This is a genomic window from Brumicola blandensis (assembly GCF_031846165.1).
GTDB classification, from domain to species: domain Bacteria; phylum Pseudomonadota; class Gammaproteobacteria; order Enterobacterales; family Alteromonadaceae; genus Glaciecola; species Glaciecola blandensis.
On record NZ_JAVRIE010000004.1, the window covers coordinates 1 to 230686 of the forward strand.

Consider the following 230686-nt stretch of genomic DNA (forward strand, 5'->3'; position numbering starts at 1 on the left):
ATACGTACTAAGCAAAGACGAAGGTGGTCGCCACACTCCTTTCTTTAAAGGTTATCGTCCACAGTTCTACTTCCGTACAACTGACGTAACAGGTGCTGTAGAGCTACCTGCTGGCGTAGAAATGGTAATGCCTGGTGACAACTTGAAGTTCCACGTAGAATTAATTGCACCAATCGCGATGGACGAAGGTTTACGCTTCGCAATCCGTGAAGGTGGCCGTACTGTAGGTGCTGGCGTAGTAGCTAAAATCCTAGACTAATATCTTTTCGAAGATAATAAGAAGGCGCTCAGTGAGCGCCTTTTTTTGATCAGAAAATAGAGAAGGCATAACGAGCGACTACAATAACAATCGCAAATACTATAGATAACAACTTAGTTCTTTCCCTGCGTTTGTTTCATGAATGCCATTTTCATCTCTGTCTTTGCTTAAACTCAGTTTCCCCTGCAGGCTAATTGTGAGCAATCGGGCGTATTTCGCCTCTGAGTTTTCAGGACACACTTTTATACTTGCAGGGCTAGCGGTTACACCGCTTTCATAAAAACGAATGAGCTTATTCCTGCTTGATACTCGAATGCCATTTTCTGACACTGACTTACTGGTCAGTAAGACTTCATCTGGGTCTCGATATTGATTGTGATTATCGTCAAAGAATATGATTTTAGGCGCATCCCAATTAGAACTGCATGTGCTGTAGTCTTCTGCGGGGCATAGCACTACTGTACCTTCCTGCTCAATAGCTTTGAAGCGAGCAAAACGCATCAAGGCATTTAACTCATTCACTTCTGCAGTCATTCTCGCCTTAGTCAGAATAGAGACGAATGACGGCACGCCCACTGTGCTTAAAATGGCGAGTATGCCAATAACAATCATCATTTCCACTAGGGTGGTTCCGTGTTCACTGTGCTTTTGTGTTTTTAGATTCATGTATTTCCATCCTTGGTTTTTACATCACACAAACAACATTGTATTCTTGTCGCCAGCTTTTCATACTGAACCAAAGATGGTTTCTAATAGCGGTGACTATTCGTTCTAGTCGCAATCGCTTTTCACTACTTAGGCGCTCATGTTACCCATCACCGACATCTTTTCTGAACTAGATATCACATTAAGCAGTGGCGACCATATTATTGTAGCCCCGCCGGGCGCTGGAAAATCAACTGAATTACCATTGCATCTGTTAAAACACCCTTCTTTGAACGATCAAAAGATCTTAATGCTACAACCTCAACGGATCGCAGCTAGAAGTATTGCCCAATATCTAGCGGGACGATTGAATGAAAAAGTAGGTGACACGGTGGGTTATCGCATACGAGGAGAAAACCAAACTTCCAGTAGTACCCGTCTAGAGATTGTCACCGAAGGTGTGTTGACTCGCATGCTCCAATATCAGCCAGAACTTACGGGAATTGGTCTGATTATTTTCGATGAATTTCATGAACGAAATATGCATGCAGACTTCTCGTTAGCATTATGCTTAGAGGTTCAACAAGCCTTGAGAGAAGATCTTCGCCTTATCATCATGTCGGCGACTCTTGAGGTGAGCGCTTTACAAAGTTTATTGCCTGAAGCGCAATTATTAGAGGCTAAAGGTCGCTCGTTTCCCATCGATATTCAATATACAGGGAAAGTGTCAAACAAGGAGCTGAGCCAAACAGTAGTCAATACTCTATTAGATGTCCTTCCAAAACACGAAAAAGATATTCTTGTGTTTCTGCCGGGCGCTTATGAAATTAATAAAGTCGCTGGATTGTTATCAAAATGCCTTTCTCAAGATAACGAAAACCATGCGTATTCAATATCTAAAATAGACATACACTGCTTGTATTCTGAGCTTAACAAACAAATGCAGGATGCTGCATTAAGACCTTCTCAATCAGGGCGGCGCAAAGTCATACTAGCAACTAATATTGCGGAAACGAGTTTAACCATCGATGGTATTGAGGCTGTCATTGATAGCGGTATAGAAAAAAAAGCAATTTACGATTTACGCCGAGGCTTCACTCACCTTGCCTCGCAAGCGATTTCACAAGCATCAGCAAGTCAAAGGGCAGGAAGAGCCGGGAGATTGATGGCGGGTACGTGTTATCGAATGTGGGACAAAGAAACGCACCATCGACTGGCTCGCCAGTCGACACCAGATATATTACAAACGGAAATTTCTTCGTTCTTACTGGAAGCTCTAGTGTGGGGGAGTGACTTTTCCGATTTAGCATTATTGGACACACCGTCTTCTGCGCAAATTGCACAGGCACGCGATACACTTCGCGGTTTAGGCATTATTGATGAGCGAGAAAAGCTCACTTCCCTAGGTAAAGTTGCGCATAATCTCGGGGCGAACCCAAATATCGCAGTAATGTTGCTGAAAAGTAAGAAGCTAAGTGAAGCACACGTGAGTTTAGCTTGTGCAATAGCTGCTTTATTGGAAAGCAAAGATCCTATGCCAGACTCACCATCTGTTGAATTGCAATTACGTTTAGCTTTTCTATTAGAAAACCGTTCTCACCCAATATGGATGTTGATTAAACAATGGCAACGAAAAGCACATTCAACTTTACATTCACCCTCAGAAAACTGGCCCTTAGAAGATTGTGGTTTGCTGCTGGCATTTGCATTTCCTCAATGGATTGCAAAGCAACGATCTAGAGGCTTGTATTCAATGGCAAATGGGAGTGGTGGTGCACTGAAACTGCAAGATCCGCTTTCTGAAGAACGCTGGTTAGTGGTTGGAAATATGCATACAACCGAACATCAATCGGGAGATGCTATCGTACGCTTGGCGCAAGCCCTAAGTTTATCGCAGATTGACGCCTACTTCAGTCATATGGTGAGTGAGCAAGAGTTGGTGCAATGGAATGAAGAGAAACAAAAAATACTAGCTGAAAAAGTCGTGTTTCTAGGCAAAATCAGAATGCATAAACAGCCGCTGCCTCAAGCTAGCCAATCGCAGTTAAATAGTGTTTGGGAGCATCTGCTTCTTGATAAAGGCATTCATGCCTTGCCCTTTGACGATCGCACAAAGCTTTTGATAGAGCGGGTCAAATTAGCGAAGTCAGTCGATGATGCTTTTCCTGATTTTTCTGAACAAGGTCTCTTAGCCAACATAGATACATGGTTTACACCTTATCTCCAAGGGCTAAAATCGTGGAAACAGATCGGCCAGTTATCCTTCTATCAGCAACTCCGACAATCGATGGACTACGCAATACAACAAAAGCTAGATTCTTTACTACCTGAAAGCATCGATATTCCAATAGGAAGAAAGGCGAAGCTAGACTACCGGGATAACAACAAAGTCGTATTGTCGGTAAGAATGCAGGAACTATATGGCTTACAGACACACCCCTGTTTACTGAATGGAAAGTTGCCAATCACTATCGAACTTCTGTCGCCAGCTCAACGGCCAATTCAAACGACTGAGGATATCGTAGGTTTTTGGAGCGGCAGTTACCGCGAAGTACAGAAGGAAATGAAAGGACGCTACCCGAGGCACTTTTGGCCCGATGAGCCAATGAAAGCACCCGCTACCAGCACTACCAAAAAGCGCATGGAGCAAAAGCAGTAGGGCTTTATTTTACGCCTATCACGTAAGCATAAATTGCATAGAAATGGCATACCGCGCCCAATAGTACAAAAACATGCCAAATAGCATGAGTATAGTGTTTGTGTTTGGCCATATAAAATGGGATACCCAGACTATATGCGACCCCGCCAGCAACGAGGAAAACAAAGCCTGTGGTTTCCAATGCATTAAAAATCGGAACGATAATGAGCAATGCTAGCCAGCCCATTACAGCATAGGTTGTGACTGCTAAGCGAGGAAACCTATCTTTAAAGATGGCTTTAAAGCCGACGCCTAGCAATGCCACTGACCAGATTGTGATCGTGCTAACCGTAGATACCCAACCTTCTATGGCGACAATCAGGAATGGCGTATAAGTACCTGCAATTAATAAGTAAATCGCAATATGGTCGGCGCGCTTAAGAATAGGTTTAATTTGTTCATTGCTCACCCAATGATACAAAGTTGAGGCGCCAAATAAGAGGATCATTGACGCGCCAAAGATAGCCGATGCGCTTAATTCAGCGACACTATTACTTTTCAAAAGCAGCAATAATGTGCCCACAATAGCAAAGGCAAAGCCAACGAAGTGACTAAGCGCATTTAAGGCTTCTTCAAGCTGACTATAATGAGTCAACTTAATTGGGGGCGGATTTTTTATATCAGACAACGAGAACGACACTTAGCGTTTATTAGTTTCAGCTTACAATTGTACGCTGAAACTGTAGATTATAAAAGTGAAGTTTTTTTGACAGCCTTAAACTGGATTATAAGCTATATTGAATCTTCTCTTAATCTATCTCGATAACATTCACGGCTGATGTCACCGTTTGATTTTGCTGCATTCCACCAACCGTGACTAAGAAGGCCTTACTATCCGTGTTGGGATCTATCTCTTTATTTTTGATTAGCAAAGCTGCGCGATGATCCATACTGGCTATATCTCGAGTTTCGATTGTCCATTGATTTGCGCTTAAATCATAAAACCAAAGGGCTGAAGAGGGAGCGGCAGGGTTTCCATCATAACCAATTCCATTGTAGTTATAGGGCGTGTTACTACCTCCATAAAAGAACACTCCTTCGTGCTGTTGTGAGCCAATCGCAGCCATTCGGTAACGTGCTTTACCGGTAGGGTGCTTTATCTTGCGCCATGTTATTTTTAGATGGGATGTGTGATCTATCTCGCCACGAAAGCAGGCTGGCTCGGGTAAAAATTGCCGTCTTGATTTACCTGCCCATTCAACTTTAACACCATCACATATTATTAGGCTGCTATTGACAATACCACCGGAGTGACCAAAAACGCCCTCACCGGGAAAGGGAGTGGCTTGTCTCCATGTATCCTCATGAGTATCGTACACTTGGACGAGATTGACGTTACCATCATTGTGCCAACCACTGATGATATATATGAATCGTTCTTTATATGCTGCGGCAACCGCGTCATCAACCGGGACTGCCATGTTTGCTAAAGGCGTGTACTTTTGACTTCGGATATCAAAGGAAAAGTTATCAGGACTAGAGATTTCATTGTGCTTGGCATCTACTGTGTAACCTCCAAATAAATAGGCTGTATCATTGATACCGATTGCAACAGAAGCCAAACGTCCTTTTGGTAAGATGCTTGCTGGTACGTCTGGTAGAGCTCGCCAATTTAGCTTACTAGTTCCACCGCTTAAATCCAAAGAAAACGCTTTACTATGCACGTCTTTGTGCGTCTTTTCTTTGCCCAAGCCCATGAAACTTAGCAAATAAACTCGGTCATCCACGCTGATGCTTGCAACGGCATTGTTACTTACTGGTTCGGGTAATGTCGGTAAAGCAATATGTTCATTGGTGGTAAACTCGTGAGAGTTCGCGAAGGTAGTTTGAATCATCGCGCAAACAATTGAGCTTAAAATAAGCGTTCTAAATATCCATTTCATAAGCAATCAAGTGGTGAAGTAATAAATAAAGGATAACCGACTCTGCACAATAACTCTATTAAGCTTATTACATCTGAGGCTCAGAGGAATATTACCAATTGATATGACATTTGTGTCTTCAGGACGCGTATTTTTATCTTGTCAATTGTCCAGCTCAGTATGTTTCAATCTTCTTAAACATGACAGTAGAGTGAAAAGTAAACAGTTTGGTGTAGTTTTCAACTGTTTGTTTTTTATGCGACTTTTATCTTTCTAGTGTTGCTAATTTGCGTCAGCCTTTATCGATATGTGTTGTAAGAGATCAACTTTTAAGATTGTTTGATTTTGACCGTCTAATTTTTAATACATAGGTATTGATTGGTGAAAGTTAATTAGGTATAACAAACCTAGATGTATTCATTTATTTAATGAATGGTTGTTTTTTGACCATCGAAGTCAATCTGATTGCGCAGATTAAGTCGCAACTGTCAGTGTAGTTTTCTGTTCGGTTAAACAAGAATACAAAAATAAGAATAAGCAAGAGCCCGAAGGCTCTGCAAAAAAGTAATCAAGGAAATATGTAATGACCTTATTGACGACTCGTACCCTAACTCGCGCTTTAGTGATTTGCTTGGCGTTTTTCTATTTGTCAGTGATCTCGGAGTTCTTCGATTTCAATATTTTGTCAAAGATCCCTTCTGTGAGCGCAAGCGCCATCGTCGTCACTGCAGCTTTAGTCATTTTTTGGTTAATTTTCTTTGTGAGAGCTCGACATAGGCATTAAGCCTTGATTTAAGCTGTTTTGCTCCCCCTTCAGGCGGCTCTCATCTTTAGCATTTAGTATAAAGCCATGATTTTATTAGTTTAACTTCATGGTTTTTTATGTCCTTTCGTTCTACATACGTATTCATATAGCCAAGCTATCGTTTCTTGCCTATTGTCTCTATCGATTTATTTTTACAATAAATTATCAAGTTGTTTACAAGTTTGCTCGTTTAGGTAGTCGGTAATAGCGTAAATAACTCAATTTAAATATGCGTGAATTACCGATATGAAACGAGCTACTGAGCGGGCACACAACTGCTTTTACCGCGAGTAATGCAACACTTCGTGTCGACACTTAGGACACACACATGAAAATCAATAAATTTATAAGCACAGCGCTTTTTGCTGCGGGTCTGACTGCACAACAAGCTGAAGCTGCTCCAAGCACGTTCGTGCATCTTTTTGAATGGAATTGGCAGGATGTGGCGACAGAGTGCGAGACATTCTTGAGCCAAAATGGATTTGCCGCAGTTCAAGTGTCACCGCCAAACGAGCACATAACCAACAGCGAGTGGTGGGCAAGATATCAACCCGTTAGTTATGTATTGGAGAGCAGAGGTGGGAACCGTGCACAGTTCGTCGATATGGTTCAGCGCTGCAAAGCCGTTGGGGTAGATATATACGTCGATGCTGTGATTAACCACATGGCGGCAGGCGGCGGCACTGGTACTGCAGGTAGTAGTTTTGGCAACAAAAGTTACCCTATTTATTCCCCGCAAGATTTCCACACTAGCTGTCCAATCAATAACTATGGTGATCGCTATCAGGTCCAAAATTGTGAGTTAGTTGGCTTAGCTGACTTAGCCACTGAAAATGCTTATGTTCAAGATACCGTAGCAGGCTTTCTGAACGATTTAGTCAATGTTGGTGTTGCGGGCTTTAGACTAGACGCATCCAAGCACATGCCAAGCGGCGATATCGCTGCAATTCTTTCAAAGGTAAATGGACAGCCATTGATATTTCAAGAAGTCATTGATCAGGGCGGTGAAGCTGTTGGAGCACCAGAATATTTTAGTAATGGCTTGGTAACGGAATTCAAATACAGTGTTGAAATAGGTAATGTTTTTAATCAAGGCAAACTTGCTTGGTTAAGTAACTTTGGTGAAGCTTGGGGCTTTATGCCTAGCTACTTGGCGGTTGTGTTTGTCGATAACCATGATAACCAACGTGGTCATGGTGGTGGCGGTAATGTCATTACTTTTGAAGATGGGCGATTGTACGATTTGGCGAATGTTTTTATGTTGGCCTATCCATATGGTTACCCAAAGGTGATGTCTAGTTATGAGTACTTTGGCGATACTGATCGCGGTGCCCCAAGCACTAATGTTCACAACAATGGAAACTTATCGTGTTTTGGTAATGAGTGGAAGTGTGAACATCGTTGGTCTTATATTGCCGGTGCATCGAAATTCAGAGATGCGACATCTGACAATTTTGCGACTTCAAACTGGTGGGACAATGGAAACAATCAGATTGCCTTTGGGCGCGGAGATAAAGGTTTTGTCGCCATTAACAAAGAAAGTTTTGCTTTAAACGCGACTTTGCAAACAGACATGGCACCAGGAGAATACTGTAACGTCTTGAAGGGCGACATCAATACATCGAACTCAGCTTGTTCAGGTGAAATAATTACGGTAAATGGGAATGGCACTATTAACGCCAGTGTTGCTAGCTACGATGCTTTCGCCATCCATCACGAGGCGAAAGTGACAGGAACAATTAGCAATTTCCAGCGTACCGTTATCTTTATTGAGCAACAAACTGCAGTTGGTCAAGACATGTTTATACGTGGTGGCTTAGATCACGGTGTTGCTGCTACGTTCGGTAAAAACTGTACGGCAAGTAATTATGAATGTGCAATACGCATTCAACACCGCAATACAATAAATGCGACAACGGCACCTTGGAAACTAAACGACAATTACCTTGACTGGTATGGTTTAGAAAGTGGACAAGACTCTGGTGCACGGGGTACGGCGTTGGATTGGACAATAGACAACTGGCCAAATTCTTGGGGTCAAATTCGTCGGGTGATGAGCGATGGTTATGGTGAGGAAGTGCTCAATATTTGGGGGGCTAATCAGTGGATGCTCGACGTAGATATGGCGTGTGAAGACACCTTCAACGGTTGGTTTGAAATAAAAGCTTTCGTTAAAAATGGGCAAGGTTGGGAATCAGACATTACCCAAGCAAATACACCATATGCTTCGAACAATCATTTTGCACAGTGCGGTAAGGTGAACCGATTTGTATTTAACGCAAATTCAGTTGAAGTGCGAAATTTCTAATCTAGTACTTAAAATAAAAGTCCAAGCTTGCCGTCGGTGAGCTTAGGCTTTTCTAAAATACCCCTTGAATCTGATAAAAGAAGACAAAGAATGTATTTAATCAAATGATTATCGTCACTCAGGTGATACAATCATGTTTCACTTTTGAATAATAACGAACTGACACTATGTTTTTGCTGATTGTTTACGTGCTAATCGCACTTGGTTTTTCTTTTATATGCTCTATCGCGGAAGCCGTGATATTGAGCGTTTCGCAAGCTTATATTTCCTTGTTGCAAAAAGAGGGTAAGGCATCAGGCGATTTGTTAGCAAAACATACAAGTGATATCAACAAGCCGCTTTCGGCAATTCTAACACTGAACACGATTGCCCACACAATGGGTGCGGCAGGCGCCGGAGCGCAAGCAGCCGCTGTTTTTGGCGACGCATATTTAGGGGTTATTTCAGCAGTTTTGACCCTACTTATCTTGGTATTTTCAGAGATTATCCCTAAAACCTTAGGCGCTACTTTTTGGCGTCAACTAGGACCAATCACGGCTTACTTCCTTAAATATTTGATCCTTGTTTTGTACCCATTTGTTGTAATGTCACAAAAGTTAACCAGTGGCTTTAAAGAAGACAGTCCACTGAAAGGACTTAGTCGCAGTGAACTTTTAGCGATGGCAGAACTGTCAGGCGAAGAAGGCCAACTAGCCAAACAAGAGTCTCGGTTCCTAAAGAGTCTGTTACAGCTTCATGAATTAACAGTGAAAGATGCTATGACACACCGTACCGTTGTTTTTTCTGCGCCTGAATCAATGACGGTAACCGCATTCATGGATGAAAAACTGCCAACCGAGTTTTCGCGTATTCCAGTCTATGAAGACGATCACCGAGAGAACATTAGCGGTTTTGTGTTGAAGTCAGATATTTTGTTAGCAAAAGCAAATAATGAGCATGATAAAAAGCTCTCAGAAATGACTAACTCGTTACCAACGGTTTTAAGTGATATGCCTTTATCGAGCACCTTTGACCAATTCTTAAAGTCACGTGTTCATATGGTGTTAGTGGTTGATGAGTATGGCGGTTTAGAGGGTATCTTGACCCTAGAAGATCTCTTAGAAAGCCTGTTAGGCATACAGATAGTCGATGAAAGCGATACAAACGTGAGCATGAAGCAACTTGCTAAAGTTATGTGGCGTCGCAGAGAGCGCAGGCTCATGGGAAATGAAGATTCAGAATAGTCAGCTTTGGAACCATTCTAAAAATTAGATAATAAGCTGCTATTTTTAGCGATTTTCTTTTTATTAAATCGGAGTAAATTATCAATCAAGCGCTAAGTCACGAACTACTTAGTACAAGCATTGATAACACTTTGAGGAAATAAATTATGAACACGCTATTACGTCAACACGCTTTTGTCGCCAATGAGTCATTCGCTCCACTCGCACTTCGTTTGGTCGCCGGTATTATCTTTGTAGCTCACGGAGCACAAAAACTGTTCGGCTGGTTTGGTGGCTACGGTCTTGAGGGGACAGGTCAATGGATGGCTTCAATCGGCCTTGAACCTGGCTACTTTATGGCATTGATGGCCGGAAGCGCAGAGTTCTTCGGCGGATTATTTTTACTCGCTGGATTGCTCACTCGTGCGACAGGTCTGGTGCTAGCTGTCACAATGCTAGTCGCTATTTTTGCTGTTCACTTTGAGAATGGCTTGTTTATGTCGAATAACGGATACGAATTTGCATTGGCCTTATTTGCGGTTTCCGTTTCAGTTGCAGTATCTGGAGCAGGTCGCTTATCAATTGATTCTTTGGTGAATGCAAAATTAAACAAAGACTAATATTCGCTAAGTAACTAAAGCCAGTCATTCTTGCTGGCTTTGTTCCCTCACAACTCACTTAAAATATGCTTCCATGCATTCAAATGATTCTGATAATTCTGTTTAAGCTGTTTGGTAACGGCATTGACTTCGCGTAAATCTTCTGGAATTTCACATAGGATCCGCCAGTGATTTAGGGTGTTTGTTGCTGCCGCTGTCAGCTGTGCAATACTGGCATTTGCATGCTTGTTAGTTTGTATTGCATCATCAGTTCGCTGACAAAAAGACTGCAGCGGTGAGTCTGCAATAGGTGCCATTGCTCTAGTGACTTCGTAATCTCGGCGCAGTTGTTGGTAGTGCTCATTACTCGAAGAGATATCACGTCCACTTTGATTGACTTCTTGTATAATAGCGTGCGCATACGTCATTGTGTCGTATGTACTGAGATGTAACTGTTCAAACACTGCCTCTTTTGCCTGCAATCGTGGGTCAACGAACTTCTCATCTGACATACAACACCCCTTACACCTTAACTTGATATTCATTATTCAGCGTTATTATAGATACAAAGTCTAATCAAATATGGATTGAAATCAATGTTCTACATAGAGAAATAGTATACTCTCCGCGCGTAATTTTTCGTCGTAGACCAATGTCTTATAGTGAGTTTTTCATTGTCTGATAAAAAGGCGTCAGCGCATTTCAATCTTTTTAATTTATGGAGTTTCGAATGTTATTTCGATCTATCTGGGTGGTGATTATTTCTCTCGCTATGAGCTTCAATGTTTTTGCTAGCACTAGCGGCTCAAGTGAGGGAGGCAGTTTGATCAATCTTACGATGTCTCCATTGGGATATATTGCTATTGCTATTTTTGTCATTGCTTATGTATTTGTCATTCTAGAAGAGCAGTTGCATCTTCGAAAATCAAAACCAGTGCTCTTGGCCGCAGGTTTAATCTGGATACTCATCGCGATAGCCTATCAAGGACAAGCAGACCACACTTTAGTCGAGCAAGGGATACGCCATAACTTCCTCGAGTATGCCGAGCTTTTCTTCTTTTTGCTTGTCGCAATGACTTATATTAACGCCATGTTAGAACGTGGTGTATTTGATGCGCTGCGTGACTATCTTGTTGGGAAGGGCCTTAGCTATCGTGGCTTGTTCTGGTTAACAGGGATTCTTGCATTCTTTATCTCGCCGATAGCCGACAACCTTACAACGGCGCTTGTGATGTGCGCGGTGATAATGGCAGTGGGTAAGGATAAGCCAGAGTTTATCGGATTGGCCTGTATTAATATTGTCGTTGCTGCAAACGCAGGTGGTGCTTTCAGCCCATTTGGTGACATTACAACATTGATGGTTTGGCAAAAGGGCATTGTTGAATTCTGGACTTTCTTCAATCTGTTCTTACCGTCGGTGGTTAATTTCCTGATCCCTGCTGCGATTATGAGCTTTGCGATTCCACAAGGAAAACCAAAGCAAGATGATGGCGCCAGCGCAATTAGAATAAAAAGTGGTGGACTGGTTATCGTTGGCTTGTTTCTAGCTACCATTGTGACGGCGATTAGTTTTCACCTAGTGCTTCATATGCCGCCTGTTTACGGCATGATGACGGGATTTGCTTATCTTAAAATTTATTCGTTCTTCTTAAAGAAACAATCTACAAATTGGGAGCAGGAGCCAGATAGTTCACCCGGTTCAACGCCACACGGAAGCTATGGTAAATTTGATATTTTTAACAAAATCGCTCAAGCCGAGTGGGATACATTGTTTTTCTTCTACGGTGTGATTATGGCAGTCGGCGGCTTGGGCTTTATGGGCTATCTCGCCGTGACGTCAGAGTTTATGTATGGGCAATTAGGCGCATTGAATGCCAACATATTGGTTGGGATACTGTCTGCCATAGTAGATAACATCCCAGTAATGTTTGCGGTACTGACGATGAACCCGGAAATGTCACAAACGCAATGGTTATTAGTGACCTTAACCGCAGGTGTTGGTGGAAGCTTGTTGAGCATTGGCTCAGCAGCAGGTGTTGCCTTAATGGGTCAAGCCCGAGGTTATTACACCTTCTTTGGCCACCTAAAATGGATGCCCGTGATTGCGTTAGGTTATGCGGCAAGCATAGGCGTTCATTTATTAATTAACTAAACCACCGTTTGTATTTCCTAAAACCGACAAAGTCCATATTTACTATGGGCTTTGTGCGTTTTATCTATAAGCGCTTTCCCCTTCAAGTTAGGAATGTTGGCTTTGCTATGTAACTATCACTGTTAGCAAACGACTAATCTAATAAACCCAATACAAGATAATCATGACAGAAGACTTTCGGCGTTTAATTGAAAAAAATGCAAATAAGATTAAACGCTTAGCCAGAAACTATTCATTTGGTAGAGAAAATAATGATTTAGAACAGGAGATTTTTCTCCAGATCTGGCGGAGTTACTCTTCATTCTCTGCGCAATCTTCTATAGACATTCAAAATCAAATCATGAGCGCAACAAGCAATACTCAAATTTATTATCGAAACGTAAAGCGAAACTTCATCATCGAGACCACTGTTTCGATTCTGGCTTTCTTGTTTGTGATTGCGATGATGGTGTTTGGTGATTGGTTAATGGCAAAAACATTATTCGAGTTTTCTTTAAACGAACATATTAGTGGAACGGGGAAAGTAAATAATCTGATGATATTCAGTTTTGTTCTGATGGCAATCTACTGCATTACCACTCCTATCAAGCTTTGGCGATCAATTAAGCCAGATGAAACCTTAAGTTGGTCGCTAAGTGACAGAGTAAAAAGTGAAATTGGAAGACTGACCTTGCAATTACATTTTTGGAAAAAATCACCTATATGGTCATTTCTACCCGCCATCATCATTGGGGTGTCTTTTTTCTGGGGCTTGCAGTTTAGTCTGTTAGGGACTTGGGCTCCCAGTATTTACCTAATGGCCTATTTTGCATTGCTTGGCCTAATGACCTTTGGCGGGTTTTGGCTGAAAAAGCATATGCTTCAAAATGAAATAGAGCCACTGCTGCAAGAATTGCAAACGCTAGACACTGAATTAGTGGCTCTTAATAACGACTAAGCAATAGGAAACTCGGCATTAGTTGTCGAGTTTCCAATCCAAACGCACTTTAAGATCTGTCATTTGGTTTTTTTTATCAGCAGGACGGTTTTCAGGATAATAAACCCATCTCTCTAGTGCCTTAATTCCGGCACTATCAAAAACGCCTTCAGGGAAGCTATCAATGACTCTTATATTACCTGTTGTGCCGTCTTCATTGAGATCAAATAACATCACAACATGCCCTTCAATACGTTCGCGTGAGGCCTCTAAAGGATATTGAGGCGGAAAACGAAGGTCTTTTCTTTCCGGATGTCCTCGCTGAACGTCGATAGACACGAGCTGTTCATCTTTCGAAGTGAAAGGTATTCCCATAAAGCGATGGTACTCTTGCTTTGCAGCCAAGGCTTTTTCGCGCAGTTGTAGGGCAACAGAAATATCGTAAACAAGTTTTAATGCAAATTTTTGATGGCCAGCATTCAGTTTCTTTTGGGCTACAGCATACTCGGCTTTGTTTAAGGCCTCTTGATAAGTATCTTTATCTAAAAAGTAGAGCTGACTCAATCGAAATGCAAGAAAAGCATCTTCGAATCCTGTAGATGGTTTTGCACTTTCGTATCTCTCTATTTTGCTGCTCGCATCGGAATCTGAGTACCTATCCAATAGACTAAGTTGTTGGCTTAAGTCATTGCTTAAGTAACTATTAGATTTGGTGAGTAAGCAAGCGTAGGTATAATCATCATTGCATTCACTTTTTTGGTTGGTGGTGACTTTGCAAGCAGGTAAGCCGACTAAGCAAATAGTAATGAGTAATAAGACTTGAAACGTTCTGTCCATAGGGAAGTATCCTTAAAATCCGTTTTATTTCGTTTTCGTTTAGTGCATTAGCACTAAAGTTTAGCCATCAACATTAGTGCTTGTCTCTGGTCATTTGAATATAAAGGAACAGTTGAGAATAACAAGTGCATTCTAGCTTATGCACAATTGCATTCACTTTTTAGCCAAAAATTTGGCATAATAGATCATCAGCAAATCACATCTAGTTGTTTGTTCGTACGAACACCGATAAAACCGAAATATCAGCAGTTACGCTAATAAAAACGATAATAATTTGATAATTGCTCGAGAGGCAGAATGAAAGCATTAGACATTAAAGGCTTGGCTAAAACTTATAAAGGTGGCGTCCAGGCACTCAAAGGCATTGATTTAAGTGTAGAAGAGGGTGACTTTTTCGCCTTGCTGGGCCCGAATGGCGCAGGTAAATCTACCACCATCGGGATCATCAGTTCATTGGTGAATAAATCTGAAGGTAGTGTTGAAATTTTTGAACACGATTTGGCGACTGATATTGTCAATGCTAAAAGTTGCATTGGTTTAGTACCTCAAGAATTTAATTTTAATCAGTTCGAAACTCTTTTCCAAATTGTGGTGAATCAAGCCGGTTATTATGGCGTTCCTAGAGCGCTAGCAAAAGAGCGAGCTGAAAAGTACCTAAAGCAGCTTGACCTTTGGGATAAGCGAAATGCCGCGGGTCGTGAATTGTCGGGCGGAATGAAGCGTCGTTTGATGATTGCTCGTGCCTTAATGCATGAGCCGAAAATGCTGATTCTGGACGAACCGACAGCGGGCGTCGATATTGAAGTTCGCCGTTCAATGTGGAAGTTTTTGAAAGAGATTAATGAGCAAGGTATTACGATAATTCTGACTACTCACTATCTTGAAGAAGCTGAGATGCTTTGCCGCAATATTGCCATTATCGACAAAGGAAAAATTGTTGAAAACACCAGTATGAAAGCTTTGCTCGCCACATTAAATGTCGAAACCTTTGTGTTTGACCTTGCCTCAGGTGCAAGTAAAGTCCAAATCGAAGGTTTTGAGTCTAGAGCAAGTGACGATCAAACCTTGGAAGTGGATGTGCCAAAAACCAGCGGTTTAAACCCCGTTTTTGAAGAACTATCAAAACAAGAAATTCAAGTGATGAGTATGCGAAATAAATCCAATCGACTAGAGGAACTGTTTGTTCGATTAGTCGAAGCGAATCAAGCAAAAGGAGAGGCTGATGAGTAATCGTAATTTAACAGCACTCTCCACTATCTGGATAAAAGAGTGCACACGTTTTTTAAGAATCTGGGTACAAACATTAGTACCGCCTGCTATTACTATGTCTTTGTACTTTGTCATTTTCGGTAAAATGATTGGCAGTCGGATCACGCTCGACGGTGATTTTAGCTACATGGAATTTATCGTACCTGGTCTTATCATGATGGCGGTGATTACTAATTCATATTCTAATGTGTCATCGTCATTTTTCAGTGCTAAGTTTCAACGCAATGTGGAAGAGTTGCTTGTTGCGCCAGTACCAACATGGGTCATTATCATGGGCTTTGTCGGTGGCGGTGTCGCTCGTGCTGCAATCATTGGTGTTATTGTAACGCTTGTATCAATGCTATTCATTGATATCGAAATTGCCCATTTCGGTGTGCTCATCGTAACGCTTTTGCTTACCTCAGTGCTATTTGCCACGGCAGGTTTAATTAATGGTATCTATGCTAAAAGCTTTGATGACATCAGTATTATTCCTACTTTTGTGCTGACTCCTTTGACCTATTTGGGTGGGGTTTTCTACTCTGTGTCGATGCTGCAAGCGGTATTCAATGAGTTTTGGCAAAATGTTATCCAGCTCAATCCTATTTTCTACATGGTAAACGGTTTCCGATACGGCTTCCTTGGGCAAGCCGATGTGAATTATATGACTGCCTTGGTAATATTGTTGGTATCAAATGTTGTGTTGTTTGCCATCGCTTATCGCTTGTTATCGAAAGGCACAGGCATACGCGCTTAATGGAGTCAAAGCCAAGAGAAATTTCAAGCAATCAGCTTGGCGTGCATGAAAACCTTCTCGAATTAGTCGAGAAGTATCGCCTCTCTGCATTTCAAAAGCCTATTGCAGAGCACACGAAAAAGGCTTTCGAATCTGTACTTGCGTGGTTGGAAGGTTACCGTGGTGATGTGATAATCGACGCTTGTTGTGGTGTGGGCGAAAGCAGTTTAGTGCTAGCGAAACAGTATCCGAACGCTCGGATAATAGGGATTGATAAGTCTAGTGCTCGATTGGACAAGCATCAACACTATGCAAAGCATACTGGCGATACAGAGAATCTTGACTCTCCAGCTAACGTGCGTGTGTTCCAAGCCGACTTGAATGATTTTTGGCGCCTATTCGCAGAAGCACTAAAACATAATCGCTGGTCGATTGTGCGTCAGTGTTTGTATTACCCTAATCCTTATCCTAAAAAATCGCAGGTCCAGAAACGTTGGCATGCAAGCCCAGCTTTTGCCAGTATGCTGGCATGTGGGCAAACGATTGAAGTGAGGAGCAACTGGTTAGTTTACCTGCAGGAGTTTCAACAAGCCTTGAGCGTATACAATATCGATAGCGTCATAGAAGCGGTTTCAGGCAGCCCAATCACGCCGTTTGAAAGAAAGTACTCAGGCTCGGGTCAGCCATGTTGGCAGCTTTATACGCTAGCAGCTGGCGAAGATAAGAAGTAGCCCTGACCAAATTCAATGCCGAATGAAGTTACCGTATCCAAGGTTGCTTGACTCTCTATATGCTCCGCAACCACTTTTGTTTTTGTTGACTTACAAGACGCAATCAAATTTCTGAGTTGCTCTTTGTCGAGTGATTCGTCTTTTACCAAATTACCGCTCAGCTTTACAGCGGTTAATTTAAGAGACAAGGCGCGTTCGAGCGCTGGTGATAGGAAAGCCACATCATCTACAGAGATTGCTAAGTTCGGACATTTTTGGCGGAGCAACGTTAATATCGGAAGGTGGCTTTGCAAGCATGCATGTGAAATTTCTATTCCAAACAACGTGCTCTTAGAGTTTTCATGTTGATGGATTAGCCATGCCACAAGGCTCTCATCATCTAGATCGCTATCGGAAAGATTAATACTCCATGGCATGTTTCTCTGGGCACAGTAGCGACGGCTTTCTTCATAGATATGATGAGTGAGGTCTGCGTTCATATTTTTCTTTTCGACTAGATTCAAAAAATCGCTAGGCAGAAATATATGCTCGCTGTCACCGAGTAATCGGGCCAAGCATTCATAACGCCATACACGATTATTCAGTAGGTTCATAATTGGCTGGAAATAGGGGATCACGCGCTCCATCTTGAATTGTGATTCAATGCCCTTGTTAAGGTGGTTTCCCAGTTCGGTCGTGCAGTGCGCGCTTGCCATTTACTTGCCTATTAGCTGTCTAAAAAATGTTCGTATTCTTCACTATATATCAGCTCCTAACGGGAAGTCTTTAGTCTTATAGATAAAACTGATGAAATTTCATACTATTTAGCGGCAAACTTGTGCTATGGGTCTTTATTTTTATCGTTTCACACATCCACTATCTTGGTATTAGCGTAGAAGTGAGTTACAGTTCGCGTTTCAAAGTTTTCAGTTAAGGTTACATTTTGTCAAAGGCAGAAGTCAGCTTAGATCATCTGTTCAGGGTTTTTACCAAACCTGAACATACTGATTCAACCCTGGCTAAAATTGAAAGACATCTGTCTGATAATATCTCAGACTTTCTTTCACAGCATGTGGTCACCAAAAAGACCTCCCTAGAAGAAATCGAAAAAGACTTCTTCAGCGCTGCTGTTCCTGACAGTCCAGAGTTTGTCTCTGAGCATGCCGAAGCGCTACTCGATAAACTTGTTGCTCACTCAGTCAATACTTATGCGCCCACATTCATTGGGCATATGACATCAGCCTTACCTTATTTCCATTTATCGCTAGCAAAGCTCTTAGTTGGTTTGAACCAAAACTTAGTGAAGATAGAGACGTCAAAAGCCTTTACCCCTCTTGAGCGCCAAACCTTGGGGATGATGCATAACCTCATTTATCAACAAAACGATGCGTTCTACGAAGAATACCTACATAACGCAAATCATTCATTAGGCGCGTTTTGCTCGGGCGGCACGATTGCCAATATCACCGCACTTTGGGTTGCACGGAATCAGTTATTGGGGCCCGATGGCAAATTTCCAGGTGTTGCAAAAGCAGGTCTAGCGGCAGCTTATCGTCATTATGGCTATGAGAATATTGGTATTATGTCTTCTAATCGAGGCCATTATTCATTGTCTAAAACAGTAGACATCTTAGGTATTGGTCGTGACAATATGCTTACTGTTCACAGTCCTTCACAGCAGTTAGAAGCGGAGAAAGCGCTTGCTGTTGGTAAAGCTTATCAGGAGCAAGGTAATAAGTTACTCGCTATTGTGGGCGTTGCAGGTACCACTGAAACAGGGCACGTTGACCCTCTCGACGAACTTGCAGATGTTGCGAAAGAGTTGGGCTGCTGGTTCCATGTTGATGCGGCCTGGGGCGGAGCGACTCTATTTTCTGAGGCCTATAGAAGCAAGTTAGCTGGTATCGAAAAAGCAGATTCAGTTACGATTGATGCACATAAGCAGATGTATGTACCAATGGGTGCTGGCATGGCTTTATTTAAAGACCCCCGACATAGCAACGCTGTACGCCATCATGCCCAATATATTTTACGTCAAGGTTCAAAGGATTTAGGAGCAACAACCTTAGAGGGCTCTCGTAACGGTATGGCCATGATGGTTTATTCATCACTACATATTTTTGGCCGTCGTGGATACGAATTACTTATCGATAAAAGCATTGAGCAAGCCAAAACCTTTGCTGCAATGATTGATGCTCATCCTGACTTTGAATTGATGACCGCACCTATTTTATCTTTGCTGACCTATCGTTTGCGACCTTCAGCTTTAGCTAAACTAGAAGATATGCCGTGCGATGAAGCCAGCAGTATCAAAAAGAAACTAGATAGTTTGACCGTTCGAGTGCAGAAGCAACAACGTGAAGCGGGTAGATCATTCGTGTCGAGAACGAGAATTGAAATAGCCAAATATCAGGGTGAAACAACCACTGTTTTCAGAGTCGTCCTAGCCAATCCTTTGACGACGGAAAGCCACTTAAGTGCTATCTTAGATGAGCAATTAGAAATAGCAAAAACAATGAAATTGTGGTCTGAACTCACGGCTATTGTGCTGCCAAAAATTGCCTAATCAACTTATCTTTCTCGCAGCGTAGATTATTGCTCGATTTGCCTGAGTGCGATTGCAGTCTGCTCATTTGAAAAGCTATTCAATTTTGCATGATCAGGTGCCCATCCTACTAAAAATCGCTCAAAGTCAGCCCAAGCAAAAGGGGTAAGGCTAGCCCACTCTTTTATGACTAACTCAATATCAAGATCGCAAGCATAGGCTGCGGCTGCATGTCTAAGCAACTCAAAATAATAGTGAATCAGCTTGTTGGCATCTTTGTGCAGAGACGAGTCAGATAAACAACTGCCTAGAAAGTAGATGACATCTTTAATGCCAACGCCTTTACCAACATACTGAAAATCGACTGCGGCTAAATCGGTACCCGTTTCATTAAAGCAAAAGTTTGCTACCTTTGCGTCCCCATGCACTAAGGTTTGATATTGTGCATGGTTTAACTTTACATTAATTTGAGCCGCTTTTAATTTTAACTCGCTTGGGGGCATCTTCTGCCATTCGTCCGGGCGAGTTGAAAGGTGCCAGTAAGTGCCTATGGACCATAGTTTATCGCACTCTTTCTGCAAAAACTTCGCGTGAAAGTATGCCAACCAACGCAGTCCGAGTTTGACGAGTTGTATGTTCGGGTTCGAGCTTCTAGCAGAGAATCCTAAAGCATCTAAGTCGTCCATGACTAACCAACTGAGAGAGCTACCTTCATCTTCGTTGCTGCGAGTTGCAATACACTTTGGCACACGGCAAAAAGCATCTGTTAGGTGGGCATAGTTTTGATAAAAAAGCCGCTCATTGTGATAAGACGATAGTTTGCGTTGATGAGATTTGTTGCTGTTCCAGTCACGAGGGTGCTTTTGTTTGTTTGTAGGATCGACAGTTTTGACAATAAAGCTACGGTCATTATCAATATCAAGATAGCGAGCAATTTCACCATAGCCACTCCACAAAGCTTGTAAGCTTTCAAGCTTGCGAACCTGTGTGGTTTTGAGCAGCTCTGTAAGGATGGAGTCAGTGTTATTGTCTGTAGTCATATGAAGTTAATCTACTCTACTCGTTGAAGGAATTGCTCTTTGTACCTATTTAAATAGTATAAACAATATTCGGAATTATGTGTGAGTAGTATCGCAGAGCTTGCGTAATTACTCGAAGCGCAATAACCTGCTAAGAAAAAAGGACAAAAAATGACAGACACGGTGGCTTTTCCTCACTTGTTAACACCTTTAGATTTAGGTTTTACGACGCTAAAAAATCGCACGCTTATGGGCTCGATGCACTTAGGCTTGGAAGAAGAAAAAGGCGGTTTTGACAAGTTGGCCGCGTTTTATGCTGCGCGCGCAAAGGGTGGCGTTGGTCTGATTGTCACAGGCGGCATTGCACCGAATCGAGCCGGTTGGGTCGCCCCATTTGCTGGCAGAATGACCAGCAATCGCCATGCAAAAAAACATAAAGTGATTACCGATGCTGTGCACGCAGAAGGTGGCAAAATCTGTATGCAAATATTGCACTCTGGTCGTTACGGTTATCATCCATTAGCAGTATCAGCTTCGCCAGTGAAAGCACCGATTTCTCCATTCAAGCCAAGAGCGTTATCTGCTCGAGGTATTCGAAGCACGATTAAAGACTATGCTGAATGCGCTAATTATGCCAAAAGTGCAGGTTATGATGGCGTCGAAATAATGGGTTCAGAAGGCTATTTGATCAATCAATTCTTTTGTGAGCGAACAAACTTTCGCACGGATGAATGGGGTGGAAGCCTAGAAAACCGTGCTCGATTAGCTATTGAAGTTGTGCGTCAAACCCGAAAACGTGTAGGGCCTAACTTCATTATCATCTACCGCTTATCGATGCTTGATTTGGTTGAGGGAGGCGCGCCTTGGGAAGAAGTCGTTTATCTTGCCAAAGAGATTGAAAAAGCGGGTGCTACCCTTATCAATACAGGGATTGGCTGGCACGAAGCTCGCGTGCCGACTATTTCAACGTCGGTCCCCAGAGCGGCATTTACTTGGATAACCAAGCGGATGAAAGCAGAAGTGTCACTTCCCTTGATCACAACCAATCGGATCAATACGCCCGAAGTGGCTGAATCGGTCTTGGCTGAAGGTCACGCTGATATGGTATCGATGGCTCGTCCTTTCCTAGCTGACCCAGACTTTGTTGCGAAGGCTAGCAGGAATCAGTCGGACCAAATTAATACCTGCATTGCTTGTAATCAAGCTTGTCTTGACCATGCTTTCGAGCAAAAACGGGCGAGCTGTTTAGTGAACCCTCAGGCCTGCTATGAAACTGAACTGATTTTTAAATCAGCGGCGATGCCGAAAAAGGTCGCTGTCGTTGGAGCCGGTCCAGCGGGTTTAGCATTCTCAACCTATGCTGCTGAGCGTGGTCATGAAGTTCACCTATTCGACCAAAGCAGTGAAATTGGAGGGCAGTTTAATTACGCGAAACAGGTACCTGGTAAAGAAGAGTTTTACGAGACCTTGCGCTATTACAGACGCAAAATAGAAATTACCGGCGTAAAATTACACCTGAACACGCGTGTTGATGCTGAGCTGCTGAAAGAGCAAGGCTTCAAGGAAGTGGTTATGGCCACCGGTATCAAACCGCGTAGCTTGACCATTCCAGGGCATGATCATGCCAAAGTAATGAGTTATATCGATGTGTTACGCGACAAAAAGCCAGTAGGCAAACGTGTTGCTGTGATTGGTGCGGGTGGTATTGGCTTTGACGTTTCGGAATATTTAGTTGAAGAAGAGCAGTTAACAACTAATTTGGATAAATGGTTAACACATTGGGGTATAGACAAGTCATTTAGTCAACCTGGCGCATTGGTTGAAAAGCAATTGCATGAGCCGCCCAGAGAGGTGTTTTTATTGCAACGCAAAACCAGCAAGGTGGGTAAGGGTTTAGGTAAAACCACGGGTTGGATCCATCGTAACTCTTTGGTGAATCACAAAGTTCAAATGATGAATGGCGTCAGCTATAACAAGATTGATGATGAGGGCTTGCACATCACTATCAATGACAAAGCGATGCTACTTGATGTCGACAATGTCGTAGTGTGTGCTGGGCAAGAGCCGCTCAAAGAACTTGAAGCGAGTTTAAGAGCTGCTGGTATGCAAGTTCACATTATTGGTGGTGCCGATGTTGCTGCTGAATTGGATGCCAAACGTGCTATACGCCAGGGAGCAGAACTAGCTGCTGCGATTTAAATGAAACCAGCTGCCTACAATAGGGCAGCACAAAAATTTGTCTTTTTCGTGATACTTTTGAGATATTTCTTCGTTAATCTCGGTCCTGTATGTAAATAACATAGCTCAGCTATGAATAGATGGGATGCAAGAGAGGAAGAAAGATGGCGGATAAAGTACTAGTAGTCGAGGACGATTTAGATATCGCCACTCTCATTCAAGTCAATTTAGCTGAGTTGGGACTGGAAATTACCCACTGCGCCGATGGTGTTCAGGCATGCGAAATTGCATTACGCGATGAATTTTGTTTGATGTTACTCGATGTGATGCTACCTAACATGAGTGGTTTGGATATTTGCCGCAAGGTAAGAGAAAAAAAGCCAGAACAAGCAATTGTCATGTTAACGGCCAAAAATTCAGAAACAGACCGAGTGTTAGGCTTAGAGTTGGGCGCGGATGATTACATGACTAAGCCATTTAGCGTGAGAGAACTGCAGGCTAGAGTACGTTCACAAATTCGAAAAGCTCATCTAATTCAGCAAGCAAATCAACAGCAGCCTAGCTCACCTAGCAATATTATCATCAGCGGTGAACTGCGCATTAACCAACAGACTCGTCAGGTGACCAAGAATGAAACGTCACTTGATTTAACCGCCACTGAGTTCGAACTTTTGTATCATTTGATGCAACATCCAAATCAGGTTTTTTCACGCACTCAATTATTGGAGTCTGTTTGGGGATACCAACACAGTGGTTATGAGCACACCGTCAATTCGCACATTAACCGATTGCGTGCAAAAGTAGAAAGCGATGCAACCGATCCTAAATATGTGCAAACGGTATGGGGTGTCGGCTATAAGTTCAACAACCAACAGCAGCAGAGAGCCAGCTAGATGTGGCGTCCTAAACTCTGTTTTTATCAGCGCTTATCTGTGTCATTAGTCCTTGGCTTTCTCGTTATTTTGAGTGTTTTTGTGCTGGCATCGAGCCGGTTACAAGATTCAATGAAAGACGAAAGTGAGCAGATGTTACATCTCGATCTAGCTTCACATTTAGTCTCTGATAATCCCTTATTGAAAACCGGAGTATATGACTATGATGCCTTGGGCAATCTGTTCCATACGCTGATGATATTGGGGCCAAATTTTGAATTTTATTTTTTAGATACCCAAGGAAATATTAAAACGTATTCGGCCAAAAAAGGCGAAGTCATCAAAAAGAGTATTGATTTGGCGCCAATACTAAGCCTGCTTGAACCAAACCCAACCTTACCTGTTCGAGGTGATGATCCCAAGTCAGAGAACAAACATAAGATTTTTTCTGCAGCGCCAGTATATAACGGAGAACTGTTGCAAGGATATTTGTATGTCATCATTGGTGGCGCACGCTATGACTCGATAGTAGAAAATCTAAAACGTAGCGAAGGAGTGCAAACTTTCGCAATGATCATTGTTGCAGCGACATTGTTTTTACTATTTGCTTTGTTGCTGCTGTTTCGATTTTTTACAGCACCTTTAAAGATATTAAGTGATGACATGGATACCTTTAGGGCGAGCGGATTTGATCTTGATGGCTCTGGTGTAAAGTTGCGTCCTTGGCGAAATGAGAGTCGTAACGAAGTGCAGCGTTTGGGTTTTTCGTTTAATGACATGCTCAATCATATTGATGAGCAAATGAAAAAGCTTAAACAAACTGATAATGAACGACGAATTTTGCTCGCTGATTTATCACATGATTTAAGAACGCCACTAGCAAACTTGCAAGGTTATATCGAGACTCTGTCATTAAAAGGAAGCAGTATTAACGAGGATGAGCGTCAACGTTTTATGGATATTTGTGAAAAGAACTTGTTTAACCTTAAACGCTTGATTGACCAAATTTTTGAACTAGCCTATCTCGAGGGCGGCCACGTTACACTCAAGAAAGAGAGCTTCATGTTAGCCGAGCTGCTACATGATGTTGCGGCAAAGTTCACAATGAATGCACAAAACAAAGGAATTACACTCAACGTTAATGCCGCTGCACAAAATGGCTATGTGCACGCAGATATTGGAAAGTTAGAGCGAGTGCTCACCAACCTGATAGAGAACGCTATCAGACACACGCCGGAAAATGGACATATTGATATTAATGTTGTTGAGGCAGACAAATATTTAACTATTGAGGTCAAAGATAGCGGTGTTGGTATTAGCGAGCGTGAGCTAAATCATATATTCAAAGCGCGCTATCAAGCTTCCAACTCAAAAGAAGATAGTGCTATTCACGCCGGTTTAGGCTTAGCTATTTGTCAAAAGTTAATGGCATTGCTCGATTCAAAACTTGAGGTGAGCAGTGAATTAGGCAAAGGAACCTCGTTCCGTTTCTCATTGACGCAAATTACACCTTAATCTCGACGTTATTCAAACACCTGTTTCTTTGTTTCCTATTCCCGATTGTTTTTCTTAATCCGTCATAGTTATCACTCAATCCAATACTTTCTTATATGTTAAAAAAATGAGACCTTTTTGTTAATTAATGTTGTATTAGTATCTGGATAATTATTTTTTGTCGTGAACACCTTGCTGGCCTAGCACTAAAATGAAGCGCTAGACTCATTCGTGGCGACAAGTAATACAATAAAACAAAATACGAGAATAATAATATGTTACCGAAACGACAACATGGTGAAGTTCAACCTGGTCTGAAGTGGGGACCATTCACAGCACGTATTCCTTTGATTCATTTACGTTTTTCATTGGCCGATATGCTTCAGGGACTTGCTGTAGCCGGTGCGACAGGTCTCGCGTTAGTGCCCTATTTTATGGCTTTGTTGGGGCTAAGTTTTGAAGAAGCCGTAGTAATGGCCATGTTCCATAGTTTACTCATTTCATTTTCTTGGATGTTTTTTGGTGACCCTTATGCTCCTGGCTGGCTGACACCAGCAATCCCTTTTGTGGTGGCCTTCATCACTACGCCTGCGTATCTAGGTGATCATACTGCGCAATTTCAAGCCATGACGGCACTTTCTTTGAATTTTGCCTTTATTCTAATATTTCTAGGCGTCACCGGCTTGGGAGCAAAGCTGATCAAAGTTGTTCCCAATGTATTCAAGGGCGGAATTATCCTTGGTGCAGCTGTCGCCGCGTTTCTTCGAGTGACTAAAGATGGTGATGCAGCGAACGTGTTTCAATCAGCACCTATTGCTGGAACCTTGGGCGTAGTAGTATGTTTAGTTTTTGCGTTCTCCAAACCATTGCAGGCTATGGCTGCAAACAACAAAGTGCTGGCCATGATTTTAGGGTTTGGATTACTACCAGGCTTTATTATTGCGGGTAGCGTCGGCTATTTCACCGGAGAATTCGTATACAATATTCGTTGGGAGATCTTGGATGTGGGCGCTGCTGCAACATCCCTGTGGGATAAAGCATCGCCATTCCATATTGGTTGGCCATCTGTTGATACCTTCATCGCGGCATTTCCTCTTGCTCTTATCACCTATATTTTGTTTTTCGGTGATGTAGTTACCGGCAACGAAATGATTGAACAAGCCCAAACGCAGCGTGATGACGAGAAGTTGGAATTAAATGGCAGTCGTGCGCACATGGCAACAGGTCTTCGTAACGTAATGATGGGAATTGTAGCGCCTTTCTTTACGACACAAGGTGTATTATGGACTGGGATCCAGGTCATACTCTTGAAACGTTGGACGCAAGGTCGAGAGAAAGTAGATTCTATATTTGACAGTATTGGTAGTTTCTATGCTTTTGGGCTGCCTTTCTTATTCATTTTCTTACCACTGGTGACCTTACTTCAACCCTTACTTCCAGTCGCTTTAGCAGTGACGTTAATTTTAACTGCGTTTGCATGTGCAACGCTTGCGTTGTCACTGGTTGATGATGCTACCGAACGTGGCGCGATGGTCATCACCGCAATGGCATTCAGCGTATTTGAGCCTTGGCTTGGTTTGTTGGTAGGTTTGGTGACTATTGCTGCTTTATGCGGTTTTAAAGTATTTATGCCTAAACCAGAACAGTAAGTACCGTCCAAAACAAAAGCCACAAACTATGTGGCTTTTGCCTTTTCCTTAGATGCTTAGTTTTAGCCCCACCGCTTACTCCTGCACCCTGACTTGATTTTAGCCACGAAAGAACGCTGTGATAGTACGAATTGCCCTGCAAATTATAATATAAATAGTATAATATAATGTTATCAGTATTTTCAGGGTAATCTTATGCTTAGAAGGTATATCAAATATTTCGTGCTATTAAGCGTAATGCTCGCGCTATCTAGTTGTTTTAAGGTGGACAATATGCAAGACAATAACAATCAAGTTAGCCAAAAGAAAGAACTCAAAGAATGGCAGAATCCAGAAGTCTTTGCGGTAAACAAATTACCCATGCGGGCCTCTTTTTATGCCTTTAATGCCGATCCAGGAAATTTTGTCAGTGAACCTTGGAGTCAGCCTAACCATTTATTACTAAATGGTCAGTGGAAGTTTCATTACGGTAAAAATCCTGATGTACGCCCAGCAAAATTTTATGAAGCTGATTATGATGTTTCTCAGTGGGACGATATTCCAGTACCTGCCAACTGGCAATTACAGGGTTATGGTGTTCCTAACTATGTAAATATGCGGGTCGACTTTACCGACCAACCTGTGGCCGGCGAATTGCCAGAGGATGATAACCCTGTAGGGTCTTACAAACGCACATTTGAAGTTCCGGCGAATTGGCAAGAACAACGTGTGTTTCTTCATTTAGGCGCCATAAAGTCTGCATATTATGTATGGGTGAATGGTAACTATGTCGGTTTTGCTCAAGACTCTAAAAGCCCGTCTGAATTTGATGTGACCGAATACACTCATTCTGGTGTTAATGAGATCGCTATCGAAGTTTATCGTTGGTCTGATGGTACCTTTTTGGAGTTGCAAGATATGTGGCGATTAAGTGGTATTACGCGAGATGTATACCTTTACGCAACGCCACAAACGCGCATTCAAGATTTTCATGCCAATACCGAGTTGAATGGAAGTTACCTAGACGGTGAACTAGCCCTGGATGTTGAGATTGATAACCAACAGAAGCAAGAGGGTTTATTGCTAACTTACCAAGTGCTTGATCAACAGAATAAAGTGGTCGCTCAGGGTAACTCAGCGCTTGACCCATCCCAAAGCTCACAATCTTTGTCATTTGCTGCAACTATTCCGCAAGTAGCGCCTTGGAGTGCAGAGTCTCCCAACCTCTACATGCTAAGATTAGCCTTGGAGCAGGTTGAAGGAGAGCTGGTTCAAGTTGTTTGGCAGCGCGTTGGGTTTCGCACCAGTGAACTTAAAGATGGCAATGTTTTGATTAACGGCAAACCAGTTTTATTCAAAGGCGTAAATCGCCACGAACACGACCCAACAACCGGCCATGCTTTATCACGCGAATCGATGCGCGAAGATATGGCTTTGCTCAAACAATACAATATCAACGCGGTAAGAACAGCGCACTATCCTAACGATCCATATTGGTATGAACTTGCTGATGAATATGGCATGTATGTCGTAGATGAGGCGAATATTGAATCTCATGGTATTGGTGCGGCGAACCAAGGTCATTCTTACGATCCAGATAAACATATGGTCAACATGCCGAATTGGCGAGCAGCATACCTCAATCGTGTTGAAAATATGTTTGAACGCGATAAAAATCATGCATCAGTTGTCATTTGGTCTATTGGCAATGAAAGTGGTGATGGTCCTAATATTGAAGCACTTTATGATTGGTTGAAAACTCGAACCTCTTTTCCTGTCATGTCCGAGCAGGCCCAATTGCGCAGGCATACAGACATGTACAGCCAAATGTATGCCAGTATCGATACCTTGATTCATTATGCGGAATTGGGTGAAACGCGCCCTCTAATTCTATGTGAATATCAGCACGCCATGGGTAATTCAGTTGGGAATATGGCAGATTATTGGCAGGTTATTGAGCAATACCCAAGTTTACAGGGCGGTTTTATTTGGGATTGGGTCGACCAAACCTTCGAGCGCAAAAACGAGCAAGGTGAAACTTACTGGGCTTACGGTGGTGATTTGGAACTACCTGGTATGTATCACGATGGTAACTTCAGTGCCAACGGGATGCTCGCGGCAGACCGAACACCTAATCCTCATGCTCATGAAGTTAAAAAGGTTTATCAAAACGTTGATGCATCGGCAGTTGACATCGCTAAGGGTGACATTCGGGTCACAAACAAACGCTTCTTTACTGACTTAAGTGATCTCAAGCTTCACTGGGAAATAATTGCGAATGGTGAAGTCGTTGCCTCAGGAGAAGTGAAAGACTTAAGTGCAGAAGCTCAAACTGATCAATTGGTTTCTTTGGCGCATACTGTCATGCCTGAGCTAGGTAAAGAGTACTTTGTTAACCTTGATTTTGTGATAAAAGACGCTAAGCCAGGTTTGCCATCAGGCCACAGTGTTGGACGAGTACAATTGCCTTGGGCAAACCAGCATCAAGCCTCTTTACTTGAAGTGGAAAGCAACACGGCTAGCGTGCAAGTCGAAGAAACGCCCACGACGCTTACACTGATAGCTGCAGGTTCAACATTCACTTTTGACAAACAAAGTGGTTGGCTTGAGCAGTTGGCATACGAAGATACATCCTTGCTAAAAGCACCCATCAAACCCTCGTTTTGGCGAGCACCAACAGATAATGACTTCGGCGAAAACTTTCCGGAAAAAGCTAAGGCTTGGCAGTATGCTGGTGAAAACACTGAGCTAAGCCAATGGTCCTTTGAAAAACGTGACGATGGCAGCATCACTGTATCAACAGAGCATTATTTGAAAGAGGTAGAAAGTCGTTATTTAGTTACTTATGTCGTCTCGACAGCAGGAACGGTTACTATGGATGTGTGGTTTTATGCTGCGCCACATAAATTTCATTCAGAACTACCTCGCTTAGGTTCTTTGCTTCAGATGCCGAGTAATTTTGATCGAGTTGCTTGGTACGGTCGGGGGCCACATGAAAGTTATTGGGATCGCAAGGCATCCGCTTTTGTTGGTCAATATAGTGCTACGATAGATGATCTTTATTTTGGCTATGTGCGTCCACAAGAAAACGGTTTTAGAACTGATGTTCGCCATGCGAGTTTTGTTAATTCCGCAGGTGTAGGTTTAGAGGTGTTGGGTGAGCCATTGTTTGAGTTTGGTGCACAGCGTTTTGATGTAAATGACTACGACCAGTTTGATAAGTCAGGAAAGCATCCTCACGACCTGACACCAACAGATCGGATATTCATTAATATCGATTACAAACAACGGGGTGTTGGCGGCACAGACTCTTGGGGTACTCCACCTTTACCTAAATACCGTTTACCGTGGCGCGATTATCGCTACCAAGTAACATTTAAGCCGACTAAGTTGTAAGCGGAGTGGGTGATGTGACTTATGAGTGGTAAGTATGGCGCTAAATAGTTTTAGATACCAGCGCCAGACTTAGAGGGGGGATTGCGGTTCACAGCATTTTTTGCAGCCGCTTCACTTGTTTCTTTAAATCCTTGTCTTCGCCCACTTTAACACTAGCTAGCGTCGCTTTAGCGGCGCTTTTATCACCTGCTTGAATATACAACTCACTTAAACGTGCCATTGCCCAATTCATATTAGGAATGCTTTCTGGACTTAGCTGGCTTGACTCAGTTGCGGCTTGCAAAGCACCCATGGCAGCGATGCCTTTTGCCGTGTTTTTTTCTGTCACAACAGCGGTTCTGCCTACTTGATAAAGTGCGCTAAGTTTAGCTTCTATATTCCGCCTATAGCTTGCTTCAAGGTCCCCTGTATCGGGGTCACGCAATAATGCTGGGCTTGGCATTTCTGACGCTTGCATAAAATAGGGCATAGCCTTGTCGTAATCTTCTTGTTGTGAATAATAGACACCGAGCCTAAATACCAAACTAATTTCCTGCGGATAGGTTTGAACCGAATTTTGTAATAATGCCAAAGCCTTCTCTGGCTCGTCTGTCATTTGGAAAAAAGCATATTCAGCATAAACACCTTGCAGTGGGTCCGCCATCTTTATTGCATCTAGTTGAGCTTTACCGAGATCTTCGTCACCTCCGGCAATTGACGGCGCAGCAAGATAAAAACTCATCAGAGCTCGTTTGTATGTAATTTCTTCTTGATCGAGTTCAACTGCTTTTTGAAAGCTATTCAAAGATTTCTCAGCATATCCTAAGGCGCTGAAGATTGAGCTTTGTGCTTGGCTACCCATAACGACACCGCGTAAATAGTGCAGTCGTGCATTGTTTGGAAAAGCCTTGATTGACTCGTTTGCGATGTCTTCCGCTTCGTCTAAATCATATTGTGCTAAGTTGATGACGAGAGAGCCATAGACTTCCGGTGTTTTGTCAGCACCGCCAAGAATACTAGTCGCCTTTTCAAACTCACCTTTAGCATTTAGGGCCTTTGCTTTTTGCACCGCGAGCTGGTTTGCGTTGGCTGCTATACTATTACTCCAAGCGCTTGCATCAGCATTACTGAAAGATGTTTGCGCCAGCGTTAATGAGGAGTACGTCAGTAACACTGTAGTAGCGATACCAAAAGAGATTTTTGCGAAGTTAGCCATAGTTTTTCCCGATACAGTCCGTTGATTAACATGCTCTTTATTGAGCCCTTGAATCTTAGACTAGAATATCAAAGCTGACTTTCCGCTGAATGAGCCAAAAGTCATTTTGTGATTCAGTGATTAATTTCTATCGTATGAGAGTTCAAGCCAATCGATTAGTTCACAGTCGATATCTTCCAGACTTTCTATTCTGACTCTGTGAGTGACCATTTGATTGAAACTACCTGACGATTCTAATCGAGGTGTTTCTGCTACACCAGGGAGCTGCAGGCCAAGATCGACGCGTGTTCTCGTAGAGGCTTGAATAATCGCAAACTGCTTGTTTCTGCGCAGGCTAACATAAGATTTCTTGACGGCGATCTCCACGTCGGAGCCAAAATTAGTAATGTGCGTTATCAAGCGATCATAGATAGGTTTTAGCTCCGCTTTTGGACCGGCATATAGGGAAAGCAAAGGATCGTCCTGTCGGTCACTATTTTTTGCATCGAGTGTTTTACTTGCAATTAGGTTGGCAAAACCATGACTCACACCATGCTCTTGTTTTAGATATTTTAAGAACTCGCCATGCTTAGTAAATGTGAGTTTCTGGGTTTCTAGTAGCCATTGCTCCAACGATTTTCCCGTTTTTTCCGGTAGGTTTTTGATCATGGTTTGTAGCATTTCTTCTGGAGTGGCCATTGTATTTTCCTCGTTCAACATGCCTTAATTTATTTAGCATACACCGAGTCATCTGATTTCGCTGAAATTATTCAAAAAAATGACTGTTCTTTTGTAGCCGCGATTGCCTTAGCGACTAATTTTTGTCGTTACTGTATTTCATCTACAACAAAGACCTTTTGGCTAGCTGAGTTAAAGTTAATTCTTTCAATACTTTAGAAGTGTTTTTATCATTATTTGGTGAGTGTGAAATATTTAACTTCAAGTAGGTGCAATTATTGCTAAGCATTGATATCCTATTAACGACTAATAAAAATAATAAACAACTTGTGTAAAAGTGAGTAGTCGCAATCTGCGCGGATTGTTAGCTGAAAACACAAAGTGAAGAAGAAGTGTGCTAAAAAATAGAATCATAGTCATTTGTATGACTGTTATTTGCTTTTTGTCGAGTGGTGCAAACGCTGCTGACTCTTCAAATGCACTAAATGCGATTGTGACATCCAATGCAACAATGGTTGCGCAATACGTACTTAGTCAAACAACAGGACATACACGGAAAAAGGCCAGGATAGCCATCATCATAGACGACATCGGAAACAAACGTGCCGATGCCGACGCTTTTGCTCTCTCTGAAAAAGTGACTTTCTCAATACTGCCTCATACGCCATTTTCTACCCAATTCTCTGAATTCTCCTTCCACCAGGGGAGAGAAGTCATGTTGCATATGCCAATGGAGTCTCTGCATGGAGAAGCTTTAGGCGAAGGAGCTATATTGGCAAGCATGTATCCTGACGAAGTTGAAATGGCAATGCTGCGCGCTCTAGAGTCGGTGCCTCACGCGATTGGTGTCAATAATCATATGGGCAGCAAATTGACACAAATTACGCTACAAATGAATGCGGTAATGGAAGTATTAAACAACAATCGTTTATACTTTATCGACAGTCGCACAACTAAGTTTTCAAAAGCACATCAGATAGCTAGACAGCACGGCGTATACTCTGCGACTCGACACGTTTTTCTCGATCATTTTGCGAATGAAGCTTTTCTTGAGAAGCAGTTTTCGCAGATGTTAAGAAAAGCGAGACGAAACGGATCAGTGATTGGTATCGCACATCCCTATCCAGTCACTATTGAGTTTCTCAAAAAGAAGCTTGATGACCTTCCGGATGATATTGAACTGATTTCCGTGAGCGAATACCTCAACATCCAAAATGAATCTTTCATGTCTGCTCCGCGCTTAGCAAAAGAGAATCGTCTCAAGCAAGAGAATGATTCACAAACTAGCGCCATTGCTCCTGAGTAAAAATACCTCCGTATACATAATTTACTTTTACAGTCTTATTTTTAAATGTTATATTATAACGATAATGTGATTGGGTATTTAATGCAGTATGCGTAGAATAACGCTTCTGCCTAGTGAGAAGAGTAAATGAACAGCAAAGTCGCTGACATCAAACCACAAATATTGGACGACAACTTGGACGCAAACAAACCTGTGCAAGTTGAGCAAGCCGAAAGAACTAGCAATGTCATTCTTGACAAGCTAGGGATTTGGGTGTCTAGCTTGTGTGCGCTTCATTGCTTGCTTTTACCTTTGTTGTTGCCGATTGCTCCGTTAGTAGCGAGCAGTGTGTTTGCCGAACAATGGTTTGAGCGTTCAATTCTTACTTTCTCAATCCTAGTCGGTTTTGCTGCTTTATTTGTTGGTTTTCACAAATACCACCGTCAGTTGTACCCTTTATACTCTCTTGCACTAGGTGGATTGATTTATTGGAACAAAGATATCTTTGGTCATGAATATGAGCCTTTCACCATTGCGATAGGTGCTTTCCTGATCATTGCTGCTCACATCACGAATCTACGTTTATGTAAGAGTTGTCAAAAATGTGAGTCAGATTGCGGGTCTAACTGAGTTTTTAAAAACGCTCTTGCCCAATCTGGCCTATCAGTAAATATTCCATCTACTCCCATTTGCAAAAGCTCACTTAAGGTCTGCTCGTGGTTGACCGTATAACACCACACTTTTTTACCTCTTCGATGAGCATCATCAACAAAGTCAGGTGTGACAACATTCCAATCTATAGCGGCTATTGATACATCTAGCGCTTCGGTATATTTGGCGTGATCATAAGGTGTGTGTGCGATAAGTGCGCCGTATTCGATGGCGTGTACGAAATTGGTGTCAAGCTGATAATCAAACGCATTTTTGATGGAACTGAGTAATGGATGATCAAACGATGAAATCACCACCTTGCATTCCAAGTGGACAATGATATCACTCAGGTATGACACAAAGGTTTGTACGCATTGAATTGTTTTTACCTCGACGTTCAAGGTGACTCTATTGCCTACTAACGTTGCCACTTCAGACAGAGTAGGGATCGGGTCTCTTCCTTTTACAAGTAAACCACGCACTTCATCTAATGGCATATCAAAAATGCGGCCTTTGCTATCCGTAAGTTTGTCTATGAATGGGTCATGAAAAACCATGAATTCGTTTTCAACTTGATGAATATCGAGCTCTATTGCATCTATGTCTAAGAGCAATGCCTGTGTAAAGGAAACTAAGGTATTTTCGGTATAGTGACTGCTGAACCCACGATGAGCAATAATGAGCATTATTTGTCTTTTCGGTTTTCTCTATGAGTATTGATAGTTTCGTACACGGCAGCAGAAATTACCAGTAAACCACCCACAATCGTTTGCCAGTTAGGTTGCTCGTTTATCAAAAACATAGCGAATAACACAGCGTAGAATGGTTGCATACATGCAACTAGAGAGAAGGTTTTTGCTCGTAAGTGTTTGAGCGCACTCGCTACCATCGCGTGTGGCACTGCGGTGAAGAAAATACCAAGAGCCACGAGTAACCATAAAGTATGCATATCAATTTGTGGTAAATCATCGCTGATGAAAAAGACTAAGGTTGGACACACGATGAGTGTTTGCCAAGCCATCGCTTTAGCACCACTGTAATGCGAGAAGTAATTACGGTGTAGTAGATTTCGAATCGCATATAAAAATGCCGAGAACACACCAATGATGACTCCGAGGGTAACGTCATTATCCAAGGATGCATCAGGTACAATAAGGACGATTCCTACCAAAACCACAATGGCGCTAGCGATATCCTGCCAGCAGAGTTTAATCTTCTCAAAATACGGCTCAAGAAGCACCGTGATGACAGGAAAAGTGAATAAGGCAATGATGCCAACAGATACGCTTGAATACTGCATAGCCATAAAGTAAGTGACCCAATGCACCGCCATGATAATCCCAAGCCCAAAAGCGATGGCATAATCACGATTACTTTTCAGTCGCCAACCTTCGCCAGTGAGTTTAGCGACGAGAAAAAGAAATATACAGGCGAATACCGAACGCCCAAAAGTAATATCTATCGCACCTAAGGGAATGATTTTTGAAAATAGGGCAGTGCCGCCCAATAACATTACTGTAAGGTGTAATGATATTAGGCTTTTCTTGACGGGATCCATCAAACTCAGTCGGTGTCGCTTTGTTTATCAGTGTCGGATGTTGTTTGGTCGGCTTCTTTAACAAACGCGAAAGGCTGACCTAGGCGCGTCACCATACCAGCTTGCAAGTCTGCAAATTCGACGGCATCGGGTTCAAAACAAACGACGATCGTTGATCCTAATTTAAATCGACCCATTTCCTCGCCTTTGGCTAGTGAAATGTTTTCGCCTTCATGTTGCCAGTGCTGCACAGTTTTACCTGCCGGTGGGGTAATGTTTCCAGCCCATACAGTCTCGATACTGGCAACAATAGTTGCACCAACTAACACAATCGCTACTTTGCCTACAGGTGTATCGAATAAAGTAACAACACGCTCGTTTCGAGCAAATAGGCCAGGTACGTTTTCAGCGGTAAGTGGATTTACTGAAAACAATTCACCTGGAACATGCAAAGTATCGGTCAATGTGCCATCAATTGGCATATGTATTCGGTGATAGTCTTTCGGAGACAAATAAATGGTGGCGAAACTACCGCCTTTGAACGCTTTAGCAAGTTCTGGCTTACCGCCTAACAAGGTACTTAGGCTGTAGTTGTGACCTTTCGCTTGGAAAATGTCATCACCAATGATCTTACCGAACTGACTAACTCGACCATCAACCGAATGACACAATTGCTTGTCATCTTGCTCTATGGGGCGGATGTCGTCTTTCAGCTCTCGCGTAAAAAATTCATTGAAAGTACGATAATAACTAGGGTCTGAATGTTTAGCTTCAGACATATCGACCTTGAAAGCCTTAATGAATATTTTGATAAAAAACTGAGTAATGAAACCTGCTTGAGCAGCTGCTAGCCACCCAACCATGCGGGATAATAGGTGCTTAGGCAAAATATATTGAACACGAACTTTAAACCAATCTAACACTGAAGTGTCTCCGTAAAATGCGTTTGATGACAATGTCGACAGAACTTATGCTGCCCGACCATCATTTTCGCACATTGTACATCAAAGCATATAAAAGAGAGGAATTAAGTTAGTATGTACCATTACCCTTTAGAATAAGAGGGACGGTTTTCATCTAGGGAGTCGACTATTTTATGGTAACTCTCGTAACGGTCTTCACTGATTTTACCGTCGATAACCGCTTGTCTAATTAGACAACCAGGATCAGTACCATGTTTACAATCGGTAAATTTACAGCCACCTAAATAATCCCGAAATTCGATAAAACCAGAGGTGACCTTTTCCACAGGTAGGTGCCACAATCCAAATTCACGGACACCCGGTGAGTCTATTAAGTCACCACCTTGCTCAAAATGTAGTAATTTAGCCGCAGTAGTGGTGTGCTGGCCCAAACCTGAGTTTTGAGATATGTCACCTACAATCTCGTCAGCATCAGGTAATAGTTGATTAATGATACTAGACTTGCCTACACCACTTTGACCAACAAACACACTCACTTTATCTTTAAGTAAAGTTGAAAGCTCTTCGACACCTTCTTGTGTCACACAACTCGTGTAAATGACGCGATAACCGATCTCTTCATAAATATCGATAACCTCTGCGACGTACTCACGGTCCTCGTCAGTAAGCAATTCCATTTTATTAATGACAATGACTGGTGGTATGTCGACGTCTTCACAGGCAACTAAATACCGATCGATGATATGAGCGGAAAGCTGAGGCACAATCGCATTGACCACAATGATTTGGTCAATATTTGCTGCAATGGGTTTCACACCGTCATAGAAATCGGGACGTGTCAGTGTGCTCAATCGATCAAGCACCACCTCGATTACGCCTCTATCTCTTTCGTCGTCTGATAAGCTAGGGCGAAATAGAACCTGATCGCCACAAACAACAGAGTTAATAGTGCGACGGATATGGCACTTGTGGACTATTCCATCTTTGTCACACTCAACATTAGCATGCTTGCCAAAACGGCCAATGACTCTGCCTTGAAGTTGTTCACCCAAGTGGGCGTCATCCGTTGTATGCTGCTTTGAAGCCAGTCGTTTTTTGCGATTCGTTTGCACCTGACGCTTTTGACGATCGGATAGTTTCGGTTTTTTAGCCACGTTGACCTTTTCAGTGAATAGTTATTGGCGCTTTACGTGTGTGCATGTTACCTTTTTTAGCCTGCTTTTTCATGGCATTTAATTTAGACGAGGGGCGTATGTCATTTAACGAAGAAAATTTGGTGTGGATCGATATGGAAATGACAGGCTTGGATCCTGAGGTTTGTGTGGTCATGGAAATTGCAACGATTGTGACCGACAAAGAATTAAAAATTCTTGCTCAAGGCCCTGTGATTGCTGTCCATCAACCGAGTGAAGTGCTCGACAATATGGATGAATGGTGTGTGAAAACTCACGGTGCAACCGGTTTAACAGAGCGTTGCAGAAACAGTGAGTATGATGTTGAAGCTGCAGCGAAAGAGACTATCGCGTTTCTGGAGAAATATGTGCCCAAAGGTAAATCTCCATTGTGCGGCAATTCGATAGGTCAAGATAGACGATTTTTAGTGAAGTACATGCCTGAACTCGAGGATTACTTTCATTATAGAAATGTCGATGTGAGCACCGTGAAAGAGTTAACGGCTCGCTGGAAACCAGATGTGTTAACTGGTTTCAAAAAGAAAGGCGTGCATTTAGCATTAGACGATATTATTGAATCGATAGACGAGATGAAGTTTTACAGAGAGCATGTGTTTAAGATTTAAGCGCTGATTGTTCAATATGTGGCGCATTGCGCATTTCAATCGCTTAAATCAAAAATAATTGAAAAATACACTTGCACTGTGCGCATATTTTTGTAAAATGCGCCTCCACATTGCGGGAATAGCTCAGCTGGTAGAGCACGACCTTGCCAAGGTCGGGGTCGCGAGTTCGAATCTCGTTTCCCGCTCCAAATTTACAAAAAAGCACAGTGAAAACTGTGCTTTTTTGCTTCTAGATCGAATAAATTCAGTGAATCTCCTTTTTCTGTAAAAATAGAAGCTCAATGAAAGCGCTTTATTTTTATTTTGTTCCATAAAAACAATGCCTTACAGTCTTGGGTTTAAGCCGGTATCGCTTAAACGATTTAGACGAAATATCGGTGATAATCGCCGTTTTTCTCGCTTTTCGCTATGTATTATGGCAGTTTGTTGGGCTAGGATTATCAAATAAAAAAAAGACATGGAAAAAGCCATTTCGCAAAAGGATGTAGCAAAAATCATCGGTGTTTCTACCGCGACCGTTTCAAACGCATTTAATCGACCAGACCAACTATCGACTGAACTAAGGCAACGAGTTTTATCTGAATGCGCGAAGCTAGGCTATTCAGGTCCCCATTTTGCCGCGCGTTCTCTGCGCTCTGGTCGCTCTGATGTTGTTTGTGTCATGCTGTCGGATACCTTAAGTTATAGCTTCTCAGATCCCATGGCAAACCTGCTATTAGAAGGTATCTCGGATGTACTAGCCGAGAATCAAAAACAGATGCTATTAATGTCTTCGACTATTTCTTCAGACGCTCAAATTCGCGCAGAAACGTTGCCTGATGGCTTCATCTTTTATGGCACACCTCGAGGTTCGAGTTTTGACAGGATTCTAAGTTTAGGGAAACCTTGTGTCACGGTAGATTTTACTTATAAGAATTTGCCCTCATTAAACGTCGACAACTATGGGGCTTGTTGTGAACTTGCAAAAGCAGCAATTAGAGATAAAAACGACCTTGTTGCAGTCATCGGAATGCGTTTTCTAACCGCCTCTATTGTAAAGCGTTTGAGCAAGCAGGACATGTCACTTCCATCAAAAGAAATTACATGGTCGCGTTTGTTAGGCTTCAAAGCAGGTGCAAGTGACAAGGGTGTTGATATAGTCAGTGATAATATTATTCACTTACATCGCAACAAACCCAAAGAAGCTGAAATTGCAGCCCGCCTGTTATTGATGCAAGAGCAAAGACCCAATCTTATTTTGTGTATGAGCGATGTTATTGCCCTAGCGGTGTGTCGTGTAGCACAGCAGTTGAATCTTCGAATACCTGAAGACCTCAGAGTGACCGGATTTGATGATATTGAGGAGGCTCGGCATGCAAAAGAGGGGTTAACAACGGTCTTTCAAAATGGCATTGAAAAAGGCAGAGAAGCTGCAACAATGTTACTAGAGGGAGTGACCGAGCATAGAAAAGTGCCAGTTGAACTTCGTTTGCGAGGAACCCACTGAAACTTTTTTCGTTAATATAGTTCAAAGGAAATATTGATTTTAAAAAAGGAATGAAGCTATGTGCAAAAGGATTTTATTGTGTTTATTGTTCGTATCAGCTTGGGCGCAGGCAGACGAAGATACCTTAACGCTGGATAGAGTTGTCCCGAATAATTTCGAATTAGCGTTCCCGAATGACTCGAATATTCAACCTACAGAAAGTGATTTTCGCATTGTTAATTTAGCGCTAATGAGCAATGAAGCTGGAGAACGATGGGCGGTTGCTACTATTAAGAACATGGCAAGCGGTCGGCGAACTCTGACCAAAAGTGACTTAATGGCCTTAACTGCTAATGGACGAAGAATTCACCCTCGTGAGTTATCACAAAGCTTCAATGGCGATGAAACCATTTCATTAGTCGTTAACTTTGGTGAAATCAAGTTTCCGTTGTTGTCGGTGTATACGCGGAATGACTAATCAAGTATAAATAGCTACAACTTCGATTCGTATATGACAAATCCGTCAAAAAAGAGTACCGTATTCCTTCAATTTGCTTATTGACTCGGAACTGGTAATGACGCTTCCAAAAAACACACATAGATTAGCAAACCAAGGCAGAAGGCGTTTAGTTAAAGGACTTGCCACAGCTGGCGTAGCCGCGGCTACGGGCTCATTCTCGACTTTTTCTATAGGACAAGCAAAGCCAAAACTCAGAATCTTAGGCACTCATGTCACGCTTCAAGAAGAGTTACGCCAGAAAGCAATGGACGACCTTGGTATTGAACTCATCTTTGAGCCGAAAGGTAGTGCCGCTGTGCAGCAAAAAGCGTTAACGAATCCAGATAGTTTCGATTTGTACGAACAGTGGTCAAATAGTATTAATGTGCTTTGGCGCTCAGGATCTATACAAGCTATAGACAAAAAGCGTATTTTGCATTGGGATGAGATCAACTCGCTAACTAAAACGGGCAGAATTACTTCATCAGCAAAAATTGGTGCGGGCGACGCCCCTTACAAGCTATTGAACGTGCAAAACGACGGTAGTTTGAATGCCGAGCAGACCGAGCAAGCTAGTTTTTTGCCTTATGCTCACAACGTCGACTCATTTGGATACAACACGGACTTTATTGACGAAGGGGTTGCCTACGAAACAGAAAGCTGGGGTTGGCTGTTAGATGAAAAGAACAAAGGTAAAGTGGCGATTGTCAATGCCCCAACCATAGGCTTATTTGATTTGGCCCTTGCCGCACAGGCGAAAGGCTTTATGCGCTTCCAAGATATAGGAGCCATGAGTGTGCAAGAACTGGATCAGTTGTTTAGCATACTGATCGCTTACAAAGAACAAGGCCATTTCAGTGGCTTTTGGACATCGGTCCCTGAATCTGTGCGTTTCATGAAAACCAAGCGAGTTCATATTGAAAGTATGTTCTCACCTGCTGTATCGAGCTTAAATGGACAAGGAGTCCCTGTTACATTTGCAGCACCCAAAGAGGGGTATCGAGGCTGGCACGGCGTGATGTGTCTATCTTCTCGCACGCAAGGCCGGGTTAAAGATGTTGCTTATGAATATATGAATTGGTGGCTGTCTGGCTGGCCAGGTGCTTTCATTGCTCGACAAGGTTATTATATTTCTAATCCGCAGCGCTCTCGTAAGTACCTCTCTGCTGCTGAGTATGATTATTGGTATGATGGCAAAGTTGCCACTGAACCTCTAAAAGGAACTGATGGAGCTGTCTCTGTTTTGAAAGGAAGTACTCGCCGAGGTGGCAGCTATGAAAAGCGCTTCGAGAATGTTGCCGTTTGGAATACCGTCATGCCAACTTATGACTATAGTCTTGAAAAATGGTATGAGTTTCTAAGTGCATGATTATATTCGTGATTATCAAGGATAAGAAATAATTCATGAAGTTTTCATTGAAATTGCAGATTGCAGTGTTTTTGTTAGTGCTGCTGGCAGTCTTAGCTGCACAGTTTTTCTTTTCTCAATTGAATCAAAGAGAGTTCCAATCTGCTTTTAAAGATTACCAACAAACGGTTAGCGAAGAAAAGCTAGTAAGAGAGCTCGAAAGGGATGTTCTGGATCTACAACGTCAAGTCTTGGTGTTTAAAGATACAGGTAGCCGAGCAGCGAAAAAACGCTTTGCGGTGTTAATCGAAGAAGTGAAAAAAGGTGTTCAAGACTTACAAACGTTTTTCTCTCAAAATAATCAACGAACAGGCATTCAAACATCCGAAACTCTTCAAGCGATGACGCAACATCTACTCGACTATGAAGTTAACTTCAATGAGGTAATCATAGGTCGAGACCAAGGAGAAGAGTATTTCAATCAGGGTGTATTGGTAGCCTTGGGTGAGTTACTTGATTTGAGTGAACAGCAAATCAACACTTATCAGATTTCGAGCGAGTCTTCGTTTCAATATAAATTACATCTTACCAGTGCAGAAACAATTGCATTTAAATATAGAGCTAGGCCAAGCTCGTCGTTTTCTCAAGACTTCAAGAGTGCGCTAAATAACGCAGAACTAGCGATACAAGACATGCCTTTATCCCTTGAGAGCAAGAACCTCACTTTGCGCCAACTGCAAACCGCTCAAGATCAATTTATTAAGCTAACACATACCATGCAAGGCTATACGTTTTTGGTGAATGTGGTAATGGCCGGTTCTGCAAATGAATTCCTTTATTTGGCCTCCGAATTGTCATCTCAAGCTGCACAAAAAGCGGCCCAAAATGATAAAGAGATTGACAGTTCTATCAATAGTTTGGAGCGAAGCTTAACTGTATCTTCTAGTATTGGATTGGTAATAAGTATGCTCATAGCGCTCTTTGCATCTCTCAGGATTATTTCGCCCATTCAATCTATCACAAAAGTTTTCCAAGGCTTAACGCGTGGCGAATCAAAATTAGATATTCCGTATTCTACCCGCTTGGATGAAATCGGTAACCTTGCCAAAGCTGCACAAGTTTTTAGTGATAAGAACCAGCAAACTAAAGACTTACTTGCTGAATCTCGAGACTTATACAAATTGCAAGGGTCACTTAATGCGAAACTAGAAGAAGCAAAGCTTACTGCTGAGCGTGCTAATGCATCCAAGAGTATCTTTCTTGCAAATATGAGTCATGAAATTCGCACACCTATGAACGGCATCATTGGTCTAGTTGATTTGAGTTTAAAAGAAGATTTAAGTACGAAAGTACGAGCCAATCTTGAGAAGGTAAACTATTCCGGTCAAATTTTAACAAATGTAATCAACGATATTCTTGATTTTTCTAAAGTAGAGGCTGGGAAGTTAGAGATAGAGAAGGGGGTTTTCTCGTTTTCCTCTCTGCTTGATGGAGTGCTTGCCGTGTCTGCATTGAGAGCGTCTGAGAAAAACTTAAACATGGAGTTACATGTTGATCCAAATTTACCCACGGAAGCTGTCGGTGACCCTCTGCGTTTGTCTCAAATTATTCTAAACCTAACTAGCAATGCCATTAAGTTTACGAATTCAGGCAAGGTGTCAATCGAGTTCATAATGAATGACAGTGAAGAACCCGATTTTTTTGTCTTAGAAATCATGGTTGCAGATACTGGTATTGGTATTGCGGAAGAGCAAAAGGAACATATATTCACGCCATTCAAGCAAGCAGATGAATCTACCAGCCGCAATTTCGGGGGGACTGGTTTGGGCTTAGCTATTGTGACTCAGCTCATTAATTTAATGGATGGCTCTATATCTCTTGAAACTGAGCAAAATGTCGGCAGCCAATTTACCTGTAAAATCCCTCTGAAAATGGTGAAAGGCAGTCACTCATTACTGCAAGACAAAGAAAGATTTCAGTCACACTTTTACTACCTTACAGAGGCTAAAGATAAAGCCCTCATTCGCGGCGATTATATAGAAAGGGTGAGTGGGCAGGTGACGTATGTTGACTACTCCGACGCAGAGCAATTGCTTGACTATATAGGAGCTGATGAGATTGTATTATTTGATATTAGTAGTGGAAAGCAAGCTCGCAGCTTGACTCCGTTTATAGAGCGATTAAAGGAGCGAGATATTAGGTTTGGTGCGGTTACACCCGCTCAGCCAGAGCAGCTAAAAAGTATACTGGAAGTCCAATGGTCATGTCCTATCATTGCTCACCCTTTTACCTTAGGAAACTTCTACTATTTCGTCATTGGTTTATATGGGTTCTCCAATAAAGACGACGTCGATTCAGTCATGATATATGAAAAGCACCCCGAGCAGAAAAGAGCCTCGGAACAGCGTTATGAAGGTCATGTTCTTTTAGTAGAAGACAATAGTATTAATCAAATAGTAGCAGGTGAAATGCTGCTGTCCTTAGGCTTAAGCTACGATATCGCAGAAGATGGCGTTCAAGCGGTTACGAAGGTAAACAATTCACCGCACTACGATCTTATTTTAATGGACGTGCAAATGCCGTTATTGGATGGGACCCAGGCAACGCAGAAGATCAGAGCCGCAGGACACAATGAGGTTCCCATCGTAGCGCTCTCAGCCAACGCGATGAAATCAGACTATGAAAATGCACTAAATAGCGGCATGAATGACTATCTAACCAAACCCATTAAGTTAGAGGCTTTGGAAAAGATGATTAAACGTTATCTTAAAAAAACTCAATCACAGTAATAACATTACGTTTTTGTAGGCTTACTCTTCAATAATGTATGTGTAACGTCCATTAGGTGTTCTCCGAAATTTACCGGATGATAAATCTCCGTTATCCATGATGGCATCGAGTTGTGCAATATCTTCCTCTGAGGCCGTCGCCCCATCTATTGCGATGCCAGCATAACTATAACCATCGGGGCCTTCCCAATTCCAATTGCCACCTAGTAATGTGTTACTTGCCCAATCACTCGCATTAATAAATAAGCCCGTTACTTGCGGTAAAGTGAGGTGAGTGTCGTCGGGATAGTCTCCATTTACTTGTTTGGCTACCTCAAACGCACGAGCAAAACTGCCTATCTGAGTGGCCATTTCTGTTAATTGGGCCCGCAATACGTATTGTTTATATTGGGGAACAGCTACAGCTGCTAAAATACCGATGATAGCAACGACAATCATAAGTTCGACCAATGTAAAACCGGATGATTGTTTATTTCCCTTATGGTGGCCTTGGGACTTTTGATCTTGATTACCGATAGTGACGCTATGATAAACTGACATCGTGATTCTCCAATTACAGTTGATTCAATAAACACGTTTTGTACCTCATCGAACATATCACCAAGGGAATACTGCTGGTTTATTGGCCCGGATACCCTAGTATTGCGTGGGGAGAGCTACTGAATTCAATATGGAAATGCGAGCAGTGACATCCAACATGTGTCTGTATAGCAATATAGCAGGACGTTTGCTCTATTACTCCAGAACAAAAGTGACTATTAAGTAAGAGTACAGTAAGGTATTTCTAGCGAAACTTGCGACACTTCAAAGGGGGCATGCGGTAATTATAAAGGAGAGGCAATTGAAAGATGACGGTGTGTTTTCGCAGACTATTTGTGATTTAAAAAATTGTCGCACTTGCGAGCAGCGCTTGCCTTTGGGTGCAAACCCAATATTTCAGCTGCATCCTATGGCTCAAATATTGATTGCAAGCCAAGCACCTGGTAGTGCCGCCCATAATTCGGGCATCCCTTTTCAAGATCCCAGCGGTAAACGTCTGCGTTCATGGCTTGGTGTTAATGAAACTACATTTTATCAAGCAGATAAATTTGCGATCATGCCTATGGCATTTTGTTATCCAGGTCGGGGGCGAGGGGGCGATTTACCGCCATCCAAGGAATGTGCTCCGCTTTGGCACGATAAACTCCTACAGCAAATGCCGAATATTCGTTTAACGCTAGTGATTGGGAAGTATGCTATTAACCGCTACATGCCGCATCTAAAGAACAATAAGCTGACGGATATTTTAATCGATCAGGATTTTACGAGAGCGGAAAAGATTGTATTGCCTCATCCCAGCCCTCGGAACAATATTTGGTTGAAAAAAGCGCCTTGGTTTGAAGAAGAGTGTGTCCCCGAACTTCAACAAAGGATAGCGACGCTCATTTAATACCCTAGTCACCTAGCACCTAAGTAATCTATCAATGAAAGCGGTTTAACTCTGCTCTCAAGTTCCGCACCTCAGCTTGCAGTGATTCAGCGCTGTCTTCCGAAACATCAGCACTGTGAGAGAGCGCTTGAGATGTCGTCGCCAATTCGTTCGTTGAGCGGGCTATTTCTTGTGAGGCCGCTGATTGCTCTTTTAATGCAATTGATACGGAACTCATATTTTCTGACACTTCAGAGATACCTTCTACCACTGTGTCAATAATATGTTTTGCTGAGTTTGACGAATCCGAAACCTGGGTCGCTCTGTCAACACAACCTTTCATTCTCTCAACGGAGATGTTTGATTCTTCAATCAAGGAGTGTGTAATTTCACTGATTTGCTGTGTGTTGTCTTTAGTTCTCATTGCGAGTTGGCGAACTTCATCTGCAACAACTGCGAACCCGCGTCCATGCTCACCCGCTCTGGCTGACTCGATAGCTGCATTCAGCGCTAATAAGTTAGTTTGGTCAGATATTGCAGTAATAGAAGCCATTACATGCTCAATTTGGTGGCACTTCTCTGACAGACTCTGTATCGCTTCTGACGTGAGGTTAAGATCTTGCCTTAGTTGGTCAACCTCACTATTTGAAGCAGACACGACTTCATTTGCTTTTTGGCTCGATAGTTTCGACTCCTGAGATAAGCGATTGACGTCCAGTGCCCTTTCAGCTACCGAGTGGTTGTTCGCTGTCATTTCTTCTGTGGCTGCGGCTATCGTCGTAACCTGGCCCGTGGTATCGATACTGGCTGATTTCACCCCACTAGATAGACTCTTCACGGTATCTGACACGGCAGAGATGTTATTGCTAACATTCGTCGCTTTAGAAATGAAACCGGAGAAAGAACTAATAAGTGAACTAAACTGTTTTAACTCCGTCGATGTGTTAGGCACCGATACTTTCAGATTGAATGTGTCAGGTGTTTTCATTATTTCATGAATGATGTTGGTCAAGGTTAAAGATGATAGTGCTTCTTCTTCGGATTTTTTCGTAATAAAACACAAGACTGCTCCTTCCGCGATAGCAAAGAGAGCATGGATCACCAAAATGTAGAAGGTGAGAAAAACAGGCTCAAAAATGAAAACACCACTGCCAGACGATTGAAGCACATAAAAGCCGACATGATGAACGGCGACAACAGCAACACTAGAGACAACAACTTTCCAATCGCGGTAAACACTGGTTACGGCCATTACTGCGAATATCTCAAAGTGCATGTAGGTCGCGCCCATCATTTGCTGAATATGCAAAGCGGCATACAATTGAGTGGAGATGGCTGCTACGTGACGAGTCAGCACTAGGTGCTTTGCAGTAATAAAGAGTGTGAGTGGGAATGATAAAATCAACCCACCAACAAGGATGCTCAACAGCAAACTATCGGTAAAAAAACCAATAAATATGCTTAATATAAATTGAAAAACGAGAACGCCACGATAAACGACGTTACCTTTGTCATGCCATGGATACATATTTATTGAACTCCAAAATCCACCAATACTTGAAAGGTTATCGGCAAACACGCCAATTCGACAAATTTTTTTTTACTAAATACTGATTACTGTATGATTTTAGATACTTAGACCACTCTTAAGTTGGCTATTGACCTTAAGTTTCAATGAGAAAACTGAGAAAACACCAGCGTACTGACTATTACGACTTTTTTAAGAACGTGATCTAGCCCCCCAAACTTAAGGTAGAAATTGTAATTAAAACCCAAGGTGGCAGTGCAACATTTGGACACGATTCTTACTATTATTAAAGATTATGGTTGGCTAAGTTATCTTATCCTTTTCGCGTATTGTGCTTTAAAAAGTGGTTCCTTGCCTTTGTTTGCTGGTATTGCAGCACAACTAGGAGCGCTAAATATTTTTGTTGTCGCGACATTAGTTTTTCTAGGTGGCTACTTAGGGGACGAGCTTCGTTTTTACATAGGCCGCAAGTATGGTGTTCAAAACCTTTCCTCAAGACCTTGGTATCAACGTTCGGTAAGCGCAGCGAAGCGCCTGTTAGCGCACTACGGTAAAGCTTACATTTTCTTGTATCGATACCCCAAAGGCATGCGTACTATCGGTGCTCTGCCAGTGGCGTTGACTAATATGACGTGGACAACGTTCACTTTATTGAATTTTACATCTGCACTGCTTTGGACCTTCGCAATGGTCGGTGGTGGATATATGTTTGGTTCAGCGATTGAGAGACTGGTTGGTGAACACTGGGGGGTATTCAGTGTTTGTTTGCTCTTGGTGTTTATTTTTGTTTCTTATATCGCATTGAAACAAGTCAACAAAAAAGTGGCTAAAGCGACTGACGAGCTTATTTGATCAACATAAAGATAAGAGAGACTATTCTTTTCTGACTATTGAGGGTTAAATGCTCTTAAGCCATAAAAATAGAAGTCTCTAAAGTCATCGTACCAGATGGTCTGTTTGTGCTATGCTTTCCTCCATATGAATGAACCTTCTCCTTTGCGCTTGTCGCATCGGTCGGGTTCGTGTTTATTTATAACCTCTTGCGTGCAGTGAGGTACACACATTAAAAGGTGTCAATATGTCAGTCACTAACCCGCTAAGAACATTTGCCGACAATGCAATGAAAAAGCCAATTTGGTTACGTTTTAAATTACTTACCTGGTTGTTCAGATACAAAGTGAAGTTAGTCGGTACATGCAAAATCGATATTAAAGATACCGACCTACAAACAGTGACCTTTTTTGTTAAAAATAGAAAGAAGGTGCAAAATCATATTGGCAGTGTTCACGCGGCAACCATGGCACTGCTGGCTGAGTCAGCAACAGGCTTTGTGGTTGGTGTGAATTTACCAGGTGACAAATTGCCCTTGATCAAAAGCATGAACTTAAAATATATCAAACGTGCTTATGGTGATATGCAAGCAGTCGCTACGCTAAGTGACGAACAGGTTGATATGTTGCAAACTCAAGCAAAAGGTGACTTTTTAGTTGATGTTAAAGTGACCGATGAAAGTGGTGATGAACCTGTGTTAGCTGAAATGCACTGGGCATGGATAGAAAAACCAAAAAAGTAGTTAAAAATGATGATGTTTTTGGCAGATCTTAGATGCGTTCTGGGCCAGTTAGAATATGGCTCTGCACTGTCATAAAACTGTTATGAAAATATGTTTTTCTACCGATAACTAAATTAGGTGTTGACAAGCCCTGAACGAAAGATTACTAATGCGTTTTGTGGCGAGTTTCAATGTTTTTTGTTTTGTTTTCGGGGAGAAATTACCTGTGTCGAAATTGAATAGAGAATCACTTTTAAAAAGAATGTTTAGCGACCCTAAGCATTACCCTTATGGCTTTTCTCGCAGTGGTGATTTTTCAATCGCTGAGAGTAAGGCCTTGTCGCAATACGGTTGCCTAATTGCTGCATTGGTTGATGGACACCTTAGCCCTTCGAATGACGAAGAATCGGGCTTTATTGCATCAGCAATCGGCAATAAACCACCAGAATCGATAGCAGAGCGTGCTTGGATGAAGTATCAAAGCCGAATTAACCGACCGAAATATGCCAGCATTCATGGTACGAAGAAGTCGAATAGCGAGAGCCGCTCAGATGACGACTTAGTAAATGATATAGATGATGATGTAGATATCGATTTGGATGATTAATTAGGCACCCTATCCTATTTACATTAATTTAACATCTGATTGTTAGTATTTTCATCCTAATATTGCGTAATATTGGGATATATATTTCACTTTTTCCTTATTTGGGTTTTAACTTGTTGCATGCTGGGATATATTCCGGCGTGTAGGCTTTATTTTTTGTACAAAAACACGTAAGGAGATTATCCTGTGAAGATGATGTCGGGCGCTGCCATGGTAGTAGAGGCCCTTAAAGATGTAGGTGTAACGCATCTGTTCGGTTATCCGGGCGGAGCGGTACTAGATATTTATGATGCTCTGTTCGCGCAAGAAGATGTTAAGCATGTTCTCGTACGTCACGAACAAGCGGCAGCACATATGGCTGACGGCTATGCTAGAGCAACTGGCAAAACCGGCGCAGTGCTAGTCACTTCAGGTCCTGGAGCAACAAATACTATCACTGGCATCGCGACAGCATTCATGGATTCTATCCCTATGGTGGTGCTATCTGGGCAAGTACCTTCTATGCATATTGGTGAAGATGCCTTCCAAGAATGCGACATGGTGGGTGTTTCAAGACCAGTAGTAAAACACAGTTTTCTTGTGAAAAAAGCCGAAGATATTCCGATGGCTATCGCAAAAGCCTTCTATATTGCAAACACTGGCCGTCCAGGTCCTGTGGTTGTCGACTTACCTAAAGATATTGTCAACGTTCAAAATGAGCACCAATACGTTTTCCCAAAAGACGTAACAATGCGCTCCTATAATCCAACGTTGAAGGGCCACAGTAAGCAAATTAAGAAAGCAGTGAAGCTGATGCAAAACGCACAGCGTCCGGTGTTGTATGTAGGTGGCGGTGCAATTGCAGCTGAAGCTGCACCTTTTGTCACTCAACTGGCTGAACTACTACATGCTCCGGTATGCAGCACACTTATGGGCTTAGGCGCGTTCTCGTCAGTTCACGAGCAATTTATTGGTATGTTGGGCATGCACGGTACGCTTGAAGCAAATAAGACCATGCATAATGCCGATTGTATTGTCGCCCTAGGTGCACGTTTCGATGACCGTGTGACTAACAATGTCGACAAATTCTGTCCTCACGCGGATATTATTCATGTTGATATTGATCCGGCATCTATTTCTAAAATTGTGAATGCGCATGTTCCTGTTGTTGGTTCAGTAGATAAAGTGGTCTTGCAGATGCTTGATCAGCTCGCTGATGTTGATTTTAGCGGACAAGCTGAAAAGCTAGCAGATTGGTGGGAACAGATTAATGATTGGCGTGCGAAGAAATGCTTGTCTTATGACGAGCCATCGCAGGTGATCAAACCACAACGCGTTATTGAGTCCTTATATAAGCACACGAATGGTGATGCTTACGTGAGTTCAGATGTGGGGCAGCACCAAATGTTTGCAGCCTTATATTACCCATTTGCTAAACCGCGTCGCTGGATTAACTCTGGTGGTTTGGGAACGATGGGCTTTGGCTTACCCGCTGCTATGGGGGTTCAGTTTGCCTTTCCTGATGCGGTATCTGTGGTTGTTACAGGTGATGGCAGTATCCAAATGAACATCCAAGAGTTATCTACCTGCCTGCAATATGGTTTACCAGTGAAAATTATTTCTTTGAATAATCGGGCATTGGGTATGGTAAGACAGTGGCAAGATATGATCTATAAAGGTCGACACTCACACTCTTATATGGATTCTATGCCGGACTTCGTTGCCTTAGCTCAAGCTTATGGGCATACGGGAATAAAAGTCGACTCGCTCGACGACCTAGATGATGCCATGGCAAAATGCTTTGCTACTGATGGTTTGGTATTTATGGATATTGCGGTAGATCAGAACGAACACGTTTACCCCATGCAAATAAAGTACGGTGCAATGGATGACATGCGCTTAAGTAAAACGGAGCGCACATAATGAGAAGAATTATTTCAGTATTAATGGAAAACGCCCCTGGCGCATTGTCACGTATTGTCGGAGTGTTCTCGCAGCGTGGCTTTAACGTTGACTCGCTATGTGTTGCACCCACCGATGATGAGAGTTTGTCACGCCTAACAATCATTACTCAGGGAAGCGACAAGGTAATTGAGCAAATCACAAAGCAAGTCAACAAACTGATTGATGTACTAAAAGTTGCTGAACTCACCGAAGGCCCGCATATTGAACGTGAGCTGATGTTAATAAAAGTAGCTACTCGGACAGAGCTTTCGCGAGCCGAAGTAAAACGGAATGTTGATATCTTCCGAGCGAGAATTTTAGATGTTAACGCAACTAATTATACTATCGAAATAACGGGTACAAGCGAAAAACTCTCTGCTTTTGAGGATGTCATGTCACAATGTGCCGATATTACAGAGACCGCAAGAACCGGTGTTTGTGGCCTTGCTCGTGGCGAGAGAGCGCTACGACCCTAGCTTTTAGGTATATCAACATATAACACCATTGCTCCGACGAGTTGAATTAATTACTAATATCGACGAATAAAAATTTGCAATGGTGTTTTTTGTGCTACACTAATCTTGTTTCTGAAAGAAAGTTATTTAGTTTGTTACTGTAAGTGCTATAAACCTCTCTGTTCACGCCCGTGACCGTTTGTTAGACGTTTTCCATTTGTAAGTAAAAAATCTCAGTAAGTCATCTTCCCAGAAATGCGAAATGCGCAGCGATTTGCGCAATTAATTTATATATATTTGAGGTTTACATGTCTAAAGTTACAGGCACAGTTAAGTGGTTTAACGCTGATAAAGGTTATGGTTTTCTAACACAAGATAATGGCGGAAAGGACGTATTCGTTCATTTCAGAGCTATTGTTGCTGAAGGTTATAAGACTCTTCCAGAAGGCCAAAAAGTGTCTTTCGAAGTTGAAGAAGGTCAAAAAGGTTTGCAAGCTGCAAACGTTGAAACGATCTAAGTTTCTTATGAGGTGATGCATCATGCATCGCCTCGTTATTTCTGCTTCATCCCATCCTCTATAAATACATCCGCTTCAAATCCTTATATCAAGAATCCTATTTTTTACAGGCTTTCTTTAATCAAACTAATGAATGCACCGATCTTACTTGGCTCTAGCCACCTGGTCACTACAACTAAATCGTTCTTTTGATCAACCACAATAAAGTTACCGCCGAAACCCGCAGCATAAAACAAACTTTCGTCATCTACTTCTTGCCATTTACGTGGGCCTTTATTCAACCACCACATATAGCCATAGCTTTCATTTGCTGAAGATGATGTTAAAGCCTCTTCTATCCATTTTTTTGAAATGACCGTTTGATCATTCCACCTGCCATCACGCTCAAATAACAAGCCAAACCGAGCCTGATCATAGGTATTGATAAATACGCCTGCACCACTATGGCCACCGCCGGTGACGGATTTCATTTGCATGCCATCTACAGTGACCCAAGCATGGTCGTAACCAAACCATCGCCAAGTAGTAGAAGCATCGATCGGGTCCATCACATGCGCTTTCAATACTTGTGGAAGTGTCTGACGCCAAACTTGCAGCAATGAATAAGCCAGTAAGTTAACTCTCACATCATTATATTCCATCACCGAACCGGGTGTGTTCAGTTTACGATTTTTCCAATCATCGATATCGCCATCTCGTGGTGGCCTATCAGCCCAGTCTTTAATGCCAAACAATTCGCCTGACCAGTCTGATGATTGATCCAATAGATCCTGCCATTTTATTTGGCTATTATGTCGGCCCGCAAACTCACCGCTCCATACATAGTCTCCAACTAAGTCACTGGTTTTTTTAATAAGGCCTTTGTCGACGGCTAATCCGGCGATAGTAGAAAGGTAACTTTTGGTGACACTAAAGGTCATGTCAACGCGCTCTGGTTGACCCCATTGAGCAATAATATATCCGTCTTTTATTATTAGGCCACTTGGACCACCGCGCTTTTTGGTTGGCCCCAAAATTTCGTGAAATGGTTCTCTCTCAAACCCTTTTAAAATAGCAATACGTAAATCACGTGAACCTGAATATTCATTATCAAGGGCAAATTGAACTGCCTTTTCGAGCTTAGTGGAAGATATGCCGAAATCACTTGCGTTTTTTTGCTCCCATTGTCCTCGTTCAGGAAAATACGCCGCTTCGTCTGAGCTTTTTGTATACAGGCTTGTTGAGGCCAGTAGAGCGCTTAGCAAAAGTGTTTTTGAAAGGTGCATATATGCTTCTCTTGGTGGTAGAAAGTTATATTCAGGAAAGTAAACATAACTCAAGGCATTCAGAAGCTCAACATTCGTGCTGTTTTATGTCATTCAGTTTTTAGTAGTAACATACGAACCACATCAGCATATCCATCAGCTATTTTCACCTCTTTATATACACCCTGTTGTTGAAGGTAAGCATGAAAAGCCGGCAACTGATAACAAGGGACGTTTGGTCTTAAGTGATGCTCTAAATGATAATTTACATAGTTCGGTGCAACAGTTAAGCGTTCCCACCAGGCTGCTTTCGTTGTCCTAGCGTGTTGCAATGGGTTGCGGTCCAATAAGTTTGGTACACCGGCATGCTCTGCCGCATTTCTAATTCTTAAAAACAATTGGTAGACGGTAAAGTAGGCAATAATCCATAGAAAAAAGAGATGAGACAAGCCTAATGCCCACAATACTGTGAACAACAGGAGATTGCTCAGAATCGGCAATAGTAGCCCCTTAGTTAGGTTTTTTGCCATCAATAACATGCTCACTCGCTTTGTTGCTTCTTTTTGTTTGAAGACCATATCGTAGTTCAATATGCCGGCATTCATTAACATTAAAGCGTAAAGCGTCTTAGTGGCAGTGATACCGCTTAGATCTCGCAATACTTTTCTAACAAGACTCGTGCGAGTCACAGGGTAAGATTTGTAATTGGGATAATCGGGGTCGTTTGTCGTACCGGCATCTTTATGATGTTTTAAATGATAAGTGCGATATGCATCTAAATCGGCTAAAACAGGCGCTCCACAGAAAAAACGTCCGACCCATAAATTAAGCTGCTTGTTTTCAAATAGCATGTAGTGCGCTGCATCATGCATGAGTATGGCAATACCCAGTTGACGATTCGCTAATAAAAGCACACTTATTATATAGCTAGGCCAATAGGGGAGTAATACTGGCAGTGAGAATGCAAAAGCTATCATCAACCAATTACCAAGAACTAACAAAGCGCCTTGAATATTTGATTTTTTAGTGAATGGCAGTACCTCTTTAGGCTTGAGCTTAAGTACTGTGTCCATAAATCATTCCTCTAGTATGCCGGGAAAACAAACCCCAAGAAGGTACATTACTCCGTTTTTTCAACATCGCAAGTATTCAGCCTTTCGTTTCTTACGAACTTCGTATTTTTCAGTGAACTTAGCAACATTTGGCTACCCAGTAATGAAACTAAGCAGTAAGCAGTAAAGAAGTAAAAACCTGTTCCTATGCTAGAGAGTGTTTGTGTGCTGATTTCTAAATCGAGAGACATGCCTAAGAAACTCAGTTCATGTCGCTCTGTGCTTTCAGCGTGATTTGTTGAAAGCACTGCCAGAAATATAGCGACAACAAAAACATCTGCCATTGACCATTTGCCTATGGTTGCGACAAATGAGGCAATCTTCTTTTGTATTTGTGGCTTTTTCGAAAAATAAACAGTGGTGACCAAGCCTGTTTTAAGCAAGGGAATGACGACGGAAAATACAAAAATAAGTATTGAAACAAGATATCTATTTTCCTCGAATAATTGACTTACCGTGCCGATAATGGACAGTTCTTTGTCGACGAGTTCAGTTGCCATAGACGCGCCAGAGAGCGCACCCGCTAGTTCCATATTAAGACTGAACATAGGGAGCAAAATACCGGGGAAGAATAGGGTAAGTGCCACTATCGTTAGTGCGAATCCAAAATGTTTCTGATACAAAACCAAACTCCTTTATGTGGTCGAATAACTCGCTATTGACAATAATGTTATGAACTTAGTTCATGAATACATGATATGAATAACTGTTGTGTTAGTTTCGCATGATAGTATCTCGCTGTAGTGAAGTGAATGAGAGATTCACTAATAGTGTGTCAAAGCGTTTCAGATTGATTGTTAGACATACTTTGTTGCAAATTGTAAATAACATCATTTAGAAGTTCACAGCAACTCTCACAGTGAGTAGTATGCTGACTGAATTGTTTAATATCATCTTTAAGGATAGAGAAAATATGAACTTGAAAGCAACGAAAAACCTGATCACTAAAGTACTTTTGACACTCGGTTCTGTCATGGTTTTGGCCTCCTGTGCCGTAGAACCTGCGCTTATGGTGAATAAGGAACCGAAACAAACGGCATCGGTTTGGAAAGTCACTAATGGTGAAAATGTGACTTACTTTGGTGGCACCGTACACATTTTAAAAGAAGAAAATTTTCCGCTGCCAGCACAATACGATAAAGCCTATGCTGCATCTGACAAACTGGTATTTGAGACGAACATTGACGGTATGGAATCCCCAGCTTTCCAACAACAAATGATGTCAAAAATCATGCTAACGGATGGCACGACATTGCAAACACGTTTGAATGAAGAGACCTATGCGCGTCTAAAAGAGTTTATGGATTCGCGTGGCATGCCTATTGCCAATTTTCACCCTTTAAAACCATCTATAGTCGGCATAACGGTGACTGTAATGGAATATCAAGCAAATGGTTTAACGCAAGAAGGGGTAGATAAGTTCTATTCTGATAAAGCAAAAGCTGACGGAAAAGAAATTGCGTGGTTCGAGTCACTTGAACAGCAACTCGATTTTATCGTTAACATGGGTGGTGATGATGAGAATGGCATTATCAATTACACCTTAGATGAGATTGCAAATTTACCCACTTTGATCGAAGACATGCTTGGCACGTGGAAAAGCGGTGATCTGGCTCAGATGGATGAAAAACTGGTGAAGCCAATGGCTGATGGATTTCCACAGGTATACGAAGATCTGATCATTGACCGCAATGATGCTTGGATGCCAAAAGTAATTGAAATGCTTAATGATAAGCCAACGGAGTTTGTTTTAGTTGGTGCAGCCCATTTAGCAGGTAAAGATAGTGTCTTTGCTAAACTGGAAGCAAAAGGCTACAAAATAGAAAAACTGAATTAGTAAAAAGCCTGTTTAATCAATGTTAGCGCCGCATTTTCATTGCGGCGCTTTTGTTTCTGCTGTACCCTCTGCGCCACATCGCTAGTGAATTCTATATTCGCGATAAATACGTTTTTTCCCATTCAGCCACACAAGAGCCAATCTATGTCATTTAACACCCTAGGTCTATCCGATCCCATTCTCAAAGCCATTGAAGAAAAAGGATATACCGAACCTTCTCCCATCCAACGCGAGGGGATACCTGCGGTACTTTCAGGCAAGGATGTAATGGCTGCTGCACAAACGGGTACTGGTAAAACAGCTGCGTTTACTTTGCCCATTTTAAGCATGTTTGAATCAAAGCAACGCGCTAAACCTAATCATATTAAAGCCTTGATACTCACACCAACCCGTGAACTGGCTGCACAGATTGATGAAAATATTGCGTTTTATGGCAAGCATTTAAATTTACGTACGCACGTGGTGTTTGGTGGAGTGAAGATTAATCCTCAGATGATGAAGCTTCGCAAAGGAATCGATATCCTGGTAGCCACCCCGGGACGTCTATTAGATTTGTTTCAACAAAATGCAGTGAAGTTTTCTCAACTAGAAATATTAGTGTTGGATGAAGCTGACCGCATGCTCGATATGGGGTTCATTCACGACATTAAAAAGATTTTGGCTTTGTTGCCAAAACAACGTCAAAACCTCCTTTTTTCGGCTACCTTTTCAGATGACATTCGCGAGCTTGCAAAAAGAATCGTCAATGACCCCGTTGAAATTTCAGTCAATCCGAAAAACAGTACCGCAAAACGAGTCGAGCAAGTACTTATCCCGGTTGATAAAACCAACAAAAATGCGCTTTTGAGCCATTTGATTGAAACCAACAATTGGCAACAAGTCCTCGTATTTTGTCGCACAAAACATGGTGCTGATCGTCTCGCAAAACACTTAAATAAGAAAAACATTACGGCCTCTGCGATACACGGAAATAAGAGTCAAGGTGCGCGAACCAGAGCCTTAGCTGATTTTAAGGCGGGTGAAATTCGGGTGCTGGCAGCGACTGACATTGCAGCGCGCGGAATAGACATTAGCGAGCTACCGCAAATCGTGAACTTTGATTTACCCAATGTAGCTGAAGACTATGTTCATAGAATCGGGCGAACGGGTCGAGCAGGTGCTGCCGGACATGCCTACAGTTTTGCCACGGTAGAAGATAAAAAACCAATCAGTGATATTCAAAGTCTCATTTCTCAAATTATTCCGCAGGAAATAATCCCGGGGTTTGAGCCTAGTGCAAAAGTACCTGAAGTTGCATTAAAAGCGCAAAAGCCTAAACGACCTAAGAAGCCTAAACAGCCGCAGCAAGGCGGAGCAGCTAACGACGCTCAGAAGCGTCCAAATGGTACTGGTGCAAACACTCCAAATAACGGGAATGCCAAGCGAGCAAACCAGAAGAGACGTCCTAGAAGAATCACACCTCAGTAAGACTGTATTTAGCATCGGTTTTATCGATGCTAAGCTCTCGCTTATTCGTGTTTTCTTTGCCATAGGCTAACTTATACTCATGTTATTAATTTCAAGTAATGTAAATGTGTTTACACAACTTGTGACATGAGGATAGGCAAATGATCAATGTAAACAAGATGCTGGCCAGTTTAAGTCGCTCTAGCATGATGAAAGGCAGTGGAGGTAGTTTGCTCTCTGGTGGTCTTGCCGGCGGATTAGCTGGTAGTCTAATGAGCAAAGGTGGGGAAAAAACCGGGAAAAAAGCGCTTAAAGTTGGCGCGTTAGCCGCTGTCGGTGGTATCGCATGGAAAGCATACAAATCTTATTCTGAACAGCAAGCTAGAGATCGCGCATTCAACCAAGGTAAATACCAAGAATATGGCAGGGCACCAAGTCAAGGTTTTGCTTATACGCCAGACTCTTTGCGCGAAGAACAGTTTGATGATGTGGTACGAGAGAATAATAGTGAAGGACAAATGCTCTTGTTAAGGGCGATGGTCTCAGCGGCCCATGCTGATGGACATATTGATCAGACTGAACGTATGAAGATTTTCGACCAAGTAGATGGCATGGATTTAGCCCCTGAAGACAAAGCTTCTCTATTCGATGAAATGCGTAACCCAATGAGTCTAGATGCGCTAGTTGCTTCGGTACCCTGCTCAGAGGCTGCTGCAGAAGTATATGCGATAAGTGCGCTTGCAATTGATTTAAGCGCAAGTGAGTCCCGTGTATACCTCGATAAGTTAGCTCAATTATTATGTTTACCCTCTGAGCTGCAGTTCGCATTAGAATCAAGTGCTCATGATGCAAGACTGTCAGTCACAGCATAATTAAAAGTAAATTAATTGTTAATAAAATAAATAAAAACTTAACATTTGCGGGTGCCTTCGTTATATTAATGGTCTGATGAGCGGAGCAGCAAGGTAGCGTAGGTGTCAAATTCAACTAAGTGGATCCTTTCAATCACGGTCGTGTTTGCACTAGCGAGCGTGATTGCGGTAATGCTTTTTTCTGAGGATGAAACACTGGTCGATGAACTCTCTATTGTCGCAAAGGAGAATGCTTCACCTTCGACACCTCCCACCGCGATTCCATCGAATCCTAGCCTATTAAGCAAGAGCACGGCAAGCTCGGTGACAGAAACTATGCCGCCTGAAGACGCTGCTATTTTCAAAGCACAAATCACACAAGTAGCAGATATGTATAGTGAGACAGCGCAATATCCCATTGGCTCACAACCTATTCGAAACCCTGCGGAAGCTTATCAACCCAAAGCATTTGAGGAAGCGAATTTCACCGTTCCTTATCCAATGCAGAATGGCGGTACTTTAGAAGTTAACGCGGCGCTTAATAAACACCAATATTTTGCTGGAGAAGACATTCAAATACGCTTGCAAATAAAGGGTAATGACAGTGATGCGTTTATCGAACCGAGTGCGGTTGTGGCATCTTCTGAGAAAGACTTACTAAGCGGAATAACTTTCGTTGAATCGGCAACATCGACTCGAGAATTTCTGGCGACTGTTCGCTCTGATGATATATCCGATGACCTTCCATCCCCCGAGCTATTGCTAAAAGTGACTATCGACGTCGACGGTGAAACATTTTTCATCACACAAGGCTTTACCTTATTTCAAGCGTCGGCGGCAGTCACCGGCATTGGCCGAAGCGAAGTAGATGATGCCAATCTTCTGATCCCAGTAAAAATAGACGTTGAAGAAGCTGGTTATTACTTTCTGAATGCCATTTTAGAGGATGAAGAAAGCGCAAAACCCTTGGTCGCCTTACAAACCGAAGGGCGTCTGAAAAAAGGCAATAAAGAACTGCGTCTACTTGCACACATCCAAGCGCTCAAAGTGGGAGAGTCAGAAGGGCCGTACACCTTAAGAAGTATCAAGCTCTACCGAGGCGCGAAAGAAGGTGAGCAATTTGATGTACCCGGTAAGTCAAATAAGAAAAGTTTTCCAGTACAGGGGTTTTCGTTCGAGCAGTACAGTGACGTAAAACATGTTGACCCGCTGGCGAAAGAGCGAGAAGCGTTCCTGCGCAGTTTGGCCAAATAGGGCAAGCAACGAACGTGAAAGACAACGATAAATATCACACACGATAATAATAATAAGAAAAAATAATAAAACACGAGGTGAAACATGAAAACGAAAGCATTACTGCTACTCGCACTGGCGTTTATGGCGTCCAGTGTGAATGCAAGTATTAACGGAAAACCGGTCATATTAGTCCATGGTTTCCAAGTTGAAGACTTGCAGAATAACCCACCTAATGAGGGCTTTTTACAACAACGCTCAGTTGAATACTTCGGTGAGTTCTGGTCACAGCGGGCCGACCGACATCACTATTTCTCAAGTGCTGACCGAGTACGAGGTGGAATTAAAGATCAGTTTAAACGCCATTTCGAACGCTTGGAGAGTAATGGCTTGTGCGCACAGGGTTGTATATGGGTCACGCATTCTACTGGCGATCTAGTATTACGTGACGCTTTATCTCGCCTAGGTCAATGGGGTATCAATCAAAGCCGAGTTAAAGTGCTGGCTGTCGTTGACCTTGCTGGTGCTGGTGGTGGCACAGAGTTGGCTGATTTGGCGGTCACGGTGTCTGAAGGCGGTGGTTTTATCCAAAACAGCATCCGTACCGTTGTTGGTTTATTCCTTGGCGTGAGTGTCGTTCCGGATAACTTAGGAGTAGTGAACGATTTGCGTCCTGCAACAGCAAGGAGTATTGCACCTCAAAACCAAGCATTTCCTAGACTACGTTTTACAGGCACCGGTTCTGCTTTTGCTGGCCTATCTAAGCCGTTTATTTTAGGTTCAGACGACAGCGTTGTGCCACTTCATAGTGCTTGTGGCTCTCGTTTTGTTGGTAATTACGAATCTTGTGATCGCAATATTAGAGTGAACGGTCAGCTGAAAAGCAGTCGTGCACCTAGTTCATTGTTACATAACCACTTTGTTGTGTTGATGGGTGAAAAAGCGGATCACTTTGAGGTGATCACGGATGAGAGAGCAGGCGGTAACTATGCAACTGTGATTAATGATCGCACCTTCAATGGTGTCAGAGTCGATTTCGACGATGTGACAGAGCGTAAATGGTGGAGCTGGTTTACTAAAGTGAGAACCTTACGCAATGGTGACCGTAAAAGTATGTCGCGTCATGTTTACGAGACTTTAGACAACTAAGCGACCACGCTACTTACTATCTATCAAAGGCCTTGAATGCATTTGAGTGTGTTCAAGGCTTTTTATTTTATTCGCCTTCATTCAATATCCAGTGGTTTTGAATAAATACCGATGATGCTTGTATATAAGCCTTTTTGCCGCTAGTTTTATACTTACATTTTATTTACATCTAAGCATATTCTCGCAAACTGCGCGCTCTTGCTTGATAGAGTATATCTAGGGCTTCTATGACAGATTCAACGCAAAAACATTATTCTACCTGTACGCTATGTGAGGCCATGTGCGGTATAGAAGTCACGACACAAGAGCGTGAGATTCTTTCCATTGCTGGCGACAAACAAAACCCATTTAGCGAGGGGCACGTTTGCCCTAAAGCGATGGCTTTGAAAGATCTTTATGAAGATCCCGACAGAGTCAAAAAGCCTCTCGAAAAAACCGCATCGGGCTGGCAAGAGCTGGAATGGGATGAGGCGCTTGATAAAGTGGCTCAAGGCTTGTTTGATGTCCAACAAAAACACGGTACTGAATCTGTCGCCACCTACTTAGGAAATCCTAACGCGCACAATATGGGCTCTATTTTGTTTGGACCCTACTTCTATCGAGCATTGCGTTCTCATAACCGCTATTCTGCGACATCAGTTGATCAACTACCTCATCACATTGTCAGTCGACAATTATTTGGTCATCAATCGCAAATACCCATCCCTGATATTGATCACACCCAGTATTTTATGATTATCGGTGGGAATCCATTGGCTTCGAATGGCAGCATCATGACAGTGCCACATATCAAGCGTCGACTAAAAGCGGTGCAATCTCGAGGAGGCAAGGTTGTCGTCGTTGACCCCAAAAAATCAGAAACTGCAGATATCAGTTGTGAGCATCATTTTATCAAACCCGGTACGGACGCTTTACTGCTCTTAGCTATGCTAAATACTCTGTTTGCTGAGGGCTTAAACAAGCCCGGAAAACTAGCAGAATTAACGCCGAAACTGTCTTTGATAGAAGCTTATGTTGCTCCTTATCCGGCTTCTCGTGTGGCTACACTAACGGGCATGGATGAACAAGAAATTAAGGATATCGTGCGTGGTTTCTGTGCTGCAGAGTCGGCTGTATGTTATGGACGTATGGGGGCTAGCGTACAAGCCTTTGGCACCTTAACGCAGTATCTGATCATGCTTTTTAATATCCTGACGGGTAACCTAGATAGGCAGGGTGGAATGATGTTTACGCAACCTGCGGCTGACCTATTGCCACATTCTGGCAGAGGCACCATTGGACAATATCATTCGCGAGTTCGAAAATTACCTGCATTCGCTGGGGAGTTTCCGGTTTCAGCCTTAGCGGAAGAAATACTGACCGAAGGTGAGGGGCAAATCAAAGGTATGGTGATTGGCGCAGGTAATCCAATTTTGACCACACCAAATGGGCAGCAATTGGACACGGCTTTTGAGTCTTTAGAATTCGTTGTCGCCGTTGATTTTTTCATTACTGAAACAAGCAGGCATGCCAACATCATCCTACCTCCAGTGACAGCGCTAGAGCGCGATCATTATGATGTGGTTTTTCATAATTTTGCGGTTCGAAATAGCACTAAGTTCTCTCCCGCTATTTTTGAACCAAGCGATGATTCGCGCACCGATTGGCAAATCTATCTTGGCTTAGCAGAGCGACTCGATGCGCTAAATGGCGCATCAACAGAAAAGTACGCCGCTTTGTGGCAGAAAGAGCCGACCGGTGTGGTCAATGATTTATTGCAGATGAGTGATTACCGTCACGAGGGTGAACGTTTGAATATCGACCTGCTGAAGCGTTTACCGCATGGTATCGATCTTGGCCCCTTACGAGAAGACTTACCTAACGCAATTTATCATAGCGACAAGCAAATTGATCTGAGCTTTGATTACTTCATGGGCGATCTTCAGCGCCTCAATGACACTTATTTTGCTGATAAGCCGGCAGAAGAAAACGGTCAATTACAGTTGATTGGACGCAGACATTTAAAAACCAACAACTCTTGGTTACATAACAGCCAACGAATGGTGAAAGGAACGAAGGGAGGATTGTCTCGTTGCACGGCGCAATTGCACCCTGATGACGCTCAACGGCTTGCCGTTACCGACAAACAAATGATCACGGTCAGTTCTCGAGTGGGCAGTATTCAGATTCCGGCTGAGATAACTGAAAAAATAATGCCCGGTGTCATCTCAATTCCACATGGATGGGGTCACAATAAAAAGGGGATGCGTTGGAAGGTAGCTCAAGAGCACGCAGGTGTGAGTGTGAACGATTTGACAGATGAAATGGTGTTGGATGAGTTATCTGGAAATGCAGTTCTTAATGGGGTGCCAGTCAGTGTCACCCCGATAGAAAGCGCAAACTAAAAGCACCATGTAGATCTTGAACATTGCGCTTGATTCATTGCTCGATGAATTGAGCGTAATCGTTCATTTATTTCATTACGTTTTTTAACAATCGGCTTACCTTCTCCTCTACTTGATTGACTTGCTTTGACTGCTTGGCATAGTCTACATGTTAATTATTTGTTGAGGCGATTATGCGTAAATTTACATTTTTATCATTGATGATGGTACTTGCTGTTGTATGTATTTTTGCTTGCACTCCTTCAACATCAAGCAGCACGGACGCTCGAGAAAATAAATCAACGAAACAAAGCAAAGAGCCTGTGACTAGAGCGCTCGCTGCTGCCTATTCTCCTTTTTTCTCTTTTGGGGTTGCAGTGAATAGAAATCATGTAACTCAAGAAGATAATCCAGGTGCCAATATAGTTCAGCAGCACTTCTCTGTATTGACGGCTGAAAACGATATGAAGTGGGAAAGTATTCAGCCCAGTGAGAAACGCTTCACGTTTAAAGGCTCAGATGCGCTTGTATCTTTTGCTGAAAAGTATGACAAAGAACTCATTGGTCATGTTTTCGTGTGGCATCAACAAACACCTGACTGGGTTTTTGAAGATGAGGAAGGTAATTTTGTTTCTCGGGAAGTGCTTCTACAAAGAATGCGGGATCATATTTTCACATTAGCTGGTCGTTATGAGAATGCTATCAAAGGCTGGGATGTGGTGAACGAAGCACTCAATGAAGATGGTAGCTTGAGGAAGTCAAAGTGGCAGCAAATTATTGGTGATGATTTCATCGAGAAAGCCTTTGAGTATGCTGCTGAGGCAGCGCCGAACGCTGCGCTCTATTACAATGATTACAATCTATTTAAAGCTGAAAAAATGGACGGCGCTATCGCCTTAGCAAAGCGCCTAAAAGCCAAGGGTATTCGAATTGATGGTATTGGTATACAAGCCCACTACAGCAACGAGCCCCCGTTAGAAGAATTAGAACAAAGTATACAGAAGGTCATCAATGCTGGTTTCAAGATCATGATTACTGAACTTGACCTGACCGTATTGAAATTTCCGGATGAAGATAAAGTGGGCGCGGATATCACCCTAGATTTTGCATTTCAAGAGGAATACGACCCCTATAAAAATGGGATTTCTGAAGCATCACATCAAAAGCTGGCGACCGCCTACATCGATTTGTTCCGCTTATTCTTGAAATATCATGAGCATATTGATCGCGTCACCTTGTGGGGAGTTTCAGATAAAGACACTTGGCGAAACTATTGGCCAATGAAAGGTAGAACAGATTACCCACTACTGTTTGATCGAAAACATCAGGCAAAGGACTTTGTAGACGATCTTATCGCGTTGGCAGAGAGTGCAAATAAAATAAATTAAACACTAGGCGGACCGCTAGAAGGTCATGACTAGTAAAGATATTAATAATAAAAAGACAAGGGAAAGCAGTATGCAAAGGCTTAGCGTTAAAGAGAAGTTTGGCTACGGCCTTGGTGACACGGCGAGCAATATCGTGTTTCAAGTTGTCATTGGTTTTCTAACCAAATATTACACTGATGTCTATGGCATTGGGGCAGCAGCAGTCGGCACCTTGTTTTTAGTGGTAAGAATCTTTGATGCGATTACTGACCCAATTATGGGAGGTATTGCTGATAGAACCGAGACGAAATGGGGTAAATACCGTCCTTATTTGGTTTGGTTTGCCTTACCCTACGGCGCGCTTGCGGTTGCGGCATTTACCACACCCGAATTAACTGAAGATGGCAAACTGATATACGCCTATCTTACCTATGCAGCCTTAATGACGGTCTACACAGCGATTAACATTCCTTATTCAGCACTGGGCGGTGTGATGACAGCGTCACCCACTGAGCGCGCATCTGTGCAGTCATGGCGCTTTGCGCTAGCGATGGTTGGCGGTGCGATAGTGACCGCGTCAGTCATGCCATTAGTAAACTATTTCGGGCAGGGGAATGAACAATTAGGCTTTCAAATGGCCATGGTGGTGCTTTCCATTTTTGCTGTTATCTGCTTCTTTCTTTGCTTTGCTTTTACCAAGGAGAGAGTACCTCCACCACCTCCATCTAATGCACCTTGGGTTGCAGGGATCTGGCGTGATTTCAAACAAATGTTACGCAATGACCAGTGGCGCATTATTGCTATTATCAGCTTGGTAATACTTATCAGCGTTGTCATGCGAGGTGGAACAACGATTTACTATGTTGAGTATTATTTGGAGCGTGAAGACCTTGTTACCTTATTTATGACAAGCGGTATGGTAGCAGGCATTTTTGGTGCGTTAGCTGCGAACGTACTCGTTGCCAAGTTTTGTAAAGTGCAACTGATGAAGGCGTGCGCCTTAGGCATCGTGATTAGTAACGGCATTTTGTTTATGGTGCCTCGAGACGGTATGGAGCTTGCCTTAGTTTTCACGATACTGGCCAACTTTGTACATATGATCTTCACTCCTCTTATGTTCTCGACGGTTCCTGATACTGTCGATTATGGCGCTAAAAAACTCGGCCAAAGTAGCATGGGGATGGCATTTTCAGGGCATTTATTAATGATAAAGATGGGTATTGCTCTAGGCGGAGCGGGTATCGGTTGGATTTTGGCATATTCAGGATATGAACCAAACGTTAGCCAAAGTGAGTCAGCATTAAATGGGATTTTATTTCTCTACACGATCGCATCTGTGATCGCCGGCATTATTATTTTTTTCCTCATGAACAACTACAAACTCACTCGTGATTTTAAAGACTAAGGAACATCTATTTTGAGTCAACATACTATTATTCAAAACCCTATTCTACCTGGCTTTAATCCAGACCCAAGTGTCGTGGCGGTGGGTGATGACTTCTATATCGCGACATCTACTTTTGAATGGTATCCAGGGGTGCAAATCCATCATTCAAAAGACTTAAAAAATTGGCGCTTAGCAAAACGACCGTTAGATAGGAAGAGCCTACTAGACATGCGCGGCAACCCAGATTCTTGCGGTATTTGGGCGCCTTGTTTAAGTTATCACGATGGCTTGTTTCACCTCATCTATACAGATGTAAAACGTTTTGATGGTAACTTTAAAGATGCTCATAATTACCTAACAACCTGCGAAACTATTGATGGTGAGTGGAGTGAGCCGGTGTATATGAACTCTAGCGGTTTCGATCCATCATTGTTTCATGATGATGATGGGCGAAAGTGGTTCGTTAATGTGATTTGGGATCACCGTCACGAAAATAATCGTTTTGGCGGTATTTTGCTGCAAGAGTATTGCTCTAAACAAAAGAAATTAGTGGGGCCGATTAAAAATATCTTTAAAGGTACTAAACTTGGTTTGACTGAGGCGCCACATCTATTTAAGCGCAATGGATATTACTATTTACTCACCGCTGAAGGTGGCACTTTTTATACTCACGCGATGACTATGGCGCGCTCGAAAAACATCGACGGACCTTATGAAGAGGATCCTCACGGCTACCTACTGACCGCGAAAGACCATCAAGATTTAGGTTTGCAGCGAACAGGACATGGTGACTTGTTTGATGCACCGGATGGCCAGTCGTATCTTGTGCATTTGTGTGGGCGGCCGTTAGAGGGCGAGCGACGTTGCCCGCTTGGTAGAGAGACCGGTCTGCAAAAAACAGTATGGGGTGATGATGGGTGGTTGCGTTTGGAAAGTGCCATCTCCACAGAGAGTGAGGGTAGAGCAACAACCAGCAACGGCCTTCCTGAAATCGAAATTACAGTAAGTAACTTGCCTTTGCATCCTTGGCCCGCCAAAACGGAAAAACACGATTTTGAATCGCCTGATTTGCCAAGCGACTTTCAATGGTTGCGAACGCCTACACCAGAAACATTTATGAGCTTGACTGAGCGTTCAGGATACTTGCGTTTGAAGGGTAAAGAATCTATTGGTTCATTGTTCGAGCAGGCGTTAATTGCTCGACGCCAAGAAGCATTTTCTTATACCGCCGAGACAGCTCTGGAATTTGAGCCTGAAAATATCCAACAAATGGCAGGACTTACTTGCTATTACAATAGCCGTAAATTTCATTATTGCTACGTTTCAATAGATGATGATGGGCAACGTTATGTCGACATCATGAGTTGCCTTGGTAACGGTGATCAAATGTTGAATTTCCCCTTGAGAGAAGGGCATTTGGGGGAGTTCAAAACTGATGCTAGATTTGTCCTACCAGCTGAAGATAAGGTCTATTTGAAAGCAGAAGTTGATCGTCATGTGCTTACGTTTCATTTCTCGACTGATGGTCAAGAATGGACAAGGTTGCCGGTTAATTTAGATTACACTGTGATATCTGATGAAGCCGGTGGTGGTGACGGTTGTCATTTCACTGGTGGTTTTGTCGGTATGGCTTGTCAGGATGTTTCTGGCCAGCAGTGTTACGCTGATTTTGACTACTTTAGTTACGTAGAGCGGTAATTTTGCTCTTCGTGTCATTGGCGCGCTAACAGTCATTACCGCGAAGGCGGTAACCTAAAACAGGGATTCCCTCCTGCGAGGGAATGACGGGGTACAGTCATTACCGCGCTACCCCAGTCATTACCGCGCTACCCCAGTCATTACCGCGCAGGCGGTAACCTAAAATCGGGATTCCCTCCTGCGAGGGAATGACGGGATGAAGGGAATGACGGGATGAAGGGAATGACGGGATGAAGGGAATGACGGGATGAAGGGAATGACGGGATGAAGGGAATGACGGGATGAAGGGAATGACGGAATGGCAGCTCATAATTCTAATTTAAGACAAAAAAAAGCACCTATCGTGATGATAAGTGCTTTTGTTTATTTAGCTTAGTCTGTTGCTATTTTTGTCGTTATACACGCTCAAAAATAGTCGCGATGCCTTGGCCTAGACCAATACACATTGTAGCCAAACCAATTTCTTTATCGTTAGCTTCCATCAAGTTAATCAGGGTTGTCGAGATACGCGAACCAGAGCAACCTAATGGGTGGCCTAGTGCAATTGCACCACCATTCAAGTTCACTTTTTCGTCATACTGTTCCAACCAACCTAAGCGCTTGATGCACGATAAGGCTTGCGCTGCGAAGGCTTCATTGAACTCGGCAATTTGAATGTCATCCATTGTCATGCCAGCACGTTTCAATGCTTTCTGAGTGGCTGGTACCGGGCCAAAGCCCATAATGGCAGCATCACAGCCCGCAACAGCCATTGCGCGAACTTTCGCACGTGGTGTAAGCCCAAGTTCTTTCGCGCGGTCCGCAGACATGATCAACATCGCTGAAGCACCGTCAGATAGCGCTGAAGAGGTTCCTGCGGTCACGGTGCCATTAACTGGATCAAACACCGGTCTTAAACCTGCTAAGCCCTCTACGGTGGTTTCAGGGCGAATAACTTCATCGTGCTCGATTAAGCTAAGTACACCATCTTTGTCATGACCTTCAATCGGTACAATCTCATTCCAACGACCTTCAACCGTCGCTTTGTGGGCACGCTGATGTGAGCGAGCACCGAAAGCGTCTTGCATCTCACGGGTGATCCCATTTTGACGGCCCAATAACTCAGCTGTCATACCCATGCTGCCAGACGCACGCGCAGTGTGTTTAGCAATACCAGGGTGGAAGTCGATATTGAAGTCCATAGGCACGTGGCCCATGTGCTCTACACCACCAATCATATATATATCACCGCGACCACTCATGATGCCTGAAGTGGCATCATGCAAAGCTTGCATAGAAGAACCACACAAACGGTTCACTGTCACCGCGCCTGTTGAGCGAGGGATGGGCGTGAGCAATTGTGCATTACGAGCAATGTTGAAGCCTTGTTCTTTGGTTTGCTGTACACAACCCCAAATAATGTCTTCAATTTCTGCAGGGTCAACACCTGGATTACGTTCAACTAATTTTGTCATTAAGTGTGCTGATAACGTTTCAGCTCGCACATTTCTGAACACACCGCCTTTGGAACGTCCCATCGGGGTACGAATACAATCGATAACTACGACATCTTTCATTTTTATCTCCTCTGGTGACTTAGGCTGATTGTGAAAAGTAAGATTTACCAGCAGCGGCCATTTCGCGCACACCGTCTGATATTTGATAAATAGGACCTAAACTGGCGTACTTGTCGGCAAGTGCAACAAAATTCGCTAAGCCCATAGTTTCAATGTAGCGGAAAATACCACCTCTGAACGGAGGGAAACCTAAACCGAACAGTAAGGCCATATCCGCTTCAGCTGCGCTTGCTACAATACCTTCTTCTAAACAACGAATCGCTTCGTTTGCCATTGGGATCATGACGCGAGCGATGATTTCTTCTTTATCGAAGTCTTTGCTTGCAGCAACGTGACCCTCAAATAAAGCGTAAGCTTCAGGAGACGCTTTCTTCGCAGGACGACCGCGCTTATCCAATGAGAAATCATAGAAACCTTTACCGTTCTTCTGACCTAAGCGACCGGCCTTATAAAGCAAGGTAACTGGGTCATTGTCAATTTTCTGCATACGCTCAGGAATGCCATCAGACATGACGCCGGAAGCGTGGTCAGCAGTATCCATTCCGACTACATCTAGCAAGAACGCCGGACCCATAGGCCAACCGAATACTTTCTCCATGACTTTATCAACCGCGGTAAAGTCAGCACCATCAATCAATAACTGGCTGAAGCCAGCAAAGTAAGGGAACAATACACGATTAACTAAAAAGCCAGGGCAATCATTCACTACGATAGGTGTTTTACCCATTTTCAGTGTCGCAGCAACGACTGCGCTGATTGTTGCATCTGAGGTTTGTTCCCCTCGGATGATTTCAACCAATGGCATTTTGTGCACAGGGTTAAAGAAGTGCATACCACAGAAACGCTCAGGCTTGTTTAAACTCTCTGCTAATTGGTTGATAGAAATAGTTGAGGTGTTTGAACAAATAATGGCATCATCAGCAACTGTTTTTTCAGTATCGGCCAAAACAGCCGCTTTGATTTTAGGATTCTCAACTACCGCTTCAATCACTAAGTCGGCATCAGCAATCGCATTTTGATCAAGGGTAGGAATAATGTTGTTCAGAGTAGAAGCCATTTTCTTCGCATCTACTTTGCCACGTTGCATTCCCTTCGCAAGAATACCAGAGGCTTCTTTCAATCCTAGGTCGAGAGCTGCCTGATTAATATCTTTCATGACAGTTGGAATACCCTTTACAGCACCTTGGTATGCAATACCACCGCCCATGATCCCAGCACCCAGAACAGCATGTTGCTTCACTTCTTTTGTTGCGCCTTTAGCTACTTTTTTGCCTTTACTTTTGACCAATTGGTCGGCAAGGAAAATACCCACCTGTGCTTTACATGCATCGGTTTTAGCAAGTGCTACAAAGCCTTCATTTTCGAGCTTCAAGGCACCATCGCGATCCAGACCAGCAGCTTTGCTTACGGTCTCGACCATTTTATGTGGTGCTGGGTAATGCTTACCAGCTTGTGCTGCAACCATTGCTGCTGCAGTAGAGAAGCTCATCATTGACTCATTCGTATTCAACATCAACGGGGCTTTTTTCTGGGCTCTACGGTTTTGCCAATCGAGCTTTCCATCGATGGCACTTTTTAGCATTGTACGTGCGGCTTCGTGCAATTTCTCAGGTGCAACAACTGCATCAACAGCGCCTTCTTTTAAGGCTTTTTCGCCGTTGCGATCGCGTCCAGTGGTCATCCACTCGAGCGCATTATCTGCGCCAATCAAACGTGGCAGTCGAACCGTGCCGCCAAAACCAGGCATCAAACCTAATTTTACTTCTGGCAAGCCAATCTTTGCTGTTGTATCTACGACTCTAATGTCGCCAGCTAAGGCCATTTCGCAACCCCCGCCCAAAGCGAAGCCATTCACTGCAACAACGCTTGGTACTGGCAGATCTTCAAAGCGATCGAACACTTGCGATGTTTTTGCTACCCATTCAAGAATATCTTCCGGAGCCATCTCAAATAGCGGAGTAAACTCGGTAATATCGGCGCCGACTATAAATGTACTTTTTGCTGAACGAACTAACACACCTTTAACACCGTCTGTCGATGCAATTGCCTGTGTTGCTTTGTCGAGTTCTTCAACGGTTTGTCTATCAAATTTGTTGACTGAACCTTGTGCATCAAACACCAGTTCAGCAATTGAGTCGTCTGTCAGTGTTACTGAAAGACTCTTGCCTTCAAAGATCATTCTATTCTCCTGTGACATTTACAACACGCCAGTATTAATTGTTAAGATTAGACCACACAATACCGATAGGTGATTTATACTCTCATTGGACGTATTGTTGGTTTAAGTGTTCTAAATAATGAACTGAGCGATTCAAATAATCGTTCAAACCCGTTAATCTGTATTTACTACCACTAAGTATCAATGGAGTATGTGAGATTAATAGTAGAACATCAGCTTGATTCATCAACCTGTTCATCTACATGGTCATGAATACTACGTTTTCAACCACTCATTGTACCAGTTATTTTTTTGTTTATTTATTGTAACCGACACATAACAACGACGAGAACCCGCTTGCATACGCACATAGCCTATATTTATCCCATTATTTTGATAGTCAGTATTTTGTTCGCGAATGTTGCACAAGCGGATGAAAATACCAACAATGAAGCCGTGTTGGCAGAAAAGCGAGCGGCCTTTCTGCGTATCGAAAAACAAGTTTGGAACACCAGCGATGCCGACTTCGCCGATTTAGTGGTGCAGCTTGGTGATTATCCCTTAGTGCCCTACTTGATTGAGAAAAAAATACTGCATGGACTCACAACTCGTAAAGCCGAGCAAGTAAGCGCGTTTTTGAAAGAGTATGAAAATACCCCGCTAGAGCGTAAAGTACTGAGAACCTGGTTGCGTTACCTAGCAAAGAAAAATCGTAAAAGCCTGTTTCTGGAGTCTTATCAATATATAGGCGACACAAAATTGAGCTGTCGACACTTCCGCTATCAGTTGGAAGATGGGGTTGCCATTGAGACATTGTATCCAGCATTGAAGCAACTTTGGAATGTGGGGAAATCTCAGCCTAAAGACTGTGATCCCTTGTTTAAGTTACTAAAAGACAATAATCAAATTACACCAGAACTTATTCTCGCGCGCATATCGAAAGCAGCGCAAGGTGGACAGCACACACTTATTCCTTATTTAACCAAGTTGCTTCCAAGCGAGCAGCAATACTTAGGTAAACTCTGGCACAAAGTGCGCAGAGATCCCTCATCGCTCAGGCGATTAAATGCCTTTTCTGAAAAATACCCAGAGGTTGAAACTGCCATCATCAGTTACGGCTTGGGTCGTTTAATATGGCGGGATAAGTCTTTGGCTTTGCGCACTTGGAAAAAGGCTGAAGAAAAATTTACCTTTAGCGCTGAGCATAAAGCGCATATTGCGAATCGTTTTGCGATCAGTTTGGCAATCGCTAATCATGAGAAAGCAGAGCAGTGGTTAATTGAATCAGAGAGCCTCGAGCAAGATCCTGAAGTCTTGCGTTGGCACTTGGCTATCTTACTGAACGAGCAAAACTGGTCTAGCATCATTAATTTGATTGAAAAGGCTTCGCCAGTATTAACCAGTAAAAATGACTACCGATATTGGTTGGCGCGCAGTTACGAAGCGATGAACAATGGAGCAAAAGCAAAAGAATTGTATCAACAACTGGCAAATGAGCGGCATTATTATGGCTTTCTTGCGAGTGCTCGTTTGGGACAAGCCGTCAGCCTACAAGATTCTCCCTTGTTGATTGAGAGAGAGCTTCTCGACAAGGTTGCTTCATTACCTAGTGCGAAGCGTGCGCGTGAGCTCAAAGAGTTGGGCCGATTTCATGAAGCGCGTTTGGAGTGGCGTTATGCGCAACGCCAGCTAAGCGAACAAGAGAAGTTGGCGTCCGCAGTACTGGCAACAGAATGGGAATGGCATGACCAAGCTATTTTTACTTTTTCAAATACCGGCTATCTGGATGACGTTAATCGGCGCTTTCCGATGGCATTTGCCGATGTTATTACCCGCGAGGCCCAACGCTATAAAATCGACCCAGAATGGGCATTTGCCATTGCGCGTCGTGAAAGTTCCTTTATGACCGATGCAGTGTCATCAGCCAGAGCGTTTGGTCTAATGCAAGTACTGCCTTCTACTGCCAAGTATCTAGAGAAAAAACGTGTGTCGGAACGCTCTTTAATGCGCCCTGAAGTGAACGCGAAACTCGGGAATAAGTATTTGCGGTACTTGATGGATAAGGTCGACAACAACACTGTGCTTGCAACGGCGTCTTACAATGCCGGTTGGAGACGGGTGCGAGGGTGGTTGCCTGAAAACGATACAATGGAAGCCGATTTGTGGGTCGAAACCATCCCATTCAAAGAAACCCGTAATTATGTGAAAGCGGTTCTCGCCTATAAACAGATTTATCAAAACAAGCTATATCAAATTAGTGATTCGGACACGTCTGATAGAAAGCCGGGCTCGGTTTTTGCTGACTTTGTCCAAATGCAAATTCCAAGTAGCGTGGCTGATTAGCGCCAACAAGCGCTGACATCATCAGCGTTGCGTGATAGCCTTTATTTATATTAGTCATGCCAAACAAGAAACGAGGAAAGTGATGCCAACAGAGTCAAGTCATGCTGCAGCCTATGCTGAACATATCCAGATATTACAAGAGCGTACCTTAGAAGCGATTCAACGTGAAAGTATCGATGGCTTAATTATCCATTCTGGGCAAGGTAAGATCATGTTCCTTGATGATAATTACTACCCTTACAAAGTAAATCCGCAGTTTAAAGCATGGTTACCCGTAGTCGATAATCCTTGTTGTTGGCTGGTGGTGAATGGCACTGACAAACCCAAATTGATCTTCTATCGTCCAGAAGACTTCTGGCACAAAGTACCGCCTGAACCAACAGATTTTTGGGTGGAGCACTTCGATATTGTTTATTTGAAACAAGCCAACGCAGTCGAGAAACATCTTCCTTACGACAGAGCGAAATATGCTTATGTTGGTGAATACATTGAAGTAGCAAAAGCCCTAGGCTTTGATTTGATCAACCCTGATCGTGTGCTGAACTACTTGCATTGGCAGCGTGCGTTTAAAACAGACTACGAACTACAATGTATGCGCGAGTCCAATAAAATTGCTGTTGGCGCGCACCAAGCGGCTAAACAGGCCTTTTTTGACCATAAGAGTGAGTTTGACATTAACGCTGCTTATCTAAGTGCGGCTAGGCAAGGCGAGAATCAGGTCCCGTACAACAATATCGTGGCCCTAAACGAAAACGCGGCGATATTGCATTACATGCAAACTGACAATGTGGCTCCTGACGATTTCCGTACTTTTTTAATTGATGCTGGTGCAAGTTATCATGGCTACGCTTCTGATATTACTCGTACCTACTGTGCAAAGTCGCATGAGTTTGCTGATCTTATTCAGGCGGTTGATAAGTTGACACTTGCACTAGGTGAACAGTTGAAGCCTGGCACGTCCTACACTGATATTCACTTAGCTGCTCACGCTGGTATTGCACGTATCCTGCAAGACTTTGGGGTCGTAAACTTAGCTGCTGAAGATTGCCAAGAGCAGGGGATAGTGAGTACGTTCTTCCCTCATGGCATTGGTCACTTTCTTGGCCTGCAAGTACATGATGTGGGTGGCCATGCTGGCGATGATAGAGGAACGCCTAATCCACCACCACAAACGCATCCTTTCTTACGCTGCACTCGTCAAATTGAAGCTCGACAAGTCTTTACTATCGAACCTGGTTTGTACTTCATCGATAGCTTGTTAGCCAAGTTAAAAGGCTCAGAGCAATCGAAGTATATTAACTGGAATGTGGTCGATGCATTCAAGCCTTTTGGTGGTATTCGTATAGAAGACAACATCATTGTGCATCGTGAACGCAATGAAAATATGACCAGAGAGTTGGGGCTAGATTAAGGCTATTGCTCGGCAAATTAAGAGATGCTTACTTGAAGTTAAGTAAGCATCCTTTGAACATCTCAGCGAGTTTATGCTCTTCGAACTGATCTGCAACAGTAAGATCATCAGGTCGTAAGCTTGGGAATGCACCATAACCAGCTAACAAACAGTGCCAAGAACTTACACCAAAATGCATTTGTAAGCCCTGTCGATAGATTTCCTGTCTAAGGTCGCCTCTTTCATACCATACTGTGAGTAATTGCAGCAGTGAATCCGATAGCTTCATATTGTCTCGGTTTTCACGCCAATAGTCAGAATCTTGCCTTGTGTTCAGTTTGTAATGAGCAACGATATAGTCTCTAACACGTTCATACCGTTCTGCCATAGCTTGGTTGAACCGAGACTGATATTGGTCACTGAAGTGACCGTCTTCAAATTCATCCATAAACATTTCAATAGATATTTGAGTCAGATGAAGTGCTGTTGCTTCTAAGGGTTCTATAAAGCCTTGTGATAAGCCAATGGCTAAACAGTTTTGGTGCCAGTGTTTTTCAATCTGTCCGACATTCATCTTTAAATGCCTAGCCTGCACATCGGCATCGAGCATACCTAAGTGTTGGCGCAACTCTTTTTCAGCGTCCTCTTTGTTGATGAACGAGGATGAATAAACATAGCCATTTCCTGTTCTATGTTGCAGAGGTATTTGCCAAGCCCAACCATTGCTTAGCGCCGTGGCTTTAGTCTGTGGGGAGAAATCAGTCAAACTTGCGCTAGGTATGGCAATTGCTGCGTCATTGAATAAATTGTCTTTAAAAGGTGTAAAGCCCTGCTTCAAGTGCTTTTGCATTAATAGGGCATCAAAACCGGTGCAATCAACAAAGAAATCCCCCTGCACTTGCTCGCCATTATCAAGCACTAAATGGCTAATATTACCCTGCTTCGTCAGTTCAACATGTTCAATGTTTGCTTGAATATGTTTGACTCCGAGTTGACTTGCTCGCTTGGCTAAAAATTGTCCCAACAGAGCAGAATCAAAGTGATAACCGTACTCCACTGCGAAAGGGAACGTGGGGGCTGCAACTGGGTCATGTTGATGCTTTGCCAGCCAGCCATTGAGAAAAAAGTCGGACGGTGTTGTATTAACCGAGACACCATGTCGACGAGTTAAGCAGTTAGTAAAAAAGTGTGGCTCAGAGAACGTATCAACTTGTGAAAGGAAAGGGTGGCTGTATGCCTCTATACCAGATTGAGGACTCCACCCAGCAAACTCAATATTGACCTTATAAGTAGCGTTACACTCAGGCATCCACTCTTGCTCACTTATGTGTAAGTCATCAAAGAAACGCTTTAGGGTAGGCGTTGAACCTTCACCAACACCAATAATCCCGATACTGGGCGACTCAACTAAGCAAATGTGAGTACCAAACTTAGCCCAGCGATGATGCATCAAGCTAGCAGCCATCCAGCCCGCTGTACCACCGCCAGCGATCACGATGGTTTTCGGGGCATTGTTTTGCTGTGTGGTAGTGGTTTCGTTCATTTAAGCGCTCAAGTAATGTTTTAGAAATTCATCGTGCGCCAGCATTTTGGCTAAAGGCTGTTTCTTTGCCTCGGCAATTTGCTCCAGCGCTTGTTGCAATTGATCAATCGGAGGGACATTCGCCGCAGGATGATAGTCTTTCGGGGTCAAACCTTGTCCTAACATTACCTGCAGCCATGAGGCATCTCGAAAGATATCGTGTTGGTCATTCAGCATATTCCCGACCTGAGAGAACACATCAATCTTGTTTTGTAAGCGGCTAGGAATACTCATCTCGCGCATATTAATCCAAAAATCTGAATCTGTTCGCTCATTTACGTGATAGTGCAGAATAATAAAGTCGCGAATCGTTTCGTATTCGACCTTTGATTCTTCGTTATATAAATCAATAACGGATTGCTCAATACCTTGATGTGGAAACAGTTTTAATAACCTGACGACTGCTGACTGTATTAGGTGAATGCTGGTGGATTCCAATGGTTCTAAGAAGCCGCTAGATAAGCCAATAGCAACGACGTTTTTGTGCCATTGTTCAGTGGTTCTGCCAGTATTGAATGAAATTTTGCGAACGTCATTCACCATTTTGGTATCTAGATTATTTACCAGCCTTTGATGAGCATCATCGTCATTCATGTATTGCTGAGAAAACACGATGCCATTACCATTTCGATGGGTCAATGGAATGCGCCATTGCCAGCCCTTGTCGTGGGCAATACTGCGAGTATACGGGGCGGTTGTCTCATGTCTTTCAGTTTGCACCGCAAGGGCTGAGTCAGCGGGTAAGTAGTGAGACCAATCTTCGTATTTCACTCCCAAGGTTTTTTGCATTAACAAGGCACGCGTGCCAGTGCAGTCAACGAATAAATCGCCAAGAATTTCGGTGCCGTCTTTTAGTTTCAAGGCGGTGATATGGCCACTTTTTTCGCACTGTTGAATTTTATCAATGATGCCTTCGGTACGTTTTACACCGGCTTGTTCTGATAATTTACGTAAAAACCGGCCATACAAAGCAGAATCAAAGTGGTAGGCATAGGGCATATCAAAAATTGGATTTTGAGAATTAATCTTATTGAATGTGCCATCTTTACAGCACAGGTAATTCAAATCGAAATCCCACAGTGATTTATTCAAGCCCTGCTGACTTGCTCGCATCCAATAGTGTTGGAAATTGCAAAAGCCCATGTTCGCACCCGGCGCACCAAAAGTATGAAAATAACTTTCACCATCTACTCGCCAGTTTTCAAACTTTATCGCAAGTTTTATTGTGCCGTTGGTTTCACGTAGAAAATCTTTCTCATCGATACCTAAAAATTGATTAAAGGTTTGAATAGGTGGAATGGTTGCTTCACCAACACCGACAATACCGATATCTTCAGATTCGACTAATTCAACTTCTATTTGTGCCCCTAGGACTTTCTTTAAAAGCGATGCCGCCATCCAGCCAGCGGTGCCGCCGCCTGCAATCACAACTTTTTTAATGGGGTGGTGCATATGCGCCTCTCGTTTTTTATTTTTGTACGCAAAAGTTGCTGACTAAGATGCCTATAGTTTAACTTTTTGCACCTTAGAACGTGTCATTATCGTAGCACAATCCCTTTGAGATAGGACTTGCTTCTTGCAGATTCAGAAAATAAAAAAGCCCCTAATCGTTAGACTAGAGGCTTTGGTTTTCTTAGGTACTACATTAACTACTTAATTTTAGTAGAAAGAGTAGTTGAAGTTAACCATGTATGAAGGACCGAACTCACGACGAGTAGTAACTATGCCGTTGTCGTCACGAGATACTTGGTCAGCATCATCAAGAAGGTTGGTTGCCTGGAAAGAGACTCTTAGGCCTTCTAAGTGCTCTATACCAGAGTTTTCGAAGTCATAAGAAATCTGAGCATCGACCACTTGTGTTCCGTCACGTGTTGCTTCAGTAATTTTGTTTGAACCACCTCGTTCATACGTTGTGTACTCATCACGATCAGTCATTGCTACTCTGAACTCAAAACCTTCGTTCTCATAGTACGCTACAAGAGAGGTGATTTGGTCAGATTGCCCTGGAATAGACGAACCATCATCTACTTCAGCATCAATAAAGGTAGCGGATGCGACAACACCGAAACCATCTAATGTATCAGATAGAATGCTCATCGGAATGTTCGCAGTTAATTCAAGTCCAGATACAGAACCTTCTAAGCCATCTTCGAAGAATGAGAATTGACCTAAACTAGGTGGGAAAACGTTTTCCCCAGCTGGGTAGAAAATACCATTCTGCGAGTTTGTTACGTCCACGTCCAATACGCGATTGTGGAAGCCCTCTACGAAGTAATCTGCGCCATTGTTGAATTCATCATTTGTAAAATCAATCGTTGGGCTAGCTTGTCTAGTTAAGTTAACTAAGTCTTTATAGAATAAAGACGCAGCAACATAACCTTCATCTTCAAAGTATTTTTCGATTGAGATGTCGTAGTTGTTTGATTCTAGCGGACGCAATTGTGCGTTACCTGCTTCTTTTGACCAAGGCGAGCCTGCGCCAGCCAGTACATCCTCGTCTCGCAACGTAATGAACTGGTCATTCAAATCGAACTTAACAAAACCTGAGGCTTTCATTTGGTCAAGACGCGCTCGTGAAATCGTAGTAGATGCCGCAAAACGAACAAACAAATCTTCAACCACTTCAGCATTAATACTGAAGCTTGGTAAGAAGTGAGAGTAGCTAGCACCATCAGTAATTGCACAATCAGCGTCAATCACAGAGTCACTATCGGCATCACATACACGGAAGTTTGAACCGATAACACCCAAAGTACCGTCCGAGGTTTGGTCAGTATCAACGTATTGAGCACCAACGTTACCAAAGATCAGCATGTCACCCATTTCATACTCGAAGTCGGCTTTTGCATAAATCGTGGTTATTTCTTCTTCGATGATATAAGTATCACCAAAACGGTCTGGTTCTAAGAAGCCACCATTGTTTTGTGTGTAGTATCCATTGTTGTATGGAGCGTTACCGTCATATGCAACAACAAAGCCCAAACCAGCCCAAGACAGGTCTGTTAGACCAACCACCGGAACGCCAGATTCAGCTACTGATTGACTATCTGGGAATACAGTCGCCGTAGCGAAGAAACCGTTGTTTTCTTTATCTTTGTAGCGGTCAGAAAAATGTAAACCAGCGGTAATTTTATTGAATATTTCGCCGTCTAAATTACCTTCTACTTCAAACTTAAATTGAGTGAGCTCTTCTTTAATGGTGAAGAAGTTGTTGAAACCATCTTGTGCATTTAAGTAGTTAAACGGTTCGCCACTTGCACGCAATTGAGTTGTTTCAAATTGGTCTGCTAAGTTAGCTAAACCACCACCCCATGTTTGTGGACCTGTTAGCTGTAGTGAATTCGGATCGCTGAACGCATCCAAACCTGATTGGCCAGTAAAGAACACACCTTCAGATGACATTTGGAATGTACGAGAACCAAAATCACCAGGTGACAATGCACCTGAACGACCTAAACCAGAGTAAGATTCTGCACGCTGCTCAAACTTATCAGCATCAGAACGGGCTAAATCTACTTCCACTTTCCAGTCGTCGTTTAAGTAATATTCGACATTAAGACCAAAGGCTCTTAACTCACCGTCTTTATTGAGTGGGTCAGTTCTAAGTACGGGATTAGCTTCGATTTGTGTGCCAGAAGTATTAGCGCCTGTACCGCTAAGGTTTGCAGTTGCGAATGGTTCGATAAAACCACGTAATACACCTGAATCCTCGAAGTCTATTTGCAGGTAATCTGCAACAATGTTCAAGCTATCGTTGGGTTGAAACTGCAACACTGTTGAAATGGTGTCGCGTTTAAGTTCAGTAGACTGCGCATTCAAATCAAGTCCAGAAGGCGTGATTTGTCCGTCATCATTTGTTGAGTAACCCCACACACCATATTTACGCTGGTTATTTGGTGTAGTTGTGTGCGCAATGGCAACTGCTAGGCCGATAGTATCATCTGCAAATTTCTCAACGAAAGACAATGAGTAGCGATAACCTTTATCGTCGAAATCAGGGTTGTCAGCAGGCGCTTGGTTTGCTTCGTAAACACCCGTTACAGTCAATGTTTCAGACGCGCTAAGCGGTCTGACTGTTTGTAAATCAACAGTACCACCCAAACCCTGAGTAATTAGAGTAGCGTCGCCTGTTTTATAAATAGTTGCACCCGTCATGATTTCGGATGGATATAAGTCGTACTCGATACCACGGTTGTCGCCAATACCAATTAGCTCACGACCGTTTAAAGATGTTCCTACAAAATCTTCTTTGAAACCACGAACAGAGATACCTGAGGTACGACCGCCAACTCGTTCACCGGCGAGGCCTGGTAAACGTGCAAGTGATTCTGCGATAGATGAATCTGGTAATTTACCGATGTCTTCTGCTGAAATAGCTTCAACGATTGAAGACGAATCTTGTTTTACTGCTTGTGCTCTCATGAGAGAGCCGCGGATACCACTTACTTGAATGATTTCCACGTTGTCTTCAGCCGCCGTGTCTGGAGTGGATTGTTGTGCCACTGCACCATTTGATGCAATCGCTCCAGCAATTGCTAGGCTTAGCATCGCTGGTTTGAAATTTTTATGCTTGTTCATTTGTGTGTCCTCAGTGTTCTACTTTATTATACTAACTTTGACTTTATTTATCGTTTCTATTGCGAAACTTAAGTGTCGTTTAAAGTCTTAATGCTCAGCCTCTGCAAAGCCTTTCCGTGGAAGTTAAAGACAAACTTCGGTCTTATTCTTCAGTTTTGCACAAACCAACAATCATAATATTAACATGTGATTTACAAAATAAAAGCAAAAACTTAATCGTTATAGTGAATTTTTTAAAAAATTGTCAATTTGGTTAGTTAGGAGCAGATGAGTCAGAGCAATTTTTTCAGGCTTTAACCACTCTGTATATCATCTATCATAGCTTTTTTTGCGAGTACTATGTGCACTCATTATCAATCTCTAACTTTGCTTTTTCGTATTCTTGCAGCAAATAGTTATTATCAAGTTAAATGCTGATAAGACCTATTTATACAATGTTTGAAGCCCCTTCTGTATTTACTTTTATTTGTGTTTCGCATTGCGTGTGTGCTGATTTAAGGCGTTTCCATGACTTGACGAGCACACTCTATTCTCTTTCCATGCAATTGGCTTTACATTTTATTTTCTTAATCCTTTAAGAATTGCTTTTCTTTTGTTGCTATTTCATTAATACTAACAACTCATTTACATTAACTGTGTAAATATCGAATGAATGCCGAAAAGAGGCATCACGCTATTAGCATTAAAACGGTAAAAAACATGAATACAAAACAAAAGCCTACCTTAGAGTTTTGGCAAGTATGGAATATGTGTTTTGGATTTTTCGGAATTCAATATGGCTTTGGATTGCAGCAGGCAAACCTGAGTCCCATTTTTTCTTATCACGGTGCGGCTGAACATGAGCTTCCTATTCTATGGCTAGCGGGTCCTGTCACTGGACTGCTGATACAACCCTTAATTGGTGCAATCAGTGACCGTACTTGGACCAGTTTTGGTCGCAGAAAGCCATTCTTTTTGTGGGGCGCATTAATCGGCAGTGTAGCCGTTATGTTTATGCCTTACGTTCCTGAGCTATGGATGGTCGTTGGTCTGTTTTGGATATTAGATGCTGCAATGAACACAGCAATGGAACCTTATCGTGCAATGGTGGGTGACATGGTCAATCGCGAGCAGCGTCCTTTTGCTTTCGCCTTACAGACCTTCATGATTTCCGGTGGTCAGATACTCGCTAGTTTGATGCCAGTAGTGATGATTGCCTTTGGTGTTTCGGCGGTAACAGATGGCACTCAAATTCCAGACATTGTTAAATACTCATTTGTTGTGGGTGTCATAGTGATTATGACAACCGCGATATGGTCGTTTATCAAAGTAAAAGAATATCCGCCAGAAGATATCGTTGCCTTTAAAGCAGAAAATAAGGGCAAGGTATTATCAAATGTGCTATCAGATCTATGGTCAGCTATGCGAGATATGCCAAAGTCATTGCGAACATTATGGTGGGTTAAACTCGCCACTTGGTTTGGTTTACCGCTTATGTGGCAATACCTTTCGCTGTCAATCGCACATCACGTTTACAACGCACCTACGCCAGATGCTCCCGGCTTCGCTGAAGGCACTGCGCAGGGCGGCACAGCCTTCGCTGTAATGCATATAACAACACTTGTTATGTCGTTCTTTATCGCCAAGACGATTCACCGCCTCGGCGACAGCAAAGTATATGCTTTGTGTTTGCTCGTAGGAGGAATTGGCTTCCTATCCATGCAATTAACCACCGATTTGTATTTAACCCTCGCCTGTATGGCATTGGTTGGAGTAGGTTGGGCTGGTGTTATTACTGTGCCATTCATTATGTGCGCGAACGTAGCGCCTATGATGCGAATTGGCGTTTACATGGGCCTATTAAACGCAATGATCTGTCTACCACAAATACTGGAGATGGTTAGCATTGGCTACATCTATGAGTCTGTGTTGGGCGGTGATCCACGTAACGCATTAGCGCTTTGTGGTGTGCTATTTATTATCGGCGCGGGTTTGGCCTTGCGGATCAATACAGTCGAAGATACAAAATTAAGTCAAAGTCAGGATTTTTAATTTTATGAAGTTAAAAGATTTACAGCGTAAATGGTGGAAAGAGGGAGTTGTATACCAAATCTATCCGCGCAGTTTTAAAGATTCTACCGGAGATGGCGTAGGAGACTTACGCGGAATTATCGATAAGTTGGATTACATTCAGAGTTTAGGTGTCGACATCATCTGGCTTAACCCGATTTACAGCTCGCCGAATGATGACAATGGTTATGATATTTCAGACTATCGCAACATCATGACTGAGTTCGGTTCCATGTCTGATTTTGATGAATTGCTTGCAGGAATGCATGAACGAGGAATGAAAGTGGTGATGGATCTTGTGGTCAATCACTCTTCAGATGAGCATGAGTGGTTTCAACAATCGCGTAGCTCAAGGGACAATCCTTATCGCGATTATTACCACTGGTGGCCAGCTGAGGATGGTGAACCACCTCGCCGCTGGAGTTACTTTGATCCAGAGGCAAATGCATGGAAATACGACGCCACAACAGACGCTTACTATTTACATTACTTCTCAGTTAAGCAACCGGATTTAAATTGGGAAAACCCAAAATTGCGTGCTGAAATTTATGACATGATGCACTTTTGGTTCAAGAAGGGTATCGATGGATTTCGCATGGATGTCATTACTTTCATATCAAAGCATGACGGCTACCCTGAGTTTCCCGAGGAATATCAAGGCCAAGCAATGATTGACATGTATGCCAAGGGCCCACGCTTGCACGAATATCTTCATGAGATGCATGAGGAAGTATTGAAGCATTACGATTGCATGACGGTTGCAGAAGGCCCGGGCACACACATTGATAATGTATTAGATTTAGTTTCAGAAGAGCGTGAAGAGCTAAACATGAACTACCACTTCGATCACCAAGCGATTGGGGTAGGTGATCGCTTCTTGGTGAATGAAGATTTTCAAAATTTAGTTAAATTCAAAAAAGTGATGAGTGATTGGGATGCTGTTTTTAACGAAAAAGGTTGGGGTACCATCTATTTTGGTAACCATGACTTTTCTCGGATGGTCTCAAGGTGGGGCGATGACAGCCCAGAATATAGACGCTTCTCATCAAAGTTATTAAGTACTTACCTCTTAAGCATGCGTGGCACTCCTTACTATTACATGGGCGACGAAATTGGTATGACGAATATCAAGTTCGATAATATTGAAGATTATCAAGATCTGATGACCTTGAATTGGTACGAGTTGACCAAGCAAGAGGGCGGTGATCTCGATGCATTCATGGAGTCTCATAAACTTTGTTCTCGAGATAATGCAAGAACGCCTATTCAGTGGGACGATACAGAAAATGCGGGTTTTACCAAAGGTAAACCGTGGTTGAAGGTTAACCCCAATTACGCTGAAGTGAATGTAGCGTCTCAAGAGCACGACCCTGATTCTGAACTCAATTACTTCCGAAAGATGGTTAAGCTAAGAAAGCAAGAGTTATGCTTGGTCTACGGTGAGTATCGCTTGTTGTTGCCAGAGCATACTGATATTTATGCTTACACTCGAACACTTGATGATGAAGTGATCCTCGTCTTGTTAAATCAGTCACGGAACGCTCACTCATTAGATTTAGTTGAATTGACCGGTTTGGAGGTGAGCGGATGCGAGGTGCTCATTGATAACTATGAAAACCATAGTGAACAATCAGCTTTGGGTCACTTGAGGCCGCATCAAGCGAAATTGATACGTATAAAGTAACGCTACTGCATAGCTACTTACACCGTTACTTACACCTGAAATAGAAAGCTGCGCTGTTTAGGCGCAGCTTTTTTGTTGATGCATAGTTTATAGAAAACTAGCTCACAGATGAGTAGAAAACCAGTCCAAAATCATCGCATCGATCTCAGTCTTGTACTTTGTTAATTCATGCCCACCATCATCGAAGCTGGCAAACAGATAAGGTCGGCCAAGTGCTTCTAGTTGTTCGGCCAGTTTCTGCGAATCAGCGTACCTTACTTTGTCATCATCCTTTGCGTGTATTAGCAAAATGGGCACTTTTGGCAGTTCATCAGACCAATGAATAGCAGAGCGTGCTTTGAGTAAGGTTTCTTCCTCCTGTTGATAATTTGGAATAACGGTAGAAAGAAGTGTTGCTGTTTTTTCATCACGATCTCGAAAACTGAACAGGTCGGCAATACCTGATTTACTCACTAACGCTTTGATATCAGGATTGGCTTTTGCAAACAGGTAACTCTGCATACCACCCCTGCTTGAACCAAGTACACCAATACGTTTTCGATCAGTGACTGCGAGTTGCTCTATAATGGGGAGTAAGGCATTCACGTCATTTTGGTCGATTCCGCCAAACTCATCACTTTTTCCATTGGTTTTAAAATCTTTCGCTTTGACATCGCCTTCCCAGCGATATTGGCTGCCAATGACTGCGAAACCTTCTATTGCTAATGGCATCAGTTCATACATCATTCGACCCATATTGACTGAGCCCCATCCTCCATTACCACCTCGATTGTAGATAACCGTTGGTAGGGCTTTGTCGACAGACTTAGGATGAATAAGAAAGCCGCCAACAATCACGTCATTTACCTTGTATTCAAAAACAGTACAAGTGAGCTTTGCTTTGAAGTTATTAAAGCTGGCTTCAGTAAAAGGAAAACGTTTTTTTGAAAACTTCGCATTGCGGTCAGACAGAAACTTAAGCCATGAATCATAACTTTCAAACACATTGCTAAAACAATCATAGTGCTCAGTAACAGTGTCAATATCTTTAAGTGACTTAGCCTGTAGCGATGCGCAGATAAAAAGCATCGTTACCAAAACGAGTCGAGAAAAATAGCGTTTATTCATGGGAATACCTTAGGGATTTAACCATTCACAGCTTAGCATTGATACTAGGCTCTGTGTAGATTTAAACAATGATATGGTTCTCGTAACCTTAGGCATTATTTAAAAGAATGCTGCTATTTCCTTTAGTCGCTGGGTAAACTTTGATAACATCGCTACTCGCTTCATGAAGAAGCTGGATGCTAAATAAAAAGGACTTATGGATGAGACGCTCCCCGCTAAATCGCGTATTCTTCGCATTTTTGTATGCTGCTATTCCATTGCAAATTGTCATCATCACCGTTGATCAGTGGTCATTGTGGTACATCCTAGTCGTGCCCGGTTTGTATTTGCTAATGTATGGTGATGATTATATCTATGAAAAAAGAGGCCAGTTTTATTTTCGCAGAGTACCGTTTTTTAAAGGTGTACCCATTCATCAACTGCGAGATCTAAAAGACCTTAGAGTGATTGATACTGCCATGAATGTTCATCGTTTGTGGCGGCGAATACAGCAACTGCGCTCAAAAGCTTAAGATGAACGATTAACCGATAGATCTGCTAAGCCAATCAGTGCTTGTTTATACTGGCTATCTGGAATCAGCTTTAACGCGTCTTTTGCCTTTTGTGCTTCAATCTCAGCGAGGTTTTGCGTGTAACTAAGTGACCCCGTTTCCTGCATGACCTTGAGTATACGGTCAAAGTGGGGCATACCATTTGCGTTTTCGATGGCATCGCGAATGAGTGATGCATCAGCAGCTTCGCAGTTCCACATTGCATGTAATAAAGGAAGAGTCGGCTTACCTTCAGCGAGATCATCGCCCGCATTCTTGCCCATATCTTCAGCTTGTGCAGTGTAATCAAGTACATCATCAATCAGTTGGAAGGCTGTGCCTAAATGTTTTCCATAGGCTTGCATCGCAAACTCAATCGCCGGGTCTTGATCTGTAAGCACTGCCGCTAGTTGAGTGGCTGCTTCAAACAGGCGAGCCGTTTTGCTGTAAATCACCTCAAGGTAACTTTCTTCAGTGGTATCTGGATCATTGCAGTTCATTAGCTGCATGACTTCGCCTTGTGCAATTCGATTGGTTGCATCTGATAAGATGTCCATGACTTTCATTTGTTGCAAGCCAACCATCATTTGGAAGGCGCGTGAATATAAAAAGTCACCTACTAGTACGCTAGCTTGATTACCGAAGACGGCATTTGCCGTTTCTCGACCTCGGCGCATGGTAGACTCATCGACAACATCGTCATGCAATAAGGTTGCTGTGTGAATAAATTCAATGATCGCGGCAAGAGCGTGATGTTCGTCAGTCTTAATATCAAGCGCTCTTGCTGACAAAACTGTTAATAATGGACGTAATCGTTTGCCACCGCTATTAACAATGTAAAAACCGAGTTGGTTGATTAGCGCTACATCTGAGTCAACTTGCGTTTGAATTAACTGATTAACAGCTTGCATGTCTGATGCAGAAAGAGATTGAATGCTTGCTAAATCCATAGAAGACTCGTTAATACCTTAATTTTTCAGGAATAAATTTGATGCGCATTATTGTACATTAATCTACAATAGTGTGTACAAAAGCGATGTAAATAAGCATAACTTTATGGGTTTACGCGGCAGAAAAAAACATAATCGAATATTTACGAAATAAAATTCGGTTTTGTGCTTGATACGTGCGGTTTCTTAACGTACAATTCGCGCCCTGTTTTTTGAATTAAAGCGCTTATGAGCGCAGAGCGGAGAAATATATGTACGCGGTTTTCCAAAGTGGTGGTAAACAACACCGTGTGGCCGAAGGTCAAACCGTTCGTCTTGAAAAAATCGAAGTAGCTCCAGGCGAGTCTATTGAATTCGATAATATCTTGATGGTTAGCAATGGCGAAGACGTTAAAATCGGCACGCCTTATGTTGCTGGTGGTAAAGTTACAGCTGAGATCGTGACTCACGGTCGTGGCGAAAAAGTTAAAATAGTGAAGTTCCGTCGACGTAAGCATAGTCGCAAGCAGATGGGACATCGCCAGTGGTTCACTGAAGTGAAAATCACTGCAATCAACGCATAATAGGAGCACTAACTCATGGCACATAAAAAGGCTGGTGGTAGTACCAAAAACGGTCGCGATTCAGAAAGTAAACGTCTTGGTGTAAAACGCTACGGCGGTCAAGAAGTACTTGCTGGCAATATCATTGTTCGTCAGCGTGGAACTAAATTCCACCCTGGAGACAACATGGGTATTGGTAAAGACCACACTTTATTCGCTCTTACAGACGGTAAAGTGCAGTTTGAAATCAAAGGCCCTAAAAACCGTAAATACGTAAGCATTGTTGCTGAGTAATTCGGTCGAAGAATATCGGAAACCCCGCTATTAGCGGGGTTTTTTTTGGCCTCCTAAAAGGTGGTTCCAATTAAGAATAATCTCTCCCAGAATCTCTGCTTTTCGAAAAACGCTACGAGCTCATCCATGAGCGCTTAGGCAATCACATCCATGTGATTGCATATTTTCGAAAAGCAGAGATTCTGGACGAACTTATTCTTAGTTCACTGCTAATTTAAGAGTTCGCATTTTGAAAAGCTCAAAAGCACTAATGCACTAATAGCCTGCAGCCTTTCCCTAAATAAAAGTGTCACTCGGCAGGACGCCGAGTGCCAAGCGACCCATGGATGGGCTTGAAGCGCCTTTTATTTAGGGAAAGGCTGCAGGCTGTTAGTGCTCTAGTGCTGTTGCTCCTATAAATTATATTTGCCAAACGAACTGCGCGTTAGTGCAGTTACGATGCTGGCAAAAGATGCTATAATTAGATCGTTATTTAATATAGCGCGAGCATATTGTGGTCGAGCTATCTACCAACCATAGGTTTAGAGAAAAGATATGAAGTTTGTTGATGAAGCAGAAATACGCGTTGAAGCTGGAGACGGTGGTAACGGCGTTATTGGATTCAGACGCGAGAAATACATCCCGAAGGGTGGGCCTGATGGTGGAGATGGTGGTGACGGCGGGAGTGTATATCTCGAGGCTGATGAAAACCTAAATACCCTTATCGACTATCGTTTTGAACGATTCCACCGTGCTCAACGTGGTACGAACGGTCAAGGTGCAAACTGCACAGGCCGAGGCGGTGAAGATTTAATTTTGCCTGTCCCTGTGGGCACGCGAGCGACTGATAAAGATACCGGTGAATTGTTGGGTGACCTTACCGTGCATGGTCAGCGAATGAAAGTTGCTCAAGGCGGTTATCACGGTTTGGGAAATGCTCGTTTTAAAAGCAGTACCAACCGTGCACCACGTATAAAAACAAATGGAACCCCTGGCGAAATCCGCACGCTTAGCTTAGAGCTAATGTTGCTTGCTGATGTAGGACTCCTTGGCTTACCTAACGCTGGTAAATCTACTTTTATTCGGTCTGTTTCTGCGGCTAAACCAAAAGTTGCTGATTATCCATTTACCACATTAGTACCGAACTTAGGCGTTGTCCGCTTAGATTCACAAGCTAGTTTTGTTATTGCAGATATTCCAGGACTGATCGAAGGTGCCTCGGATGGTGCGGGTCTGGGTATTCAGTTTTTACGTCACCTAGAACGTTGCCGTGTATTACTTCACTTGATTGATATTATGCCAGCTGACGGATCTGATCCGGTAGAGAATGCGCTGACGATTGTTAACGAACTTGACCAATACAGCCCTAAGCTAGCAGCAAAGCCGCGTTGGTTAGTATTTAATAAAATTGACCTGATGCTGGAAGATGAAGCTAACGAAATCTGTGCCGAAATTGCGTCTAAACTTGGTTGGGAAGAAGACTACTATCAAATTTCAGCATTCCAAAAGTTAAATGTCGACGAACTATGTCAGGATGTAATGGAGTTCATTGATTCCTTGCCTCCGGAGGAGTTGGCAACGGTTGAGCAAGATGAAGAAGACCAAGCTTTTAAATGGGATACTTACCATGAAAAAGTGATTGCAGAACATCAGCATGATGACCTTGACGACGATTTAGACGATGATGATTGGGATGACGACGACTATGATGTCGAAGTGATATACCAGAAGTAAGAGGCAAAATTAGTAGTATGACTATTTCAATGATAGCCGCAATGGCACATGGACGAGTGATTGGCGCTGATAATGCTATGCCTTGGCACTTACCTGCAGACCTAAAACATTTTAAATCTGTGACGATGGGAAAGCCGGTGATTATGGGTCGTCGCACTTATGAGTCGATTGGCAAAGCCCTTCCTGGTCGCCCTAATATTGTGATCAGCACTCAATCTGACTACACCCTAGACGACGCCTTAGTCGTCAACACCATTGACGACGCAATGGCTGCAGCAGCGCAATATGATGAAGTAATGATCATTGGCGGTGGCAGTGTTTATGAAGCATTGTTACCAAAAGCGGATCGCTTATATCTGACGTTTATCGATTTAAACGTAGAAGGCGATACGCATTTTCCAGATTACCAAGCCGCTGCATCATGGAATGAAAGTGAGAAAGAGGATCATACTAAGGATGAAAGAAATCCTTACGACTATACTTTTGTTACGCTTGAACGCGCCTAAGTTTCCTATTTAAGCTCACGCTATATACAAAACCGTATACCGCACTAAAGAATATGGATGGGGCAACCGTCAGCCATAAATTCGGCGTTTCAAACATAATATTGATTGAGATAACGAAGCTTGCTTGAACCACTATTGCTGGTAATGGCGTGAGTAGAGTGCCAGGTAAGCACATTCCTTTACATGCTCGTTCTACTTCTTTTAAGCTGGCTTCAAATGTCTTTGATGTTGCACAATCGTTGCTGAATATTGACGGCTTAAAAATGGTAGGCACCACGAATGGCAGACAATACTTCTTATCTTTAAAATGATGATAAAAGTATTCCAAGAAAAAAGTGAACACAAGCGTAATTGCGCCACTATAAACACCCTGAACTAAGGCTGCTTTTAGCAGCACATCTGGGTCGTCGCTTACTAGGCTATTGGCAAAGTATGCCCAAGTAGCATAGAAAACAAAGGCGATTACACCTGATATAGTCAGTCTTATAAAGGCAAACATAGTGTGTCTAGCAAGGTGCTAAGGCTCGTAGGTAAATAGTGATTCTATATCAAGACCTTGATGACGCATAACATCTTTCAATCGCTTTAAGGCTTCTACTTGGATTTGACGGACACGTTCGCGCGTGAGGCCTATTTCGGCACCAACATCTTCCAAGGTGGCAGGTTCGTGGCCGAGTAAACCGAAACGTCTTGCCAATACTTCACGTTGCTTTGGATTGAGCTCTTCTAGCCACCTGACAATATTTGACTTCATATCGTTGGTTTGAAGTTGGTTTTCAGGGCCTGTCTCGTGCTCGTCTGCGAGCATGTCAAGTAAGGCTTTACTCTCTTCGTCACTTCCAATGGGCGTATCAACGGAACTAATGCGTTCATTTAGTTTCAACATCTTTTGCACACTCGCAACCGGTGCATCGCTTGCATCTGCTATTTCTTCAGCGGTCGGTTCGTGATCAAGTTCCTGTGCTAACTTTCTTGCAGTACGCAGATATAGATTGAGTTCTTTGACAATATGAATCGGAAGTCGAATGGTTCTAGTTTGGTTCATTAAGGCACGTTCAATGGTTTGACGTATCCACCAAGTCGCATAGGTAGAAAAGCGAAACCCTCTTTCCGGATCAAATTTTTCAACGGCTCTAATCAGACCCAAGTTGCCCTCTTCAATCAGATCTAGCAGCGCCAAACCTCGGTTATTGTATCTTCGCGCTATCTTAACTACTAAGCGCAAATTGCTGACTATCATGCGTTCTCGAGACTTTTCGTTACCCTTGAGTGCCTCGCGAGAAAACTTCACTTCCTCTTCAGCCGTAAGCAAAGGGGAGAAACCAATCTCACCAAGATACATTTGGGTCGCATCTAGTTGCTTTGCGCTTATCTCTTCGCTTACTGCTTGCTTGGTGTTTGAGCTAGCGCTTTTGGCTTGGTCTGTATCGGATTCCATGTCTATTTCAGTGACGCCCTCATCAATGTCGTCAACAGCCTCTATCAAATCAGAGCCGTCCTGAGTTTGCTTTTTAGTCATGATTTTTTTTGTTTTCGTATCGGTCTTCGGGCTCATCGTTTGTCTCCAAACTTGGCGCATTGGTTCAGACTATAAAGTGCATGAGTTGCAAAAAAGAAACGTAGTCTATTGCGGAGGCAAAAAAGAATAGGGATCGAGCGATTTGCCTTTGCGGCGAATTTCAAAATGCAACATGACTTCGCTATTGTCAGCGCGGCCCATGGTTGCAATTTTTTGTCCCTGCGTAACATATGTTTGTTCACCCACTAAAATCGTATCATTGTGCGCATAAGCGCTGAGTAGATTATTGTCATGTTTCACAATAATGAGATTGCCGTAGCCTTTTAAAGCGTTACCTGCATAGACAACCTTGCCACTTGCCGCTGCGTATATAGGAGAACTTAACTGACCCCTAATATCGACACCACGGTTTGTACCATCACTGCCAACTACCGCAGATGCAGATCTGCCTTTCGCCGGCCATATCCATGAACTTGATTGTGAATCTGAAACCCTATTATCAGGTTTACTCGACGTTTTGATATTGTTTTTAGATTTTTTTCGATGAGCGTCTGACTTAGGTTCACCATACGCTTGTGGTTTGATAGGGTCAACTACTACTTTGGTTGATTGTGCTGTCGTTTTTGCTATTACCTTGTTTTGTCTATGGTTATTTTTTGCGGGTGCAGCAATTAGTCGCAGTTTTTGGCCAGGAAATATGTTGTAAGGCGCTGAAATATCATTGTAACGTGCAATATCTCGATAATCATTTCCACTGTAAAAAGCGACCGCAAACAGTGTATCACCGCGTTGTACGATATAGCTCTCACCAGAGATTTCAGTCAAATTGTTACGTTTGGTAATGTTGGTATCTAGCGATACGACAGGTGCCGGAAGATGACGTGAGTTACACGCTGCAAGTAGCGTGAAGGCGAATAATAATGCGATGAGATACTTAGTGCTCAGTGCGATCCGTTTAACCAAGCGAGAGATCATGATCCGTTACCTGAATATCAAATAAAGAACAACAGCAATAGCGACCGTCGCCCAGCCAATGACTTCGATATACTTTTTAAGCTTCAGTTCCATCATAGGTCCGCCATATTTCATCAAAGCAGCCACCAGGAAAAAGCGTAAACCTCGGCCTATTGTTGAAGCGACGATAAATGGCAGAAGGGCCATATGCATGAAGCCAGCAGTAATTGTAAATACTTTATAGGGAATAGGTGAAAAGCCAGCTAGAAATACTACCCAAACACCATATTGCTCAAACCATAAGGTTGCTTGTTCTAACTTGGCTTGATAACCCATATCAATCACTAAAGGTTGGATCATGGTTTCAAAGGCAAAATAACCAAGTAAATAACCAAGTACGCCGCCAATGACCGAAGCTATCGTGGTAACAGCTGCAAATCGCCAAGCTTTTTGTGGCTGACTGAGCGCCATTGGTGCAAGCATCACATCTGGGGGAATAGGAAAAAACATCGACTCTGAACAACTCAAACCTGCTAAATATTTTTCGGCATGTCTGTGCTGGGCCCATTTTAAGCATAGGTCGTAGCAACGTTCAAAAATTTTCAAAGTAAGGCTCCCGCGACTAAAGGAACGAACCTAACCGCTTCGATGGTTTGTTCGATAAACTCGTCGCCTTTGCGGTCAATACACTTGAGTTGTTGTTGGTCATTTCCTACAGGAATAATTAATCGACCTCCGTCATTCAGTTGGTCAACTAATGCCTGTGGCAATTCAGCCGCGGCCGCTGTAACGATAATGCCGTCGAACGGTGCTTTGCTTTTCCAGCCTTCCCAGCCATCACCGTGCTTCATTGAAATATTGTGAAAGTCGAGCTGATTCATGCGTCGCTTGGCTTGAAATTGTAAGGACTTGATACGTTCTACTGAAAAAACTTGCTCAAAAATACCGGCCAGTATTGCTGTTTGATAGCCAGAACCCGTGCCAATTTCTAAAATTCTTTTTGGCGTATTGTCTGCCTTTAATAGCAACTCTGTCATCTTAGCCACAATATATGGCTGCGAGATAGTTTGGCCTTGGCCTATTGGAAGGGCCGTATTTTGATACGCCTTGTGCTTTAACGCATCGGGAATAAAAATATCGCGCGGTATATTGGCTATCGCCGTGAGTACTCGATTGTCACTTACGCCTTCTTGTTCGAGTAATTGGGCCAGTTGTAAGCCTCGGCGTGATGATAAAGCCATTTTATTTCCTAATCTTCTTTGCTTAACCAAGCATTCATACTGTTTACTTTTTCATGGACAGTCATATCCACTGACATGGGTGTCACGGAACAGAAGCCTTGGTTCAGGGCCGCAAAATCCGTACCTTCACCAGCATCTTGTTCACTGCCTAACTTGCCGTACCAATATATCGTCCTGCCAAAGGGGTCAGCGCTTTGCACCATTGTTTCAGCACGATGCCGTTTGCCCAAGCGCGTAGCCACAATACCCTTGATATCTTCATAAGCAATGGCTGGTACATTCACATTTAATATTTCGTTTGGCGCTAGAGGGTGACTTGCGATCCTACGAATGATATCGCAGGTGATCTTAGCGGCGCTACTAAAATAATCTTCTTGTTTACTATTTAGTGAGACAGCAATCGCTGGCAAGCCCATATGGCGGCCTTCTAGGGCTGCTGCGACAGTGCCAGAATAAATTGTATCGTCACCAAGATTGGGCCCATGATTGATGCCAGAAACGACAAGATCTGGCTCTTCATCCATAAAACGACCAATGCCAAGCTGAACACAGTCAGACGGTGTCCCATTCACGGCATAAAAGCCATTTGGCATTTTCTCTATACGCAAGGGCGTATGCAAGGATAGGGCATTACTCATTCCGCTGCAATTACGGTCAGGTGCGATCACTGTTACGTCATGTTCTTTCGCGAGGTATTCATGCAGAACTGCGATCCCTTTTGCATTCACGCCGTCATCGTTACTAAGCAATATATTCATCGTGCTCTTGACCTTACATTATTGAATAATGGAGAAACCTTACACATCCATTAGCTCCCTTACAATAGAGGTTGCGAAACAGCCTGACGGTAGGGAGAAGCTGAGCTTCAAAACATCGTCGTTATACTGCCATTCAAAATCTTCAGGCACTATGCGTATTGCCCGGCGTTCTTGTTTCAAACCTAAGTCATTCAAGGTTTGAGTAACGGCCTTATGGTGACTAACACAGGCCAACTCAAACTCTTTCGCATCTTGAGATGTGTGTAACTTACCATTACCCCACATAGGGGCCGTGACATTGACATCATACGCAGCAAGGCGGGTGTCCACTTTCGCTTGTTCTTCGGCTTTATCATTAACAAAAAAACTATTCGAACCACTCAACTGCATGGCATCGCCCGGTAGCGCTTTAAAAAAACAGTCTTGTTCAATACGCTGGTGAATGATCTCGTTGAATAACCAGCTTCGCAAGGCTGAGATGGCCATAGAACGTTTATTTCTGTTCCTAATTTGCTCACCGTCTATGAGCTTTTCGGCCAAGGCTAAGTTGCCACCCTTGACACTTTTTACAGGTTCAACGCCGGCGCTATTCGTTTCAGTCACTAAGGGGGGAGATATTTCTGACGACGCTAAATCATTTGGTACTGATACCCGAATTTCGCCGAAGCGCTGGCTACCGTAATAGTTTGGTGCGCCCAATTGTTTGATTTTTTCTAGGCGTTGGAGCAGGTCGCTATCGTTGAAACCGTCGTTAAAATGAATATTTCGGATAGTCACTTCGAAGCGATTGCCCTTCAGCACTCCTACCCGTAACTTACGATCGTTTCTGGTGACCTCTAGTATTCGTGCACCGTCTAAATTGAAGGCGTTCCAGTCAGGCTCTTTGAAATTAGCGATGTGCACACCGAACCACTGTCGAGTGAGAGCAAACTTATCTTTGCGACCGGCATAGGTAATATTACGTAATGGTAAATTCGCAAACTTCGCGATCTCTTCAGCAACAAAGGCAGTGTTCAAATTGGTTTTTTCTAGCCAAAGGAAAATATGCTCCCCACTGCCACTTGGTATAAAACCTAGTTGCTCTTCAACCACAAAGTCACTGAGCGTGTGTTTTAATACGCCATTGCCCAGTGAGACACCGTGTAAACGACGCCAGTGTGAGGTGCTTAAAGACATCAGCTTAACGACTTGGACAAACTAAAACGACGGCAGTACAAGCAATACCTTCTTCGCGTCCCACAAAGCCAAGGCCCTCAGTGGTGGTGGCTTTGATACTGATATCTTTTACTGAAACACCCATCGCATCTGAAATTGCTTCTCTCATAAACGTAATATGAGGAGCCATTTTTGGTGCTTGTGCCTCAATCGTGATATCAGCATTGCCTAACATATAGCCTAAATCTAAAATGCGCTGATAAACTAGACGCAAAAGTTCTAGACTGCTGATATTTTCAAACTTTTTATCAGTGTCTGGGAAATGATGCCCAATGTCGCCCAGTGCGAGTGAGCCGAGTAAGGCATCGCATAGAGCGTGTAATGCGACATCACCATCTGAATGGGCTATTAAGCCGCGCTCATGAGCGATACAAACACCACCAATTGTAATTGGACCCATACCACCGAATTTATGTACATCGTAACCATGTCCGATTCTGAACATCAGTTGCCTCCTTGCTTATTGTTAAGGTTTAAATAAAACTCGGCGAGTGATAAATCACTAGGGCGTGTTATTTTTATATTGCTAGACCGCCCTTCGACCAGTTTTACTTTTGTACCAATGTGCTCCATCGCTGAAGCTTCATCAGTCATTTTTATTTTATCTTGTTGTGCTTGCTCGATAGCATGCAAGAGTTCTTTTAGCGGAAAAAACTGTGGCGTTTGTGCTTGCCATAATCTTGTTCTATCAACTGTGCGCTGAACGTGAGGGGCTTCAATATCATCACTTAAATCGCTCGATAACTTCAAAGTATCGGATACTGGAGTAGCTAGGATCCCACCAACAGAATGCGCTTGTATAGCCAATAAATCGTCTATTTCGTCGTGGCTGACACAGGGCCTTGCAGCATCGTGAACCAACACCCAGTCATTGTCGCTTTGCGCATTAGTGGCCAGACAAGCACGCAAACCACTTAGCACAGAGTCAACTCGTTCATCGCCACCTACACAAGTGAATACCTGCGGAGAGTCCGCGCATTTCAGTGTGGAGAATTGTGTATCATCGGGGTGCAAAACAACCACCACTGATTTAATACGTGAGTGACTCAGTAGAGCAGCAATAGTGTGCTCAATCACAGTTTTGCCAGCAATCTGTAAATATTGCTTTGGAATACTCGCTTGCATTCTACTGCCGATGCCGGCAGCAGGGAGAACTACTGTATAGGAATTTACTGCTTTCACGTATACGACTACTTATTATGGTTCTTGAGGTAAAATACGGTAAAAGGTTTCACCTTCTTTTATTAGTCCTAACTCATTCCTTGCTCGCTCTTCAATTGACTCTAGGCCAAGTTGAAGATCGTCTATATCTGCTTGTAAAAGTGCGTTTCGCTGCTTCAAATTCGCATTTTGTTGTTTTAGCTCTTGGACTTGTAGGTCCATGGCTCGATAGTCAGCAATACTATTTTTACCAAACCACAGCCGAACTTGCAGCATAGCCAGCAATGCTATCAATATGATTACCAACCATCTATTGCGCATAATGCTTCCTCGAATAAGGCCGAACGTCGACGCTATATTTTCTTACTTTTTAAATAACTTGTCGCCTAATTTATCAAGCAACTCATCTTTTTTCTTATCAATAGCAGAATCCATTTGCGATTTAAGCAACTCGTTAAGACTTTCTGTATCACCTTGTGCTGCAGACAATAATGCGTCTACTGATGCGAGTTGTTCCGTCGAGCTACCTAATTGGTCCGCTACTTTTTGATTTAACTTACTTTTTAATTCGCCCAGCTTGCCGGAGCTCTCTCCACTCAAGCCTTGCGTGAATGATTGTAACATTTTTTTATCTAAGTCAGATTTTACTTTAATTGAAGGACTAGACAAGCTACCTGAAAAGTTCGTATTCAAGCTCAGTTCACTCAGACCTGACACAATTTCTGCCATTGCGCTGGTCAAGTCATTCTGACCCGTCGCTGACATAGATAAAGCGCTCAAGTCAAAGATGGAAGAACCAGATAACTTCCCATCTACAATTTCAATCCCACCTGTGCTGGCTAAGAGACCAGACTTCAGCATGGCGGTGAGTTTTTGTTTTGACTCTTCAGGGACCAATTCAACTGCTTTTAAAGCCAAACCTTGAATATCCCATTGCTGACTAGAGTTCACTTTACCTGCGAGAATCTCGAAAGTACCGTTTAAGTCAATGCTGTTCCATTGCTCAGCTTTACTAGAATTAATCAAAAAAGTAGTGGGTTGACCAACTCTACCATGCTGGTCAGTGATATTTACCCACGTTGAGGCAATGCTCTCATCTTGCCACTTTATATTGACCAACGCTTTTTTGATCCATACATTGGGTAGGCCATCATCCGCTGCAGGGTCTACAGTCTCTTCCTCTGTTTCGCTTTGTGAATTCGCTAGCATATCAATTGCTGCAAGTAATCCTTGCGTATAAATTTTAGCTTTATCACCGAATAAGTGTTGGGTTACTTGACCTATTGCCCCTTCGTCACCCGCAACTAAGCCTTTGAGCAAATCGAAGTCTTCACCTGGAGCGGCTTTTAGGGCTGCGACTGAACTTGCACTGGCAGCTTTCGCTTCTTTCGCTAAGGCGACAAACTCGTTGATTTTGGCTTTATCTGCTTTTATCGATTCTTTAATCTCATCAAATTCTTTCTTGGCGGCTGCCAGAGCAACAGGGTCTTTATAATTTGTCTCTTTCAGCGCTTTTAGCTTTTCTTTGTATGTGGCGAGCTTTTCTTTATTCGGTAGCGCATCGTATTTTTCTTTTAAAGGCGTCTTGTACTTTTCAACGACTTCGCTGGCTTCGGCTACTGCAGCACTTGTTTTTAGCGGTGAGTTATTAAGAACATCGTCAACACTTGGCAAGTCTTCCAGTGTTGGAAACGCGAACGTAGATGCTTGAGCATCGGTTTGTGCATAAACAGCACCTTCTGAGGCTCTTTTTGTATCAAACTCGACATCTTGCACGATGAGCTCTTCGACAATCAGCTTTTTACCAAGCAATGGAAGGAGATCCACGTCTGCTTTGATCATGCCTACTTCAACTTTATTTCGACTAGGCATGTTGTTATCGGTGGCTTGCACTCTAATCATACTGATGCCGAATGGGAAAAGGCTATGGTCAACTTCTTCAATGTTCACCTCTGCACCCGATGCGTCGCCAAGAGCACTTTGCGCCAAGCTTTTTAATAGTGGGTTTGCAAATAGAAAATAAAGGACGAAAAGAGCAGCCACAATGCCCAAGGGGATGACAATCCAAAGTGATACTTTTCCTGACTGTGACCAAACATTTACTGAACGAGAAAGACGCTGATGCATATAACAATCCTTATTACACGAAGATAATTTTGGTTGATTTGCTTTTGAGCTAACAAAAAGCATAGAAGAAACGCTCAAAAATAACAAAGAACAACCGCTATGAACATCATACAGAATAAGCGTTGAACAACCAATCTATAGTGCAAATTGATATCAAATTAATAGGCTCTGTTTCCTTTTAAAGACAGTCAAATGAAAAAAAGTATTCACAAAGGTAGTTTTTGCTTTCAATTGCGATTATCGTACGGGCAAATTGTAACCCTGCTGAACTTACTTTGAGGTCTTTCAATGTTAGTGAACAATAGTATTCAAAATGTTTGTCCAATCCGTCAAAAAATTCGCGAGTTTTACCGTATCAATGAATCGGAGGCGATTGACCATATTTTGCCTGAAGCGGAAGTCAACATGGCGGCTCGCAGTCGCGCATGGGAGCGGGCACGCAGAATGGTATTGCAAATTCGCAGGGAGCAAGAAGGACACGGCGGTGTTGATGCACTGCTAAATGAATATTCACTATCGACAGCAGAGGGTGTGGTATTAATGTGTCTTGCTGAAGCTTTGCTTCGAGTACCAGACAAACACACTCAAGAAGAGCTCATTCGTGACAAATTGTCTAAAGGTGAATGGACACCTCACTTAGGTAATAGTGACTCGATATTTGTGAATGCTTCTGCCTGGGGTTTATTGTTTACTGGCAGTATGGTGAATTACGCAGATAAACGTAAGTCTGAGCAGTTTGGCCTATTGAAGAAAACCATGGGCCGCTTGGGTGAGCCAGTGATCCGCCGAGCGATGAAAATAGCCATGAAAGTCATGGGCCGACAGTTCGTGATGGGCGAAAGTATCGAAGACGCGGTAGAACGTGCTGCTGAAAAAGAAACACAAGGCTATGTTTACTCTTATGACATGTTGGGCGAGGGTGCTCGCACAATGCGCGACGCCGACCGTTACTATGACGCCTATGTGAAAGCCATTGAAGTCATAGGTAAAGCAGCGAAAGGTCGTGGGCCTCGCTTAAGTCCGGGCATTTCAGTAAAACTATCAGCTATTCATCCACGCTACGATTTTGCGAAATATGAGCGTGTTATGGAAGAAATCCCAGCCAAGCTAAAAGCACTGTGTCTTATGGCAAAGAAATACGATATCGGCCTAACGGTTGATGCTGAAGAGTCTGAGCGTTTAGATATTTCTTTGGATATCATTGAAAAGGTGTATAGCGATGAAGATCTTGCAGGTTGGGACGGCTTCGGCTTAGCGGTTCAGTCATACCAAAAACGCGCTATTTTTGTGATTGATTGGCTGCGTGATATTAGCTTAAAAGTCGGTCGTAAAATTATGGTGCGTTTAGTCAAAGGCGCCTACTGGGATACAGAAATAAAGCATTCTCAGCAGGGAGGTTTTGATGACTTTCCTGTGTTTACCCGCAAAACGTCAACGGATGTTTCTTATCACGCCTGCGCTAACAGATTATTGGCTTACAGAGATTCTATCTACCCTCAATTCGCGACCCACAACGCCTACACCGCCTCAGTCATTATTGAACTGGCTGGCGATGATAAAGAAGGTTTTGAATTCCAATGTTTGCATGGCATGGGCGACTCCTTATACGACCAAGTCGTAACAGAAGACAATATTCAGTGTCGTGTTTATGCACCGGTCGGGATACATGAAGACTTGTTGGCTTATTTAGTTCGTCGTTTATTAGAAAATGGGGCTAATTCATCCTTCGTGAATGCCATAGTGGATGATAGCCAACCGGTTGAAGCGCTACTTGAAGATCCTGTTGAAAGAACGCAGCGGCTGCAAGTACGTGAAAATCGTCAAATCGCCATGCCTATCGACTTGTATCAGCCAGCTCGTGTTAATTCTCGTGGTTTTGATATTTATGATGTGACAGAAACGCAGAACTTTTCATTTAGACTTGACCGCTGGTTCAAGGAATACACTCGACAGCTTTCAGAACTTGAAACTGATAGCGATGACGTGATTGTAGTGAAGAACCCTGCCTTACTCGATGAAGTCGTCGGTTACCATAAGTTGCATACGAAAGAGCAAATGGCAGAGATGTTGTCGCGCACGAGCAAAGCCGCTGAGTCATGGTCTCAAGTACCGGTAGACGAAAGAGCCGAGTTATTGATGCGAACAGCAGATATCCTCGAACGCCATATGGATGAACTTATTGGTTTGTGCATAAAAGAAGCTGGCAAAATAACGCAAGACAGCATTGATGAAGTCAGAGAGGCTGTGGACTTCTGTCGCTATTATGCGGTTGAAGCACAACGCTTAGATCCTCAAGACCGTCTAGTGCCACGCGGCACTATCTTGTGTATTAGCCCATGGAACTTCCCGTTGGCCATTTTCTTAGGACAAGTCGCAGCGGCCTTAGTGACGGGCAATACCGTCATGGCCAAGCCAGCAGAACAAACTAGCTTAATAGCAAAGCGTGCTTTGGAACTGATGATCTCAGTAGGCTTGCCAGAAGATGTGGTCAACCTTGTTGTCGCGCGTGGTCCTGATGTGGGAGAAGTCCTGTTACCGGATGAGCGCATTCAAGGTGTCATGTTCACTGGTTCTACCCAAACCGGTACCTTGATCTCTCAAATTCTCGCTGAACGAGGGACTGAGCAAGTCCCCTTGATTGCGGAAACGGGTGGTCAAAACTGTATGATTGTCGATTCAACGGCTTTACCAGAACAAGTCGTGGACGATGTGGTGATGTCTGGTTTCCAAAGCGCTGGACAACGCTGTAGTGCGTTAAGAGTGCTATTCGTTCAAGAAGATATTGCAGATGATGTGACTGACATGATTGTCGGTGCGATGAAAGAACTGAGCCTAGGCGATCCCTCTAAACTCTCAACCGATATCGGACCGGTTATCGATGAAAAAGCCTTATCTTCATTAACTAGCCATGTTGAAGCAATGGAAGGCAAAGCGAAGTTGATCTACAAATGCGATATGCCAAGTGAAAATGGTACTTTCTTTGCTCCTCATCTGTTTGAAATTGACAATATTGATGTACTGGAGCGCGAAGTATTTGGTCCTTGTGTACACATTATTCGCTTCAAGGGAAAAAATATCGATAAGGTTATTGAGCAAATTAACGGCACTGGTTTTGGGCTAACAATGGGCATTCATTCGCGTATTGAAGAGAGAGCTAACGAATTAGCTAGACTCTCCAGAGCGGGTAACGTTTATATCAATCGTAATATGATTGGTGCAATAGTGGGTGTGCAGCCTTTCGGCGGACGAGGCCTTTCTGGAACAGGTCCTAAAGCTGGCGGTCCAAACTACTTACCACGATTAATGAAAGAAAAAGCGACGCCAAAAGATGCCTCACAAATCGATAAATATGAAGACGATAAAGCGATTTTGAGTGACGACACAGCCGTTGCTGAAGCAAATGATCTGATGGACGCAGCAGTGGGCATTGAAAACAAGTGGAGACTGTCTGCTCTCAATGACCGTGTTTCGTTTGTACGTCAACTATTGGCAAAAGTAGCCAACGTAGAAAGCGTTGAAGAACTCGCCGATGACTTGAACAAAACTTTAGCAACAGCAAGAACCCAGTTGATAGCAATCGAACGTCGCTTGAAATCGCCCATGCAACTACCTGGACCAACTGGGGAGTCAAATACTCTACATCTTGAGCCGCGTGGCATATTGGTTTGTTTCGCAGATAAAGACGTTACGTTTGAATATTGGACACTGTCTATCGTAACTGCACTTGCAACCGGTAATACCGTTATCTCTGTGGTCTCAGATTTATTTTATGACGAAGCATGCACTTTTAGAGATAAGCTAGCGAGTACTGGGGCGCCCAATCATGTATTCCAAGTGGCTAAACTACGTCACTTAGAGGCCTTATTGGTGCATGAAAACCTTGCCGGTGTGGTTATCGACAGTAACACCGATCGAAGTGCCCATATATCGGCAAAACTGGCTGAGCGTCAAGGCGCAATATTACCGGTTATTACAGCTGAATATAATGACAACCTGATACAACGTTTAGTGACTGAGAAAACAATCAGTATTGATACTACGGCCTCGGGCGGTAATACCTCATTGATGACCATGGTAGAGGATGACGATTAACACTAGCGAAGGTAAGGTTGTAAAGCTATTGAAGCCCGCGATGCGCGGGCATCGATAGATTAGTCAGTATGGCTAAGGCTCTGACACCGAACGCGACAACACACCCTATTGCCACAGCATAAAGCCCCCGGATATCAAGTAGGCTGTCACAGACACAATAAGCAATTGCGCCGAGCAGAGAGGCGGTAATATAGATCTCTTTTTGGAATACCACTGGTACGTCGTTTAAAATAACGTCTCGAATAATCCCACCCAAACACGCACTGAAGACACCCATAATGACTGCCACCGGTATCTCGGCCCCTAAAGAAAGTGCTTTTTGTGCACCTAACACACTGAATAAGGCCATACCGATTGCATCTGCCCAGAGTAATGCCTTGGACTTTCGCGAGATTTGTTGAGTAGCAAAGTAAGTGATAACAGCAGAGACACTACAAATTACCACGTAGTACCAATCTACTAGCCAAAAAACAGGGACATCGAGGATCACATCTCGGAGTGTGCCACCACCTATACCGGTAACATTACCGATGAATACAAAACCTACCCAATCCATCTTTTTCTTAGCCGCAAGTAAAGCGCCGGATACAGCAAAAGCGGCGGTGCCTGCAACGTTAATAATAAAAAGCAAGGTGAGCATAAGGCTTTCCTACTTCAAGCTATTGCTTGAGGACGATGAACATTAAAGAAGAGGATTTGATTTTCCGCGCTTACGAGCATACAAACCAAGTAGAAAGCCGAACAAAACACTGACCAAAGCAAGCACTGTTCCGCGAGTAAACCAACGCATTTGGTCATTGCGATCCTTTCGGTCAATGACACGAGCAAGTTCCGCTTTTTCTTCAAGGCTCTTGGTTAGACTTCGATTCAAACTGAGGCGTTGCTTTTCAGCATCTTGACGATCGCGCTTGGCTTTTCGCATGGCGTTCAGTGCTTCATCAACTTCAATTTGTTGCTCAGCGACCCTTTCTCGGGCTTGAGTGAGTTCAGCGCGAATGGAGGGGATTCGACTCACAAATTTAGATTCAACCCAGCCTGTGCGACCTCTATCGTCCTCTATTTGCGCATAACCCGCACTTGAATCTACTTCGAGCAATGACACCATCGTCCCCGCGGTAATTGAACCGAGTATACGAAAGTCTCTTCCGGGCCCCGCGTGTAAATAAATAAAAAGCTCGTCAGAAATATAACGAACCTCGCGTGGAGCGTCTGTTTCTTGTTCGGTTTCTTGTGCTGAACTGAGAGGAGATAACAATAGGAATACTACTGTTAAAAAGGCCAAGTTTACCTGCATAGTTATTCGCTACACCATTTGCTGTTTTCGTGATTAACATAAATATTAGGGACTTATGCTAGTGATAACAAGTCGCTTGTTGAAAGGTTTGCGAATATTCACATTCAAAGCTATTGTAAGCAGCCTATTTAGCTGCCAAATGAACGATATATAGACCATGGAAATTGAGTTAAAACTTGTTGCTGATCAAGATGCCTTAGCTACCTTTGAACGTCAAATCATGCCTAAACTGAAAGGGACATTGGAACGCGCTGCCTTCGATGTATTCAATGATTATTACGATACGCCGGAGCAATTTTTAGGGCAACGAAAAATGGGCTGTCGAGTCAGAACAGTTAACGGACAAATTGAGCAGACTATAAAAACCCAAGGCAAAGTAGAGGGAGGATTGCATCAACGGCCTGAATACAACGTTGACATTGACTCTTCTCAACCAGACCTTGAAAAATTCGAGCGAGAAATTTGGTCCGAAGATATTAATGTTGAAGAAATTAACCGACAATTGGTGGTTCAATTTTCAACGCACTTTCATCGCGTCACTTTTGATATTAAAGAAGGTGATAATCACATTGAGTTGGTGTTTGATTCAGGTGCTGTCAAACGCCAAAACGAAAGTCTGCCGATCAGTGAGATTGAAATAGAATTAAAAACGGGTGCACCGTCGGCACTATTCGACCTGGCTGACGAAATTAGCAAAGTAACACCGGTTCGCCTGAGTAATGTGACTAAAGCAGCCAGAGGGTATCAACTCCTCAACGGCAATATGCCTGAAACGCGGTCGTTACCAGACTTTCTGTCACTGACCAACGATGACAGCACTGAAGATGGTCTATGTAAAGCCATTGAATGCGCTCTTTCTCATTGGCAACATCATGAATATGTTTTTCTTCAAACAGGGCATCAGGGTGCCTTAACGGAAATTGCTAAAAGCGTGCACTTACTTTTACAAGGGGTTTCTTTGTATCTACCGGTTTTGCAGTGCCAAGAGCTTCTTAGTTTACACAAACAATTGCTAGTGCTGTCTGAGCAATGGAGCTGGCAAGATGACCTCCAATGTATACGTAAATTACGCTCTAAAAAAGGCCCTTTCAGCCGTCGAATCCCAAAGAACCAATCCTTATTGAGTTACTTAAATGGACGTAGAGAGGGCTTACTTAGCGTGCAATCACCTGAGCAATTACTTTTGTCTATTGAAAGTTCGCAGGTGCAATTAGGGGCGTCGCGTTTGTTGATTGAAAAACCATGGCAAGATCAAGCGACAGGTCACCAAATTCCTGTGCTTAAACATGCAAAAGGATGGTTGTCTCAGGGCTGGCAAACAGTGATGCAAAGTTTACCCGCTAAAAAAGGCATGGACCATACCAAGTATATTGCCTTAGAAGTATTGCTCAAACAGACCTTGATGACAGGGTTTTTATTGGCCGATTTATTCGCTGAAAGCCGAGGTAAATTCAGAGCGCCTTGGTTGGACCTGATTGAAGGCATTGAAGAAATTAAAGCCTTGTTATTCTTACGCAGTGTATTAGACGAAGTGGATATAGAAGATAGTGCCGACTTAAACACTTGGATTAGCGATAAGCTAAACAGCGTTATCACAGTGATGGAGAAAAGTCGTAAAGTTGCAATGAATGCAGAAGTTTATTGGTAGGCTGCTAAACTATGAAAATGCAATGTCACGATGTGTTTCATCAACACTCAAGCCAACTTTAGATTTGAACCATTGTCGCCGATGATCAATCAAGCTTACCAAGACAAACGGCGACACTTGCCTGTTTTTCACGTTTTAAGTACTTAAAATTTAAACAAAAGTGAATAAATATTGTTAGCCCCCTTGAATCGTACTAATTCGCCATCACTATGGATCCTTAACCGCGAAGCGGCAGTAAGCATAAAGGTAAATTTTATGTGGATACGAGTGAGTTCTCGAACTTTTTGTTCAAGCCTTGTTCTCTAATTAATTAATCTGGTTAAGCGAATCGATTTTATTCAATTTATTTATTTATGTTTTGCGCTTATCTTTACATCAAGCAAAACGGAACACCGTTTTAACTCTTAACATTACTTACTAAACTTAAAGGAAACGTAATATGTCTATGATCAACAAATCAATCCCAGACTTTTCAGTAGAAGCATTCCACGATGGTGAATTTAAAACTATCACTAGTGAAGATGTGAAAGGCAAATGGTCCATCTTCCTTTTCTACCCAGCGGATTTCACATTTGTATGCCCGACTGAGCTTGAAGATATGGCGGCTAAGCACGAAGAACTTCTTGGCTTAGGTGTGGAAGTATATTCAGTATCAACTGATTCTCACTTTGTACACAAAGCATGGCATGATGCGAGCGACGCGATTGGCAAAATCAAATATCCAATGCTAGCTGATTCCACAGGTTCACTGACGCGTGCTTTCGATATCATGATTGAAGAAGAAGGTCGTGCTTTACGTGGTACTTTCCTAGCTAACCCAGACGGTATCGTAAAAGTAGCTGAAATCCACGATTTAGGCATCGGTCGTTCTGCGGCAGATATGGTTCGTAAGGTTAAAGCAGCACAATACGTTGCTAACAACGACGGCGAAGTTTGTCCTGCAGCTTGGGAAGAAGGTCAAGCAACATTGACGCCAAGCCTAGACCTAGTAGGTAAAATCTAAGTCAAATTAGATTAATGCGATTGGGGAGCCAGACTCCCCAGTCATTCCCGCACCAAGTTTTGTAGCAATGGTGCAATACTGAACGCTTTGAGACACGCTCATGTGTAATAGCAAACGCTTTTTAAAGAAGCGACACCAGTAAAGAGTTTCAGTCCGTATTTTGGCTTGATTCTTTTGCTGAAGGATTAAGTTTTCAAGGAAAGTCTGCTTTAGCCCTAGTGCTCACACGTAGACGAATAAAACTATCACAGACATTCTAGGCTTGAAAAATGGCCGGGATAGTCATGACTAAAATTACTAGAATACAGAGTGAAACTCTTTATCTAAAACTGAATAAATGACCCTGAGTACATAGGCCAACATAGCAAGAAATGTACAGCGGGAGAAAAGAGGAAATAAGAGATGTTAACTAAAGATATATTGAATGCCCTAGCGCAATACACGAAAGATATGCAACACAAGGTGACACTCGTTCTGCAAACGGGTGAGCACAGCAAACGTAGCGAACTGAAAGATATGTTAAGCCAATTCGCATCGATTTCAGACAAAATAACACTAGAAGAGAGAGATGACAGTGAGCGTTTTCGCAGCCCAGTGACTTTCGGACTCGACGTAGATGGGAAACCAACTGGTATCGTCTTCTCTGGTGTGCCTGGTGGTCATGAGTTTAACTCTTTTGTCCTTGCTGTACTGCAGTCTGGTGGCGTTAAATTGAAGTTGGATGAGAGCATCCAAAAGATGATCAAAAAAGTCGTCAATCCACTTAAGTTCCAAGTTTTTGTGAGCTTAAGTTGTCACGCATGCCCAGATGTTGTCCAAGCGATGAATCAATTTGCCCTATTGAATGACAATATCGAAGCCGAAATGATTGATGGCAGCGTTTACCCTGACCTTATTGAAGAGAAAGGTATTCAGGGTGTGCCGACGGTTTATATGAATGGCGAAGTGTTTGCTACCGGACAAATCGATACGGCAAAATTGATCGACAAGTTAGGTGAGACGCAAGCTGAGATGTTCCAAGCGAGTAACGATGTAGAGCAACTGCCTTTACAAGATGTCACGGTTATTGGTGGTGGTCCAGCTGGCGTGGCAGCAGCAATATACTCTGCTCGAAAAGGCTTAAATGTCACGATTGTTGCGGACCGTTTTGGTGGACAAGTAAAAGACACGATGGGTATTGAAAACCTTATTTCAGTGCCTAAAACCACTGGGCCTGAATTAACTAACTCACTTATGGATCACCTTAATGACTATGAAGTGAATGTACGTGAGCATTTGCGAGTAGACAGTATAGAAAAAGGTGATATTAAGAAGCTGACACTCACCTCTGGTGAAGTGGTTGAGACGAAGACTATCATCATAGCAACAGGTGCAAACTGGAGAGAGCTAGGCGTGCCTGGAGAGAAGGAAAATATTGGTAACGGCGTTGCTTACTGCCCACATTGTGACGGTCCTTTCTACAAAGGAAAAGACGTTGCAGTCATCGGTGGTGGTAACTCTGGTGTCGAAGCAGCCCTAGATTTGGCAGGTATTGTAAAATCGGTCACTGTTTTTGAGTTTCTACCAGAGTTGAAAGCAGACCAAGTACTGATTGATCAAATTAATGCTCGTGACAATATTTCGGTCATTAAAAACGCTCAGACTAAAGAGATATTAGCGGCTGATGGTAAAGTGAATGCCATTGAATATATCGATAGGGACACCAGTGAAGTGCATCAAAAAGAGTTACAAGGTGTCTTCGTTCAGATTGGATTAGTGCCAAATAGTAGTATTCTTAAAGGCATCGTTGATTTAACCAAGTATGGTGAAGTAATTATCAATGAGAAAGGACAAACAAGCGAAGAAGGTATTTTTGCTTGTGGTGACGTAACGACCGTGCCATATAAACAAATAGTTATTGCGATGGGTGAAGGTGCAAAAGCTTCTCTAGCTGCTTATGACCATATTTTAATGAGTAAGCCAGCTGTCAAAGCTGATTCCGCTGCTGCGTAATTCTGTTAAATCTTGGATGAAAAAAAGGCGCTTCCGTCTGAAAGAAGCGCCTTTTTAAATGTGCCGCCACTAATGAGAATGGCGACAGGGACACACAACTTATCTCTTTAATTAACCGTCTTAAAGGATTAAGTTAACACTATCAGTTTCAAACTATCCTGTAAATGCGTTGTTAATGAATTTTCTTTTTATCATTGTTTAAACGCTGTTTGTTATGTATATTTATATTAACAAAGTAACTTAAACGTTTAAATTCATATGAAGTTCAGTAGCGAAGCTGAGAAAACCTTAGCAAGATTAATACATGACTTGGATTTGAGCTGTTTTTCGGCAGCCCAAAAGACAGTCTTTGAGCACCGTTTGCAGCAAGAGTTTCCCCTGTTGTTCAGCATGCTACTGGACGTATATGGAGATCAGTATGATTTCTATTATCACCTCCAGCAACTTATGGTCAGCCTGAGAGATGCTTTTGACGCGAGAAAGCCTGCGCTTAAGAAAAAAGATGAGGCAAGCTTGAATGATGGGCCTTGGTTCAAAGACCACAAGAGCCTTGGTATTGCTTGTTATGTTGACTTATTCGCAGGTGACCTCGCCAAACTAAAAAATCGTATTCCTTATCTTGTGGATTTAGGTGTGACTTATATTCACCTCATGCCTTTATACAAATCGCCTGAGGGCGACAGCGACGGCGGCTATGCCGTATCTGACTATCGTCAAGTTGACCCGAAGTTAGGGACTATCGAAGAACTGGCTGCTTTGGCTGATGCATTTGCACAGGCGGGTATCCATTTGGTCTTAGACTTTGTATTCAACCACAGCTCTGATGAACACCAATGGGCAGAAAAAGCCAAGCAGGGTGATCCTGAATTTCAAGATTATTACTGGATGTTTGAGTCGAAAGACTTGCCGAATCAGTATGAAACACACTTGCGAGAAATCTTTCCGCAAGTGCGCAAAGGTAACTTCACCTGGTGCGACACTTCGAAGCGTTGGGTGTGGACAACGTTTAATAGTTTCCAATGGGATTTAAACTATTCTAACCCGGCTGTTTTTAATGCCATCACCCAAGAAATGCTATTTCTAGCAAATATCGGCTGCGATGCATTACGGTTAGATGCGTTGGCATTTATATGGAAAGAGTTAGGTACTAACTGTGAAAACCAGCCAAAAGCGCACCGCTTAATTAGCGCCTTCAATGCGTGCTTAAAAATTGTTTCGCCCAGTGTTGTGTTTAAATCTGAAGCCATTGTTCATCCTGATGAAGTACTCAAATATATTGGGAAAGACGAGTGCGAACTGTCTTATAACCCACTGTTAATGGCGCTTATTTGGAATAGCTTGGCTACTCGAAAGACGAAGCTACTGACACAGTCAATGCAACAAAGTTTTGCTATCAGCCCAGATTGTGCCTGGGTTAACTATATCCGATGTCACGATGATATAGGTTGGACCTTCGATGATGCTGTTGCCTATGATTTGGGTATCAATCCCCATGACCATCGCTATTTCTTGAATCAGTTTTTTACTGGTCGCTTCGAAGGTAGTTTTGCCAAAGGAGTCGCATTTGCTGAAAATAAGGAAACAGGAGATTGCAGAGTCTGTGGCTCTCTTGCGTCGTTAGCCGGTCTTGAAAGCGCCTTAGAGCAAAACGACCAAGCGCTGATCGATTTAGCTGTTGCCAGAATACTCATGGTGCATTCGATTATTCTGAGTATTGGTGGTATTCCCTTGCTCTATTCTGGTGATGAACTTGGTTTGTTGAATGACTACAGTTATCAAAGTGATATAAACAAACTTGCGGACGACCGCTGGGTGCATCGTATCGCTGTAAACGACAAGTCCATAAAAAGGGCGACGGCGAAAGGAAGTCCAGAATTTGCTATTTCTTCTGGTCTTAAAAAGCTCATTTCAATCCGAAAGTCAGAATCACTTCTTGGTGAAGGTAGCACAGAAATATTGCAGACTAATAATGAACATGTGTTTGCTTATTCACGGAAAACAAATACGGAAGAAATGATCGCTTTATGCAATTTCAGTGAGCACCAGCAGTTTGTAAAAGCTGAGCATGTCGGTATTGAGGGTAATCAGCGGCTAGACCTAATTAGCCAGCAAAACCTGGTATTAACCAATGGCCTGATTTCGCTGGCGCCATATCAAATACGCTGGCTGAAGTAAAAAGACAGAGCAGAGGTATTCGATACTCGTTTAGGGGCAACTGTTCCTAACGATAAGTCGAGTGCCCAGCATAATATGTTGAATGTTCTCTTTTTCATCATCGCCTTTGGCGATTGCCTCTAAAAGTAGATTCGCGGCTACTTTGCCTTTTTCAATACTCTGTTGGCAAATAGTAGTTAAGCTTGGCACGGCGCGACTTGCCTCTGGGATATCGTCAAACCCAGTCAACACGATATCTTCAGGAATGCGGATCCCCAGTTCTTGACAGACACGTGATGCTGCTAATGCGTTTATATCACTCATACACAATAGAATATCGGGTCTAGGCACTGTTGATAGTGATTCTCTGGCTGCAATCTCAGCATGTTCTTGATCGTTTTCGGGGATGTGCCAGATGCGATCAAATGAAATGCTCATGTTGTTATCTTTGGCGGCCATTAAATAGCCCTTTAAGCGGCGCTGAGAAATTTCTCGCGATTCACTATTGAAGTCACTCTCAATGAGTCTACAAATCCTTTTAGAATCTACCATTCGCAGGCCAAGGACAGAGATATTAGGGCTGTCGTTCCCTTTTTTCTTTACGTATTCCATCGCGTGATTAGCAACAGTGCGAGAACCAATTTCATTGTCGATGTTCACCGAATGAGTGCTATCAATCAGGCAGTCGACATGCACGACTGGCTTACCCAGACGAAGTATGGGATCTAAAGTGGAGTGTCGAATCGCACCATAAATAATAAAGCCATCAGGTAACGATTCAGCGGTACGTTGTTCGGCCGAATCTATGTTGCCGGATAACAGTAACATTTGTTTGTTTTTTTCGACCAAAAGTTCTGCTACGCCCTGTAAAAGCTGACTTGCGACAGGGTCTGAAAAGCTATAGCTAAGTGAGTCAACCAATACCACACCAATGACGCCAGACGCGCCAATACGCAAAGAGCGAGCAGCTAAATTTGGACCGCGGTAACCAAGCCTTTCGCATTCAGCGAGGATCTTTTCTCTTAACTTGCTGGATAGTTGATCAGGGCGGTTGAAGGCATTTGATACAGTGGCAATAGATACGCCAAGTATCTTCGCAACTTGAGTGAGGTTCAGCTTTTTGGCCATATTCTTCTTTTTATAAGTGCATTGTTAGCTAGTGCTTGCATCATAACTTAAAGAACTTAAAAAAGCGCTTAAATTTTTAGACCGTACAATAAGAAACTATAAAAAAGCCACTTCAGAAAAAGTGGCTTAGCAATGACAAATAGTAGGTGTTATCTAAAAGTTATCCAAATAATCGTTCGGAATACTTTCAATCTTCGCCACACCAGATTCAATTGCTGCCAACGCGACAGCCGTGGCGATGCGTTTACACAAGCGAGGATCCATTGGCTTTGGAATGATATAGTCTTTGCCAAATGATAGGGCTTTGCTGTTGCTCGCTTTTAATACTTGTTCAGGTACATCTTCTTTAGATACTTCTCGTAGTGCTTCAACTGCAGCCACTTTCATTTCATCATTAATCGAAGATGCTCTTACATCTAATGCACCACGAAATATGAATGGGAAACACAACACATTATTGACTTGGTTTGGATAGTCGGAGCGTCCTGTTGCCATAATAAGGTCGTCACGGACTGCATGAGCAAGTTCAGGCTTAATTTCAGGATCCGGGTTAGAGCAAGCAAATACGACAGGCTTAGGTGCCATTAGTTTAAGTGCTTCTGGCGGTAAAATATCTGGGCCGCTTAGTCCTAAGAATACGTCGGCGCCTTCCAGAACATCTTCCAAGCTACGTTTGTCGGTATTGTTTGCAAACAAGGCTTTGTGTGGAGTTAGCTCTTCACGACGGGTATGGATAACACCTTTACGGTCAAGCATATAGATTTTTTCACGCATGGCACCGCACTTAATAAGCAACTCCATACAAGCGACAGCAGCAGCACCAGCGCCCATACATACGAAAATGGCTTCTTCAATTTTCTTACCCTGTATTTCTAATGCGTTCAACATACCCGCCGCTGTTACGATAGCTGTACCGTGTTGATCATCATGAAAGATGGGTACTTTGCAGCGCTTTATGAGTTCTTGCTCAATCTCGAAACACTCGGGCGCTTTAATATCTTCTAAGTTAATACCACCAAAAGTGTCTGCAATATTCGCCACTGTATTGATGAACTCTTCCGTTGTTCTGTGTTTCACTTCAATATCAATCGAATCTAAACCAGCAAAATGTTTGAATAAAAGCGCTTTGCCTTCCATCACTGGTTTTGATGCTAATGGGCCTAAATTACCTAGTCCTAAAATAGCGGTACCATTTGAAATGACGGCCACTAAATTTCCTTTGGCTGTGTAGCGATATGCAGCATTCGGATCTGCAGCAATCTCTCTCACCGGTTCAGCCACGCCTGGACTATATGCTAGCGCCAGATCTGTAACGGTGTCAGCAGGTGTCGTAAGCTCAACACTAATTTTGCCGGGCTTTGGGAATTCGTGATAATCGAGTGCTTGTTGGCGAAAATCTGGCATGAGATGCAGGGTCCTTTCAATAGTGTCAGTGATACATTATTTGGTAAGTTTTCATATTGACTTACCAACATTGAGCAAATGTAGCACAAATCAGCGCCGAATGAAGAATACAATCTATGAAAGATGGATGAATTTTATAACTGGTAAGACCATGATTTTACGCTGATATTTTGCTAAACGATGAGGATTATAATCGAATGCGTATAACGAACATTTATGAAGGTTAATGAGTTTATATGAATTTTTGTATGTTTATAAGTCGTTATAAATTTTCAACGCTGAAGACATCCGCGCTTTGTAAGTTTATTACGGGCGAAAAAAAGAGCACATAATGTGCTCTTTTCTCTTAAATCTGCTTTTCAGCAAACACTTACTTCTTGCTAAGTGCACCAAAACGCTTCTTAAAGCGGTCAACACGACCACCAGTATCAACATTACGTTGCTTACCAGTGTAGAAAGGGTGACAAGATGAACATACGTCCAAGTTGATGTCTTTCTTTAACGTTGAACGAACTGCAATAACGTTGCCGCATGAACACGTTGCTTTGATTTCGTCGTACTGCGGGTGAATACCTTCTTTCATTGGGATACCTTTTATTTTAGGCCGTCTCGCTATACAACCCGAAGTTGCACACCAAACGCATTTAATTAAATAGCAGATGATGTTATCAACTGCCGAAATTTGGACGCGCATAATAATGGACTTACCTCGCAATATCAAGCGGAAAGTGCATTTACTCGAAGCTTTCAAGCTAGGCTCGCATCAAGACAGTAGACCTGTACTTTTGTTGTGTTCTTTCATTCTGAGGTAATCATTGCTATTCGCTCTTGCAAGACCTTGATAGTATGTAGGTTTGACAAATGAGCATCACTGTCAGCGAATCGCTGTTGACTAATCGAAATAAGGAGCAAGCTTGCAAGTCGTTCAAGTCGCCATTCCAGTTCCCATGTACCAAGTATTTGATTACCGTATCGAAAGCGAAGATGTGGGGGACATTATTGCGTGTCGAGTACTGGTTCCTTTCGGACCCCGAAAAGTGGTTGGTATTGTAATGGGGCACGCCGAACACGCGATTGTTGAAGAGAAGAAGCTCAAGTCGGTTATTGAAGTACTCGATAGCACGCCAGTTTGCTCTGCTAGCATGCGAGAGCTTGGAGAGTGGATGAGTCGATATTATCACTATCCAATTGGTGAGGTGTTACACACCTTATTACCCGCGGCACTAAGAAAACAAGCGAGTGGCAAAACGAAAGCTTCAGTTCAAACCGAGACCATGCTTTATTTGAGCGATGAAGCAAAAAATATTGATGACGTAGACCCTCGTTTATCGCGATCACAAAAACAACGAGCCCTCTTTCATTTTATTCTTGCGAGTGCAGAGCAAAAAGCACCTCTAAGCAAGGTGAAGGATGAGTTTAGTGCTTCTGTTGTCAAAGCGATGATTGAAAAAGACTTGTTAATTAAACGAGAAGAAGAGCTACAAGTCGGAGACTGGAAACAGTCAATACAAATAGCTGATAAACCTTTAGCTAATGTTGACCAATCTATTGCTATATCAAGTGTAAACGTGAGCAATGGTTTTGATACTTTCTTAATTGAAGGTGTGACTGGAAGTGGCAAGACAGAGGTTTATTTGCAAATCATCGAGCCACTGTTGTTAGAAGGTAAACAAATTTTAATTTTGGTGCCGGAAATTGGCTTAACCCCGCAAACGGTTCAGCGCTTCGAAGATCGCTTTGGCATCCCAGTGGGCATGCTACATTCGAACTTGAATGATACTGAAAGGCTGACAGTTTGGCAGCAAGCTAGAGATGGCAATATTGGTATCGTTATCGGTACACGGTCTTCTATTTTCACTGAGTTGAAGAACCCAGGCATGATCATCGTCGATGAAGAGCACGATGAATCATTTAAGCAACAAGACAATCTGAAATATCATGCACGAGATATTGCTGTTTATCGCGCCAAACAGCTAAATATTCCCCTTGTCCTCGGCAGTGCAACTCCTTCACTCGAAAGTTTGCACAATGCGATTGAAAAGAAATACAAACATTTAGTTTTGCCTAACAGAGCCGGCAGTGCATCGATGCCAAGTCAGCGTTTAATGAATATCAAAGGCCAGCAGATGCAGTTTGGTATTGCGCAGGGCATGTTGGATAAAATGCGTGAACAATTGCAAGCAGGCAACCAAGTGATGGTGTTTGTTAATCGTAGGGGCTATGCGCCAGCCTTATTGTGCCACCAATGCGGACACGTAGAGTCTTGTCAGCGCTGCGATAACCCTATGACTGTGCATAAAAGCGTGAATAATTTGCAGTGCCATCGTTGTGCCGACACCCGATATTTGCCTAAACGCTGCCCGGAATGTGGTAGCGATGACGTGGATACTTTTGGGGTGGGCACTGAACAAATGCAAGCGGGTTTGGAGGAAATATTTGCAGAATACGATACTGTGCGAATCGATAGTGATACCGTAAGAGGAAAGGGTAAGTTAAACCGCCTTTTGCAGGACATCAATCAGAAGAAATACCAAGTGCTCGTAGGAACACAAATACTATCAAAAGGGCACCATTTTCCTGATGTTACGCTTGTACTTATCGTCGACGTGGATAGTGCTCTATTTAGTGCTGATTTCCGTGCACCCGAAAAACTCGCTCAATTAATCACGCAGCTGTCTGGACGAGCAGGAAGAAGCGGAAAAGCGGGTGAGATGTGGCTGCAAACTCATTGTCCAGAGCACCCATTACTACAAGACTTAATTAACAATGGCTATAGTGACTTTGCTCGGTATGCACTGCTAGAGCGGAAACATGCTGGATTGCCACCTTATGAACATCAAATATGTATTCGTAGCGAGTCTCACAAAAAAGGGCTAGCAATGGATTTTCTTAAGATTTGTGCCGATACCTTTACGCAGTTTCAGCACGCCAAAGTCTTGGGGCCGTTTCCTGCTTTCATCGAGAAACGACAAGGTCGATTCCGGTTTGTGTTAATCGTGCAGTCACCTTCTCGAAACTACCTGCAAAAAATAACCGAACAAGCGAACTTTGGTTTACAAACCTTGGCGATATCCCGCCAAGTGCGTTGGAGTATTGATGTATCTCCCATTGATTTTAGTTAGACGCTGATTAGAACGAAGCTTGCACAAAGAACCACCGAATGAATAAAATTTGCGAAATTAACGCGTTTTTCAGCGCAGAATTTTGTATAGTCTGCAATCCGACCAAAGCAATAAAGCGATATAATAAAAACAATATGGCGCAAAAAGATTACGTGGCCAGAAGCCAGAAAAAAAGAAAGCCTCCTGTTCGCAAAAAGGCTAAGCACAACGTCGCTTGGTTTAAAGTCGTTCTTGCCATTGCCGTTGTTGCAGCTTTCGTTGCGGGCCTTTGGACTCTCAAAGATATGGATGTGGATGATAGCGAGGCTACAGACACAGTTGTTGAGTCGGCAGACGCAACGACCTCAGAAAAAGACACATCGCCTAACACTTACACTAATCCGAACACTGATTTGGATGAAAAAGAGATTTTGCCTGAAATGGGTGAAGAAGAGTGGGAGTTCATCGAAGGCTTGCCGGAGTATGCAGTTGAGGTGGAAGTGGGTGAGATGCCGGGAGCTGATAAGCGTTATTTTTTGCAGTGCGGTTCATTTAGAGAAAAGTCGCGGGCTGAAGAATTGAAGGCTAAAATTGCGTTCCAAGGCTATGAGTCACAAGTTCGTCGCACTGTGGGAGAAAATGGGGTTTGGTATAAAGTGGTAATAAGTCCTCTAGAATCGAAAAGGATGGCGAATAGTATTAGCAACAAGTTGAAAAAAAGAGCTGGTGTTCGTAATTGTCAATATAGGGAATTGAAGTCAGATTAACGCTTGAAAAAAAATGATACTCCCCCACATATACTCGACAAGAAAATGTCATCGGTATTTCAGTAGGAGTTTACATGACAACGATCGTTTCAATCCGTCGCAATAATCAAGTCGTCATCGCGGGCGACGGACAGGTATCACTCGGGAATACCGTTATGAAGGGGAATGCTCGCAAAGTGCGTCGTTTATATCACGACAAGGTCTTGGCAGGTTTTGCGGGTGGCACCGCAGATGCATTCACACTGTTTGAGCGTTTTGAATCTAAGCTCGAAATGCATCAAGGGCATCTAACCAAAGCGGCGGTGGAACTCGCCAAAGATTGGCGTACTGATCGCATGCTGAGAAAGCTTGAAGCATTGCTTGCTGTCGCTGATCATACTGCATCCTTGATCATTACCGGTAATGGCGATGTTATCCAACCAGAACAAGATTTGATTGCTATTGGCTCAGGTGGCCCATTCGCACAAGCCGCTGCAACAGCACTGCTCGGCAACACCGAGCTTGGCGCACAAGAAATCGCAGAAAAAAGTTTAACGATTGCTGGCGATATTTGTGTGTATACCAATCAAAATCAGACTATCGAAACCCTCGATTACTAATTCATAAATTCAATCTTTCTGTGGCGCTCATGTAAGTTTGCCGTGAAGAAATAGAGCAAAGGTAAAAGATTATGTCAGAAATGACTCCTAGAGAAATTGTTCATGCACTAGACCGCCACATTATTGGCCAGTCTGATGCCAAAAAGGCGGTCTCTATCGCGCTAAGAAATCGCTGGAGAAGAATGCAATTAGAGCCTGAGTTACGTCAAGAGGTCACGCCTAAAAACATTCTAATGATAGGTCCAACAGGTGTGGGTAAAACAGAAATTGCCAGACGTTTAGCTAAGCTGGCAAATGCACCTTTCATCAAAGTGGAAGCCACTAAATTTACTGAAGTTGGCTATGTCGGAAAAGAAGTAGAAACTATCATTCGCGATCTTGCTGACATTGCCGTGAAGATGACAAAAGAACAAGCGTCGAAAAAAGTAAAATATCGTGCTGAAGAAGCAGCAGAAGACCGTATTCTTGATATCTTGTTGCCGCCAGCACAAAGTGTCAGCGGCGAAAGGGAAGAGCCTCAAGATAAGGGCACTCGCCAAGTTTTTCGCAAAAAGCTGCGCGAAGGCCAATTGGATGATAAAGAAATTGAAGTTGATGTGAGTCTACCGCAGGTCGGTGTTGAGATTATGGCTCCTCCTGGCATGGAAGAAATGACAAACCAACTTCAAGGGATGTTTCAAAATCTGTCTGGCGACCAAAAGAAAAAGAAAAAGTTAAAAATTAAAGAAGCGTTCAAATTTTTGGTGGAAGAAGAGTCAGCAAAACTTGTTAACCAAGAAGATTTAAAAGAAACGGCTATTGAGTCTTTGGAACAAAATGGCATTGTTTTTATAGATGAAATTGACAAGATTTGTAAGCGCGAAGGTAATCAATCAGGTGATGTATCTCGTGAGGGCGTGCAACGCGATCTGTTACCTCTAGTTGAGGGGTCTACGGTGTCTACAAAGCATGGCATGGTAAAAACCGACCATATTTTATTTATTGCTTCTGGTGCATTCCAAATGGCGAAACCTTCGGACCTTATCCCTGAGTTACAAGGTCGCTTGCCAATACGTGTTGAGCTTTCTGCATTAAGAGTCGAAGACTTTGTGCGTATTTTGACTGAGCCAAATGCGTCATTGACTCAGCAATATAAAGCACTGCTTAAAACTGAAGGAGTAGACGTGGAATTTGCTGAGTCAGGCATTCAACGTATCGCTGAAGTTGCTTGGCAAGTGAATGAAAAGACTGAAAACATTGGTGCACGACGCTTGTACACGGTGCTAGAAAGACTAATGGAAGAGATTTCATTTGAGGCTAGCGACAAAGCTGGCGAATCTTTACTGGTAGACAAAGAATATGTGAATCAGCATTTAGAAACTTTGGCAGATAATGAAGACTTAAGCCGATTTATATTGTAGTATACAAAACATAACGTAAGTCTTCGGTTTTATACCTTAATAGCGAATTAGGCAAGTCCTTGTTCTAAATAAGATTATAAACCGCTCAAGGTCTAGTCAACCCTGAGGAGCAAGTCGCGTTTAAATATTTGATGCAAGCCCCAATTACTCCGGTTTTTGGGGTTTTGTGTTTCTAGAGTATAATAAACGTCCATTTGGCGACACTTTATAGACTTATCCCTCGAAAATGCATCATGCTATGTTTAGTGTCTGCTTAACAGTAGTTTCATTAGCGCCTTGGTGATTGGATAGGAAGTGAGTCTTTCAAACCCGATGAACATGGGCGCCGGGTTGGCTTCTAAAAACACCAGTTCACCGTTCTTCCGTCGTATCCAATCTATTGCTGTCCACTGCATATCAAAGCTTATTCGTATCTTTTGTGCAAGTGACTCCTCCTGCTCGCTAAGCTGAATGCGATGGACTATTTGTTCTTCCGCGCTTTGCAAACGAAAATCTAAAAGTTTCGTTTCAATAAGGCCACTAAAGACCTCTTCACCAATGACATAAGTGCGAATGTTTTGACCAAGTATTTTTTCTTGCAGCGTGAAAGGGAAGCCTTTTATCAAATCAACATTAGTGCAACTTTCCGTTATCAGGGTTTGTGGGTCGTGTTGAACATCAAAAGCATGAGTCATGTATCCCGCGTGAACAGGTTTAGTAATGCAACTTTGACTTGAAGCTGAACGGACAGACCCATGGGGTAATACATTGCTTATTTGAGTTTTCGGTATTACTGCACCCAATGCTTTTGCTTTTTCCAATTGAATTGGCTTCGTTTTATGCAGTTGAAATGCTTGCCATGAGTTGCACCAATGGATTCGTGAGAAATTTAAGAGGGTTTGTAAACTGCAGTTCAATTCTTGCTGGTATAGCCGTTCATTGAAGTCTGTAATCTCTATATTACGAGGGAGCGAGGCATTTTCTTTGGGCAATTCGGGCACGTTTATTTGGCCCCAAAAGGCACTGCTAAATTTGCTTAAAGCGACGGTTCGAAAGCCATTATTTATGAAACCATCATTACGGTTTGGGCAGTACGAAAATGAGTAATCTTTAAATAGACGTTGCGAGTCGAGAATAAAATAATCCTGCTCGATTTTTGCCATTTCACTACTGAGGTGTCGTATGCTTTCATTGCCAGGAGTCCCTAAGAGTAAGATCATAGTTTATTCCATGAAGTGAAGGTGGCAGCTCAACCAGAAAGAACGGGAGCTGCCAAATACTAGGCTCAAAAGGTAGGTAATATTCCGCCATTTTCATTTTTGCCGAGTGTTATAAATGGCATTGGGATTTTTCCCTGTTCATTGATACCAATGGTATCTAGCCCGTCTTGAAAGGTCGAAACGGGGAAGCCTGTTGTATTGATGCCGGAACGAACATTCGCTCCTCCACTAACCTGTTTCAATTCTGACTTTTTAAGGATTTGCATAGTAGTTGATGTCATACTTATCTCCGATTTCATTTTTAAAAGTATTGCTGCGTAAGTTGTTAGGTGATAAGTGAGCGCCAAAGGCCAGTCTTTAAGATAGCCTGAGTCGTCACCGTCCTTGGTTTTACATCCGTTTCCTTAACAGACGCGTTCATCTTATATTCATGGCTGCTGTGGTACTACTGTACCCTAGGATTGTTCTTTTATTTCCTGATGAATAACTGGCCTAAAGTCTTGCCCACGAAGCGAAATAAAAGGACAATACGTGATCTCGTAGTCGGGGCATATGTCAGTCTTTTAAATGCATTCGATGTGCTTGCGGAAAATATCTTTATAGGGAGTAGGTTATTTCATTTTCATTTAGTAATAGAGTCTTAGTTTTCCTCTTTTACTCATTTATCTTCAGCACCGTTGCGTTCTCTAGTCATGCAAAATGGAAAGTAGAGGGCTTGGATTCTGGTATCGCCGAAAATGTAAAACTTCATCTTAATAGCGTCACTTTTCCTGACAACGAGTATGAACTAGCGCAATTTGAAGAACGCGTGCGCGAGCTCACGACGACAGCGCTGAGGGCTTATTCCTACTACAAAGCCGATGTTCAGATAGAAAACTTGAACAAAGCCGCATTCGAAGATGAAGGCGTTTTGATTAAAGTGACCTTGGGCGAAAAGGTGAAGGTGTCGAGTGTGCAGTTAGATGTTGATCAAGCGAGTACTCAGACAGCCCACTTTCCAGAAGAACTAAAGCAAGTTTTACAGAACTTTCAAGCAATGCAGGGTTTGCCCCTAGATCAATCCAAGTATGACGGCCTGAAGTCTCGCTTACAGTCCTTTGCTTTAATTTTTGGTTATTTTGATTTCAAGCTGAATCAACATCAAATCAAGATTAATTTAGCTAAAAACCAAGCTGAAGTCAGATGGGACTTGCGTTTCGGTGAGCGGCACAAGTTTGGTAAGCTGGACTATTTAACTGAAGACAAAGGCAGCTCGCTCGTTGAAGCTGTTATGCCATACAAAAAGGGTGATTATTTTAATCAACAGTTGCTAGGTGAATTTACTCAATCGGTGAGACAAACTGGCTACTATGAAAGTGTGGTCATTAGAGCAAACCTCGATGCAATGACGCCACAACAGAAAGCAGAAAAAGTCGTCCCCATAGAGGCATTACTAAGAACCAAACCGAGAGACACCTATCAATTTGGTATTGGCGCTTCTACAGATTCAGGCCCCAGAATTACCATGAATTGGAAACGCCCTTGGGTAAATTTGAGAGGGCATAGCCTATCTTCAGAACTGTATTTCTCTGCACCGAAGAAAACCATTGCCTTGGGTTACACGATCCCAATGGCAAATCCATTGAACGACTTTTTTAAAGTTCAGGTGGGTGTTCAGCAGTTAAATGAAGAGCAAAGAGACAGTGAGAACTATACTTTAGCGGCGCAGCGACAGTTTGGTGCCAAGCAGGAAAATGATTGGGATAAAATTGTATTTTTGCGCTATGAGTATGAGCGCTTCGTCCAAGGGATAGATGAAGAGCAGTCAACGCAACTATTGTTGCCAGGTATCACATTGAACCGGGTTAGGAAGCGCGGAGAGTTATTTATCGATTGGGGGGACAGGCAACAGTTCACCGTAGAGTCGGCCTCTGATCGAGTTATTTCTGATATTAATGTCCTTAGACTGACTGCGCGCACCAAGTGGATTCGAACTTACGGCAAACATCGCTTTATTTTGCGCGGTGATGTCGGTGCTATTGTGACCAACGACTTTGAACGAGTGCCGTCGAGTATGCGATTTTTTGCCGGTGGTGACCAAAGTATCCGCGGCTTTTCACTAAACAGCTTAAGTGAAAAAAGAATTGATGAAGCGACCGGCCTCCCGGAGTTGGTTGGTGCTAGGTTCTTGTCAGTCGCCAGCACTGAATACGCATACCAATTATATGATGACTGGCGAGCAGCCGTATTTGTTGATGCAGGCAGTGCTGATGATGATTTCGGTAAATCACCGGCCTATGGCGTAGGTGCAGGCGCACACTGGTTGTCCCCAATTGGTACTGTGCGTTTGTATGTCGCTCGTGGCTTTACAGACGAAGAAAACACATGGCGCTTACACCTCATTATTGGACCGGGGATTTAGCATGTTGAAATCAATTAAGCTAAATCAATGGTTGAAAGGTCTATCTTGGGCATTCCTAACCCTGGTGCTACTGCTGATATTAATCACAGCGTTGTTGCTGTCGCCTATGGGTATCAAATTTGGTGTGAATAAGCTCAATGAAATGGATGCGGGAATATCGATAGACTATGACTCAGGAAGCTTGTACTCATCTATCAAACTCAAGAATATCAGTGTTCGCCAGCCAGGCCTAGAACTCGATGCAGACAAGGCAGAGGTAGACCTCAGCCTAAGCTGCTTATGGAGCGCTGAAGTATGCATAAACAATATCGACTTAGGCAAAATCAAGTTAGCGCTCTCTGAAACTGAAGCCGCCCCTAAATCGGACACACCTATTTCCGAACTTATCACTTTGCCTGTGATGATTAGATTGCATGAATTATCACTTGATGAGCTGAATATTTTTCAGAATGAAACTTTGCTTTTGGACGCGAAAGATTTCGCACTTGCTCTGCAATTTGAGAAGGTACTAGAGATAAAAAAGCTGACCTTAGGTGAGCTCAATTATTATATTCCACAGCAGTCTGAAGTGCCTGAACCAACAATAGCGCCAAGTGAGAGCGAGAGTAGAGAATGGTTGGCGAAGCTGGGCAATTTCAAATATGACCCCATCACGCTTCCACGGGTATTCGTGCCGATTCAAGCTAAGCTAGCTAATACCCGAATCAACAATATCTGCGTCCTTAAACATACGGAATTATTACCAAGCAATCTATATTGTTTGTCTTCGCTGAACATTGGCGCTCAAATAAAAAAACAAGAGCTAAGCAGCAAGCTCACTTTTTCTTCTTTTGAAGACAAACGGGACACACCTATTTTTGTGCCACTCGATGTAATGACTTCGGCCACCGTTAATTTTGCTGACAAGCTTCGCCATGATATTAAGCTCGAAATCAAACCGAACAGCAGCGCTAAAAGTATTGAAGGTAAACCGAAATCGGACACACCTAAAACTACTAGTGCGGATAGCTTCGTAATTGCGATATCTGGAGACCAATCTCAGACATTTCTCAATTTCAAGCATGCAGCGGCAAAACAAAACATTGTTGATGCCAGTTTGAATTTAGAGGTATCTCAGGCAGAACTGCCAGTAGATATTGAATTTGCATTCAATGGAATAAACGAAAGCGCAAAAGCTTCGTTAACCAATTTGTTGCCAGGGGTTTCTGAACAGCAATTAGAACCCTTAATAGGTGTGTCCAATTTGAGGGCGAGCGTAGTGGGGGATATCAACCAATACGCTGTTTCCGTCGAGGGCAAAGGCCAACAGGTCATGGGTGTTTCAAATGTCTATGTTGATGCCTTGATATCTCCGAAAACGAAAGAAAGTCTAGTAAATATCGAACAAGCACTTATTTCTGGAGACATAGGGAAGCTGAGTTATGCAGGAAAAGTGTTTGTAGAGACGAATGCGTCACTCAATGAGTTAACGCTAGAAGGCTTGTTAGGACTTGAAAAATTAGATCCTAGTTATCTATCAACGGATCTTATGGGCATGTTTAGTGGTGAGCTCCCTCACACTGTTACGCTCAATGAAGTCACCCAGTGGGCGAGTATTTCTGACGCCGCAATTGATGGCTCATGGCAAGAGCTACCTTTTAAGTCCGCTTTGAACCTGCGTTTGGATAAGAGTGGTAATATCTTTGTTGAAGAGTTTTTGTTGAATCAATCAGAAAACGTGATGAAAGCAAGCGGGCAGCTATATAGTCAAAAAGCTTTAGATGCTATTGAAAGTGTCTTAGAGCAGCAAAATTTTGCAGCTCAGCAAAGTACAACTGTATCAAAGCAAAACTCAAGTAAGCTCGACAGCAGTCTTCTGGTGTTCGATTTTGATTTTAATTCATTTGAAGATATTTACCCATCCCTAGAAGGCGCGCTTAGTTTGCAAGGCCAAATACAGGGCGCAATCGAAGCTCCAACAATTACCTTAACTGGTAAAGGGGAGTCGATAGTGCTTGGAGAGCATCAATTGGATTCATTGAATTTGCAAGCGAATGTCGATTTTGCGCAAAAACTCGCTTCTGAAATAAAACTGAATTTGTCGCAATTGTATTCATCAGGAGTCGCCATACCTCAATTGGAATTAAGCCTTCAGGGTGATGAAGTCAATCAGTCTTTGTCTTTAGATATTCCGGAAGGTGACTTCCAGACTCGACAAGTCTTAGATGGAGAGTTACTTAGAGACGGCAATACAACTCGATGGAACGGTCAGTGGTTGGAAGGGCGAATTAATACAGCATTGGCTGAGTTGGAAATGCAATCTACACCACAGTTAACGGTTACATTACAGCCTTTTTCACTGCAGCTTCAAGCACATTGCTGGAGAGGCAGAGCGGATGAACTATGTGTAGACGATATCAAAGTTGATGAAAATAATGCTGATGCCAAAGTGAGTTTGAATTATCAAATTATGAACTCAGGCATGGGAGCGTTCTTAACTGAAATAAACGTCGCTAAATCTGACCTAGAAGTGAACGTGGATGCCGCAGTTATGTGGTCAAAAGACGATGGTGTTAATTTTACTCTCGACTTGAATGCTAGCGATAATATTTTGGTTGCTGGGCAACAAGCGCTCAGTATTGAAAAAATAAACGCAGTTGTTTCAGGCTCAAGCGAACAGATAAATACGACCCTCAGCTTATCTAGTGAAGCGGCGGGCGCAATTGACCTTGAAAGTCTGTTGCTCTTACAAAGCGAGAAAAGAACGCACAACGGCAAAATAGGTGTGTCCGATTTGGCGTTGTCACAGTTTGCGCCATTCACAAGCCATGTTCAGCGTTTAGAGGGCGTAATAAATGCAGACTTGGCATTTAGCGGAGCGCTAGAAAAGCCTTCGTTAGGCGGTGAACTTAAGATCAAGGATGCTGCTGTTGGATTAAGTGATTATCCCATTCGTCTCTCCGAGTACAACCAAGAGCTTGTATTTGACGGCTTCAGCGCGACATACGACGGACAGTTTAAGTTAGGGCAGGGCAGGGGTCGCATCCAAGGAGCAATCGACTTTGCCGATGGCATAAGCGCTAGCGCAAACATTTCAGGAGATAAACTCGATATAGAGTACGAGACTTATCGTTTTCATGTCTCACCTGATATGCAAATTAATATGACGCCTGAATTACTGTCAGTGACGGGCGGTGTAAATATTCCGTATGCACGTATTAAACTTAAGGATCTGCCACCCAACGCAAAGTCTCCAAATGCAGATATTCTTGTTGTAGATGAAAAACGGCCTAATCAAAATGCAGGTATCCCACTTGATATTGACTTAAACATAAAAGTGGATGAGCAAAAAAAAGGCGAAGTCCGTTTGGATGCACTTGACTTGAAAGCCGAACTAAGTGGTAATTTGAATGTGAAAATCGATTCTGAAAACACTCGCGTTAACGGGCTAGTCAGTATTTTAAAAGGTGACTATGCAGCCTATGGGCAAGTTCTGCAAATAAGAAAAGGGGATATTTCCTTCAGCGGTCAGCCAGACGTGCCAGCCTTCGATATAGAAGCTATTCGTAACCCACTGAATACCAGTGACGAGGTTATCGCTGGGATCAGAGTTAGTGGTAACGCGATCACGCCGAGAGTTGCCTTGTTTTCGGAACCATCAATGGAGCAAGCAGAACAGCTTTCTTATCTAATCAGTGGAACAGGTTTGAATTCAGATAGCACAGAAAAGTCCGATTCAGATACGATGTTGGTGAATGCACTCGTGAGTTTCGGTGTGGGTCAAAGTGAGAGCGGATTAGGCAGTTTAGGTCGTAAACTCGGAGTCAAAGATCTCAACTTACAAACGGCGGGTCAAGGTAACAAAACTCAAGTTCAACTCTCTGGGCAACTGGCTGAAGGTGTCAAAGTGACTTATGGTATCGGTGTGTTCGATTCAGTAAGCGAGGTAAGCGTTCACTATCAGTTATTGCCTCAGTTATATCTAGAGGCGGTTAGCGGATTGAATAGTACTCTGGACCTAATTTATGAAGTAAACAGCCGAGATTAAAAGAAAAGGTGAGGCGAACAATTAGACACTGAACGCCTTCACTTTTCTCAGCAAAACAATTATGAAGCTCTTGAATACATCGCTCGATAATATTGCGCAATTAATGTCGTTCGGTTTTGAATATTCAGTTTTCGGTAAATATTTGCACAGTGAAATTTAACAGTCCTTTCACTAATAAAAAGTGCATTTGCTATCACCTTATTTGACGATCCTTCAATAACTTTCATCACTATTTCCTTCTCTCTTTTCGATAGAGTTTGTATTAGCGTTATGATATCCATCAGTTTTTTCCTTTTTTGATGTACTACTTGGTTGAATTAGCAAGTGAACGATTGTCGATTTGTGTCAACTTGCCGTGGTTGAGCGAAAGCACGATATCGGCATTCGCAATGGTTTCTGGTCTATGAGCGATCATAATTATGGTGACATTGAGTTGTCTCAAAGCCTGATTTACTCGCTTTTCGGTACTCACATCTAAGTGACTGCTCGCTTCGTCAAGAAACAAAACTTTCGGTTGCTTGTATAAGGCGCGTGCCAACAATAAGCGCTGTTTCTGCCCTCCACTTAGTGAGCTACCCATGTCTCCGATGAGTGTGTTGTATTGCATAGTCATGCCTAGTACGTCCTCATGCAGGCATGCTGCTTCACTCACTTTCAAGGCAAGGTTAATATCTGTTCGCTCAGCAAAATCTGTAATGTTATCCAGCACAGAGCCAGGAAGAAGCTGGTCATCCTGCATGACTGCTGCGAAGTCTTGTAGATGACGGTTGGTGCTGTCTAACACTAGATTGTTCACTCTAACTGAGCCTGTCGTCGCTTTGTTTAAACCCATTAAGCAAGTAAACAGTGTGGATTTTCCGCTACCACTTGAGCCGATGATCACCACCGTGCTGAGAGCTGGGACGCTAAAACTGATGTTCTGGAAGATCCATGGTGAGCTTTCGTGATACTTAAATGATAAATTGTGTATTTCCAATGCAGATTGACGGGCTTTTTGACTATTAATATCACTAACCCCAAGAGGTAGTGATTCATCAGTACTAGGGCGAGATTCAACTGGTGTCAGGACGATGTCAGCGAGCCTGTCCAAGTGTACTCGTAGCATTTTGAATTCCAGACACTTATTAACAAGGCTGTCAGCTGAGGCAATGAAGCGGTTTTTGTAACTGATGAAGGCATATAGCATTCCTATGCTAAAAGCGTTGCTCATTACAAGCTCTGCCGCTAAGTACACAACTAAGATGTTTTCTACACCGAACAAGGCTTTGTTTGTGCTAGAAAAGTTTATGTTCCATCTAGCTAGGGTGATCTGTTTATTCATGGCCGTCGCCAATTGATTGAGCCATTGAGAGTGACGTTGTGCCATTTTATTGTTGAGTTTAATGGTCTTTATGGCTCTAACACTTTGCATAAAGTGAGTGTTTTCATTTGCTTGGCTCTGAATGACTTCTGCTTGTTGACGCTTCATTGGATTAAACAATGCCCAGCGCAGGCTAGCATAAATGGCTAATACAGACAGAACGAGCAAGCTCAGTGTCGGCGAGTAGATAAAAAGTACGCCAAGCATCAAAAGAGCCATACCGCCGTCAATAAGAGCCGTGACAATACCTGAACTCAGCACCGCTCTCACTTGTTGTAGGGCTGAAAATCGACTCACTATGTCACCCAAATGGCGTTTTTGAAAGTAACTCACCGGAAGGTGCAGCAAATGGTCGAATACACCCGTTGCCATTTGTAGATTGAGATAATTGGTAAATCTCAACATGATACGATCCCGCAGAAACACGGTGCATGTATCAACAAGCAATAACAATACAAATGCAATAGCGATCACTGTTAGCAGATTCGTATCCGAATTCACGATCACTTCGTCAATAACGGTCTGCATATAAAAAGGAGAGGCAATCGCAAAGACTTGTAATAACACACTGAGTATTAACAGAGTAGTTAAGTGCGACGCGATACCGCTGTTAGGTTTTATAAAGTGGCTTAGCTTCAGCTTCTGCTGCCGATTAGCTTTAGCGCGAACGAAGTTACTCGTTGGATGGAGCTCGACGGCAATACCGGTGTAGCAATCGCTCACCTCGCCTATTGGGACCCTCCGAATACCTATAGCTGGGTCCGCTATCTCACAATATTTCTTTTTCACCTTGAGAAGGACCACAAAGTGATTGAAATTCCAATGCAAGACTGCTGGCGTTTTTAGTTCCGATAATTCATGCAATTCTGTTTTTAGCGCTCTGCCAGAAAGCTTCAATTGAGCCGCTTGTTTCAATAGACTACTTAAATCGCTACCTTGAATCGATATCTGGCTGGTCAGGCGAAGTCTATCAATCGTCATCGCATTGCCATGATAGTTAGCAACCATTGTTAAGCATGCTAGCGCACATTCACTGGCTTCAGCTTGCAGAACGAGGTTTACCTTTCTACGTGCAGTGAAACGTAATAAACGATAAAGAGAAGTGTCCTTATTATTCTGCATTACACTGTACCTCTCAAGCTGAGAATCGGTTTGAGTAACCATTCCCAAAGCTGCATTTCAGCAAGTTCGATTTCAGCTTCAAACAGCATCCCATCTTTTAGATGTATTTGCTTGCCATTAGCACTCAGTGTTTGCGAAGTGAGTGCTGCTTCTGCAATAAACACTGGACCTTGCAATACAAATGGCACCTCTTTTATTTGTTGGGGTAACAGAACATCCTCTGATACTTCATGAATGCTTGCGCTTGCCATACCAAATTTTTGATACGGAAAAGCACTGAGCTTTAAACCAACAACTTGGTTTATTGCTATAAACCCCGAATGACTGGATGGGACATACATTCGCGCTTTCACCTCACGGTTCAGAGGGCTTATTTGCATCATGAAGTTGCCTGGGTTGACGCGCTCACCTTTTTCAACTTGTATATTTCTGACGATCCCATCAATAGGGCTCAAGAGAGAATATGTATCTGCTCCATTGACCGACGATAAGGTTTGCTTCGTTTGTTCAATTTGATTGAGTAAGTTCCCGCGTTTTTCTGAGTATTTGATTTGAAGTACCTGTTGATTCGCGCGGGCTTTAGTTTGCGATTGCGTTAATTGTTGGAGTGCAAGGGCTGCTTCACTTACTTGGACTTTTAGTTGTAAGCCTTTCTCTTGAGATTGCTGATAAACCGTTTTTGATACGCTGCCCAACTGATAGAGCGAATACAATTCATTCTCTTGTGCGCTATGCAGAGACAGTAAGCTCTCTAAGTGTAACAATCGCTTCTTACTTGTAGACAGCTGTGCGTTTAGATTGCCCATCAACTGTTTATTCTGTAAAAGGTTTTGCTGGTATTGGCGTGAATTTAATTCGGTCTGTTGGTTAAGTAGCGAGAGTTGTTTTTTTATAGAGTCGAGTTGTTTGTGATGAGCAATTTCGCCACTCAATTGAGAGTTGGGGCGAACAAGATGGGCAAGTACTTCTCCCTTCGAGACTATTTGGTTAGAGGTAACGGGGATATCACCAAGAAGACTATTTTGTTCAATCGGATAAATATCGACGCTAGCTCTTTCAGCAACGAGCCATCCTACGACACTTACCTTGTTAGTGTAGGTATGCGTTATGAGTAAATAAATAAAGCTTGCCGTTACCAAAAGAAGTAAACACACCACCACTAGGTGTTGGGGACTGGGCAGCCGTAGTGCATTTCCCAGCTTGTCCCTATGCTGACCTTCTATCGCTTCTTCTCGAAATAATGAATTCGAATACTGCATGCTTGAACTATTCCTTTATCTTGCTCACATCCTTTTGACTGACTGCAAGACTACACAGGAAGTTTGAAATCGACGTTCAAATTTGGGACAAAATGATCTAATTTTGGGACATTTATGCGTTTTGTCTCAAAATTGAAAGGCTGTTTAAAGTCCATATTTATTTTGTGGTTACTATTTAATTGAATGAAAAAACACAATGAAATCAGATGGTAAATGATCATGCTTGGAATTTTGAGATTATTTATTGGCCAGGTTAGACGGCAAAAAGTAAAATCAAAGCAAAATAAGCGAACATAATTTTGTTTGGCGCAAAAAAAACGCACATATGAGAATGTGCGTTCTTATCTTTCTTTTTTAGCTATTCAAACCTCAAGCTTGAAGTCACTTAGAAGCTTAATGAACCCAGTGATAAGTATGCGCTTTGGCATCCATTTCTTGCTGAGTTTGTTTCGGCATAAACAGGTTATTGTGCTTTTCAAAGAAAAACGGTGAGCGTTTCTCTTTTTCACCTAACTCGTTCATGGTTGCCGCTTCAAATACTCTACCATTAATAATGGTGTACTCAACATATTCACTGCGTGACAAGTCATTGAGCACATCTCCGTCAATAACGACTAGATCAGCGAGTTTACCAACCTCTATGCTACCGAGTTGTTTATCCATGCCTAAGTGTCTCGCACCGTCAATAGTGCCACCTCTTAGTGCTTCAAATGGAGTGAAGCCGCCGTGCTCCATGATCCATAACTCCCAATGTGCACCTAAACCTTCACGCTGTCCGTGCGCGCCAATATGCACGCCTACGCCATTGTCTCTCAGCGTTTTAGCATAGCGAGCAATTGGGTAGTGATTATAATGTTCATCTGGTGCTTTAGGACGACGGATACGACGATCTACTATAAAGCTTGGTGTATAACGCATGAGGCGTTCGTTTTCCCAAACATTACTGCGGTCGTAGAAATAGGTTTCGCCTGTCAACCCGCCGTAAGCCACAACAAAAGTAGGTGTGTAACCAAACTTAGTTGCCCCCCACAATTGGGTCAAATCGTTATACCCGTTTGCGATAGGGATGCTATGTTCCAGCCCGGTGTGGCCATCAACTAGCATCGATATATTTTGCTGGAATTTACCACCACCCTCTGGCACAACCATCATGTCTTGATTTTTTGCCGCAACGAGCACTTGTTGACGCTGGTCTCGTCTAGGTTGGTTATAACTTTTGACTGAAATAGCGCCGATATCTTTAAGTCGTCTCACGTGATAAAAAGCATCATCATAATCATTGATAATCGATTTCACTCGCAGTGACTCGGCACCGTATAAGATAGTACCAGTGGAGTAGATTCTTGGTGCAATACGTTGCCCTGCTCTCTGTAGTTCGCTAGCTGCCATAATCTCAGTTGTATCATTTGAGGGATCGTGAATGGTAGTGACGCCAAACGCCAGGTTGCTATATTGAGTCCAGTTTTGTTCGGGGATAATTTCGCTACGACCCTGTGGTCCATGAGCATGCGTGTCGACTAAGCCTGGAATCACTGTTTTTCCTTTGGCATCGACAATAAGCGCGCCTTTTGGAATGGAGATATCATCAGCTGTGCCAACGGCTTCGATCCTGTTGCCTTTAATCAGCACCACGCCGTTCTCAATGACTTCTTGGGTATTGTCGGCATCTCTCATTGTGACGACTTTGCCGCCAACAATTGCCTTGTATCCCTTAGGTACAAAGAACTCTTTCTCAAAGCTTAGATCCATTCCCTCATTAACAGGTTCTGGTAACTCGGCACCTTCTTCTGCGATGAAATCAAATGCTTCACTAAGCGAGCGCTCAAAATAACGAGGACCATGTGACCAACCGACTGATTGGTTATCAGGGCTCCATGTCATATAGTTTCCAGAGCGAGCTGAAAGTTGTTTAACTGGAAGTGAAGACATCGTTGGACCGATAGAAATCTTTTTACCATTATCGGCAAAAGGTGCAACGAATGTGTTGTATTGGTTTACAAAGGCTATCCAGTTCTTATCGAGAGATAATCGATATTCACTGACTTTATCGGCTCCATAAAGGTGAACTCGCTTATCCTCACCACGCAAGTTTACGCTGGAAAACTGGGTTTCTGGGTAAGGCTTTCCACCTACTGATTCAGTGAAATAAATGCGGTCGTTGCCTGCGCTGAAATGAGGTTCAACACCTCTGCGCGCAACTCGCTCAGATGTTTTTTCTTTTAGGTTTAAAACATATATGCCAGGCTCGGTTGAATTACTTGGGTCGAGCAAATATCCGCCGGTAAACTTACGGTAGGTAATTAGCTTGCCGTCAGTGGAAAAACTAGGTTCGATATAATGCCCTTTACTGAGACTGACAACTTTGCCTTTACCGCCTCGAGATGACACTGTGCGTATATCTCCTTGACCTTCATCACTCCAAGTGGTGTAGACGATCAGTTTGCCGTCATTTGAATAACGTGGATAGTATTCGTCGTGTTGATCTTGTCGGGTTAAGCGCTTTGTCTTACCTGACTTGATGTCTTTTACATACAACTTGCCAAGTGCTTGGAACAAGATGCTTTTTCCGTTAGGTGACTTCTGAGCCCACCGAATAGCCTTAACATCAAAATTGTCTGGAGCAACATCAACATCAAAACGTAAAGCATCAGCATATTGAACGGTGGTTTTAATAGTGAGCTCAAGCGTCTTAAGCTCTTTTGATTTTACGTTGATTGTATGGAATTTGCCGCCAGTCCAAAACATGATGTTCTTAGCATCGGGTGTCCAATCAAAATAAGCAAAGTAACCTTCGGTTCCAAAACCTTCTTGCATATCACGTTCAAGGTCAAGGAAGAGAGGGATTTCATCACCCGTTGATAACTCTTTTAGAAATAGTGCTGTTTGGTGCTTCACTCTGCGAACATACGCAATGTATTTCCCGTCGGGAGATGGGGTTGGAACGACAGCTCCACCAGTACCTGAAATGATGGTTTCTTCTTCACCCGTTTGACGGTCATATCTTACGATACCAAAGAGACCTTGAAGCGCGTCTCTATTATAACTGAAGGTTGAACCGCCAGTGATATCTCTGCTGAAGTAGATGTAACGACCATCGGGCGAAAATGCCGGGTCCGCGATGTTCTTTTGGTCAGCCTTTCCGTTTACGCGTTCCTTTATCGCTAAGCCGCTACCACCACTCTTGTGATAGAGCCAGATTTCGCCTGCGGGAATACTACGTCGCGACATAATACCTTTCGTGACAACGATGTACTCGCCATCGGGGCTCCATTTCGGAGAATGGATTAGGTTTGATTTTTCTTTGGTGATTTGGCGTAAGTTCTCGCCGTTGGTATCCATCACCCACACATTTGATAAGCCGTCGCGATCAGATATAAATGCTACTTGTTTGCCATCGGGGCTAAAGCTTGGGTGGATATTCCAAGCGAAATCCTGTGTCAGTGGCTCTGCGTCGCCACCCTCTGCACTGGCTATGAAGATGTCGCCAAGCATATCAAAAACAAATCGCTTTCCATCCGGACTAACGTCCAAACTTGACCAAGTGGTCTCGTCAGTAGATATGTCGATGCTGTTCAATTCCATCGGAGGGTTCAGTACATCCCAAGATGCATAGGGTTTTTCTTCTTTTTTCGCTTCGGGATTATTGTCATCTGCAAAGCTTATCGAGCTTATTGTTAGCAGGCTGGCGAGCGCCAACGAGCCAAAAGTTTGTTTTGTTGAAATCATTCTTATTCTTCTGTCTTTAAATAGTTAATGACACTGTGCGGTATGTTGTTGTTATTGTTTGTACTTGTTACGAATTCAACAATAGTGCCTTAGCTTGCTAACTGCAACTTTACTTGGTGAATGAACACAAATTTGTGTAAAGCCCCCAAATCGGACACACCTATTTCGAACTAAGAACGATAAGAGATGAATATCCAAACTGGATCCAAACTGGACACACCTATTTTAATTAAATGAAAAATAGCTAGACCTGTTTTTGAGAAAAGTTAAATAGGTGTGTCCAATTATTGCAAAGAGTCGACTAGAAGCGCTCGAGGCTCACTTGTCTATTGCGGATAGCCAGCTCACTCTTGTTATCAATTTCACCCAGGCTATATTGAGCAGGCCCTGTTGGCTCGGCTAAAACAAAACGCACTCCATCGTCAGTGATGAACTGCTGGTCGTCTTTTGGCTTTAATACGACTCCCACTAAAGCATGGTTGGGTAGGTAGACCATAGACGTTTGTAGCTTAGGGTTATATGCGTTCATCAATGCAAGAAACAGGGTTGATTTACTGTCACAATCTCCCTTGTTATCCAGCAGCAACTGTCGTGGTGAAGCAAAACCAGAGCCGTTTGATGAAGCACGATTCTCAAGCGTGTCGTATGGAATTGCTTGCAGCCAAGATAAAGCGAAATCGATAAACTCGTTCGGATTTCTGGGATTAGATAGGTGCTTTTTTATTTCTTTAACAATTGCCTGCATGCCGTCAGCACTTTCCAGCGCATACCGTTTATGGTCTTGTTTTATAAAGTCTTGACCAAATTCATTTTTAAAGGGGACATAATAGTGCTTGGACATGTAAGCATTCTCTGCTGCAGCGTACTGTTCGCCAAGTTTTTTGTTTATTGCTTCAGCATCTTCTTTAGTTGGGGCGGTTACTTGCATTTGGATTGAGCCACCTGATTGCTTTATAGAGATTTTAGCAAGCCGTGGATCTACTGTTTTTGCATAGGTCATCAGTGCTCGCCGAATTGAATTTTGGGCTAATATTGGGTTATATGCAGGCGCAGACTCAGGAAGTGTAAGAAGAGTCTCGTTTGGTATAGTAAAAGAGAGTATTTGTACTTCGTTGTTTTTATCAAGCCACTTATAGTCAAAACTCCGCCCGTCAACCGTGCGCATTTGAGAAAAGGATGTTTGCTTAGCATTAACCGCTTGCGAATGAGCTATGCAGAGTGTTAACAACAGTAAATAAACAAAGCTTTTGAACATGATGACATTAACCTATTTGGCTAGTGGTCAACATTCCCTTGCGTAAACCAATTTAAAGACTCGTGTAACTCTACCACGGTTCCAACAATAATTAAGGTAGGGGGTTTTAAAGTCGCCGTAGTAGGGTTATCGACTATTGTTTCTAAAGTTCCAGTGACAACTTTTTGGTCGCTTCTGGTTGCAGCTTGGACAAGGGCAATTGGCATCGTTTTGGACATCCCATGCTCGATAAGCTTCTCACAAATAATTGATAGCCCAGTTAAGCCCATATAGAAAACAAGTGTATGATTTTGTTGAACTAATGCTGGCCAGTTAAGATTGATTGTATTATCTTTCAAATGTCCCGTGGTAAAGGTGACCGACTGTGCATGATCGCGATGCGTTAAAGGTATGCCAGCATAACTAGCCGCTCCGCTAGCGGCTGTGATACCCGGAACAACCTGAAAATCAACGCCATGTTCCACTAGGGTTTCAATCTCTTCTCCGCCTCGGCCGAATATAAATGGGTCGCCGCCTTTCAGTCGAACAACTCTATTGCCAGCGAGTGCCTCTTTCGCTAAAAGTTCGTTAATCTCCTCTTGGGGAATTGTATGATTACTCTTCGCTTTACCAACGTAAATTTTTTCTGCATCTCTGCGCACCAGCTCTAGTATGTCGGGACTTACAAGTCGGTCATAAACAACGATGTCGGCTTTTTGCATAAGCCTTAGCGCACGGAATGTAAGTAGATCCGGATCACCTGGGCCAGCACCGACTAAATAGACCTGTCCAGCAGGTTTGTTGCCATTTTTATACGCAATGAGGGCCTTGTCTAATTTCTCTTCCGCTAACTCATCGTTTCCTTGAAGGACAGACTCACCGATATCACCATCTAAGACTTCCTCCCAGAAATATCGTCTATCGGTAACCGAAGATAAAGCGCCTTTAACCCTGTTTCTGAATTTTTCTGAAAAATTACCCAGCAGTTTTATATTTGCCGGAATAACACTCTCAAGCTTTTGACGAATATAACGAAGAAGGACAGGTGCGACGCCACCACTACTCATTGCAATGATAATTGGTGAACGATCGACTATTGACGGTGTGATGAATTTGCAAAGCGGCGTGTTGTCGACAACGTTCACTAACAAGTTTTTTGCATGTGCAATGTCATGAATGTGTTTATTGACCTGCTCATCATCTGTTGCAACAAAAATCATTTGTTTACCCTCAATATCAGGGTCTTTAAACTTACGCTCAATCAGTGTGATTTGTTTGTGTTCAGAGGCTAAGCGGCTTACCGTGTCGCTTACCCAAGGAGAAACGATAGTTATCCTCGCAGGTGTTTTTAGCAACAATTCGCATTTGCGCGCAGCTACTTCACCTGCCCCAACAAGAAGGCAGTGAATATGTTCAGCATCTACAAATATTGGAAAGTACTTCATCGTTTTTCGCATAAGTTAACGTGCTTGAATTATGAATAACTTTTTTATTCAAATACAGCACTATTTTCGTCATTGTTATTTCGTTTAAGAATATGACGGAGTGAAGCATATTCTAACTTAATTGGACACACCTCTTATTTCAGATTCGAATGGTGAGCTAAATTGGACACACCGATATTCAGTCACTTCCACTTAAACCCATTAAGTTATTAAAACTGCAGTAAGAAAATTGTTGAAGAACTTCGTAGATATCGAAAATAGGTGTGTCCTATTTTCGGAATTTTGTTATTTACAGATATAAAAAAAGCCACATGAAGTGGCTTTTTAGTATTACTTTTTACGTTTGGGTGGCGTATCAGACCATTCTCTGATATTCAAACGCTGACCTGCAACACGCGTTTTTGCCAAAGTATCTTTCGTTTCTTTTGGCATGCCTTTCGGCAAGTCTACTGTAGTGAAGTTGTCATAGATCTCAATCGCACCAATATTTTTGCTGCTGATATTCGCTTCATTAGCAATGGCACCTACAATATTACCCGGTTTAGCACCGTGGGTGTGACCGACTTCGATTCTAAACCTTTGCATACCTTCATCCGGCGTACTCTTGCCGCGCGGCGCTCTTGGCTTGCGATCGTTCCTGTCATTCCTACCACGTTCAGTTCGCTCGTTGCGTCCTTGACGACGACCAGAGTCACGGTCATTAAACGTTGGCTTACTGTGCAAATCTGGACGATCAGACTCTTTCAACAAGAGTGGCTCATCACCTTGAGCTACTTTAGCCAAAGCCGCCATCACAACGTCTGGAGATGCTTCAGTCTCTTCCATGATTGATTCTACAATTGGAATATAAGATTCAATTGACTCATCCGTCATCGCTTCAACAATGCTTTGCTTGAAACGCACCAATCGAGATTTATTCAGCTCTGAAATGGATGGTATATCCATGTTTTCAATGCGTTGTTTGGTTGCTTTTTCGATAGCAAACAACAAACGTTTTTCTCTATGGGAAATAAACAAGATTGCATCGCCGCTGCGACCAGCACGACCAGTTCTACCGATTCTGTGAACATATGATTCTGTATCATATGGGATATCAAAATTGATTACGTGGCTCACACGCTCTACATCAAGACCACGAGCAACAACGTCAGTCGCAACCAAGATATCGATGGTACCTTGCTTCAATTTCTCAACGGTTCTTTCTCTTGCGTTCTGAGGAATATCGCCATTCAATGGTTCTACATCATAACCACGAGCAGTTAGCTTATCAGCAAGTTCAACCGTCGCTGTTTTCGTTCTCACGAAGATAATCATACCGTCAAATTCTTCGACTTCCATGATACGCGTCAGTGCTTCTAATTTATGATGACCAGCAACTTGACAATAACGTTGGCGAATCATGCTTGCCGTTGATACTGTTGATTCGATTTTAACATGCTGTGGATCATTCAAATAACGCTTAGTGATTTTCTTGATTGCGTCCGGCATGGTTGCTGAGAATAAGGCTGTTTGACGCTCTTTTGGAGCGTGGCTTAAGATAAGCTCAACATCGTCAATAAAGCCCATGCGCAACATCTCATCTGCTTCATCCAGGACGAGGAATCGTAACTTATCTAATTTAAGCGTTTTGCGTTTGATGTGGTCGATAATTCGACCTGGTGTTCCAACAACAACCTGCACACCACGTTTAAGTTGGCGAATTTGGTTGTCATAGGACTGACCGCCATAAACAGGCAATACTCTAATTTTCTTTGAAAAGCTCGCATAAACTTGGAATGCTTCAGCAACCTGAATTGCTAGCTCTCTTGTTGGTGCTAAGACCAGCAATTGTGTGAAACTTTCATCAGGATCTATGTTTGCTAACATTGGCAATGCGAATGCAGCTGTTTTTCCTGTACCTGTTTGAGCTTGGCCCAAAAGGTCGTGACCATCGAGTAATAATGGAATACTCTTGGCTTGTATTGGTGATGGCTTTTCATAGCCAACTTTTTCTAACGCCTGTAGTAAGGGCGTTGGCAGATTTAGTTCTTTAAATGTAACATCGACAGTGTCGGTCATCGGGTATCCTGATAGACTGAGAGTGGGGGCATTGCAGAGAGGATGCGAGAGCCTTCATAAAGAAAGGATTATATAAGAAATAGTAATAACTTGCTATCATTACTATTGTTTAGTTTGTAAACGCATGAGATAAAAGAAAAGATATGCCCTCAGCTCTTTATTTAAGCGCATTTCTTCGGTAAAAATAGAAGAGAAAAAGCATCGAATAAGAAATATATTGACGGAAAATAAAAGGATATTAGTTAAAATGAGTAAGATAAAATTCATCAATCGAATAAAAAATAAGTTAGGCAGTACGCTTTCAAGCGGTCAAAATCGAAAGAAAACAAGTATTGCTGTTGTTTTACTCATCTCGTTGTTTCTCTCCGCGTGTTCTCAAAAAACTAGCCAAGAGCATATCGCAGCAGCAGAGGAGTTCTATGCTGAAGGAGACGTCAGCGCAGCTGTTGTCGAATTAAAGAATGCTATCCAACTTGATCCGAAATTAGCTAGCGCTAGATTTGAACTCGGTAAAATTTATTTGGAACAAAAAAGTTTCGAAGCCGCAGAGAAAGAACTCAGCAGAGCTCAAGACCTTGGTTATCCTGAGGTTGAGGTTCTCCCATTACTCACCAGAGCTTACCAAAGAACAGGCGCCAACACAGCGCTCGTAGCTCTTGATCATGAGATGGAAGGTCTCACTGTCGTCGAAAAAGCTGAGGTTGGCTTTTTAAAGGCGCAATCTCTCTTACAACTCAATAAAGTAGAAGAAGCAAGAGTGCTCGTCCAGGACATCCTCGCATTAGAAACTAGCTCTGTTTATAAGGGGTTGGCTGGCGTTCTACGATTAATTATCGAGCAAGAGAATGAAGATGCCCTTCAGCAGAGCATCGAATTACAAAAGCAAGCTCCCCTAAATAAAGATCTACTGAGTCTGACTGCCAGACTATATTTGGTAAATGAGCAACCAACGGAAGCGGCAGATATCTACGCGGAATATGTCAAAGCTGAGCCTGAAGACGCAGAAACAAGGTTTATTTTGGCCAGAATGTTAATAGACCTCAATCGAAGCGATGAGGCTGAGCCTCATGTCGATACCTTGCTAAAAATAAACGATAAAAATGCACTTCTGAATAAACTTAAAGGCATCGTTCGTGCGGCAGATCAGGACTTTGTGAACGGCCAGAAGTATTCTGAAATTGCTATCAACAACGGCAGTGTAGACCCAATTTCAAGACTCGTTGCCGGCTATTCAGCATATCAACAAGCCGACTTCGAAGGTGCCGTTGGACATTTATCTACTATCGCGACGTCATTACCAGATAATCATCCTGGTCTCAGAATTCTGGCTGCAAGCCAATTGCAAACGGGTCTGACATCTGAAGCATCAGACTTGTTAGGAAGGCTTGGCAACCTGACATCTAACGATGCGACATTGTTTTCAAAAGCGGGTTATGAGTTAGTAAAACGAGGCGAAAACAAAAGGGCAGTAGAGATAATTGAGCGCTCGGACGGACTTAGCGATGACACGGATGATTTAACTCGCCTGGGTGTCTTAAAGCTGAGTGTTAACAACATCGATGGTATCTTAGATCTGGAAAGTGCAGTAGAGAAGTCCCCTGAATCAGTGACTGCCAAAAGTACACTTGCGACCGCATATATGGCGTCTAATCAACTTGATAAGGCCAGTGAATTGGCCTCTGAGTGGAAGAAGGAGGCAAGTAACCTTCCTGAAGGCTTCTTACTCGCGGGTGAAGTGGCTCTGAGAAATAATGACTTAGTAACAGCGGAATCCGAGTTTCTTAGTGCGTCTGCAATCGCGCCAAATAACACCAAAGTACAGATGGCACTCATTGGTTTAGAGTTAAGAAAAGAAGATATTCCAGCCGCAATTTCGAAACTCGAACAGTTGTTGGAGGAAAGCCCTGATTATGTGCCTGCGCTAACGGCTTACTATGCCCTGAAAAACAGAGAAGGTTCTCCTGATGAAGGCTTGGAACCAATATTGAGTCAGTTGAGTAAAACACCTGAAAATAATCAGTTATTGGTTTTACTTTCTCAAGTCTATGTTCAGCAATCTGAGTATGAAAATGCGCTTGATACCTTGAATAAAGTAACGGAGGACAAAGCCCTTGATACTGCATATTGGGGAACTAAGGGAACCGTTTTATTGCGTCTTAACAAGCTTGCTCAAGCAGACGAACACTATACTAAATGGCTTTCATTTTCTCCAAATAACCGAGATGCAGCCATGGGTAAACTATTGTTGTTAGATAGTCGAAACGATTACCAAGTAGGTTTAACATTAACGCAGGACTATTTGGAGTCTCGTGACGATCCTCAAATGGAAGTGCTACAAAGTTACTTCCTTATCATGACTGGTAAAGTTGAGGAAGCTCAAAGCTTAATTGACAGTTTCAACCCGAATGTGAAAAATCTTCCTTTGGTGCGAGGAGTGACCGCGAGAATTAAATTACGACAAGGTGATGCCAAAGGAGCTGTTGATGACGCAAAAGCAGCTTACGATGATAACCCAAGTACCAAAAGTGTTTTCCTACTAGCACAAGCATATGACTTAAGTGGACAAGAGGCAGAGTCGCGTAGCCTATTGTCTTCCTATTTGGAAAATAATCCCAACGACCTTCGAGTAATGATGCTCCTCGCAGAGAAGAAAATAGAATCCGATAAAAATACAGCAATCAATATGTATCAAGATGCGCTAAAACTAGATGAAAACAATTCGGTTGTCCTCAACAATTTAGCGTACCTATTAACCCAAGAGGGTCAATTAGATGAAGCCGCGGGCTTGGCTAAGCGAGCTTTTGACTTGAATCCTAATTCGCCAGCGGTTGTCGACACCTATGCACAGATTCAGGTGAAGCAAGGAAACACTGATGACGCTGTTGAGACCTATAGTCGGGTAATGAACCAAGAAGTGGACAATGAAGAAATTTTCCTTAATTATGTTGAAGCACTGCTTCTTAACGGAAGCAAAGAAATTGCTAAGCGGAGAATCACTGAGCGCTCGCTTAAACAAGAAGAATCTAAACAAAGATTATCAAGCTTAAAAGCAAAATTTAATATTTAAAAAAAGAATCGGCACTACCTTGATCGTTCAAGGTAGTGTTTCCTCCTGTTTATCGAGTCAATGAATGATGTTTGAGTCTAGTCGCCTATTTCTTTTTCGCCTAAAACAAAATAGGCTTTTTGAATTCTTTGTTATTTCGGTCATTATCATTTCTGCATTGGAAATAGGTGCAAAGACGTATGATCTTTCCCCCACTTCTTTACTCGTCACAAAGTATCTTGATGTCTTTATTACCTTGTTCTTTTTGTTTGAAATATTGGTTAGATTCTTAGCTGAGGAGAATAAAAAAGACTTCTTCAAGTCAGGTTGGAATATTTTTGACACGATTGTTGTGGTAATCAGTTTAATTCCGATTAATGAGTCAGAGATGGCTTTATTAGCTCGATTGATTCGTATCTTTCGCGTGTTGCGGATGATTTCGATTATTCCTGAATTGAGAATATTGATTAACTCATTGCTACAAGCATTGCCTCGACTGGGCTATGTCGTATTGCTGATGTTTATTATCTTCTATATTTACGCAGCGATAGGTAGTTTTTTGTTTCAAGATATCAACCCAGTACTGTGGGGTAATATTGCGATTTCTATGCTGACCTTGTTTCGAGTAATGACCTTCGAGGATTGGACGGATATTCAATACGAGACCATGGAAGTTTACCCGATGAGTTGGTTATTTTATATGACCTTCATTTTCTTCACGGCTTTTGCATTTTTGAATATGGTGATAGGCATCGTTGTTGGTGTTATGGACGAAGAGATGCACAAAGAGAGATTAAAAACGGAGCCCTCTATGAGTGAGCTTCAAGACCAAATGGTGACCCTACAAGCTCAAATACAAGTGCTACTAGATAGGCAACCGCAGGCAGCTACTGAAACCGATAGTAAGCGCAAATAAGTCAAAATGGGACACACCTGTTAAGCTCTGCTTAGTAAGACTACTTTTACCGCGCATCGCTTTTTCGCAGGCATAAAAAAACGACCTCAATAGGTCGTTTTTTTATTTGCTACATAAGTGCTAGTTTGCTTTCATTACGCGGTTGATTGAAAGCAAGTCATCTTCAGTGAGCGTACCAGCTGCTCGTTTAAGATTGATGATCGCAGTGATAAAGTTGTATCGAGCATCGGCCAAATTTCTACGAGCGTCAAATAGGTTTCTCGTACTGTTAAGAACATCGACAATTGTTCTTGTACCAACATCAAACCCAGCTTCAGTCGCTCTTAATGCACTATCCGCTGACACTACTGATTGCTCTAGGGCGCGAATTGTAGAAATAGCAGCTTTCACATCATTATATGAGCTTCTCACCGAGCGAACGGTTTGACGATAAGTTAGCTCTAAGTTTTCACTCGCAATCACGTAACGGTTGCGCGCTTGTTCTGTGCTAGTGCTGACGCGTCCACCTTGGTATATTGGAACGCTCACCGAAACACCAATTGATTGGCTATTAACAGCAGGCAAATCAATTGCCGCTTGGCCAGGTACTTCGTTCGTTGTATCCCTTCGGCCTAGTGATGCTGATAATGACGCAGTCGGATAATGACCCGCTTTTGCTGATTCAATATCTTCCATCGCAATATCTTTCGCAAAGCGCTGCACTAGTAAATCGAAATTTGAATCTTCAGCTAACTTCAACCAATCGTCAACATTAGCAGGGTTTGGTGATGTTGCTGTGAATAACTCAGTATCAAGGACCGAGATGTCCTTGTGGTATTTACCCGTGATTTCTCGTAGTTCTTCCAAACGAAGTTCGAGTTGGTTTTCGGCTCTGATTTGTCTTGCTACTGTATTATCGTAATTTGCTTGGGCTTCATGGACGTCAGTGATGGCCGTTAAACCAACTTCAAAGCGTTGTTTAGTTTGCTCCAATTGGCGTTCAATAGCTCTTAGCTCAGCTTTCACAAATTCGACACTATCTTGTTCTCTCAATACTGAAAGATAGGCGTTGGTTACTCGCACGATTAACTGCTGAAATGCCGAAGCAAGATTCGCATCACCTTGCTGAGCGACTTTTTCTGCTCTATCCATTCCCACCCAATTTGCATGGTCGTAAATTGACATACTTAGATTCAAGCCAAGGCTTAGGGTATCGCTATCTGATTCAAAGGTAATAAACTCTGTTCGCTCAACAGGGCGATCGGTGTTCGGATCGATTATTAACTCACCCGTTGTTGGGTCAGTTTGACCAGTCGGAATCGATATTGTGTCTATATTGTCACCGGAGTTTAATGTATAGGATACAGAACCTGATATTTGTGGTAACAAATTTGCTCTGCTCAATGCAATTCCATTGTACGCCAATTCTTTATCAGCCTTAGCTCGATTAATTACTGGATCGTTTTGAAGTGCAAGTTGATACACCTCCGAGAGGTCGTCTGCTAGCACTGAGCCTGATAAGCCGATACCAATAAAAACTGAAAGTAGCGTTTTCTTCATAAAAAGAGCCTTAAAAATAATATTTTTCGTTGATGCATTACGTATGTGCTAAGTCTATGACATTCAAGTCTTTAAACATACTGAATGGTTGTTACATATATCCACTAAGTGTAACAGAATGTGACGTTTTTGCTGAAATTACATCGACCTTAGTTTAATTTAGTGTGAAAAAGTACAAGAAGATCATGATGGAAATATTAAAATATACAAATAAAGACGTGTCCATTTTGAAAAAAGAGACAGTTTTTCACGGTTTCTTTAAGATGAACCGCTATGAAGTGCAGCATAAATTGTTCAATGGGCAACAAAGTTCTGTCGTCAAGCGAGAAATGTTTGAGCGAGGGCATGCTGTCGCTGTTCTACCCTATGATCCAAATACGCAGGAATTTGTATTAATCGAGCAGTTTAGATTAGGCGCGATGGAGACATGTGACTCTCCTTGGTTATTTGAAGTAATTGCAGGCATGATTGATGAAGGCCAGACGCCAGAGTCTGTATGCCATCGTGAGGCTCAGGAAGAGTCTGGGATAGAGCTTGCAGGACTCACGAAAGCACTTACCTATTTGTCTAGCCCGGGAGGGACGACGGAACGTTTGCATATTTTCATGGCCAGGACCGAGTCAGCTAAAGCGAAAGGGATTCATGGTTTAGATTATGAATCCGAAGATATTCGAGTTCATCGTGTACCAGAAAATGTAGCGAGAACATGGCTAGATGATGGCACAATTGATAATGCCGCGGCGATCATTGCACTACAATGGTTCTTTCTCAACAAAGAAAAATTGTTAAAGGAATGGCGAGAAATCTAGGATAAGAATAGAAGTGTGCTAAGCCGGTTAAGATAATTCGGAAATTGGACACACCTTTTTTCACCGTATCGTTTACACTTCGTGACTTAATTGCGCATCTAAGTTGAATTTAAAATTCCATTAATTAGTATGATTTAAGAAAAGAAATAAAGGCCTTAGCTTTGAGAAAAAAATACGTACCTCACTTGCCGTCTATTCTTGCGATTTGCGAAAGCAACTATGCGAGCGCATTGAGGTTGCTACCTGATTGTGATTCTGAGGACTTGAGTTATGAGTTTCAAATCAGCGATACCTTGCGCTATAGAATAAAGATTTTAGAGTCCACCAGATATACAAGTACAATTGAAATGGCGCAATTTGCTCGAAATACACCAGCTTTTTTACAGCCAATAATGGAAGTTCGCCTGTATCATGATGCCAAGGTGGCAGAGGTGCTTAGTTGTCAAAGAATTTCTAAACTTGAGCCTTCTTATGAATACCCTAATCTTAAAATGCATCAACGAAACGAAAAACAAATGGTTAATATATTTTTAGCAGAGTGGTTGCAGTTTTGCCTTCAACAGAAAAAAATTCAAATAACGACAAATCAAGAATAATGATCACGGACATAATTTATCTACACGGTTTTCTTAGCTCACCACAATCTGAAAAAGCCCAAATAACAAAAAAATATTTTTCTCAATTTCACCCTGAAATTCGTGTGCATACTCCCACACTCCCAGGCGTGCCTAATGACGCGATCGCTGTTGTTGAAGACTTGTTGCAAGTTTTGCAGAGTGCTAACGGTCATGAAGAGGCTACTAAAATGGACACACCTATTTCGGTTGCGTTCATCGGTAGCTCAATGGGCGGTTTCTTATCCACGTTTTTTGCAGAGAGACTAGGGTGCAAAGCTGCACTGATTAATCCTGCAGTCACGCCATTTGATCTTCTTCAAGAGTATTTCGGGGAACATCAAAACCCCTACACATCAGAATGCTTTAATGTTGACGAAACGACTGTTGGGATGTTGCGTCAACTGAATGTTGAAAAGCTAAATTCGCAGCAAAATTACCTCGTACTGTTACAAACCGGAGACGAGACTCTCGATTATCGCTTGGCTGAGCAAAAATACGGTACTGAGTATTGTCGAATTGAACAGGGTGGCAGTCATGCATTCGATCAATTTGAAACGCGTTTGGATGAGATTTCCTCATTCCTATTATCCAAAAACTGAGTTAATTAGTCTTTATTTTAGCTCCAGTGCATGTCGAAAACAGGTGTGTCCGATTAAACGCGACCTATATGCCAGATTCTGACAAACCTTGATTGCCGTAAATGCCTAGCCTTGCTACTATCACAGTCAGATAAATCAACAATAAAAAGCGCTAACATGTCTACTCAATATAACTCTGATGCCATCGAAGTTTTAAATGGTCTGGAGCCTGTCAAACGCAGGCCTGGAATGTATACCGATACAACTAGGCCGAACCATTTGAGCCAAGAGGTCATAGACAACAGTGTTGATGAGGCGCTTGCAGGCCACGCATCTTCAATCAAGGTTATTTTACATGAAGATCAATCGTTAGAGGTTATCGATGACGGCCGTGGCATGCCAGTCGATATTCATCCCGAGGAAAAGATTTCTGGGGTCGAATTGATCATGACTAAACTGCATGCCGGCGGTAAGTTTTCGAATAAAAATTACGAATACTCTGGTGGTCTACATGGAGTTGGCATTTCGGTTGTAAATGCATTGTCGTTGCGTGTTCAAGTGACTATTAGGCGCGATGGTAATATTTATCAAATGGCCTTTGAGAATGGCGACAAAGTAGAAGAGCTTCGTGTTGTCGATACATGTGGTAAAAGAAACACAGGAACAAGCGTGCATTTTTGGCCTGACGCCAGTTACTTTGACTCTCCTAAATTCTCCGTTAGCAAGCTTCTACATGTGTTAAGAGCAAAAGCTGTACTATGTCCCGGGTTAAAAATCAGGTTTGACGATAAAGTTAGCAAAGAGACCACTGAGTGGTATTACGAAGACGGATTAAGAGATTACCTTTATCAGTCAGTAAAAGAATACATCACGCTGCCAGATGACACACCATTCGTTGGACAGTTCTCCGGTAATGGAGAAGCTGCTGACTGGGCGGTTATGTGGTTGCCTGAAGGTGGCGAGATGGTTACCGAAAGTTATGTAAACCTTATTCCTACTGCCCAAGGCGGTACACACGTCAACGGTCTCAGACAGGGTCTTTTGGATTCAATGAGAGAGTTTTGCGAGTTTAGGAATTTGTTACCCCGTGGCGTTAAAATAACTGCGGATGATATTTGGGACCGATGTGCATATATTCTCTCGACTAAAATGCATGATCCACAATTTGCGGGTCAAACCAAAGAGCGTCTCTCTTCCAGGCAGGCCTCTGCGTTTGTGTCTGGTGTGGTCAAAGATGCGTTTAGCTTATGGTTAAATCAGCATACTGATGTTGCAGAGTTATTAGCAGAAATGTGCATAAACAATGCACAAAAGCGATTGCGACAGAATAAGAAGGTCGCTCGTAAAAAAGTTACTCAAGGTCCCGCGTTACCGGGGAAATTAACAGATTGCTCCTCGCAAGACATTAATTATTCAGAGCTGTTTTTAGTGGAAGGGGACTCTGCTGGTGGATCGGCAAAACAAGCCAGAGATCGTGAGTTTCAGGCGATAATGCCATTGAGAGGCAAGATTTTGAACAGTTGGGAAGTCGATTCATCTCAAGTTTTAGCATCACAAGAAATTCATGACATCTCAGTTGCTTTAGGTATCGATCCCGATTCTGACGATCTAAGCGGCTTGAGATACGGAAAGATATGTATCTTGGCTGATGCTGATTCTGACGGTCTTCACATAGCAACCCTACTCTGTGCGTTGTTTGTTAAGCATTTCCGAACTTTAGTCGAACGCGGACACGTCTTTGTTGCAATGCCACCATTATTTAGAATAGATATTGGTAAAGACGTTTATTACGCATTGGATGAAAGCGAAAAGCAAGGTGTACTCGACCGAATTGAAGCTGAAAAGAAACGTGGCAAAGTCAACGTTCAACGCTTCAAAGGACTAGGTGAAATGAATCCACTGCAGCTAAGAGAAACAACAATGGATCCAAACACTCGTCGACTAGTACAACTAACGATTGATGATGCAGAAAACATGCTTGAATTGATGGATATGCTTCTTTCGAAAAAACGATCTCCAGACCGCAAAGCTTGGCTAGAAAGCAAAGGTAACCTAGCGATAATTGATTAAATCAATTCAAGGCTTTATTGACTATGATGCGCTATTTGAAATTCAGTTTGTTGACAGTAGCACTGTTATTCTTGCTACTGATTTTCTTGATATTGGATTTTAGCCCACAAGTACCTTATTCGGCTCATCGCCAAGTACAAAACGCAGATGAAGTGCACGACCTCATAAAGCAACTTCGGGCAAGCCTAAGAGGGCGATACACTCGTCAACAAATTGATATTTCTATTGGACAGGCTGACAGCCTTTTGGGCTTTGTTCAGCGTGCTCTACCTGAGGTTAGTAGTCAACTCTCATTATCGGACACATCTATTGAACTCGACATTAGCTATCAGCTCCCGTCTTTGTTTCTTGGTAGTTATATCAATCTTACTATCCAAATTTTAGAAGGTGATGCGCTAGCAGTTGAACATGTCAAAGTCGGCAGTATTGGGATACCTGGCGACTGGGCGTTAGGTCTTGCAGAGTCACTTGTTAATACTTATACAAAAAGTGTCGTGGCCACTAGTGCTATCCAGCAAATTGAAAAAATCGATGTAAACCCTAACCAAGTGTCTGTCTATCTGCATCCGCTAGACACTCTATTGCGAGAACTGAAGAACATAAGAACTTCAAGTGGAGGAGATGATAATCAACTTCTTCGAATAAAAACTGCGCACTACCTTCGATTCTTGGATGACTTGAGAGCATCTGATGTCGGCAAACAGGACACATCTTTAAGCTATTACTTACAAGCACTCATGGCTGAAGCAAAGTCGATGACGAGTAGTGGTTTGGGAGATCAAGAAAATTCAGCAACTTTGGAAAACGAAGCTGCTATATTCGCCTTAGCAATCTTCGCAGGGAATCGACGTTTTGCAGCCGTAATTGGCGATATGTCATTCGCTATTGATAAGATACCAACCAGTCCTTATTCGCCGACTTTGGCAAGTCGGAAAGACCTTAGTTTACATTTCATATTTTCTGCAGCAATAAAGCTAATGTCTGAGCAGGGAATTAGTGTTGCTGTTGGTGAGTTTAAGGAGTTGATGGATAGAGGTGAGGGAGGTTCTGGCTATAGTTTTGTTGACTTAAGTGCTGATATGGCAGGCGCAAACTTTGCTGCACTAGCAGTCGATCCTAAAACAGCCAGACAAATTCAAAATATTGTGTCACTTGAAAGTGCTGAAATGCTATTTTTCCCCTCAATAGATAATCTTGAAGAAGGCATGGGTAAAACAGAGTTCAAAACGAAATACACAGATGTTGAAAGTGACGAATACAAAAAGGTTGTCAACGAAATCAATCGCCGATTGGACACTTTACCTATCGGCAGAAGAGCATTCAATTAGTATTCAAAAACACCTCGTTCGCGGCACCCATTCCTCTTATTTTCGATAGATTGACGTGTTGCTTAAACTCAATTAATGCATCACTCGCTCCAACCACATACCCAAATAATGATTCAAATTTGCTAGTGAGTTTTCTCCATTCAGTTGGTGCGAAGCCTAATTGTGACAACGGAAATTGAATTACTTTGTCATGCGGGGAATAAACCATCCCGGATGTCTCTGTGACGACTTGTATATAAGCCTTTAAATCCATAGGAATAGCGCGTGAATTGCTGCTTCTCTTGTCAGTTAGTGGTTTTAGTTGAGTGGGTTGCCAATGAGACTTAATTTGTAAAACGCGTTTTTGAATGCTCGTGTAGTGGGACTGTTCAAGTGAGCTTGCAATACCGGCGCGTATTGGGTTGAGATCGACATAAACCATGCAGGCTAGTAGTGCTCGCTCATCAAGTAATGCTTGTGATTTGTATCGTGACTCCCAAAACTTGCCGACACAACCATCTTCTTTGTTTGCTTTGACGGCAATATATTGATTCAGATCTTTCATAAACGATGCGATGCTAAAAAGTTTTAAGCGAATAAACTCTATATCTCGATAGACTTTTGATTTTTCGTCATTAGTAAGGGCCGACGTACCTTTGCACAGATAAGTAACTTGCAGTGGTGTTAGCTTATGAATAAGTGACCAGCGTCTCAATATGGTTGTTCTATCTAAAGAATAAGCTAAGTTATCATCTACATGCAGAACAAAATGGGCATGGTTATGCATAATCGCATACGCACATATTTCAATCGTAAATGCTTTAGCTAGTCGAAAAAGCCGTGACTCTATCCACTTTCTTCGATGTTCATAGTTCTGTCCTGAAAACTTGTCAAAGCCACAAATTCTAGCTTGTCGAACACACCTAATCATACAATGATAATGCTTGGTTTGACTCAATATTATTTGTGCTTTCCGTGGTGTTGCCATGGTGAAATCCTTTTCGTTGAAGGACTTATCTTATGGGTACTTTTAAGCGAAAAAAACTGAATGAAAGGCCAGTTTTAATTTAAACATATGATATATGACAGACAGCAGAGGCTTTGTGAGTATTCAAATGGTTGACTTGAACTTCTCTAATGTCACTAATAAGGTTTGGATTTTTTTCACTATTCTAGGCAAAAGTTCGGTGTGATTACTTTTCTCACTCTCTAAGGCAGTAATTTCAATTGCTAACTCTTCAACATACGGTATGAATCTTTTACTGCGGCTAGAGAACTCACTATCATCGCCAAAAATGACGGTGAATTTACCTTTTCCATCTTTATTTAAAGTATCTAGTTGTTTATCTGCATCCAGAGCTTTGCGATATATGATTTGTAAGTTTTCTTTTAGTTTGTTGATGACTTCTTCCACAGCGATCCTCATTTGACACTAAAGTTTGGGCTACATTTGCCGATAACCCTTTAAAGTGCGCAATTCTGCACACTTTTGTTGATAGCTACAAGCAATAAAAGGAAATGGTATGGATATTTCAGGTGTTAGTACCTCAGGTGTATCCGGTGCGTTGGAGATCAAATCTGCTCAATTAGCGAAAGATCGAATAGAGCAAGATGGTCAAGCAGCGCTTCAGCTGCTGGAGTCAGCTGACGTACCGACTCAATCAGCTAATTCAAATGTGGGCTCAATTATTAACACTTACGCATAATAGTTGACTTCATGGCTGAAGGTTGAGGTTAATTGGCGTTTTGCTGGGTTGTCCTCCTATTTCCCTAACAAGTTTTGGGACTAGGTAACCTGGCAATCGCTTTATCATCCCAGACATAATTTTTACGGCTTCAGTTTCATCCACATCAAAATGGGACACACCTTTTACCTTGTCAACCAAATGCAAATAATAGGGTAAAACGCCAAAATCGAACAATTTTCGATTCAACTCGACTTGAGTAACAACACTGTCATTTATCCCTTTTAGCAAAACGCTTTGATTTAGCAGCGTCACCCCCATCGACCTCAATAGCGCGATATTCTCTTTTAATTCGGTGCTTAGTTCGTTCGCATGGTTGATATGAAACACAATTACCTTGTTGAGAGGTGTGTCCCTTAACCAACCTAAAAACGACGAATCAATCCGAGAAGGAATGACCACAGGTAGACGAGTATGAATCCTAAGCGTTTTAACATGCTCGATATGGCTTATTTGCTCTGATAGCCAAGCTAAATGTTCATTTGTCGCCATTAGTGGATCGCCACCAGAGAAAATTACTTCATCGATGTTACTATCATCTTCAATATATTTTAAAGATGCTAGCCATTGGGACTTATTCATCGCGTTCTCTTTATAAGGGAACTCCCTACGAAAGCAGTATCGACAATTAACTGCACAACCGGTCTTTACCAACAACAGTGCTCTATTTTTATACTTATGCAGTACACCTTTAGTTGAAGAACTCTGTTCGTTGAGAGGATCTGAAACAAACCCTGGTACATCAGCAAACTCGGCTCTCAATGGCAGCACTTGTTTTAGAAGCGGATCATTAAAGTTGCCCTTTGCCATTAATGATGCGAAGTGCCGTGGGACTCTCATCGGAAAAAGCTTTCTCGCATCGTTATGCTGAGTCGCTATTTTGGTGTCAATTTCCAAGTACTGGAGTAACGATTCCAATGTTGTGAATGACATTGACAATTCTTTTTGCCAGTTTGACTCTACAGATGTCATATTTTTAGGTATTATTTGGTTCACAAAAATGCTCATAACGTAAATTTTAGAGGAATCATGGCTAATTTCAGCACAAATGAGTTCAAAGCGGGTCTTAAGATAATGCTCGACGGCGAACCTTGCAACATTCTTGAGAACGAATATGTTAAACCTGGCAAAGGACAGGCTTTTAACCGAGTCAGAATTCGTAAACTTATTTCTAATAAAGTTTTGGAAAAAACCTTCCGTTCTGGTGAGTCGGTAGAGGGTGCAGATGTTCTTGATGTTGAACTTTCGTATTTGTACTCAGATGGTGAATTTTGGCACTTCATGAATAACGAAACATTTGAACAAATAGCAGCCGATGAGAAAGCATTGGGTGATAGTATCAAGTGGTTGGTTGAGAACGATGATTGTACGATTACTCTTTGGAACGGCACCCCCATTTCAGTGACTCCACCGAATTTTGTGGAGTTGGAAATTACTGAAACAGACCCAGGTTTGAAGGGTGATACCGCTGGAACCGGCGGCAAACCGGCAACACTATCTACTGGAGCGGTTGTTAGAGTTCCTCTTTTTGTGCAAACAGGAGAAGTGATAAAAGTCGATACTAGAAGTGGCGAGTATGCCTCCAGGGCACAAAAATAAAGCTAACTTAAAGGGGCACATCGATGTCCCTTTTTTATAGTTGAATAAATATTATGCAGCAACAAGCTAATTGGCAGCCTAGTGCAACTATTCAAAACGTAGTTTTGAAAAATACTATATTGGCAAAAATTCGAGGCTACTTTGAGTCGGAAGGAGTGTTAGAGGTCGACACCCCTGTTTTATCTAAGTCGACAGTGACAGATCTACATTTAGATGCATTAGAGACGATTCATACAAACCCCTTGTCAGTTAAACGGACACACCTTTTTCTGCAAACTTCACCAGAATATTATATGAAGCGGCTACTTTGCGCTGGGTTTCCAAGTATTTTCCAGATTGCCAAGTGTTTTCGTGATGATGAAGTTGGCAGGTACCACAGCCCTGAGTTTTTAATGTTAGAGTGGTATCGACTTGATTTCTGTATGCAAGAACTGATTGACGATGTGATGGAAGTGCTTCGACTGACTCTCAATGTTGAAGGTTATCAGCAGATTACCTATGCCTCTTTATTTGAAAAGCATCTCAATATTGATATAACAGGTGTGTCCTGTTTAGAGTTGCAGGCTGCATGCTCAAAATATGGCTTCGAAGATATTGTCAGTAAACTAAACAACAGCCAAAACCAGAGTTCTGATATAGATCTGATGCTCCAACTCTTATTCTGCGAACTTATTGAACCGCTAATTGGTAAAGATAGTCCAGTTGTCGTTACACATTTTCCAGCTAGTCAGGCATCTTTGGCGGCATTGAATGTAGATAATCCAATCTTTGCAGAGCGGTTCGAGGTGTATTATCGGGGGGTTGAATTAGCCAATGGTTTTGAAGAGCTCGGTGATCATGATGAATTGCGTGAACGCTTTAACAGCGATAATAAACTCAGGGAGATAAACTCTAAAAAGCAAAAGCCACTTGACGAAAAGTTTCTTCAGGCTATGGAGGCTGGACTACCGTCTTGTTCTGGCGTTGCGCTTGGATTGGACAGATTGCTTATGATAGCCGCAAACAGCGAGCACATCAGAGAAGTACAATCTTTTTCTTTTGACGCTTGGTAGACCGGTAAATAAAACGGAGAGGCCCATTTGAATAAGCTAATCGATTGGTTTGATGAGATTTGCCCCGAAACTATCGTTTTGGGCTATGGGAGTTTGATGAACCAGTCTAGCCGTGAAACCTATAATAATATCAATTCTTTTTGTTTGCCTGTAAAAGTTCATGGTTGGAAACGAGAGTGGGTCACTCGCTCTGTAGCAGAGCAGCAGACATATGTAGGTGCAATTCAGGCCCAGAATAGTGTAATCAATGCCCAAGCTGTACCCTCAGTGATAGATCAAATGTTATTAAAGAGAGAAGTAGACTATCGGTTTGTTGAAATCCAGCCAGACAGCGTCCAGTTCACTAAAGAGGTGTGTCCCGAAATCCGGCAAAAGATAAATAATAGCAATATTTACATCTGTGAAAGCCTCTTAATCGAAGCGCCAACGAAAAAGTTTCCTGTCTACCAGAGTTACTTAGATACATGCCTCGCTGGCTGTATTGAAGTGGGAGGTGAAATGGAAGCGACAGCATTTATGCGGAGTACATCGGGTTGGCCAAGTTTCGGTGTAATTGATGACAGGGCAGCGCCTAGGTACCCGAGAGTAGGTCATATTTCAAAAGATAGCTATGAAATTATTGATAGTGTGCTCTCAGAATATGAATAAACTAAGCTCAGAGCGTTACCTTTATAGAGATGCATTGATTGATGATGCTGGTTTTTTTCTTACTCTCTTAAATGATGAGAATTGGCTACGATTCATTGGTGACCGAAATGTGCAAACGTTGCTTGATGCTGAAGGCTTTATCGTAAATCAAGTTAAGCCAATGTACTCCAGTTATGGGCTAGGAATGAAGGTTATTTGTAATAAGCAAACTGGTGAGCGTCTAGGGTTAATAGGCTTGTTAAAACGAGACTATTTAGATTCCATTGATTTGGGGTATGCGCTATTGCAGTCAGCTAGGGGAAAAGGAGTGATTGCTGAATCGGTTCCCTTATTTACCAATGTTGCTTTCAAGGAAATTGAGTCGACGAAACTTTATGCGACGGTTGATCCAGATAATTGCGCTTCTATTCGAATTTTACAGAAGAATCATTTTTGTTTAGCACCTAATCCGGAAGCCTTTGCCGATTTACCCTGTGGCATCATGCTTTATGTTAGATATAGAAATGAACATGATGCTTGTAAGACGTAATTACGGTCGTATATAAAATAGGTGTGTCCAATTTATGGAAGGTCAAAAAGACCTTCATAAGCGAAGGTCTTTTCACATGCATTATTCACTTTACTGCGGTGTTCTTATTACCATTAAACGAATTTCAGTCATATCCTCGATAGCAAATTTAATGCCCTCACGACCAAGTCCCGATTCTTTAACTCCGCCATAAGGCATATTATCAACTCGCCAACTTGGAACATCGCCTATAACGACACCGCCAACATCCAACTCGTCCCACGCTTTGTGAGCTTTATAGATATCTCTGGTGAAAATACCTGCTTGTAAGCCGAATTGACTGTTATTAACTAATGCTAAAGCTTCCTCGAAATCGTTAAATGAACTAATAATTGACACTGGTCCGAACGCTTCTTCAGAATTTACATCGCTACCGATAGGAGCGTCCTCTAGCAGTGTGGCTTGAAGCATCAAGCCCTCTCTTTTTCCACCACATAATAGTTTGGCACCATCTTCAATCGCGCTATTAATCCAGCCTTCCAAACGTTTTGCTTCTGACTCAGAAATCATGGGTCCGATGAAAGTATCTTCATTTAAGGGATCGCCATGAACTAAATTGGCAACCTTATCTTGATACTTCGATTTAAACTCGGCATAAATTGATTCATGAATGAAAATACGTTGAACACTAATGCAACTTTGCCCCGATTGATAGTAGGCACCAAAAACAATACGCTCGATTGCGTCATCGATATCAGCATCATGGTCGACAATACACCCTGCATTTCCCCCTAGCTCAAGGATTACTGGCTTTTTACCTGCTTTTGCTTTGAGTTGCCAACCTACATCTGGCGAACCGGTAAAGCTCAGAAGCTTGAATCTATCGTCTGTGGTAAATAAATCTGCGCCATCACGACTGCACGGTAGAATTGAAAAAGCACCTTCGGGTAAATCTGTCTCAGCTAACACTTCCCCAATGATGAGTGCTCCTATCGGCGTTCTGCTCGCTGGTTTGAGTACGAATGAACACCCAGCCGCAATGGCGGGAGCTATTTTGTGCGCAGCAAGATTAAGTGGGAAGTTGAATGGAGAAATAAATGAACATGGGCCAATAGGCACTTTTTTATATTGACCTTGATAGCCTTTCGCCCGCTCAGTAATTTCTAAATTCATGACCTCGCCAGAAATCCTAACTGATTCCTCAGCTGCTATTTTGAAGGTATCTATTAATCGAGTGACCTCGCCACGCGCGTCTTTAATCGGCTTACCAGCCTCAATGCAAAGGGCGTAAGCTAACTCATCAAAGCGTTCCCTAAACCGTGTCACACAATGCTCAAGGATCTGTTGTCGCTTGTATGCTGGCATTTTATTTAGAGCAGGTTGACTGGCTTCAGCGGCTTCTATTGCTTTATCAATGACTTTCGCATCGGCAAGTGCTATTTGCGTCGCTACTTCACCAGTATATTTATTGGTTACATCAAGATCTTTGTTCGCAAATACCGCTTTGTTTGCGAGGTAATATGGGTACTGCTTAGCTAGTTTATTCATTTTGTCTCCTCCTAAAGGGACACACCTATTTGGGTGTTTGCTCGGCTATCTGGCGTTCGTGGTCATTAGTAGCTTTAGTTCGCAGCGAAATAGGTGTGTCCCTTTACGCTCAACTTGCACAAACGCCTTAGCTTAAAAAGGTGTGTCCGATTTAAATCAACGATACTACTAAAGTGCTGCACTCAGTTTTCTAATCGTTTTGTTCAAAGTCTCGTCATTGAGGCTATAGTCGACGGGAACATCTATCAAATGGACGTTCGGCTCAGCTAAACACTTCTCTAACGTTGGTAGCAGTTGGTCGGTGGCTTCTACTCGCCAACCTTTACCGCCATATGATTCGACATACTTTACGAAGTCAGGATTACCATAGTCTAAGCCATAGTTTTCAAACTCCATATTAGCTTGCTTCCATTTGATCATACCGTAGGCGTCATCTCTAAGAATGATCACAACAATATGTAGGTTGAGCCTCACCGCGGTTTCTAACTCTTGACTGTTCATCATAAAGCCGCCGTCACCACAAACGGTTACGACTGCTCTATCCGGGTGAACAAGTTTAGCTGCCATCGCAGATGGTAGGCCAGCCCCCATCGTCGCGAGTGCGTTATCAAGTAATAGAGTGTTAGGAAGGAAGGCCGGATAATTTCGGGCAAACCAAATTTTGTAAACGCCATTATCTAAAGTAACAATCCCGTTTTTAGGCATCGCTTTGCGTACTTCTCGCACAAACCGTTCAGGTAAAATTGGAAATCTGTCATCATCTTCTGAAGCCGTTCTATGTTCTACGTAAGCATCATGAACATCTTGGTAGAAACCCAGCTTCCAGCTTTCTTGCGCTTGTATTTTCTCATTTATCTGCCAAATACTATTTGCAATATCACCAATTACTTCAAGTTGAGGGAAATAGACTGGGTCGACAGCTGCTGAGTCGAAATTAATATGAATGACCTTCTGGTTATCGTCTTCCATAAAGAAAGGCGGCTTTTCAACCACATCATGGCCAACATTAATAATTAGGTCTGCTCTATCAATAACGCGGTGAACAAAATCGCCAGAAGATAAAGCAGTGTTGCCCATAAACAGTTTGCCACTCTCATCCAAGACGCCCTTACCCATTTGCGTTGTGATATAAGGAATGCCAGTTTTATCTACAAACTCTTTCAGCATTTTTGCTGTTAACTTACGGTTTGCACCTGCTCCAATCAACAGCACAGGAGATTTGGCTTTCTCAATCATATCGACGGCTGCATTGATTGCCTTATATTCTGCTATAGGGCGACGTGCGATACTCGGTTTGAGGACAGGAGTATTGGTTTCTTCATCAGCAATATCCTCTGGGAGCTCTATATGTGTAGCGCCTGGTCGCTCTTCAGAGGCGAGTCTAAAGGCCTCCCGCACAACAGATGGTATACGATCACCACTCACAACTTGTGTTGTGTACTTGGTAATCGGGCGCATCATGTCTACAACATCAATGACTTGAAACCGTCCTTGTTTGCTAGTTTTAATCGGTTTTTGTCCGGTAATCATAAGCATTGGCATGGCGCCAAGTTGGGCGTATGCAGCAGGAGTAACTAGATTCGTGGCGCCTGGACCTAAGGTCGATAAACAGACACCTACTTTTCCAGTTAGTCTGCCGTAGGTTGCGGCCATAAAGCCAGCGCCTTGCTCATGGCGAGTGAGGATCAGTTTGATTGATGAACTTCTGAGAGATTCCAATAAATCTAAGTTCTCTTCCCCTGGAATCCCAAAAATATATTCGACGCCTTCAGCTTCTAGCGCTTTTACCATTAAGTCAGATGCTTTCATGTTTGCCTCTTTTACCAAATTGAATATTTAGTATAGATTGGTAATGCCAATTTACATATTCAATTAACGAATAATGTATTTGAGCAATTTTTGGACACTACCATTCTATGAGAAATAACAGAGTTAAAAAGCTGAAGGAAGCACTGTTGCCTTTATAAGTATGACATCTTCTACAGGGGCGTCTTGGAATCTTATTAGTGCTTTGTACTCAGTTTCGACTTCTGCGATTTTGTCGAGTACTTCATAGCCTTCGGTAACACTTCCGAAAACGGTATATCCCCAAGTCTTGCCAGGGTTTAGGTTATCGTTATCTTTCATGTTGAAGAAAAACTGCCTTTTGGCTGTATGTGGATCATCTTCTCTTGCCATGGCAATTGTATGAAGGTCATTTTTCAGGCCATTTCCCGACTCATTATAAATCGTGCGATTTGCTTTTCGTTCTTTGTATTCCGGCTCATAACCACCACCCTGAACAATATAGTTTGGAATAATTCGGTGGAAAATGGTGTTGTTATATTCGCCACGTTTTACATAGCTCAGGAAGTTATTCACAGTAATGGGAGCTCGTTTCCTGTTGAGCTCGATAACAATGTCGCCCATGCTTGTTTCGAATTTCACCATGGGATAATAATTATCGGGTTGGATGTTTTCACCTGGTTGTTTTTGCGCTTTTGCGGCAACCCCGTCGATGCTGACAACAATCAATACAAGAATGAAGAGAATGTTTTTCAATTTAAGACCTCGCTTTGTAAGTAGATAAAATACTAAACTTCTTGTTACTATCAATGACCTGATATCCACCGAAAAGTTTCTTTAGTTTTTGTGGGTAATCCAAGTGGCGATTGCCTACAATCCGTAATTCCCCGCCATGTTTTAAAACAGATTTTGAATCTTTGAACATCTGATAAGCAACATGATCTGTAATTGCATTCTGTTGATGAAACGGAGGATTACAAAGCACTAAATCATAAGATGATTCAGCGTCTTTCAATACTTCCTCGAGACAATTACTGACAACAAAACTAGCTCGCTCGTCGCTGCCTAAGTGCGCAATAACATTGAGTCTTGCAGACTCAACTGCCATGAATGATTCATCAACAAATGTGACATGTGCGCTTGGGTTTTTACTTAAAATGGACACACCTAAAACGCCGTTACCACATCCAAGATCTATCACTTTTTGGTCTGTCGCATCGGGAAGATTTTTCAATAGAATTCGAGCGCCAATATCGAGATGCTCACGACAAAAAACATTCGCATGATTATGTAATTCGAATGAAATCAAGGGATCAGTCACAGTAGTTGGATAAGGACTGTCATTGCTCGGCTTTTTTTCAAAACGGGAAAATATTAATCGCGCTTTCTTTTTAGCAAGAGATGTTGTCGTTTTCCCAATATATTTTTCAAACAAGCGTAAAACCGAATTTTGTACGGCTTTGACTTTCCCTGCTGCGATAACTTTCGTGTCAGGACTCAACACTTTACTTAAATTAATAAGTTGATATTCGAGCAATGCAAGGGTCCTGGGTATTTTGATGATTACAAGCGCGGGTGGAGCTTTTGCAAAGGTGGCTAAGTCCAGTAATGCATCAGCAAAGACCACGTTTTCTGGCTCATAGCCATTTATAAGCATGTTTGTAGTGAGGCTTTTATGAGATATCCATGAGTCTGAAATGAATACTGGTGAATATGCTTGTAGCCAGCAGGTTAAGGCACCGAATTCATCGTTTAGGATGAAAATAGGTGTGTCCGATTTGCAGTCTACACCATCAAGAGAAGCCAAAATATCGCAATTTTCAATATGCTCAATAATGTACTCGTCTGCGGAGTCCCAAGCCTGCAAACTAACATGCTGGTGCTTGGCCGGATAACGTTCTAAATGTAAAGTGCGCTCAAAAGCGCTAAAGTGCGTATTCATCTCTTACCTAAAGTTGATAGTCAAACTCACAAAAAACGAAATCCGAATTATGCAAAAAAGTCTGTTTCCACAAAACCAATTACAAAGTCTACCTTTGGTAGATGCAAAGGTACAATTTTTAGAGAATTGGCTCGATTCAACAACAGCAGACGACTACTTTGACCAGTTTCATCAACAACTTGATTGGCAAGAAGGAGAAATCAAAATATTTGGTAAAACGACCAAAATACCCCGTTTACAGGCTTGGTACGGGGATGAGGGGACCGATTACCAATATTCGGGAGTGACAATGAAACCGCTTAAATGGACACACCAATTACTGAGGTTGAAAGAACAATGCGAGGCACTAACAGGTGTGTCCTATAATTCGGTGCTAGCGAATTTATACCGCGATGGTAGCGACAGCATGGGGATGCATTCCGATAACGAACCGGAGTTGGGTTTATCTCCAACTATTGTCTCCGTGTCACTTGGAGAAACACGCAACTTTGACTTTAAACACCGTGTAAGCGGTGAAAAATATAGATTACCCCTGTCACACGGCTCGGTACTCGTTATGTCTGGGTCAACACAAAAGTATTGGTTACACGGCATCGCTAAAACAAAAAAATCACAACAAGCTCGGATAAACTTAACTTTTAGACAAATCAGAAGTAACAACCAAAAGTAACGCATTCACATTTTGTCGTATTGCATCAAAACGTTTATCATTCACTTATTACATTTTAGGAACCTTTTTATGACAGTACAGCAATCGATCATTGATAAAATTAAAGCGCAGTTTTCCCTTGTGCATCTTGAAGTCGTGAATGAAAGTCATATGCACAATGTCCCCGCGAATTCAGAAACTCACTTTAAGGTTGTCTTAGTATCAGATGATTTTGATGGACAACGGCTCATACAGCGACAGCGCGCAATCAATAAGTTATTAGCCGAAGAGTTGGCAGGGCCAGTCCACGCGCTAGCACAACACATTTACACACAAGCTGAATGGGAAAAGAAGTTTGCAGTAGCTCCTGATTCTCCTAACTGTTTGGGTGGCAGTAAAAGCTAGATTCGTTCGTAAATGATATTAACAATCTGTTAAAGGAATTTTGTTTGCATTTCTGCTAGACTCGCCGCAACTTTAAGATATTCGAAATGTAATTTATGTTTAATTTGATTAATGGCGCGAAAGGAAACGTGAAAAACGACATCCTTTCGGGTGTTACTGTAGCCCTTGCCTTGGTCCCTGAAGCTGTAGCGTTTGCCTTTGTTGCAGGTGTTGAGCCAATGGTTGGTCTTTACGCAGCCTTTATGATGGGGCTGATAACATCGGCTATCGGTGGCCGTCCAGGTATGATTTCTGGTGCCACTGGTGCAATGGCTGTTGTGATGGTCGCTTTAGTTGCTGAACATGGCGTGCAATATCTCTTTGCCGCGGTTCTATTGGCTGGCTTGTTGCAGATCTTAGCGGGTATATTCCGGCTCGGTAAGTTTATTCGCCTGGTTCCCTATCCAGTGATGCTAGGGTTTGTGAATGGCTTAGCTATCGTTATATTTTTAGCTCAATTAGGCCAGTTCAAAGTCACGAGCCCCTTGGGCCAGCTAGAATGGATGTCTGGTACGATGCTGTACATCATGCTCGGCTTGGTCATTTTGACGATGGCTGTTATCTATTTATTGCCAAAGTTGACCACTGCGATCCCCGCGTCATTGGTAGCGATTGTTGGTGTTACCTTGCTTGTTCATGGGTTCGACTTAGAAGCTCGCACGGTTATCGATTTTGTCCGAGATATGGTGCCAGAAGCTCAAAAAGCGACGGTAACATTGGCTGGTGAGTTACCTTCCTTTAGTATTCCGTCTGTTCCTTTTACAATGGAAACCTTCTACATCATTCTTCCAACAGCGATCATATTATCACTCGTAGGCCTAATTGAATCTCTATTAACGCTGACATTAATTGATGAAATGACTGACACTCGCGGTCAGGGCAATAAAGAATGTGTTGGCCAAGGTGTTGCAAACACAGTTAACGGTTTCTTTGGTGGAATGGGTGGTTGTGCCATGATAGGTCAAAGCATGATCAACATAAACTCAGGTGGTCGCGGCCGTTTATCTGGTATCACGGCAGCTTTAGTTCTACTTGGTTTTATCCTGTTTGCTGCACCATTGATTGAGATGATACCACTGGCCGCATTGGTTGGCGTTATGTTTGTTGTCGTCATCGGTACATTTGAATGGGCGTCGTTTAGAATTATTCGAGGCGTTAATAAAGAAGATGCTTTTGTGCTGTTCTTAGTGACAGGTATTACGGTTATTGCTGACTTGGCTATAGCTGTCGTCGTTGGTGTTATCGTTTCCGCACTCGTGTTTGCTTGGAAGCACGCGACACATATTATGGCAAAGACGCACACCGATGATGATGGATGGAAAGTGTATGACTTGGAAGGGCCTTTATTCTTTGGCTCAGTGACTCACTTTAGAGAGATCTTTGACCCACAAAATGACCCTGATGATGTAGTGATAGACTTCCAAGAATCACGTATTTGGGACTCTTCAGGTATTGATGCGCTTGACGGACTTGCTGACAAATATAAAGAACAAGGTAAGAAGCTCCATATTCGTCATATCAGTCCCGAGTGCAGGGTCTTGCTCAGAAAGGCCGGAGATTATGTTGAAATTAACGTGAATGAAGATCCTAGGTATCGGGTGGTGTCAGACACACTAGGTTAATTGACGACTTAGGAATATGAAAACGGGAGCAAGTGCTCCCGTTTTTTTATGACGTTGATTTAATTGCGATACAAGGTTTTGATTAAATGAAAACCAAACTGTGTTTTTATTGGTCCATGCACTTTAAGCACTTCTTTTTTAAAAACCACATTATCGAAAGCTTTAACCATGTCACCACGCTTGAACTCGCCTAAGTCACCACCTTTCTTCGCGCTAGGACAAATACTATATTTTTTGGCTAGTTGCTGAAAGTTGGCTCCTCTGTCTAGTTCAGATTTGATTTTTTCAGCCTGAACCTTTGACTTGACCAATATATGACATGCTGCTGCTTTCATTATAGTTTATGGTGCCTTTTTAAATAACAATGTCATTCTATTTGACTCGCCAATGGCATCGACTTTTGCTTTTAATGCTGGGTCATCAGCTGTCCCGTTGTATGATGGTGGCAAACGCCAAACGACCTCGGATTCAGTTGGCAGATCACTAGGATTGGCATTGATATCAGATTCAGACACTAAGACAAATCCAGCTTCTTTGAAAGCTTCGATCACTGCAGGCTTCTTCAAATATCCCGCACTTCCATCAGCCCATTTATCCGAGCTTTTATCAGGGGCTTGATGCTGAACTACGCCAACCATTCCAGAGTCCTTTAATAGCGTGTGAGTTGTTTTCAAGGCTTCTGTTAACGTACCCGCTTCTTCTTCAAAGCGATTTAAGTTATGTAAAGCACGAATAAACAATACTCTATCTAGAGTGCCAGCAAGCGCTTCTGGCGCAGAGTTAAATGTAAAACCACTCGCTTCGATACCATTGTCAGAGAAATCAGCAATCATATTAGGAAAAGCACTGGTTCTTTCTATCGCTCTTGCGATCCCTTCTTCAGAAAAGAAACCAAATCGTGGCCACATATCATCGTTGTAATTTATGCCATGAAGCTCGCCCTCGGCTCCCAAATACGTCGTCAATATTTTTGAATACCAACCACCACCGGGTAAAGCTTCCGCGACAGCCATGCCTGGCCCTACACGAAAAAACTCTAAAGTTTGAATTGGATTGCGCGCGTCATCTCTCGCTTTATCTTCGTCTGTTCGAACTTTAATTGCGTGAAACAAGCGACCACGATCTACTGTAGGTTCGCGGTCTTTCAGCTCTGCCACTGCCGCAGCAGGTTCAGGGCTTGCTTTGACTTCTTCTTTAACGTCGCTTGATGGCGCATCATTACAACCTTGAAGCGCTGCAAACGAGAGTAAACATGCCGCTGCTATAATTGATTTTTTAAACATAGTCGTCCCTTTTTTCATTCTAATTATTGAATTTAACCTGTTGTCCTAGTAGTAGACCACAACTAACTAGTTTTGTTTGCTTAGCCAGTATATCAATTCGACAACGTCATCCGCAGTCATATCGCGAGTGAAGGTAGCTTGGTATTTTCCATTGACTATAAAGTTAGGCACACTTTGCAGTATTTCGCGGTATTGGTCGATTGACGCGTTGTTGTTTTGCATTATTTCATTAACTTCGTCGCTCTTTAAAGCGCTTTCAAAGTCTTCTACCGTCACATCATAGGCAATAAGAATCGCCTTCACATCGTTTAGGCTCTTTATTTCAAGATTCTTTTCATGGATATGTTGAAAGATGGCTGCATTTATCATCTTTTCTTGATTTAAATGTCTACCAATAGCCATACCTAAGGTAGCAAAATCTTGGATTTCAGGAGTAGTGAACCTCATAAAATTGACGTGTACTTTTTTGAAATCAGTATCGGAGTCTAGGCGATCATTGATATTGTTTACCAGTGGTTCAAAGTTGTAGCAGTGTGGGCACCAAAATGAAAAGTATTCGACCACTTCAGGTTCTGCGGTTACCTCATCACTTATTACTTTGTAATGTAAGCCTTCCTTCCAAGGAATAAGGCTCATAGGCATACTATCAGTGCTTTCCTTGGTATCAGCTTTAACTTCAGCACTTTGTTCTTTGGTACTACTAGTCGTCGCTGTGGTCTCTGGTTGACTGCATGCACTTATGAAAAAGATACATATAAAAAGTGAAGTAATAAGTTTAATCGACTGAGTCATGGGGTTCCCTGAAATAAAATGTTTTCTTGATTATAGAGAGTTTTACTCGAGCGTAAACACTTCGGCCCAAATGGGACACACCTATTTTGGATATTCGGTATGTCTTTGGGGTGAAACTTGATAGGAATAATTCATGAAAGTGATAAAAAGGTGTGTCCAAAAATAAAGGTAGTGGGTGATAAAACCCCGAAAGAGGTGTGTCCAATTTTCGGTGCGGGAATAAAAAAGGCCGCTAATGCGGCCCTTGTGTTAAATAGTGCGGTTTATGATTGTTTTGTTAACCATACAATCAGATTTACAATGTCGTCGGCAGTCATGTCACGAGTGAACGTGGCTTGATACTTACCATTCACTATAAAGTTAGGTACGCCTGAAACATAATCGCGGTATTCAGCGATTTGTTTGTTGTTTTTATTAACTAGATTTTTCACACTGAAACTTTTTGCTAATTTATCAAATTCTTCGCCATCTACGCCGTTAATAACGAAGATGCTTCTGAGATCTTTTAAGCTGCTAATTGTGCTACGTTGTTGATGGATGTAGTTAAAAATTGCACCATTAAGTTCGGTTTCTTTTTTTAGAGCACGTGCTATCACCATTGCAGTCGTCGCATTTTCCTGAACATCAGGTCCAGCCATTGGCATAAAATTAACATGCACTTTTGTAAATTTAACATCTTCACCTAAGCCAGCTTTGATATTCTTAACCAAAGGCTCAAATCGATAACAAGCAGGACACCAAAAAGAGAAAAATTCCTTCACTTCTGGCTTGGCCGTCGCCTTGTCACTAATGACAGTATAATGTTTACCTTCTTGCCATTGCTCTTGAGCACTAATATTAAGTGACAGTACGGTTAGCAAAATTATTGAAAAAAGCTTCTTCATTGTGTTTTATTCCTTGTTCACAGCGCAGTAACGCGTGTATTAATTTTTCTGTTTGCAGAATACCATAAAGCGAAAAAATATTTCAAAACAAAAGGCCGCCTACTTCAGTAATGGCGGCCTTATTCATTTGTTGTTCAGCTTTACAACGCTTGGTTTAGAAACATTTGAGCCTTACTTATCCGTTTAGTTCAATTGGTATCGCAGGTTTAGCGTAATACGCCTTTTTTGCCCAACAAATCCAAAAACATCTTCATAATCTTCATTCAGCAGGTTTTCTGCGCGTAAGTTAAGCGTCAAGCTATCGTTTATCTTGTAGCCATAATTTGCACTTAGCAACCAATATGCACCTAATTCAACAAGTTCAGGAGAAGCAGGAAAAGGAGGAAAGAAGCGATCCAACTTTGACCCTGTGTAATCACCTTGAACATACACATTGTTTTGATCGTTAATGGTATAGTTCAAAGTTACTGAGCCTGTGTGTCGCGCACGCCTTAGCTCTATTTCAGTTGGTGCTTTCGCTTCTAAATACGCATAGCTTGCGGACCAAGCAAGATGATCCAAATATCCTTTCAGTGACAACTCAAAGCCTTTACGAGTACTCGTTTCTTCTAGGTTGTTAGCAGTAAAGGCGCCGCTTGTAGGATCAAATACGAAGCCATTAATTTCATCTTCCAACTCAGTATTGAAGTGAGTTAACTGTATGTCAATTTGATCTGTTGGGGCATATTCTAGCCCAACTTCGTTAGAGAAGCTGGATTCAGGCGTCAAATTGGGATTTCCCTGAAAAGTGCCCGGGAAAAAGCCAAACCTTTCGGTGAAACTTGGATTCTTGATTGCTTTGCCACGACTCAGAAATACCTTTAAATTTGGCATTACTTGCCAACTCAGACCTAATCGGAAGCTGCTGGCATCCTCAAATTCATCACTATTATCTCTACGTAAACTAGCACTTAAATACAATGATTCGCCTAAGCTAACTTGGCCATCTGCCAGCGCGGAGATTGTGGTGTTCGATTGTGACTGGTTAGGATCACCAAAGCTAATAGGGCCTGCCTGTTGAAAGTCCTCTTCGACGGCATCAACGCCTATGTTCAAGAAGTTTTGCTTGTAACCTGCACCCATGGATAAATCGAAATAGTGGAGCCAAGTTAAACGTTCTGTTTCACCTAAGGTACTCCCTGAGAATATATCTTGAGTATAGTTTTCACTTTCGTTACGACTTAGTTGGTAGCTTAATGATTGTGACCAGTTATTTGCTTTCGGCGCATATAACCATCTCAATAGATAGTTTAATTGTTCGCCTTCGCTAACGTTATCAGCGTCGGTTGGCAAGCCTGTAGTGGCAAAGTCAATTGCGTCAAACGAAGATGTAAACTCGACTATTCGTACATTGCTAGTCAGTTGATGCGCATCGTTAATATCATATTGCACTTGAGCGCTTAGGCTCGAATTGCGGTAGCCATCGTCCTCACCTCCATTTCGAGAGATGTTATCGCCATCTGTACTCAGGTGATTGAGGTTAATCGCAAAACTGAGTTTGTCGCTTTTTAAACTGTAGGATAAACCGAGTTCCTTAGTTGCTTGAGTACCTAAGGCTATATTGCCTGAAAGTTGTTGCGGTTCACTTGCTCGCTTAGTCGTAATGCTGATGACGCCAGATACAGCGCTTGTTCCCCATAAGGCGCTTTGCGGGCCTCTTAGTAGCTCAATTCGTTCTATGTCTGCAACAACAATATGCGCGAAGTCAACAAGGCCACCTTGCCCTATGTCGTTAACTTCCACACCGTCAATGAGGACTAAAATATGATTACTCTCACTCCCGCGGAAACGCAATTCGCTTAGCGTTCCAGTCGGCCCTGACTGACTCACATTGACGCTTGCAAATGTGCGCAAAAGCTCCACAACAGTGCTCGCTCCGGATGCTTTGATTGTGTCTTCGTCTAAGAAGGACACCGAGCCGGCTAAAGTACGTTTGTCGATTGCTGCTCGTGAACCAAGCACACTAATGGTTTCAAGATCATTGTTAGATTGTGAATAAACAGTAGGACTCGCAGCGATGAAAGCTGCTAAAAAAGATAGTTTTATTTTCATTTTAAATATGGACTCTGTGAATGCTCCACCCGAGCATGTCAAATAGGAAAGGTCGAAACCTCGCTTATCAAGGCCGGTATCCGGGCTCACACAATCATTTCAAAACCTTCCCATGCAAAAAGAGGCACAGTGGTTGACGTCGTTATTCACGATGAATGAAAAGTGGAAAAGTGGACTCTTCCTGTGTTTACCGTTGCGGGGGCAGCGCTAGATTCTCACCAGCTTCCCGTTTAACTCATAGTTTGAAAATTCAGCTATGAGCACCTTGAACGTGGCGAATTATAAATGGATTCAAGCATTTGTGTAGCGTTATTCCGATATTTTTAGCTATGACATATAGCGAGTTCGCAGAGATTACCGACGCTTACAATTTGATAGGCTCTTCGTGCAACGCCGAATATTGCTCTTTCAAGGCTAAAATTTGATTTTCCCAATATTTATCCTCAGCGAACCAAGGGAATGCCTGAGGAAACGCGGGGTCTTCCCATCGTAGGCTAAGCCATGCCATGTAATGGACCATACGCATAGCGCGTAAAGGTTCGATTAACTTTAGCTCTTTAACATCGAAGGGCTGAAATTCTTCATAAGCTTCAACGAGTGTGTCCAACTGTATGAATTGCTGTTGTCTATCACCGGAAAGCATCATCCATAAGTCCTGAACCGCGGGGCCCATGCGACAATCATCCAGATCGACAAAGGTAGGCCCATCACGCCAGAGGATATTACCCGGATGCAAGTCGCCATGTAGTCTGATGTTTTTGTATGAGCCAGTAAATCGAGTTTTGGTTTCTTTAATGACCATATCTAAAATAGTATGAAACGCTGTTTGCAGGTGGTGAGGAAGCAAACTACCATTTTCTAATACGGTTTTAGGTGTGTCCAAGTAAGTCTGGACATCCATTGCGGGTCTAGTCTCGAATGACGACGATTGAGCAACTCGATGTATTCGGCCGATAAACCTGCCCATCCATTCAAGTTGGTCGAGGTTATCTACTTCAAACTGTCGACCACCGACAGAAGGAAATAGAGCGAATCGATAACCTTCATGCTCATGAAGGGTGTGTCCCGTTTGCGGAGCGTCGATATGAGACAAGCGCAAAGGCGCAACGACGGGGACTTCTTGCTCATGTAACTCGATTGAGAAGTCGTGTTCCTCTTGGATCTGGGTATTGGTCCAACGTTGAGGCCGGTAAAACTTCACAACATAACGTTGTTTGTCTTCACCTATGAATTGGTACACTCTATTTTCGTAGCTGTTGAGTGCTAAAAGCCCAGATTCGGCGCGCACACCCAAGGTTTCAATGGCATCCAGAATTAAATCTGGATGCAGACCTGCAAAGGTAAAGTCAGACATCAGTGAATATAAATTTAGTAGTTTCTTCTATTTTGATTATTTCACCATTTTCATCTTGTGTCTGTACATGAAATTTAAATTCGGTTATTTCTTCTGTCAGTGCATAGGGGTCACTGGTGACGCTGATCGGAAGTGTATAAACCTCACCTCCTCGCACTTGCACTTCGGATACGCCAACATAGTTGCCACTTTCCAAGCCACTGATACTGACTTTAAAAGTACGGTCCTGTTGTGATTTGTTAAGCAACTTCAGTGTATAAACGTTTTCTATAAGCCCTTGGTTTGTCTCACGATATAATGAATTTCGGTCTTTAATGATGTCGATTTCTAAGGGGACACGAGAGTAAATATCAAACACAAGCAAACTCGTCATAACAAGCAGAACAACCGCATAACCAATCAACTTGGGCCTAACTATCTTAGTGGTTCCGCCCGCCAGTTGGTGTTCTGATGTGAAGCTAATAAGGCCTTTATCATAACCCATCTTATCCATAACGCCGTTGCACGCATCTACGCAAGCGCCGCAGTTAATGCATTCGTATTGCAAACCATTTCGAATATCAATGCCTGTTGGGCAGACTTGAACACAGAGGTTACAGTCAATACAATCGCCAAGCCCTTTTTCTTGAAGTTGTTCTTGTGTCACTTTACGTGAGCGTGGTCCGCGCTTCTCGCCTCGTTCAGGGTTGTATGCAACAGTGAATGTATCTTTATCAAACATCGCTGATTGAAAACGTGCGTATGGGCACATGTGTGTGCACATAATTTCACGCATGTATCCAGCATTGCCATATGTACATACAGTGAAAAAGATGACGGAGAAACCAGCCCAGAAACTGACGTCAAAAGTGAAGAAGTCAACGAATAGGCTATCGATAGGTGTGAAGTAGCCTACGAAGGTGATGGATGTTAATAAGGCAACGCTTACCCAAGAGAAGTGCTTCAAGGTTTTACGGAAGAATTTGTCAGCGTCCATTTTCCGTTGGTCCAACTTCATTCTCTTATTTCGGCTACCCTCGATTTTTTCTTCAAACCAAATGTAGATAAAGGTCCAAGTTGTTTGTGGACACATAAACCCACACCACACGCGCCCAGCAAAAGTAGTGATAAAAAATAGAGCAAATGCGGAGACAATAAAAATATACGCAAGAATAGTCAGGTCTTGCGGCCAAAGTGTCATTGCAAAAATATTGAAACGTTGTTCTCCAATATCTAACAATACGGCTTGATTGCCGTTGTATTGAAGCCAAGGAATAAGCGCGAATACGCCTAGAAAGATCAAACCGAAGAAGCGTCGAATATTCTCCAGCATGCCTTCGACAGCTCTCACATAGATCCTGCTACGAGCTGGGTATGCTGATGAGTCACCACTATTTGAGGGTTTATGAATTTTTACCGGAGTGACGTCTTTGATATCAATTTTTTCGTTCATTAAGAACTCCGCGTGGGAAATGAAGAAGATACATAAATTTTAGGCTGACAGTATATCAAGAAGACGCAAGCAAATGTTAATTCAGATCAAATAAGAACAGTCTTTTCTTAAAGATTTTGTAAGCTTATATTTGAGCCATTTAGGTATACTTCAGGAAAACATACTAGCGTATTGTGGGAAATCATTGTATTTAACGTATGAATATCTATTATGTACTTAGGAATTTACTATCAACAATTAAGTACGCGTCTAAGGATCTACAGTTAATATGTGGCGAACATTTGTCATCATGATTGAAATAATTATATTAATCATTGTATTAAGGACGTCCTTTGTTCAATATTTCCTTTCTGACATCCAACAAACGGTGCTTGGTTGGATAGAAAACGTCGCTGAAATTCCTGAACAGCAGTCATTAGCTACGATACGCGAACGGTTTTTTCACAATAATATGTCTTTACAACCGCACCAAACGGATTATGTGGTGTTGATTACCGACTCAAAAGAGTCGCTAACCAAATTCAATGAGCGTTATTGTAAAAATAATGACAAGAATCCATTCATTTACGGCGCGAATCTGAACCGCCTGTGCGGTCACATTAAAGACAGCAAACTTTTCTAAATCTCAGGTCATTATTGAACCTAAACTTGATCTACGATGTCGTAGTAGTATATTTATTGAACAAGTTATGCGAAGGAGTGATAAATGAAATCAGTTAAATTTGGTCTAACATTATCAATTTTTATCTTTTCTGTGTCAGTACTATCTCAAGATATTAAAGAGCAAGAAGCTGATAAGGAAGCTGAGACAAAAGGTCCAGTTACTATAGAGTGGGTTAACCCTGAAGACTTCAGAGATGTTCGCCATCCGAGTGTATCAAGAGCGAAATACCGAGAGCGAGTGTTTGCGAAGTTAGAATCTCATTTCGACAAACTCGCTGAAGACCTTCCTGAGGGGTATCACTTGGCTCTTAAAGTAACCAACCTTGATATGGCTGGAGAAGTGCAAACAGCCACCCAAGCAGGCCTGATTGGTATGCATCATAGAGCTTCTGCAGGTTTTCAGGAATATAGAATAATGCGTGACATCGATATTCCTAGAATGACCTTTAGTTTTGAATTGAAAGATGCGGACGGAAAAGTAGTGCAATCAGAAGAAGTTAAGCTGAAAGATGTAGGCTTTCTAAACCGCACATCAACACGCTTCAAAAATAGACCATTGAAATATGAAAAAGCGATGGTATCTCGTTGGTTTAAAGAAACCTTTCTAGCTGAATCAGAAGCTTAATAATGGTAAATCCGGTGAAGGCTCAGTTTTTCGTCGGAACAACAGACACGTAATTTATGAAGAGCGCACCTTGCGCTCTTTTTTATTGAATTTTATTTTTCTGTTTATTAATTAAACAGGTTCTTTGAGAGCAGCTGGAAAACTGAATAACCATTTTTGTTCAGTATTTTATTTTTTTGCCGCAGAAGTTGAGTAGATTCAAGTACTTTAAAAATCCTACGCATTTTGTAAAACACCCTCGCAATAAATTCATTCAATTTGTCACACAAATGTAGTAATTTACCCATACCTTAGTATAGGAAAAAATACCTAACAGACGGACATATACAATGAAGATCAAAATGTTATCAGCGCTAATGCTTGGTGCACATTGTTTTACGGCTTCGGCGAACGTATTCATCTCAGAATACGTTGAAGGCTCAGGGAACAACAAAGCAATAGAAATATATAATAATAGCGACACTGGGGTTGATATCTCTCAACACCAAATAAAAGTGTACTTCAATGGTGGTAGCAGCGCAGGAACAACGATCAGTTTGTCCGGTGAAATAGCTCCCTTCAGTACCTATGTTGTAGCAACTACGAGTGCTGATGACGGCTTGAAAATGAACGCGCAGTTATTGACTGGCGCAAGCTTATTCAACGGTGACGATTTTATTGAATTGGTCGTTTCTAATGGCGCAGATAGCGAAACAGTGTTGGATACCATTGGTCAGTTTGAAGTTGACCCTGGATCAGCGTATTCCGTCACTGTGGATGGCGTAACATACTCAACTGCGAACAAAACTTTAGTTCGCCGCAGTAATATTACGATTGGGGACTCAGACGGCAGTAACGCGTTTGACCCAAGTGCTGAGTGGGAGGTTTTTTCGCAAGATGACTTCTCTAACATCGGTTCTCACACTACAACGGACACACCTGATGGTGGCTCGGACGGCGGATCTGATGGTGGTTCAGATGGCGGTTCTGATGGTGGTTCAGATGGAGGGTCTGACGGTGGTTCAGATGCATCTAATGGTGATTTAAGTGGCCAAGTCTGTACCAACTGTCCAGATCTAGCACAGTTTAAAGATCCGAGTGCTTTTGACGCGCAAGCTTATTATGCTGAAGTTGACCAACTTCTGAATGCCGAAGCAAGCGCAGCCCAGATTAAAGCAGCCCTGAGTTCGATTATATCTACAGATATACAACGACTGACTTACAGTGAAGTGTGGACTGCTCTAACCGCGACCGATGAAGACCCAAATAATAGTGACAACGTGATTCTTTTGTATTCAGGTCGTTCTATTCCGAAAGCTTCAAATGGCAGCGGCGCTGCATCAGGTGATGGTGACAACTGGAACCGTGAGCACTCTTGGCCAAAAAGCCATGGCTTTAGTAGCTCAAGTGATGAACCGTACACAGATATTCATCACCTTCGTCCAACTGATATTTCGATTAATGCTGCTCGCGGAAACTTAGACTACGATGAAAGCGACGCACCATTAAGCGATTCTCAGATTACATCTGAAACGGATCCATCGATACGTGCGTCAATTTTGGCCGCGACTGCAGACAACTTTGTAGATGGTGATTCTTTCGAACCCAATGCCAATGTGAAAGGTGACGTTGCGCGCATGATGTTTTACATGGATACGCGTTACGAGGCCGGTGGAACTTATATTGACCTCGTGCTTGTCGATCAGATTACTAGTACAGGCTCGCCAACTTTGGGTAAATTATGCACCTTGATCCAATGGCACAATGATGACCCAGTCAGTGAATTCGAAATAAATCGAAACGAACGCATTTATCAATATCAAGGCAACAGAAACCCATTTGTCGATAATCCTCAGTGGGTTGACTTGCTTTACTCATCTGAAACCTGTGGTGATGTGACTGGTGGCGGCTCTGACGGTGGTTCAGATGGCGGCTCTGACGGTGGTTCAGATGGCGGCTCTGACGGCGGTTCAGATGGTGGCTCTGACAGCGGTTCAGATGGTGGCTCTGACAGCGGTTCAGAAAGCGCACCAATGCTGATTACCGCTATTTTTGATGGTCCTCTCAGCGGCGGCACTCCTAAGGGTATCGAAATATTAGTGACTCAAGATATTCCAGACCTTTCAGTGTGTGCGGTGAGAACGGCTTCCAATGGCAACCAGCCAACGGGTGGCGATTACACTATCGATATTGGTGGTGACAACTCAGCTCAAAGCGGAGACTTCTTATACTTCTCGTCAGAATCTACTGGCTTTACTTCCTTTTTCGGTTTCGCGCCAAATGACACAACAGGTGAGTTGAGTATTAACGGTGATGATGCCGTTTTATTGGTTTGTGATGGCGTTGTCGTCGATGTATATGGTGTAGTTGGTGTTGATGGCTCGGGCGAAAACTGGGAATACCTAGATGGCTGGGCTTATCGTATCAGTGAAACAGGCCCTAGCACGACCTTTAACCCAAGTGAGTGGACTTTTAGTGGCCGAAATGCGCTTGACGGAGAGAGTAGTAACACAAACGCTATGATCCCTATTGGCACATACACGGCGGCAACTGGTGGTGTGTTCTTCTCTGAATATATTGAAGGTTCAAGCTTGAACAAAGCGGTTGAGATTGTGAACCTGAGTGGCGCAGCAATTGATTTAAGCGCATATTCTATTCGCTTATATTCAAATGGCAGCAGTTCAATCACTGCAGAATCTCCATTGAGTGGCACATTAGCGGCGAATGATGTTTATGTTATTGCGAACCCTGGTTTTGTCGATAATGCCGATATGCCTGTTGTCGATGCAATTAACTCTGTTGTGAATTTTAATGGTGATGATGCTTTTGCACTTGCTGATGCGAGCGGTAACATTGACGTTATTGGGCAGATTGGTGTTCGCCAAGTCTGGAGTGAAGGTGAAGCTTCTACTCAAAACGCGACGATTAGACGAAAAGCAAGTGTCACTGTTGGTGACGCTGATGGCACTAACGTCTTCAATCCTGCAATTGAATGGGATGGTTTCCCAATAAACGATACCAGCGACCTAGGTTTATATGGTGATGCAGGTGACGGCGGTGATGGTGGCGATCCAGTCGATGAAGCGATGTTAGGCCTATGCTTTGATCCTGCGACTCGTATCCATGAAGTGCAGGGCGATGCTGACACATCTCCTCTACTTGGACAGACTGTGGTTGTTGAGGGGCTTGTAACACTCGCTTCAAGTCAACTTGGCGGTTTCTTTATGCAAGAGGAAGATGCTGACCATGATAGTAACCCGTTAACGTCTGAAGGTGTCTTTGTCTCGACTGATTTCGAAGGTTTAGAGCTTCAAGAAGGTGATGTCGTTCGTGTGTTAGGTGCGGTTGCCGAACAATTTGGGAAAACCCAACTTAATGCAGAGTCAATTTCTTCATTCTGTAGCAGTGACTTCGCGACACCAGTAGTGTTGGAGTTACCATTAACAATCGACTTAGAGTCAGTCGAGAGCATGGTAATTGAAAGCTCTGAAGAATGGTTTGTGAATAATTTGCAAAACTATGGTCGTTTCGGTGAGCTAGTATTGGCGGATAAAGTTCGCTACAGCCCAACGCATTTATTCGCGACGGAATCAGCTGAAGCTGCAGCTCTAGACGCTGAAAATGATTTAAACCAAATTATCTTAGATGATTTGCTAAACGGTACTCCAGAAATATTTGACCTTCCAGCGGGTGGCTTCGATGCGAATAACCCAATTCGTATTGGTGATTCATTTCTATCTATCGTCGGTGTGCTTGATTTCGGATTTAGCAACTATCGAATTCGTCCTCTACAAACTCCTGTGCTTGAGCAAAACAGTTTTAGAACTGAAGCGCCTGAACTAGAGAGCGGCAACTTGAAAATTGCTAGCTTCAATGTACTTAACTTGTTTAATGGTAACGGCTTAGGTGACGGCTATCCAACAGCTCGTGGTGCAGAAACAGAAGAGCAGTATCAACTTCAACTACAGAAAATTACTAACGCGATCATCGCGATGGATGCTGACGTGGTTGGTTTGATGGAAATTGAAAACGACGGCTTTGATGAATTGAGCTCTATCGCTCAGCTAGTAGATAACATTAATGCTAATTTGGGTGATGATGTTTATGAGTTTATTAATGCTGGGGAAGCTCAAGGTACTGATGCAATCACAGTTGGTATTATCTATAAACTTCAAACGGTTAGTCCTGATGGTGCACTGAAAGTACTTAATTCCGATAATTCTATCGTTGATGAGTCAGGCGCTCCTTTGTTTGATACTAGTTTGAATCGTCCTTCATTCGCACAAGCTTTCGTTTTGAATGAGAGCGACAAGCCATTTGTTGTGAACGTAAACCACTTAAAGTCAAAAGGAAGCGGCGGTCGCTGTACCCAAGATAATGATAACGGTACTTTAGCCGGAAATTGTAATGTGACCCGTGATAGAGCGGCGCAAGCATTGCAAATCTGGTTGGCTGAACAATTCCAGGACACACCTGTTATGATTATCGGTGACTTAAATGCTTACGCAAAAGAAGACCCGATTCAAACATTAGTGAATGCAGGCTATAAAGATGTAGCGAGAGAACTAGAAGGCGAGTTGGCTTACAGCTATCGTTTCTCTGGTCTGTTAGGCTCTTTAGATTATGCTTTGGCCAATGAACAAGCCTTTGATGCGATTGTTGATGTGACTGAATGGCATATCAATGCTGACGAGTATGCGGGCTTTGATTATACTTCTGAACTTCCGTTCTCAAGTACAAGTAAGCCGGACGTATTCCTAAGTGAAAGCCCATACCGTTCTTCTGACCACGATCCAGTGATTGTTAGCTTACTATTGGAGGCTGATGCTCCAGCTTTCGGTGATGTTAATGCTGATGGAGAGATTAACTTCAGAGATTACTTCGCTATCTTGAGAAGCTTTGGTGCAAGAGAGGGAAGCGCTCGATTCAATCCTTTAGCGGATCTTGATAACAGTGGCCGAATCACATTCAGAGATCTATATATTTGGTATTTTGCTTATCTTTTTAGTAGATAATACAAAACCTTACCAGTATCTAAAAAGCCAGCATTAGCTGGCTTTTTTATTGTTTCAAATTTGATGCTAACGATAATTGGACACACCTGTTTCTGTTCTTTGCTAATGGAGTTGGTTTGTTTAGTTAAGCATGTTTGAAGATTGGAGCTGCACAGCCTCGCAAATAGGTGTGTCCGATTTAGGCGATAAGCCAATGATTTTTTGGTATTGTATTGCTCGAAAAATAAATGACATTGAGACAAGTATGACGCCGGCGGTGATATTCCTCGAGCAAAAAGGAGCGCAATTCCAAGTGCTTGAATATTCGCATGATCAAATGACTGAAAGCTATGGCTTGGAAGCTGTTGAGAAGTTAGGTTTGGAGGCGAGTGCTGTTTTTAAAACCTTGGTCGTTGCCTTAGATAGCGGGGAACATGTCGTCGCTCTGGTGCCTTCTCGAAACAAACTAAATATGAAGCAACTTGCCAAATCGGCGAAAGCTAAAAAAGCCACAATGGCCGAAGTGAATAAAGTGCAGAATATGACGGGATACATCTTAGGAGGTGTGTCCCCTTTTGGGCAAAAGAAGCGTTTGAAAACCTTCGTTGACAGCAGTGCCATCTCACACGACTTGATTTATGTGAGTGGGGGGAAGCGAGGCTTAGAGCTTCAGATTGTTCCTACATTGTTAAGTGAATACTTGGGTGCTACATTTGTGAGCATCGCAGAATAATAAATAAAATAAGGGGCGCTTTAATGGAAATAAAGATTATTAGGGTAGATTACAGTAATACGAAACAGGCTAGTGATTTACTGATGCTGCTGAATGAATATGCTGAAGATCCGATGGGAGGAGACGCTCCGCTATCTGCATTTTCAAAGGAAAATCTTATCGAGCAGTTAAAAAAACGCCCATTTGTTTTCTCACTTATCTGTTATGTCGATGGCGAACCCGCCGCATTCACTAATTGTGTTGAAGGTTTCTCAACTTTCAAATGTAAGCCGCTTATCAATATCCACGACTTTGCAGTAAGTCGCAGATATCGGGGCTATCAATTAAGTCAAAAGTTATTGGCTGAAATAGAAACTATTGCCCTCGAAATGGGATGTTGCAAGGTTACTCTGGAAGTACTAGAAGGCAATGAGGTTGCGAAACAAGCCTACATAAAGTTTGGTTTCATCGCTTACGAGTTAGATCCTCAGGCTGGAAAAGCCATGTTCTGGGAAAAACCATTACCTTAACGATACTTCAAAACAAGGGATCTCAATGACAATAGAGTTCAATAAACAAGAAAAAGAAATTCTGGTGAGCAAGCTACAAGCTTACATGACTAAAGAGTTAGAATTTGATCTGGGGCAATTCGATGCGGAGTTCCTAATTGACTTCATATCGGAAGAATTAGGCAATTATTATTACAATCGTGGTGTGTATGACGCAAAAGCTAGAGTTGACGATAAAGTCAATGAAATCTCAGAAGCGTTATACGATATCGAAAAACCGACATCTCTCCGATAAATCTCATAACGATTAAAACCATAGAGCGTTAAAAGAAGGCTGGTTAGTTGCTTTAGCGGTGTTTAAAGCATCACTAAATAAATAGCCTTCTAAATAGAAACATACCGATAGCTAACATATCGCTTATATATCTCGCCCGGTCGAAGGATGTCATGTTCTAAGGCTTCTTGATTAATCGCGTCAGGATAACCTTGTGCTTCTAAGCAGACGGCGCTTTGTGGTGTTGGTAAAAAATTACCGGTATATAGCTGCACACCTATGTGGTCAGATTCAAGTTCTAAGCGAAGGCCATTTTTATGAGAAGTCAGACTTGCCATATTGATTGCGCTAGCTCGATAGCAATGATCATAAATACCGAGTGCTAGTTTTTCTGAAAGTAAGGCGCCATCATTAAAATCAAACCGAGTTCCTTCAACGGGGGTAAAATCTCCTTGAGGAATACTTTCATCATCGACTTCTAGGTATGCATCAGCACGCACAGTGAGCTCTAAATTATGCACAGTGTCTTCGCCCATAGTAAAGTAGGCATGGTTGCATAAATTGATTGGGGTCGCTTTTGTTGCTGTGGCGATAAACTCAAACCTCAGCTCGTTAAGCTGGTTGAGCGAATAAATAATATCTACGGCGAGATCGCCAGGAAAGCCTTGATCACCGTCACCCGATAACAAAGAAAACTTAATCAAGTTATGCTGAGCATTAACACCATCAGTATTCCATTGTCGCTTGGCAAAGCCATACTGACCGCCGTGCAAAGTATTTTTTCCTTCATTAACCGACAATTTATATTCACAGCCGTCTAGTATAAACGCAGCCTTAGATATTCGATTGCAAACTCTACCCACACTGGCACCCATATATGCGTCATCCTGTAAGATAGCGTCATCACTTTGATGATTAAGGGTTGTTTCAACTAGTTCACCTGACTTGTTTGGCACCTTTATAGATAAGATACGAGCACCAAAATCACATAGCTCTACTGTCATTCCATTGTCATTGCGTAAGGTATATCGTTTTATTTTGCCTGAATCCACTGACTGAGCCTTTAAATTTTGGGGAATGTACCGGTTTTTTTAACCGTACCATATGCGAAACTAGTGTCTATCGATGCGATACTGCCAATGGGATGAAGTACCTTGCGAACAAATACTTCGTACTCATGCAAATCAGCCACAACAATTTTCAACAAGTAATCAGAAACCCCAGTCATCACATAGCATTCCAAGACATGCTCGGCGAACTCAATGTGTTGCTCGAAGTTCGATACGACATCGGCTGTATGCTTTTCGAGTTGCACTCGCGCGAATACTGTAATTGGCAGGCCATACGCTTGCTCATCAACTTCAACGCCATAACCTTTAATGATGCCTTCGTTTTCTAAATTACGTAAACGACGAAGGCAGGGCGAGGGACTCAAATTTACCTTTGCAGCGAGCTCTTGGTTGCTCATTCTGCCATCTGCTTGCAGTTCGCGAATAATTTCTCGGTCTTTACTGTCCATCTTAGGCTTTCCTGATTGCGTATTTAAATCATTCATTTTGGCATTTTATGCTAATTCACTCAGAAATTAGAGATAAACTAGCATGAAAAAACCTTTGATTGAAGCATATAATTTGCAAAATATTGATTGTGCATTTCAAGTCCGATGGATATGAACGAAATGCACTTATTTGCTGAACAAGAGGTCATCATGAGCACCAATAGAAAGCACTTTTCTACTTTAGCAATACATCATGGCTACAATGCCCAAGATAACGAAGGTGCATTGACACCGCCAGTTCATTTTACATCGACTTTTGCCTTTGAAACGGCTGAAGCCGGAGGAGAGATGTTTGCGGGAGAGAGACAAGGGCATTTTTACTCACGCATTTCCAACCCAACCTTAGACTTGCTTGAAAAAAGAATTGCAGCATTGGAGGGAACGGAAGCCGGACTTGCCTTAGCTTCTGGTATTGGCGCGATTTCCTCGACCATGTGGACCTTGTTGTCGCCAGGAGATGAAATCATTGTCGATAAAACCTTATACGGCTGTACCTTCACTTTCTTAAATCATGGCCTTGCTAAGTTTGGAATAATTGTGACTCATATAGATCTTTCTGATCCGGAGTTATTACGCCAAACTATCTCAAAGAAAACCAAAGTGGTGTACTTCGAAACTCCAGCGAACCCAAATATGCGCTTGGTTGATATCGCTGAAGTGAGCAAAATTGCACACAGCCACGACGCTATGGTGGTTGTTGATAACACCTATGCGACACCCTATCTTAGCCAGCCAATTCAACTGGGAGCAGACATTGTTGTACACTCAGCCACGAAGTACTTAGGCGGGCATGGAGACTTAGTTGCCGGTTTAGTTGCGGGTAAACAAGAAGTTGTTGATCAAATCCGCCTTTACGGTATGAAAGACATGACTGGCGCGTGCATGGCACCGTTCAATGCAATGTTGGTCATGCGTGGTTTAAAAACGCTCTCTTTGAGAATGGACCGACATTGTCAGAGTGCGGCGCGCGTTGCTGAAGTGCTAGAATCGCATCCTATGGTAGAAAGTGTTTGTTACCCAGGCTTGAAGAGCTTTCCTCAACATGACTTAGCCAAAAAACAAATGTCTGATTTTGGTGGCATGATCACCTTTGAGGTAAAAGGTGGGATGCAAGCAGGTATTAAAGTCATGAATGCATTGCAGATGATACAGCGAGCCGTTTCTCTGGGAGATGCTGAGACTTTGGTGCAACACCCAGCAAGTATGACTCACTCAACTTATACGCCAGAAGAACGTTTGGCGCATGGTATTAGTGACGGCTTAATCCGTTTATCGGTTGGCCTTGAAGAGCTCGACGACATTATTGAAGACCTTCATCAAGCCCTAAAAGTATTGGATACAGAGAAAGCCAGCGCAAAGACGCTTGCAGAAGCAATGCCGGCGTAAGCGCGGATAAACAAATTTTGTCTCTTCTGTTCAATATTTGAAGAAAATCATGGCCACGTTATGTGGCCTTTTTATTTTCTTGTGATGACAACACAACCATTGCAACACCGCCTAATATTGCACAAGAAGATAGGATTAAACGAAGGCTAAGTTGCTCCTCCAGCCATATAATACCGCCTATGGTAGCTATCACAGGAACGGTGAGTTGTAGTGTGGCGGCAGAGGCCGATTTTAAATTAGGCAATACGGCATACCAAATCGCATAACCAATACCAGAGGTAATTGCGCCTGACGCGATAGCTAGCGCAATACCGTATGTGGACAGCTCTAGCATATTCATCGATAGCAGCATGAGCACTATGCAAAACGGAAGACTTCGGACAAAGTTCTCTGTTGTTGCCAAAGTAGGTAAATGTACTTTCTTTCCTTTAATTGAATAAACACCCCATGCTATGCCTGCAATCATCATAATTAGGGAGCCAATGATAGGAGGAGCACTGATCCCAGGTAAAAACAGATACACTAAGCCAACTATCGCTAGAATAAAGCCTAACCATTGTAGTGCTGAAAAACGTGTCCCGGTGACTAAGGCCATGCCCAGCATGGTAATTTGCACTGCCGCAAACAGGATGAGAGCGCCTGTACCAGCAGGAAGTGTAATATAAGCGAAGGAAAACCCCGCCGCATAAACAAAGAGAGATAAACCACTTATCCAATCACTGTTCTTAAAACTGATGGAATGAGTGTTACCTGAATTGGAGGACGAAGACCCCTCCACGTTGACTTTATTGTGTTCTCGAGCTGAACTGAGCCGCAAAAAAACAACGATTAAAATCAATGTTACGGCGCCACTCAGCAGCCGAACAGCAGTAAAACTACTAGGATCTATTGCACCTTTTTCAAGCGCTAGTCGGCACAAGACAGAATTGCCCGCAAAAGCGAGCAATGCCAAGCTAGTTTTAATGATCAGTGCAAGGTTCAAACGCTAGTGGCTTACTTAAACGTAATCAAATTCTTGATCGCTCAAGGCCAATAGGTCGTCGGCCGCAGACAAGACAACCGCTTTGTGAACGTCTTTTCTTGGCAGAATACGCTTCATGAAGAACGCACAGGTATTCGCTTTCCCTTTTTGAACAAGTTCGTTGCTAGATTGGGCAGCAGCATCGGCCATGTCCAACCAGAGTACGCCTAGAATACAATACGCGCTGTAATGCAAGTAGTCCGTGGCAGCACCAGCAACATCCTCTGGTTTTGCATTTAAAAGGGCGGTAGAAGTTTGTTCCCACTCTTCAAGCAAGGCTGTTGCATCTGCTTGTTTAGTCGCATCTTTCATGACGGCAACTCGGCTTGATAATAGGTCAAAAGTCGCTTTTAGCATGTCGCCGCCATCACGAGTCAACTTTCGGCCAATTAAATCGGCAGCTTGTATTCCGTTTGTGCCTTCATAAAGCTGAGCAATACGTGTATCACGCACTAACTGCTCCATTCCCCACTCGCGAACATAGCCATGACCGCCATAGACTTGAATGCCAATATTGGTGACTTCAGTACCCATATCGGTCATAAAGCCTTTGCAGATAGGAGTCAGAAACGCGATGACTTTTTTCGCATTGTCATGACGCTCATCTGAGGTGTACTTTTCAACATCCATTTGCTGTGCATAAAGCATCGATAATGCGCGGCAACCTTCAGTGAGTGACTTTTGCACCAACAGCATTTTCTTTACATCAGGTTGATGAATAATTGCATCAGCTTTGCTCTCTGGCTGCTGAATACCTTGTGGTGCACGAGACTGTAAACGCTCTCTAGCATAGGCTAACGCCCCCTGATAAGAGGCTTCTGCAGCGCCTAAACCCTGCAAACCTACTTGGAAGCGCGCATCATTCATCATTGTGAACATGCAAGCTAAGCCTTTGTTCTCTTCACCTACTAACCAGCCAGTGGCATCGTCATAGTTCATCACGCAAGTTGGGCTGGCTTTGATGCCCATTTTTTTCTCAATACTACCAACGTTTAATGTATTTCTTTCGCCAGGTTCACCATTTTCATCTAATAAAAATTTGGGTACCAAAAACAAACTAATACCGCGCACTCCCGCGGGCGCATCAGGTAGACGTGCTAAAACGAGATGGATAATATTGTCAGTCCAATCTTGGTCGCCACCGGTAATGAAAATTTTGTTTCCGGTCACTTTATATGAACCATCGCCTTGTGGGATCGCCTTAGTATTCAATAAGGCCAAGTCAGTTCCAGCGTGCGGTTCGGTTAAATTCATTGTACCGGTCCACTCACCACTTATAAGTTTTGGCAAGTAGGCTGCTTTTAATTCGTCGTTGGCATGTTTGTCTACCGCAAGCACCGCGCTTTCTGTGAGCATTGTCGTTAGTCGCCAGCTTAAGTTGGCTGCGTTCAACATTTCGTGAACAGGGACGGCTACAGAATAAGGTAGATCCTGGCCATCAAAATCAGGATTACCTAACATGGCGTTCCAACCATTTGCAACATACTCATGATACGCCTCAGCGAAACCCTTAGGCGTCGTTACTTGGCCGTCGACAAGTTTGCAACCCTCTTCATCGCCTTCGCGATTTAATGGCGCGACCGCTTCTTCAGCGAACTTTGCACCCTGTGCAATGATCTCATTAACGAGTTCTGCATCCATACCTTCTGCACCAATTTCTTGATAATGCTTATCGATGGCTAACCAATCGTTTAGTAAAAATTGGACGTCAGTAATTGGGGCTGTATATTGCGGCATGGTAACTCCGGTATTTTCTAGTTAAGTCTTCGTCTTTACATCTACGCTGAAAAACCCAAATTGGACGCTTATTCCGGTGAGTTTGTCGGCGGTGATTCTAAAACTTGTGTGGTTGGACCAGATGTTGATTCTACAAAACCTATCGACACATAGCCATCTCTATACATAATTAAATTATCTGGGTGGCGCCAAACGTCATTGCGAGTATCAAAGGGATCGATAAATACGATTTGCTCCGCTTTCGGTGAAGCCCAATCTGGCGGGTCAATAGGGCCATCATAGGCATTAAAACCGCTGTGTAAACGACACGAAAACAAATGAATACCGTTTTGAGTAATGCCAAGTAATTTATCGACTTCTACATTAAAGCCAGTTTGCTGCCACATTGCGCGATGAGCCGTGCATTGTGCAGCTTCTTGTGAAAGAGAATCCGCATAAGGCAGGTCATATTGCCCATTAGCGCTATGCGCTAACACCATGAGTGTGTTTTGTACTCGAATAAGACAAGCGGCTGGACCTTGATAATTTGCTTGAAAGTCTTGTGCTATACGGCACGTAGGTGACGGAGGAGGGGCTTCACTACAAGCTCCTAACAGTAGGGTGGCAATAAGGCCGATAAGTTTAAATCCAGTTTTCACAATACGCAGTACTAGTAGGCAATAAGCAGAAACACTAATGTGCGAATGGATCATAATCAAGCTTTAAACGTATTCTTTTGCTGTATTGACTCAATCGAGATCATGTCTCGACAAAACTTAATAGGTAAAAGTTAGCTAAAATTGCCGATCATACTACTATTAGTACATAGCAATTGGGCTTACAATAGCGCCCAATTTTGACGTTCAATGAACGATGAAAGGCGTAATAAGTTTTTGCAACAGTGTTTGCTTAGTTTTATTCGTCAATGAAAATAATTTTGTAAGTGCAATAAAAAAATCACTAGGAAATGTAATGACCAAATTTGTAAAGATATCTCCGTTATTGCTTGGCGCAATTGCGTTGATTGGTTTTGTAGTTTATTTGAATTTTCCTGCGTCGGAAGACCAAGGTCAGCAAAGGAGAGGTGGGGCAACAGCGGTTGTCGTAGCGGCGGCAGAAACACAGGCGTTTCCTATTATTGTAGAGGCTCTCGGCACCGCGGTTGCCAATGAGTCTGTTAATTTGACTGCCCAACAAGCTGAGATTGTTAAATCTGTGATGTTTGAAGACGGCGATATTGTTCGAAAAGGCCAATTACTCGTTCAGCTTAGTGATCGTGAAGAGCGAGCGAGAGTGAACGAGCTAGCGATTAATATTGCTGAGGCCAACCGTCAACTCACTCGAATCAAGGGCTTAGCTAAACAAAGTGCAGCTTCAGAGCAGTTGCTAGATGAGCAGAAAGCACGTGTCGATGCTTTAAATGCTCAAAAAGATGTTGCCGATGCACAGTTAGCCGAGTTAGAGGTGCGCTCACCATTTTCTGGTCGCCTAGGTATCCGTCAGGTCAGTATCGGTACTTTGGTTCGTCCGGGTGATGTGATTTCAACGTTGGATGATCTTAGCTTGGTAAAAGTCGACTTCAGTATATCTGAACTTCATTTGGCGAGTGTCGCAAACGGTCAAAACATAGAAGCAAAATCAATTGCCTACCCAGGTGAATCGTTTAATGGAAAAGTAACCAGTATCGATTCTCGTATCGATCCCGTCACTCGCTCTATTCAAGTGCGTGCACAAATTCCGAACCCTGACTTAAAACTCCGTCCAGGTATGTTGCTACAAATAAACGTCGAAAAGCGGGTTGTCGATGCCTTGGTGATTCCTGAAGAGGCGCTTATTCCAGAAGGTGAGTCTCAGTTCGTCTATATCATTGATGACGAATCAAAAGCGCGTAAAACGAAAGTGATTGTGGGACAAAGAAAGCCAGGTTGGGTGCAGGTGTTAGATGGGCTAGAGGCCGGTCAAAACGTTATCACCGAAGGTACCTTAAAGGTGAGAGATGGTGGTGAAGTAAACATTGTCCCTGCTGAGATTAGTTCAGCTAGTACTCAGTCTTAGGAGGCAACATGTTACTATCTGATATTTCAGTAAAAAGGCCTGTATTCGCATCGGTCGTTAACTTAATTTTGTTAGTCTTCGGGATTGTGGCTATCTCGTTTTTGTCCTTGCGAGAATACCCAGATATCGATCCGCCAATTGTGTCGATCAATACAAGCTACCCGGGTGCTTCAGCAGAAATTATTGAAACACGCATCACCCAACTGATTGAAGATCGGATAAGTGGTATTGAAGGCATTAAAAACATTACCTCATCTAGTCGCAATGGTCGGTCGAGTATTACGATTGAATTTAATTTAAGTCGAGACATTGATGCTGCGTCCAATGATGTACGTGAAAGAGTATCCCGAGTACTGAATAACCTTCCTGATCAGGCATTGCCTCCGGAAGTTTCAAAATCGAATAGCGATGAAGACGTGATTGTTTGGTACAACCTGCGTAGTACTAACCTCAACACCATGGAGCTAACAGACTATGCTGACCGCTTCATTGTTGACCGACTATCGACCGCGCAAGGTGTCGCTCGCGTGCAAATTGGTGGCGGTCGCACTTACGCGATGAAAGTGTGGTTAGATCGCAACGCAATGGCTGCTCGTGGTATTACCGTGAGTGATATTGAACAAGTTATTCGTTCTGAAAATGTCGAACTGCCCGCGGGACGTGTAGAGTCAAACGAGCGTGATTTTGATGTGCGTGTTGCGCGCTCCTTCTTAACGCCTGCAGATTTTTCGAATCTGACAGTCGCTGCAGGTGCGGACGGCTTCTTGGTGCGTCTGTCCGAAGTGGCTAGAGTTGAATTGGCAGCAGAAGATGACGAAACTGAGTTTCGCGGTGATGGCGTGAACATGATCGGTTTAGGTATTGTAAAGCAATCTAAAGCCAACACACTTGACGTTGCGCGCTCAGCGAAAGCTGCCGTGAAGCGTATTGAAGAGACTTTGCCAAGCAATATTTACTTCGTAGAAAGTTACGATTCCTCCGTGTTTATTGAAGAATCAATTAATGAGGTTTACAACACCCTTGGCATCGCTATGTTTATGGTTATTGTGGTCATCTACCTATTTTTAGGCAATGTGCGAGCAACCATCATTCCGGCTGTGACAGTTCCCGTATCACTGGTTGCGGCCTTTATTGTCATGTATATGCTTGGCTTCTCTATCAACCTATTGACACTGTTAGCCTTGGTCTTGGCCATTGGTCTGGTGGTAGATGACGCCATTGTTGTCTTAGAAAATATTTATCGTCGAATCGAATTAGGCGAACCCCCAATATTGGCCGCCTATCGTGGCGCCAGAGAGGTGGGTTTTGCGGTCATTGCGACCACCTTGGTATTGATATCTGTGTTTTTACCTCTGGTCTTCCTAGAGGGAAATATTGGTCGGTTGTTCACTGAATTTGCAATTGCCATTGCAGCTGCAGTTGCCTTCTCTAGCTTCACAGCATTGACACTTTCTCCCATGCTTTCTTCAAAATTATTGAAAAAACGTGAGCGTAGTTCTGGCTTTGGTCGCTGGATTGACGTGAGTTTCAAGAAGTTGGAATTGCGATATTACAATAGTCTAGGAACAACTATTAAGCAGCCCTTGGTCATGTTTATCGTAGTCATAGTGAGTATCGTCGCACTTGTTCAACTACAGAGTAAAATTCCTGAGGAATTTGTACCGAGAGAAGATCGAGGCAACTTCTTCATTCTGATGCAAGCGCAAGAAGGGGCGAGCTATGAGAGCAACGCAAGAAACTTAGCGAAGATTGAAGAGATTTTGCTGCCTTATAAAGAATCGGGTGAGGCTAAACGAATTTTAGTTCGTACACCAGGCTTCGGTGGCACCGCAGGTATTGCTATTGTTGGCGCAGCTGATTGGGACACGCGTAAACGGACTACTTTTGAGTTGATGAACGAAATTAGTGGCAAGCTATCTCAAATCCCCGATGTGCGTGCTTTTGCGATAATGCGCTCTGCTATAGGTGGTCGTGGTTTAGGCCGACCAGTTGAGTTTGTTCTGCAAGGTAACACCTATGAGGAACTGATCAATTGGCGTGATATCGTATTGGAAAAGGCTGCTGAAAATCCAAAGCTTCTGCGTTTGGATTCTGACTATAAAGAAACGTCGCCACAGCTACTGGTCAACATCGACAGAGATCGTGCCGCTGATTTAGGAGTGTCGATTTCTGAGGTAGGGCGGACGCTGGAGACAATGTTGGGGCAACGCCGAGTATCTACTTATTTGGACCGTGGCCAAGAATATGATGTGGTACTGGAGGGTAACGAAGCAGACTATCGCAGCCCAAGTAGTATCGACAACATCTATGTGCGTTCTCAAAGAACAGGTGAGCTGATACCCATGGACAATCTATTGGATATTAGTGAGCGGGCAACGTCGAACACCTTGAATCGTTACAATAGAATGCGTGCCATCACAATCAGTGCCAACTTAGCCGACGATTATACTGTCGGTGAAGCCTTAAGTTTCTTAGAGAACATTGTAGCCACTGAGTTACCTGAGGGTGTATCAATTGATTACAAAGGCCAGTCTCAGTTGTACCAAGAGTCAGGCTCTTCATTTATCTTTATTTTTGCGCTCGCATTGGCAGTCACCTATCTAGTGTTAGCTGCACAATTTGAAAGTTGGATCCACCCACTCGTAATCATGTTGACGGTGCCTCTAGCACTCGTTGGTGCCTACGTTGGTCTGTATCTGTCAGGAATGTCTTTGAATATATACAGCCAAATAGGACTGGTGATGCTCATAGGCTTAGCCGCTAAGAACGGTATTCTTATTGTGGAGTTTGCAAACCAACTGAGAGATACGGGTGTTGAGTTTGAAGAGGCGCTTAAAAGAGCCTCTATGCTAAGATTACGTCCTATCGTGATGACTGGCTTTACAACTGTATTCAGTGCACTGCCTTTAGTATTAGCCTCAGGTCCAGGAGCAGAATCTCGTGCTGTAATAGGTATGGTTATCTTTGCTGGTGTCATGTTCTCTGCCTTCATGACCTTGTTCATAGTGCCTACCGCTTACGCACTTCTAGCAAGAGGAACGGGTTCACCAGAGAAGCGCTCTAAGAAGCTAGATGAACTTGAGAAAGAGCTTCCCTACAAAAAAGGCAATGCCGATAACGAAATAAGCTAAATCGGACACACCTATTTAGGTTCTAATTGCCAAACCTTTTAGACCCTGTAGGTGCACCGTTATTCTTCATACTCCACGACATAGCTGACAATTAGCTTAAGACTTGAAATGGGTGTGTCCCATAATCTAAAAATATCGAGACAAAAAAAAGCCCCGCAGATGCGGGGCTTTTTGTGTAGACCTGTTTCTTACTCGTCTAGGAAGCTTTTCAACTGCTCAGAGCGACTAGGATGACGAAGCTTGCGTAATGCTTTCGCTTCTATCTGTCTGATACGCTCACGGGTTACGTCGAACTGCTTACCTACTTCTTCTAAAGTATGGTCAGTGTTCATATCGATACCAAAACGCATTCTCAATACTTTTGCTTCACGGGCTGTTAAACCTGCTAGCACTTCTTGAGTTGCGTCTTTTAAGCTACCACCCGTTGCTGAATCCAATGGTTGGATAATCGTGCTATCTTCAATGAAATCACCTAAATGCGAATCTTCATCATCGCCGATAGGGGTTTCCATTGAGATTGGCTCTTTAGCGATCTTCAGGACTTTGCGGATTTTGTCTTCAGGCATAATCATGCGTTCTGACAATTCTTCCGGTGTTGGCTCACGTCCCATTTCCTGCAGCATTTGACGAGAGATACGATTCAATTTATTGATCGTTTCAATCATGTGAACTGGAATACGGATAGTTCTTGCTTGGTCAGCGATAGAACGCGTGATTGCCTGGCGAATCCACCATGTAGCATAAGTTGAGAACTTATAACCACGGCGATATTCAAACTTATCAACGGCTTTCATCAAACCGATGTTACCTTCTTGAATCAAATCCAAGAATTGTAGGCCACGGTTAGTGTATTTCTTCGCAATTGAGATAACCAAACGAAGGTTAGCTTCAACCATCTCTTTCTTCGCACGACGGGCTTTCGCTTCGCCGATAGACATTCTGCGGTTAATGTCTTTTATATCTGGGATGACTAAGCCAGTTTCAGCTTCTACCGCATTCATTTTGCTTACGCTTCTTTCGATTTCTTCTTTAAATTCAAGAAGCTTTTCAACGTAAACAGCCTTACCATCTAATATTTTGTACAACCAGTCGGTGCTGGTTTCGTTACCAGCGAAAGCTTTGATAAAGTCTTTCTTAGGCATTTTGGCATTCATGACACAGTACTTCATTACCAAACGTTCTTGGATACGCACTCTGTCCATCATGCCGCGCATGTTTTTAACCATGCGATCAAATTGTTTTGGTACTAGTCTGAACTCTTTAAAGACTTCGCTTAATGCGTTAATTTCTTTACGAGCAGCTTTGTGAGAACGACCTTTAGATTCGATTACATCGCGCGCTTTCGCATATTGGTCGCGAAGTGCTGCGAATTTTTCTCTCGCTAGCTCTGGATCAACACCAGTATCTTCTTCTTCCTCGTCCTCATCATCTGAATCGTCATCTTCGTCTTCAAGTTCTTCTTCAGACAGTTCGGAGCCGATATGTGTTGCGGTTGGCGCAACGTCTTGCTCGTTTGGATCGACGAAACCAATGATGATGTCACTAATACGAATTTCTTCCGCTTCGTAAAGGTCCCATTGATCGAGTAAGTAGGTTATTGCTTCAGGATATTCCGCGACTGAACACTGTACCTGGTTGATACCGTCTTCAATACGTTTAGCTATTTCGATCTCACCTTCACGAGTTAGCAGCTCTACTGTACCCATTTCACGCATGTACATGCGGACAGGGTCAGTCGTGCGGCCAATTTCACTCTCAACAGTGGCGAGTGCTTGTGCAGCAGCTTCAGCAACGTCTTCGTCGGCAGTGGTTTCTTGCATAAGTAGCTCGTCAGAATCTGGTGCAGACTCTGATACCTGGATACCCATGTCGTTTATCATTCGGATGATGTCTTCGATCTGATCCGAATCGACGATATCTTGAGGTAGGTGGTCGTTTACTTCTGCGAAGGTCAAGTAACCTTGTTCTTTACCTTTTGCAATCAGGAGTTTTATCTGGGACTGCTTGCTTTGCACAATATACCTTACATTTCATTATGAGTTGTTAAACGCGAATGGACTAACTATTTGATAGTAAAACCATTTTCAACCCGTTAAACGATGCTATGAAAAACAGCACATAGCTCTCTTTATCGTAGCGTTTGCGAATTAGCTAGTATAACACTAAATGCGTACTTTTGACTATATTTTGTTGTTTACGTGCGCTTACATGTATGGGTTTAATTCACAAACGCAAGGTGCGTCGGCACAATATACTTGCGTAAATAAAACTATCCAATTACGTCAAGCAAGCAGCAGTACAAGGAATGTGGCGCTCAGTTGCTCCTAGTTTAACTTCATCACAAGTAGATTAAGTTCCTTTTGCTCCTGCTCACTTAGCTCTGAGAATTTGGCCTTGGCCATTAACTCATCTAATCGAGCAGTGAAGTGCCACTTTAGGAGCTTTTTAAAACAACCTACATACTCCGATTTTACGTTTACTCCCGGAGAGATTAAATCACTGTCGAGCAACTGCGCTAAGTGTTTCACATTTGGGTGCTCTCGAAATGCTTCCAGTACCATGCCGGTATTGGCTTTAGGGTTAGCGTAGCAATAAGCATGCAGGTCAATAAGCAAAGGAATACCAGGAATAGCAGTGTGTTTGAGCGGCGCTAGTTGTACGTTTTTACACTCGTAGGCTAGATGAGGTGAATCCATTAGTAATAACAGCATCATCCGCAATGGTGATTGTTTGATTTTCTGCGGTGTTTTGTAATCAAGCTTTTGCGGCGCTTTTCGACTGTTTGCGTCTTTCATGTCACGGGCTAAGGTTTCTTTTGCTTCTTCCCCGAATAAGCGACTCAGGTCAAAATTCAATAAGTCACGTTGATTATCACCTTGAATCTTTTCAATCAATGGCACTGCTTCGGCTTTTAAGGCTGCTTTCCCTTCATTGGAAGAAACCGAGTGGCGTTGTAATAAGTTGTCGAAGAAGAATTTTGATAATGGCACAGCATCATTTAATAGTGCTTCAAAGGCTTCTTTGCCAATTTTGCGCACCATCGTGTCAGGATCTTCGCCGTCAGGTAAGAACAAGAACTTCATCGCAACGCCATCTTTTAAAAAGGGTAGGGCGTTTTCCAAGGCTCGCCATGCCGCTTCTCTTCCCGCGCGGTCACCATCATAGCAACACACGATCTCGGCCGTTGATTTAAACATCGCTTGAATATGTTCAGGAGTGGTTGCGGTGCCCAATGCTGCTACTGCATATTGAATATCAAATTGGCTTAATGCCACGACATCCATATACCCTTCAACGACTAATAGGCGATCTAATTTGCGATTGTTTTTGCGTGCTTGGAACAGGCCAAAAAGCTCAAAACCTTTATGGAAAATAGGGGTCTCTGGGCTATTCAGGTACTTAGGACCATCATCTTCCATTACTCGGCCGCCAAAGCCGACAACTCTGCCGCGTTTATCTCGAATAGGAAACATGACTCGGTTTCTAAAGAAATCGAAGCGTTTTTTATTATCATTTTGTGAAATGAGTTTTAATTCTAATAAACGTGATTGCTTGTGTTCATCCGTCCCGAAAGTTTTTAATACAGAGTCCCATTCAGGTGGCGCAAAGCCCATGTCCCAAGCTTTAACAACATCGCCACTGAGGCCACGTCCTTTTAAATAGTCAATTACCTTGGGAGCTTCTGGATGGTTCTTTAACTGGTGTTGAAAGTAGCGAGTGACCGATTCCATCAATTGATAATCTTGCTCTCGCTGACTTTTTTGCTGGGCCGTGGGAGCGGGAGCACCGCCTTTCTCTCTAGGCACTTCCATGCCATAAACTTTGGCGAGTTCTTCAATGGCCTCTGGAAATTCCAAGCGGTCGAATTCCATCAAAAAACTAATCACATTCCCTTTCGCACCACAGCCAAAACAGTAGTAAAACTGCTTCTCTTGGCTTACAGAAAAAGAAGGACTTTTTTCATTGTGAAAAGGACAGCATGCTTGGTGATTTTTGCCTGCTTTTTTAAGTTTAACCCGAGCATCAATGATATCAACGATATCGCTTCTAGCGACTAAATCGTCAATGAAATCTCTAGGTATACGGCCAGCCATGTAAGTCCTTTTAAGGGAAGAAAACTGAGAATAGTGAGTGAATAAATATAGCGATAAATACTAAAAGAACAAGCTCAAATTGTAATGAGCTTGTTCTTGTCCATGAGTATGGCGATAGACTAAGCGAGCTTTGCTTTAATGCTTCCGCTTAAGGCGCCCATATCAGCGCGACCGGTGACTTTTGGTTTCAACCAGCCCATCACTTTACCCATATCTTGCATTGAAGCTGCACCCGTTGCGGCCATGGCTTCGTCGATAAGCGCATTGATTTCTTCTTGCGTAAGTGCTTTTGGTAAGAAGCCTTGTAATACTTCTATTTCAGCCACTTCAACATCGACCAAATCCTGTCGGTCCGCAGCTTTAAATTGAGTGATTGACTCGTTACGCTGTTTCACCATTTTAGTCAAAATAGCGAGTACATCAGTATCATTCAATTCAATGCGTTCATCTACTTCACGTTGTTTAACAGCGGCTAAGGCCATGCGCAAAGTCTTCAAAGTAGCCTTGTCTTTTGCACGCATAGCCACTTTTTGTGCTTCTTTCAATGAATCTAATAGTGTCATCAGCTTATTCCTTCTTGCTTTTTTCGGCAGAAACAAAAACGGACGTCATAAAGACGCCCGTTTTGAATTTACTTGGCTCAGAGCCAATTAAGTTGTGGTATTAATACAACTTGATACGACGTGCGTTTTCGCGAGCTAACTTCTTCATGTGACGCTTTTTAGCAGCAGCTTTCTTGCGCTTGCGTTCCCAAGTTGGCTTTTCAAAAAATTCGCGACGGCGAACTTCAGATAGTACACCCGCTTTTTCACATGAGCGTTTGAAGCGTCTAAGCGCGATATCAAACGGTTCGTTATCTCTTACTTTCACGATTGGCATTAATTCATCACCTTAAGATGTTATATCTACCAGGTATGTATTTTGTACCCGGGCTTAAAAAATGGTGCGGAATACTAAAACTTTTACACAGACTTGTAAAGCGATTTAGCGCAAAAATATTTACTTTTGTTGGTTTTCCGCGTGCGGTGCGCAGTATATACTAGCCCACCAGCGAATGCACCGAGATCTGGTGTGTTTTTAATACTTTTTTCTGGTCCTTCACGTAACTTACTGAAAGCCCTAATAAGTTGACATAATAACTGAGCAAATACATGAAAATTCTTGGCATCGAAACATCTTGTGATGAAACCGGCATAGCGATTTACGACACTGATTCAGGGCTGTTGGCGCACGAGCTATACAGCCAAGTTAAGTTACATGCTGACTACGGTGGTGTTGTGCCTGAGTTGGCATCAAGAGATCATGTTCGCAAAATAGTGCCGCTAATTAAACGAACCTTACAGAATGCGCAGTTGAGTTCAGATGATATTGATGGCGTGGCTTTTACTCGGGGACCAGGTTTAGTTGGTGCACTGTTGGTTGGCTCTTCTGTCGGCCGCAGTTTGGCTTATGCTTGGGATGTTCCTGCGGTCGGTGTACATCATATGGAAGGACACTTACTCGCCCCTATGCTGGATGACAATCCACCTGAATTTCCTTTTATTGCCTTATTAGTGTCAGGTGGTCACAGTATGATTGTTGACGTTCAGGGTATTGGCAGTTACGAGGTGCTGGGCGAATCGTTAGATGATGCGGCAGGTGAAGCATTTGATAAAACTGCAAAATTACTTGGGCTGGATTATCCAGGTGGTCCCTTGCTTGCGAAACTTGCCGAAAAGGGCGAGCCAGGTCACTACAAATTTCCACGTCCTATGACAGACCGCCCCGGGCTGGATATGAGCTTCAGTGGTTTGAAAACCTTTGCCGCAAATACGATCCGTGCTTGCGACGGTTCTGAGCAAGCAAAGGCTAATATTGCTTATGCTTTCCAAGAGGCTGTTGTAGATACACTGTTAATTAAGTGTCAGCGGGCGCTGAAGCAAACCAATCAGAAACGATTAGTCATTGCAGGTGGAGTCAGTGCCAATAAACAGTTGCGTGCGTCTTTGCAAGATTTGAGTAAGAGAAAAGGGATAGAGGTTTTTTATCCCGCCTTTGAATATTGCACAGACAATGGTGCGATGATCGCCTACGCTGGCGCAAAGAGACTGCAAGCCGGCGAATCAATAGACCTCAACACTAAAGCCATGCCGCGATGGCCACTTGATACCCTGTCAGCGATATAAACGGCCTGTTAGCAAACTTTATTCGTTAACTTTGCCTTTCTTCCATACTTTACTTTCTTGTCCTTTCAGCAAGCGCCGGATATTGGCGCGATGCTGAAACAGGATCAGCATAGAAAGCATTAACACTGGGTAGGTGTACTCTGGTTTGAAATAAAAAGTATAAATTGGTGCAAGGCTTACGGTCACTATCGCGGCTAAAGAAGAGTATCCGCTAATCAATACCACCAATAACCAGGTGCCGAATAACCAAGCCGCTAATGAATACCCCATAGATAATAAACATCCAAGCGCAGTCGCCACACCTTTTCCACCTTTGAATTTAAAATAGATTGGGTACATGTGTCCCAAGCACGCTGCTATTGCGACTAAACCTAAACCAATTTCGTTTATTCCCAATAAATATGCAGAGTAGACACTAAGGGTTCCTTTTAACACATCAAAGACGAGTACCAGAACGGCGGCGAATGGCCCGGCGATACGAAGAATATTTGTTGCGCCAGGGTTTCCTGAGCCTTGCGTTCTAGGGTCACCCTTGCCGAATAAATAACTGATTAAAATAGCGCTTGAAATGGACCCTAAAAGATAGGCAGCAAAAATCATCATCAGAATGAATGAAATCATATACTTGCTCCCTGTGTTCACGTTACACTTAGCACTAGATTACTAGAAGGTAGCCAAAATCGCTAGACGATTACATTATTCCAATGGATTTAGTTAAAATACAGGGCCTGACAGTTCAGGCATTAATTGGCGTGTTCGACTTCGAACGCCATGAAAAACAAAGGCTTATACTCGACCTCGATATGCATACTTGTTTGCAAAAAGCGGCCAGTTCAGACAATGTTGAAGACACGATTGATTACGGTAAAGTAGCGCAACGGTTAACTGAAATTGCAGCCTCATCGTCGTACTATTTGCTTGAAGCTTTAGCGAAAGAAATGATTGATACTATCTTCGCCGAGTTTGGTCCAGACAAGATGACGTTGACTGTTAACAAGCCAGACATATTGAAAGAAGCAAATAATGTCGCTATCAGCATGACTCGTGAGCGTAATTAGTGTCTCATTTTATCCTCATTAGTGTTGGTTCTAATATTGATAAAGACAAGCATACTTCAGCTGGGTTAAGCGCTCTAAATGAGGCATTTTCACAGGTTCAATTATCGCCAGTCTATGAAAGTGAATCAGTTGGTTTTGATGGCGACACCTTTTACAATCTTGTGGTTTCAGCATATACCGATCAGAGCATAGAGAACGTCTGCGCTACCTTAAAACAAATTGAAGACGATAATGGTCGCGTGCGAGGTTCAGCAAAGTTCGCCTCGCGCACTCTAGACTTAGACTTGCTTACCTATGATGATGTGATCACATCTGACCCCATAGAACTCCCTCGCGGTGAAGTGTTATATAACGCCTTTGTCTTGCGTCCTTTGGCAGACTTAGTACCGACCTACAAACATCCCGTGGTAAACACATCTTATGCAGCACTTTGGCAAGCATACGATAAAAGTAAACAAAAGCTCTGGCTTGCAGACTACACATGGAGCAAAGTGACAAAATGACTTGGTTTGAAATTATCATATTAGCGATTATTCAGGGACTAACTGAATTCCTTCCTATTTCTAGTTCGGCACATTTAATCTTACCCGCTGAGGTCCTTGGTTGGCAGAATCAAGGATTAGCCTTTGATGTAGCAGTGCATGTGGGAAGTCTGCTGGCGGTGATGATCTACTTCCGTAAAGACATTTATCGTTTGGCGGTAGCATGGTTTTCACACGGCTTGAGCAAAGATCAAACCACCGATAGCCGTCTAGCTTGGTGGATTATTATTGGTACCATTCCTGGTGTTATTTTTGGTTATTTGATGAAGGATTGGATTGCCTTAAACGCAAGGACGGCGTTAGTTATTGCCATTACTACCATCGTGTTTGGTTTGTTGTTGTGGTACGCAGATTTCAAAGCGAAACAAGTCAAAACAATAGAAAAAATTGGACTAAAAGAAACCTTGTTTATCGGTTGCGCTCAAGCTATCGCAGTCATCCCAGGTACCTCGCGTAGCGGTATTACAATGACGGCTGGCCTGATGATGGGCCTCGACCGTGAAAGCACAGCGCGCTTCTCATTTTTACTATCAATACCGATTATTTTGGGAGCTGGCTTGCTTTCTGTCTTGGATTTTTTAGAAAATGTCGCTAAAGTCAGTTGGCAAGAACTTTTATACGGTGCCGCCTTCTCCTTTGTTGCCGCCTATTTGTGCATATTCTTGTTTTTAAGCTGGATTTCGAAAATTGGTATGTTGCCTTTCGTTATCTACCGTTTGGTATTAGGTTTAGTATTGTTATATATAGTTTTAGGGTAATTTATATACCCAAATTAGGCCGTAGATTCATATAAGGACTGCTACTATGAGTGAAACCATATTTACAAAAATTATTAATAAGGAAATTCCGGCCGATATCTTATTTGAAGATGAACGCGTATTAGCATTCAAAGATATCAGCCCACAAGCGCCTATTCATTTTTTGGTTATTCCGAAAAAGGCAATTGCGACAACGAATGATATTACAGCAGAGGATGAAGCCTTAGTTGGTTATATGCATAGAGTTGCCGCGCAGATCGCTGCTGATTTAGGAGCAGCAGAACAAGGTTTTAGAACAGTGATGAATTGTAACGAGCATGGTGGTCAAACTGTCTATCATATTCATTTACATGTGCTGGCTGGAAAAGCCTTAGGCTGGCCGCCTTATCAAGAGAGGTTAAAAGCGTAAAGGATTCGCTTGGTTTATATGATTTGAGGTATGAAACGCGAAAGATACCGGTTTTGAAGTGTTGGTCATTGTGTAACAACTAACACCAATAATAACAGCGACGGCTTAGCCAGAGCTGAATGAAAATAAAATTAAGGCTTTACTTACATGTCTACTCAAAACGCACTATTGACCATTTTGGTTGAAAAAATAAATAACGATACACTTGTACTCCCGACATTACCTGCCATTGCACTAAAAGTCAGGAAGTCAGCAGATGACCCTAATATTAACCTTAATGGTATGGCTGACGTAGTAGGCCAAGACCCGTCACTCAGTGCCCGAATGATTAAGATTTCAAATAGTGCATACCTTGGGCGCACCGTCAAAGTCACTTCAACAACGCAAGCGGTGACTCGTATCGGCTTGAATCAAGTGAAAAACATCGCCACGGCTTTGGCAATGGAACAACTGTTTGTTTCTAAAAATGAAATCGTGAAAAAGTATATGGCGAGAATGTGGACTGACACTATCGAAATAGTTGCCAATGCCATGGCTGCCGCACAAACTTACCAAGCAAAAACAGGCAAGAAAAACTTAAGCCTAGATACAATTACCCTGTCGGCTTTAGTCGCCAACATTGGTGCACTCCCTGTATTAACTGAAGCTGAAAGACACGATAGTGTGTTTGCCAACCCTACCTTCTTAGATGTTGCGATTGAAAAGCTTTCGGGCAGAATCGGCGGAAGTATTATGCGTGAATGGCAATTTAACGATGTGTTTATTCAGTGTGCTGAACACTGGCGCAACTTAGAGTATTCTGAACCAGGTGTAAGCTATATCGATTTTGTTCGTATTGGTGCAGCATTGGCTAATCAAGCGGACAATGGTGACGAGATCCTAACTCAAGCGATGGAAAAAGGTATTTTCAATGATATCGAAGAGTATCAAACACCAGAATTTGGGGAAATGCGAGATAACGCTAAATCTATCTTCGCTTAAAAGTAGTTAAGGCTAACGGCGGCTGATCCGCCGTTTTGCAATCTGCGGTACACAGGTCTACTATAAAACTCAGCATTTGCTGAGTTTTTTATGCGCTACGATCGGAGCCTTGAGTATTGCCTTCTAGCGTGAACCAATCGCCTTTGGCGCGATAAGGAATAAAACCATGCCCTTAGAGTTAATTCATAGTGTAGAAAATGAAACCCGTAAAAATGATGCTCTTGCCTTACTCCCGTTAATGGAAAAGTGGACGGGTTATGCGAGTTACAAGATGGGATCCATGATTGGCTTTGGACAATATCATTATCAATATGATAGTGGTCGAGAAGGCGATTTCTTTGTAACAGGCTTTTCACCGCGCAAACAAAACTTAGCGATTTATATTATGCCAGGCTTAGCCAAGTATCCTGAGCTTCTCAACAAACTCGGCAAGCATAAACTTGGAAAATCTTGTTTGTATGTGAATAAGTTGGCAGATATTGATTTGTCTATACTGGAAAGGTTAGTTGTAGCTTCAGTAGAAGATATGCAAGAAAAGTATACTTGTATTGATATAGGTAGACTGTAAAAATTCTGGTTGGCAGGCTCACCGACATTGATGTGCCTGCCAATTCAGGATTTGCTGGGAACTATCCTGTTCCGTTAACTGCTCACGAACTCAAATTGAGATGCGAGTGACTTGCTGTTTTATAATGCGACTGTTTTGCCTGAGAACTTTTTGGCAAACGATTTAATATCTAAGTCATTACAGATGATGTTGCGGTCCTTCATACCGTGCTTTTCAAAAGCAGCATCAACACCCATCATAACGGCATCTAAACATACTTGAGACTCAACTCTTTCATCAGTAACAAATCTTACTTTTGCCGGGCTAGTCTCTGTTTCTGTTTTCTGGTCTTTATAAAAAGTTCTTGCTGTACGAATAAGTGACTTGCCGTTACAGCTAAGAGTCTCTGTAAAACGAACAAAGTTTTCTTCGCTGTTTCGTACAAGATCGTGAGCTGCTTTTAAGCCTTCAGTTGCTGCAGTGTAACAAACCTTTGTTTCAAAACTTGTGTCTGCAGGACGAAGTTGCACGTTGGTCGCAGAAACGTTTGAAGTAAAAGCGATAGTTGCTAGTGCAAGTGTAGTAATAAGTGTTTTCATTTTGTGTATCCCAGTTTTTAAAAATAAAGATGTTTGGTTCGGGATTCATAATACGTAAATTTATTCCTAGATCTAGCTTCTTATGTAATTAAATTACAAAAATACAAGATTATTTCAAATTTAAACATTAATAATGTAATTAAATTACTGTTTGTTTACTTGGTTTGAGTTTGTTTTAACTTAGTTTAACAACTTTTACAATTTGAGTAACAAGCTTGTATATATATTATCTATCACTATTTTGGCGCATTTTAGCGTAAGTTACGCTTCAATTTGGTGCACTAAATTAGAATAAGGTGTGCTGTCATATTAATGTAATAAAATTACATTTTTGAGGCTGAGACTATTTTATCTACTGTTAGTTGCTAAAAATAGGTAGTTTGATATTGGCTGGAGAGTGGAGGAGTCAGGCCTGAGTTAGTCACTCAGGCCGAGTAGTGTTAATTTGTAAAGCCTAGCCTTTATTCAGACTCGACCTCAAAGATATTGCGTAAGGCTTTTGAAAACTCAACGACCTCTGCAGACATTAATGTGAAGTCTGCATCAAGCTTAGCATTGATTTCATCTTTGGGAATGTCTTCATTCTGCTCTTTGACTACGTCAGTAAACTTCAATCGCTTTATTGATAGGTCTTCGCCTATTATGCAAGTCAGTCTGTCCTGCCAAGCGACGGCAAGTTTTTGCACTAACATGCCCGATTGTAAGTGAGCTAACATTTCTTCAGCATCAAGATCTTGTGACTTGCAACGAATGATCGCGCCATCTTCAGAAGGAGATTTAAACTCTGCTTCATCCAATAGTTCAATGTCGTTAGGCGCATCTTGCATGACCCAAGCTGTGAGAACGTCTTGTTTGCTTGTTTTGGCGAAAGGAACAACAGGTAAAGAGCCAATACATTTTCTAACGCAAGCGAGGAAGGCTTCTGCTGCACCATCAGAACTAGCATCAACAACTACTAAGTTATTTTCTACCGAAATAAAACCATGGGTTGTGCTGTTCTTGGTGAAAGCTTGGGGAAGTAAACGGTGTACGATTTCTTGTTTCAAATCGGTTTGCTGTTTTTTGGGTACCGGCGAGCCTGTTTCGGCTTCGATTTGCGCTACTTTCTCAGCAAGCTCATTGTTAACAACAGAGGCAGGAAGAATACGCTCTTGTTTTTTTAATACCAACCAGTAACGATTATCTGTTTTGTGAAACAAAAGATCGCTATTCCTAAACGGTGAGGTCCAACCCATTGTTGCCAAGTCTTGAGAACCGCATGGCCTAAAAGACATGCTTTCAAGTTGCGTTTGCAACTGCTCTTCGGTCAATTCAATACTGTTGGTAAGTTGATAAAGTTTTAAGTTTTTGAACCACATGTTAGCTGTATGCATCCCATTAAAAAAAAGTGCGCGAACCATACCAATCCGTGACCAAATAATCAAAGCTCTTTGTCGTAAAATCCCGAAAATTGGACACACCTATTTGCAACATCGGGTCGCTCGTTTATACAAATTGGACACACCTATTTCCCTAACTACTTTGGCCCACTAAAGAATTTGTAAAATACTACGAAATACGAAGCATCAATTAAGTCGAATGATTAGCGAAATAGGTGTGTCCGATTTGAGGGTGTCATAATTGGTTGTATTGGCGCAACTAAACGCTAATATGTGTATTAGGAATGGTTTTTATTTGCTGAAAAAGTGCTAAAAATGAAAAATTACCTTATTTTTTAGTCAGTTTAATAAAAATGTCACAGAACACTCTAATAATGTCGGGCAATTAATATGACAAGAGTAAAACCCATGTCGCGCACAATTTTGTTAGTGGAAGACGAAGCACCTATCCGAGAAATGCTGTCCTTTGTTTTGGAGCAAGCAAGTTTTGGCGTTATCGAGGCTGAAGACTTTGATGTTGCTTTGGAAAAAGTCAAAGAACCTTACCCCGATCTTATTTTGCTGGATTGGATGTTGCCAGGAGGCAGCGGTGTGCAACTTGCAAAGAAGCTCAAACAGCATGAGTTTACGAGAGATATTCCGGTTATTATGTTAACCGCTCGCGGCGAAGAAGATGATAAAATAAGAGGGCTTGAAGCCGGCGCTGACGATTATGTCACTAAGCCTTTTTCCCCGAAAGAGTTGGTTGCCAGAATAAAGGCAGTAATGCGTCGTGTTACGCCGACTAGTAAAGAAGAACCCATTGAGTTCAATGGGCTAATATTAGAGCCAATCTCACATCGTGTGACTGCAAATGAAGATCCTTTAGATATGGGACCCACTGAGTTTAAATTACTCCACTTTTTTATGACCCACGCTGAACGTGTATATAGCCGAGAGCAATTACTCGATAACGTCTGGGGAACTAACGTTTACGTAGAAGATCGTACTGTCGATGTGCATATCCGTCGCTTACGTAAAGCCTTATCGCAACATGGCCACGACGCTATGATACAAACTGTTCGTGGCGCAGGATATCGCTTCTCTAACAAAATTTAAATGTATTACCCACGCTCCTGGACCAAAAGTCTTCTCAGGTTATGTTTATACATCGCCCTTATTGTCCTGCTTGGGATTTATGTCGGCGATGTTGTGTTGGTGCTATTGATTGCCGCCGTCACTCTACTCATCTTCAACTATCTCCATCTCTACAAGTTAACTAAGTGGCTTTGGGAAAGTCGTAAAATGTCTCCGCCATCTGCGCCAGGCGTATGGGAACATGTTTACGAGGGTATTTATTACTTGCAGCGCAGAAACAGAAACAAACGTAAGAACCTTGGCGAGCTCGTCAAACGGTTTCGTGAAGGGTCAGAAGCGCTTCCAGATGCCGTGGTCGTTGTCGATAAAGATGCGAAAATTGTATGGTGTAACCGCCATGCTCGAATTGAAATGGGCTTGAAGTGGCCGGATGATTCTGGGCGCCGCATCGATAATTTAATTCGTCATCCCAATTTTATTGAATACTTCCATTCTGGCGACTATCACTATCCGATTGAAATACCAGCGCCGACGAATCCGAATAAAACCTTTGAATATCGGATCATGGCCTACGGTGAAGACCAATTGCTATTGATTATTCGTGACGTATCTCGCGTGTCTCAATTAGAAGAAATGCGCAAAGACTTCGTGGCAAATGTATCTCACGAACTACGCACTCCGCTAACGGTTATCAATGGGTACTTGGAAGTCTTGTCGGTGGAAGATGAAGATAAATCGCCATTTGTTGGCAAAGCCATGATGGAAATGGAAACGCAAACCAAGCGTATGCAGGCACTCATTGAAGACTTGCTTATTTTATCGCGAATTGAAGCTTCTTCTGAACGAATTTATGAAAATACGATCGACATGACAGGTATGTTTGCGCAAGTGGAAATGGAAGCCAAGGCATTAAATAAAGAGAAGCGGCACAACATCAGCTTTAAAATTGATCCCGACTTGGTGATCTTTGGCGTTGAAACTGAAATGCGTAGCGCCTGCTCTAACTTAGTCTTCAACGCTATTCACTACACACCTCCAGGGGGCACAATTAAGGTGCTATGGAAGAAGCGTGCTGATAGTGCTTATTTTGCCGTGATTGATGATGGCGATGGCATCGACGACAAGCACCTTCGCCGCTTAACCGAACGCTTTTACCGGGTAGATAAAGCACGCTCTCGTAAAACAGGCGGTTCTGGGCTGGGCTTATCGATTGTGAAGCACGTGCTAAACCATCACAACTCGTTTTTGAATATCGAAAGCAAAGTTGGCAAGGGCAGTGAATTTTCATTTATACTACCTCCAGAATTGGTTTACGAAAAAAACACACACTCTTGAATATCACGAATGCCAAAAAGCCAGCACAATTCGAAGTAAAGAAGCACCTTTGTGGTGTAATTTGTAGTCTTGTTGCAATCAGTTGTTTGCTGCTAAGCAGCCAAAAAGTCAACGCATTGGCGATCGAACCTTTTCCATACGAGTCATCTCCACAAGCGCAATTATCGCAACCGCCACTTACTCAAGAGCAACTTACACAAGAGCAACTTACACAAGAGCGACTTACTCAAGAGGGACTTACACAAGAGCTTCTAGAAAACGAAAGGGAAATTGAACTTCCGGGGGCGCTTGTCATAGAATCGGAAGCCCCCGACGCTAACAAAGCACTCGCGGGTGTTTATGGTAGCATTTCATCTGTTGGCTCTGATACTTTAGCCACGCTTATTTCTCTCTGGGCTGAAGCGTTTAAATCTGATTATCCACAAGTGAAATTTCAAATTCAGGCTTCGGGCTCCGCAACAGCGCCACAAGCACTCAGCCAAGGTACCGCTACGATTGGGCCAATGTCTCGGGCATTAACGGCGAGTGAAATTAGTCGATTTACGCAAAAGTATGGTTACCCGCCAACGACTTTTATTGTGGCGGTAGATGCCATCGCTATTTACGTTGAAAAGAACAATCCACTGCAGCAGTTACACCTAAGGGAAGTAGATGCGCTGTTTTCTGCAACCCGTTTTTGTGGCGCTGAACGCCACCTCGATACTTGGAACGATTTGGGGGTGACTAAATTTGGCACTAATCGCGAAGTGCTTCTGTATGGCAGAAACTCAGCATCAGGTACATACGACCTATTTAAACAGCAGGGCTTGTGCGAAGGTGACTATAAACCCCGAGTTAATGAGCTTCCTGGGTCGGCGTCGGTAGTTCTGTCAATTGCCTCGTCTGTTGGCGGTCTCGGCTACGCAGCGATGGGCTATGATGACGATAATGTTAAAGCACTACCCATTGGCGTCAATGGGCCGGCTGACCAAGTTCAATATATCGCGCCGACAACCGACAATATTACCTCAGGTGCTTATCCTTTCTCTCGGTATTTGTACATTGTGGTTAACAAAGCGCCGAATGAACCATTGCCTATTTTAGAACGCGCTTTTTTGCAATTCATTTTATCTGATGAAGGCCAAGCGATGGTTTCTGAAAACGGATACTATCCAATAAATCAAGAGCTTAAAGTTAGTCAGCTACAAAAGTTAGTCAATTAGGACGACTCAAAAAGAACGCCTTCCCCTCATTCTTTGTGAAACTTTTGTGACAATACTGACATGTAACATTTCTGTCATTTACATCAAGTAATCTCCATTCAAATTTTTTAGTCATATATTCTTATTTTTGAAGTTTTGGAGAACACAATGAAATTGAACGGACTATTTAAAGTATCTGCAATCGCAGCCACTTTGTCACTTGCGGCATGTGGTGGCGACATCAACATTTCTGAAGGCGACATCATCGATAACAGTGTTGTGAATAACGACAACAGCAATAACGGTGGCGGCGTCGTGACTCCTCCAGATGATACAAAGCCTGGTAGTGTTGATACTTTTCTTTCTGGTCAAGTTTCTACAGCCTTAGGTCAAACCGTAGAAGTTCGTGAATTGTCTGGTCGCTTAATTGCAGATGACACAAACAATGGTGTCATTACCTTAACTAACGATACGGTATGGGCGTTAACTGGCCCGGTTTTCGTTGGTAACGATAACGCAGACAGTGTGACCTTAGAAGTTGAGCCGGGTACTATCGTTTTCGGTAGCCGCGGTGCAGATTATCTTGTAGTCAGTCGTGGTTCTTCAATCGAAGCCATCGGTAATGCATCTTCACCTGTTATCTTTACCTCATACAATGACGTTATTGGTGATGAAGTTGCTGCAGGCCAATGGGGCGGCATGATCATCCTCGGTAATGCACCTACAACGAAATGTCCTCAAGACGGCACGGAATGTTCACTACAAGTTGAAGGCGCTGAGACCGGTGCAGTCTTCGGTGGTACTGAAGTGACTGACGATTCAGGTACATTAAACTATGTAGTAGTGAAATATGCGGGCTTTGAAATTGCGCCAGACAACGAATTAAACGGTATCACTTTTGGCGGTGTTGGTTCAGGTACAACAATTGATTACTTGCAAGTTCACGCTAATGCAGATGATGGTATTGAGTTCTTCGGTGGTTCAGTAAATGCAAAACACGTTGTGTTAACGTCTATCCAAGACGACAGTGTTGACTGGGATAACGGATACAACGGTAAATTACAGTATGTTTATGTAGAACATGCAGCAGACGGCTCAGATGCCAACCGCGGTATTGAAGGTGACGGTGATGGTGGTGACGGTACTGCATTTTCACAACCTAAAGTGGCTAACATGACTATCGTCGGAAACAGCTTTGATACGGCTGATGCCGATTCTGAAGGCGTGTTGTTGCGCGACCAAACAGGCGCAAATATTATTAATATGCTGATCACTGGCCCTGCAGGCATGGGCGAATGTTTAGAAATGGATAATGATGACACAGTTCAGGGCAACCTAAGCAATGGCAACATCACCATTTCAAACTCAGTCATCGCTTGTGATACACCTTTCCAGTTTGCAGATACAGACGTAGATCTTAATGATTGGTTCACAACAGATCAAACGGGTAATGACCTCATCGCATTTGCCGACCGCGCAAACTTAGGTTTGAACTCTGACGGCACCCTAACCGCAGAAAGCGCACTTCGCACAAGCGGCGGCAACCCTGCTGGCTTAGATGCATTCTTTGATACAAATACTTTTGTTGGTGCTATCGGTGATACTGACTGGCGTCAAGGTTGGGCATTTGGCTTTGGTGGTGGTGAAGTGGGTGTGGTTGAAACTGCATCTGGCTGCCCAGCAGGCACAACAACGATTGCTGCGGTAGATGGCACAACTAATACTTGCCAACTTTCTGGTCGCATTACATCTAACTTAACCTTAACTGCTGGTAATCACTATGCATTATCAGAAGCAGTATTCGTAGGTGGCGATAATACTGATAGCGCAACACTGACTGTAGAGCCTGGTGTAGTGGTATACGGTAGTTCTGGTGCAGATTACTTAGTAGTCAGCCGTGGTTCAAAAATTGAAGCGAACGGTACTGCAAGCTCACCTATTACTTTTACTTCTCGTGAGCACGTTGCAAATGGTGTGACTGCAGGTCTTGCCAATGGCGCTGCTGGTCAATGGGGCGGTATGGTTATATTAGGTAACGGTACTTCTACTAAATGTCCTACCGACGGAACGCCATGTGCACTTCAAGTTGAAGGTGTTCAAGAAGGTGCTGTTTTCGGTGGTACAAACGACGACGATAACTCAGGTACACTTCGCTACGTTCGCGTAATGCACGGTGGTTTTGAAGTTGCACCAGACAACGAACTAAACGGTATTACTTTTGGTGCGGTTGGTTCAGGTACAACGGTTGAATACTTACAAGTACATAAAAATGCTGATGACGGTGTTGAGTTCTTCGGTGGCGCAGTCAACGCGAAGTATGTTGTTTTAACTGGTATTCAAGACGATAGCGTCGACTGGGATAATGGCTTCAGCGGTAAAATGCAGTTTGTTTTAGTGAAGCATGCTGACGATGACTCAGATGCAAACCGCGGTATTGAAGGTGACGGTGACGGTGGTGAAGGTATGCCTTTCTCTAACCCAACTGTGGCTAACATGACAATTATTGGTAACAACTTTGACACTGCAGACGCTGACTCTGAAGGCGTACTATTGCGTGACCAAACTAACGCTCAGCTATATAACTTTGTCGTGACCGGTCCTGCTGGCATGGGCGAGTGTTTCGAAGCTGATTTGTCTGATGGTGATACAACTCTTGAAGAAAATATGGACGGTACGAGTGCAACTCAGCTAGTCTTCCAATCTTCGGTATTGGCATGTGACGAAAATATCAATAACTCAGGTACTTTTGACCAAGAAGCTTGGTTCCTAGGTCAAACAGGCAACTCAACTGCAGCAAACCAAGCAGCAGTATTGAGTGGTATCTTTACTATCGATGCAACAACCCCAACAGATGTAACGACGCTAGACAGTTTCTTTACATCAGTTGACTTCATCGGTGCGGTTAAAGATGCAGAGAACGACTGGACTGCTAATTGGACCGTTGGCCTTTAATTCTGGCTACGAAGTTCGAAAGTTAATAATACAGGTGCGTTACTATAAGTAGCGCACTTGCGTTTCCAAGATTCAGTTTAGACGTTGACTAGTTTTTTGCGATTTAAACCAGCAACACAATGAAGGTAAAAGCAGAGTATGTTTCACCGCATTAATAAGCAAAAACTAGCAGCTAAAGAGGTTAAAATGAACCAGCCTGCAAACAGGTTTCCCTTGAAACAGTTAACACTCGCTGTGTTGGCTTCTCTTGCACTTAATCCGGCAGCATATGCCCAGCAAGAAGAAGAGGCCATTGAAGAAGTTGTTGCAACTGGCACAAGATTGAAAGGCACTGCGACGGCCGTTTTAGAAGAACGAAAAAACCAAGCCTTCGTTGCCGACATTTTAGGGGCAGAACAAATTTCCCGAACAGGCGATAGCGATGCCGCATCTGCCTTACGTCGTGTTACCGGTTTGACTTTGGTAGACGGTAAGTTTATCTATGTTCGAGGTTTAGGTGAGCGTTACTCTAGTACTCAGCTAAACGGTGCTGCTGTGCCAAGTCCAGATCCGACTCGAAACGTTATTCCTTTGGATTTATTCCCTTCAGATATCATCGAGAGTTTGTCGGTTCAGAAGTCGTACTCGCCTTCTATGCCAGCGTCATTTGGTGGTGGTAACGTTGATATACGCTTAAAGTCTATCCCAACTCAGTTTATTTTCAATGTCAGCGGTAGCCTAGGTTACAACACTGAAAATTCTGGCGATGGACTTGCCTACAATGGCGGTGATAAAGACTGGCAAGGTCGCGATGATGGCTCTCGTGCAGCACCCGATGCCATTGCTGCAAGGTGGCAAAACAAAGACTTTCTAGACTCGCTTGATCAAGACGTAGCATTGGACTTATTCAGTGACGTGAAGCGTGATTACGACCCTTTCCTCGAGAGCGTAGGGCCTGATGCAGGCTTTAGTTTCTCTGTTGGTAACAGCTATGATGTTAACGATAAACTACGTTATGGTTTCTTGGTAACAAGTAGCTATGACAACGAAACGACAGTGTCAGAAGAATACGAATTACAGCAAGCTGACCGAGTGCAGGATTCAATTAATGTCGTGCGCTTTTTTGATGACATTTCTGTAACGGAAACAACGGTGAAATGGTCAAACATGATCAACCTTGGTATTGACTACAACCGTAACCATCGCGTTGACTACAGCTTAATTGTCTTGAACGATACTCGTGACGAAGTGAGCGAAAAGTTTGGTAATACTGAAAACCTCAACCAAGCGGAAGGTTTGCGTATTCGCGATGTTGAGATTGAGTATGAAGAACGTAAAATGTTTACCAACCAAATCCGCGGTATGCACACGTTCCCTGAGTTGAATTTTGCCGGTTTTGATTGGAAATACAGCGTCGGTCGTTCACTTCGTAGAGCGCCAGGAAACTTTGAATCACGTTTTGTGATTAGTGACGATAATCAAGATGGCGTTTTCAGTCTTGATAACGAAATTGGCTTAAATAACTCTACGACGGCAGCGCGATACTCTTTCCAAACTTTGCATGACAGACTAGAAAACGGTGGTTACAACATCACTTTGCCTGTGTCTATTGAGAATTGGGAAATGGAAATGAAGTTTGGTGCGGATTTCGTAACCAAAACGCGTACCGCTGAAAACCGACGTTTCGATGTCAACACTCGGGCATTTGCCGATTCAAGTTTGCTATTGGGCAGTTCTTACTTCGACAGCGTGAGTGATACCGTGCTAGCAGATATCAACAATTTCAATGGTGCAGGTCCTGCCATTATTCGTGATACCACTATTGCGGGTGATGATTATGCTGCTGGCCAAAAAGTCGATGCGTATTATGTCGAGGGTGATTTCTTCTACAAAAACAAATGGCGCTTTAGTGGCGGTGTGCGTTGGGAAGACTTTCGCCAAGTGGTAGCGCCTTTCGACCCTAGAACTAACCAGTTCGATTTGCCTGATGAAGCTGACCGTTCACAACTGGCTTTCCAAGAGGATGATTTTTATCCTGCGTTCGCGGTAACTTACATCAAAGATGAAAGCATGCAATTCCGTGCAAGCATTGGCCAAACGGTTGTTCGTCCAGACTTACGAGAAGTCTCTTCTTCTACCTTTATTGACCCACTTACCGAGTTCCCAATTGCGGGTACACCAGGGATCAAAACTACGTCAATTCTAAATTATGATTTGCGTTGGGAGTGGTATAGAGAAGCTGGGAATAACTTGTCAGTCGGTTTGTTCTATAAAGATATGGATGCGCCGATCGAATCGGTGCAATCACCAGCGCAAGATGGCCCACCTTTGATCAGGATCGCCAATGCTGAAACAGGTGAGTTATTTGGTATTGAAGTTGAATTTTTGCAAGGCTTAGAATTTATTGGCAAAGGTGTTTGGGACAATATGTTTGTTTCAGGTAACTTAACCTTAAGTGATTCTGAGATTCAACTTGATCGTCAGAATATTGTTGACCAAACTGGTGTGTCGGCTGCGGTTACAAACCTAGAACGTCGCTTAACAGGCCACTCACAATACGTGATGAACCTGCAAGGTGGTTTTGATTCAGACAACGGTGAGCACAGCGTATCAGTAGTATACAACGTGTTTGGTGAGCGTATATTAATACCTGGTATCGATGGTTTTGATGATAGTTATGAGCAACCTTTTCATTCATTTGATACAGTTTATAAGTACTATCCTGATTTCAATACGACCTTGACCTTTAAGGTTCAAAACATTTTAGGTGAAACCAAAGAACTTGAATTTGAAGATGTCTTATTACGTTCAGAAACGCGCGGACGTAAGATTAGTTTGGCAATCAAATACGATTTTTAAACTGACATAAAAAGTTCATAAAAGTCCTAAGCTAGCTAAAAGGCTGCACTATTCAAAGGTAGTGCAGCCTTTTTCATTTCCGATACTTATTATCCCTCCCAATTATGACAGTCATGTAATAAATCTGTAATACAAGACCTCTATCCTTTGCGCAGATTTTGGTATGTGGCCCATACCGGTTTAATTTGAAATTAGGATGCGTATATGAAGGTTATTCAAACGTTGATAGCAGCAGCTGTAACAACCGTGCTTATTAGCTCGAATGTGAATGCTCAAGAAGATAGCTATCTGGAACCAGCCGCCAAAAAGGCGACTGAAATTAATGAGTCTGCTGCCAAGTCACAGACTAAAATTAATAGCATCACTGATCAGATTGATGACAAACTTCAACAGTTTAAAACCATCAGTAAAGAGATTGAAGGCTTAGAAGTTTATAACGAACAACTACGTCGTCAAATTGCAAATCAAGAACAAGAAATGCTTGATTTGAACAACTCTATTGATGAAGTCAGTGTCATAGAACGTCAAATTACACCTCTCATGCTTCGGATGATTGACGGTTTAGCGCAGTTCGTCGCATTAGACGTCCCCTTCCTTGAAGAAGAGCGTAACAACCGCATCCTAGATTTACAGAATATGATGGATCGCGCAGATGTGTCTCCTTCTGAAAAGTTCCGTCGTGTGATGGAAGCTTACCAAGTTGAAATGGATTACGGCAAAACGATTGAAGCTTATCCTGGCCTGAAAGAAATTGACGGTACTGAACGTTCAGTCGACTTTCTTCGCATCGGTCGTACTGCCTTGATTTATCAAACACGTGACGCAAGTGCACAAGGTGTGTGGAACAAACAAACGCGCCAGTGGGAAGAGCTTGATTCAAGTTACAAGAACCAAATCGCCAAGGGCTTGAAAATAGCCAAGAAACAACTAGCGCCGGACCTATTGATGGTTCCAGTTGCGATTACGGACTAAGGGCATATCATGACATTTTTAACGACAATCAAAACCACCTTAGTGAAGTCAGTTTTTGCCGCGACTGCAGCAATGACGCTGTCTTTTGCTGTAAATGCGCAATCAGACACCGCGCTTGATTTGGATGCTCTTCTTAAACAACTAGAAGAGGGCAAATTCGCCCAAAGCGAACAAAACAAAGCAAGAGAACAAGACTTCATTAATCAGCGTGCTCAGCAAGACCAAATTTTGCGTGATATCCGCAAACAGCGCGATGACCAGTTGGCACTTTCAGAAAGACTTGAAACCCAATTTGAAGAAAACGAATTTAAGATTTCAGACCTTAACGGCGCCTTAGATAATCGTCTTGGTTCATTGAAAGAATTGTTTGGTGTACTGCAACAAGTTGCTGGTGATACTAAGAACAAATTTGCTAACTCGTATATCTCTGCACAAATTCCTGGCCGAGCAGAATTCCTTGATAACATGGCTCAGTCTATGGGGACGTCGACTAAGCTTGCGTCAATCGCGGAAATTGAGCGAGTATGGTTTGAGATTCAGCGCGAAATGACAGAGTCTGGCAAAGTCACTCGCTTCAACACTGATGTGGTAGAAGCCGGTGGCCAGAAAGTCAATAAAGAAGTTGTTCGAGTGGGTACCTTTGGCTTAGTAGCTGATGGCAAGTACCTTCAATATGAAGGTGCTACTGGTGTGGTATCTGAACTGTTACGCTTACCAGCGGCTCGCTTTGTAAATTCTACCGCAGAACTTCAAGCTTCAGATGGTGACCTTGTTTCCTTTGGCTTAGATCCAACTGGTGGCTCAATTTTAGGTTTATTAGTTCAAGCTCCTTCTTTGGAAGAGCGTATTCACCAAGGTGAACTTGTTGGTTACATCATTATTGCTGTCGGTGCAGTTGGGATTGTAGTGGCTTTCTGGCGCTTTATCGTACTGACTTTAGTAACGGGCTCTGTGAATCGCCAATTAAAATCAGAAACTTTAAGTGACAAAAACCCACTTGGTCGTGTATTGAAAGTTAAAGAAAAGTACCCGAATGTGGATACCGAAGCATTAGAGCTCCATTTGACTGAAGCTATCTTGGGCGAAGTACCAAAGTTAGGGCGTTGGTTAACGCTTGTGAAAATGATTTCAGTAGTGGCGCCTCTAGGTGGTCTACTTGGAACGGTTACCGGTATGATTGTGACCTTCCAACAAATTACCTTGTTCGGAACCGGCGACCCGAAAATCATGGCAGGCGGTATTTCATCAGCATTGATGACGACAGTACTTGGTTTGGTCGTGGCTATTCCAACAACGCTTCTTTACGCACTACTTAGCACGCAAAGTAAGAACGTTGTGATGATTCTACAAGAACAAGCTGCGGGTGTTATTGCCGAACGTGCTGAAAAGCAAGAAGATAAGGCATAAGCCATGTTTGTAGATATCTTCGAATCAATTCGTGATTTTACCGAAACCGGCGGGACTATCCTGCTGGTGATCGGCGCGCTCATCTTCGTGATGTGGATATTGATACTCGAGAGGATCTTATACGTGACCAAAGGTCACAAACAAATGATGAAAGCGACCATTCAAGAGTGGAAAGCACGCGATGAGCGCGCCTCTTGGAATGCTGTTCAAATTCGTCAAGCGATGATCTCTCGAGTGAGTTTACGCTTGCGCTTCAGTTTGCCAATTATTCAAGCCTTAGTGGCCTTGTGTCCACTGCTAGGTTTAATGGGCACAGTGACCGGCATGATAATGGTATTTGATGTCATGGCGATGTCAGGCGGCGGTAATGCTCGTTCTATGGCTGCCGGTGTATCTCAAGCGACTATCCCAACAATGGCGGGTATGGTCGGCGCGCTTTCAGGTGTATTTGCATCCACTTGGTTAACTCGTACAGCAAAAACAGAACGCATGCATCTTGAAGACGCATTGCAACTCCAACGCAGCGAATAGCGCGTTTGCTTAAGGAACAATTATGAAACATTTACAAAATTTAGTCGAAGAAGAAGAAGCAACAATCGATATGACACCAATGCTTGACGTTGTTTTCATCATGCTGATTTTCTTCATCGTTACTGCGTCTTTTGTAAAAGAGTCAGGTATTGATGTGAACCGTCCCGATGCACCTACGGCGGTGAAAAAAGACAGAGCAAATATCCTGATAGCAATCAATGATAAAAATGAGATTTGGATCGACAAGCGTAAAATCGATGTGCGTGCAGTTCAGGCAAACGTCGAAAGAATGCACGCTGAAAACCCTCAGGGTTCAGTTGTTATTCAAGCTGATCGTAAGTCGACAACCGAAACCCTAATCAAAGTTATGGATGCCTCGCGTGCCGCAGGTGTTCCTGACGTTTCTATTGCAGCCAACGAGTAAGATTATGCTTAGACTGTTGATAGCGATAGTACTTGCAGGTTTTATTACCTTAAGTCTGTTTTTCCTAATGCAAGCTTTGATCGCCAGTGGCGATAAAGAGCTTACAGAACCGCCTGTTGGTAAGGTCTTGGACTTTGTTCGTGTACCAAAAGATGAAACGGTTCAGAAAAAAGAGAACAAACCAAAGCGGCCACCCAAGCCAGAGAATCCACCACCTGAAATGGAGCAACCGCAAATGGATTCTCCATCACCTGATGGTGAAGGAGCAGGCTTAGACTTCGGTGCTGATGTGGCCAATGATATTAGCCTTGATGGCGGCTTAGCCTTAGGCTCTGGTGATGGTGAATATTTGCCGATTGTTAAAGTGACACCGGTTTATCCTCGTCGAGCTTTGCAACGTGGTATTCAAGGCTACGTCATCGTTGAATTCACCGTAAATAAGGTAGGTGCCGTTGTAGATCCCGTTGTTGTTGAAGCGAAGCCAGAAGGTATTTTTGATCAAGCAGCGATGGACGCGGCGAAGAAATTCAAATATAAGCCGAGAGTTGTGAATGGCGAGCCTATCGCAGTGGCGGGCGTACAGAACCGTATAACCTTTAAGATAGATGGGTAGGGAGCGATTATGAAAAACAAACTCTCTTTAATGCTGTCGTGTTGCGTTGCGATACTATCAATTGCATTACTCAGCTCAGTAAGTAGCAACTCTTACGCAGCTATTGCTTTGCAAGATGAAAGTGAAGCAATCAGCCCTGGTGAGCGTAAAACGAGACGTGTACCGGCATTGCGTTCGCGAGTCTATGAGCAATTATCTCGTGCACAAACTGCTGGCGACGCGGGTAATGTCGGTGAAGCGATTGAGATCCTCGATGAAGTAAAAGATAAACAAAGCTCGATGAATGCTTACGAGCAATCCATGATGTATAACTTCTACGGCTTTATCTATTACAACAGCGACCAACTCGACAAAGCAATCGAAAGCTTTGAGCTAGCTGTTCAGCAACAACCGATCCCAGAGAAGTACGAGCAAACGACACTATTCAGTTTGGCTCAACTGCATATGGCGCAGGGTAACTTCGACGAAAGTATTCGTAAATTAGAGCAGTGGGAAGCCTTGAACAACGGCGTTATTCCACCAAAAAACTATGTTTTGAAAGCACAAGCGCATTATCAGAATAAGAACTATTCAGAGTCTGCTAGGTACATTGAGCAAGCGATTGAAGGCCATGAAGCAGAAGGCTATTTGCCGGATGAAGGTTGGTTAATACTGCAACGTGCTGTGTATTACGAAATGAAGCAGCCTGAGAAAGTGAAAGAAATCTTAGCCAAAATGATCCGCCTGTACGATAACCCTAAATACTGGATCCAGTTAGCGGGCATGTATGGTGAACTAGGGCAAGAAAAGAAGCAGCTTGCGATGATGGAAAGTGCCTATCAAATGGGTTACGTCGAGTCAGCTTCAGATATCTTCAACTTCGCTCAGTTATACTATTACCATGAAGCGCCGTATAAAGCCGCCGCCTTAATGGAGCAAGGTATTAAGAATGGCGTACTTGAAGCCAACTTACGTAACTTAAAGTTTTTGTCCATTTGTTGGACCGCAGCCAAAGAAAAAGACAAAGCGATTCCGGTGCTGATTGATGCAGCTGAGCTATCTGAAGATGGTGAGTTAGACGCACAACTTGGCCACTTATATTACAACAGCGATCAGTTTGATAAAGCGATTGAAGCATCAAGCCGAGCTATTGAAAAAGGCGGCTTAGCGAACCAAGGTGCAGTGCACATGGTAATAGGTTTAGCGCACTACAATCAAAAACGCTATGCCCTAGCGCTGGATGAATTAGCTAAGGCTGAAGCCTTTAAATCAAGCCGTGCTGCAGCACAGCAGTGGGGAAGGTTTGTAGGCACAGAAAAGAGCGAAAAAGAACGCTTGGAGGCTGAGTTAAATAGCATTTAACTGAGTTCTGAGGCGCGATTTTTTAAGGCGCAGAAATAACGAAGTCGCGAACTACTCTGTAGTCGCGACTTTTTTGTAATAAGCATTGTTTGACTTTATACCGGACAACTGAAAACATAACGCTACAACAATAAAAATTAAACAGGAGTCCAACATGGGCATTATTTCATGGATTATTTTTGGTTTGATTGCTGGCATTCTGGCTAAGTGGATCATGCCAGGTAAAGATGGTGGTGGTTTTATCATAACCACTTTGTTAGGTGTTGCTGGTGCTTTCGTTGGTGGTTTTATTGGTTCGTTTTTGGGTTTAGGAAGTGTCGGTAACTTTAGCCTAGGTAGCATGGCAACTGCAGTAGTGGGAGCTTTGGTACTGTTATTTATTTATCGTCAAATAAAGAAGTCCTAGCCATTCAAAAAGCTTTTGCGCAGAGTCTACAACTTTCCGCAAAAGCTATCGATTGTCGATTTTGTTGATTGGTTTCTGCTAATATGAAAAATCGCACATTTCATAAACGTGTACTTACCGATTTGACGCAAAGCTGACCATCAACATATTGAGTAACAAACATGGCATCAGCCTCAATTAGCCGTCGCATTTTTATCACATTTGCTAGCCTAGCAGCAGCAATATGTGTGCTATTTGCATGTATTACATGGTTATTTGCCGCCATCACTGAAGATGATGTGGTTAAGCAAGTGATGCACGAAGAGGCAAAAAATATTTAACAAATTTCCTCAATAACGGTAGCTCAATCATCTTTGAAAACAACATTGGTGAAAATGAAAGACCTGATTATCAGGGGCTTGGACATGGACTGTATTTAGTTGAAAGAATTGCCAATAATATGCACTGGACTTTGTGCCTTGTACAAAAACACACACGCTATCTAGTAGAAATTCAAACAGCAGTAAGGGAGTAATACTCATGAACACGCCCAGTCGCCTTATTTTGGCCTGCTGACAACCAATTTTGCTTATGTTCAAATAACAAGCGATAAAGCAAACACTTTAAAAGCGATATACTAATTGAATATTGGCATCGGCTCGATTTGTGTCTGAGCGAGACTCTTTTCCGTATCCTGCCTCTAATCTTAGCGACCAACCATGTGTATTTTCACTATATTTGTACTCATAAGAACCACCAATTCCTTGTGTTGTTTGGTTGTCAAATATAACAATGCAAGAAAATATCCCTTCACAATTGCTGTTTACTTTTCTCGCGCCTACTGCGCCAAAGAAAAGGCCTACTGAATGTTTACCAAATTGTTTCTCAGCTCCAAGTGAAAAACCGTCATCCAATCCTAATTTGTAGTTTGCATAGTAGGTAATGTGTTTATATTGATAACCAACAGTAGGAACAAGTATAAAAGGCCATCCTGCCCCAACGCGCCATTCTAGTCCGTCGTTATTTATCTGTTGTTGCGAATAGCAGTTTTGGCTTGCTATCAGTAAAACAAATAGTCCTAGTGCACTCATTGCTCTTTTACGTAGTAACTGCATAACTTCCCGAATGTTTAAGTAAATGTCTTGAGATAAGATTACTGTAAGATAGTGAATCTAAGGTGAAATATAAAAACTAATAGCATCGCTATGTTATGGTCGTTAAGCGGTCGGAAACTCACTAAATTGGGGTAACTCATCCGAAATCTCATACCAATCAGCCTTTGATGATACATGCATATGCGCTTGAGGTAGTAGGGTAGGGCTATTATTTAGCGCACCATACCTTACGTGCACCATCTGTATTGAAGGCTTTTCTCCGTATAGAGTAGAGCCACAGTGTTCACAAAAACAAGAAACACTCTCTGCAGTCCGCTTATAACGTTTAATATTATGTAGCCCTTTTGTTATTGAGAACTGGTTCTTGGGAATACCACCAATTGCCGTACCCGCTGCCCCCGAAGACTTTCTGCACATTGAACAATGGCAATAACCTGCATAAACAAATTGGTCTGCGACAGTAAATTCTACTCTTCCACAAATGCAACTTCCGGTGATTTTTTTCATATCTTTACCTGTCGATATTGGTTTGACTAAATAAGACTAGCCCACGTCTTTCAAATACCAGGCCCTTTTGTCGTGGGTAGTATCGTTTATAGCAAGTGAAATGAAGGTAAAATCTATCTATCTTTACTTCTAATTATTGTGCAAATATGCGATTAGGATACCTTTTTCGTATATATGCAGGCATGATACTATGCTCCAGTTATCGGGCGGTTTTACTCAAATGATCCGATTGGTTTTAGGGATATTCATAGCTTTAATCGCTATGCTTATGTGAATAATAATCCTTATAAATATACTGACCCAACAGGAATGCATGCTGTCGATGGTGCATGTGGAATCTGGCTGTGTTTTAACGCTGGAGAAGAAGCCAGAAAGTCTCAATGATTAGCTCACATCAGAGTGATTTATGAATAGAAATATAAAACAGCGAGTTAGGGATTTTATTATTTTTTGTCCTTTTCTAGTTCTTCATGAGTGGGGTGCGGTGTTAGGAGTAATAAGCGCTGCAATTGCTACTATAATTTATGGTTACTTAACAAATAAACCAAGAAGCTGGCCAATAACTAAGATCGCTATATTCCAAGCAACGTTGGTTACTCTATATTCTATATCTAAAGCTCTACCTGATTGGAGTATATTATGTAATGTGTTATCTATATTTATTTTTGGCGCAGTTCTTATTGCTTCTGTAGGAGAGGAAAAGGATCGTTAATTTGTTATTAATACTATTACGCCAATTAATTTGAAACTGGCTATGGGAGCTTAGACCTAAGTCCTATCGGTATCGGCAGTATTGCAAGCAATAAGTGACACTGACCCCTTGTTTTCCTTAATGAGTACTAGTAATAGTAATGCAAATGCATTACCATTATTTTGTAAACTTAGTTAAGGATACTTTGATGCCACAATTACCACTACAAACTGAATCGACCCTCACGGAGCGCTATCAAACGACTGTGCCTAGCGTGGTGCGTAAAGCCTTGCATTTGGGTAAAAAAGATAAAATCAGATTCACTGTTGAATCTAATGGAAGTGTAACTTTGTCGCGTGTTGATTCGATTGAAGAAGATCCGGCTTTGTACGCTTTCTTGTCGTTCTTAGGCGATGACATCGAGCAACATCCTGAAAACATTCAGGCACTTTCTGCCGATACAATGCACAAAGCTAATAATCTCATAAGCGCTGTTGAAATAGACCTTGATTCACCATTAGACGAAGAAGAGTAAACTTGCCCGCCCAACCATCACTCACCGTTAATGGCTGGAAGCTCTATGCGCATCCATTATTTGTTGAGCAGTATAAGATGCTCTTCGATAAAGTAGAAAAGCTGAAAGAAAAAGATCCGAAAGCTTACACAAAGAAAAACGTGACAAAACGATTTGCTGCCATCCATAAATTGGCTTATGACATTATACCCCAAAACCCTACTCTGCCAGAGTATCGACAAGGCACAACACTTCGCGATAATAACAAGCACTGGTTTCGAGCAAAGTTCTTCCAACAGTACCGTTTATTTTTTCGATACCACCAAGCATCAAAAATTATCGTATACGTTTGGGTAAATGATGACAAAACAAAACGCGCATACGAAAGCAAAACAGATGCTTATAAAGTATCTAGTAAAATGTTAGCGTCAGGAAATCCGCCCGATAGCTGGGGCGCTCTTTTAAAGTCAGCCTCATCCCTTAGTTCTTCACTGGATTAGCTCTGCCGTAAAACAATCAAATATACTAGGGTCGTTAAATCGATTACTGTATATGCAGGCACGATACTATGATCCAGTCATAGGTCGGTTTTACTCAAATGATCCGATCGGGTTTAGAGGTACCCACACTTTTAACAGATACTCATATGTAGCAAACAATCCCTATAAATACACAGACCCAAGTGGTATGTGTGCTGAATATCCTGCCAAAGATCCTGATACAATTTGCCAAGACAATGATGAACTAGAAACTGGAGAGGAAGGAAAAGAGCTTATTAGAAAGCATGAGGGTGAGATACTTGAAGTTTATGAGGATAAGGCAAAACATAATACTGTGGGCATCGGTCACAAAGTCTTGCCTAAAGATAATTTAAAGTTAGGTGACAAAATTACGCAACAACAGTCAGATGATTTCTTTGATGCTGATTTGGATACCGCTGAAGGTCTTCTTAAATCGCTAGTCGGTGATTTGCGACTGTCACAAAATGAATTCGATGCGCTAGTTGACCTGACATATAATGTAGGGTTTGGTAATTTGAAAAATAAAAGTCCGTCGCTAAATGCTGCTATCATAAATAAAGATTACAAAGAAATGGGAAAACAACTGATCTACACAAAAGATAGCAACGGCAATAGACAAGGTGGTTTGATTAACAGAAGTCAGGCACGAACAGAACTATTTAATAGGTAAACATTTTATGAAAATAGCAATGATCTTAATGCTTATAACTTTCGTGAGTTTAAATTTTGAGGAAAAGGGATGCTTGGAACAAACTTGGAACTTATTGCCTGATAGCTATACTCACAAAAAATTCGATATTGAGCATGATTTAACCAAAAATGGGCGATATCTCTCTTGTGACTCTTTTCTTACACCATTTGAGGTCAGTAGTTTTTTGAAGCAGATTAAAGAATCAATAGCAAAAAGCGATAAAACAGCCACCGCCGACGTATTTGATTACCCAATAGAGGTTAACTTTAGAAGTGATAGTATGTTGGTAGAGGATTATGAGTTAAATATAAACACACAAGAAGAACTCATCAATAATTTCAAAGAAATTTTTACTGATAGATTTAGGGCATTATTGAGTTGTACCAATATTGATAATGTTTTTTCTATGCCTTCTCAAGGGGTTTTATTAGGGCATGGTGAGTTGATATTCAGCCTTGATTTCGATTCTGCAGACAGGATTATCAAAATAACTAAAGTTTCAGTTAATAATAACTCAATAGATAAGTGGTTATCCAAGAATTCTTGTGAATCCATACCAATACAATAACCATTTATTTTCGCCATTAATGGATAATGCCGTCTTACTGTTTTCAGCTAGACGGTATTTTATAATTACCATGGGCACAGTTGCGTACAACGTCGGTCATGACTGTATAGCCTTGTATCTGACCAGAGTCAGGCCAAAATTGCTTCGGGCAGTACCTTGTTTATAGCCAACAATGGTAAAGCATACAAACCTGATAAATTATCAGAAATGGTTACCAGGTGCGTCAAGCTAAGCTGTATGAAGCGAGGTGGTGCATAACAAAAGCCATCCGTCGGCGTTGAGCGAGCAACCGTTATATTAATGAGTACTAGCAATGGTAATGCGTTTGCATTACTATTATTCTATAAACTTAGTTGAGGATGCTTTGATGCCACAATTACCGCTACAAACAGAATCGACCCTTACGGAGCGCTATCAAACGACTGTGCCTAGTGTGGTGCGTAAAGCCTTGCAATTGGGTAAAAAAGATAAAATTAGATTTACGGTTGAATCTAATGGAAGTGTAACTTTGTCGCGTGCTGATTCGATTGAAGAAGATCCGGCTTTGTACGCTTTCTTGTCGTTCTTAGGCGATGACATCGAGCAACATCCTGAAAATATTCAGGCGCTTTCTGCCGATACAATGCACAAAGCCGATAATTTCATAAGCGCTGTTGAAATCGACCTTGATTCACCATTAGACGAAGAAGAGTAAATTTGGCCGCCCAACCATCACTCACCGTCAATGGCTGGAAGCTTTATGCGCATCCATTATTTGTTGAGCAGTATAAGATGCTCTTCGATAAACTAGAAAAGCTAAAAGAAAAAGATCCAAAAGGTTACACAAAGAAAAATGTAACGAAGCGATTTGCAGCTATTCATAAATTGGCTTATGACATTATACCCCGAAATCCTACTCTGCCAGACTATTGGCAAGGCAAAACACTTGGCGATAATAACAAGCACTGGTTTCGAGCAAAGTTCTTCCAACAGTACCGTTTATTTTTTCGATATCACCAAGCATCAAAAATTATCGTATACGCTTGGGTAAACGATGATAAAACAAAACGTGCATACGAAAGCAAAACTGATGCTTATAAAGTATTCAATAAAATGTTAGCTTCAGAAAATCCGCCTGATAGTTGGGATGCTCTTTTAAATTCTGCCTCTTCACTCAGTTCTTCTCTAGACTAGCTTTGCCTTAAAACAATCAAATATACGTGGTTCGTAAAATCGATTACTGTATATGCAGGCACGATACTATGATCCGGTTGACTTTATAGCTCATATTCAACGTGGGAATAGCGCTGGACACAGCTTTGGAAGATATACTTACGCAAATAACAGTCCATATAAGTATATTGACCCTGATGGACAGTTTTCTTATTGCGGCCCCTGTCTTGCTCCGATATCTCAGGATTTCGTGAAAACGTTAACAAAAGTAATATTGCAAATGCCACAACAGGTACAGCAGGACTAGGCTTAGGATTGAAATTAGATTTAAATGGTCTAGGTGTTATTTGACTTGAAACTGGATTTGAATTGAATATCGGGCCATCCAACGTTCAAGTACAGGATGAAAAAGAAGAGGCATTATTCAGACCTGAAGATGGCTTACTTGAGGTCATGATACTTGAGGGATCCAAAGCAGATGCATCGTTGAAAGCAGGACCTGCTAGTGTGACACACGATAATAAAGCAAAATTAGGGGTAACATTTTTGATTTTTAAAGGGGAAATAGAAATAGATATGGGTAAAACTAAATGAAGCTGCTTGGATATTGGAGAAGTCTATTTCAAGTTTTGTGTGTATTTATAATTATAACTGTTGTTTACAACTTAAGTCAGGGGGACCAGTTTAGTGGAGATATTTTCTTAAGCGCCCTTTTTGGTGTAACAATATTGATTACCTGTTTTTATTCGCTCTATCCTGTCCTTTTTGTACTCGCTCGCAGAAAGAACTATAGTCCAGTAAAAATAATTGCTATAGCCTTACTTTGCATTGCGGCCCCTATTATCGATAATTGTTTTTGGCGCGGTGCTTGTAGCCTCTATAGGAAAGCAAAAAGTTAGCTGATGTTGAGATTGAGTGGATTTTGCAATAACTCGCTAAATCTGTCTGTATATTTTACAACTTCTCCTAGTCGTTTAGCTAAAAAAAAATAACTACCTGAAAGTGTTGGTTTTTAATTTTTGGCGTAATAATTGCGTAAGATTATTGAATTTATAAATATGATAGGTAGCTAACGTATGAAGTCGTTATTCATTTCAACTTTAATGTTCTTAGTTTTTGCTTTTAAAAGCCATGCAGGTTTAATTTTTACTCTTGAAGGTACAACAGGTTCAAGTGATTACACTTTGACAGCATCAGGGGAGTACTCCAATAACGGATTTTCAGCTACAAGCAACAACTCGGGTTGTTGCTTCAGGCTAATACGAGATGATATATCCGTTGGCTGGTGGGCTCCCACAGGTGGTTGGTCCGGAGCAATATTTGCAAGTGGATTACCTGCGGTTACTGGTGTGACTGGAAATATTTTATTCAATTTTTCAGGAGATGTGGTTACCACTCGCACTGCTAGTAACATTTGGAATAGTTCCTATGTTTGGCTTCCAGGCTCTATTAATGCATTGTGGCCAACAATCTCTAGCGGACAAAATGTGTCTATGGCTGGCTCTGGAACTATTAATTTTAGTAGTGTCATTACATTCGAGCAGCTTAATCAAGGTTCATATACCTACAATACAGTTGGAACAACAGACACTGTAACTTACGTTGTTCGTGAAAGATCAGATAGTACTGACCTTTCATCCCCGGGTGCATTAGGTTTAATCTTAATTGGCTTTTTATTAGTGGGTCGTTCCGCTCTAATAAAAAGATAGCAGCCATTTACACCCATCAATCTTCAGTCTGAAAAGAAGTTTCGGTGGGCATAACAATCTATGAATTGAAACATAAAAAAAGCGCCCTTAGTCAGGCGCTTTTCAAAAGTTTCGCTTCGAAAAAAAAACTTAAAGAAAAAATAAACCCTTACTTATCCTCAGCAATCTGCTCATGCAACCAAGCGGCATGGCGCGGTGCTTTTTTCGTCTTGCTCCACTCTTCTAGCATATCTGGCGCAACGCGATGAAGCTCGTCCATTTGTGCTTGAGTATGTGTGTTTGCTGCTAACTCTAAACGATGGCCATTTGGGTCGAAAAAGTAAATCGACTTAAAGATACCGTGGTTGGTTGGACCAATCACCTCAATATCATGGCTTTCAATTTTCGCTTTCGCTGCAAACAATGCGTCCATACTGTCCACTTTCATAGCAATGTGCTGAACCCACTTAGGTGTGTTTTGGTCGCGATCCATATCTGGCTGTTCTGGCAATTCAAAGAATGCCAATACATTACCGTTACCCGCATCCATAAATATGTGCATGTAAGGGTCATAGGCGCCAGTAGATGGCACATGGTCTTCTGCTATTGCTAGCTGGAAGTCCATGCCCAATACGTCTTGGTAGAAGGTCACTGTTTCTTTGGCATCCTTGCAGCGGTAAGCTACATGATGAAAACCATTTAATTGGATTGGGTGGCTCATGCGCCCTCCTTTTCCTCAGTTTTGTTAGTATTCAACACACCACGATTAATTTGGTCACGTTCGATAGATTCGAATAGGGCTTTGAAGTTACCTTCACCAAAACCGTCATCACCTTTACGCTGAATAAATTCGAAGAATACAGGACCAAGTTGTGTTTCAGAGAATATTTGTAGTAGTAGACGAGGACCACCTTCGGTTGTTCCATCCATCAAAATACCACGAGTTTGTAACTCTTCTACTGGCTCTCCGTGATTCGGTAAACGACCTTCTAGCAGCTCATAGTAAGTTGCTGGTGGTGCTGTCATGAATGGCATGCCCATGTTTTTCAAACGATCCCAACACGCTACTAAATCATCACAGCTAAAGGCAATATGCTGAATGCCTTCGCCGTTGAACGCACGTAAAAACTCTTCTATTTGGCCTTTACCGCCTTCACCTTCCTCGTTTAGAGGAATTCTAATTTTACCATCTGGTGCAGTGAGGGCTTTTGAGGTTAAGCCGGTGTATTCACCCTTGATATCGAAGAAGCGAATTTCTTGGAAGTTAAACAGTTTTTCGTAGAAGTCAGCCCAATATGCCATGCGACCGCCATAGACGTTATGAGTCAAATGGTCGATAACTTTGAAGCCTGCGCCTACTGGATTACGGTCTACGCCGTCGATATATTCAAAGTCGATATCGTAGATAGATAGCTCATCGCCGTAACGGTCGATTAAATAAATAATCGCGTTGCCGATCCCACGAATTGCTGGTAAACGAAGCTCCATTGGGCCAGTTTCGACGTGCACAGGCTCAGCACCTTGAGCCAACAAGTGCTCGTATGCTTTTACCGCATTTCTTACTCTAAAGCCCATACCGCATGCTGACGGGCCATGTTCGCGCGCAAAATACCACGCTGCTGATTTTGGCTCGTAATTGGCAATAAGATTGATGCCACCTTGACGCCATAATTGTGCGTCTTTGGTGCGATGGTTGGCGATATGAGTGAAGCCCATCGCAGTGAATACCGTTTCCAATTGTCCTTTTTCAGGTGCTGAAAATTCTATGAATTCAAAGCCATCTAATCCCGCTGGGTTATCAAATAAATCTGCCATGTTTTACTCTCTTTTAGTTTCATCGACACGACGCATTGTCGCATCTATTCGCTGATGCTGAATAACGTACAATCAAGGTACGTTTTTAATTGGCGCTAGTTTAGGGCAAAGCGCGATAAAATGCCCGATTAGGGCAGGTTCGCTCGGTGAGTGGAGAGATGAAAAGTGAGCTTTTGTAAAAATATATTTACGGAAGCTCTCTACAGGCCATGTAAATGATAATTTATGAATGGATTTTCATTAGTTTGTTGAGATAGGAAGGTCTGAGATCACTTGGTTTCGTCCGGCGTCTTTAGCTCTATATAAGTTCTCATCAGCGTAGCCCAACATACTTTCTACTTTCTTCTTAAATTTGCTCGTTACACCAATACTCACAGTGCAGTTTACAGAGACACCCTTACGAGTGAATTTCTTCTCACTGACCGCTAATCGAAAATCCTCAAATAAGGGCAGAGCCTGCGCTTCGTCCATATCTACGATAAACACGCAAAACTCTTCACCACCGAAGCGAGAAATGCAGAACTTGCCAAAGTGTTTTTCAAGTAACTTTGAAAACTCTTTTAACACCACATCACCATGGTCATGACCATAGGTGTCATTAATTGTTTTAAATAGATCCAAGTCCATCAATGCAAGTGTGTGTTTGGTATGGCTTCGTCGCAGTTGTTCATGCACCTGATTGAAAAAGTGGCGGCGATTCGGCAACCCTGTAAGGTAGTCAGCATTTGCTGTTTTACGGATCAATGCGATTTGTTCGAGGTACTCTACATTCTGCATAACGCGAACAAAAAACTCTTCATGACAATAAGGTTTTGCCAGATAATCATCGGCACCACTTTTTAAAAAGTTAGCCAGCACGGTAGGAGATTGTTGTTCAGAAGACCCTATAATACTTAGCGTATCTTTGTGAAAATGCTTTCTCACATCGGCGACCACATCAATGCCTACAATGTCGCCTAATTGATTGTCGATGATCATCAATCGAATATTGGAATAGGTGCTTAAGTAATCCAATATTTGTTCAGGCTTTGCTAACTCATGCGTATCGAAATTGTGTCGTTGTAGCAAGGAAATCATTGCTGCTCTGCGTCTCCTGGACGTATCGACTACCAACACACCTACGCCTTTATTCTTCTGCAAGCGCTGAAGTAAACGACTTAAGTAATCATAAATTTGGGCATTTTGCTTAGGAATGTAATCGATAACTGCTTTACTGAGAATATGCTCTCGAACATCCTCTTGAGTGCTGCTGGTAATCACGATAACGGGTACAAAAGAGTCTAGCGCAAAGTCAATCGCTTCACCATTTGGCGCGTCAGGCAAACTATAATCTACTACGGCGCAAAGGTATGCTTCGGGTGGTGTTGTACTAAATATCGCTTTGGCTTGTGTGAGTGTAGTCGCACTAACAACATCAAGATTTGATTTACCAATAACGCGCTTCAATACGCGAAGGCTTGAAGCATCGTGCTCTATCAACAGTACTTTATATTTCATTGGTGTATCTTGCTCACGTCAACCACCCTTAAGCCATACTAGAGCAAAGTAAGCATTTCGACAAATGGTAAACCCTGTAAGGCTTGTGCCTAAGAAATTAACACATTCCAAAATAAAACATTGACCACTTATATAAGTGCTTATATATTATTCGAAGGAATTCATAAAAAAGCAAGATACTGTTCACCATAAACAAGAAGATAAACCATGCAAAACGACTTTCTCAATGAATTAGCAGAGCTTGCTTTGGGTAGCAGATTAAAGCGCATTAGTGAAAAAGTGATGGCGAGTGCTGCTGAGGTCTATGCAACTTTTGACATGGCAATCCAGCCAAAATGGTTCACTTTATTGGCATTACTCTATGCGAAAGGACGAGTCACTATTGTGGAGGCGTCACAAGCGCTTGGTCTCTCCCAGCCGGCACTGAGCCAATTTTGTAAGCAACTATTGGCTGAAGAACTGATTGAAGTGACGGTGGGGAGCAAAGACTCCAGACAGCGCCAGCTTCAACTAAGTAAGAAAGGGGTGCATTCGATAGAAAAGATGAAACCCATTTGGCGAGCCGTTGAAAAAGCGGCAAAGGATCTTTGTGAAGAATCCAATAACGATTTTTATCGTGCACTACTGACCTTTGAAAAGTCTTTCGAAAAACAAAATTTACTACAACGCACAAAACACTATATGGATAAGGCCGCTATGAATAACAATATCGAGTTCTTAAGTTTTACAGATGAACTTGCTCCTTATTTTGAAGAAATCAACGCTCAGTGGATCAATGCGATGTTCGTCCTAGAAACGATTGATAAAGAAGTATTACAACAGCCGCGCATGCATATTATCGATAAAGGCGGGAAAATTTGGTTCGCAAAACATCCTGAACTAGGCATTGTTGGTGCTTGTGCATTACTGAACAAAGGGAACGGTAATTTTGAGCTAACCAAAATGGGCGTACTGGATTCTGCACGTGGTTTAAAAGTGGGCGAGGTGCTCCTTCAATATGTGATAGAACAAGCGCTTGCTATGCCGGTGTCTACTCTGTTTCTGCTAACGAATGCAAAATGTGAGGCTGCTATTCACTTGTACGAAAAGAATGGCTTTGTGCACGACAAAGATATTATGGAAAAGTATGGTGCAAGTTATGAACGTTGCAAC

At 42.6% G+C, this 230686-nt stretch carries 196 protein-coding genes, 1 tRNA gene, 2 pseudogenes and 1 riboswitch (1 of these 200 cut by a window edge); of the genes and pseudogenes, 116 read left to right on the forward strand and 83 right to left on the reverse strand.

Translation table 11 applies throughout. The features are described from left to right. On the forward strand, positions 1-259 hold a 259-nt coding region (locus tag RM544_RS10515), incomplete at its 5' end, for an EF-Tu C-terminal domain-related protein (RefSeq protein WP_489752806.1). Positions 260-358: 99 nt separating this feature from the next. Here RM544_RS10515 and RM544_RS10520 read toward each other — a convergent pair. After that, a complete protein-coding gene (locus RM544_RS10520) occupies positions 359-925 on the reverse strand; it encodes a GspH/FimT family pseudopilin (RefSeq protein WP_311361752.1) in 567 nt (188 codons plus the stop codon). A gap of 139 nt (positions 926-1064) precedes the next feature. Here RM544_RS10520 and hrpB point away from each other — a divergent pair, with 139 nt between their 5' ends. Next, the gene (hrpB, locus tag RM544_RS10525; RefSeq protein ID WP_311361753.1) at positions 1065-3563 is read left to right on the forward strand and encodes an ATP-dependent helicase HrpB; all 2499 of its coding nucleotides are present in this window, start codon (positions 1065-1067) and stop codon (positions 3561-3563) included. A 4-nt stretch (positions 3564-3567) separates the two neighbouring features. Here hrpB and trhA read toward each other — a convergent pair whose 3' ends face one another. After that, the gene (gene trhA, locus RM544_RS10530) at positions 3568-4230 is read right to left on the reverse strand and encodes a PAQR family membrane homeostasis protein TrhA (RefSeq protein WP_311361754.1); all 663 of its coding nucleotides are present in this window, start codon (positions 4228-4230) and stop codon (positions 3568-3570) included. Positions 4231-4351: 121 nt separating this feature from the next. Next, a complete protein-coding gene (locus tag RM544_RS10535; protein ID WP_311361755.1) occupies positions 4352-5485 on the reverse strand; it encodes a Kelch repeat-containing protein in 1134 nt (377 codons plus the stop codon). Positions 5486-6047: 562 nt separating this feature from the next. Here RM544_RS10535 and RM544_RS10540 point away from each other — a divergent pair. The 4 genes from RM544_RS10540 (at position 6048) to RM544_RS10555 (ending at position 10399) form a co-directional block, all read left to right on the forward strand. Further along, entirely contained in the window at positions 6048-6248 is a 201-nt protein-coding gene (locus tag RM544_RS10540) for a hypothetical protein (protein WP_311361756.1), read from the forward strand. Positions 6249-6597: 349 nt separating this feature from the next. Then, positions 6598-8577: an alpha-amylase gene (locus RM544_RS10545; RefSeq protein WP_311361757.1), complete on the forward strand. Its 1980-nt coding sequence runs from the start codon at positions 6598-6600 to the stop codon at positions 8575-8577. A 167-nt stretch (positions 8578-8744) separates the two neighbouring features. Further along, the gene (locus tag RM544_RS10550) at positions 8745-9800 is read left to right on the forward strand and encodes a CNNM domain-containing protein (RefSeq protein WP_311361758.1); all 1056 of its coding nucleotides are present in this window, start codon (positions 8745-8747) and stop codon (positions 9798-9800) included. 146 nt (positions 9801-9946) lie between these two features. Further along, a complete protein-coding gene (locus tag RM544_RS10555) occupies positions 9947-10399 on the forward strand; it encodes a DoxX family protein (RefSeq protein WP_311361759.1) in 453 nt (150 codons plus the stop codon). Between the two features lie 47 nt (positions 10400-10446). On the opposite strand, the gene RM544_RS10560 is transcribed toward RM544_RS10555, so the two are convergent. Further along, a complete protein-coding gene (locus tag RM544_RS10560) occupies positions 10447-10890 on the reverse strand; it encodes a hypothetical protein (RefSeq protein ID WP_311361760.1) in 444 nt (147 codons plus the stop codon). Positions 10891-11108: 218 nt separating this feature from the next. On the opposite strand from RM544_RS10560, the gene nhaD reads away from it, so the two are divergent. Continuing rightward, the gene (gene nhaD, locus RM544_RS10565) at positions 11109-12530 is read left to right on the forward strand and encodes a sodium:proton antiporter NhaD (protein ID WP_311361761.1); all 1422 of its coding nucleotides are present in this window, start codon (positions 11109-11111) and stop codon (positions 12528-12530) included. Positions 12531-12693: 163 nt separating this feature from the next. Then, the gene (locus tag RM544_RS10570; RefSeq protein ID WP_311361762.1) at positions 12694-13467 is read left to right on the forward strand and encodes a hypothetical protein; all 774 of its coding nucleotides are present in this window, start codon (positions 12694-12696) and stop codon (positions 13465-13467) included. Positions 13468-13485: 18 nt separating this feature from the next. Here RM544_RS10570 and RM544_RS10575 read toward each other — a convergent pair whose 3' ends face one another. Then, positions 13486-14283 (reverse strand): energy transducer TonB, encoded by a 798-nt coding sequence (locus RM544_RS10575; protein ID WP_311361763.1) that lies wholly within the window; start codon positions 14281-14283, stop codon positions 13486-13488. Positions 14284-14580: 297 nt separating this feature from the next. Here RM544_RS10575 and RM544_RS10580 point away from each other — a divergent pair, with 297 nt between their 5' ends. The 3 genes from RM544_RS10580 to trmB are packed head-to-tail and all read left to right on the forward strand — an operon-like array spanning position 14581 to position 16998. Continuing rightward, on the forward strand, positions 14581-15513 hold the full coding sequence (locus RM544_RS10580) for an ABC transporter ATP-binding protein (protein ID WP_311361764.1): 933 nt from the start codon (positions 14581-14583) through the stop codon (positions 15511-15513). Next, entirely contained in the window at positions 15506-16288 is a 783-nt protein-coding gene (locus RM544_RS10585) for an ABC transporter permease (protein WP_311361765.1), read from the forward strand. The genes RM544_RS10580 and RM544_RS10585 overlap by 8 nt, the downstream gene beginning before the upstream one ends. After that, complete coding sequence (gene trmB, locus RM544_RS10590) at positions 16288-16998, forward strand: tRNA (guanine(46)-N(7))-methyltransferase TrmB (protein ID WP_311361766.1); 711 nt, start codon at positions 16288-16290, stop codon at positions 16996-16998. The genes RM544_RS10585 and trmB overlap by 1 nt, the downstream gene beginning before the upstream one ends. Here trmB and RM544_RS10595 read toward each other — a convergent pair. After that, complete coding sequence (locus tag RM544_RS10595; protein WP_311361767.1) at positions 16965-17693, reverse strand: EAL domain-containing protein; 729 nt, start codon at positions 17691-17693, stop codon at positions 16965-16967. The two genes, trmB and RM544_RS10595, sit on opposite strands and share 34 nt — an antisense overlap. 227 nt (positions 17694-17920) lie before the next feature. Here RM544_RS10595 and panP point away from each other — a divergent pair, with 227 nt between their 5' ends. Then, positions 17921-19543, forward strand: coding sequence for a pyridoxal-dependent aspartate 1-decarboxylase PanP (gene panP / locus RM544_RS10600; RefSeq protein WP_311361768.1), 1623 nt, complete (start codon positions 17921-17923; stop codon positions 19541-19543). Positions 19544-19569: 26 nt separating this feature from the next. Here the strand turns inward: panP and RM544_RS10605 are convergent, their stop codons facing one another. Then, on the reverse strand, positions 19570-20562 hold the full coding sequence (locus RM544_RS10605) for a phosphotransferase (protein WP_311361769.1): 993 nt from the start codon (positions 20560-20562) through the stop codon (positions 19570-19572). Between the two features lie 150 nt (positions 20563-20712). Here RM544_RS10605 and RM544_RS10610 point away from each other — a divergent pair, with 150 nt between their 5' ends. The 5 genes from RM544_RS10610 (at position 20713) to lacZ (ending at position 30109) form a co-directional block, all read left to right on the forward strand. Next, on the forward strand, positions 20713-22740 hold the full coding sequence (locus RM544_RS10610; protein WP_311361770.1) for an NADPH-dependent 2,4-dienoyl-CoA reductase: 2028 nt from the start codon (positions 20713-20715) through the stop codon (positions 22738-22740). A gap of 143 nt (positions 22741-22883) precedes the next feature. Further along, entirely contained in the window at positions 22884-23612 is a 729-nt protein-coding gene (locus RM544_RS10615) for a winged helix-turn-helix domain-containing protein (RefSeq protein ID WP_311361771.1), read from the forward strand. Further along, positions 23613-25106 (forward strand): sensor histidine kinase, encoded by a 1494-nt coding sequence (locus RM544_RS10620; protein WP_311361772.1) that lies wholly within the window; start codon positions 23613-23615, stop codon positions 25104-25106. It begins immediately after the preceding gene. A 254-nt stretch (positions 25107-25360) separates the two neighbouring features. After that, the gene (locus RM544_RS10625) at positions 25361-26734 is read left to right on the forward strand and encodes a xanthine permease (RefSeq protein WP_311361773.1); all 1374 of its coding nucleotides are present in this window, start codon (positions 25361-25363) and stop codon (positions 26732-26734) included. 273 nt (positions 26735-27007) lie between these two features. After that, on the forward strand, positions 27008-30109 hold the full coding sequence (gene lacZ / locus RM544_RS10630) for a beta-galactosidase, LacZ type (RefSeq protein ID WP_311361774.1): 3102 nt from the start codon (positions 27008-27010) through the stop codon (positions 30107-30109). A gap of 88 nt (positions 30110-30197) precedes the next feature. On the opposite strand, the gene RM544_RS10635 is transcribed toward lacZ, so the two are convergent. Continuing rightward, complete coding sequence (locus tag RM544_RS10635) at positions 30198-31304, reverse strand: tetratricopeptide repeat protein (RefSeq protein WP_311361775.1); 1107 nt, start codon at positions 31302-31304, stop codon at positions 30198-30200. Between the two features lie 120 nt (positions 31305-31424). Continuing rightward, the gene (locus tag RM544_RS10640; protein WP_311361776.1) at positions 31425-31982 is read right to left on the reverse strand and encodes a DUF5655 domain-containing protein; all 558 of its coding nucleotides are present in this window, start codon (positions 31980-31982) and stop codon (positions 31425-31427) included. 403 nt (positions 31983-32385) lie between these two features. On the opposite strand from RM544_RS10640, the gene RM544_RS10645 reads away from it, so the two are divergent. Both RM544_RS10645 and RM544_RS10650 read left to right on the forward strand, forming a co-directional pair. Beyond that, positions 32386-33267 (forward strand): divergent polysaccharide deacetylase family protein, encoded by an 882-nt coding sequence (locus tag RM544_RS10645; RefSeq protein ID WP_311361777.1) that lies wholly within the window; start codon positions 32386-32388, stop codon positions 33265-33267. A 126-nt stretch (positions 33268-33393) separates the two neighbouring features. Next, entirely contained in the window at positions 33394-33876 is a 483-nt protein-coding gene (locus RM544_RS10650) for a MerC domain-containing protein (RefSeq protein ID WP_311361778.1), read from the forward strand. Here RM544_RS10650 and RM544_RS10655 read toward each other — a convergent pair. From RM544_RS10655 to rsgA, 4 genes are all read right to left on the reverse strand, one after another. Next, entirely contained in the window at positions 33843-34583 is a 741-nt protein-coding gene (locus tag RM544_RS10655; protein ID WP_311361779.1) for a glycerophosphodiester phosphodiesterase, read from the reverse strand. The two genes, RM544_RS10650 and RM544_RS10655, sit on opposite strands and share 34 nt — an antisense overlap. Further along, the gene (locus tag RM544_RS10660; protein ID WP_311361780.1) at positions 34583-35455 is read right to left on the reverse strand and encodes a DMT family transporter; all 873 of its coding nucleotides are present in this window, start codon (positions 35453-35455) and stop codon (positions 34583-34585) included. The genes RM544_RS10655 and RM544_RS10660 overlap by 1 nt, the downstream gene beginning before the upstream one ends. Before the next feature lie 5 nt (positions 35456-35460). Further along, positions 35461-36357 (reverse strand): archaetidylserine decarboxylase, encoded by an 897-nt coding sequence (gene asd, locus RM544_RS10665; RefSeq protein WP_311361781.1) that lies wholly within the window; start codon positions 36355-36357, stop codon positions 35461-35463. 122 nt (positions 36358-36479) lie between these two features. After that, positions 36480-37511 (reverse strand): small ribosomal subunit biogenesis GTPase RsgA, encoded by a 1032-nt coding sequence (gene rsgA, locus RM544_RS10670; protein WP_311361782.1) that lies wholly within the window; start codon positions 37509-37511, stop codon positions 36480-36482. Positions 37512-37609: 98 nt separating this feature from the next. Between rsgA and orn the strand changes: the two genes are divergently transcribed. From orn to RM544_RS10700, 6 genes are all read left to right on the forward strand, one after another. Beyond that, entirely contained in the window at positions 37610-38155 is a 546-nt protein-coding gene (orn, locus tag RM544_RS10675; protein ID WP_311361783.1) for an oligoribonuclease, read from the forward strand. Between the two features lie 112 nt (positions 38156-38267). Then, positions 38268-38343: transfer RNA gene (locus RM544_RS10680), tRNA-Gly, on the forward strand. 269 nt (positions 38344-38612) lie between these two features. Continuing rightward, positions 38613-39641: a LacI family DNA-binding transcriptional regulator gene (locus tag RM544_RS10685; protein WP_311361784.1), complete on the forward strand. Its 1029-nt coding sequence runs from the start codon at positions 38613-38615 to the stop codon at positions 39639-39641. A 58-nt stretch (positions 39642-39699) separates the two neighbouring features. Next, positions 39700-40098, forward strand: coding sequence for a hypothetical protein (locus RM544_RS10690; protein ID WP_311361785.1), 399 nt, complete (start codon positions 39700-39702; stop codon positions 40096-40098). A gap of 97 nt (positions 40099-40195) precedes the next feature. Further along, positions 40196-41488: an ABC transporter substrate-binding protein gene (locus tag RM544_RS10695; RefSeq protein WP_311361786.1), complete on the forward strand. Its 1293-nt coding sequence runs from the start codon at positions 40196-40198 to the stop codon at positions 41486-41488. Positions 41489-41523: 35 nt separating this feature from the next. Next, positions 41524-44256 carry an ATP-binding protein gene (locus RM544_RS10700; protein ID WP_311361787.1) on the forward strand — a complete coding sequence of 911 codons (2733 nt, stop codon included), beginning with the start codon at positions 41524-41526 and terminating at the stop codon, positions 44254-44256. Between the two features lie 21 nt (positions 44257-44277). Here the strand turns inward: RM544_RS10700 and RM544_RS10705 are convergent, their stop codons facing one another. Further along, on the reverse strand, positions 44278-44694 hold the full coding sequence (locus tag RM544_RS10705) for a pilin (protein WP_311362092.1): 417 nt from the start codon (positions 44692-44694) through the stop codon (positions 44278-44280). A 403-nt stretch (positions 44695-45097) separates the two neighbouring features. Here RM544_RS10705 and RM544_RS10710 point away from each other — a divergent pair, with 403 nt between their 5' ends. Further along, positions 45098-45685, forward strand: coding sequence for a uracil-DNA glycosylase family protein (locus RM544_RS10710; RefSeq protein WP_311361788.1), 588 nt, complete (start codon positions 45098-45100; stop codon positions 45683-45685). 31 nt (positions 45686-45716) lie between these two features. On the opposite strand, the gene RM544_RS10715 is transcribed toward RM544_RS10710, so the two are convergent. Continuing rightward, positions 45717-47192, reverse strand: a complete 1476-nt coding sequence (locus tag RM544_RS10715) for a methyl-accepting chemotaxis protein (protein WP_311361789.1) — start codon at positions 47190-47192, stop codon at positions 45717-45719. A 264-nt stretch (positions 47193-47456) separates the two neighbouring features. On the opposite strand from RM544_RS10715, the gene RM544_RS10720 reads away from it, so the two are divergent. The 6 genes from RM544_RS10720 to cspE all read left to right on the forward strand — a co-directional run bounded on the left by RM544_RS10720 (position 47457) and on the right by cspE (position 52247). Continuing rightward, on the forward strand, positions 47457-48044 hold the full coding sequence (locus RM544_RS10720; protein WP_311361790.1) for a DedA family protein: 588 nt from the start codon (positions 47457-47459) through the stop codon (positions 48042-48044). A gap of 226 nt (positions 48045-48270) precedes the next feature. After that, positions 48271-48765, forward strand: a complete 495-nt coding sequence (locus tag RM544_RS10725; protein ID WP_311361791.1) for a DUF4442 domain-containing protein — start codon at positions 48271-48273, stop codon at positions 48763-48765. A gap of 205 nt (positions 48766-48970) precedes the next feature. Beyond that, positions 48971-49351 carry a MaoP family protein gene (locus RM544_RS10730; protein ID WP_311361792.1) on the forward strand — a complete coding sequence of 127 codons (381 nt, stop codon included), beginning with the start codon at positions 48971-48973 and terminating at the stop codon, positions 49349-49351. Between the two features lie 186 nt (positions 49352-49537). Next, complete coding sequence (locus RM544_RS10735) at positions 49538-51253, forward strand: acetolactate synthase 3 large subunit (protein WP_311361793.1); 1716 nt, start codon at positions 49538-49540, stop codon at positions 51251-51253. Continuing rightward, positions 51253-51750 carry an acetolactate synthase small subunit gene (ilvN, locus tag RM544_RS10740; protein WP_311361794.1) on the forward strand — a complete coding sequence of 166 codons (498 nt, stop codon included), beginning with the start codon at positions 51253-51255 and terminating at the stop codon, positions 51748-51750. The genes RM544_RS10735 and ilvN overlap by 1 nt, the downstream gene beginning before the upstream one ends. Positions 51751-52037: 287 nt before the next feature. Continuing rightward, positions 52038-52247, forward strand: a complete 210-nt coding sequence (cspE, locus tag RM544_RS10745; RefSeq protein WP_006009840.1) for a transcription antiterminator/RNA stability regulator CspE — start codon at positions 52038-52040, stop codon at positions 52245-52247. A gap of 104 nt (positions 52248-52351) precedes the next feature. Here the strand turns inward: cspE and RM544_RS10750 are convergent, their stop codons facing one another. The 3 genes from RM544_RS10750 to RM544_RS10760 all read right to left on the reverse strand — a co-directional run bounded on the left by RM544_RS10750 (position 52352) and on the right by RM544_RS10760 (position 55226). Continuing rightward, on the reverse strand, positions 52352-53512 hold the full coding sequence (locus RM544_RS10750) for a serine hydrolase domain-containing protein (RefSeq protein WP_311361795.1): 1161 nt from the start codon (positions 53510-53512) through the stop codon (positions 52352-52354). Positions 53513-53601: 89 nt separating this feature from the next. After that, a complete protein-coding gene (locus RM544_RS10755; protein WP_311361796.1) occupies positions 53602-54564 on the reverse strand; it encodes a fatty acid desaturase family protein in 963 nt (320 codons plus the stop codon). A gap of 47 nt (positions 54565-54611) precedes the next feature. Then, positions 54612-55226 (reverse strand): paraquat-inducible protein A, encoded by a 615-nt coding sequence (locus RM544_RS10760; RefSeq protein ID WP_311361797.1) that lies wholly within the window; start codon positions 55224-55226, stop codon positions 54612-54614. Positions 55227-55516: 290 nt separating this feature from the next. On the opposite strand from RM544_RS10760, the gene RM544_RS10765 reads away from it, so the two are divergent. The 9 genes from RM544_RS10765 to RM544_RS10805 all read left to right on the forward strand — a co-directional run bounded on the left by RM544_RS10765 (position 55517) and on the right by RM544_RS10805 (position 67934). Beyond that, positions 55517-56440 carry a TraB/GumN family protein gene (locus RM544_RS10765; RefSeq protein ID WP_311361798.1) on the forward strand — a complete coding sequence of 308 codons (924 nt, stop codon included), beginning with the start codon at positions 55517-55519 and terminating at the stop codon, positions 56438-56440. Between the two features lie 144 nt (positions 56441-56584). Next, the gene (locus tag RM544_RS10770; RefSeq protein WP_311361799.1) at positions 56585-57907 is read left to right on the forward strand and encodes a DEAD/DEAH box helicase; all 1323 of its coding nucleotides are present in this window, start codon (positions 56585-56587) and stop codon (positions 57905-57907) included. A gap of 140 nt (positions 57908-58047) precedes the next feature. Then, positions 58048-58758: a tellurite resistance TerB family protein gene (locus RM544_RS10775; RefSeq protein ID WP_311361800.1), complete on the forward strand. Its 711-nt coding sequence runs from the start codon at positions 58048-58050 to the stop codon at positions 58756-58758. 102 nt (positions 58759-58860) lie between these two features. Beyond that, positions 58861-59991 carry a DUF4785 family immunoglobulin-like domain-containing protein gene (locus tag RM544_RS10780; protein WP_311361801.1) on the forward strand — a complete coding sequence of 377 codons (1131 nt, stop codon included), beginning with the start codon at positions 58861-58863 and terminating at the stop codon, positions 59989-59991. 84 nt (positions 59992-60075) lie between these two features. After that, entirely contained in the window at positions 60076-61119 is a 1044-nt protein-coding gene (locus RM544_RS10785; protein ID WP_311361802.1) for a hypothetical protein, read from the forward strand. A gap of 227 nt (positions 61120-61346) precedes the next feature. Next, entirely contained in the window at positions 61347-63503 is a 2157-nt protein-coding gene (locus RM544_RS10790) for a molybdopterin oxidoreductase family protein (RefSeq protein ID WP_311361803.1), read from the forward strand. 173 nt (positions 63504-63676) lie between these two features. Then, positions 63677-64870, forward strand: coding sequence for an endo-1,4-beta-xylanase (locus RM544_RS10795; protein WP_311361804.1), 1194 nt, complete (start codon positions 63677-63679; stop codon positions 64868-64870). Positions 64871-64940: 70 nt separating this feature from the next. Further along, the gene (locus RM544_RS10800; RefSeq protein ID WP_311361805.1) at positions 64941-66254 is read left to right on the forward strand and encodes a glycoside-pentoside-hexuronide (GPH):cation symporter; all 1314 of its coding nucleotides are present in this window, start codon (positions 64941-64943) and stop codon (positions 66252-66254) included. Positions 66255-66266: 12 nt separating this feature from the next. Beyond that, positions 66267-67934 carry a glycoside hydrolase family 43 protein gene (locus tag RM544_RS10805; RefSeq protein WP_311361806.1) on the forward strand — a complete coding sequence of 556 codons (1668 nt, stop codon included), beginning with the start codon at positions 66267-66269 and terminating at the stop codon, positions 67932-67934. 395 nt (positions 67935-68329) lie between these two features. Here RM544_RS10805 and fadA read toward each other — a convergent pair whose 3' ends face one another. Then, positions 68330-69490: an acetyl-CoA C-acyltransferase FadA gene (fadA, locus tag RM544_RS10810; protein WP_311361807.1), complete on the reverse strand. Its 1161-nt coding sequence runs from the start codon at positions 69488-69490 to the stop codon at positions 68330-68332. Between the two features lie 19 nt (positions 69491-69509). Then, positions 69510-71669, reverse strand: a complete 2160-nt coding sequence (gene fadB / locus RM544_RS10815; RefSeq protein ID WP_311361808.1) for a fatty acid oxidation complex subunit alpha FadB — start codon at positions 71667-71669, stop codon at positions 69510-69512. A 336-nt stretch (positions 71670-72005) separates the two neighbouring features. Between fadB and RM544_RS10820 the strand changes: the two genes are divergently transcribed. Both RM544_RS10820 and pepQ read left to right on the forward strand, forming a co-directional pair. Then, entirely contained in the window at positions 72006-73991 is a 1986-nt protein-coding gene (locus tag RM544_RS10820) for a lytic transglycosylase domain-containing protein (protein ID WP_311361809.1), read from the forward strand. An 82-nt stretch (positions 73992-74073) separates the two neighbouring features. Beyond that, positions 74074-75402: a Xaa-Pro dipeptidase gene (gene pepQ / locus RM544_RS10825; protein WP_311361810.1), complete on the forward strand. Its 1329-nt coding sequence runs from the start codon at positions 74074-74076 to the stop codon at positions 75400-75402. A gap of 28 nt (positions 75403-75430) precedes the next feature. Here pepQ and RM544_RS10830 read toward each other — a convergent pair whose 3' ends face one another. The 3 genes from RM544_RS10830 to RM544_RS10840 all read right to left on the reverse strand — a co-directional run bounded on the left by RM544_RS10830 (position 75431) and on the right by RM544_RS10840 (position 81541). Next, the gene (locus RM544_RS10830; RefSeq protein ID WP_311361811.1) at positions 75431-76924 is read right to left on the reverse strand and encodes a tryptophan halogenase family protein; all 1494 of its coding nucleotides are present in this window, start codon (positions 76922-76924) and stop codon (positions 75431-75433) included. Further along, the gene (locus RM544_RS10835) at positions 76925-78415 is read right to left on the reverse strand and encodes a tryptophan halogenase family protein (protein WP_311361812.1); all 1491 of its coding nucleotides are present in this window, start codon (positions 78413-78415) and stop codon (positions 76925-76927) included. Between the two features lie 207 nt (positions 78416-78622). Beyond that, positions 78623-81541 (reverse strand): TonB-dependent receptor, encoded by a 2919-nt coding sequence (locus RM544_RS10840; protein WP_311361813.1) that lies wholly within the window; start codon positions 81539-81541, stop codon positions 78623-78625. A 699-nt stretch (positions 81542-82240) separates the two neighbouring features. Here RM544_RS10840 and RM544_RS10845 point away from each other — a divergent pair. Both RM544_RS10845 and RM544_RS10850 read left to right on the forward strand, forming a co-directional pair. Further along, a complete protein-coding gene (locus RM544_RS10845; RefSeq protein WP_311361814.1) occupies positions 82241-83572 on the forward strand; it encodes an MFS transporter in 1332 nt (443 codons plus the stop codon). Between the two features lie 4 nt (positions 83573-83576). After that, positions 83577-85274: a glycoside hydrolase family 13 protein gene (locus tag RM544_RS10850; protein ID WP_311361815.1), complete on the forward strand. Its 1698-nt coding sequence runs from the start codon at positions 83577-83579 to the stop codon at positions 85272-85274. A 102-nt stretch (positions 85275-85376) separates the two neighbouring features. On the opposite strand, the gene RM544_RS10855 is transcribed toward RM544_RS10850, so the two are convergent. Then, complete coding sequence (locus RM544_RS10855; protein ID WP_311361816.1) at positions 85377-86381, reverse strand: alpha/beta hydrolase family protein; 1005 nt, start codon at positions 86379-86381, stop codon at positions 85377-85379. A gap of 200 nt (positions 86382-86581) precedes the next feature. Here RM544_RS10855 and RM544_RS10860 point away from each other — a divergent pair, with 200 nt between their 5' ends. Then, a complete protein-coding gene (locus tag RM544_RS10860; RefSeq protein WP_311361817.1) occupies positions 86582-86893 on the forward strand; it encodes a hypothetical protein in 312 nt (103 codons plus the stop codon). Here the strand turns inward: RM544_RS10860 and ispB are convergent. Further along, a complete protein-coding gene (gene ispB / locus RM544_RS10865) occupies positions 86890-87861 on the reverse strand; it encodes an octaprenyl diphosphate synthase (protein WP_311361818.1) in 972 nt (323 codons plus the stop codon). The two genes, RM544_RS10860 and ispB, sit on opposite strands and share 4 nt — an antisense overlap. A gap of 251 nt (positions 87862-88112) precedes the next feature. Between ispB and rplU the strand changes: the two genes are divergently transcribed. The 4 genes from rplU to folA all read left to right on the forward strand — a co-directional run bounded on the left by rplU (position 88113) and on the right by folA (position 90916). Further along, positions 88113-88424, forward strand: coding sequence for a 50S ribosomal protein L21 (rplU, locus tag RM544_RS10870; RefSeq protein WP_311361819.1), 312 nt, complete (start codon positions 88113-88115; stop codon positions 88422-88424). A gap of 15 nt (positions 88425-88439) precedes the next feature. Then, complete coding sequence (rpmA, locus tag RM544_RS10875) at positions 88440-88697, forward strand: 50S ribosomal protein L27 (protein WP_195731600.1); 258 nt, start codon at positions 88440-88442, stop codon at positions 88695-88697. Positions 88698-89231: 534 nt separating this feature from the next. Next, the gene (gene cgtA / locus RM544_RS10880; protein ID WP_311361820.1) at positions 89232-90410 is read left to right on the forward strand and encodes an Obg family GTPase CgtA; all 1179 of its coding nucleotides are present in this window, start codon (positions 89232-89234) and stop codon (positions 90408-90410) included. A 17-nt stretch (positions 90411-90427) separates the two neighbouring features. After that, on the forward strand, positions 90428-90916 hold the full coding sequence (gene folA / locus RM544_RS10885) for a type 3 dihydrofolate reductase (protein ID WP_311361821.1): 489 nt from the start codon (positions 90428-90430) through the stop codon (positions 90914-90916). Here folA and RM544_RS10890 read toward each other — a convergent pair. The 11 genes from RM544_RS10890 to RM544_RS10940 all read right to left on the reverse strand — a co-directional run bounded on the left by RM544_RS10890 (position 90897) and on the right by RM544_RS10940 (position 99891). Next, positions 90897-91415, reverse strand: coding sequence for a hypothetical protein (locus tag RM544_RS10890; protein ID WP_311361822.1), 519 nt, complete (start codon positions 91413-91415; stop codon positions 90897-90899). The two genes, folA and RM544_RS10890, sit on opposite strands and share 20 nt — an antisense overlap. An 18-nt stretch (positions 91416-91433) precedes the next feature. Next, complete coding sequence (gene rpoS, locus RM544_RS10895) at positions 91434-92435, reverse strand: RNA polymerase sigma factor RpoS (protein ID WP_311362093.1); 1002 nt, start codon at positions 92433-92435, stop codon at positions 91434-91436. Positions 92436-92540: 105 nt separating this feature from the next. Continuing rightward, complete coding sequence (locus RM544_RS10900; protein WP_311361823.1) at positions 92541-93410, reverse strand: peptidoglycan DD-metalloendopeptidase family protein; 870 nt, start codon at positions 93408-93410, stop codon at positions 92541-92543. A gap of 6 nt (positions 93411-93416) precedes the next feature. Then, entirely contained in the window at positions 93417-93995 is a 579-nt protein-coding gene (locus tag RM544_RS10905; protein ID WP_311361824.1) for a YqaA family protein, read from the reverse strand. Then, positions 93992-94630 (reverse strand): protein-L-isoaspartate(D-aspartate) O-methyltransferase, encoded by a 639-nt coding sequence (locus RM544_RS10910; protein ID WP_311361825.1) that lies wholly within the window; start codon positions 94628-94630, stop codon positions 93992-93994. The genes RM544_RS10905 and RM544_RS10910 overlap by 4 nt, the downstream gene beginning before the upstream one ends. 8 nt (positions 94631-94638) lie before the next feature. Further along, positions 94639-95388: a 5'/3'-nucleotidase SurE gene (gene surE, locus RM544_RS10915; protein WP_311361826.1), complete on the reverse strand. Its 750-nt coding sequence runs from the start codon at positions 95386-95388 to the stop codon at positions 94639-94641. A gap of 39 nt (positions 95389-95427) precedes the next feature. Continuing rightward, on the reverse strand, positions 95428-96564 hold the full coding sequence (truD, locus tag RM544_RS10920) for a tRNA pseudouridine(13) synthase TruD (RefSeq protein WP_311361827.1): 1137 nt from the start codon (positions 96562-96564) through the stop codon (positions 95428-95430). A 4-nt stretch (positions 96565-96568) separates the two neighbouring features. Next, positions 96569-97048: a 2-C-methyl-D-erythritol 2,4-cyclodiphosphate synthase gene (ispF, locus tag RM544_RS10925; protein ID WP_311361828.1), complete on the reverse strand. Its 480-nt coding sequence runs from the start codon at positions 97046-97048 to the stop codon at positions 96569-96571. After that, positions 97048-97785 (reverse strand): 2-C-methyl-D-erythritol 4-phosphate cytidylyltransferase, encoded by a 738-nt coding sequence (gene ispD / locus RM544_RS10930; protein ID WP_311361829.1) that lies wholly within the window; start codon positions 97783-97785, stop codon positions 97048-97050. Before ispD ends, ispF begins: the two co-directional genes overlap by 1 nt. A 15-nt stretch (positions 97786-97800) precedes the next feature. Next, a complete protein-coding gene (ftsB, locus tag RM544_RS10935) occupies positions 97801-98085 on the reverse strand; it encodes a cell division protein FtsB (RefSeq protein ID WP_311361830.1) in 285 nt (94 codons plus the stop codon). A 42-nt stretch (positions 98086-98127) separates the two neighbouring features. Beyond that, complete coding sequence (locus RM544_RS10940; protein ID WP_311361831.1) at positions 98128-99891, reverse strand: TIGR03545 family protein; 1764 nt, start codon at positions 99889-99891, stop codon at positions 98128-98130. A gap of 288 nt (positions 99892-100179) precedes the next feature. On the opposite strand from RM544_RS10940, the gene putA reads away from it, so the two are divergent. Further along, positions 100180-103983 (forward strand): bifunctional proline dehydrogenase/L-glutamate gamma-semialdehyde dehydrogenase PutA, encoded by a 3804-nt coding sequence (gene putA, locus RM544_RS10945; RefSeq protein WP_311361832.1) that lies wholly within the window; start codon positions 100180-100182, stop codon positions 103981-103983. 25 nt (positions 103984-104008) lie between these two features. Here putA and RM544_RS10950 read toward each other — a convergent pair whose 3' ends face one another. Together RM544_RS10950 and RM544_RS10955 are read right to left on the reverse strand one after the other, a co-directional pair. Continuing rightward, positions 104009-104623, reverse strand: coding sequence for a trimeric intracellular cation channel family protein (locus RM544_RS10950; RefSeq protein WP_311361833.1), 615 nt, complete (start codon positions 104621-104623; stop codon positions 104009-104011). Positions 104624-104665: 42 nt separating this feature from the next. After that, on the reverse strand, positions 104666-105277 hold the full coding sequence (locus RM544_RS10955; protein ID WP_311361834.1) for a TIGR04211 family SH3 domain-containing protein: 612 nt from the start codon (positions 105275-105277) through the stop codon (positions 104666-104668). 157 nt (positions 105278-105434) lie between these two features. On the opposite strand from RM544_RS10955, the gene RM544_RS10960 reads away from it, so the two are divergent. After that, positions 105435-106925: a CYTH domain-containing protein gene (locus tag RM544_RS10960; RefSeq protein WP_311361835.1), complete on the forward strand. Its 1491-nt coding sequence runs from the start codon at positions 105435-105437 to the stop codon at positions 106923-106925. Positions 106926-106940: 15 nt separating this feature from the next. Here the strand turns inward: RM544_RS10960 and RM544_RS10965 are convergent. Beyond that, positions 106941-107039: pseudogene (locus RM544_RS10965) on the reverse strand (GAF domain-containing protein); the annotation flags it as partial. A 325-nt stretch (positions 107040-107364) separates the two neighbouring features. Between RM544_RS10965 and ahpC the strand changes: the two are divergent. From ahpC to RM544_RS10980, 3 genes are all read left to right on the forward strand, one after another. Then, a complete protein-coding gene (gene ahpC, locus RM544_RS10970; RefSeq protein ID WP_311361836.1) occupies positions 107365-107928 on the forward strand; it encodes an alkyl hydroperoxide reductase subunit C in 564 nt (187 codons plus the stop codon). 402 nt (positions 107929-108330) lie between these two features. Then, positions 108331-109920, forward strand: a complete 1590-nt coding sequence (gene ahpF / locus RM544_RS10975; protein WP_311361837.1) for an alkyl hydroperoxide reductase subunit F — start codon at positions 108331-108333, stop codon at positions 109918-109920. Positions 109921-110178: 258 nt separating this feature from the next. Beyond that, a complete protein-coding gene (locus tag RM544_RS10980) occupies positions 110179-112095 on the forward strand; it encodes an alpha-amylase family glycosyl hydrolase (RefSeq protein ID WP_311361838.1) in 1917 nt (638 codons plus the stop codon). A gap of 30 nt (positions 112096-112125) precedes the next feature. On the opposite strand, the gene RM544_RS10985 is transcribed toward RM544_RS10980, so the two are convergent. The 3 genes from RM544_RS10985 to rpmE form a co-directional block, all read right to left on the reverse strand. Beyond that, complete coding sequence (locus RM544_RS10985; RefSeq protein ID WP_311361839.1) at positions 112126-113202, reverse strand: LacI family DNA-binding transcriptional regulator; 1077 nt, start codon at positions 113200-113202, stop codon at positions 112126-112128. Positions 113203-113355: 153 nt separating this feature from the next. Then, positions 113356-114606 (reverse strand): malic enzyme-like NAD(P)-binding protein, encoded by a 1251-nt coding sequence (locus tag RM544_RS10990; protein WP_311361840.1) that lies wholly within the window; start codon positions 114604-114606, stop codon positions 113356-113358. Positions 114607-114976: 370 nt separating this feature from the next. After that, entirely contained in the window at positions 114977-115189 is a 213-nt protein-coding gene (gene rpmE, locus RM544_RS10995; RefSeq protein WP_311361841.1) for a 50S ribosomal protein L31, read from the reverse strand. 331 nt (positions 115190-115520) lie between these two features. On the opposite strand from rpmE, the gene priA reads away from it, so the two are divergent. The 4 genes from priA to hslU all read left to right on the forward strand — a co-directional run bounded on the left by priA (position 115521) and on the right by hslU (position 120473). After that, positions 115521-117728, forward strand: a complete 2208-nt coding sequence (gene priA / locus RM544_RS11000) for a primosomal protein N' (RefSeq protein WP_311361842.1) — start codon at positions 115521-115523, stop codon at positions 117726-117728. Positions 117729-117766: 38 nt separating this feature from the next. Further along, positions 117767-118474 (forward strand): SPOR domain-containing protein, encoded by a 708-nt coding sequence (locus RM544_RS11005; protein ID WP_311361843.1) that lies wholly within the window; start codon positions 117767-117769, stop codon positions 118472-118474. A 74-nt stretch (positions 118475-118548) separates the two neighbouring features. Further along, positions 118549-119073, forward strand: a complete 525-nt coding sequence (gene hslV, locus RM544_RS11010) for an ATP-dependent protease subunit HslV (RefSeq protein ID WP_311361844.1) — start codon at positions 118549-118551, stop codon at positions 119071-119073. Positions 119074-119144: 71 nt separating this feature from the next. Continuing rightward, positions 119145-120473: an ATP-dependent protease ATPase subunit HslU gene (hslU, locus tag RM544_RS11015; protein WP_311361845.1), complete on the forward strand. Its 1329-nt coding sequence runs from the start codon at positions 119145-119147 to the stop codon at positions 120471-120473. Between the two features lie 242 nt (positions 120474-120715). Here hslU and RM544_RS11020 read toward each other — a convergent pair whose 3' ends face one another. Then, positions 120716-121672 (reverse strand): hypothetical protein, encoded by a 957-nt coding sequence (locus RM544_RS11020; RefSeq protein WP_311361846.1) that lies wholly within the window; start codon positions 121670-121672, stop codon positions 120716-120718. A 65-nt stretch (positions 121673-121737) separates the two neighbouring features. Continuing rightward, positions 121738-121953 (reverse strand): hypothetical protein, encoded by a 216-nt coding sequence (locus tag RM544_RS11025; RefSeq protein ID WP_311361847.1) that lies wholly within the window; start codon positions 121951-121953, stop codon positions 121738-121740. 434 nt (positions 121954-122387) lie between these two features. Between RM544_RS11025 and RM544_RS11030 the strand changes: the two genes are divergently transcribed. Both RM544_RS11030 and RM544_RS11035 read left to right on the forward strand, forming a co-directional pair. Then, positions 122388-124073, forward strand: a complete 1686-nt coding sequence (locus RM544_RS11030; RefSeq protein WP_311361848.1) for an autotransporter assembly complex protein TamA — start codon at positions 122388-122390, stop codon at positions 124071-124073. Position 124074: 1 nt separating this feature from the next. After that, on the forward strand, positions 124075-128100 hold the full coding sequence (locus RM544_RS11035) for a translocation/assembly module TamB domain-containing protein (protein ID WP_311361849.1): 4026 nt from the start codon (positions 124075-124077) through the stop codon (positions 128098-128100). Positions 128101-128159: 59 nt separating this feature from the next. Here the strand turns inward: RM544_RS11035 and RM544_RS11040 are convergent, their stop codons facing one another. From RM544_RS11040 to RM544_RS11070, 7 genes are all read right to left on the reverse strand, one after another. Further along, the gene (locus tag RM544_RS11040) at positions 128160-128381 is read right to left on the reverse strand and encodes a helix-turn-helix domain-containing protein (RefSeq protein ID WP_311361850.1); all 222 of its coding nucleotides are present in this window, start codon (positions 128379-128381) and stop codon (positions 128160-128162) included. Between the two features lie 23 nt (positions 128382-128404). After that, the gene (locus RM544_RS11045; protein ID WP_311361851.1) at positions 128405-130582 is read right to left on the reverse strand and encodes a peptidase domain-containing ABC transporter; all 2178 of its coding nucleotides are present in this window, start codon (positions 130580-130582) and stop codon (positions 128405-128407) included. Then, positions 130582-131841 carry an HlyD family secretion protein gene (locus RM544_RS11050; RefSeq protein ID WP_311361852.1) on the reverse strand — a complete coding sequence of 420 codons (1260 nt, stop codon included), beginning with the start codon at positions 131839-131841 and terminating at the stop codon, positions 130582-130584. Before RM544_RS11050 ends, RM544_RS11045 begins: the two co-directional genes overlap by 1 nt. Positions 131842-132234: 393 nt before the next feature. Then, positions 132235-135567, reverse strand: a complete 3333-nt coding sequence (locus RM544_RS11055; RefSeq protein WP_311361853.1) for an amidohydrolase family protein — start codon at positions 135565-135567, stop codon at positions 132235-132237. 301 nt (positions 135568-135868) lie between these two features. Continuing rightward, positions 135869-136822, reverse strand: a complete 954-nt coding sequence (locus RM544_RS11060; RefSeq protein ID WP_311361854.1) for a hypothetical protein — start codon at positions 136820-136822, stop codon at positions 135869-135871. 20 nt (positions 136823-136842) lie between these two features. Continuing rightward, positions 136843-138246 carry a siroheme synthase CysG gene (gene cysG / locus RM544_RS11065; protein WP_311361855.1) on the reverse strand — a complete coding sequence of 468 codons (1404 nt, stop codon included), beginning with the start codon at positions 138244-138246 and terminating at the stop codon, positions 136843-136845. A gap of 330 nt (positions 138247-138576) precedes the next feature. After that, positions 138577-140304, reverse strand: coding sequence for a DEAD/DEAH box helicase (locus tag RM544_RS11070; protein WP_311361856.1), 1728 nt, complete (start codon positions 140302-140304; stop codon positions 138577-138579). 247 nt (positions 140305-140551) lie between these two features. Between RM544_RS11070 and prsT the strand changes: the two genes are divergently transcribed. Further along, a complete protein-coding gene (gene prsT / locus RM544_RS11075; protein WP_311361857.1) occupies positions 140552-143371 on the forward strand; it encodes an XrtA/PEP-CTERM system TPR-repeat protein PrsT in 2820 nt (939 codons plus the stop codon). 67 nt (positions 143372-143438) lie between these two features. Further along, positions 143439-144266 (forward strand): ion transporter, encoded by an 828-nt coding sequence (locus tag RM544_RS11080; protein WP_311362094.1) that lies wholly within the window; start codon positions 143439-143441, stop codon positions 144264-144266. Between the two features lie 120 nt (positions 144267-144386). On the opposite strand, the gene tolC is transcribed toward RM544_RS11080, so the two are convergent. Further along, the gene (gene tolC, locus RM544_RS11085; protein ID WP_311361858.1) at positions 144387-145805 is read right to left on the reverse strand and encodes an outer membrane channel protein TolC; all 1419 of its coding nucleotides are present in this window, start codon (positions 145803-145805) and stop codon (positions 144387-144389) included. Positions 145806-145990: 185 nt separating this feature from the next. On the opposite strand from tolC, the gene nudF reads away from it, so the two are divergent. The 5 genes from nudF (at position 145991) to RM544_RS11110 (ending at position 151207) form a co-directional block, all read left to right on the forward strand. Beyond that, positions 145991-146614, forward strand: coding sequence for an ADP-ribose diphosphatase (gene nudF, locus RM544_RS11090; RefSeq protein ID WP_409220044.1), 624 nt, complete (start codon positions 145991-145993; stop codon positions 146612-146614). A gap of 161 nt (positions 146615-146775) precedes the next feature. Further along, positions 146776-147210 (forward strand): DUF1249 domain-containing protein, encoded by a 435-nt coding sequence (locus tag RM544_RS11095; RefSeq protein WP_311361859.1) that lies wholly within the window; start codon positions 146776-146778, stop codon positions 147208-147210. Next, positions 147210-147830, forward strand: coding sequence for a YqiA/YcfP family alpha/beta fold hydrolase (locus RM544_RS11100; protein WP_311361860.1), 621 nt, complete (start codon positions 147210-147212; stop codon positions 147828-147830). The genes RM544_RS11095 and RM544_RS11100 overlap by 1 nt, the downstream gene beginning before the upstream one ends. 156 nt (positions 147831-147986) lie before the next feature. Then, entirely contained in the window at positions 147987-149879 is a 1893-nt protein-coding gene (gene parE / locus RM544_RS11105) for a DNA topoisomerase IV subunit B (RefSeq protein ID WP_311361861.1), read from the forward strand. A 23-nt stretch (positions 149880-149902) separates the two neighbouring features. Continuing rightward, the gene (locus RM544_RS11110; protein ID WP_311361862.1) at positions 149903-151207 is read left to right on the forward strand and encodes a hypothetical protein; all 1305 of its coding nucleotides are present in this window, start codon (positions 149903-149905) and stop codon (positions 151205-151207) included. Here the strand turns inward: RM544_RS11110 and RM544_RS11115 are convergent. Continuing rightward, the gene (locus RM544_RS11115; RefSeq protein ID WP_311361863.1) at positions 151200-152174 is read right to left on the reverse strand and encodes a transposase; all 975 of its coding nucleotides are present in this window, start codon (positions 152172-152174) and stop codon (positions 151200-151202) included. The genes RM544_RS11110 and RM544_RS11115 overlap by 8 nt on opposite strands. Before the next feature lie 123 nt (positions 152175-152297). Beyond that, complete coding sequence (locus RM544_RS11120; protein ID WP_311361864.1) at positions 152298-152600, reverse strand: hypothetical protein; 303 nt, start codon at positions 152598-152600, stop codon at positions 152298-152300. Positions 152601-152709: 109 nt separating this feature from the next. Between RM544_RS11120 and RM544_RS11125 the strand changes: the two genes are divergently transcribed. Continuing rightward, complete coding sequence (locus tag RM544_RS11125; protein ID WP_311361865.1) at positions 152710-152892, forward strand: hypothetical protein; 183 nt, start codon at positions 152710-152712, stop codon at positions 152890-152892. A 9-nt stretch (positions 152893-152901) separates the two neighbouring features. On the opposite strand, the gene epmB is transcribed toward RM544_RS11125, so the two are convergent. Next, positions 152902-153927: an EF-P beta-lysylation protein EpmB gene (gene epmB, locus RM544_RS11130; protein WP_311361866.1), complete on the reverse strand. Its 1026-nt coding sequence runs from the start codon at positions 153925-153927 to the stop codon at positions 152902-152904. 33 nt (positions 153928-153960) lie between these two features. Here epmB and efp point away from each other — a divergent pair, with 33 nt between their 5' ends. From efp to RM544_RS11150, 4 genes are read left to right on the forward strand one after another with little or no spacing between them, the layout of a single operon-like run. After that, positions 153961-154530, forward strand: a complete 570-nt coding sequence (gene efp, locus RM544_RS11135; RefSeq protein ID WP_311361867.1) for an elongation factor P — start codon at positions 153961-153963, stop codon at positions 154528-154530. 53 nt (positions 154531-154583) lie between these two features. Then, positions 154584-155582: an elongation factor P--(R)-beta-lysine ligase gene (gene epmA, locus RM544_RS11140; protein WP_311361868.1), complete on the forward strand. Its 999-nt coding sequence runs from the start codon at positions 154584-154586 to the stop codon at positions 155580-155582. Between the two features lie 27 nt (positions 155583-155609). Beyond that, the gene (locus tag RM544_RS11145) at positions 155610-156230 is read left to right on the forward strand and encodes a hypothetical protein (protein ID WP_311361869.1); all 621 of its coding nucleotides are present in this window, start codon (positions 155610-155612) and stop codon (positions 156228-156230) included. Then, a complete protein-coding gene (locus RM544_RS11150; protein WP_311361870.1) occupies positions 156223-156759 on the forward strand; it encodes a GNAT family N-acetyltransferase in 537 nt (178 codons plus the stop codon). The genes RM544_RS11145 and RM544_RS11150 overlap by 8 nt, the downstream gene beginning before the upstream one ends. 90 nt (positions 156760-156849) lie before the next feature. Here RM544_RS11150 and RM544_RS11155 read toward each other — a convergent pair whose 3' ends face one another. The 4 genes from RM544_RS11155 to RM544_RS11170 all read right to left on the reverse strand — a co-directional run bounded on the left by RM544_RS11155 (position 156850) and on the right by RM544_RS11170 (position 162013). Beyond that, positions 156850-158286, reverse strand: a complete 1437-nt coding sequence (locus RM544_RS11155; protein WP_311361871.1) for an aldehyde dehydrogenase family protein — start codon at positions 158284-158286, stop codon at positions 156850-156852. A 168-nt stretch (positions 158287-158454) separates the two neighbouring features. Beyond that, positions 158455-160095: an acetolactate synthase large subunit gene (locus RM544_RS11160; RefSeq protein ID WP_311361872.1), complete on the reverse strand. Its 1641-nt coding sequence runs from the start codon at positions 160093-160095 to the stop codon at positions 158455-158457. Positions 160096-160218: 123 nt separating this feature from the next. Further along, positions 160219-160827 carry a peptidylprolyl isomerase gene (locus RM544_RS11165; RefSeq protein WP_409220045.1) on the reverse strand — a complete coding sequence of 203 codons (609 nt, stop codon included), beginning with the start codon at positions 160825-160827 and terminating at the stop codon, positions 160219-160221. Position 160828: 1 nt separating this feature from the next. Further along, a complete protein-coding gene (locus tag RM544_RS11170) occupies positions 160829-162013 on the reverse strand; it encodes a methyltransferase (RefSeq protein ID WP_311361873.1) in 1185 nt (394 codons plus the stop codon). 49 nt (positions 162014-162062) lie between these two features. Here RM544_RS11170 and RM544_RS11175 point away from each other — a divergent pair, with 49 nt between their 5' ends. From RM544_RS11175 to RM544_RS11185, 3 genes are all read left to right on the forward strand, one after another. Continuing rightward, on the forward strand, positions 162063-162683 hold the full coding sequence (locus RM544_RS11175; RefSeq protein WP_311361874.1) for an alpha-ketoglutarate-dependent dioxygenase AlkB family protein: 621 nt from the start codon (positions 162063-162065) through the stop codon (positions 162681-162683). Positions 162684-162752: 69 nt separating this feature from the next. Further along, positions 162753-163067 (forward strand): BolA family protein, encoded by a 315-nt coding sequence (locus RM544_RS11180; protein WP_311361875.1) that lies wholly within the window; start codon positions 162753-162755, stop codon positions 163065-163067. Positions 163068-163162: 95 nt separating this feature from the next. Beyond that, the gene (locus RM544_RS11185; RefSeq protein WP_311361876.1) at positions 163163-164728 is read left to right on the forward strand and encodes a SulP family inorganic anion transporter; all 1566 of its coding nucleotides are present in this window, start codon (positions 163163-163165) and stop codon (positions 164726-164728) included. A gap of 59 nt (positions 164729-164787) precedes the next feature. Here RM544_RS11185 and RM544_RS11190 read toward each other — a convergent pair whose 3' ends face one another. The 7 genes from RM544_RS11190 to ccoG form a co-directional block, all read right to left on the reverse strand. Then, a complete protein-coding gene (locus RM544_RS11190; protein WP_311361877.1) occupies positions 164788-165063 on the reverse strand; it encodes a peptidylprolyl isomerase in 276 nt (91 codons plus the stop codon). Positions 165064-165069: 6 nt separating this feature from the next. Continuing rightward, positions 165070-166011: a class I SAM-dependent methyltransferase gene (locus RM544_RS11195; protein WP_311361878.1), complete on the reverse strand. Its 942-nt coding sequence runs from the start codon at positions 166009-166011 to the stop codon at positions 165070-165072. Between the two features lie 66 nt (positions 166012-166077). Next, positions 166078-166803, reverse strand: a complete 726-nt coding sequence (locus RM544_RS11200; RefSeq protein WP_311361879.1) for a thiol:disulfide interchange protein DsbA/DsbL — start codon at positions 166801-166803, stop codon at positions 166078-166080. Between the two features lie 263 nt (positions 166804-167066). Next, entirely contained in the window at positions 167067-167687 is a 621-nt protein-coding gene (locus RM544_RS11205; RefSeq protein WP_311361880.1) for a thiol:disulfide interchange protein DsbA/DsbL, read from the reverse strand. A gap of 183 nt (positions 167688-167870) precedes the next feature. Further along, the gene (locus RM544_RS11210; protein WP_311361881.1) at positions 167871-169778 is read right to left on the reverse strand and encodes a TonB-dependent receptor plug domain-containing protein; all 1908 of its coding nucleotides are present in this window, start codon (positions 169776-169778) and stop codon (positions 167871-167873) included. A 54-nt stretch (positions 169779-169832) separates the two neighbouring features. Then, a riboswitch (cobalamin riboswitch) is annotated at positions 169833-170061 on the reverse strand. An 81-nt stretch (positions 170062-170142) separates the two neighbouring features. Further along, positions 170143-171132, reverse strand: a complete 990-nt coding sequence (locus RM544_RS11215) for a serine/threonine protein kinase (protein WP_311361882.1) — start codon at positions 171130-171132, stop codon at positions 170143-170145. Continuing rightward, positions 171125-172564, reverse strand: coding sequence for a cytochrome c oxidase accessory protein CcoG (gene ccoG / locus RM544_RS11220; RefSeq protein WP_311361883.1), 1440 nt, complete (start codon positions 172562-172564; stop codon positions 171125-171127). The genes RM544_RS11215 and ccoG overlap by 8 nt, the downstream gene beginning before the upstream one ends. Positions 172565-172832: 268 nt before the next feature. Between ccoG and RM544_RS11225 the strand changes: the two genes are divergently transcribed. From RM544_RS11225 to RM544_RS11250, 6 genes are all read left to right on the forward strand, one after another. Further along, positions 172833-173186, forward strand: a complete 354-nt coding sequence (locus RM544_RS11225) for a hypothetical protein (protein ID WP_311361884.1) — start codon at positions 172833-172835, stop codon at positions 173184-173186. 84 nt (positions 173187-173270) lie between these two features. Further along, entirely contained in the window at positions 173271-173852 is a 582-nt protein-coding gene (locus RM544_RS11230) for a DUF3016 domain-containing protein (protein WP_311361885.1), read from the forward strand. A 329-nt stretch (positions 173853-174181) separates the two neighbouring features. Further along, positions 174182-178846, forward strand: a complete 4665-nt coding sequence (locus tag RM544_RS11235) for an ExeM/NucH family extracellular endonuclease (RefSeq protein WP_311361886.1) — start codon at positions 174182-174184, stop codon at positions 178844-178846. Between the two features lie 130 nt (positions 178847-178976). Further along, the gene (ybaK, locus tag RM544_RS11240) at positions 178977-179558 is read left to right on the forward strand and encodes a Cys-tRNA(Pro) deacylase (protein ID WP_311361887.1); all 582 of its coding nucleotides are present in this window, start codon (positions 178977-178979) and stop codon (positions 179556-179558) included. Between the two features lie 23 nt (positions 179559-179581). After that, positions 179582-180067: a GNAT family N-acetyltransferase gene (locus RM544_RS11245; protein ID WP_311361888.1), complete on the forward strand. Its 486-nt coding sequence runs from the start codon at positions 179582-179584 to the stop codon at positions 180065-180067. Between the two features lie 25 nt (positions 180068-180092). Next, the gene (locus tag RM544_RS11250) at positions 180093-180341 is read left to right on the forward strand and encodes a DUF2164 domain-containing protein (RefSeq protein ID WP_311361889.1); all 249 of its coding nucleotides are present in this window, start codon (positions 180093-180095) and stop codon (positions 180339-180341) included. Between the two features lie 89 nt (positions 180342-180430). On the opposite strand, the gene RM544_RS11255 is transcribed toward RM544_RS11250, so the two are convergent. Both RM544_RS11255 and RM544_RS11260 read right to left on the reverse strand, forming a co-directional pair. Then, positions 180431-181372, reverse strand: a complete 942-nt coding sequence (locus RM544_RS11255; protein WP_311361890.1) for an aldose epimerase family protein — start codon at positions 181370-181372, stop codon at positions 180431-180433. Positions 181373-181383: 11 nt separating this feature from the next. Next, positions 181384-181839 carry an Lrp/AsnC family transcriptional regulator gene (locus tag RM544_RS11260; RefSeq protein WP_311361891.1) on the reverse strand — a complete coding sequence of 152 codons (456 nt, stop codon included), beginning with the start codon at positions 181837-181839 and terminating at the stop codon, positions 181384-181386. Between the two features lie 159 nt (positions 181840-181998). On the opposite strand from RM544_RS11260, the gene RM544_RS11265 reads away from it, so the two are divergent. Next, complete coding sequence (locus tag RM544_RS11265; protein ID WP_311361892.1) at positions 181999-183264, forward strand: methionine gamma-lyase; 1266 nt, start codon at positions 181999-182001, stop codon at positions 183262-183264. Positions 183265-183322: 58 nt separating this feature from the next. Here RM544_RS11265 and RM544_RS11270 read toward each other — a convergent pair whose 3' ends face one another. The 3 genes from RM544_RS11270 to RM544_RS11280 form a co-directional block, all read right to left on the reverse strand. Next, the gene (locus RM544_RS11270) at positions 183323-184246 is read right to left on the reverse strand and encodes a DMT family transporter (protein ID WP_311361893.1); all 924 of its coding nucleotides are present in this window, start codon (positions 184244-184246) and stop codon (positions 183323-183325) included. A gap of 15 nt (positions 184247-184261) precedes the next feature. Further along, on the reverse strand, positions 184262-186022 hold the full coding sequence (locus RM544_RS11275) for an acyl-CoA dehydrogenase family protein (RefSeq protein ID WP_311361894.1): 1761 nt from the start codon (positions 186020-186022) through the stop codon (positions 184262-184264). Between the two features lie 68 nt (positions 186023-186090). Then, complete coding sequence (locus tag RM544_RS11280) at positions 186091-186714, reverse strand: hypothetical protein (RefSeq protein WP_311361895.1); 624 nt, start codon at positions 186712-186714, stop codon at positions 186091-186093. Between the two features lie 259 nt (positions 186715-186973). Between RM544_RS11280 and RM544_RS11285 the strand changes: the two genes are divergently transcribed. Beyond that, positions 186974-188056, forward strand: coding sequence for an efflux RND transporter periplasmic adaptor subunit (locus RM544_RS11285; protein WP_311361896.1), 1083 nt, complete (start codon positions 186974-186976; stop codon positions 188054-188056). 8 nt (positions 188057-188064) lie between these two features. Next, positions 188065-191187 (forward strand): efflux RND transporter permease subunit, encoded by a 3123-nt coding sequence (locus RM544_RS11290; protein WP_311361897.1) that lies wholly within the window; start codon positions 188065-188067, stop codon positions 191185-191187. 188 nt (positions 191188-191375) lie between these two features. On the opposite strand, the gene rpoD is transcribed toward RM544_RS11290, so the two are convergent. The 4 genes from rpoD to rpsU form a co-directional block, all read right to left on the reverse strand. Then, the gene (gene rpoD / locus RM544_RS11295; protein WP_311362097.1) at positions 191376-193205 is read right to left on the reverse strand and encodes an RNA polymerase sigma factor RpoD; all 1830 of its coding nucleotides are present in this window, start codon (positions 193203-193205) and stop codon (positions 191376-191378) included. A 306-nt stretch (positions 193206-193511) separates the two neighbouring features. Then, a complete protein-coding gene (dnaG, locus tag RM544_RS11300) occupies positions 193512-195281 on the reverse strand; it encodes a DNA primase (RefSeq protein ID WP_311361898.1) in 1770 nt (589 codons plus the stop codon). A gap of 119 nt (positions 195282-195400) precedes the next feature. Beyond that, positions 195401-195844 carry a GatB/YqeY domain-containing protein gene (locus tag RM544_RS11305; RefSeq protein ID WP_311361899.1) on the reverse strand — a complete coding sequence of 148 codons (444 nt, stop codon included), beginning with the start codon at positions 195842-195844 and terminating at the stop codon, positions 195401-195403. Between the two features lie 100 nt (positions 195845-195944). Next, a complete protein-coding gene (gene rpsU / locus RM544_RS11310) occupies positions 195945-196160 on the reverse strand; it encodes a 30S ribosomal protein S21 (protein WP_014109792.1) in 216 nt (71 codons plus the stop codon). A gap of 272 nt (positions 196161-196432) precedes the next feature. Here rpsU and tsaD point away from each other — a divergent pair, with 272 nt between their 5' ends. Then, complete coding sequence (tsaD, locus tag RM544_RS11315) at positions 196433-197446, forward strand: tRNA (adenosine(37)-N6)-threonylcarbamoyltransferase complex transferase subunit TsaD (RefSeq protein WP_311361900.1); 1014 nt, start codon at positions 196433-196435, stop codon at positions 197444-197446. A gap of 18 nt (positions 197447-197464) precedes the next feature. Here tsaD and plsY read toward each other — a convergent pair whose 3' ends face one another. Beyond that, positions 197465-198067: a glycerol-3-phosphate 1-O-acyltransferase PlsY gene (gene plsY / locus RM544_RS11320; RefSeq protein WP_311361901.1), complete on the reverse strand. Its 603-nt coding sequence runs from the start codon at positions 198065-198067 to the stop codon at positions 197465-197467. Between the two features lie 83 nt (positions 198068-198150). Here plsY and folB point away from each other — a divergent pair, with 83 nt between their 5' ends. From folB to RM544_RS11350, 6 genes are all read left to right on the forward strand, one after another. After that, positions 198151-198504 (forward strand): dihydroneopterin aldolase, encoded by a 354-nt coding sequence (gene folB, locus RM544_RS11325; RefSeq protein WP_311361902.1) that lies wholly within the window; start codon positions 198151-198153, stop codon positions 198502-198504. Then, on the forward strand, positions 198504-199007 hold the full coding sequence (gene folK / locus RM544_RS11330) for a 2-amino-4-hydroxy-6-hydroxymethyldihydropteridine diphosphokinase (RefSeq protein ID WP_311361903.1): 504 nt from the start codon (positions 198504-198506) through the stop codon (positions 199005-199007). Before folB ends, folK begins: the two co-directional genes overlap by 1 nt. After that, entirely contained in the window at positions 199004-199804 is an 801-nt protein-coding gene (locus tag RM544_RS11335; protein ID WP_311361904.1) for an undecaprenyl-diphosphate phosphatase, read from the forward strand. The genes folK and RM544_RS11335 overlap by 4 nt, the downstream gene beginning before the upstream one ends. 46 nt (positions 199805-199850) lie before the next feature. Further along, positions 199851-200213 carry a histidine triad nucleotide-binding protein gene (locus tag RM544_RS11340; protein ID WP_311361905.1) on the forward strand — a complete coding sequence of 121 codons (363 nt, stop codon included), beginning with the start codon at positions 199851-199853 and terminating at the stop codon, positions 200211-200213. A 147-nt stretch (positions 200214-200360) separates the two neighbouring features. Then, positions 200361-201194, forward strand: a complete 834-nt coding sequence (locus tag RM544_RS11345) for an HDOD domain-containing protein (protein WP_311361906.1) — start codon at positions 200361-200363, stop codon at positions 201192-201194. Positions 201195-201360: 166 nt separating this feature from the next. Further along, positions 201361-201762, forward strand: a complete 402-nt coding sequence (locus RM544_RS11350) for a DUF1801 domain-containing protein (RefSeq protein WP_311361907.1) — start codon at positions 201361-201363, stop codon at positions 201760-201762. 119 nt (positions 201763-201881) lie between these two features. Here the strand turns inward: RM544_RS11350 and RM544_RS11355 are convergent, their stop codons facing one another. Both RM544_RS11355 and rdgC read right to left on the reverse strand, forming a co-directional pair. After that, positions 201882-202340: an ABC transporter ATP-binding protein gene (locus tag RM544_RS11355; RefSeq protein WP_311361908.1), complete on the reverse strand. Its 459-nt coding sequence runs from the start codon at positions 202338-202340 to the stop codon at positions 201882-201884. A gap of 461 nt (positions 202341-202801) precedes the next feature. Next, entirely contained in the window at positions 202802-203698 is an 897-nt protein-coding gene (gene rdgC, locus RM544_RS11360) for a recombination-associated protein RdgC (RefSeq protein ID WP_311361909.1), read from the reverse strand. 429 nt (positions 203699-204127) lie between these two features. Here rdgC and phoB point away from each other — a divergent pair, with 429 nt between their 5' ends. From phoB to RM544_RS11425, 13 genes are all read left to right on the forward strand, one after another. Next, positions 204128-204817 carry a phosphate regulon transcriptional regulator PhoB gene (gene phoB, locus RM544_RS11365; RefSeq protein WP_311361910.1) on the forward strand — a complete coding sequence of 230 codons (690 nt, stop codon included), beginning with the start codon at positions 204128-204130 and terminating at the stop codon, positions 204815-204817. Further along, the gene (gene phoR, locus RM544_RS11370; protein ID WP_311361911.1) at positions 204818-206131 is read left to right on the forward strand and encodes a phosphate regulon sensor histidine kinase PhoR; all 1314 of its coding nucleotides are present in this window, start codon (positions 204818-204820) and stop codon (positions 206129-206131) included. Beyond that, positions 206128-207333, forward strand: coding sequence for a phosphate ABC transporter substrate-binding protein (locus tag RM544_RS11375; RefSeq protein WP_311361912.1), 1206 nt, complete (start codon positions 206128-206130; stop codon positions 207331-207333). Before phoR ends, RM544_RS11375 begins: the two co-directional genes overlap by 4 nt. A gap of 147 nt (positions 207334-207480) precedes the next feature. Further along, a complete protein-coding gene (locus tag RM544_RS11380) occupies positions 207481-210264 on the forward strand; it encodes a hypothetical protein (protein WP_311361913.1) in 2784 nt (927 codons plus the stop codon). Between the two features lie 186 nt (positions 210265-210450). Next, on the forward strand, positions 210451-213102 hold the full coding sequence (locus tag RM544_RS11385) for a TonB-dependent receptor domain-containing protein (protein WP_311361914.1): 2652 nt from the start codon (positions 210451-210453) through the stop codon (positions 213100-213102). Between the two features lie 204 nt (positions 213103-213306). Beyond that, complete coding sequence (locus RM544_RS11390) at positions 213307-214074, forward strand: DUF3450 domain-containing protein (protein ID WP_311361915.1); 768 nt, start codon at positions 213307-213309, stop codon at positions 214072-214074. Between the two features lie 72 nt (positions 214075-214146). Beyond that, a complete protein-coding gene (locus tag RM544_RS11395; RefSeq protein ID WP_311362098.1) occupies positions 214147-215481 on the forward strand; it encodes a MotA/TolQ/ExbB proton channel family protein in 1335 nt (444 codons plus the stop codon). Between the two features lie 3 nt (positions 215482-215484). After that, complete coding sequence (locus RM544_RS11400; protein WP_311361916.1) at positions 215485-216012, forward strand: MotA/TolQ/ExbB proton channel family protein; 528 nt, start codon at positions 215485-215487, stop codon at positions 216010-216012. A gap of 19 nt (positions 216013-216031) precedes the next feature. Next, complete coding sequence (locus RM544_RS11405) at positions 216032-216436, forward strand: ExbD/TolR family protein (protein WP_311362099.1); 405 nt, start codon at positions 216032-216034, stop codon at positions 216434-216436. Positions 216437-216440: 4 nt separating this feature from the next. Continuing rightward, positions 216441-217049 carry an energy transducer TonB gene (locus tag RM544_RS11410; RefSeq protein WP_311361917.1) on the forward strand — a complete coding sequence of 203 codons (609 nt, stop codon included), beginning with the start codon at positions 216441-216443 and terminating at the stop codon, positions 217047-217049. A gap of 6 nt (positions 217050-217055) precedes the next feature. Further along, a complete protein-coding gene (locus RM544_RS11415; RefSeq protein ID WP_311362100.1) occupies positions 217056-218390 on the forward strand; it encodes a tetratricopeptide repeat protein in 1335 nt (444 codons plus the stop codon). 154 nt (positions 218391-218544) lie between these two features. After that, positions 218545-218796, forward strand: coding sequence for a GlsB/YeaQ/YmgE family stress response membrane protein (locus RM544_RS11420; protein ID WP_311361918.1), 252 nt, complete (start codon positions 218545-218547; stop codon positions 218794-218796). Positions 218797-218957: 161 nt separating this feature from the next. Further along, positions 218958-219116 carry a hypothetical protein gene (locus RM544_RS11425; RefSeq protein ID WP_311361919.1) on the forward strand — a complete coding sequence of 53 codons (159 nt, stop codon included), beginning with the start codon at positions 218958-218960 and terminating at the stop codon, positions 219114-219116. Between the two features lie 282 nt (positions 219117-219398). Here the strand turns inward: RM544_RS11425 and RM544_RS11430 are convergent, their stop codons facing one another. Next, the gene (locus RM544_RS11430) at positions 219399-219890 is read right to left on the reverse strand and encodes a hypothetical protein (protein ID WP_311361920.1); all 492 of its coding nucleotides are present in this window, start codon (positions 219888-219890) and stop codon (positions 219399-219401) included. 102 nt (positions 219891-219992) lie between these two features. After that, entirely contained in the window at positions 219993-220397 is a 405-nt protein-coding gene (locus RM544_RS11435) for a GFA family protein (RefSeq protein WP_311361921.1), read from the reverse strand. Positions 220398-220595: 198 nt separating this feature from the next. On the opposite strand from RM544_RS11435, the pseudogene RM544_RS11440 reads away from it, so the two are divergent. From RM544_RS11440 to RM544_RS11485, 10 genes and pseudogenes are all read left to right on the forward strand, one after another. Further along, positions 220596-220781, forward strand: a pseudogene (locus tag RM544_RS11440) (RHS repeat-associated core domain-containing protein); the annotation flags it as partial. A 22-nt stretch (positions 220782-220803) separates the two neighbouring features. Continuing rightward, positions 220804-221109 carry a hypothetical protein gene (locus RM544_RS11445; protein WP_311361922.1) on the forward strand — a complete coding sequence of 102 codons (306 nt, stop codon included), beginning with the start codon at positions 220804-220806 and terminating at the stop codon, positions 221107-221109. A gap of 187 nt (positions 221110-221296) precedes the next feature. Further along, a complete protein-coding gene (locus RM544_RS11450; RefSeq protein ID WP_311361923.1) occupies positions 221297-221623 on the forward strand; it encodes a type II toxin-antitoxin system PrlF family antitoxin in 327 nt (108 codons plus the stop codon). Between the two features lie 2 nt (positions 221624-221625). Beyond that, positions 221626-222102, forward strand: coding sequence for a type II toxin-antitoxin system YhaV family toxin (locus RM544_RS11455; protein WP_311361924.1), 477 nt, complete (start codon positions 221626-221628; stop codon positions 222100-222102). Positions 222103-222154: 52 nt separating this feature from the next. Beyond that, positions 222155-222793 (forward strand): glycoside hydrolase family protein, encoded by a 639-nt coding sequence (locus RM544_RS11460; RefSeq protein WP_311361925.1) that lies wholly within the window; start codon positions 222155-222157, stop codon positions 222791-222793. 7 nt (positions 222794-222800) lie between these two features. Beyond that, positions 222801-223382 carry a hypothetical protein gene (locus tag RM544_RS11465; protein WP_311361926.1) on the forward strand — a complete coding sequence of 194 codons (582 nt, stop codon included), beginning with the start codon at positions 222801-222803 and terminating at the stop codon, positions 223380-223382. Positions 223383-223749: 367 nt separating this feature from the next. Continuing rightward, the gene (locus RM544_RS11470) at positions 223750-224076 is read left to right on the forward strand and encodes a type II toxin-antitoxin system PrlF family antitoxin (protein ID WP_311361927.1); all 327 of its coding nucleotides are present in this window, start codon (positions 223750-223752) and stop codon (positions 224074-224076) included. Positions 224077-224078: 2 nt separating this feature from the next. Next, on the forward strand, positions 224079-224555 hold the full coding sequence (locus RM544_RS11475; protein ID WP_311361928.1) for a type II toxin-antitoxin system YhaV family toxin: 477 nt from the start codon (positions 224079-224081) through the stop codon (positions 224553-224555). A gap of 348 nt (positions 224556-224903) precedes the next feature. Further along, complete coding sequence (locus RM544_RS11480) at positions 224904-225128, forward strand: hypothetical protein (protein WP_311361929.1); 225 nt, start codon at positions 224904-224906, stop codon at positions 225126-225128. Positions 225129-225610: 482 nt separating this feature from the next. Then, positions 225611-226243 carry a hypothetical protein gene (locus tag RM544_RS11485; protein ID WP_311361930.1) on the forward strand — a complete coding sequence of 211 codons (633 nt, stop codon included), beginning with the start codon at positions 225611-225613 and terminating at the stop codon, positions 226241-226243. Between the two features lie 148 nt (positions 226244-226391). On the opposite strand, the gene RM544_RS11490 is transcribed toward RM544_RS11485, so the two are convergent. From RM544_RS11490 to RM544_RS11500, 3 genes are all read right to left on the reverse strand, one after another. Next, complete coding sequence (locus RM544_RS11490) at positions 226392-226943, reverse strand: VOC family protein (protein ID WP_311361931.1); 552 nt, start codon at positions 226941-226943, stop codon at positions 226392-226394. Further along, positions 226940-228037: a 4-hydroxyphenylpyruvate dioxygenase gene (gene hppD / locus RM544_RS11495; RefSeq protein WP_311361932.1), complete on the reverse strand. Its 1098-nt coding sequence runs from the start codon at positions 228035-228037 to the stop codon at positions 226940-226942. The genes RM544_RS11490 and hppD overlap by 4 nt, the downstream gene beginning before the upstream one ends. A 240-nt stretch (positions 228038-228277) precedes the next feature. Beyond that, complete coding sequence (locus RM544_RS11500; RefSeq protein WP_311361933.1) at positions 228278-229534, reverse strand: diguanylate cyclase; 1257 nt, start codon at positions 229532-229534, stop codon at positions 228278-228280. A 207-nt stretch (positions 229535-229741) separates the two neighbouring features. Between RM544_RS11500 and RM544_RS11505 the strand changes: the two genes are divergently transcribed. Continuing rightward, on the forward strand, positions 229742-230686 hold the 5' portion of the coding sequence (locus RM544_RS11505) for a bifunctional helix-turn-helix transcriptional regulator/GNAT family N-acetyltransferase (RefSeq protein ID WP_311361934.1). 42 nt of this gene lie beyond the right edge of the window; only the first 945 of its 987 coding nucleotides appear in the window; it begins with the start codon at positions 229742-229744; its stop codon lies beyond the right edge, outside the window.

Excerpts from the sequence above, each read along its gene's own strand:
- ispB (WP_311361818.1), bottom strand. The coding sequence starts at position 87,861 with ATGGATTTAGCAAGCATTCAATCTCTTTCTGCATCAGACATGCAAGCT.
- RM544_RS10860 (WP_311361817.1), top strand. The coding sequence starts at position 86,582 with ATGAGACGCTCCCCGCTAAATCGCGTATTCTTCGCATTTTTGTATGCT.
- RM544_RS11055 (WP_311361853.1), bottom strand. The coding sequence starts at position 135,567 with ATGATTTCAACAAAACAAACTTTTGGCTCGTTGGCGCTCGCCAGCCTG.
- RM544_RS10850 (WP_311361815.1), top strand. The coding sequence starts at position 83,577 with ATGAAGTTAAAAGATTTACAGCGTAAATGGTGGAAAGAGGGAGTTGTA.
- RM544_RS11025 (WP_311361847.1), bottom strand. The coding sequence starts at position 121,953 with ATGACATCAACTACTATGCAAATCCTTAAAAAGTCAGAATTGAAACAG.
- RM544_RS11195 (WP_311361878.1), bottom strand. The coding sequence starts at position 166,011 with ATGTTTAAAAAATCAATTATAGCAGCGGCATGTTTACTCTCGTTTGCA.
- RM544_RS10770 (WP_311361799.1), top strand. The coding sequence starts at position 56,585 with ATGTCATTTAACACCCTAGGTCTATCCGATCCCATTCTCAAAGCCATT.
- RM544_RS10610 (WP_311361770.1), top strand. The coding sequence starts at position 20,713 with ATGACAGACACGGTGGCTTTTCCTCACTTGTTAACACCTTTAGATTTA.
- efp (WP_311361867.1), top strand. The coding sequence starts at position 153,961 with ATGGCTAATTTCAGCACAAATGAGTTCAAAGCGGGTCTTAAGATAATG.
- lacZ (WP_311361774.1), top strand. The coding sequence starts at position 27,008 with ATGCAAGACAATAACAATCAAGTTAGCCAAAAGAAAGAACTCAAAGAA.
- RM544_RS10835 (WP_311361812.1), bottom strand. The coding sequence starts at position 78,415 with ATGCACCACCCCATTAAAAAAGTTGTGATTGCAGGCGGCGGCACCGCT.
- RM544_RS11265 (WP_311361892.1), top strand. The coding sequence starts at position 181,999 with ATGCACTTATTTGCTGAACAAGAGGTCATCATGAGCACCAATAGAAAG.
- RM544_RS11250 (WP_311361889.1), top strand. The coding sequence starts at position 180,093 with ATGACAATAGAGTTCAATAAACAAGAAAAAGAAATTCTGGTGAGCAAG.
- RM544_RS10585 (WP_311361765.1), top strand. The coding sequence starts at position 15,506 with ATGAGTAATCGTAATTTAACAGCACTCTCCACTATCTGGATAAAAGAG.
- nhaD (WP_311361761.1), top strand. The coding sequence starts at position 11,109 with ATGTTATTTCGATCTATCTGGGTGGTGATTATTTCTCTCGCTATGAGC.
- RM544_RS10605 (WP_311361769.1), bottom strand. The coding sequence starts at position 20,562 with ATGACTACAGACAATAACACTGACTCCATCCTTACAGAGCTGCTCAAA.
- RM544_RS11425 (WP_311361919.1), top strand. The coding sequence starts at position 218,958 with ATGGCATCAGCCTCAATTAGCCGTCGCATTTTTATCACATTTGCTAGC.
- RM544_RS11395 (WP_311362098.1), top strand. The coding sequence starts at position 214,147 with ATGACGCTGTCTTTTGCTGTAAATGCGCAATCAGACACCGCGCTTGAT.
- RM544_RS11490 (WP_311361931.1), bottom strand. The coding sequence starts at position 226,943 with ATGAGCCACCCAATCCAATTAAATGGTTTTCATCATGTAGCTTACCGC.
- hrpB (WP_311361753.1), top strand. The coding sequence starts at position 1,065 with ATGTTACCCATCACCGACATCTTTTCTGAACTAGATATCACATTAAGC.
- plsY (WP_311361901.1), bottom strand. The coding sequence starts at position 198,067 with ATGATTTCATTCATTCTGATGATGATTTTTGCTGCCTATCTTTTAGGG.
- RM544_RS10950 (WP_311361833.1), bottom strand. The coding sequence starts at position 104,623 with ATGCTCACCTTGCTTTTTATTATTAACGTTGCAGGCACCGCCGCTTTT.
- RM544_RS11155 (WP_311361871.1), bottom strand. The coding sequence starts at position 158,286 with ATGAATAAACTAGCTAAGCAGTACCCATATTACCTCGCAAACAAAGCG.
- RM544_RS10660 (WP_311361780.1), bottom strand. The coding sequence starts at position 35,455 with ATGGATCCCGTCAAGAAAAGCCTAATATCATTACACCTTACAGTAATG.
- RM544_RS10545 (WP_311361757.1), top strand. The coding sequence starts at position 6,598 with ATGAAAATCAATAAATTTATAAGCACAGCGCTTTTTGCTGCGGGTCTG.
- RM544_RS10845 (WP_311361814.1), top strand. The coding sequence starts at position 82,241 with ATGAATACAAAACAAAAGCCTACCTTAGAGTTTTGGCAAGTATGGAAT.
- RM544_RS10555 (WP_311361759.1), top strand. The coding sequence starts at position 9,947 with ATGAACACGCTATTACGTCAACACGCTTTTGTCGCCAATGAGTCATTC.
- ccoG (WP_311361883.1), bottom strand. The coding sequence starts at position 172,564 with ATGAACGAAAAAATTGATATCAAAGACGTCACTCCGGTAAAAATTCAT.
- folA (WP_311361821.1), top strand. The coding sequence starts at position 90,428 with ATGACTATTTCAATGATAGCCGCAATGGCACATGGACGAGTGATTGGC.
- RM544_RS11180 (WP_311361875.1), top strand. The coding sequence starts at position 162,753 with ATGACAGTACAGCAATCGATCATTGATAAAATTAAAGCGCAGTTTTCC.
- RM544_RS10955 (WP_311361834.1), bottom strand. The coding sequence starts at position 105,277 with ATGCAGGTAAACTTGGCCTTTTTAACAGTAGTATTCCTATTGTTATCT.
- RM544_RS11450 (WP_311361923.1), top strand. The coding sequence starts at position 221,297 with ATGCCACAATTACCACTACAAACTGAATCGACCCTCACGGAGCGCTAT.
- RM544_RS10620 (WP_311361772.1), top strand. The coding sequence starts at position 23,613 with ATGTGGCGTCCTAAACTCTGTTTTTATCAGCGCTTATCTGTGTCATTA.
- RM544_RS10640 (WP_311361776.1), bottom strand. The coding sequence starts at position 31,982 with ATGGCCACTCCAGAAGAAATGCTACAAACCATGATCAAAAACCTACCG.
- RM544_RS11205 (WP_311361880.1), bottom strand. The coding sequence starts at position 167,687 with ATGAAGAAGCTTTTTTCAATAATTTTGCTAACCGTACTGTCACTTAAT.
- RM544_RS11215 (WP_311361882.1), bottom strand. The coding sequence starts at position 171,132 with ATGTCTGACTTTACCTTTGCAGGTCTGCATCCAGATTTAATTCTGGAT.
- ahpC (WP_311361836.1), top strand. The coding sequence starts at position 107,365 with ATGTCTATGATCAACAAATCAATCCCAGACTTTTCAGTAGAAGCATTC.
- RM544_RS11235 (WP_311361886.1), top strand. The coding sequence starts at position 174,182 with ATGAAGATCAAAATGTTATCAGCGCTAATGCTTGGTGCACATTGTTTT.
- RM544_RS10690 (WP_311361785.1), top strand. The coding sequence starts at position 39,700 with ATGTGCAAAAGGATTTTATTGTGTTTATTGTTCGTATCAGCTTGGGCG.
- RM544_RS10650 (WP_311361778.1), top strand. The coding sequence starts at position 33,394 with ATGAACAGCAAAGTCGCTGACATCAAACCACAAATATTGGACGACAAC.
- RM544_RS11445 (WP_311361922.1), top strand. The coding sequence starts at position 220,804 with ATGAATAGAAATATAAAACAGCGAGTTAGGGATTTTATTATTTTTTGT.
- ybaK (WP_311361887.1), top strand. The coding sequence starts at position 178,977 with ATGTTTGAAGATTGGAGCTGCACAGCCTCGCAAATAGGTGTGTCCGAT.
- RM544_RS10800 (WP_311361805.1), top strand. The coding sequence starts at position 64,941 with ATGCAAAGGCTTAGCGTTAAAGAGAAGTTTGGCTACGGCCTTGGTGAC.
- RM544_RS11125 (WP_311361865.1), top strand. The coding sequence starts at position 152,710 with ATGGATATTTCAGGTGTTAGTACCTCAGGTGTATCCGGTGCGTTGGAG.
- RM544_RS10635 (WP_311361775.1), bottom strand. The coding sequence starts at position 31,304 with ATGGCTAACTTCGCAAAAATCTCTTTTGGTATCGCTACTACAGTGTTA.
- RM544_RS10960 (WP_311361835.1), top strand. The coding sequence starts at position 105,435 with ATGGAAATTGAGTTAAAACTTGTTGCTGATCAAGATGCCTTAGCTACC.
- RM544_RS11115 (WP_311361863.1), bottom strand. The coding sequence starts at position 152,174 with ATGGCAACACCACGGAAAGCACAAATAATATTGAGTCAAACCAAGCAT.
- RM544_RS11210 (WP_311361881.1), bottom strand. The coding sequence starts at position 169,778 with ATGAAAATAAAACTATCTTTTTTAGCAGCTTTCATCGCTGCGAGTCCT.
- RM544_RS11150 (WP_311361870.1), top strand. The coding sequence starts at position 156,223 with ATGAATAAACTAAGCTCAGAGCGTTACCTTTATAGAGATGCATTGATT.
- RM544_RS10830 (WP_311361811.1), bottom strand. The coding sequence starts at position 76,924 with ATGAACGAAACCACTACCACACAGCAAAACAATGCCCCGAAAACCATC.
- RM544_RS11435 (WP_311361921.1), bottom strand. The coding sequence starts at position 220,397 with ATGAAAAAAATCACCGGAAGTTGCATTTGTGGAAGAGTAGAATTTACT.
- RM544_RS10985 (WP_311361839.1), bottom strand. The coding sequence starts at position 113,202 with ATGGCCAAAAAGCTGAACCTCACTCAAGTTGCGAAGATACTTGGCGTA.
- rpoS (WP_311362093.1), bottom strand. The coding sequence starts at position 92,435 with ATGACTAAAAAGCAAACTCAGGACGGCTCTGATTTGATAGAGGCTGTT.
- RM544_RS10990 (WP_311361840.1), bottom strand. The coding sequence starts at position 114,606 with ATGCCAGATTTTCGCCAACAAGCACTCGATTATCACGAATTCCCAAAG.
- RM544_RS10900 (WP_311361823.1), bottom strand. The coding sequence starts at position 93,410 with ATGATCTCTCGCTTGGTTAAACGGATCGCACTGAGCACTAAGTATCTC.
- RM544_RS11335 (WP_311361904.1), top strand. The coding sequence starts at position 199,004 with ATGACTTGGTTTGAAATTATCATATTAGCGATTATTCAGGGACTAACT.
- RM544_RS10595 (WP_311361767.1), bottom strand. The coding sequence starts at position 17,693 with ATGGCAAGCGCGCACTGCACGACCGAACTGGGAAACCACCTTAACAAG.
- RM544_RS11290 (WP_311361897.1), top strand. The coding sequence starts at position 188,065 with ATGTTACTATCTGATATTTCAGTAAAAAGGCCTGTATTCGCATCGGTC.
- nudF (WP_409220044.1), top strand. The coding sequence starts at position 145,991 with ATGATGGAAATATTAAAATATACAAATAAAGACGTGTCCATTTTGAAA.
- RM544_RS11305 (WP_311361899.1), bottom strand. The coding sequence starts at position 195,844 with ATGACACTATTAGATTCATTGAAAGAAGCACAAAAAGTGGCTATGCGT.
- tolC (WP_311361858.1), bottom strand. The coding sequence starts at position 145,805 with ATGAAGAAAACGCTACTTTCAGTTTTTATTGGTATCGGCTTATCAGGC.
- RM544_RS10890 (WP_311361822.1), bottom strand. The coding sequence starts at position 91,415 with ATGTTTGCCTTTATAAGACTGACTATATCAGGTGTAATCGCCTTTGTT.
- RM544_RS11410 (WP_311361917.1), top strand. The coding sequence starts at position 216,441 with ATGCTTAGACTGTTGATAGCGATAGTACTTGCAGGTTTTATTACCTTA.
- RM544_RS11060 (WP_311361854.1), bottom strand. The coding sequence starts at position 136,822 with ATGTTCAAAAGCTTTGTTTATTTACTGTTGTTAACACTCTGCATAGCT.
- RM544_RS10645 (WP_311361777.1), top strand. The coding sequence starts at position 32,386 with ATGACTGTTATTTGCTTTTTGTCGAGTGGTGCAAACGCTGCTGACTCT.
- RM544_RS11190 (WP_311361877.1), bottom strand. The coding sequence starts at position 165,063 with ATGAAAGCAGCAGCATGTCATATATTGGTCAAGTCAAAGGTTCAGGCT.
- RM544_RS11020 (WP_311361846.1), bottom strand. The coding sequence starts at position 121,672 with ATGATCTTACTCTTAGGGACTCCTGGCAATGAAAGCATACGACACCTC.
- RM544_RS10575 (WP_311361763.1), bottom strand. The coding sequence starts at position 14,283 with ATGGACAGAACGTTTCAAGTCTTATTACTCATTACTATTTGCTTAGTC.
- RM544_RS11470 (WP_311361927.1), top strand. The coding sequence starts at position 223,750 with ATGCCACAATTACCGCTACAAACAGAATCGACCCTTACGGAGCGCTAT.
- RM544_RS11380 (WP_311361913.1), top strand. The coding sequence starts at position 207,481 with ATGAAATTGAACGGACTATTTAAAGTATCTGCAATCGCAGCCACTTTG.
- RM544_RS10910 (WP_311361825.1), bottom strand. The coding sequence starts at position 94,630 with ATGGCTTTATCATCACGCCGAGGCTTACAACTGGCCCAATTACTCGAA.
- RM544_RS10615 (WP_311361771.1), top strand. The coding sequence starts at position 22,884 with ATGGCGGATAAAGTACTAGTAGTCGAGGACGATTTAGATATCGCCACT.
- rpmA (WP_195731600.1), top strand. The coding sequence starts at position 88,440 with ATGGCACATAAAAAGGCTGGTGGTAGTACCAAAAACGGTCGCGATTCA.
- trmB (WP_311361766.1), top strand. The coding sequence starts at position 16,288 with ATGGAGTCAAAGCCAAGAGAAATTTCAAGCAATCAGCTTGGCGTGCAT.
- hppD (WP_311361932.1), bottom strand. The coding sequence starts at position 228,037 with ATGGCAGATTTATTTGATAACCCAGCGGGATTAGATGGCTTTGAATTC.
- RM544_RS10550 (WP_311361758.1), top strand. The coding sequence starts at position 8,745 with ATGTTTTTGCTGATTGTTTACGTGCTAATCGCACTTGGTTTTTCTTTT.
- hslU (WP_311361845.1), top strand. The coding sequence starts at position 119,145 with ATGTCAGAAATGACTCCTAGAGAAATTGTTCATGCACTAGACCGCCAC.
- RM544_RS10580 (WP_311361764.1), top strand. The coding sequence starts at position 14,581 with ATGAAAGCATTAGACATTAAAGGCTTGGCTAAAACTTATAAAGGTGGC.
- rpsU (WP_014109792.1), bottom strand. The coding sequence starts at position 196,160 with ATGCCAATCGTGAAAGTAAGAGATAACGAACCGTTTGATATCGCGCTT.
- RM544_RS11040 (WP_311361850.1), bottom strand. The coding sequence starts at position 128,381 with ATGGATATCATAACGCTAATACAAACTCTATCGAAAAGAGAGAAGGAA.
- RM544_RS10840 (WP_311361813.1), bottom strand. The coding sequence starts at position 81,541 with ATGAACAAGCATAAAAATTTCAAACCAGCGATGCTAAGCCTAGCAATT.
- cspE (WP_006009840.1), top strand. The coding sequence starts at position 52,038 with ATGTCTAAAGTTACAGGCACAGTTAAGTGGTTTAACGCTGATAAAGGT.
- phoR (WP_311361911.1), top strand. The coding sequence starts at position 204,818 with ATGTATTACCCACGCTCCTGGACCAAAAGTCTTCTCAGGTTATGTTTA.
- RM544_RS10570 (WP_311361762.1), top strand. The coding sequence starts at position 12,694 with ATGACAGAAGACTTTCGGCGTTTAATTGAAAAAAATGCAAATAAGATT.
- RM544_RS11385 (WP_311361914.1), top strand. The coding sequence starts at position 210,451 with ATGAACCAGCCTGCAAACAGGTTTCCCTTGAAACAGTTAACACTCGCT.
- RM544_RS10765 (WP_311361798.1), top strand. The coding sequence starts at position 55,517 with ATGAACTTGAAAGCAACGAAAAACCTGATCACTAAAGTACTTTTGACA.
- fadA (WP_311361807.1), bottom strand. The coding sequence starts at position 69,490 with ATGAAAGATGTCGTAGTTATCGATTGTATTCGTACCCCGATGGGACGT.
- RM544_RS10775 (WP_311361800.1), top strand. The coding sequence starts at position 58,048 with ATGATCAATGTAAACAAGATGCTGGCCAGTTTAAGTCGCTCTAGCATG.
- RM544_RS10685 (WP_311361784.1), top strand. The coding sequence starts at position 38,613 with ATGGAAAAAGCCATTTCGCAAAAGGATGTAGCAAAAATCATCGGTGTT.
- RM544_RS10940 (WP_311361831.1), bottom strand. The coding sequence starts at position 99,891 with ATGCATCAGCGTCTTTCTCGTTCAGTAAATGTTTGGTCACAGTCAGGA.
- RM544_RS10785 (WP_311361802.1), top strand. The coding sequence starts at position 60,076 with ATGAAAACGAAAGCATTACTGCTACTCGCACTGGCGTTTATGGCGTCC.
- RM544_RS11080 (WP_311362094.1), top strand. The coding sequence starts at position 143,439 with ATGTTTGAGTCTAGTCGCCTATTTCTTTTTCGCCTAAAACAAAATAGG.
- surE (WP_311361826.1), bottom strand. The coding sequence starts at position 95,388 with ATGAATATATTGCTTAGTAACGATGACGGCGTGAATGCAAAAGGGATC.
- RM544_RS11045 (WP_311361851.1), bottom strand. The coding sequence starts at position 130,582 with ATGCAGAATAATAAGGACACTTCTCTTTATCGTTTATTACGTTTCACT.
- RM544_RS11285 (WP_311361896.1), top strand. The coding sequence starts at position 186,974 with ATGACCAAATTTGTAAAGATATCTCCGTTATTGCTTGGCGCAATTGCG.
- hslV (WP_311361844.1), top strand. The coding sequence starts at position 118,549 with ATGACAACGATCGTTTCAATCCGTCGCAATAATCAAGTCGTCATCGCG.
- RM544_RS11185 (WP_311361876.1), top strand. The coding sequence starts at position 163,163 with ATGTTTAATTTGATTAATGGCGCGAAAGGAAACGTGAAAAACGACATC.
- RM544_RS10725 (WP_311361791.1), top strand. The coding sequence starts at position 48,271 with ATGTCAGTCACTAACCCGCTAAGAACATTTGCCGACAATGCAATGAAA.
- RM544_RS10750 (WP_311361795.1), bottom strand. The coding sequence starts at position 53,512 with ATGCACCTTTCAAAAACACTTTTGCTAAGCGCTCTACTGGCCTCAACA.
- RM544_RS11500 (WP_311361933.1), bottom strand. The coding sequence starts at position 229,534 with ATGAAATATAAAGTACTGTTGATAGAGCACGATGCTTCAAGCCTTCGC.
- ilvN (WP_311361794.1), top strand. The coding sequence starts at position 51,253 with ATGAGAAGAATTATTTCAGTATTAATGGAAAACGCCCCTGGCGCATTG.
- RM544_RS10560 (WP_311361760.1), bottom strand. The coding sequence starts at position 10,890 with ATGTCAGATGAGAAGTTCGTTGACCCACGATTGCAGGCAAAAGAGGCA.
- RM544_RS11340 (WP_311361905.1), top strand. The coding sequence starts at position 199,851 with ATGAGTGAAACCATATTTACAAAAATTATTAATAAGGAAATTCCGGCC.
- RM544_RS11200 (WP_311361879.1), bottom strand. The coding sequence starts at position 166,803 with ATGACTCAGTCGATTAAACTTATTACTTCACTTTTTATATGTATCTTT.
- RM544_RS10625 (WP_311361773.1), top strand. The coding sequence starts at position 25,361 with ATGTTACCGAAACGACAACATGGTGAAGTTCAACCTGGTCTGAAGTGG.
- RM544_RS10980 (WP_311361838.1), top strand. The coding sequence starts at position 110,179 with ATGAAGTTCAGTAGCGAAGCTGAGAAAACCTTAGCAAGATTAATACAT.
- phoB (WP_311361910.1), top strand. The coding sequence starts at position 204,128 with ATGTCGCGCACAATTTTGTTAGTGGAAGACGAAGCACCTATCCGAGAA.
- RM544_RS11175 (WP_311361874.1), top strand. The coding sequence starts at position 162,063 with ATGCAAAAAAGTCTGTTTCCACAAAACCAATTACAAAGTCTACCTTTG.
- pepQ (WP_311361810.1), top strand. The coding sequence starts at position 74,074 with ATGCCAACAGAGTCAAGTCATGCTGCAGCCTATGCTGAACATATCCAG.
- RM544_RS10695 (WP_311361786.1), top strand. The coding sequence starts at position 40,196 with ATGACGCTTCCAAAAAACACACATAGATTAGCAAACCAAGGCAGAAGG.
- RM544_RS11005 (WP_311361843.1), top strand. The coding sequence starts at position 117,767 with ATGAATAAAATTTGCGAAATTAACGCGTTTTTCAGCGCAGAATTTTGT.
- RM544_RS10535 (WP_311361755.1), bottom strand. The coding sequence starts at position 5,485 with ATGAAATGGATATTTAGAACGCTTATTTTAAGCTCAATTGTTTGCGCG.
- RM544_RS11170 (WP_311361873.1), bottom strand. The coding sequence starts at position 162,013 with ATGAATACGCACTTTAGCGCTTTTGAGCGCACTTTACATTTAGAACGT.
- rpmE (WP_311361841.1), bottom strand. The coding sequence starts at position 115,189 with ATGAAAGAAGGTATTCACCCGCAGTACGACGAAATCAAAGCAACGTGT.
- RM544_RS11230 (WP_311361885.1), top strand. The coding sequence starts at position 173,271 with ATGAAATCAGTTAAATTTGGTCTAACATTATCAATTTTTATCTTTTCT.
- RM544_RS10795 (WP_311361804.1), top strand. The coding sequence starts at position 63,677 with ATGCGTAAATTTACATTTTTATCATTGATGATGGTACTTGCTGTTGTA.
- putA (WP_311361832.1), top strand. The coding sequence starts at position 100,180 with ATGTTAGTGAACAATAGTATTCAAAATGTTTGTCCAATCCGTCAAAAA.
- RM544_RS11355 (WP_311361908.1), bottom strand. The coding sequence starts at position 202,340 with ATGAAAACACTTATTACTACACTTGCACTAGCAACTATCGCTTTTACT.
- RM544_RS10715 (WP_311361789.1), bottom strand. The coding sequence starts at position 47,192 with ATGTATCCATGGCATGACAAAGGTAACGTCGTTTATCGTGGCGTTCTC.
- RM544_RS11390 (WP_311361915.1), top strand. The coding sequence starts at position 213,307 with ATGAAGGTTATTCAAACGTTGATAGCAGCAGCTGTAACAACCGTGCTT.
- ftsB (WP_311361830.1), bottom strand. The coding sequence starts at position 98,085 with ATGCGCAATAGATGGTTGGTAATCATATTGATAGCATTGCTGGCTATG.
- RM544_RS10790 (WP_311361803.1), top strand. The coding sequence starts at position 61,347 with ATGACAGATTCAACGCAAAAACATTATTCTACCTGTACGCTATGTGAG.
- RM544_RS11465 (WP_311361926.1), top strand. The coding sequence starts at position 222,801 with ATGAAAATAGCAATGATCTTAATGCTTATAACTTTCGTGAGTTTAAAT.
- RM544_RS11160 (WP_311361872.1), bottom strand. The coding sequence starts at position 160,095 with ATGAAAGCATCTGACTTAATGGTAAAAGCGCTAGAAGCTGAAGGCGTC.
- RM544_RS11350 (WP_311361907.1), top strand. The coding sequence starts at position 201,361 with ATGCCCTTAGAGTTAATTCATAGTGTAGAAAATGAAACCCGTAAAAAT.
- RM544_RS11260 (WP_311361891.1), bottom strand. The coding sequence starts at position 181,839 with ATGGACAGTAAAGACCGAGAAATTATTCGCGAACTGCAAGCAGATGGC.
- orn (WP_311361783.1), top strand. The coding sequence starts at position 37,610 with ATGTCATTTAACGAAGAAAATTTGGTGTGGATCGATATGGAAATGACA.
- cgtA (WP_311361820.1), top strand. The coding sequence starts at position 89,232 with ATGAAGTTTGTTGATGAAGCAGAAATACGCGTTGAAGCTGGAGACGGT.
- RM544_RS11460 (WP_311361925.1), top strand. The coding sequence starts at position 222,155 with ATGCAGGCACGATACTATGATCCAGTCATAGGTCGGTTTTACTCAAAT.
- RM544_RS10700 (WP_311361787.1), top strand. The coding sequence starts at position 41,524 with ATGAAGTTTTCATTGAAATTGCAGATTGCAGTGTTTTTGTTAGTGCTG.
- prsT (WP_311361857.1), top strand. The coding sequence starts at position 140,552 with ATGAGTAAGATAAAATTCATCAATCGAATAAAAAATAAGTTAGGCAGT.
- RM544_RS10855 (WP_311361816.1), bottom strand. The coding sequence starts at position 86,381 with ATGAATAAACGCTATTTTTCTCGACTCGTTTTGGTAACGATGCTTTTT.
- RM544_RS10520 (WP_311361752.1), bottom strand. The coding sequence starts at position 925 with ATGAATCTAAAAACACAAAAGCACAGTGAACACGGAACCACCCTAGTG.
- dnaG (WP_311361898.1), bottom strand. The coding sequence starts at position 195,281 with ATGGCTGGCCGTATACCTAGAGATTTCATTGACGATTTAGTCGCTAGA.
- RM544_RS11035 (WP_311361849.1), top strand. The coding sequence starts at position 124,075 with ATGTTGAAATCAATTAAGCTAAATCAATGGTTGAAAGGTCTATCTTGG.
- ahpF (WP_311361837.1), top strand. The coding sequence starts at position 108,331 with ATGTTAACTAAAGATATATTGAATGCCCTAGCGCAATACACGAAAGAT.
- RM544_RS11280 (WP_311361895.1), bottom strand. The coding sequence starts at position 186,714 with ATGATCCATTCGCACATTAGTGTTTCTGCTTATTGCCTACTAGTACTG.
- RM544_RS10705 (WP_311362092.1), bottom strand. The coding sequence starts at position 44,694 with ATGATTGTCGTTGCTATCATCGGTATTTTAGCAGCTGTAGCTGTTCCC.
- RM544_RS11345 (WP_311361906.1), top strand. The coding sequence starts at position 200,361 with ATGTCTACTCAAAACGCACTATTGACCATTTTGGTTGAAAAAATAAAT.
- RM544_RS11420 (WP_311361918.1), top strand. The coding sequence starts at position 218,545 with ATGGGCATTATTTCATGGATTATTTTTGGTTTGATTGCTGGCATTCTG.
- epmA (WP_311361868.1), top strand. The coding sequence starts at position 154,584 with ATGCAGCAACAAGCTAATTGGCAGCCTAGTGCAACTATTCAAAACGTA.
- folB (WP_311361902.1), top strand. The coding sequence starts at position 198,151 with ATGGATTTAGTTAAAATACAGGGCCTGACAGTTCAGGCATTAATTGGC.
- RM544_RS11400 (WP_311361916.1), top strand. The coding sequence starts at position 215,485 with ATGTTTGTAGATATCTTCGAATCAATTCGTGATTTTACCGAAACCGGC.
- RM544_RS11110 (WP_311361862.1), top strand. The coding sequence starts at position 149,903 with ATGATGCGCTATTTGAAATTCAGTTTGTTGACAGTAGCACTGTTATTC.
- RM544_RS11225 (WP_311361884.1), top strand. The coding sequence starts at position 172,833 with ATGTGGCGAACATTTGTCATCATGATTGAAATAATTATATTAATCATT.
- RM544_RS11100 (WP_311361860.1), top strand. The coding sequence starts at position 147,210 with ATGATCACGGACATAATTTATCTACACGGTTTTCTTAGCTCACCACAA.
- RM544_RS10655 (WP_311361779.1), bottom strand. The coding sequence starts at position 34,583 with ATGCTCATTATTGCTCATCGTGGGTTCAGCAGTCACTATACCGAAAAT.
- RM544_RS11485 (WP_311361930.1), top strand. The coding sequence starts at position 225,611 with ATGAAGTCGTTATTCATTTCAACTTTAATGTTCTTAGTTTTTGCTTTT.
- RM544_RS11275 (WP_311361894.1), bottom strand. The coding sequence starts at position 186,022 with ATGCCGCAATATACAGCCCCAATTACTGACGTCCAATTTTTACTAAAC.
- tsaD (WP_311361900.1), top strand. The coding sequence starts at position 196,433 with ATGAAAATTCTTGGCATCGAAACATCTTGTGATGAAACCGGCATAGCG.
- ispF (WP_311361828.1), bottom strand. The coding sequence starts at position 97,048 with ATGTTCAGAATCGGACATGGTTACGATGTACATAAATTCGGTGGTATG.
- truD (WP_311361827.1), bottom strand. The coding sequence starts at position 96,564 with ATGTCTTTAAGCACCTCACACTGGCGTCGTTTACACGGTGTCTCACTG.
- RM544_RS10755 (WP_311361796.1), bottom strand. The coding sequence starts at position 54,564 with ATGGACACAGTACTTAAGCTCAAGCCTAAAGAGGTACTGCCATTCACT.
- fadB (WP_311361808.1), bottom strand. The coding sequence starts at position 71,669 with ATGATCTTTGAAGGCAAGAGTCTTTCAGTAACACTGACAGACGACTCA.
- RM544_RS11430 (WP_311361920.1), bottom strand. The coding sequence starts at position 219,890 with ATGCAGTTACTACGTAAAAGAGCAATGAGTGCACTAGGACTATTTGTT.
- RM544_RS11070 (WP_311361856.1), bottom strand. The coding sequence starts at position 140,304 with ATGACCGACACTGTCGATGTTACATTTAAAGAACTAAATCTGCCAACG.
- RM544_RS11245 (WP_311361888.1), top strand. The coding sequence starts at position 179,582 with ATGGAAATAAAGATTATTAGGGTAGATTACAGTAATACGAAACAGGCT.
- parE (WP_311361861.1), top strand. The coding sequence starts at position 147,987 with ATGTCTACTCAATATAACTCTGATGCCATCGAAGTTTTAAATGGTCTG.
- rplU (WP_311361819.1), top strand. The coding sequence starts at position 88,113 with ATGTACGCGGTTTTCCAAAGTGGTGGTAAACAACACCGTGTGGCCGAA.
- RM544_RS10540 (WP_311361756.1), top strand. The coding sequence starts at position 6,048 with ATGACCTTATTGACGACTCGTACCCTAACTCGCGCTTTAGTGATTTGC.
- rdgC (WP_311361909.1), bottom strand. The coding sequence starts at position 203,698 with ATGTGGTTCAAAAACTTAAAACTTTATCAACTTACCAACAGTATTGAA.
- RM544_RS11050 (WP_311361852.1), bottom strand. The coding sequence starts at position 131,841 with ATGCAGTATTCGAATTCATTATTTCGAGAAGAAGCGATAGAAGGTCAG.
- cysG (WP_311361855.1), bottom strand. The coding sequence starts at position 138,246 with ATGAAGTACTTTCCAATATTTGTAGATGCTGAACATATTCACTGCCTT.